Source organism: Synechococcus sp. CS-1332, from assembly GCF_025127995.1.
Lineage (GTDB): Bacteria > Cyanobacteriota > Cyanobacteriia > PCC-6307 > Cyanobiaceae > Cyanobium.
Genome location: NZ_JAHLYP010000042.1, coordinates 1 through 212,423, shown reverse-complemented (window position 1 = coordinate 212,423; position 212,423 = coordinate 1). Strand labels below are relative to the sequence as shown.

General features: G+C 68.4%; 213 protein-coding genes, 2 tRNA genes and 1 pseudogene. 107 read left to right on the top strand and 109 right to left on the bottom strand.

All coding sequences use genetic code 11. The annotated features are described in order from the left end of the window. A partial coding sequence (gene psbA, locus KQ305_RS10720; RefSeq protein WP_259725382.1) for a photosystem II q(b) protein occupies positions 1-984 on the bottom strand: 984 nt, incomplete at its 3' end. A gap of 157 nt (positions 985-1,141) precedes the next feature. Continuing rightward, positions 1,142-2,539, bottom strand: coding sequence for a YcjF family protein (locus KQ305_RS10715; RefSeq protein ID WP_259725381.1), 1,398 nt, complete (start codon positions 2,537-2,539; stop codon positions 1,142-1,144). Positions 2,540-2,676: 137 nt separating this feature from the next. Between KQ305_RS10715 and KQ305_RS10710 the strand changes: the two genes are divergently transcribed. The 4 genes from KQ305_RS10710 to KQ305_RS10695 all read left to right on the top strand — a co-directional run bounded on the left by KQ305_RS10710 (position 2,677) and on the right by KQ305_RS10695 (position 5,847). Continuing rightward, positions 2,677-3,243 (top strand): hypothetical protein, encoded by a 567-nt coding sequence (locus tag KQ305_RS10710; protein WP_259725380.1) that lies wholly within the window; start codon positions 2,677-2,679, stop codon positions 3,241-3,243. A gap of 15 nt (positions 3,244-3,258) precedes the next feature. Beyond that, the gene (locus KQ305_RS10705) at positions 3,259-3,840 is read left to right on the top strand and encodes a hypothetical protein (protein WP_259725379.1); all 582 of its coding nucleotides are present in this window, start codon (positions 3,259-3,261) and stop codon (positions 3,838-3,840) included. After that, positions 3,837-4,874, top strand: a complete 1,038-nt coding sequence (gene trpS / locus KQ305_RS10700; protein ID WP_259725378.1) for a tryptophan--tRNA ligase — start codon at positions 3,837-3,839, stop codon at positions 4,872-4,874. The genes KQ305_RS10705 and trpS overlap by 4 nt, the downstream gene beginning before the upstream one ends. 304 nt (positions 4,875-5,178) lie before the next feature. Continuing rightward, complete coding sequence (locus KQ305_RS10695; protein WP_259725377.1) at positions 5,179-5,847, top strand: glycoside hydrolase family 104 protein; 669 nt, start codon at positions 5,179-5,181, stop codon at positions 5,845-5,847. Positions 5,848-5,853: 6 nt separating this feature from the next. Here KQ305_RS10695 and KQ305_RS10690 read toward each other — a convergent pair whose 3' ends face one another. Next, positions 5,854-6,387, bottom strand: coding sequence for a TM2 domain-containing protein (locus KQ305_RS10690; RefSeq protein ID WP_259725376.1), 534 nt, complete (start codon positions 6,385-6,387; stop codon positions 5,854-5,856). A gap of 118 nt (positions 6,388-6,505) precedes the next feature. Between KQ305_RS10690 and thrS the strand changes: the two genes are divergently transcribed. From thrS to KQ305_RS10655, 7 genes are all read left to right on the top strand, one after another. Beyond that, positions 6,506-8,365 (top strand): threonine--tRNA ligase, encoded by a 1,860-nt coding sequence (gene thrS, locus KQ305_RS10685; protein ID WP_399231326.1) that lies wholly within the window; start codon positions 6,506-6,508, stop codon positions 8,363-8,365. After that, positions 8,362-9,393, top strand: a complete 1,032-nt coding sequence (locus KQ305_RS10680) for a glucokinase (RefSeq protein ID WP_259725375.1) — start codon at positions 8,362-8,364, stop codon at positions 9,391-9,393. Before thrS ends, KQ305_RS10680 begins: the two co-directional genes overlap by 4 nt. A 53-nt stretch (positions 9,394-9,446) precedes the next feature. After that, positions 9,447-10,439, top strand: a complete 993-nt coding sequence (thrB, locus tag KQ305_RS10675) for a homoserine kinase (protein WP_259725374.1) — start codon at positions 9,447-9,449, stop codon at positions 10,437-10,439. Positions 10,440-10,531: 92 nt separating this feature from the next. Beyond that, complete coding sequence (locus KQ305_RS10670) at positions 10,532-12,127, top strand: NAD(P)H-quinone oxidoreductase subunit 4 (RefSeq protein WP_259725373.1); 1,596 nt, start codon at positions 10,532-10,534, stop codon at positions 12,125-12,127. 61 nt (positions 12,128-12,188) lie between these two features. Next, positions 12,189-14,303: a M3 family metallopeptidase gene (locus KQ305_RS10665; RefSeq protein WP_259725372.1), complete on the top strand. Its 2,115-nt coding sequence runs from the start codon at positions 12,189-12,191 to the stop codon at positions 14,301-14,303. Positions 14,304-14,461: 158 nt separating this feature from the next. Next, entirely contained in the window at positions 14,462-15,709 is a 1,248-nt protein-coding gene (locus KQ305_RS10660) for an NAD(P)/FAD-dependent oxidoreductase (protein ID WP_259725371.1), read from the top strand. After that, positions 15,706-17,898 (top strand): FAD-dependent oxidoreductase, encoded by a 2,193-nt coding sequence (locus tag KQ305_RS10655; protein WP_259725370.1) that lies wholly within the window; start codon positions 15,706-15,708, stop codon positions 17,896-17,898. Before KQ305_RS10660 ends, KQ305_RS10655 begins: the two co-directional genes overlap by 4 nt. Here KQ305_RS10655 and KQ305_RS10650 read toward each other — a convergent pair. The 5 genes from KQ305_RS10650 to KQ305_RS10630 all read right to left on the bottom strand — a co-directional run bounded on the left by KQ305_RS10650 (position 17,860) and on the right by KQ305_RS10630 (position 22,024). Next, a complete protein-coding gene (locus KQ305_RS10650) occupies positions 17,860-18,408 on the bottom strand; it encodes a tryptophan-rich sensory protein (protein WP_259725369.1) in 549 nt (182 codons plus the stop codon). The two genes, KQ305_RS10655 and KQ305_RS10650, sit on opposite strands and share 39 nt — an antisense overlap. Beyond that, a complete protein-coding gene (locus KQ305_RS10645; protein ID WP_259725368.1) occupies positions 18,405-18,776 on the bottom strand; it encodes a VOC family protein in 372 nt (123 codons plus the stop codon). Before KQ305_RS10645 ends, KQ305_RS10650 begins: the two co-directional genes overlap by 4 nt. A gap of 46 nt (positions 18,777-18,822) precedes the next feature. Next, entirely contained in the window at positions 18,823-20,199 is a 1,377-nt protein-coding gene (gene glmU / locus KQ305_RS10640; protein ID WP_259725367.1) for a bifunctional UDP-N-acetylglucosamine diphosphorylase/glucosamine-1-phosphate N-acetyltransferase GlmU, read from the bottom strand. A 92-nt stretch (positions 20,200-20,291) separates the two neighbouring features. Continuing rightward, positions 20,292-21,584 (bottom strand): 3-phosphoshikimate 1-carboxyvinyltransferase, encoded by a 1,293-nt coding sequence (gene aroA / locus KQ305_RS10635; protein ID WP_259725400.1) that lies wholly within the window; start codon positions 21,582-21,584, stop codon positions 20,292-20,294. A 110-nt stretch (positions 21,585-21,694) separates the two neighbouring features. Next, a complete protein-coding gene (locus KQ305_RS10630; protein WP_259725366.1) occupies positions 21,695-22,024 on the bottom strand; it encodes a DUF2605 domain-containing protein in 330 nt (109 codons plus the stop codon). A 64-nt stretch (positions 22,025-22,088) separates the two neighbouring features. Here KQ305_RS10630 and KQ305_RS10625 point away from each other — a divergent pair, with 64 nt between their 5' ends. Then, on the top strand, positions 22,089-22,805 hold the full coding sequence (locus KQ305_RS10625) for a DUF547 domain-containing protein (protein WP_259725365.1): 717 nt from the start codon (positions 22,089-22,091) through the stop codon (positions 22,803-22,805). A 3-nt stretch (positions 22,806-22,808) separates the two neighbouring features. On the opposite strand, the gene KQ305_RS10620 is transcribed toward KQ305_RS10625, so the two are convergent. From KQ305_RS10620 to KQ305_RS10605, 4 genes are all read right to left on the bottom strand, one after another. Continuing rightward, positions 22,809-23,564: a TIGR04283 family arsenosugar biosynthesis glycosyltransferase gene (locus KQ305_RS10620; protein WP_259725364.1), complete on the bottom strand. Its 756-nt coding sequence runs from the start codon at positions 23,562-23,564 to the stop codon at positions 22,809-22,811. A 7-nt stretch (positions 23,565-23,571) separates the two neighbouring features. Then, on the bottom strand, positions 23,572-24,039 hold the full coding sequence (locus tag KQ305_RS10615) for a hypothetical protein (protein WP_259725363.1): 468 nt from the start codon (positions 24,037-24,039) through the stop codon (positions 23,572-23,574). Between the two features lie 73 nt (positions 24,040-24,112). Then, positions 24,113-24,559, bottom strand: a complete 447-nt coding sequence (locus KQ305_RS10610) for an Rrf2 family transcriptional regulator (protein ID WP_259725362.1) — start codon at positions 24,557-24,559, stop codon at positions 24,113-24,115. Next, a complete protein-coding gene (locus KQ305_RS10605) occupies positions 24,559-26,133 on the bottom strand; it encodes a UbiD family decarboxylase (protein ID WP_259725361.1) in 1,575 nt (524 codons plus the stop codon). The genes KQ305_RS10610 and KQ305_RS10605 overlap by 1 nt, the downstream gene beginning before the upstream one ends. Positions 26,134-26,205: 72 nt before the next feature. On the opposite strand from KQ305_RS10605, the gene KQ305_RS10600 reads away from it, so the two are divergent. From KQ305_RS10600 to sds, 5 genes are all read left to right on the top strand, one after another. Continuing rightward, positions 26,206-26,961, top strand: coding sequence for a 2-phosphosulfolactate phosphatase family protein (locus KQ305_RS10600; protein WP_259725360.1), 756 nt, complete (start codon positions 26,206-26,208; stop codon positions 26,959-26,961). Between the two features lie 61 nt (positions 26,962-27,022). Next, entirely contained in the window at positions 27,023-27,841 is an 819-nt protein-coding gene (locus KQ305_RS10595; RefSeq protein ID WP_259725359.1) for a carbon-nitrogen hydrolase family protein, read from the top strand. A 6-nt stretch (positions 27,842-27,847) separates the two neighbouring features. Beyond that, entirely contained in the window at positions 27,848-28,948 is a 1,101-nt protein-coding gene (locus KQ305_RS10590; protein ID WP_259725358.1) for an N-acetylmuramoyl-L-alanine amidase, read from the top strand. Then, positions 28,945-29,769, top strand: coding sequence for a glutamate racemase (gene murI, locus KQ305_RS10585; RefSeq protein WP_259725357.1), 825 nt, complete (start codon positions 28,945-28,947; stop codon positions 29,767-29,769). Before KQ305_RS10590 ends, murI begins: the two co-directional genes overlap by 4 nt. Before the next feature lie 37 nt (positions 29,770-29,806). Further along, positions 29,807-30,778, top strand: coding sequence for a solanesyl diphosphate synthase (gene sds, locus KQ305_RS10580; protein ID WP_259725356.1), 972 nt, complete (start codon positions 29,807-29,809; stop codon positions 30,776-30,778). Here the strand turns inward: sds and KQ305_RS10575 are convergent. The 3 genes from KQ305_RS10575 to KQ305_RS10565 all read right to left on the bottom strand — a co-directional run bounded on the left by KQ305_RS10575 (position 30,772) and on the right by KQ305_RS10565 (position 32,325). After that, positions 30,772-31,431 carry an HAD family phosphatase gene (locus tag KQ305_RS10575; RefSeq protein ID WP_259725355.1) on the bottom strand — a complete coding sequence of 220 codons (660 nt, stop codon included), beginning with the start codon at positions 31,429-31,431 and terminating at the stop codon, positions 30,772-30,774. The genes sds and KQ305_RS10575 overlap by 7 nt on opposite strands. A gap of 14 nt (positions 31,432-31,445) precedes the next feature. Next, complete coding sequence (locus KQ305_RS10570) at positions 31,446-31,772, bottom strand: hypothetical protein (protein WP_311134345.1); 327 nt, start codon at positions 31,770-31,772, stop codon at positions 31,446-31,448. Between the two features lie 100 nt (positions 31,773-31,872). Continuing rightward, positions 31,873-32,325, bottom strand: coding sequence for a TspO/MBR family protein (locus KQ305_RS10565; RefSeq protein WP_259725354.1), 453 nt, complete (start codon positions 32,323-32,325; stop codon positions 31,873-31,875). Between the two features lie 80 nt (positions 32,326-32,405). On the opposite strand from KQ305_RS10565, the gene acs reads away from it, so the two are divergent. Then, positions 32,406-34,379, top strand: a complete 1,974-nt coding sequence (acs, locus tag KQ305_RS10560; RefSeq protein ID WP_259725353.1) for an acetate--CoA ligase — start codon at positions 32,406-32,408, stop codon at positions 34,377-34,379. A gap of 24 nt (positions 34,380-34,403) precedes the next feature. Here acs and KQ305_RS10555 read toward each other — a convergent pair whose 3' ends face one another. Together KQ305_RS10555 and KQ305_RS10550 are read right to left on the bottom strand one after the other, a co-directional pair. Next, positions 34,404-35,132, bottom strand: coding sequence for a DUF1350 family protein (locus KQ305_RS10555; RefSeq protein ID WP_259725352.1), 729 nt, complete (start codon positions 35,130-35,132; stop codon positions 34,404-34,406). Between the two features lie 34 nt (positions 35,133-35,166). Further along, positions 35,167-35,631, bottom strand: coding sequence for a peroxiredoxin (locus KQ305_RS10550; protein WP_259725351.1), 465 nt, complete (start codon positions 35,629-35,631; stop codon positions 35,167-35,169). Positions 35,632-35,732: 101 nt separating this feature from the next. On the opposite strand from KQ305_RS10550, the gene KQ305_RS10545 reads away from it, so the two are divergent. Further along, the gene (locus KQ305_RS10545) at positions 35,733-36,617 is read left to right on the top strand and encodes a 3'-5' exonuclease (protein ID WP_259725350.1); all 885 of its coding nucleotides are present in this window, start codon (positions 35,733-35,735) and stop codon (positions 36,615-36,617) included. 111 nt (positions 36,618-36,728) lie between these two features. Continuing rightward, positions 36,729-36,983, top strand: a complete 255-nt coding sequence (locus tag KQ305_RS10540) for a hypothetical protein (RefSeq protein WP_254951202.1) — start codon at positions 36,729-36,731, stop codon at positions 36,981-36,983. Between the two features lie 118 nt (positions 36,984-37,101). On the opposite strand, the gene KQ305_RS10535 is transcribed toward KQ305_RS10540, so the two are convergent. From KQ305_RS10535 to KQ305_RS10505, 7 genes are all read right to left on the bottom strand, one after another. Next, a tRNA-Pro gene (locus KQ305_RS10535) sits at positions 37,102-37,175 on the bottom strand. A gap of 14 nt (positions 37,176-37,189) precedes the next feature. Further along, positions 37,190-37,552: a hypothetical protein gene (locus KQ305_RS10530; protein WP_259725349.1), complete on the bottom strand. Its 363-nt coding sequence runs from the start codon at positions 37,550-37,552 to the stop codon at positions 37,190-37,192. Next, positions 37,549-37,710: a hypothetical protein gene (locus KQ305_RS10525; protein WP_259725348.1), complete on the bottom strand. Its 162-nt coding sequence runs from the start codon at positions 37,708-37,710 to the stop codon at positions 37,549-37,551. Before KQ305_RS10525 ends, KQ305_RS10530 begins: the two co-directional genes overlap by 4 nt. Beyond that, the gene (locus tag KQ305_RS10520; RefSeq protein ID WP_216908427.1) at positions 37,707-38,015 is read right to left on the bottom strand and encodes an MliC family protein; all 309 of its coding nucleotides are present in this window, start codon (positions 38,013-38,015) and stop codon (positions 37,707-37,709) included. The genes KQ305_RS10525 and KQ305_RS10520 overlap by 4 nt, the downstream gene beginning before the upstream one ends. Before the next feature lie 11 nt (positions 38,016-38,026). Continuing rightward, positions 38,027-38,764 (bottom strand): peptide-methionine (S)-S-oxide reductase MsrA, encoded by a 738-nt coding sequence (gene msrA, locus KQ305_RS10515; RefSeq protein WP_399231306.1) that lies wholly within the window; start codon positions 38,762-38,764, stop codon positions 38,027-38,029. A gap of 26 nt (positions 38,765-38,790) precedes the next feature. Next, positions 38,791-39,069, bottom strand: a complete 279-nt coding sequence (locus tag KQ305_RS10510) for a hypothetical protein (RefSeq protein WP_259725397.1) — start codon at positions 39,067-39,069, stop codon at positions 38,791-38,793. Between the two features lie 131 nt (positions 39,070-39,200). After that, positions 39,201-40,949, bottom strand: coding sequence for an ABC transporter ATP-binding protein (locus KQ305_RS10505; RefSeq protein ID WP_259725396.1), 1,749 nt, complete (start codon positions 40,947-40,949; stop codon positions 39,201-39,203). Between the two features lie 55 nt (positions 40,950-41,004). On the opposite strand from KQ305_RS10505, the gene KQ305_RS10500 reads away from it, so the two are divergent. The 13 genes from KQ305_RS10500 to KQ305_RS10440 all read left to right on the top strand — a co-directional run bounded on the left by KQ305_RS10500 (position 41,005) and on the right by KQ305_RS10440 (position 56,077). Beyond that, positions 41,005-41,328, top strand: a complete 324-nt coding sequence (locus tag KQ305_RS10500; RefSeq protein WP_259725347.1) for a DUF3288 family protein — start codon at positions 41,005-41,007, stop codon at positions 41,326-41,328. 223 nt (positions 41,329-41,551) lie between these two features. Then, positions 41,552-42,592 carry an anthranilate phosphoribosyltransferase gene (gene trpD, locus KQ305_RS10495; RefSeq protein WP_259725346.1) on the top strand — a complete coding sequence of 347 codons (1,041 nt, stop codon included), beginning with the start codon at positions 41,552-41,554 and terminating at the stop codon, positions 42,590-42,592. Beyond that, entirely contained in the window at positions 42,589-43,788 is a 1,200-nt protein-coding gene (carA, locus tag KQ305_RS10490) for a glutamine-hydrolyzing carbamoyl-phosphate synthase small subunit (protein ID WP_259725345.1), read from the top strand. The genes trpD and carA overlap by 4 nt, the downstream gene beginning before the upstream one ends. A 68-nt stretch (positions 43,789-43,856) precedes the next feature. Beyond that, positions 43,857-44,240 carry an STAS domain-containing protein gene (locus tag KQ305_RS10485; RefSeq protein ID WP_259725344.1) on the top strand — a complete coding sequence of 128 codons (384 nt, stop codon included), beginning with the start codon at positions 43,857-43,859 and terminating at the stop codon, positions 44,238-44,240. A gap of 16 nt (positions 44,241-44,256) precedes the next feature. Continuing rightward, on the top strand, positions 44,257-44,664 hold the full coding sequence (locus KQ305_RS10480) for a Mini-ribonuclease 3 (RefSeq protein ID WP_259725343.1): 408 nt from the start codon (positions 44,257-44,259) through the stop codon (positions 44,662-44,664). Next, positions 44,661-46,343, top strand: coding sequence for a 23S rRNA (guanosine(2251)-2'-O)-methyltransferase RlmB (rlmB, locus tag KQ305_RS10475; RefSeq protein ID WP_259725342.1), 1,683 nt, complete (start codon positions 44,661-44,663; stop codon positions 46,341-46,343). The genes KQ305_RS10480 and rlmB overlap by 4 nt, the downstream gene beginning before the upstream one ends. A 57-nt stretch (positions 46,344-46,400) precedes the next feature. Continuing rightward, positions 46,401-46,652 (top strand): DUF1816 domain-containing protein, encoded by a 252-nt coding sequence (locus KQ305_RS10470; protein ID WP_259725341.1) that lies wholly within the window; start codon positions 46,401-46,403, stop codon positions 46,650-46,652. Between the two features lie 30 nt (positions 46,653-46,682). After that, positions 46,683-48,155: an Asp-tRNA(Asn)/Glu-tRNA(Gln) amidotransferase subunit GatA gene (gatA, locus tag KQ305_RS10465; RefSeq protein ID WP_259725340.1), complete on the top strand. Its 1,473-nt coding sequence runs from the start codon at positions 46,683-46,685 to the stop codon at positions 48,153-48,155. A gap of 75 nt (positions 48,156-48,230) precedes the next feature. Next, the gene (locus KQ305_RS10460) at positions 48,231-48,629 is read left to right on the top strand and encodes a nuclear transport factor 2 family protein (RefSeq protein ID WP_259725339.1); all 399 of its coding nucleotides are present in this window, start codon (positions 48,231-48,233) and stop codon (positions 48,627-48,629) included. Positions 48,630-48,670: 41 nt separating this feature from the next. Then, a complete protein-coding gene (locus tag KQ305_RS10455; protein ID WP_259725338.1) occupies positions 48,671-49,081 on the top strand; it encodes a hypothetical protein in 411 nt (136 codons plus the stop codon). A 164-nt stretch (positions 49,082-49,245) separates the two neighbouring features. After that, positions 49,246-49,704 carry a hypothetical protein gene (locus KQ305_RS10450; protein WP_259725337.1) on the top strand — a complete coding sequence of 153 codons (459 nt, stop codon included), beginning with the start codon at positions 49,246-49,248 and terminating at the stop codon, positions 49,702-49,704. Between the two features lie 651 nt (positions 49,705-50,355). Continuing rightward, the gene (locus tag KQ305_RS10445) at positions 50,356-52,125 is read left to right on the top strand and encodes an oleate hydratase (RefSeq protein WP_259725336.1); all 1,770 of its coding nucleotides are present in this window, start codon (positions 50,356-50,358) and stop codon (positions 52,123-52,125) included. Positions 52,126-52,558: 433 nt separating this feature from the next. Then, a complete protein-coding gene (locus KQ305_RS10440; protein WP_259725395.1) occupies positions 52,559-56,077 on the top strand; it encodes a DNA polymerase III subunit alpha in 3,519 nt (1,172 codons plus the stop codon). Here KQ305_RS10440 and KQ305_RS10435 read toward each other — a convergent pair. From KQ305_RS10435 to ruvA, 3 genes are all read right to left on the bottom strand, one after another. Then, complete coding sequence (locus tag KQ305_RS10435; RefSeq protein WP_259725335.1) at positions 56,057-56,482, bottom strand: PAM68 family protein; 426 nt, start codon at positions 56,480-56,482, stop codon at positions 56,057-56,059. The two genes, KQ305_RS10440 and KQ305_RS10435, sit on opposite strands and share 21 nt — an antisense overlap. A gap of 10 nt (positions 56,483-56,492) precedes the next feature. Continuing rightward, positions 56,493-56,762: a 30S ribosomal protein S15 gene (gene rpsO, locus KQ305_RS10430; RefSeq protein WP_015108092.1), complete on the bottom strand. Its 270-nt coding sequence runs from the start codon at positions 56,760-56,762 to the stop codon at positions 56,493-56,495. Positions 56,763-56,839: 77 nt separating this feature from the next. Beyond that, positions 56,840-57,493: a Holliday junction branch migration protein RuvA gene (ruvA, locus tag KQ305_RS10425; RefSeq protein ID WP_259725334.1), complete on the bottom strand. Its 654-nt coding sequence runs from the start codon at positions 57,491-57,493 to the stop codon at positions 56,840-56,842. 22 nt (positions 57,494-57,515) lie between these two features. Between ruvA and KQ305_RS10420 the strand changes: the two genes are divergently transcribed. After that, positions 57,516-57,977: a hypothetical protein gene (locus KQ305_RS10420; RefSeq protein WP_259725333.1), complete on the top strand. Its 462-nt coding sequence runs from the start codon at positions 57,516-57,518 to the stop codon at positions 57,975-57,977. On the opposite strand, the gene KQ305_RS10415 is transcribed toward KQ305_RS10420, so the two are convergent. Both KQ305_RS10415 and KQ305_RS10410 read right to left on the bottom strand, forming a co-directional pair. Beyond that, positions 57,943-59,235 carry a cation:proton antiporter gene (locus KQ305_RS10415; protein WP_259725332.1) on the bottom strand — a complete coding sequence of 431 codons (1,293 nt, stop codon included), beginning with the start codon at positions 59,233-59,235 and terminating at the stop codon, positions 57,943-57,945. The genes KQ305_RS10420 and KQ305_RS10415 overlap by 35 nt on opposite strands. A 119-nt stretch (positions 59,236-59,354) precedes the next feature. Beyond that, positions 59,355-60,260, bottom strand: a complete 906-nt coding sequence (locus KQ305_RS10410) for a DMT family transporter (RefSeq protein WP_259725331.1) — start codon at positions 60,258-60,260, stop codon at positions 59,355-59,357. A 149-nt stretch (positions 60,261-60,409) separates the two neighbouring features. Here KQ305_RS10410 and dnaG point away from each other — a divergent pair, with 149 nt between their 5' ends. Both dnaG and KQ305_RS10400 read left to right on the top strand, forming a co-directional pair. Continuing rightward, positions 60,410-62,494, top strand: a complete 2,085-nt coding sequence (dnaG, locus tag KQ305_RS10405) for a DNA primase (protein WP_259725330.1) — start codon at positions 60,410-60,412, stop codon at positions 62,492-62,494. 73 nt (positions 62,495-62,567) lie between these two features. After that, a complete protein-coding gene (locus tag KQ305_RS10400; RefSeq protein WP_259725329.1) occupies positions 62,568-63,566 on the top strand; it encodes a sensor domain-containing diguanylate cyclase in 999 nt (332 codons plus the stop codon). A gap of 9 nt (positions 63,567-63,575) precedes the next feature. Here the strand turns inward: KQ305_RS10400 and KQ305_RS10395 are convergent, their stop codons facing one another. Genes KQ305_RS10395 through KQ305_RS10380 form a run of 4 tightly spaced genes read right to left on the bottom strand, consistent with a single transcriptional unit; the run spans position 63,576 to position 66,167 of the window. Then, positions 63,576-64,856: a Y-family DNA polymerase gene (locus KQ305_RS10395; RefSeq protein ID WP_259725328.1), complete on the bottom strand. Its 1,281-nt coding sequence runs from the start codon at positions 64,854-64,856 to the stop codon at positions 63,576-63,578. Beyond that, positions 64,853-65,179, bottom strand: coding sequence for a S24 family peptidase (locus tag KQ305_RS10390; protein ID WP_311134344.1), 327 nt, complete (start codon positions 65,177-65,179; stop codon positions 64,853-64,855). Before KQ305_RS10390 ends, KQ305_RS10395 begins: the two co-directional genes overlap by 4 nt. A 42-nt stretch (positions 65,180-65,221) precedes the next feature. After that, positions 65,222-65,641: a hypothetical protein gene (locus tag KQ305_RS10385; RefSeq protein WP_259725327.1), complete on the bottom strand. Its 420-nt coding sequence runs from the start codon at positions 65,639-65,641 to the stop codon at positions 65,222-65,224. 10 nt (positions 65,642-65,651) lie between these two features. Beyond that, entirely contained in the window at positions 65,652-66,167 is a 516-nt protein-coding gene (locus tag KQ305_RS10380) for a pentapeptide repeat-containing protein (protein WP_259725326.1), read from the bottom strand. A gap of 139 nt (positions 66,168-66,306) precedes the next feature. Here KQ305_RS10380 and KQ305_RS10375 point away from each other — a divergent pair, with 139 nt between their 5' ends. The 3 genes from KQ305_RS10375 to KQ305_RS10365 all read left to right on the top strand — a co-directional run bounded on the left by KQ305_RS10375 (position 66,307) and on the right by KQ305_RS10365 (position 68,881). Continuing rightward, positions 66,307-67,929, top strand: coding sequence for a bifunctional diguanylate cyclase/phosphodiesterase (locus KQ305_RS10375; protein WP_259725325.1), 1,623 nt, complete (start codon positions 66,307-66,309; stop codon positions 67,927-67,929). 14 nt (positions 67,930-67,943) lie between these two features. Next, positions 67,944-68,438, top strand: coding sequence for a DUF2721 domain-containing protein (locus KQ305_RS10370; RefSeq protein WP_259725324.1), 495 nt, complete (start codon positions 67,944-67,946; stop codon positions 68,436-68,438). Between the two features lie 77 nt (positions 68,439-68,515). Beyond that, positions 68,516-68,881, top strand: coding sequence for a YraN family protein (locus tag KQ305_RS10365; protein ID WP_259725323.1), 366 nt, complete (start codon positions 68,516-68,518; stop codon positions 68,879-68,881). Between the two features lie 25 nt (positions 68,882-68,906). On the opposite strand, the gene KQ305_RS10360 is transcribed toward KQ305_RS10365, so the two are convergent. Next, on the bottom strand, positions 68,907-69,242 hold the full coding sequence (locus KQ305_RS10360) for a hypothetical protein (RefSeq protein ID WP_259725322.1): 336 nt from the start codon (positions 69,240-69,242) through the stop codon (positions 68,907-68,909). 52 nt (positions 69,243-69,294) lie between these two features. Here KQ305_RS10360 and rsmA point away from each other — a divergent pair, with 52 nt between their 5' ends. Next, positions 69,295-70,164, top strand: coding sequence for a 16S rRNA (adenine(1518)-N(6)/adenine(1519)-N(6))-dimethyltransferase RsmA (gene rsmA, locus KQ305_RS10355; protein WP_259725321.1), 870 nt, complete (start codon positions 69,295-69,297; stop codon positions 70,162-70,164). On the opposite strand, the gene KQ305_RS10350 is transcribed toward rsmA, so the two are convergent. Then, positions 70,125-71,315, bottom strand: a complete 1,191-nt coding sequence (locus tag KQ305_RS10350; protein ID WP_259725320.1) for a caspase family protein — start codon at positions 71,313-71,315, stop codon at positions 70,125-70,127. The two genes, rsmA and KQ305_RS10350, sit on opposite strands and share 40 nt — an antisense overlap. Continuing rightward, a complete protein-coding gene (locus tag KQ305_RS10345) occupies positions 71,312-71,743 on the bottom strand; it encodes a hypothetical protein (RefSeq protein WP_259725319.1) in 432 nt (143 codons plus the stop codon). The genes KQ305_RS10350 and KQ305_RS10345 overlap by 4 nt, the downstream gene beginning before the upstream one ends. Positions 71,744-71,942: 199 nt before the next feature. On the opposite strand from KQ305_RS10345, the gene ispE reads away from it, so the two are divergent. The 6 genes from ispE (at position 71,943) to KQ305_RS10315 (ending at position 77,047) form a co-directional block, all read left to right on the top strand. Beyond that, a complete protein-coding gene (gene ispE / locus KQ305_RS10340; RefSeq protein ID WP_259725318.1) occupies positions 71,943-72,893 on the top strand; it encodes a 4-(cytidine 5'-diphospho)-2-C-methyl-D-erythritol kinase in 951 nt (316 codons plus the stop codon). Further along, positions 72,890-73,192: a DUF3082 domain-containing protein gene (locus KQ305_RS10335; protein ID WP_259725317.1), complete on the top strand. Its 303-nt coding sequence runs from the start codon at positions 72,890-72,892 to the stop codon at positions 73,190-73,192. Before ispE ends, KQ305_RS10335 begins: the two co-directional genes overlap by 4 nt. A gap of 156 nt (positions 73,193-73,348) precedes the next feature. Then, positions 73,349-74,332 (top strand): pyruvate dehydrogenase complex E1 component subunit beta, encoded by a 984-nt coding sequence (locus tag KQ305_RS10330; RefSeq protein WP_259725316.1) that lies wholly within the window; start codon positions 73,349-73,351, stop codon positions 74,330-74,332. A gap of 1 nt (position 74,333) precedes the next feature. Then, positions 74,334-75,860 (top strand): protein translocase subunit SecD, encoded by a 1,527-nt coding sequence (secD, locus tag KQ305_RS10325; protein ID WP_259725315.1) that lies wholly within the window; start codon positions 74,334-74,336, stop codon positions 75,858-75,860. A gap of 9 nt (positions 75,861-75,869) precedes the next feature. Further along, positions 75,870-76,823 (top strand): protein translocase subunit SecF, encoded by a 954-nt coding sequence (secF, locus tag KQ305_RS10320; RefSeq protein ID WP_259725314.1) that lies wholly within the window; start codon positions 75,870-75,872, stop codon positions 76,821-76,823. Then, the gene (locus KQ305_RS10315; RefSeq protein WP_259725313.1) at positions 76,820-77,047 is read left to right on the top strand and encodes a hypothetical protein; all 228 of its coding nucleotides are present in this window, start codon (positions 76,820-76,822) and stop codon (positions 77,045-77,047) included. The genes secF and KQ305_RS10315 overlap by 4 nt, the downstream gene beginning before the upstream one ends. Positions 77,048-77,075: 28 nt before the next feature. Here KQ305_RS10315 and KQ305_RS10310 read toward each other — a convergent pair whose 3' ends face one another. Genes KQ305_RS10310 through psb28 form a run of 3 tightly spaced genes read right to left on the bottom strand, consistent with a single transcriptional unit; the run spans position 77,076 to position 79,524 of the window. Beyond that, on the bottom strand, positions 77,076-78,083 hold the full coding sequence (locus KQ305_RS10310) for an AI-2E family transporter (protein WP_259725312.1): 1,008 nt from the start codon (positions 78,081-78,083) through the stop codon (positions 77,076-77,078). Next, entirely contained in the window at positions 78,080-79,153 is a 1,074-nt protein-coding gene (locus tag KQ305_RS10305; protein WP_259725311.1) for an AI-2E family transporter, read from the bottom strand. The genes KQ305_RS10310 and KQ305_RS10305 overlap by 4 nt, the downstream gene beginning before the upstream one ends. Beyond that, on the bottom strand, positions 79,150-79,524 hold the full coding sequence (gene psb28 / locus KQ305_RS10300; RefSeq protein WP_254990655.1) for a photosystem II reaction center protein Psb28: 375 nt from the start codon (positions 79,522-79,524) through the stop codon (positions 79,150-79,152). Before psb28 ends, KQ305_RS10305 begins: the two co-directional genes overlap by 4 nt. A gap of 126 nt (positions 79,525-79,650) precedes the next feature. Between psb28 and KQ305_RS10295 the strand changes: the two genes are divergently transcribed. Together KQ305_RS10295 and KQ305_RS10290 are read left to right on the top strand one after the other, a co-directional pair. Continuing rightward, positions 79,651-80,397 (top strand): GUN4 domain-containing protein, encoded by a 747-nt coding sequence (locus KQ305_RS10295; RefSeq protein WP_259725310.1) that lies wholly within the window; start codon positions 79,651-79,653, stop codon positions 80,395-80,397. Positions 80,398-80,429: 32 nt separating this feature from the next. Next, entirely contained in the window at positions 80,430-80,855 is a 426-nt protein-coding gene (locus tag KQ305_RS10290) for an ATP-binding protein (protein WP_259725309.1), read from the top strand. Here KQ305_RS10290 and KQ305_RS10285 read toward each other — a convergent pair. Next, positions 80,821-81,102, bottom strand: a complete 282-nt coding sequence (locus tag KQ305_RS10285; protein WP_259725308.1) for a DUF6439 family protein — start codon at positions 81,100-81,102, stop codon at positions 80,821-80,823. The genes KQ305_RS10290 and KQ305_RS10285 overlap by 35 nt on opposite strands. A gap of 119 nt (positions 81,103-81,221) precedes the next feature. On the opposite strand from KQ305_RS10285, the gene KQ305_RS10280 reads away from it, so the two are divergent. Beyond that, positions 81,222-81,491, top strand: coding sequence for a hypothetical protein (locus KQ305_RS10280; RefSeq protein WP_259725307.1), 270 nt, complete (start codon positions 81,222-81,224; stop codon positions 81,489-81,491). 1 nt (position 81,492) lies between these two features. Here KQ305_RS10280 and KQ305_RS10275 read toward each other — a convergent pair whose 3' ends face one another. Next, a complete protein-coding gene (locus tag KQ305_RS10275) occupies positions 81,493-82,824 on the bottom strand; it encodes a glutamine synthetase family protein (RefSeq protein WP_259725306.1) in 1,332 nt (443 codons plus the stop codon). A 163-nt stretch (positions 82,825-82,987) separates the two neighbouring features. Here KQ305_RS10275 and KQ305_RS10270 point away from each other — a divergent pair, with 163 nt between their 5' ends. Next, a complete protein-coding gene (locus KQ305_RS10270; protein ID WP_259725305.1) occupies positions 82,988-83,506 on the top strand; it encodes an allophycocyanin subunit beta in 519 nt (172 codons plus the stop codon). 62 nt (positions 83,507-83,568) lie between these two features. Beyond that, positions 83,569-84,750 carry an alanine--glyoxylate aminotransferase family protein gene (locus tag KQ305_RS10265; protein WP_259725304.1) on the top strand — a complete coding sequence of 394 codons (1,182 nt, stop codon included), beginning with the start codon at positions 83,569-83,571 and terminating at the stop codon, positions 84,748-84,750. A 1-nt stretch (position 84,751) separates the two neighbouring features. Here the strand turns inward: KQ305_RS10265 and KQ305_RS10260 are convergent, their stop codons facing one another. Further along, the gene (locus KQ305_RS10260) at positions 84,752-85,246 is read right to left on the bottom strand and encodes a nucleoside deaminase (protein WP_259725303.1); all 495 of its coding nucleotides are present in this window, start codon (positions 85,244-85,246) and stop codon (positions 84,752-84,754) included. Positions 85,247-85,311: 65 nt separating this feature from the next. On the opposite strand from KQ305_RS10260, the gene KQ305_RS10255 reads away from it, so the two are divergent. After that, the gene (locus KQ305_RS10255) at positions 85,312-86,745 is read left to right on the top strand and encodes an aminotransferase class V-fold PLP-dependent enzyme (RefSeq protein WP_259725302.1); all 1,434 of its coding nucleotides are present in this window, start codon (positions 85,312-85,314) and stop codon (positions 86,743-86,745) included. Positions 86,746-86,873: 128 nt separating this feature from the next. On the opposite strand, the gene KQ305_RS10250 is transcribed toward KQ305_RS10255, so the two are convergent. The 4 genes from KQ305_RS10250 to KQ305_RS10235 are packed head-to-tail and all read right to left on the bottom strand — an operon-like array spanning position 86,874 to position 91,684. Beyond that, positions 86,874-88,469 (bottom strand): YcjF family protein, encoded by a 1,596-nt coding sequence (locus tag KQ305_RS10250; RefSeq protein ID WP_259725301.1) that lies wholly within the window; start codon positions 88,467-88,469, stop codon positions 86,874-86,876. Beyond that, positions 88,466-90,658, bottom strand: a complete 2,193-nt coding sequence (locus tag KQ305_RS10245; protein ID WP_259725300.1) for a transglycosylase domain-containing protein — start codon at positions 90,656-90,658, stop codon at positions 88,466-88,468. The genes KQ305_RS10250 and KQ305_RS10245 overlap by 4 nt, the downstream gene beginning before the upstream one ends. Further along, positions 90,639-91,115, bottom strand: coding sequence for a signal peptidase II (lspA, locus tag KQ305_RS10240; protein WP_259725299.1), 477 nt, complete (start codon positions 91,113-91,115; stop codon positions 90,639-90,641). The genes KQ305_RS10245 and lspA overlap by 20 nt, the downstream gene beginning before the upstream one ends. Beyond that, positions 91,115-91,684, bottom strand: a complete 570-nt coding sequence (locus KQ305_RS10235) for a biotin transporter BioY (protein ID WP_259725298.1) — start codon at positions 91,682-91,684, stop codon at positions 91,115-91,117. Before KQ305_RS10235 ends, lspA begins: the two co-directional genes overlap by 1 nt. A gap of 82 nt (positions 91,685-91,766) precedes the next feature. Here KQ305_RS10235 and KQ305_RS10230 point away from each other — a divergent pair, with 82 nt between their 5' ends. Continuing rightward, positions 91,767-92,063: a DUF3148 domain-containing protein gene (locus KQ305_RS10230; protein WP_311134343.1), complete on the top strand. Its 297-nt coding sequence runs from the start codon at positions 91,767-91,769 to the stop codon at positions 92,061-92,063. On the opposite strand, the gene KQ305_RS10225 is transcribed toward KQ305_RS10230, so the two are convergent. Together KQ305_RS10225 and KQ305_RS10220 are read right to left on the bottom strand one after the other, a co-directional pair. Beyond that, positions 92,050-93,348, bottom strand: coding sequence for a pitrilysin family protein (locus KQ305_RS10225; RefSeq protein WP_259725297.1), 1,299 nt, complete (start codon positions 93,346-93,348; stop codon positions 92,050-92,052). The genes KQ305_RS10230 and KQ305_RS10225 overlap by 14 nt on opposite strands. Further along, a complete protein-coding gene (locus KQ305_RS10220; protein ID WP_259725296.1) occupies positions 93,345-94,619 on the bottom strand; it encodes a pitrilysin family protein in 1,275 nt (424 codons plus the stop codon). Before KQ305_RS10220 ends, KQ305_RS10225 begins: the two co-directional genes overlap by 4 nt. Before the next feature lie 42 nt (positions 94,620-94,661). Between KQ305_RS10220 and KQ305_RS10215 the strand changes: the two genes are divergently transcribed. The 11 genes from KQ305_RS10215 (at position 94,662) to KQ305_RS10165 (ending at position 105,382) form a co-directional block, all read left to right on the top strand. Further along, positions 94,662-95,414 (top strand): phycocyanobilin:ferredoxin oxidoreductase, encoded by a 753-nt coding sequence (locus KQ305_RS10215; RefSeq protein WP_259725295.1) that lies wholly within the window; start codon positions 94,662-94,664, stop codon positions 95,412-95,414. A gap of 11 nt (positions 95,415-95,425) precedes the next feature. Next, the gene (locus tag KQ305_RS10210) at positions 95,426-96,292 is read left to right on the top strand and encodes an efflux RND transporter periplasmic adaptor subunit (protein ID WP_259725294.1); all 867 of its coding nucleotides are present in this window, start codon (positions 95,426-95,428) and stop codon (positions 96,290-96,292) included. Further along, positions 96,289-97,455: an ABC transporter permease DevC gene (gene devC, locus KQ305_RS10205; RefSeq protein ID WP_259725293.1), complete on the top strand. Its 1,167-nt coding sequence runs from the start codon at positions 96,289-96,291 to the stop codon at positions 97,453-97,455. Before KQ305_RS10210 ends, devC begins: the two co-directional genes overlap by 4 nt. Before the next feature lie 18 nt (positions 97,456-97,473). Further along, positions 97,474-98,217 carry a DevA family ABC transporter ATP-binding protein gene (locus tag KQ305_RS10200; RefSeq protein WP_259725292.1) on the top strand — a complete coding sequence of 248 codons (744 nt, stop codon included), beginning with the start codon at positions 97,474-97,476 and terminating at the stop codon, positions 98,215-98,217. Between the two features lie 56 nt (positions 98,218-98,273). Further along, positions 98,274-98,429 carry a hypothetical protein gene (locus KQ305_RS10195; protein WP_011293689.1) on the top strand — a complete coding sequence of 52 codons (156 nt, stop codon included), beginning with the start codon at positions 98,274-98,276 and terminating at the stop codon, positions 98,427-98,429. 121 nt (positions 98,430-98,550) lie between these two features. After that, positions 98,551-99,489, top strand: a complete 939-nt coding sequence (locus KQ305_RS10190) for a glycosyltransferase family 2 protein (protein WP_259725393.1) — start codon at positions 98,551-98,553, stop codon at positions 99,487-99,489. A gap of 111 nt (positions 99,490-99,600) precedes the next feature. Beyond that, positions 99,601-100,317, top strand: a complete 717-nt coding sequence (gene rpsB, locus KQ305_RS10185) for a 30S ribosomal protein S2 (RefSeq protein WP_216908544.1) — start codon at positions 99,601-99,603, stop codon at positions 100,315-100,317. Positions 100,318-100,355: 38 nt separating this feature from the next. Next, positions 100,356-101,015, top strand: a complete 660-nt coding sequence (gene tsf / locus KQ305_RS10180) for a translation elongation factor Ts (RefSeq protein WP_259725291.1) — start codon at positions 100,356-100,358, stop codon at positions 101,013-101,015. Between the two features lie 10 nt (positions 101,016-101,025). Then, positions 101,026-102,129: a hypothetical protein gene (locus KQ305_RS10175; RefSeq protein WP_259725290.1), complete on the top strand. Its 1,104-nt coding sequence runs from the start codon at positions 101,026-101,028 to the stop codon at positions 102,127-102,129. A 23-nt stretch (positions 102,130-102,152) separates the two neighbouring features. Then, the gene (recG, locus tag KQ305_RS10170) at positions 102,153-104,639 is read left to right on the top strand and encodes an ATP-dependent DNA helicase RecG (protein WP_399231336.1); all 2,487 of its coding nucleotides are present in this window, start codon (positions 102,153-102,155) and stop codon (positions 104,637-104,639) included. Positions 104,640-104,674: 35 nt separating this feature from the next. Next, positions 104,675-105,382 carry a M15 family metallopeptidase gene (locus KQ305_RS10165; protein ID WP_259725289.1) on the top strand — a complete coding sequence of 236 codons (708 nt, stop codon included), beginning with the start codon at positions 104,675-104,677 and terminating at the stop codon, positions 105,380-105,382. On the opposite strand, the gene KQ305_RS10160 is transcribed toward KQ305_RS10165, so the two are convergent. Together KQ305_RS10160 and sir are read right to left on the bottom strand one after the other, a co-directional pair. Next, positions 105,355-105,756, bottom strand: a complete 402-nt coding sequence (locus tag KQ305_RS10160) for a hypothetical protein (RefSeq protein ID WP_259725288.1) — start codon at positions 105,754-105,756, stop codon at positions 105,355-105,357. The two genes, KQ305_RS10165 and KQ305_RS10160, sit on opposite strands and share 28 nt — an antisense overlap. 52 nt (positions 105,757-105,808) lie before the next feature. Beyond that, positions 105,809-107,578: a sulfite reductase, ferredoxin dependent gene (sir, locus tag KQ305_RS10155; RefSeq protein ID WP_259725287.1), complete on the bottom strand. Its 1,770-nt coding sequence runs from the start codon at positions 107,576-107,578 to the stop codon at positions 105,809-105,811. A 113-nt stretch (positions 107,579-107,691) separates the two neighbouring features. Between sir and glyS the strand changes: the two genes are divergently transcribed. Further along, positions 107,692-109,857 (top strand): glycine--tRNA ligase subunit beta, encoded by a 2,166-nt coding sequence (glyS, locus tag KQ305_RS10150; protein ID WP_259725286.1) that lies wholly within the window; start codon positions 107,692-107,694, stop codon positions 109,855-109,857. A gap of 17 nt (positions 109,858-109,874) precedes the next feature. Here glyS and KQ305_RS10145 read toward each other — a convergent pair whose 3' ends face one another. The 3 genes from KQ305_RS10145 to KQ305_RS10135 are packed head-to-tail and all read right to left on the bottom strand — an operon-like array spanning position 109,875 to position 112,806. Continuing rightward, positions 109,875-110,972 (bottom strand): type III polyketide synthase, encoded by a 1,098-nt coding sequence (locus KQ305_RS10145; RefSeq protein ID WP_259725285.1) that lies wholly within the window; start codon positions 110,970-110,972, stop codon positions 109,875-109,877. Next, positions 110,963-112,117 carry an NAD(P)/FAD-dependent oxidoreductase gene (locus KQ305_RS10140; protein WP_259725284.1) on the bottom strand — a complete coding sequence of 385 codons (1,155 nt, stop codon included), beginning with the start codon at positions 112,115-112,117 and terminating at the stop codon, positions 110,963-110,965. The genes KQ305_RS10145 and KQ305_RS10140 overlap by 10 nt, the downstream gene beginning before the upstream one ends. Further along, positions 112,114-112,806 carry a methyltransferase domain-containing protein gene (locus tag KQ305_RS10135; protein ID WP_259725283.1) on the bottom strand — a complete coding sequence of 231 codons (693 nt, stop codon included), beginning with the start codon at positions 112,804-112,806 and terminating at the stop codon, positions 112,114-112,116. The genes KQ305_RS10140 and KQ305_RS10135 overlap by 4 nt, the downstream gene beginning before the upstream one ends. Before the next feature lie 228 nt (positions 112,807-113,034). Between KQ305_RS10135 and KQ305_RS10130 the strand changes: the two genes are divergently transcribed. Next, entirely contained in the window at positions 113,035-114,354 is a 1,320-nt protein-coding gene (locus KQ305_RS10130; protein ID WP_259725282.1) for a hemolysin family protein, read from the top strand. 8 nt (positions 114,355-114,362) lie between these two features. Here KQ305_RS10130 and chlP read toward each other — a convergent pair whose 3' ends face one another. Continuing rightward, positions 114,363-115,754, bottom strand: a complete 1,392-nt coding sequence (gene chlP, locus KQ305_RS10125) for a geranylgeranyl reductase (RefSeq protein ID WP_259725281.1) — start codon at positions 115,752-115,754, stop codon at positions 114,363-114,365. 126 nt (positions 115,755-115,880) lie between these two features. Here chlP and KQ305_RS10120 point away from each other — a divergent pair, with 126 nt between their 5' ends. The 8 genes from KQ305_RS10120 (at position 115,881) to KQ305_RS10085 (ending at position 124,073) form a co-directional block, all read left to right on the top strand. Further along, the gene (locus KQ305_RS10120) at positions 115,881-116,600 is read left to right on the top strand and encodes a D-alanyl-D-alanine carboxypeptidase family protein (RefSeq protein WP_259725280.1); all 720 of its coding nucleotides are present in this window, start codon (positions 115,881-115,883) and stop codon (positions 116,598-116,600) included. A 308-nt stretch (positions 116,601-116,908) separates the two neighbouring features. After that, a complete protein-coding gene (gene typA / locus KQ305_RS10115) occupies positions 116,909-118,717 on the top strand; it encodes a translational GTPase TypA (RefSeq protein WP_259725279.1) in 1,809 nt (602 codons plus the stop codon). Next, positions 118,714-119,130 (top strand): DUF309 domain-containing protein, encoded by a 417-nt coding sequence (locus KQ305_RS10110; RefSeq protein ID WP_259725278.1) that lies wholly within the window; start codon positions 118,714-118,716, stop codon positions 119,128-119,130. Before typA ends, KQ305_RS10110 begins: the two co-directional genes overlap by 4 nt. A 29-nt stretch (positions 119,131-119,159) precedes the next feature. Beyond that, positions 119,160-119,648, top strand: coding sequence for an LPS export ABC transporter periplasmic protein LptC (gene lptC, locus KQ305_RS10105; RefSeq protein ID WP_259725277.1), 489 nt, complete (start codon positions 119,160-119,162; stop codon positions 119,646-119,648). Next, positions 119,645-120,373, top strand: a complete 729-nt coding sequence (lptB, locus tag KQ305_RS10100) for an LPS export ABC transporter ATP-binding protein (protein WP_259725276.1) — start codon at positions 119,645-119,647, stop codon at positions 120,371-120,373. The genes lptC (KQ305_RS10105) and lptB overlap by 4 nt, the downstream gene beginning before the upstream one ends. Continuing rightward, positions 120,370-121,593, top strand: a complete 1,224-nt coding sequence (locus tag KQ305_RS10095; protein WP_399231260.1) for an LptF/LptG family permease — start codon at positions 120,370-120,372, stop codon at positions 121,591-121,593. The genes lptB and KQ305_RS10095 overlap by 4 nt, the downstream gene beginning before the upstream one ends. Before the next feature lie 55 nt (positions 121,594-121,648). After that, on the top strand, positions 121,649-122,560 hold the full coding sequence (ccsB, locus tag KQ305_RS10090) for a c-type cytochrome biogenesis protein CcsB (RefSeq protein ID WP_259725275.1): 912 nt from the start codon (positions 121,649-121,651) through the stop codon (positions 122,558-122,560). After that, positions 122,553-124,073, top strand: coding sequence for a glycosyltransferase family 39 protein (locus KQ305_RS10085; RefSeq protein WP_259725274.1), 1,521 nt, complete (start codon positions 122,553-122,555; stop codon positions 124,071-124,073). Before ccsB ends, KQ305_RS10085 begins: the two co-directional genes overlap by 8 nt. A 31-nt stretch (positions 124,074-124,104) precedes the next feature. On the opposite strand, the gene rpe is transcribed toward KQ305_RS10085, so the two are convergent. Next, positions 124,105-124,788 (bottom strand): ribulose-phosphate 3-epimerase, encoded by a 684-nt coding sequence (rpe, locus tag KQ305_RS10080; protein ID WP_259725273.1) that lies wholly within the window; start codon positions 124,786-124,788, stop codon positions 124,105-124,107. Between the two features lie 192 nt (positions 124,789-124,980). Between rpe and glpX the strand changes: the two genes are divergently transcribed. The 7 genes from glpX (at position 124,981) to KQ305_RS10045 (ending at position 132,009) form a co-directional block, all read left to right on the top strand. Further along, the gene (gene glpX, locus KQ305_RS10075; RefSeq protein WP_259725272.1) at positions 124,981-125,985 is read left to right on the top strand and encodes a class II fructose-bisphosphatase; all 1,005 of its coding nucleotides are present in this window, start codon (positions 124,981-124,983) and stop codon (positions 125,983-125,985) included. Between the two features lie 35 nt (positions 125,986-126,020). Continuing rightward, a complete protein-coding gene (locus tag KQ305_RS10070; RefSeq protein WP_259725271.1) occupies positions 126,021-127,331 on the top strand; it encodes a glutamyl-tRNA reductase in 1,311 nt (436 codons plus the stop codon). Between the two features lie 145 nt (positions 127,332-127,476). Continuing rightward, positions 127,477-128,772 carry a glucose-1-phosphate adenylyltransferase gene (locus tag KQ305_RS10065; protein ID WP_259725270.1) on the top strand — a complete coding sequence of 432 codons (1,296 nt, stop codon included), beginning with the start codon at positions 127,477-127,479 and terminating at the stop codon, positions 128,770-128,772. 113 nt (positions 128,773-128,885) lie between these two features. After that, entirely contained in the window at positions 128,886-130,304 is a 1,419-nt protein-coding gene (gndA, locus tag KQ305_RS10060; protein WP_259725269.1) for an NADP-dependent phosphogluconate dehydrogenase, read from the top strand. Next, entirely contained in the window at positions 130,292-131,032 is a 741-nt protein-coding gene (pgl, locus tag KQ305_RS10055) for a 6-phosphogluconolactonase (protein WP_259725268.1), read from the top strand. Before gndA ends, pgl begins: the two co-directional genes overlap by 13 nt. A 7-nt stretch (positions 131,033-131,039) precedes the next feature. After that, a complete protein-coding gene (locus tag KQ305_RS10050) occupies positions 131,040-131,594 on the top strand; it encodes a CIA30 family protein (RefSeq protein WP_259725267.1) in 555 nt (184 codons plus the stop codon). Beyond that, on the top strand, positions 131,581-132,009 hold the full coding sequence (locus KQ305_RS10045; RefSeq protein ID WP_259725266.1) for a hypothetical protein: 429 nt from the start codon (positions 131,581-131,583) through the stop codon (positions 132,007-132,009). The genes KQ305_RS10050 and KQ305_RS10045 overlap by 14 nt, the downstream gene beginning before the upstream one ends. On the opposite strand, the gene KQ305_RS10040 is transcribed toward KQ305_RS10045, so the two are convergent. Continuing rightward, positions 132,000-135,221 (bottom strand): chemotaxis protein CheB, encoded by a 3,222-nt coding sequence (locus tag KQ305_RS10040; RefSeq protein WP_259725265.1) that lies wholly within the window; start codon positions 135,219-135,221, stop codon positions 132,000-132,002. The two genes, KQ305_RS10045 and KQ305_RS10040, sit on opposite strands and share 10 nt — an antisense overlap. Positions 135,222-135,830: 609 nt before the next feature. On the opposite strand from KQ305_RS10040, the gene KQ305_RS15365 reads away from it, so the two are divergent. Beyond that, positions 135,831-136,742: an AraC family transcriptional regulator gene (locus KQ305_RS15365; RefSeq protein ID WP_311134342.1), complete on the top strand. Its 912-nt coding sequence runs from the start codon at positions 135,831-135,833 to the stop codon at positions 136,740-136,742. 18 nt (positions 136,743-136,760) lie between these two features. Here KQ305_RS15365 and KQ305_RS10030 read toward each other — a convergent pair whose 3' ends face one another. The 5 genes and pseudogenes from KQ305_RS10030 to upp form a co-directional block, all read right to left on the bottom strand. Next, complete coding sequence (locus tag KQ305_RS10030) at positions 136,761-136,985, bottom strand: ribbon-helix-helix domain-containing protein (protein WP_259725264.1); 225 nt, start codon at positions 136,983-136,985, stop codon at positions 136,761-136,763. A 113-nt stretch (positions 136,986-137,098) separates the two neighbouring features. Next, a pseudogene (locus KQ305_RS15450) lies at positions 137,099-137,164 on the bottom strand (twin-arginine translocation signal domain-containing protein); the annotation flags it as partial. 37 nt (positions 137,165-137,201) lie between these two features. Beyond that, the gene (gene ilvD, locus KQ305_RS10025; protein ID WP_259725263.1) at positions 137,202-138,878 is read right to left on the bottom strand and encodes a dihydroxy-acid dehydratase; all 1,677 of its coding nucleotides are present in this window, start codon (positions 138,876-138,878) and stop codon (positions 137,202-137,204) included. Positions 138,879-138,926: 48 nt separating this feature from the next. Continuing rightward, on the bottom strand, positions 138,927-139,208 hold the full coding sequence (locus tag KQ305_RS10020; protein ID WP_259725262.1) for a hypothetical protein: 282 nt from the start codon (positions 139,206-139,208) through the stop codon (positions 138,927-138,929). A 41-nt stretch (positions 139,209-139,249) separates the two neighbouring features. After that, positions 139,250-139,915, bottom strand: a complete 666-nt coding sequence (upp, locus tag KQ305_RS10015; RefSeq protein ID WP_259725261.1) for a uracil phosphoribosyltransferase — start codon at positions 139,913-139,915, stop codon at positions 139,250-139,252. A 48-nt stretch (positions 139,916-139,963) separates the two neighbouring features. Here upp and KQ305_RS10010 point away from each other — a divergent pair, with 48 nt between their 5' ends. Continuing rightward, positions 139,964-140,500 carry a pentapeptide repeat-containing protein gene (locus tag KQ305_RS10010; protein ID WP_259725260.1) on the top strand — a complete coding sequence of 179 codons (537 nt, stop codon included), beginning with the start codon at positions 139,964-139,966 and terminating at the stop codon, positions 140,498-140,500. A gap of 54 nt (positions 140,501-140,554) precedes the next feature. Continuing rightward, positions 140,555-141,646 carry a cobalamin biosynthesis protein CobW gene (gene cobW / locus KQ305_RS10005; RefSeq protein WP_259725259.1) on the top strand — a complete coding sequence of 364 codons (1,092 nt, stop codon included), beginning with the start codon at positions 140,555-140,557 and terminating at the stop codon, positions 141,644-141,646. Between the two features lie 16 nt (positions 141,647-141,662). On the opposite strand, the gene KQ305_RS10000 is transcribed toward cobW, so the two are convergent. After that, a complete protein-coding gene (locus tag KQ305_RS10000) occupies positions 141,663-142,025 on the bottom strand; it encodes a hypothetical protein (protein WP_259725258.1) in 363 nt (120 codons plus the stop codon). Between the two features lie 93 nt (positions 142,026-142,118). Between KQ305_RS10000 and purS the strand changes: the two genes are divergently transcribed. Together purS and purQ are read left to right on the top strand one after the other, a co-directional pair. Then, the gene (purS, locus tag KQ305_RS09995) at positions 142,119-142,376 is read left to right on the top strand and encodes a phosphoribosylformylglycinamidine synthase subunit PurS (RefSeq protein WP_094584545.1); all 258 of its coding nucleotides are present in this window, start codon (positions 142,119-142,121) and stop codon (positions 142,374-142,376) included. 13 nt (positions 142,377-142,389) lie between these two features. Next, complete coding sequence (purQ, locus tag KQ305_RS09990) at positions 142,390-143,043, top strand: phosphoribosylformylglycinamidine synthase subunit PurQ (RefSeq protein WP_259725257.1); 654 nt, start codon at positions 142,390-142,392, stop codon at positions 143,041-143,043. A gap of 4 nt (positions 143,044-143,047) precedes the next feature. Here purQ and KQ305_RS09985 read toward each other — a convergent pair whose 3' ends face one another. Further along, on the bottom strand, positions 143,048-143,647 hold the full coding sequence (locus tag KQ305_RS09985; protein WP_259725256.1) for a peroxiredoxin: 600 nt from the start codon (positions 143,645-143,647) through the stop codon (positions 143,048-143,050). Between the two features lie 92 nt (positions 143,648-143,739). Here KQ305_RS09985 and KQ305_RS09980 point away from each other — a divergent pair, with 92 nt between their 5' ends. Beyond that, positions 143,740-144,087, top strand: coding sequence for a hypothetical protein (locus KQ305_RS09980; protein WP_259725255.1), 348 nt, complete (start codon positions 143,740-143,742; stop codon positions 144,085-144,087). Positions 144,088-144,157: 70 nt separating this feature from the next. Here the strand turns inward: KQ305_RS09980 and KQ305_RS09975 are convergent. The 6 genes from KQ305_RS09975 to psb32 form a co-directional block, all read right to left on the bottom strand. Continuing rightward, a tRNA-Met gene (locus tag KQ305_RS09975) sits at positions 144,158-144,231 on the bottom strand. A gap of 47 nt (positions 144,232-144,278) precedes the next feature. Beyond that, positions 144,279-145,286, bottom strand: coding sequence for a M23 family metallopeptidase (locus KQ305_RS09970; protein WP_259725254.1), 1,008 nt, complete (start codon positions 145,284-145,286; stop codon positions 144,279-144,281). Between the two features lie 154 nt (positions 145,287-145,440). After that, positions 145,441-145,932, bottom strand: a complete 492-nt coding sequence (locus tag KQ305_RS09965; protein WP_259725253.1) for a tRNA (cytidine(34)-2'-O)-methyltransferase — start codon at positions 145,930-145,932, stop codon at positions 145,441-145,443. A gap of 12 nt (positions 145,933-145,944) precedes the next feature. After that, positions 145,945-146,472, bottom strand: coding sequence for a bifunctional adenosylcobinamide kinase/adenosylcobinamide-phosphate guanylyltransferase (locus KQ305_RS09960; RefSeq protein ID WP_259725252.1), 528 nt, complete (start codon positions 146,470-146,472; stop codon positions 145,945-145,947). Positions 146,473-146,512: 40 nt separating this feature from the next. Continuing rightward, the gene (gene pxcA / locus KQ305_RS09955) at positions 146,513-147,658 is read right to left on the bottom strand and encodes a proton extrusion protein PcxA (protein WP_259725251.1); all 1,146 of its coding nucleotides are present in this window, start codon (positions 147,656-147,658) and stop codon (positions 146,513-146,515) included. A 22-nt stretch (positions 147,659-147,680) separates the two neighbouring features. After that, positions 147,681-148,427, bottom strand: a complete 747-nt coding sequence (gene psb32, locus KQ305_RS09950) for a photosystem II repair protein Psb32 (RefSeq protein WP_259725250.1) — start codon at positions 148,425-148,427, stop codon at positions 147,681-147,683. 33 nt (positions 148,428-148,460) lie between these two features. Between psb32 and KQ305_RS09945 the strand changes: the two genes are divergently transcribed. Beyond that, positions 148,461-149,144, top strand: a complete 684-nt coding sequence (locus KQ305_RS09945) for a cofactor assembly of complex C subunit B (RefSeq protein ID WP_259725249.1) — start codon at positions 148,461-148,463, stop codon at positions 149,142-149,144. On the opposite strand, the gene lptC (KQ305_RS09940) is transcribed toward KQ305_RS09945, so the two are convergent. Further along, positions 149,062-150,195, bottom strand: a complete 1,134-nt coding sequence (gene lptC / locus KQ305_RS09940) for an LPS export ABC transporter periplasmic protein LptC (protein ID WP_259725248.1) — start codon at positions 150,193-150,195, stop codon at positions 149,062-149,064. The two genes, KQ305_RS09945 and lptC (KQ305_RS09940), sit on opposite strands and share 83 nt — an antisense overlap. Then, positions 150,192-151,742: a methionine--tRNA ligase gene (gene metG, locus KQ305_RS09935; protein WP_259725247.1), complete on the bottom strand. Its 1,551-nt coding sequence runs from the start codon at positions 151,740-151,742 to the stop codon at positions 150,192-150,194. Before metG ends, lptC (KQ305_RS09940) begins: the two co-directional genes overlap by 4 nt. Positions 151,743-151,896: 154 nt before the next feature. Between metG and KQ305_RS09930 the strand changes: the two genes are divergently transcribed. The 4 genes from KQ305_RS09930 to KQ305_RS09915 all read left to right on the top strand — a co-directional run bounded on the left by KQ305_RS09930 (position 151,897) and on the right by KQ305_RS09915 (position 155,415). Then, on the top strand, positions 151,897-153,759 hold the full coding sequence (locus KQ305_RS09930) for an FAD-dependent oxidoreductase (protein ID WP_259725246.1): 1,863 nt from the start codon (positions 151,897-151,899) through the stop codon (positions 153,757-153,759). Next, complete coding sequence (locus KQ305_RS09925; RefSeq protein WP_259725245.1) at positions 153,756-154,346, top strand: hypothetical protein; 591 nt, start codon at positions 153,756-153,758, stop codon at positions 154,344-154,346. Before KQ305_RS09930 ends, KQ305_RS09925 begins: the two co-directional genes overlap by 4 nt. A 36-nt stretch (positions 154,347-154,382) precedes the next feature. Next, complete coding sequence (locus KQ305_RS09920) at positions 154,383-154,697, top strand: hypothetical protein (RefSeq protein WP_259725244.1); 315 nt, start codon at positions 154,383-154,385, stop codon at positions 154,695-154,697. A gap of 247 nt (positions 154,698-154,944) precedes the next feature. After that, the gene (locus KQ305_RS09915; protein WP_259725243.1) at positions 154,945-155,415 is read left to right on the top strand and encodes a hypothetical protein; all 471 of its coding nucleotides are present in this window, start codon (positions 154,945-154,947) and stop codon (positions 155,413-155,415) included. 560 nt (positions 155,416-155,975) lie between these two features. Here KQ305_RS09915 and KQ305_RS09910 read toward each other — a convergent pair. Together KQ305_RS09910 and KQ305_RS09905 are read right to left on the bottom strand one after the other, a co-directional pair. Beyond that, a complete protein-coding gene (locus tag KQ305_RS09910; RefSeq protein WP_259725242.1) occupies positions 155,976-156,464 on the bottom strand; it encodes a GNAT family N-acetyltransferase in 489 nt (162 codons plus the stop codon). Continuing rightward, on the bottom strand, positions 156,451-156,732 hold the full coding sequence (locus KQ305_RS09905; RefSeq protein ID WP_259725241.1) for a DUF1778 domain-containing protein: 282 nt from the start codon (positions 156,730-156,732) through the stop codon (positions 156,451-156,453). Before KQ305_RS09905 ends, KQ305_RS09910 begins: the two co-directional genes overlap by 14 nt. Before the next feature lie 87 nt (positions 156,733-156,819). Between KQ305_RS09905 and KQ305_RS09900 the strand changes: the two genes are divergently transcribed. Next, the gene (locus KQ305_RS09900) at positions 156,820-157,587 is read left to right on the top strand and encodes an HpsJ family protein (RefSeq protein ID WP_259725240.1); all 768 of its coding nucleotides are present in this window, start codon (positions 156,820-156,822) and stop codon (positions 157,585-157,587) included. A 5-nt stretch (positions 157,588-157,592) separates the two neighbouring features. On the opposite strand, the gene KQ305_RS09895 is transcribed toward KQ305_RS09900, so the two are convergent. The 3 genes from KQ305_RS09895 to rpmG form a co-directional block, all read right to left on the bottom strand. After that, positions 157,593-159,632, bottom strand: coding sequence for an RNB domain-containing ribonuclease (locus KQ305_RS09895; RefSeq protein WP_259725239.1), 2,040 nt, complete (start codon positions 159,630-159,632; stop codon positions 157,593-157,595). A 1-nt stretch (position 159,633) separates the two neighbouring features. Beyond that, positions 159,634-159,855 carry a 30S ribosomal protein S18 gene (gene rpsR / locus KQ305_RS09890; protein WP_006041316.1) on the bottom strand — a complete coding sequence of 74 codons (222 nt, stop codon included), beginning with the start codon at positions 159,853-159,855 and terminating at the stop codon, positions 159,634-159,636. A gap of 89 nt (positions 159,856-159,944) precedes the next feature. Next, entirely contained in the window at positions 159,945-160,139 is a 195-nt protein-coding gene (gene rpmG / locus KQ305_RS09885; RefSeq protein WP_254955951.1) for a 50S ribosomal protein L33, read from the bottom strand. Positions 160,140-160,251: 112 nt separating this feature from the next. Between rpmG and pheT the strand changes: the two genes are divergently transcribed. Beyond that, positions 160,252-162,711 carry a phenylalanine--tRNA ligase subunit beta gene (pheT, locus tag KQ305_RS09880; protein WP_259725238.1) on the top strand — a complete coding sequence of 820 codons (2,460 nt, stop codon included), beginning with the start codon at positions 160,252-160,254 and terminating at the stop codon, positions 162,709-162,711. On the opposite strand, the gene rlmD is transcribed toward pheT, so the two are convergent. Then, positions 162,708-164,078, bottom strand: a complete 1,371-nt coding sequence (gene rlmD / locus KQ305_RS09875) for a 23S rRNA (uracil(1939)-C(5))-methyltransferase RlmD (protein WP_259725237.1) — start codon at positions 164,076-164,078, stop codon at positions 162,708-162,710. The genes pheT and rlmD overlap by 4 nt on opposite strands. Positions 164,079-164,200: 122 nt before the next feature. Between rlmD and KQ305_RS09870 the strand changes: the two genes are divergently transcribed. Together KQ305_RS09870 and KQ305_RS09865 are read left to right on the top strand one after the other, a co-directional pair. Then, complete coding sequence (locus tag KQ305_RS09870) at positions 164,201-164,695, top strand: allophycocyanin subunit alpha-B (RefSeq protein WP_254950729.1); 495 nt, start codon at positions 164,201-164,203, stop codon at positions 164,693-164,695. Between the two features lie 418 nt (positions 164,696-165,113). Further along, on the top strand, positions 165,114-165,365 hold the full coding sequence (locus KQ305_RS09865) for a hypothetical protein (protein WP_259725236.1): 252 nt from the start codon (positions 165,114-165,116) through the stop codon (positions 165,363-165,365). A 1,069-nt stretch (positions 165,366-166,434) separates the two neighbouring features. Here KQ305_RS09865 and KQ305_RS09860 read toward each other — a convergent pair. The 6 genes from KQ305_RS09860 to KQ305_RS09835 form a co-directional block, all read right to left on the bottom strand. Then, entirely contained in the window at positions 166,435-167,472 is a 1,038-nt protein-coding gene (locus tag KQ305_RS09860) for a J domain-containing protein (RefSeq protein WP_259725235.1), read from the bottom strand. Positions 167,473-167,517: 45 nt separating this feature from the next. Further along, entirely contained in the window at positions 167,518-169,083 is a 1,566-nt protein-coding gene (locus tag KQ305_RS09855; protein ID WP_259725389.1) for a DUF3370 domain-containing protein, read from the bottom strand. Positions 169,084-169,464: 381 nt separating this feature from the next. Then, positions 169,465-170,226, bottom strand: coding sequence for a sigma-70 family RNA polymerase sigma factor (locus tag KQ305_RS09850; RefSeq protein ID WP_259725234.1), 762 nt, complete (start codon positions 170,224-170,226; stop codon positions 169,465-169,467). A 166-nt stretch (positions 170,227-170,392) separates the two neighbouring features. Further along, on the bottom strand, positions 170,393-171,223 hold the full coding sequence (locus KQ305_RS09845) for a DUF4922 domain-containing protein (RefSeq protein WP_259725233.1): 831 nt from the start codon (positions 171,221-171,223) through the stop codon (positions 170,393-170,395). Further along, complete coding sequence (locus tag KQ305_RS09840) at positions 171,213-172,262, bottom strand: SpoIID/LytB domain-containing protein (protein ID WP_259725232.1); 1,050 nt, start codon at positions 172,260-172,262, stop codon at positions 171,213-171,215. Before KQ305_RS09840 ends, KQ305_RS09845 begins: the two co-directional genes overlap by 11 nt. Positions 172,263-172,378: 116 nt before the next feature. Further along, on the bottom strand, positions 172,379-173,299 hold the full coding sequence (locus KQ305_RS09835; protein WP_259725231.1) for an NAD(P)H-dependent glycerol-3-phosphate dehydrogenase: 921 nt from the start codon (positions 173,297-173,299) through the stop codon (positions 172,379-172,381). 27 nt (positions 173,300-173,326) lie between these two features. On the opposite strand from KQ305_RS09835, the gene KQ305_RS09830 reads away from it, so the two are divergent. Next, on the top strand, positions 173,327-174,091 hold the full coding sequence (locus tag KQ305_RS09830; protein ID WP_399231231.1) for an SDR family oxidoreductase: 765 nt from the start codon (positions 173,327-173,329) through the stop codon (positions 174,089-174,091). A 6-nt stretch (positions 174,092-174,097) separates the two neighbouring features. Here the strand turns inward: KQ305_RS09830 and KQ305_RS09825 are convergent, their stop codons facing one another. After that, positions 174,098-174,484, bottom strand: coding sequence for a DUF2237 family protein (locus tag KQ305_RS09825; RefSeq protein ID WP_259725230.1), 387 nt, complete (start codon positions 174,482-174,484; stop codon positions 174,098-174,100). 116 nt (positions 174,485-174,600) lie between these two features. On the opposite strand from KQ305_RS09825, the gene KQ305_RS09820 reads away from it, so the two are divergent. Then, positions 174,601-174,828 (top strand): hypothetical protein, encoded by a 228-nt coding sequence (locus KQ305_RS09820; protein WP_216908660.1) that lies wholly within the window; start codon positions 174,601-174,603, stop codon positions 174,826-174,828. Positions 174,829-174,852: 24 nt separating this feature from the next. Here the strand turns inward: KQ305_RS09820 and KQ305_RS09815 are convergent, their stop codons facing one another. The 3 genes from KQ305_RS09815 to KQ305_RS09805 are packed head-to-tail and all read right to left on the bottom strand — an operon-like array spanning position 174,853 to position 179,771. Next, positions 174,853-175,125 (bottom strand): DUF4090 family protein, encoded by a 273-nt coding sequence (locus tag KQ305_RS09815; protein WP_259725229.1) that lies wholly within the window; start codon positions 175,123-175,125, stop codon positions 174,853-174,855. Between the two features lie 48 nt (positions 175,126-175,173). After that, positions 175,174-178,854, bottom strand: coding sequence for a methionine synthase (gene metH, locus KQ305_RS09810; RefSeq protein WP_259725228.1), 3,681 nt, complete (start codon positions 178,852-178,854; stop codon positions 175,174-175,176). Continuing rightward, the gene (locus KQ305_RS09805; RefSeq protein ID WP_259725227.1) at positions 178,854-179,771 is read right to left on the bottom strand and encodes a branched-chain amino acid transaminase; all 918 of its coding nucleotides are present in this window, start codon (positions 179,769-179,771) and stop codon (positions 178,854-178,856) included. The genes metH and KQ305_RS09805 overlap by 1 nt, the downstream gene beginning before the upstream one ends. A 53-nt stretch (positions 179,772-179,824) precedes the next feature. On the opposite strand from KQ305_RS09805, the gene cobN reads away from it, so the two are divergent. Then, entirely contained in the window at positions 179,825-183,568 is a 3,744-nt protein-coding gene (cobN, locus tag KQ305_RS09800; RefSeq protein WP_259725226.1) for a cobaltochelatase subunit CobN, read from the top strand. A 27-nt stretch (positions 183,569-183,595) separates the two neighbouring features. Here cobN and KQ305_RS09795 read toward each other — a convergent pair whose 3' ends face one another. From KQ305_RS09795 to KQ305_RS09770, 6 genes are read right to left on the bottom strand one after another with little or no spacing between them, the layout of a single operon-like run. Continuing rightward, a complete protein-coding gene (locus tag KQ305_RS09795; RefSeq protein ID WP_259725225.1) occupies positions 183,596-184,132 on the bottom strand; it encodes a hypothetical protein in 537 nt (178 codons plus the stop codon). Positions 184,133-184,161: 29 nt separating this feature from the next. Next, positions 184,162-184,827, bottom strand: coding sequence for a PHP domain-containing protein (locus KQ305_RS09790; RefSeq protein ID WP_259725387.1), 666 nt, complete (start codon positions 184,825-184,827; stop codon positions 184,162-184,164). After that, positions 184,814-185,425, bottom strand: a complete 612-nt coding sequence (gene hemJ / locus KQ305_RS09785; RefSeq protein WP_259725224.1) for a protoporphyrinogen oxidase HemJ — start codon at positions 185,423-185,425, stop codon at positions 184,814-184,816. Before hemJ ends, KQ305_RS09790 begins: the two co-directional genes overlap by 14 nt. A gap of 1 nt (position 185,426) precedes the next feature. Continuing rightward, positions 185,427-185,759 (bottom strand): hypothetical protein, encoded by a 333-nt coding sequence (locus KQ305_RS09780; protein ID WP_259725223.1) that lies wholly within the window; start codon positions 185,757-185,759, stop codon positions 185,427-185,429. Positions 185,760-185,782: 23 nt separating this feature from the next. After that, positions 185,783-187,795 carry an excinuclease ABC subunit UvrC gene (gene uvrC, locus KQ305_RS09775; RefSeq protein WP_259725222.1) on the bottom strand — a complete coding sequence of 671 codons (2,013 nt, stop codon included), beginning with the start codon at positions 187,793-187,795 and terminating at the stop codon, positions 185,783-185,785. A 9-nt stretch (positions 187,796-187,804) separates the two neighbouring features. Beyond that, the gene (locus tag KQ305_RS09770) at positions 187,805-188,296 is read right to left on the bottom strand and encodes a flavin reductase family protein (RefSeq protein ID WP_259725221.1); all 492 of its coding nucleotides are present in this window, start codon (positions 188,294-188,296) and stop codon (positions 187,805-187,807) included. A 68-nt stretch (positions 188,297-188,364) separates the two neighbouring features. Between KQ305_RS09770 and coaD the strand changes: the two genes are divergently transcribed. Next, a complete protein-coding gene (gene coaD, locus KQ305_RS09765; RefSeq protein WP_259725220.1) occupies positions 188,365-188,868 on the top strand; it encodes a pantetheine-phosphate adenylyltransferase in 504 nt (167 codons plus the stop codon). Beyond that, positions 188,861-189,808, top strand: coding sequence for a hypothetical protein (locus tag KQ305_RS09760; protein ID WP_259725219.1), 948 nt, complete (start codon positions 188,861-188,863; stop codon positions 189,806-189,808). Before coaD ends, KQ305_RS09760 begins: the two co-directional genes overlap by 8 nt. A gap of 24 nt (positions 189,809-189,832) precedes the next feature. On the opposite strand, the gene KQ305_RS09755 is transcribed toward KQ305_RS09760, so the two are convergent. The 5 genes from KQ305_RS09755 to dapF all read right to left on the bottom strand — a co-directional run bounded on the left by KQ305_RS09755 (position 189,833) and on the right by dapF (position 194,807). Then, on the bottom strand, positions 189,833-191,161 hold the full coding sequence (locus KQ305_RS09755; protein ID WP_259725218.1) for a D-alanyl-D-alanine carboxypeptidase/D-alanyl-D-alanine-endopeptidase: 1,329 nt from the start codon (positions 191,159-191,161) through the stop codon (positions 189,833-189,835). Position 191,162: 1 nt separating this feature from the next. Next, the gene (locus KQ305_RS09750; protein ID WP_259725217.1) at positions 191,163-191,687 is read right to left on the bottom strand and encodes a DUF4330 domain-containing protein; all 525 of its coding nucleotides are present in this window, start codon (positions 191,685-191,687) and stop codon (positions 191,163-191,165) included. A gap of 63 nt (positions 191,688-191,750) precedes the next feature. Further along, positions 191,751-192,440, bottom strand: a complete 690-nt coding sequence (locus tag KQ305_RS09745) for a DUF1995 family protein (RefSeq protein WP_259725216.1) — start codon at positions 192,438-192,440, stop codon at positions 191,751-191,753. Positions 192,441-192,466: 26 nt separating this feature from the next. Continuing rightward, the gene (locus KQ305_RS09740) at positions 192,467-193,648 is read right to left on the bottom strand and encodes a cysteine desulfurase family protein (RefSeq protein WP_259725215.1); all 1,182 of its coding nucleotides are present in this window, start codon (positions 193,646-193,648) and stop codon (positions 192,467-192,469) included. 13 nt (positions 193,649-193,661) lie between these two features. Continuing rightward, on the bottom strand, positions 193,662-194,807 hold the full coding sequence (gene dapF / locus KQ305_RS09735; RefSeq protein ID WP_259725214.1) for a diaminopimelate epimerase: 1,146 nt from the start codon (positions 194,805-194,807) through the stop codon (positions 193,662-193,664). Positions 194,808-194,850: 43 nt separating this feature from the next. Between dapF and KQ305_RS09730 the strand changes: the two genes are divergently transcribed. Then, complete coding sequence (locus KQ305_RS09730) at positions 194,851-195,090, top strand: Hfq-related RNA-binding protein (protein WP_259725213.1); 240 nt, start codon at positions 194,851-194,853, stop codon at positions 195,088-195,090. A 45-nt stretch (positions 195,091-195,135) separates the two neighbouring features. Next, on the top strand, positions 195,136-197,760 hold the full coding sequence (leuS, locus tag KQ305_RS09725; protein WP_259725212.1) for a leucine--tRNA ligase: 2,625 nt from the start codon (positions 195,136-195,138) through the stop codon (positions 197,758-197,760). Positions 197,761-197,778: 18 nt separating this feature from the next. On the opposite strand, the gene fghA is transcribed toward leuS, so the two are convergent. Genes fghA through KQ305_RS09710 form a run of 3 tightly spaced genes read right to left on the bottom strand, consistent with a single transcriptional unit; the run spans position 197,779 to position 201,374 of the window. Further along, positions 197,779-198,621 carry an S-formylglutathione hydrolase gene (gene fghA / locus KQ305_RS09720; protein WP_259725211.1) on the bottom strand — a complete coding sequence of 281 codons (843 nt, stop codon included), beginning with the start codon at positions 198,619-198,621 and terminating at the stop codon, positions 197,779-197,781. 19 nt (positions 198,622-198,640) lie between these two features. Continuing rightward, complete coding sequence (locus KQ305_RS09715; protein WP_259725210.1) at positions 198,641-199,753, bottom strand: S-(hydroxymethyl)glutathione dehydrogenase/class III alcohol dehydrogenase; 1,113 nt, start codon at positions 199,751-199,753, stop codon at positions 198,641-198,643. Positions 199,754-199,772: 19 nt separating this feature from the next. Then, positions 199,773-201,374, bottom strand: a complete 1,602-nt coding sequence (locus KQ305_RS09710; RefSeq protein WP_259725209.1) for a glucose-6-phosphate isomerase — start codon at positions 201,372-201,374, stop codon at positions 199,773-199,775. A 256-nt stretch (positions 201,375-201,630) separates the two neighbouring features. Here KQ305_RS09710 and KQ305_RS09705 point away from each other — a divergent pair, with 256 nt between their 5' ends. After that, positions 201,631-202,422 (top strand): helicase DnaB, encoded by a 792-nt coding sequence (locus KQ305_RS09705; protein WP_399231214.1) that lies wholly within the window; start codon positions 201,631-201,633, stop codon positions 202,420-202,422. Positions 202,423-202,455: 33 nt separating this feature from the next. On the opposite strand, the gene KQ305_RS09700 is transcribed toward KQ305_RS09705, so the two are convergent. The 3 genes from KQ305_RS09700 to KQ305_RS09690 are packed head-to-tail and all read right to left on the bottom strand — an operon-like array spanning position 202,456 to position 205,416. Next, positions 202,456-203,334, bottom strand: coding sequence for an N-acetylmuramoyl-L-alanine amidase (locus KQ305_RS09700; protein WP_259725208.1), 879 nt, complete (start codon positions 203,332-203,334; stop codon positions 202,456-202,458). Further along, the gene (locus KQ305_RS09695) at positions 203,331-205,079 is read right to left on the bottom strand and encodes a M61 family metallopeptidase (protein WP_259725207.1); all 1,749 of its coding nucleotides are present in this window, start codon (positions 205,077-205,079) and stop codon (positions 203,331-203,333) included. Before KQ305_RS09695 ends, KQ305_RS09700 begins: the two co-directional genes overlap by 4 nt. Beyond that, on the bottom strand, positions 205,072-205,416 hold the full coding sequence (locus tag KQ305_RS09690) for a DUF1257 domain-containing protein (RefSeq protein ID WP_259725206.1): 345 nt from the start codon (positions 205,414-205,416) through the stop codon (positions 205,072-205,074). The genes KQ305_RS09695 and KQ305_RS09690 overlap by 8 nt, the downstream gene beginning before the upstream one ends. Before the next feature lie 7 nt (positions 205,417-205,423). Between KQ305_RS09690 and purN the strand changes: the two genes are divergently transcribed. After that, positions 205,424-206,083, top strand: a complete 660-nt coding sequence (purN, locus tag KQ305_RS09685; RefSeq protein WP_259725385.1) for a phosphoribosylglycinamide formyltransferase — start codon at positions 205,424-205,426, stop codon at positions 206,081-206,083. Here purN and argC read toward each other — a convergent pair. Then, entirely contained in the window at positions 206,074-207,138 is a 1,065-nt protein-coding gene (gene argC, locus KQ305_RS09680) for an N-acetyl-gamma-glutamyl-phosphate reductase (RefSeq protein WP_259725384.1), read from the bottom strand. The two genes, purN and argC, sit on opposite strands and share 10 nt — an antisense overlap. Positions 207,139-207,294: 156 nt before the next feature. Here argC and ribBA point away from each other — a divergent pair, with 156 nt between their 5' ends. Next, entirely contained in the window at positions 207,295-209,004 is a 1,710-nt protein-coding gene (ribBA, locus tag KQ305_RS09675) for a bifunctional 3,4-dihydroxy-2-butanone-4-phosphate synthase/GTP cyclohydrolase II (RefSeq protein ID WP_399231210.1), read from the top strand. Here the strand turns inward: ribBA and KQ305_RS09670 are convergent. Beyond that, a complete protein-coding gene (locus KQ305_RS09670) occupies positions 209,001-209,441 on the bottom strand; it encodes a peptidylprolyl isomerase (protein ID WP_259725205.1) in 441 nt (146 codons plus the stop codon). The genes ribBA and KQ305_RS09670 overlap by 4 nt on opposite strands. 49 nt (positions 209,442-209,490) lie before the next feature. Here KQ305_RS09670 and mtnP point away from each other — a divergent pair, with 49 nt between their 5' ends. Further along, positions 209,491-210,462 (top strand): S-methyl-5'-thioadenosine phosphorylase, encoded by a 972-nt coding sequence (gene mtnP, locus KQ305_RS09665; protein WP_259725204.1) that lies wholly within the window; start codon positions 209,491-209,493, stop codon positions 210,460-210,462. On the opposite strand, the gene murQ is transcribed toward mtnP, so the two are convergent. The 3 genes from murQ to KQ305_RS09650 form a co-directional block, all read right to left on the bottom strand. Then, the gene (murQ, locus tag KQ305_RS09660) at positions 210,428-211,375 is read right to left on the bottom strand and encodes an N-acetylmuramic acid 6-phosphate etherase (RefSeq protein WP_259725203.1); all 948 of its coding nucleotides are present in this window, start codon (positions 211,373-211,375) and stop codon (positions 210,428-210,430) included. The genes mtnP and murQ overlap by 35 nt on opposite strands. Further along, positions 211,372-211,782 (bottom strand): DUF3110 domain-containing protein, encoded by a 411-nt coding sequence (locus KQ305_RS09655; RefSeq protein WP_259725202.1) that lies wholly within the window; start codon positions 211,780-211,782, stop codon positions 211,372-211,374. Before KQ305_RS09655 ends, murQ begins: the two co-directional genes overlap by 4 nt. Positions 211,783-211,868: 86 nt before the next feature. Next, the coding region (locus KQ305_RS09650) for a DnaJ C-terminal domain-containing protein (RefSeq protein WP_311134340.1) at positions 211,869-212,423 on the bottom strand (555 nt) is incomplete at its 5' end.

The following is a 212,423-nucleotide window of genomic DNA, read 5'->3' as shown; positions in this document are numbered from 1 at the left end:
TTCCATGCCCAGACCGGCACGGTTGAGCACGTCGGCCCAGGTGTTGATCACCCGGCCCTGGCCATCCAGGATCGACTGGTTGAAGTTGAAGCCGTTCAGGTTGAAGGCCATCGTGCTCACGCCCAGGGCGGTGAACCAGATGCCGACCACCGGCCAGGCCGCCAGGAAGAAGTGGAGGCTGCGGCTGTTGTTGAACGAGGCGTACTGGAAGATCAGGCGACCGAAGTACCCGTGGGCAGCCACGATGTTGTAGGTCTCCTCTTCCTGGCCGAACTTGTAGCCATAGTTCTGCGACTCGGTTTCGGTGGTCTCACGCACCAGGGAGCTGGTGACCAGGGAACCGTGCATGGCGGAGAACAGGGAGCCGCCGAACACACCCGCCACACCCAGCATGTGGAAGGGGTGCATCAGGATGTTGTGCTCGGCCTGGAACACCAGCATGAAGTTGAAGGTGCCGCTGATCCCCAGGGGCATGCCGTCGGAGAAGGACCCCTGACCGAAGGGATAGATCAGGAACACCGCGAAGGCCGCCGAGAGGGGAGCGGAGTAAGCGACGCAGATCCAGGGGCGCATGCCCAGGCGGTAGGAGAGCTCCCACTGGCGGCCCATGTAGGCCGAGATGCCGATCAGGAAGTGGAAGACCACCAGCTGGTAAGGACCACCGTTGTACAGCCACTCGTCGAGGCTGGCGGCTTCCCAGATGGGGTAGAGGTGCAGGCCGATGGCGTTGCTCGAAGGAACAACGGCACCGGAGATGATGTTGTTTCCCTGGATCAGGGAGCCGGCGACGGGCTCACGGATGCCGTCGATGTCGACGGAGGGCGCCGCGATGAAGGCGACGATGAAGCAGATGGCGGCGGCCAGCAGGCAGGGGATCATCAGCACACCGAACCAACCGACATAGATGCGGTTGTTGGTGGAGGTGACCCAGCTGCAGAAGCTTTCCCAGCTTCCGGAGCGGCCGCTGCGGATGGCAGTGGTCATGGAAGTAAGACGGGTGGAAGAGTTCAGAAATACCTCCACAAGGGAGGTCGATACACATTAAGTAACGCCTTCCTGGATCCAGCGATCCCGCAATGATCCTTCAGGCAATCGAGCTGGCGCGCAATGAAAAGTGATGAAGGGACTTCATGAACATTCTTTATGAGCTGGCGGGCAGCGAGCCGCTCGCCGGCGGTGCCAGCTGCTGGCCGAGCCAGTCGCGTCCCTGCTGCAGGAACCCCGGCCAGTCGAGCTTTTCGGCCTCGGCCGCCCGTGCCACCAGCAGGGGCGCCTCCCGCTTGATGCGCTCCAGGTCCGGCGCCTCCACGCCAGCCGAGAGCGCCAGCACATCGGCCATGGCATGGCTCACCACCCTGGTGAGGTAGGCCGCACTGAGGGCCTGGAGCGCCCCACCCACCAGCCAGGTGGCGCCGTGGAGGCGCACCGCCGCCGACAGGGCCTGGCTGCTCCACTCCACCACCCCCAGCAGCAGCGAGGCCTTGGCCAGCTCGACGGCGGCGGCCTTCAGCTGTTCCGCATTCCAGGGGCAGTCCCAGAGACGGGCCATTTCCTGGAGCATCAGTCCGTTGGCCGCCGCCAGCACCACCAGATCGAGCGAGGGCAAGGGGGCGGCGAACACCCCCGCCGCCACCAGCCACTGGGTGCGCCGCTGCAGCTGCACGAGCTGTTGCCGCCGCAGGCGCTCCAGGTCCGCCTGCCAGTGGCGGTGCAGCTCCTCGCTGCGTCGCAGCGGGGTGGCCCGCCGCAGGGCAGCCGCTTCGCTGTTCAGCCAGCGGCCCAGGGGCTGCAGGCTGTCGGTCAGGGTTTCGGGGTTGCCATCCCAGGGAAGCAGCCGCTCCGGGACGGCGGCCGGCCACTGGGAAGCCAATTCGGCCGCCAGGGCCTGAGGATCGCTGGGAGCGTCCGGTTGCACCAGCAGCCAGACGGGTTGACCCGCGGGCACCGCCTCGAGCCAGCGGAGATCGGCCGCCCGCAGGGGGGTCATCAGCTGGAACAGCACCACGTCCGCGGCGGCCAGCCCGTCGGGCCAGCGGCGCTCCTGGCTCACCGCCGGCAGGGCATGGCCCCAGCGCAGGCTCAGGGCCAGCGGGCCGCGCAGGGCTTGCTGCAGTTGGGGCGCCCAGGCGGCGTCCGGGGCGACGCAGCCCACCAGGGCCAGCTGCAGGCCTGATCTGGCCCCTTCTTCGCGCAGGGCCGCCAGTCCCGCCCGGCGCCGCGCCTGGCCCTCGCCGGGCTCGACCTCCAGCCGCTCAAACTGCCGCAGCAGATCGTCGCAGCGCCGCAGCCAGGCCTCGAAGCTGCTGGGCAACCGGGGCGTCGTCAACCGGGACGGTCGCCGCCCCAGCCACCACCAGCCCGCGGCGATCCCCGCCACTCCCATCAGGCCCCAGCCTTCCCCGGGCAGCGACCGCAGCATCAATTCGCCCCCCAGTACTCCCCCGGCCAGCAGCAGGGCCTGCCTGCCCCAGCCGGCGGACAGCTGGAAGCGCAACAGCGAGGACAGGGCAGCTGGGCGCAGGGGGTCCTGGGGCGTCACGGGTGGCTGCCGGCGGCGATGCCTCTCTAGCTCAGAAGTGACGGGGCTCACACCCCCAACCACCTCCTTTCAGCCACGGCCCCTGCAGACCCCGACGGGACGCAGCATGATTCGGTAAGTCGTCCGGGTCCGCCTCCGTGCCGTCTTCCGATGCCCGTGCCGGCCTGGCTGCGACAGCGGATGGCCTGTTTCTGCTGGAGGACCACCTGGTGGCGCTGCGCCACGCCCTTGAGGAGCTGGGCGGCTGCGACCGCTGGCACGGCGGCCTGCCGGTGTTGCTGCTGGAGCGCTGCTGGCTGCGTCTCAGCCGAGTCTCTGTGGAGCATCTCGCCCAGCGGCTGCCCCCGGACTGCAGCCAGGAGGCCCCCGAGTTGTGCCGTTACCGGGAGCTGGTGGCAGCCGGCCTTTCGGCGTGGGAGGCCGAACGGGTCTGCTGGGAGGACTTCGGAGCGGACGCCTGCCGGGAGGCCCTGCGCAAGTACTGGGCTGCCCAGGAACGGGGTACCCAGGGTTGGACCCTGGAGACCTACCTCGAGCTTCTCCAGCACTACCGTCAACACTTCGCCCTGGACAGCCCACGGCCCGTGCCGCTGCTGGTGTTGGCCCGGCGGGAGGGCCCGGCGCGCCTCGGCAGGCATCGGCTGCTGTGGCTGGGGCCTGAGGCGGCAGGCGGCCGGCCGTCGATGCGCGACACTTGCCCCTGATTGCAGGCTGCGGCCATGGGCGACGACACCACCACTCCTCATCCCGTTGGCTCCGGCCGTGGGGACTCCCCCGAGCGGGGCGGCCGTTCGGGGCCGAACCGGGAACCGGGCGGTTTCCGCATCCGTCTGAGCGATAACGAGCTGCAGGCGGCCCGCGCCCTGCAGGACGCCTTGGGCTTGCGCTCCACCGTGGCGGTGCTGGGCTTTGCCCTGCGCACCCTGGCCGACCAGCTGGAAAAGGGACAACTCGAGGCCCTGGTCGCCGAGCACCGGGCCCAGGCGGGATCCCGCGCTCCAGCCCCCCGCGCAGGTGGCGAGCCCCGCCGCGTCATCGGCGGGGATGGCCAACCCCGCTCCGGGGGCCGTGGCGGCCAGGGAGCCGTCCGCATCGATCCCTTCGCCCGGCCCAGCAAGCCTGCGGTTCCTGTGGAGGTGAGCGAACCCGAAGCACCTGCCGAGGACGTGGCCCCGGATTCCGTCGATCTGATGGCGGATTCCGTCGAGGCGACACCGGATTCCGTGGTCGAGCCTTCCGAACCTGCTGAGGCGCCAACCGCCAGCTCCGAAACCGAGGTCGACGCCACCCCCGACGCGTGAACCAGACCAGCACCGCGCCGGCGCGGCCCCGGGTGCTCTCCGGCGTCCAGCCCACCGGCGCCCTGCACCTGGGCAACTGGCTCGGGGCGATCCGCAATTGGGTGGATCTGCAGGACAGCCACGAGACCTTCTTCTGCGTGGTCGACCTGCACGCGATCACGGTGCCCCACGATCCGAAGCGTCTGGCGGAGGACACCCTCACCACCGCCGCCCTCTATCTGGCCTGCGGCATTGACCCGCAGCAGGCCACGGTGTTTGTGCAGAGCCAGGTGAGCGCCCACAGCGAGCTCTGCTGGCTGCTCAACTGTGTGACACCGCTCAACTGGCTCGAGCGCATGATCCAGTTCAAGGAGAAGGCGCTCAAGCAGGGCGACAACGTTTCTGTGGGGCTGCTCGATTACCCGGTGCTGATGGCCGCCGACATCCTTCTCTATGACGCCGATCGTGTGCCGGTGGGCGAAGACCAGAAGCAGCACCTCGAGTTGGCCCGGGACATCGCCCAGCAGCGCATCAACGCCCGCTACGCCCCCGACCCGGAGCACCCGATTCTCAAGGTACCCGAGCCCCTGATCCTCAAGGAGGGGGCACGGGTGATGAGCCTCACCGACGGCAGCGCCAAGATGAGCAAGAGCGATCCCAATGAAGGTTCCCGCATCACCCTGCTGGACCCTCCTGAGCTGATCACCCGCAAGATCAAGCGGGCCAAGACCGATCCGGTCATGGGCCTGGAGTTCGGCAACCCGGAGCGGCCGGAGGCCGACAACCTGCTGGGGCTCTACGCCCTGATGTCCGGCGTCGGCCGTGAGCGGGCGGCGGCGGAGTGCGCCTCGATGGGCTGGGGTGGCTTCAAGCCCCTGCTGGCGGAGGCCACGGTGGAAGCCCTCCGGCCCGTGCAGCAGCGTTACGCCGAGCTGCGCAGCGATCCAGCCAGCCTCGAGGCCGTCCTTCGGGACGGGAGGGAGCGGGCAGCGGCCGTGGCCGAGGCGACTCTGCAGAGGGTCCGCCGCGCCCTGGGATTTCTGGAGGTGAATTGAAGCTAGGTACCACCTCAGTGGCAAGGCGCAGCCGGAATGTGTAAATCAATCGTTATGTATTGATCACGACAACTGATCGTTCGTTGTGGGTGTAGGGCTTGCTGTGGGATGTCTGACCGCTGCGGGCTGGCGGCTGAGAACGCCTGGACATCCCCCTGTCCTGACTGAAGTTTTCCTGAGAATCGTCCTCTCGGTTCGGCTGCATAAGCACGTCGGCCCCCATTCTGTCCAGTAGGGGCGCAGGGGTCTCGCCTTCGGGGGCTGGCCCTGGGCAAGGTCAGGGTCCCCTGACGTCCACTTGCCCTTGTGTTTCCGTTTCCTGCTGCCGCCGCCGCACCACCAACGCGGTCCGCTTGCCCTTGTGCTGCTGCTGCTCCTGCCGATGGTGCAACGCCCGCTCGCACCGCTGCCCCCAGCGGCCCGTGCGGTGGCCATGCCCACCGCCCAGCCAGCGCTAGCCGTGGCGGTGACCGGAGGGCGAACGGGGAGCGGCCCCTACGGAGTCACTCCCGAGCGACGGGCTCTGCTCAACACGATCCGCTTCGCCGAAGGCACCTGGATCGGCGGCAGCCAGGAGGGGTACCGGGTGCTCTACGGCGGTGATCGCTTTAACGACCTCAGCCGGCACCCGGACATCGTCGTGCGGCGTCGCTACGCCAGCGCCGCCGCCGGGGCCTACCAGTTTCTCCCCGCCACCTGGGGCCAGGCCGCCGAGGAGCTCCAACTCAGGGATTTCCAGCCCGCCAGCCAGGATCAGGCGGCCCTGCATCTGGTGCAGGAGCGTGGGGCACTGCAGAGCTTCGATCGTCAGGGGCTGACGGCCGAGGTGCTGGCGCGCCTGGCCCCGGAGTGGGCCTCCCTGCCGACGCTCGAGGGCGTCAGCCACTACGGCCAGCCGGTGAAGCACCGCAGCGAGCTGCAGCGCTTCTATCAGCGGGAACTGGAACGGCTGCGCCGGCTCGCCAGCGCCTGAGCGGGTTCAGGGCTCCCGGTAGACCACCCGTCCCCGTTCGTCATTGCCCACATCGAGCAGGTCGCTGATCAACAGCTTCTCGATCTCGGCACTGACCACGCTGCTGTTGGCCTGGGGCGGTAGCTGGAGCTCCAGCAGCGCATCGTTGAGGGTGAAGCCGGCCTTGCCGTTCCGTCGGGCCAGCTGCAGCAATTGCCGTTCGATCGGTGGATAGGCCGCCGTGTCGCTCCCTGCCAGGGCTTCCTCCAGCAGCAGGGGCTGGTTGGCCTGCCGCACCATGTCCGGCACCAGCACCAGATCCAGCAGCTGGCCGATGCCGCAGAGCCCGAAGGTGAGCAGCCAGAGCGTGCCGCTCAGGGGCTTGCGGTTGTAGAAGCGCGGCAGGCCGCACAGCCCCACCAGGCAGGTGCACCACAGCAGATAACTGAGGGCGACACTGCGCCGTTCGGCGGCGCTGTTCAGTGCCAACCCCGCGGGGCGGCTGGGGGCTGGCCGCTGGTCCGGGCTCTGGACGGGTCCTGGCGTGGGTCGGGCAGCCATCAGCGTGTTCAGCCCCTTCAACCTAGGCCCGCTGCCGCGCTTAAAAGATCCCCGGTGGCGGCGTGGGGGAGGGTCCCACCGATGGGCCTCGATACCATGCCTTCAACAGGTGCCTTTCATGACGTCCGCGCCCCCTTCGCCGGTGCCACCGGCCTCCAGCCCCGCCGCCTCCAGTGGTGCCGCCACCGACGCCACCCCAGACGGCGCCGCCATCGTGCTGCCGAAAACCAGCGAAAGCCCCCAGTTGCTGCGGATCCGCCACTCGATGAGCCATGTGCTGGCCATGGCGGTGCAGAAGCTCTTCCCGAGGGCCCAGGTCACCATCGGTCCCTGGACCGAGAGCGGCTTCTATTACGACTTCGACAACCCGGATCCCTTCACCGAGGCTGATCTGAAGGCGATCCAGAAGGAGATGGGCAAGATCATCGCCCGCAAGCTGCCCCTGGAGCGGATCGAGGTGAGCAGGGAGGAGGCGGAGCGCCGCATCCGGGGTCAGAACGAGCCCTACAAGCTGGAGATCCTGGCCGGACTGACCGAGCCGATCACCCTCTACACCCTGGGAGACCAGTGGTGGGACCTCTGCGCCGGTCCCCACGTGGCCAACACCGGCGAGCTCCACCCCAAGGCCTTCGCCCTCGAGAGCGTGGCCGGGGCCTACTGGCGTGGCGACGAGAAACGCGCCCAGCTGCAGCGCATCTATGGCACCGCCTGGGAGACCCCGGAGCAGCTGGCGGAGCACAAGCGGCGCAAGGAGGAGGCCCTGCGCCGTGACCACCGGCGCCTCGGCACCGATCTCGAACTGTTCTCGATCGAAGAAGAGGCGGGCGCCGGCCTGGTGTTCTGGCATCCCCGCGGCGCCCGCATGCGGCTGCTGATCGAGGACTTCTGGCGTGCGGCCCACTTCGAGGACGGCTACGAGCTGCTGTACACCCCCCACGTGGCCGACCTCAACCTCTGGAAGACCTCGGGCCACCTCGATTTCTATAGCGAGAGCATGTTCGGGCCGATGGCGGTGGATGAGCGGCAGTACCAGCTCAAGCCGATGAACTGCCCATTCCATGTACTGACCTACGCCAGCCGGTTGCGTTCCTACCGGGAGCTGCCGATCCGCTGGGCCGAGCTCGGCACGGTGTACCGCTACGAACGGCCCGGGGTGATGCACGGACTGATGCGGGTGCGCGGCTTCACCCAGGACGACGCCCACGTCTTCTGCCTGCCGGAGCAGATCTCCGATGAGATCCTGCGGGTGCTGAACCTCACCGAGCGCATCCTCTCCACGTTCGACTTCCGCAGCTACGAGATCCACCTCTCCACCCGACCGGAGAAGTCGATCGGCGAGGACGCGGTCTGGGACCTGGCTACCGCCGGTCTGGTGGAGGCCCTGGAGCGCAAGGGCTGGGCCTACAAGGTGGACGAGGGGGGCGGGGCCTTCTACGGCCCCAAGATCGACCTCAAGATCGAGGACGCCATCGGCCGGATGTGGCAGTGCTCCACCATCCAGCTCGACTTCAACCTGCCGGAGCGCTTCGATCTCCACTACGTGGCGGCCGATGGCAGCCGCTCGCGGCCGATCATGATCCACCGCGCCATCTTCGGCTCCCTGGAGCGCTTCTTCGGCGTGATGGTGGAGAACTACGCCGGCGATTTCCCCTTCTGGCTCGCCCCTGAGCAGGTGCGGCTTCTGCCCGTCACCGATGAGGCCCTCCCCTGGGCCGAAGAGCTCAGGAGCCAGCTGGCGGCCGCCGGCATTCGCGCCGGCATCGACCACAGCGGCGATCGGCTGGGCAAGCTGATCCGCAACGGCGAGCAGATGAAGATCCCCGTGCTGGGGGTGATCGGTGCCCGGGAGGCCGAGACCCGCAGCGTCAGCCTGCGCAGTCGCCGCCAGGGGGATCTGGGCAGCGTCGAGGCTGACGCCCTGGTGTCCGCCGCCTCGGCAGCCAACGCCGGCCGGCTGGCCACCCTGGCCCTGGCATGACCCTCCTGCTGGCGGGCGACATCGGTGGCACCAAGACCCTGCTGAGCCTCTGGCGCTCGGGCGAGGACCGGCTCGAGCTGCTGCTGGAGGAGCGGTTCGTCTCGGCGACCTGGGAGGACCTGGCCCCGATGGTGCGCCACTTCCTGGTCACTGCCGGTGCCGCCGGCGGGAGAACGCCCGCTGCCGCCTGTTTCGCCGTGGCCGGACCGGTGGAGGGGGGACGGGTGAAGCTCACCAATCTCCCCTGGCAGCTCGAGACCGCAAGCCTGGCCGACCGCTGCGGCTTGCCGTTGGTGGAGTTGGTCAACGATTTCGAGGTGCTGATCTACGGCCTGCCCCACCTCGGGGCCGGCCAGTTCGCCCGGATCCGGGACGGTGAGCGCGACCCGCTGGCGCCGATGCTGGTGCTGGGGGCCGGCACCGGCCTGGGGGTGGCCCTGGGCCTGCCCACCGCCGCTGGTCTGCGGGCCCTCCCCAGCGAAGCGGCCCATGGGGAGTACGCCCCCCGTTGCCAGCAGGAGTGGGATCTGAAGCAGTGGCTCAAGGCCGATCTGGCCCTCGATCGGGTCTCGATCGAGCGGGTGGTGAGTGGCACGGGCCTGGGCCATGTGGCCCGCTGGTTGCTCGGCTGCCGCCACCCCGACGGGGACCATCCCCTCAGCGCCAGGGCCCAGCTCTGGAACGACGCCGGCGATGGGCCCGCCCAGGCCGACCTGCCCGCCGAAGTGGCGCGGGCCGCCGCCGCCGGCGACCGGCTGGCGGTCGACGCCCTTGACCTGTGGCTGGGTGCTTACGGCAGCGTTTGCGGCGATCTGGCCCTGGCAGCCCTGAGTCGGGGCGGGCTCTGGCTGGCCGGGGGCACGGCCGCCAAGCTGCTCGACAGCCTGCGCACCCCCTCCTTCCTGGAGCCCTTCCTGAACAAGGGCCGGCTGCGCTCCACCCTGGAGCCCATGCCGATCACCGCCGTGCTGGATCCGGGGGTGGGCAGCTTCAGCGCCGCCTGCCGCGCCCGGATGCTGCTGGGCTGAGGCCAGCACAGCAAAGGGTCGGCTGCAACACTGAGCCCAACGACAGGTCATTTATGGTCCGGCCCCAGATCGGCCAGGGGGTGGTGGTGGAGGTTCCGGCCACCACCGCCAACATCGGCCCGGGATTTGACTGCCTCGGCGCTGCCCTGGCGCTCGGCAACCGCTTCGAGCTGCGCGTGATCGAGGGGGGTGGTGAGCGCTTCGAGCTGATCATTGAAGGCCCGGAGGGGGCCCACCTGCGCGGGGGCCCCGACAACCTCGTCTACCGCTCCGCCCAGCGGGTGTGGCGGGAGGTGGGACTGGAGGCGGTGGCCGTGGAGGCACGGGTGCAACTGGCCGTGCCTCCCGCCCGGGGTCTGGGCAGCAGTGCCACCGCCATCGTGGCGGGTCTGATTGGCGCCAATGCGCTGGTGGGGGAGCCGCTGAGCCGGGAAAAGCTGCTCGAGCTGGCCATCGACATCGAGGGCCATCCGGACAATGTGGTTCCTTCGCTGCTGGGGGGGCTGTGCCTGACGGCACGGGCCGCTTCCCATCGCTGGCGGGTGGTGCGTTGCGAATGGAACCCGGCCGTGAAGGCCGTGGTGGCGATTCCCACGATCCGGCTGAGCACCAGCGAGGCGCGCCGCGCCATGCCGCGCAGCATTCCAATCAGTGATGCGGTGATGAACCTGGGGGCCCTCACCCTGCTGCTGCAGGGGCTGCGCACGGGCAACGGTGATCTGATCGCCGATGGCATGCATGACCGCATTCACGAGCCCTACCGCTGGGGGCTGATCCAGGGGGGACGTGCCGTACGGGAGGCCGCCCTGGAGGCCGGGGCCTGGGGGTGTGTGATCAGCGGCGCCGGACCCAGCCTGCTGGCCCTGGCCCCCGACAGCTGTGCCGAGGCGGTGGGGGAGGCCATGACCCGCTCCTGGCAGGGGGAGGGGGTGAGCAGCCACAGCGCCGTGCTCGGTATTCAGGAGGGCGGCAGCACCTGGGCTCCCCTGGTGGAGGGGAGTCGCCCAGAGGCCATCGTCGGCGACCAGAGCAACTCCGCTGAGTAGATTTACTCAGCTGATAGGCTCTGGCGCTTCGGGCCAACCTCCCTGGAGGCCGCCTCGACCGCCATACTTCCTGACTGGAGCACCCCTCAGTGATGGACGCCAGCCTGCCTCTTTCGCTCGCGTCCTCTTCGCTCCCCGCCGTGCTCCCTGAGGGTTCGGCTTTTCCCTGGCTCAGCCTGATCGTGCTGCTGCCGGCCACCGCGGCGCTGGTGATGCCCCTGCTGCCCGGAGACGGCAGCGACCCCCGCCTGCCACGCACGGTTGCCCTTGGGGTGCTCGGGGTGGATTTCGCCCTGATTCTGTGGGTGTTTGCCCTCCATTTCGATGGCGGTCTGTCGGAACTTCAGCTGGTGGAACGGGTGTCCTGGGTGCCGGCCCTCGGCCTGGAGTGGTCCCTGGCGGCCGATGGTCTCTCGGCCCCGCTGGTGGTGCTCAGTGGGCTTGTCACCCTGTTGTCGGTGGCGGCCAGCTGGAACATCCGACTCAAGACCCGCCTCTATTTCGGCCTGCTCCTCGTCCAGGCCACCGCCCAGAGCCTGGTGTTCCTCTCCCAGGATTTCCTGCTGTTCTTCCTGGCCTGGGAGCTGGAGCTGGTGCCCGTGTACCTGCTGATCGCCATCTGGGGCGGAAAGCAGCGCCAGTACGCCGCCACCAAGTTCATCCTCTACACCGCCACCGCCTCCCTGCTGATCCTGATCAGCGGCCTGGCCCTGGCCCTCTCCGGCGACACCTTCACGCTCAACCTCAGCGAACTGGCGGCCCGTTCCCCCGGCGGCACCTTCGGCCTGCTCTGTTATCTGGGCTTCCTGGTGGGCTTCGGCGTCAAGTTGCCGATGTTCCCCTTGCACACCTGGTTGCCTGACGCCCATGGCGAGGCCAACGCGCCGGTATCGATGCTGCTGGCGGGGGTGCTGCTCAAGATGGGCGGCTACGCCTTGCTGCGTTTCAACGTGCAGATGCTTCCCGACGTGCATCTGCGGCTGGCGCCGGCCCTGATCGTGCTCGGCATCATCAACATCATCTACGGCGCCCTGAATGCCTTCGCCCAGGACAATGTCAAGCGCCGCATCGCCTGCAGCTCGGTGAGCCATATGGGCTTCGTGCTGCTGGGGATCGGCGCCATCGATGCCCTCGGCATGAGCGGCGCGATGCTGCAGATGATCAGCCATGGTCTCATCGCCGCGGCGATGTTCTTCGTCACCGGCGTCTTTTACGAGCGCACCGAGACCCTTTCGATCCCCAACATGGGTGGTCTGGCCAAGGTGCTGCCGATCACTTTCGCCTTCTTCCTGGCCAGCTCCCTGGCCTCCCTGGCCCTGCCGGGGATGAGTGGCTTCATCAGCGAGATCACCGTCTTTCTGGGGGTCACCTCCTACGAGGGCTTCACGGTCGGCTTCCGCGTCATCGCCGTCGTCCTGGCCGCCATCGGCCTGGTGCTCACCCCCGTCTATCTGCTCTCCCTGTGCCGGCGCGTCTTCTTCGGTCCCCGCATCCCGGCCCTGGCGGTGGTCGGCGACATGAAGCCCCGCGAACTTGTCATCGGACTCACCCTGCTGGTCCCCACCCTCGTGATCGGCTTCTGGCCGCGGGTGGCCATCAACCTGTATGAGGCCAGCGCCAACGGCCTGGCGGCTGAACTGGCCAGCCATGGGGCCGTGGCCATGGGACGGTTGGCCGCCCTCGGCTGAGCCACAACCCGGCACCGGGGTGGGCTGAAATGGGGTGTTCCATCGAAGCGGCCACCCGGCGATGACCAGCACTCTCCAGAGTCCCCCTGCCCTGCTGGCCGGAGAGGGTCTGCCCCGCTTCGAAGCCATCACTCCCGACCAGGTGCGGGCCCACATCCCCGAGCTGCTGAGTGGCCTGGAGGCGGAGCTCGACCGGGTGGAGACCGACCTGGCGGCGGCCGCGGCCGCGGCGCGGCCCCTGAGCTGGGCCGAAGTGATGGATCCCCTGCAGCGCCTGGGCGAACGGCTGCGCTGGAGCTGGGGGGTGGTGAGCCACCTCAACGGCGTCTGCAACAGCACCGAACTTCGCGAAGCCCACGCCAGCCAGCAGGCAGCGGTGGTGGCCTTCGGCAACCGTGCCGGCCAGAGCCGGGTCCTGTACGAGGCCCTGCGCAGCCTGCAGAGCCAGGGGGGGCTGGATGCCACCCAGGAGCGGATCCTCACGGCGGAACTGCGGGACATGGAGCTGCGGGGCGTGGGCCTGGAGGGCGCCGCCCAGGAGGCCTTCAACGCCGCCAGCCAGGAGCTGGCGGAGCTGGCCACCGGCTTCGGCAACCGGGTGCTGGATGCCACCAACAGCTGGACCCTCAAGCTCAGCGACCCTGCCGAGGTGGTGGGACTGCCTGAGAGCCTCAGGGAGCAGCTGGCCCAGGCCGCCCGCGACGCCGGCGATGGCCAGGCCACGGCAGCGCAGGGCCCCTGGCTGCTGGGACTCGACATGCCCCGCTTCGGCCCGTTCCTGAAGTACAGCCGCCGCCGTGACCTGCGTGAGATCGCCTACAAGGCCCACGTCAGCCGCGCCTCGGGCGAAACCGATGGCAACTGGCCCGCGATCGAGCGGATTCTCACCCTGCGGCGGCAGCAGGCCCACCAGCTCGGCCATGGCTCCTGGGCCGAGGTGAGCCTGGCTTCGAAGATGGCCGGCTCGGTGGCCGAGGTGGAGGCCCTGCTGGAGGACCTCCGCACCGCCGCCTACCCGGTGGCCCTGCTGGAACTCGAGGCGTTGCGCGCCTGTGCGGCCCGGGAGGGCGCGGCCGAGGCAAAGGATCTCAAGCCCTGGGATGTGAGCTTCTGGGCGGAGATGCGGCGCCAGGAGGCCTTCGATCTCGACAGCGAGGCCCTGCGGCCCTGGTTCCCCCTGCCCAGGGTGCTGGAGGGTCTGTTCGGCCTCTGCGATCGCCTGTTCGGCCTCCACATCCACCCCGCCGACGGTGAGGCGCCTGTCTGGCATCCGGATGTGCGTTTTTTCCGCGTCGATGACGCCGGCAGCGGTGAGCCCCTGGCGGCCTTTTATCTCGACCCCTACAGCCGTCCGGGCAGCAAGCGCGGCGGTGCCTGGATGGATGAGTGCCTGGTGCGTTCGCTGGACGGTGCCGGCGAGCCCGTGCTGCCCGTGGCCTACCTGATCTGCAACCAGAGCCCGCCGGTGGGTGACACCCCCAGCCTGATGACCTTCGAGGAGGTGGAGACCCTGTTCCACGAATTCGGCCATGGGCTCCAGCACATGCTCACCACCGTGGAGCGCCCCCAGGCGGCCGGCATCAACAACGTGGAATGGGATGCGGTGGAGCTGCCCAGCCAGTTCATGGAGAACTGGTGCTACGACCACGCCACCTTGATGGGCATGGCCCGCCACTGGCAGAGCGGCGAACCGCTGCCGGAGCCTGAGTTCGCCAAGCTCCGGGCCGCCCGCACCTTCATGGGCGGTGCCGCCACCCTGCGCCAGGTGCACTTCGCCCTCACCGACCTGCGGCTCCACAGCCAGTGGACGCCGGAGTGCGGCAGGACGCCGGAACAGCTGCGCCGGGAGATCGCCACCACGACCACCGTGCTGGAGCCGATCGAGGAGGACGCCTTCCTCTGCTCCTTCGGCCACATCTTCGCCGGCGGCTACTCCGCCGGCTACTACTCCTACAAGTGGGCCGAGGTGCTCAGCGCCGATGCCTTCAGCGCCTTCGAGGAGGTGGGCCTGGAGAACGAGGCGGCGATCCAGGCCACCGGTCGCCGCTTCCGCGAGACGGTGCTCAGCCTCGGCGGCAGCCGCCACCCCGGCGAGGTGTTCGAGACCTTCCGGGGCCGGGCCCCCAGCCCGGAGGCCCTGATCCGGCACTCGGGGCTGGTGGCCGCTGGCGGCTGATCGGTGGGGCAGAACGTCAGGCCTCCTCGTCTCCCCGACGGGAAGGTGCTTGGTGTCTGCGCTCTTGGCCGGCCTGAGTGGATGGCCGTTGCCTCGATAGCCTTGGTGGGGATTCCTCCACACCTGGAGATCCCCCCTCCCCTTGCTGGAGACACGTGATGGGAGCCCGGCGAATCCTGGTGCTGGGCGGTGGGTTCGCCGGGCTCTGGAGTGCCCTTTCGGCCGCTCGGCAGCTCGACCAGCTGGGTGTCGGACCCGAGGCCATCGAGGTGTTGCTCGTCAACCGCGACGCCTTCCATGGCCTCCGCGTGCGCAATTACGAGGCTGACCTCTCGCGCCTGCGGGTTCCCCTGGAGGCGGTGCTCGGCCCGGCCGGTGTCCGCTGGCTGGTGGGGGACGTCAGTGCCATCGACCTGGACGGCCATTCCGTCCACGTGCAGACGCAGGCTGGTCTCCAGATCCTTGCCTACGACCGACTGGTCTTTGCCCTCGGCAGCCAGTTGTTGCGCCCTCCGGTCCCTGGCCTGGTCGAGCACGGCTTCGATGTGGACACCTACGGCGGCGCCTCCCGGCTTGCGCAGCACCTGGCGGCCTTGGCGGAGCGCCGTGAGGATCCGGGCCGCTTCACGGCCGTGGTGGTGGGGGCAGGACTGACCGGGATCGAGGCCGCCTGTGAACTGCCGGCACGGCTGCGGGCTGTCCAGGAAAGCGCCGGGCTGTCCGGGCCGGTGCGGGTGGTGCTGGTGGACCACAACCCCACGGTGGGCTCCGACATGGGCGACTCGGCCCGGCCCGTGATCGAAGAGGCCCTGGCCGCCCTGGGCGTGGAGCTGCGGCTCGGGGTCCGGGTGGACGGCCTCGATGGGGGGTCGATCCGCTTCGATGCTGGTGAGGAAATTCCCGCACAAACGGTGCTCTGGTGTGCGGGCCTGCGGGCCAGCCCGCTCACCGCCGGCTGCGGGGTGCCCACCGATGCCCTTGGCCGTCTGCCGGTCGATGCCGTTCTACGGGTCGAGGGGCTGGGCGATGTGTTCGCCGCCGGCGACAGTGCCCGTCTGGCCCTGGACGACGGCCACAGCACGGTCATGTCCTGTCAGCACGGCCGGCCCATGGGCCGGTTCGCCGGGCACAACGCGGTCTGCGATCTGCTCGGCCTGCCGCTGTTGCCGCTGCGGATCGACTGGTACACCACCATCCTCGATCTGGGTCCCTGGGGGGCCCTCTACACCGAAGGCTGGGACCGCCAGGTCGTCGCCACTGGGGAGACGGCCAAACGCACCAAACGGCTGATCAACGGCGAGCGCATCGTCCCGCCCCTGACGGGCGACCGGGCCGAGATCCTCGCCGCCGCCGCCCCGGTGATCCAGCGCCCACCGCCGGTCCAGCCCCAGGGGCGCCAGTCATGAGCTCCCCAGCCCAGGAGCCCGCCAGCGGCGCACCTATGGGGCGCCTTCTGGTGATCACCCTGTTGCTGGCTGGGGTGATCCTGTTCTTCAGCCAGGGCTGGTATCGCCAGCTGGATCTCGCTGCGCTGCAGGCTTCCCGTGCCCAGCTCGTGGCCTGGCGCCAGGCGGCCCCGCTGGCCACCGCTGCCGGCTATCTGCTGGTGTATGTGCTCGTCACGGGCCTCTCCCTGCCGGGTGCCACCGCGCTCACCCTGGCGGGCGGCGCCGTCTTCGGCCTGCTGCAGGGGACGCTGCTGGTGTCGCTGGGCTCCACCCTCGGTGCCACGGCGGCCTGCCTGCTGGCGCGCACCCTGTTGCGGGAGCCGGTGCGGCGCCGTTTCGGCTCCCGCCTGGGGCCGATCGAGGCGGGCGTCCGCCGCGACGGGGCCGCCTACCTGCTCAGTCTGCGGCTGGTGCCGGTGGTGCCGTTCTTTCTGGTGAACCTGCTGATGGGCCTCACCCCCATGCCCCTGCGCTCGTTCGCCGTCGTGTCCCAGCTGGGCATGCTGCCGGCCACCCTGGTGTATGTGAACGCCGGCACCCAGCTGGCCCAGCTCACCAGCCTGACGGGCCTGCTCTCGCCAGCCCTGCTCGGTTCCTTCGCGATGCTGGGCCTGCTGCCCTGGATCGTGAAGCTGCTGCTGGGCCGCTGGCGGCTCTGGCGGCTCTACCGCCCCTGGAGCCGCCCCCGCCATTTCGATCGCAACCTGATCGTCATTGGCGCTGGAGCGGCTGGCCTCGTCACCGCCTACATCGCCGCCACCGTGCGGGCCAAGGTGACCCTGATCGAGCGGGCCCGCATGGGCGGCGACTGCCTGAACACCGGCTGCGTGCCCAGCAAGGCCCTGATCAGCTCCGCCCGCCTCGCCGCGCGCCTGCGCCATGCCGACCGCTACGGCCTGCCCCCCCAGGAGCCCCGGGTGGATCTGCGCCGGGTGCTGGAGCGGGTGCGGCAAAAGGTGGCGGCCATCGCCCCGCACGACAGCGTCGAGCGTTACACCGCCCTGGGGGTGGATGTGCGGCTCGGCCAGGCCCGCCTGGTCAGCCCCTGGCAGGTGGCGATCACCGCCGCCGATGGCACCGAGACGGTGCTGTCGGCCCGCGCCATCGTGCTGGCCACCGGCGCCGCGCCGGTGATTCCGGAGCTGCCCGGCATCGCTTCGGTGCGGGTGCTCACCAGTGAGACCCTCTGGGACACCCTGGCCGAGCACCCGTCCCCCCGGCCCAGCCTTCTGGTGCTGGGCGGCGGCCCGATCGGCTGCGAGCTGGCCCAGGCCCTGGCCCAGCTGGGGCTGCCGGTGACCCTGCTGCAGCGCAACGCCCGGCTCCTGCCCCGGGAAGATCCTGAGGTGGGGGCGCTGGTGCGCGAGGCGCTGGAGCGCGACGGCGTGCGGGTGCACACCGGTTGCCGGGTGGAGCGCGTTGAGCCTGGGCCGGCCGGGGGCGTGCGCGTCCTGGCCGCGGTGGACGGCCAGACCGTCTGCCTCGAGGCCGACGAGCTGCTCTGCGCCGTGGGCCGCCAGGCCCGGCTGGAGGGCCACGGCCTTGAGGCCCTGGGCATTCCCACCGGCCGCACCATCACCACCAGCCCCCACCTGCAGACGCTTTACCCCAACATCTATGCCGCCGGGGATGCGGCCGGCCCCTGGCAGTTCACCCACACGGCGGCCCATCAGGCCTGGTATGCGGCGGTGAACGGGCTGTTCGATCCGGTGCGCTTCGCCGTCGATGGCCGCGTCATTCCCCGCACCACCTTCACCGATCCGGAGGTGGCCCGGGTGGGGCTGAGCGAGTCCGAGGCGATCGAGCTGGGGGTGCCCTTCGAGGTCACCCGCTTCGACCTGGCCGAGCTGGATCGGGCCATCGTCGAATCCGCCGAGACTGGCTTCGTGAAGGTGCTCACGGTGCCGGGCAAGGACAGGATCCTGGGGGTCACGATCGTGGCGGAGCAGGCCGGGGAGCTGCTGGCTGAATTTGTGCTGGCGATGAAATGGAACCTGGGCCTGGGCAAGGTGATGGGCGCGATCCACGCCTATCCCACCCTCGCCGAAGCCAACAAGTACGCCGCCGGGGCCTGGAAGAAAGCCCATGCCCCCCAGCGCACCCTGGCCCTACTGGAACGGTTTCACACCTGGCGCCGGGGCGGCTGAAAGGAACGGATCAACGTTGTGCAGGGCGATGCTCACCGCCACCGCACTGGCCAGCACCAGCCACAGCAATCGAAGTCCGATCAGTCCGGCGGCGGGCCGATCCAGCCCTGCCGCCGCCGCCACGCTCACGGCGGCCACCCCCAGCCCCGCCACCGTATCCACCGCTGCCAGCACCGGGCTGTGCAGCCAGAAGAACAGGGTGGTGAACACGGCGAACAGCAGCCAGCCCACCGATTCCGAGACCAGCATCAGCCCCCGGCGCCATGCGGCGCCGTCTGGCCCATCCAGGTTGGCCACCCGCGCCAGGGCCACCAGGGAGGTGATGTTCAGCACCAGCCACAGGGGGGCGAACAGCCAGTCCGGCGGGGCGTAGGGGGGCAGTCGGAAGTTCGTATAGAAGGCCGCGTCGCCCAGCACCCCCGCCGGCCAGAAGCTGACCGCATTGGCGGCCACCAGAATCACGGCGCCGTGCCACCAGCGGAACCGTGGTGCCGGGGCCACGGAGCTCACGCCTGGGAGTGGAGCCCGATGGTGTTGCCTTCGGTGTCGAGCACCAGGCTCATGAACCCGTAGGCGCCGATCGACATCTTGGGTTTGATCACCGTGCCGCCGGCGCCCGCCACCCGGCCTTCCTCCACGGCGCAATCGTCACAGTGGAAGTAGATCAGGGTGCCGCCGCCCCCGGGGGCCATGCCCTCCATCTTCGCCAGGGCGCCTCCGGCCCCCACCTGGTCGTTCTGCATCGGGAAGGCGAAATACTCCATGCCCGCATCCGACATCGGCTCCAGCTTCAGCTCAAACACGGTCTCGTAGAAGGCCCGGGCCCGGGCCATGTCGTTGACGTAGAGCTCGAACCAGATGACGGGGTTGGCGGCCATGGGTCCGTTGAATTCCAGGCCTGAGAATAGGCCAGGAATCCGGGATTCAGCCCGCCACCCCCTGCTGCTGGCGGGGGCTGACGGCGCCCCAGTTCTCTTTCACCAGCTGGCGGGCCCGGCCCAGGGCCAGGGCCCCGGCGGGCACGTCCTTGGTGAGGGTGGAGCCGGCCCCCACCGTCACTCCGGCCCCGAGGCAGATCGGTGCTACCAGCACTGAATTGGCACCGGTCTTGCTGCCAGCGCCGATCACGGTGCGGTGTTTGCGCACCCCATCGAAATTGGCGGTCACCGTGCCGGCGCCGATGTTCACCTCAGCGCCCAGGTCAGCGTCGCCTAGGTAACTGAGGTGGTTGGCCTTGCAGCCCTCCCCCAGCTGGCTGTTCTTGACTTCCACGAAATTGCCGATGCGGCAGCCTTCGGCCAGGTGGGCCCCGGCCCGCAGCTGGGCGAACGGCCCGATGACGCAGCCGCGTTCCACGTGGCTGTCCCGCAGCACCGAATGGATCACTTCCACGTCGTCGGCCACGTGGCTGTTTTCGATCAGACAGCCCGGGCCGATGCGGCAGCCCTCGCCGATGCTGGTGACCCCGCGGAAGTGGCACTGCGGCTCCACCAGCACGTCGCGGCCGAAGCGGGTGTGCTCGCTGAGGGTGCAGCTGGCCGGATCGCTGAAGCTCACCCCTTCCGCCATCCAGTGGCGCCGCAACCGGTCCTGCAGCACCGCCTCGCAGTGGGCCAGCTGCTCCCGGTCGTTGATACCGGCCACCTCGTTGGGGTCGTCCACCGCCAGGTGCATGGCCGGCCGCAACAGGGCCACGGTGTCGGTGAGATACAGCTCGCCCTGGTCGTTGTCGCTGCTCAGGTGGGGCAGCACCGCCGCCAGCCTGGCCCAGTCGAAGCAGTAGATGCCGGCGTTGGTGAGGGTGTTGCCGAGTTGCTCGGGATTGCAGTCGCGATGCTCCACGATGCCGCTCACCTGCCCCGCCCCATCGGCGAAGACGCGGCCATAGCCACTGGGGTCCGCCAGGCGGGCGGTGAGCAGGGTCACCGCCGCGCCGCTGGCGCGATGGCTGGCCAGCAGCTGCTCCAGGGTTTCCGGCCGCAGCAGGGGCACATCGCCGTTGAGCACCAGCAGCTCCCCCTCGAAGCCGGCCAGGGGCTGGAGCAGTTGCTGCACCGCGTGGCCGGTGCCGTTCTGGGGCTGCTGCAGCACGAACTCCAGTCCTTCCACGCCAGCCAGGGTTCGCTCCACCCGTTCCGCCTGGTGGCCCACCACCAGCAGCTGGCGGTCGGGGGTGAGCCGGTGGCAGCTGCCCAGCACCCGTTCCACCAGGGTGGCGCCGGCCAGGGGCTGAAGCACCTTCGGCAGGGCACTTTTCATGCGGGTCCCTTTCCCGGCGGCCAGGACGGCAACGGCGAGCATCGGCGACGGCGGGGCGACTGCGCCGGAATCTACCGGTGTCTTCGGGAGCAGCCCAGTCCGCTGACGCCGTCAGGTTGGCCGCCTCCGCCGGTTCAGTGGCGCAAGCGGGCCAGGTCCTCCCAGAAGCCTGGGTAAGAGACGGCGGCGGCCTCCGGTCGCCGCAGGCAGGTGTCGCCCCGGGCCACCAGGGAGGCCACCGCCAGGCTCATCGCCACCCGGTGGTCGGTTTCGCTGTCTACCTCAGCCCCGTGCAACGGGGTGGGACCTTCGATGCTGAGGCCATCGGCGTGCTCCTGGAGCCTGGCCCCCATCGCCGACAGCTGCCGGGCCATCACCGCCAGGCGGTCGGTCTCCTTCACCCGCAGCTCGGCGGCGCCGCTGATGCGGCTGACCCCCTCGGCGCAGCAGGCCGCCACCGCCAGCACGGGGATCTCATCCACCAGGCGGGGGATCATCGGTTCCTCGATGCGGAACGCCTTCAGGGGGCCGTGCTGCACCCGCAGATCCCCCACCGGTTCGCCGGCCACATCGCGGGCGTTGAGCAGCGTGAAGCGGGCCCCCATGGCGGTCAGCACATCGAGAATGCCGGTTCGACTGGGGTTGAGCCCCACATTTTCAACGGTGAGATCGGCCCCCGGCGTGATTGCCGCCGCCACCAGCCAGAACGCGGCGGAGCTGATGTCGCCGGGCACCACCACTGTCTGTCCCCGCAGGGCGGGTCCGGGGCGCACGGTGATGAACCGCCCCTGGTCGCCATCCACGACCAGGTCGGCGCCGAAGGCCCGCAGCATGCGCTCGCTGTGGTCGCGGGTGGGGGCCGGTTCGATCACGGTGGTGGGCCCGCTCGCCGTCAGGGCGGCCAGCAGCAAGGCACTCTTCACCTGGGCCGAGGCCACCGGCGTGCCGATCACACCGCCGTGGAGGCTCTGGCCCTGGACGGCCAGGGGGGCCAGGTTGCCGTTCTCGCGCCCCTGGATGTGGGCCCCCATCTGGGCCAGGGGGACGCCCACCCGCCCCATCGGCCGGGAACGCAGGGAGGCATCCCCGCTGAGCACGAAGTGGCGCCCCGCCCGGCCGGCCAGCAACCCCAGCATCAACCGCATGGTGGTGCCGGAATTGCCGCAATCGAGCACGTCGGCGGGCTCGCGCAGCCCATCGAGGCCTACCCCCCCCACGATCACCGGCTGGCCGGCGCTGATCGCCGATACGGTCACGCCCATGGCCCGCAGGCAGGCGGCGGTGCTGAGGGGGTCTTCGGCGGGAAGGAGCCCTTCGATGCGGGTGGGCCCTTCGGCGATGGCCCCGAAGAGGAGTGAGCGGTGGGAGATTGATTTATCGCCGGGCACCGTCACATTCCCCCGCAGGCTGCCGCCGGCCGGCAGCATCAAGGGCTCTGGCAAGACGGCCACGCTGGCATCAACGCTCGTGGAAGAGGACAAGAGCTGTTGCGCCAACTGGAGTGATCCTATGGAGCGGCCGGATCAGGGCCCACCGTTCAGGGTCGGATACCGATCGCCCGCAACCTGGCCGACAGGCTCCAGACCTCCACCACCAGCCGGTGCCAGGGGGTGATCGTCTCCATGGCCAGGCCCATGGGTTTGGGGGCAGCGGCCCGCAGGGACCGTGCCGCCGCCAGGGAACGGCACGCCTCATCGAGGCGCTCGCGCAGGTTGGCCTGGTCGCCGGCAGCCATCACCGCCTCTGGGCAGTGCTCGAGCAGCAGCAAGCCGCGATCGAAGGACTCGGCGTAGTCCTGCAGCAGCGGCACCAGGATCTCCTCCAGCAGCGGGCCGGTGGGATCGGGCAGGGAGGGGGCGGGAACCATGGGTCCAGCGTAGGAATCGTTGCCGTGGCTGCCCCGGTACGGATCACCAGTCCCCTTCAGGGGCATGGAACGATGGGTCCTGAAGGGTTGCCGCATGATCGACGTCGCCACCTGGGATGGCCTGCTCCGCCGCCACGTCGATGGCCGCGGGCGGGTTGATTACGGCGCCTGGCAACGCCAGGGCGCCGCTGAACTGGAGAACTGGCTGGCGTCCCAGCGCCCCTTCGATCCGGAATCTGGCTCCAGGGCCGGCGCCATGGCCCTCTGGATCAACCTCTACAACGCCCTGGTGATCCGCGAGGTGCTGGCGCGCTTCCCACTGGCCTCGATTCGCCCCACCATCGCCGGGGTGCCCAACTGGCCGTCCTTCCTGGCCTTCTTCTCCCGGCCGGTGATCAGCCTGCAGGGCCAGTCCCTCAGCCTCAACCGCATCGAGCACGAGATTCTTCGGCCCCGCTACGGCGACCCCCGCCTCCATTTCGCCCTGGTCTGCGCCGCTGTCGGCTGCCCCCTGCTGCGGCCGGAGGCCTACCGGCCCGAGCAGCTCGAGGCCCAGCTGGACGAGGACGCCCTGCGCTTCCTGCAGCATCCACACAAGCTGCGCTTCGATCCGGTCAATGGCCGTCTGTACGTCAGCCGGATCTTCCAGTGGTACAGCCGCGACTTTCTGGCGGTGGCGCCTTCCATCGGCGCCTACGTGGGCAGCTACCGCCCGGAGCTGGCGTTACCGGCTGGCGTCAGGCTCAGCTTTCTCCCCTACGACTGGGCGCTCAACGGCTGAGTGTCAATCGCTGATTTCGCCGTAGAAGCGCTTCAGCTCTGACGCCGGCACGCCCAGGCCCCAGAGCAGGCCAATCATCAGGTAGATCCCGGTGGCCTTCCAGGATCCCCAGCGCGCCACCCGGCGGTCGGAGGATTCCACCACCCGGTTGACCTGACGGATGCGGCCCAGCCGGCCCAGCCGCTCACAGAGATCGGCGTCCTCCATGATCGGCAGGGCGTCGTCGAAGCCTCCGCAGCGCTCGAAGTCGCGCCGGCGGCAGAACATCACCTGGTCGCCGAACAGCACCCGAAAGCCGTGCAGGACGTAGCGATGGGGCCGGAACAGCAGCGCCGCATAGTGGGTCTTGAGGGCGTTGTGCAGGCTCACGCCCCAGCGGGTGCGGCGCTCACCCCGCATCAGTGCAATGAAGCCACCACAGCTGATGGCCGGGTCAGCCAGGGTCACGGCAACCAGCTGCACCAGATCCGAAGGCACCAGAGTGTCGGCATGGAGGAAACAGAGGATCTCGCCGCGGGCCTCGGCCGCACCCCGGTTCATCTGCGCCGCCCGCCCCGCCGGCTCCGAATGGATCACCCGGCAGCCGTACACGTGGGCCCTGGCCAGGGTGGCATCGGTGCTGCCGCCATCCACAACGATCACCTCGTCGGCAGCGGGATCGAGGATCTCCAGCTGGTTCAGGGTGCGTCCCAGGTGACCGGCTTCATTGAGGGTCGGGATAATGATCGAAACCGACGGCGCCGCCACCTTGTTGCGCAATAATTATTCATCCTACGATCAACAGGCTGGTTGTTGGTGGGTCGAGAACGCCACGAGCGTTCCACGCAGCCAAATCACCCCGCTTCGCTTTCTCTTTTTCGATCGATTCGTTCCCCAGTGGGGGAATCTTTGCGTGCTGGATGTGGGCGGCGGCGGCGGCGTCACCTGAGAGTTTCTGGCGCGCCGGGGCGCCCGTCTGAGCGGGATCGACCCTTCCGGCCCCTGCCTTGAGGCGGCCTGACGCCATGCGGCCGTGTCGGGTCTGGAGATCGATGACCGGGTGGGACTGGCGGAGCAACATTCTTTCGCCGCTGGACATGTTGATGTGGTGATCTAGGTCGATATTCTGGAGCCTGTCGATACTCCCGAGGCCCTTGAGGGTTGGTTGGTGGCCAGTGGATTCAGCGCTATCAAGATGCAGGGCGTGGATCTCTTCGGCCGTGGTCCGCTGCGCACTCTGGGCCGGCTGTTGCATGATCTGCGCAAAGGTGGCTTCCAGGTTGATTTCGACGACGACCTGGCGGTGAAGCTCATCGGTGTCGCCCGCCTCAGCCCAGCAGCAGCCCCCCGGATTCGCTGACGGCCGCCCGGGCGCTGCGCAGGTCGAACAGCAGGTCCTCCAGGGTGAGTCGGTCCAGTTCCCGCTCCAGGGCCTGCAGCAGGCGCCGGTTGAGCACCCTGGTCACCCGGTCGCTGGGCTGGGGGTCCTCCTCGGGCTCCGCTCCGGCCACCAGACTGGCGGTCGGGGCTTCCACGGCCGCCAGGATCGCCGCCAGGGGCAGGTCGGCGGGCAGGCGCCGCAGCCGGTAGCCCCCCTGCCGGCCCCGCCTGGACTCCACCAGGGCGGCCCGGCGCAGCTTCAGCATCAGCTGCTCCAGCATCGGGGCGGGCAGGTCCTGGGCCAGGGCCAGGGCGTTCACCGACTGCCAGCGCGGTGGATCAAGGGCCAGCTCCAGCAGGGCCTTGAGGGCGTAGATGCCGCTGCGGCGCAGCATCAGCGGCCAGCGGCGAGGCGCTCCAGCACGTACTCCAACGTGTAGCCGAACAGGGCGGGGTCCGGCTCGCCCTGGCCCAGATCATCGAGGCCCAGTTCGCTCCAGCGACCATCCACCCGGGCCTCCAGGGCCGCATCCCGGCCCAGGGCCTGGCCCCAGTCATGGCGTTTCTCCGGGCCGATCTTGGTGGTGGCGTCGATGGCCAGCCGGCCTCCGAGCCCGAGCCGTTCGCTGGCGAAATCGAGCGAGTCGAAGGGGGTGTCCTCCAGCACGAACAGGTCCCGCTGCGGATCCACCTGGGCGCTGATCGCCCAGATCACCTGGCGCGGATCGCGGATCGCGATCGATTTGTCGACCACCACCACGAACTTGGTGTAGGTGAACTGGGGCAGGGCGCTCCAGAAGGCCATGGCCGCCCGCTTGGCCTGGCCCGGGTAGGCCTTGTCGATGGCGATCACCGCCAACTTGTAGCTGAGGCCCTCCATGGGCAGGAAGAAATCAACGATCTCCGGGATCTGCTGGCGCAGGATCGGCGTGTAGATGCGGTTGAGGGCGATCGCCAGCATGGCCTCCTCCTTGGGGGGGCGGCCGCTGAAGGTGGTCAGGAAGATCGGATCACGGCGCTGGGTGACGCAGTGGAAGCGCACCAGGGGAGAGTCCTCCTCACCGCCGTAGAAGCCCATGTGGTCGCCGCAGGGGCCGTCGGGGAGATAGTCCCCGGGGGTGATCGTGCCCTCCAGCACCACTTCGCTGTGGGAGGGGACCTCCAGGTCGAGGGTTTTGCAGCGGGCCAGTCGCACGCCCTCACCGGCGTAGAGGCCTGCGAACAGCCACTCGCTCAGCTGCACCGGAATCGGGGTGGCCGCCGCCATCACCAGCAGTGGATGCACACCGATCGCCACCGCCACCTCCAGCTTGCGGCCCAGTGCCGCTGCTTTGCGCAGGTGTCGGGCGCCGCCTCGCACGCTCAGCCAGTGCACGGTGGCGCTGTTGATCGACTGGCGCTGCAGCCGGTAGACGCCGACGTTGGGAACCCCGGTTTCGGGGTCCTTGGTGATCACCAGCCCCAGGGTGATCACCCCGCCCGCATCCCCCGGCCAGGGGCGCAGCAGGGGCAGGCGCTCCAGGTTCACCTGCTCGCCCCGCAGCACCTGCTGGTGGCAGGGGGGGGTGAGGTCGCGGTCGGGCCGGGCCCGCACCAGATCCCAGAACACCCCCCCGAACTTCATCACCTCCTTGAGCCCCTTCGGCGGCCGGGGCTGCTGCAGCAGGGCCAGGCGCTCACCGAGGGCCTCGAGCTCCTCGGGCCGTTCCATGCCCATGCTCCACAGCACCCGTTCCACCGTGCCCATCAGATTGACGGCCACCGGCATGGGGGAGCCGATCACGTTCTCGAACAGCAGGGCCGGGCCGCCCATGGCCAACACCCGATCGGCGATGGCCGCCAGTTCCAGATCCGGGTCCACCGGCGCCGAGATACGCCGCAGCTGGCCGCGCTTCTCCAGCAACGCCAGGAAATCGCGCAGATTGCGTTGCCGCCCGAGCGCTTTGCCGCTCACAACCCCATCCGCCACCACTCCCGCCACGTCGTCCTGCGCCGTCGAGCTGCTGCCTACTGTGACGCACCCCCGTAGCGACCGCGTCCCGTGCTGCTCTCCTACTTCCACACCTCCGAAGCGGTTCCCCCCCTGCGTTCTCCCGAGGAGGACGGCCCCGATGCGGCCGTGGTCATCGACGTGCTGCGGGCCACGACCACCATCGCCTGGGCGCTGCAGAACGGGGCGGAGGCGATCCAGGCCTTTGCCGATCTGGGCGCCCTCGAAGCGGCCGCAGCCGACTGGCCGGCCGCCCGCCGGCTACGGGCCGGGGAGCGGGGCGGCAAACGGGTGGAGGGCTACGACCTCGGCAATTCCCCCCTGGCGGTCACCCCGGAGCGGGTGGAGAGCAAGCGCATCTTCCTGAGCACCACCAACGGCACCCGCTCCCTCGACCGGGTCCAGGCGGTGCCCTTGTTGCTCACCGCCTGCCTGCCCAACCGCACCGCCGTGGCCCGGCGGCTGATCGAGCGTCGGGCCCTGCGGGTGTGGATCGTGGGCAGCGGCTGGGAAGGGGATTACTCCCTTGAGGACAGCCTGGCGGCGGGGGCCGTGGCTTCGGCCGCGATCGAGCTGGCGGTGGCGCCCCATATGGGGGTCCGCTGCGCCAACGACGAGATGCTGGCGGCCCTGGCCCTCTGGCAGCAGTGGCGCCATGACACCGAGACCTGCCTGCGCAGCGCCAGCCACGGCCAGCGCCTGATCGGCCTCGGCAACCACGACGCCGACTTCGCCTGCTGCGCCGCTGTGGACAGCCTGGAGATCGTGCCGCTCCAGGCCGAACCCGGGGTGCTGCGCGCCAGTTGAGGCGCGCCTTGCCCCCCTTGGCGGCTCCCTTACGATTCGCCGGTCTTGGAGCGGTCCGGCGGTGAGCAGTTTTCTGGCAGCGGCGCTGCAACTCACCAGCACGCCGGACCCGGACGCCAACTTCTCGGCGGCCGAGGAGCTGATCGAGCTGGCGGCCCGCCGTGGCGCCGACCTGGTCGGTCTGCCCGAAAACTTCGCCTTCATGGGCGATGACGCACGCCGGCTTGAGCTGGCGCCGATCCTGGCCGAGCGCTGCAGCCGCTTCCTGGTCACCATGGCCCGCCGCTATCAGGTGACCCTGCTCGGCGGCGGGTTTCCGGTGCCGGCCGGCGAGGGCCAGACCTTCAACCGCGCCGAACTGGTGGGTCGGGAAGGCCAGCTCCTGGCCCGCTACGACAAGATCCACCTCTTCGACGTGGATCTGCCTGACGGCATCACCTATCGGGAGTCCGCGACGGTGCAACCTGGCCACGACCTGCCCCCCGTGGTCGACGTGCCGGGGCTCTGCCGCATCGGTCTGTCCATCTGTTACGACGTTCGCTTCCCCGAGCTCTACCGCCAGCTGGCCGGTGCTGGCGCCCAGTTGCTGATGATCCCGGCCGCTTTCACGGCCTACACCGGCAAGGATCATTGGCAGGTGCTGCTCCAGGCCCGGGCGATCGAGAACACCGCCTACGTCCTGGCGCCCGCCCAGACCGGACTCCACTACGGACGCCGCCAGACCCATGGCCATGCTCTGGTGATCGACCCCTGGGGCACCGTGATGGCCGACGCGGGGGTGGAGCCGGGACTGGCGATGGCCCCGGTCGACATGGCCCATGAGGCCAGGGTCCGTGCCCAGATGCCGAGCCTGCAGCACCGTCATCCGGCCCTTTTCTGAGTGTTCATGGGAGTGCGCGCGGCGCGATTCGCCTGGTTACTGACGCTGCCCCTGCTGCTCGGGGCCCTGCCTGCCCAGGCGGCGAGCGCCCTTTCGGCCTGGCGCCTCAGCAGGGAGGGGGTGCTGGAGTTGCGCACCTCCCCGGGGGTGCGGCTCCAGGCCTTCTACGAGGAGGGTTCAGGCGTCACCGGTCCCCGGGTCTGGGTGGATCTGCCGGGTGCCCCCCAACGCAGCCGTTCGGTGCCCGTCGGTGGCCTGGTGCGGGAAGTGCGCATCGGCAGGCCCGATTCCGGCACCACCCGGCTGGTGCTCGAATTCAGGCCCGGCACCCGCCTTGATCCGCGCCAGCTGCGCCTGGTGGGCACGGCCCGTGATCGCTGGCGCCTCAGCCTCACCGGCCTGCCCCTCAGCGGCTTCACCCGCAATGTCGGCGAGGGCGACATGGAGGCCGCCCCCGCGACCTGGACCGCCTCCCGCCCGAGTGGCTTCGGCAGCAGGGGAAGGGTCACCTCGGGACGGCCGCTCTCCACCGACGGCTTGCCGGCGGTGCCCCGGGGCCGCTTCCGGGTGGTGATCGACCCTGGTCACGGGGGGCCTGATCCGGGGGCCGTGGGCATCGGTGGACTGCGGGAAACCGATGTGGTGCTGGACGTGAGCCTCCAGGTGGCCCAGTTGCTCCAGGCGCGTGGGGTGCAGGTGCTGATGACCCGCACCTCGGACGTGGACGTCGACCTGCCGCCGCGGGTCTCGCTGGCCAACAGCAGCAACGCCGACGTGTTCGTGAGCATCCACGCCAATGCCCTGAGCATGGCCCGACCGGATGTGAATGGCGTTGAAACGTTCTATTTCCAGTCCGGCAGCTCCCTGCGGCTGGCCCAGGCGATCCAGTCCCGGATCATGGCGGTCTCGCCGGGCACGCCCGACCGTGGGGCCCGACCGGGCCGTTTCTTTGTGATCCGCCGCACCGTGATGCCGGCCGCGCTGGCGGAGATGGGCTTCCTCACCGGCAGCGTCGACGCCCCGCGCCTGGCCGATCCCAATTTCCGTCGCCGGATGGCCGTGGCGGTCAGCGCCGGGATCCTCGACTATCTCCAGGGGGACCCATGAGCCTGCTCGTCGGCCTTTTTGACAGTGGCCTCGGCGGGCTCACCGTGTTGCGGCAGGTCCACGCCCTCTACCCCCACTCCCCCTGCCTCTACCTGGGGGACACGGCCCGGGTGCCCTACGGCCAGCGCTCGAAGGAGGAGATCCGGGCGATCGCCTCGGAGGTGGTGCATTGGCTGCGACTGCAGGGGGTGGGCGTGCTGGTGATGGCTTGCAATACCTCCAATGCCCTGGCCTTCGATGTGGCCGTGGCCGAAGCGGGCGTGCCGGTGGTGGGGCTGATTGACAGCCTGGCCAGCGAGCTCACCAGCGACCACGTCGGGGTGCTGGCCACCCCCGCCACCGCCGCCAGCGGCGCCTACCGGCGCTCGATCCAGGCCTGTCGCCCGTCGGCCAGGGTGCTGGAGATGGGCTGTCCCGCCTTCGTGCCCCTGATTGAAGCCGGCGACCTGCAGGCTCCCGAGCTGCGCGCGGCCGCCGCCGCCTATCTGGCCCCGTTGCTGGAGGCCGAGGTGGACACCATCGTGCTGGGCTGCACCCACTACCCGCTGCTGCGGGCCCTGCTGGCCGAACTGCTCCCCCCCGACGTGCAACTGGTGGACCCCGCCCTGGCGGCCGCCCAGCGCCTCGGGCCCCTGCTGGCCAGCCTCGGCGATTCCCCCGAAGTCGACCAGGCGGTGGAGTCGGTGCGTCCGCCCCTGGAGCGCACGCGTTTCTGTGTCACTGGCCCCGCTGAGGCCTTCGCCGGCGCTGCCGCCGCCTGGCTGGGAAGCCGGCCGGCCGTGCGCAGCGTCAGCCTGCAGTCGCCCACCCGCGCCTATTGAGGCACGGCCCCTAGGATCCTTTCATCGTGGAGGTGACGTGGCGACGGTTGCAGAGTTGCTCCAGCCGGTGGAGTCCGACCTCGATGCGCTGCTGGCCGACCTGCGCAGCCTGATCGGCGCCGGCCATCCGATTCTTCAGGCCGCCGCTGAGCACCTGTTCGCGGCCGGCGGCAAGCGGATTCGCCCGGGGATTGTGCTGTTGCTGTCGAGGGCCATTGCCCCCGATGGGGGCCTCAGCTCCCGCCACCGGCGGCTGGCTGAGATCACCGAGATGATCCACACCGCCTCCCTCGTCCACGACGATGTGGTCGACGAGGCCGCCACGCGTCGTGGCGTGGCCACGGTGCACAGTCGCTTCAACCACCGCGTTGCGGTGCTGGCCGGCGATTTCCTTTTCGCCCAGGCCAGCTGGCACCTTGCCAACCTCGATGATCTCGAGGTGGTGAAGCTGCTTTCCCGCGTGATCATGGATCTGGCGGATGGTGAGGTGCGCCAGGGCCTGTTCCGCTACGACACGGGCCAGAGCTTCGAGACCTACCTCGAAAAGAGCTACTGCAAGACCGCCTCCCTGATCGCCAACAGTGCCCGGGCCGCCGGGGTGCTCACCGGCCTGGGCGAACCGCGCCTCGATGCCCTCTACCGCTTCGGCCGCCAGCTCGGCTTGGCCTTCCAGGTGGTCGACGACATCCTGGATTTCACCGCCAGCGACCAGCAGCTTGGCAAGCCTGCCGCCAGTGACCTGGCCTCGGGCTACCTCACCGCACCGGTGCTCTATGCCCTCGAGGAGCGGCCGGCCCTGGCCGGGCTGATCGAGCGGGAATTCTGTGAGGCCGGCGACCTGGACCAGGCCCTGGCCATGGTGCGCGGCTGCGAGGCGATCGGCCGTGCCCGTGCCCTGGCTGAAGGCTTTGCCCGCGAGGCCCACGAAGCGATCGAGTGGTTGCCCCCCTCGGAGCCCCGCAGCGCCCTGCGCGCCCTGCCGGAGTTCGTCCTCAGTCGCCTCTACTGATCCAGCTTCACCTCCTCCAGGGAGTTGAGGCAGATCACACCGTCGGGATAGGCCTGGCAGCTGACCCCTGGCGGCAGCAACACGTGCACCCGGCAGCCGGCAATCAGGGCTGCGGTCACCCCGGCGCTGGAATCCTCGAACGCCCAGCACGCGGTTGGCGCCACCCCGAGGCGCCGGGCCGCCAGCAGGAAGGGATCCGGCGCGGGTTTGCCACCGCCCAATTGCGGATCGTCGCCGTAGACCCGCTCGCTGATCAGGCCGATCCAGGGGTGGGGCGCCACCTTGATCTCCACGGCCGCGCGCGCGCTGCTCGTGGCCAGGGCCATCGGGATGTCCAGGGCCACGCAGCGTCGCACCAGGGCCTCGGCACCGGGCATGGCCGGGGCGCCCGCGAGCAGGGCCTCGGCGATCGGCTGGCGGACGGCCAGCAGCTCCTGCTCGCTCAGCGACGGCCCTCCCGCGGCGGCGATCCACCGGCGCACCTCGCTGGCGCAGTCGTGTCGCCTTCGGCCCCGCAGGCTGAGGAGCTCAGCCCCATCCAGGCGGCGGCCGAAGTGGCTGGCCGCCGCCTGCCAGGCCCTGGCATGGGCGGGTTCGGTGTCCAGCAGCAGACCGTCGAGATCGAACAGGCAGGCGGCGGGTCGCTGGGGCATCCCCCCAGCCTGCATCAGGAAGGATCGTTCTCGGGGTAACGGTCTTCCAGGGCGGTTTCCAGGGTGGTGAGCAGCAGCACCAGGGCGGCCCGCTCATCGAGTTCGCTGCCGCCAACCTCGTCGATCCAGCGGTGGCAGAGGGCCTCGATCTGCTGGAACAGCCCGGTGCCACCCCGCAGCAGGGTCATCACCTTCTCGACGTTGTCCTCATCGATGTCCGGCGGCAGACCCACCACGTAACGGCGACCGTCGTCCCCCACGTAGGTGAGGTTGCCCTCGGCGTCCCGTGTCGGGCCGGCATGGGGCGTGATGGGCTGCTCCTCCATGGCCTTCCGCTCCATTCCGATGGGTTCGCCCCCTGGCTAACGCCGCCGGGCGATCTTGCCAAGCAGCGATGAGCAGCCCTGATCGGCTCGATCGGTGCTTCAGGCCATGGGGGCCTCAGCGGTTCAGCCTCTGCATCCGCCAGGTCACGAACGTGCCGATCGGGCTCCAGAGCAGGAAGGGCACCAGCAGCAGGCTGGCGGGCGGTGACACGGCCAGCAGCGCCAGTGCCAGGCCCAGGCCCCAGAGCCAGCCGGCCAGGCCCGCCGCCGTTCCCCAGGCGAGCCGCCTGGTGCGGCAGATCAGCAGGGTGTAGCTCTGCACCAGCACCAGCAGCACCAGGTAGCCCGCCATGGCCAGCGGCGCCGTCACCCCACCGGCCCTCCAGCGGATCAGGGACGAGGCGTAGAAGCAGAGGTAGACGACCGACCAGATCACCGGGATCCAGCGCTCAAACGTGAGCCAGCGGGGCCTGCGCAGCCGCAGGAACCAGGCGAACTGCTGCTGGCTCGGGGTCAGGACGGCGATCACCAGGCCCATCACCAGCAGGATTGTCAGCCAGGCGGGCATGGGAAGGGAGCCGTGTCCCTCCAGCGTGGCCTGTCTGCGGTTGAATGCACCATGCCCCAGCCCGCCCGGCAGGCTTTGCCATGACCCAGGACTCCTCGCCCACGATCGAGTCGGTGCTCCAGGAACAGCGGCAGTTCGATCCGCCGCCCCAGCTGGCCGCTGCGGCCCGCATCGGTTCGATGGCCGCCTACGAAGCCCTGGCGGCGCGGGCCCAGGCCGATCCCGATGGCTTCTGGGGGGAGGCGGCCCGGCGCGAGCTGCACTGGTTCGAGCCCTTCGACACGGTGCTCGACTGGAGCAATCCGCCCTTCGCCCGCTGGTTCGAGGGGGGCACCACCAACCTCTCCTACAACTGCCTTGATCGCCACCTGGAGGGCCCCCGTGCCGACAAGACGGCCCTGATCTGGGAGGGGGAACCGGGCGACGTGCGCACCTTCACTTACCGCGAACTGCACGCCGAGGTCTGCCGCGCCGCCAATGCCCTCAAAGGACTCGGTGTCGGCAAGGGCGATCTGGTGGCCCTGTACATGCCGATGGTGCCCGAGGCGGCCATCGCCATGCTGGCCTGCGCCCGCATCGGCGCCCCCCACTCGGTGGTGTTCGGCGGCTTCTCCGCCGAGGCCCTGCGCGACCGGCTGATCGATGGCCAGGTGAAGCTGGTGATCACCGCCGACGGCGGCTTCCGCAAGGACAAGGCCGTGTCCCTCAAGCCGGCGGTGGATCAGGCCCTGGATGAAGGTTGTCCCAGCGTCGAGCACGTGCTGGTGGTGCGCCGCACCGGCGAGGCCACCGCCTTCGAGGCCGGCCGCGACCTGTGGTGGCACGAGCTGGTGGACCGCCAGAGCGCCAATTGCCCAGCCGAGCCGATGGCCAGCGAAGACCGGCTGTTTGTGCTCTACACCTCCGGCTCCACCGGCAAGCCCAAGGGGGTGGTGCACACCACCGCCGGCTACAACCTCTGGGCCCATCTCACCTTCCAGTGGATCTTCGACATCCGCGAGGACGACATCCACTGGTGCACGGCCGATGTGGGCTGGATCACCGGCCACAGCTACATCGTCTACGGGCCCCTCTCCAACGGCGCCACCACCCTCATGTATGAGGGGGCACCGCGGCCCGCCAAGCCCGGGGCCTTCTGGGAGGTGATCGAGAAGCACCGGGTGACGATCTTCTACACCGCCCCCACCGCCATCCGCGCCTTCATGAAGAGCGGCCGCGCGGTGCCCGACCGCTACGACATGGGCAGCCTGCGCATCCTCGGCACCGTCGGCGAGCCGATCAATCCGGAGGCCTGGATGTGGTACCGCGATGTGATCGGCGGCGACCGCTGCCCCGTGGTCGACACCTGGTGGCAGACCGAGACCGGTGGGGTGATGATCAGCCCCCTGCCAGGAGCCACCCCCACCAAGCCCGGTTCGGCCACCCTGCCCCTGCCGGGCATCGTCGCCGACGTGGTGGATCTGGAGGGCAACAGTGTGCCCACCGGCCAGGGGGGCTACCTGGCGGTGCGGCGCCCCTGGCCCGGCATGATGCGCACCGTGCACGGCGATCCCGACCGCTTCCGGCGCAGCTACTGGGAGCACATCCGGCCCGCCGACGGCAGCTACCTCTATTTCGCCGGTGACGGCGCCCGCCGCGACGCGGATGGCTATTTCTGGGTGATGGGCCGGGTCGATGACGTCATCAACGTCTCCGGCCACCGGCTGGGCACGATGGAGATCGAATCGGCTCTGGTGAGCCATCCGTCCGTGGCGGAGGCCGCCGTGGTGGGCCGGCCCGACGACCTCAAGGGGGAAGGGATCGTGGCCTTCGTCACTCTGGATGTGGGGGTGGACGGCGATGCGGCCCTGGAGGCGGAGCTGCGCCGCCACGTGGGCCTGGAGATCGGGCCGATCGCCCGGCCCGACATCATCCGCTTCACTGACTCCCTGCCCAAGACCCGCAGCGGCAAGATCATGCGCCGGATCCTTCGCTCCCTGGCGGCTGGCCAGGAGGTGAGCGGTGACACCTCCACCCTCGAGGACCGTTCGGTGCTCGACCAGCTAAGGGTGTGAGGGCCGCCACTGTCCAGGCGCCGTTTACGCGGCCCCGGACCAGGCGCTGATCTGCTCGGCCAGCCGCTCCATCCCCCGTTGGCGGGCCGGATCATCGGCCCATTCCCCCAGAAACTGCTTGCGCAGGCCCCCGCTGGCGGGTGTGAGGTGATCCCCTGGCAGTTCCACAAGGTTGGAGGCATCGCCGGCCCTGGCCTGCAGCACGTCGATCAGCCGGCCGCTCTGGTCGATCGTGTCGCGGCTGAAGCGCACCAGCAGGTTGCGGGGCTGGCGGTAGCTGCTGCTGATCTGGAGCAGGGTCTCCTCCGGGGAGGGGCTGAATTCGCTGCGGAAGCGGAACTGCTGGCCCAGCTCCGCCAGGAAGGGGATCGATCGCTCGGCCGAGAAGTTGTTGAAACTCAGCGCAACCAGGCCATCGCAGCGGCGGCCGCCGTCGGGGGCGAGCAGATGCAGCTTGCAGCCGAGGCTGTGGCCCAGCCGCAGCAGGGTGGCCTCGGCCGGCCCGGCCTGCTGCTCCCGCCACTGGCGGAACAGGCGCCAGGCGGCATTGGCCTGGGCCTGGTGGTCGAAGCCGGGCACATAACTCCAGGCATGGATCCGCCAGCCCCTGGCGGCCAGGGACTCGAGAAAGCGTCGGTAGCTCAGCTGGGGGGTGGCGGCCAGGTAGCTGCCACCGATGAACTCGATCAGCCCGCGGTCCCTGCCCGACGGCTCCAACGTCCAGAGTTCCCCCTGCTGTCGCCACAGCGTCATCGTCTGGGTCCCCGCTTACGGATCGCGGCGCGGGTCAGGACGCCTCGAGGCCACGCAGGGCCTCCAGGGCCTCGCGCCGGTGGGCCGGGCCGTCGAGCAGGTTGTTGAAGACATGGCGAACGACCCCCTGGCCGTCGATGACGTAGGTGACCCTGCCGGGCAGTAGGCCCAGCACGTTGGGCACGCCGAAGGCCTTGCGCAGCCGGTTACCGGCATCCACCAGCAACGGGAACGGCAGCCGGTGGCGGTTGGCGAAACGCCGGTGGCTGGAGGCATCGTCGCCGCTGACACCCCACACCTCAGCGCCGAGCCCCTGCAGATCGCTGTAGCTGTCCCGGAAGGCGCAGGCCTCCATGGTGCAGCCGGGCGTGTCGTCCTTGGGATAGAAAAACACCACCAATGCTTTGCCGTCCAGCTGGTCGCTGCGCCGTTCCGTGCCGTCCTGGTCGGGGAGGGCGATCAGGGGGGCGGTGTCGCCGGGGGCGAGGGCTGGAGCCACGGAACGCGGGGAAACTTCGGGATCAACCCAGCCTAGGAAGCACGACCCCGGCGGGGCCTTGCCCGGGTTGCGACGATGGGGACGCGTGCGGACGGCACCTGATGCAGGAGCAACCCGGTCTCTGGCAACAGAATGATCTGCTGGGCATGGCCGCGCCGGCCGCGACACAGGTCTCAGCTCCTGCCGAGCCGCCCCCCGCCCCCGCGACCCGCTCGGCCCCCCTGTCCCTGCCCGCCTGTGCCGGCCGCCCAGCACGGTCCCTGCCCCGGGTTCCGGAAATCCTGCTGATCCTCGACACGGAGACCACCGGGCTCTCCACCCTCCAGGGCCAGTGCATCGAGGTGGGGGCGATTCTGTTTCATGTACCCCATCGGGCCGTTCTCACCCAGGTGTCCTTCCTGATGCCTTGCGCCAGCAACGCCGCCGAGGGCATCAACGGCATCCCTGCCGCGGTGACCCGCCTGGAGCAGCCCTGGCAGGACGCCCTGGCCTGCTTCCGGGCCATGGTGGGCGCCTGTGACGCCCTGGTGGCCCACAACGTCGCCTTCGACCGTCAGTGGTTCGGGCTGGGGTCCCTGCCGGTGCTGGATCGCCCCTGGATCTGCTCGATGGAGGACATCCGCTGGCCAGCCGAGCGGCAGCTGCGCAGCACCCCTTCCGTCCGCGATCTGGCGCTGGCCTACGGGGTGCCGGTCTGGGCGGCCCACCGGGCCCTGACCGATTGTGTTTACCTGGCCCAGGTGTTCGAGCGTTGCGCCGACCTGGAGGCGCTGCTGCAGGCTGCCCTGGAGCCCCGCAGCCTGTACCGGGCGGATCTTCCCTATGCCGAGCGTCAGCGCGCCCGGGAGGCCGGCTTCCGATGGAACGAAGCGGTGCCACGGGCCTGGAGCCGCCGGCTCAGTCGGCGGGAAGTGGAGGCGCTGGCCTTCCCCGTCCAGTTGGTGCCAGATCCTTCCCCCGCCGAAGACCTGGCCCGGAGCGCCTGAGACCGGCGCCAAATCTTCCGTTTTTGTTTCGATGGTTGAAGGAGAACCGGGGATCCGCGACGCTTCCTCGTTGCCTCCCCACCCTTGGAGTGTTCTTCCGGCGCCGCCGTCATGGTCACCCGGCTGCCAACCAGCTCCGGTGATGGCGCTGAACCCGCGCAGCACCGAGTGCGCCGCTGGCAGACGGCCCGTACCTGGGCGCGGCTGATCCGGGAAGCGGAGGCCCTCTGGCGGGTCGATGTCCGCGCCCTGCGCCGGCTGGCCTCCCAGGAACTGTTCCAGCTGGTGCAGGAGGTGCCGCCCCGGCTGCGCCGACGCGTCAACCTCTGGCTGGTGCGCTTCAACGTCGCCACCAGACTCCACTGAAGCTTGCCCAGGCTCCCCGAACGCAGGAGGGGCAAAAAAAATCAGCTGATGGGATCAGCTGAGAAGAAACACAACGACCGAGCAACAGAGACTCGAATCGTTTGGCGGGCCGGCTGAATCGGAGCGGCGGGATTCGAACCCACGACCCCCACTACCCCAAAGTGGTGCGCTACCAAGCTGCGCTACGCCCCGGCGAAACGAAGTTATCACAGCGTCCTTGGGGTCCCACGACGCCTGGACAGCCGCCGCATCAGGCGGTTCGTGAGGCGTTGGCGCCCCATGACCATGTAGCCGCAGAGGCGCTCGCGGCGCGCCATCAGCCGCAGCTCCGCCAGTCCCATCGTGGCCAGCTGCAATTCGGGAAGCCGCTGCCAGGCCATTGACGGCAGGGGCAGTTCAGAGCCCTCCCGACCCTCCCTGAAGCCTTTCAGGGCGCCGCCGGCCATCCACTCCGGCACGAGCACGAACAACACCGCCAGCAGGCCGTAGAGCTCCACCAGCCCCCTTGGCAGCGGATGCAGCTGGCGCCTCGGCTGGTCCCGGTCCTGGTCCTCGGTGGGGTCGTTCACGAGAGCAGCGGTGGCACCTGGGCGCTTGGCCCCTGTCGCCATTGCATCGGCGGCTCCCCTGAGGGGTTCAGCCGCACCGTCCAGAAGGCGAGGGCGAAACAGATCCCGACGGCGGCGATCAGGGCCACGATCACCACCCGATCGGAGAGGGGTTTCATACCTGTTCGCTGCGCACGCAGATGCGGCGACTGGGCAGCTGTTCAAGGGTGAGTTCATCGCCCCGCAGAATCACCCGCAAGCTTTCGTTCTGGTAGCGGAGGCCCGGTGCGTCCGATTCCTCCCGGAACAGAGTGGACCGGGTGCGGCCGGCGATCAGGGAGGCCTGGGAGGCGTTGCGCTCCAGCACCACCGAGACGCGGTCACCGCAGAGGAAGCGCTCCCGTATGTCGTAGTTCTCCCACCAGGGGGACTGCATCGCCAGCAGGGGCAGGAGTCCGAGCGCGAGCAGCGGGGGGGCGGCCATGGAGGAGGCGGTCAGACGAGGGCGATCGGCGCATTGTCGCCGCGAAGGACGCAATGGGGGATGGCCCAGTCATAGCTTTCCCACACGCCTGCCGGAAGCAGATAGGTGGCACCGGGATAAGTGCCGAGGATGTGGCCCGTGGGCTGGGCGGAGCAGTAAGGGCGGCTTCCTGGCTTGGCCAGGTACTGCTGGTGGTGGGGCTCAGCGAAGTGGAAGCGTCTGCCGGAGCCGATCTCGGTAGTGATCCTTCCCGCCCCGGCGACATTGAGGACCGCCTGGTAGGCCTGGCGGCTGGCTTCGGCGAGGGCCAACAGATCGGGGTCGTCCACGAAGATGGCCGACCGGTACTGGCTGCCCCGGTCATTGCCCTGGCGGTTGCCCTGGGTGGGGTCATGGCACTCCCAGAAGAGTTTGAGCAGATCGGCGAAGGAGACGCGGGCCGTGTCCCACACCACGCGCACCACTTCGGCATGGCCGCTGCGACCGCTGCAGACCTGTTCGTAGCTGGGGGAGGCGAGCTGGCCACCGGCATAGCCCACAGCGGTGGTGACCACCCCGGGAAGCCGCCAGAACCCCTTCTCCGCCCCCCAGAAGCAGCCGCAGCCGAACTGCGCCTCGGCTTGGCCCACCAGCAGGGGGTCCGCCAGCGGGGTGCCGAGAACGGCGTGGATCCCTGCGGCTCCCTTCCGCGCGGCGTCAGGGGCCGGGGTGTTGCTGCCGCCGGAGGGGCTGTTGAAGAGGCCGAACAAGGCGCTATGCCGTCAGAAACCCAACCCTAGGAAGCGCCCTGTTGGTCCTGTTGCGGCACCAGGGCGATGTGGTTCAGCAGGGTGGTGATGAAGGCGAACAGCAGAAAGGGCAGCGACAGCACCAGGATCAGGCCCACCCCCACCAGGGCGAACAGGGGACGGCTCGCCCCCATCAGGGCCAGACCCGCCGCCAGGCTCACGAAGATGACGGCCATCCAGATCAGCACCTGGGCGTAGATGTCACCGAACGTCAGGGTGCAGCGAACGTTGAGCGGCTGGCTGAAGGGCGACGGGGTGGGGGCCATGGGAACGGCGTGGCAGGCGGTGAGGGAACCACGGCCCATCCAGATAAACCCAGCCAACGCCCCTGGGTGGTGCAACTCAACAACTGTTAGAAACCCGCGTCCTGCAGGCCTGCGGCGCTTGTCCCTTCGGCTCAGGCGGCCTGAAGCTGACGGACGGCTTCCTCCCGGTCCCAGAGCCGGCGGTAGGTGCCCTCCTGCTGCAGCAGGTCGGTGTGGTGGCCCTCCTGGACAAGGTGACCCGCTTCGAGCACCAGGATCCGGTCGCAGGCCGCCGCGGCCGAGAGCTGGTGGCTGATCATCACCACGGTGCGCTGCTGCTCCTCGCGCACCGAGCGCAGGATGCCCGCGGCGGTGGTGTTGTCGACGCTGGCCAGGGCGTCATCGAGCACCAGCAGGGGAGCCTCCACGAGCAGCGCCCTCCCCAGGGCCGTGCGCTGGCGCTGCCCACCGCTCAAGGTGATCCCCCGCTCCCCCACCAGGGTGCGGTAGCCATCGGGGAAGCCCTTGATGTCCCCCTCCAGGCGGGCCTGCCGGGCGGCCTCCTCCACCCGGTCCATGCCGGCCTCAGGGTCGCCATAGCGCAGGTTGTCGGCCAGGCTGGCGGTGAACAGGTAGCCCTCCTGGGGTACCAGGGCCACCTGCCGGCGCAGATCGCTCAGCCGCAGCCGGGTCACGTCGACGCCGTCGAGGAACAGCTGGCCGGAGGGCACCTCCACCATCCGGCCCAGGGCCCGGGCCAGGGTGGTCTTGCCGCAACCCACCGGCCCCACCACGGCCACCAGCTCACCGGGGCGGATCTCGAAGCTGAGCTCCTCGAGGGCCGGCCGCTCCGCCCCCGGATAACGGACCGTGAGTCCCTTGGCCATGACGGCCCCGAGGGCCGGTCGCCCGGGGGGCAGCGGATCGACGGGCGAGACGATGGCGGGTGGATGGCTGAGCAGGGCTTCCACCCTCTCGAGGCTCACCTGTCCGGTCTGGAAGGTGTTGAGGGTGAAGCCCAGCAGGGCGGTCGGGAACACCAGCCGTTCCACGAACAGGATCAGGGCCACCAGATCGCCGATACTCAGCCGACCGCTTTCCAGCTGGCCGCTGCCCAGGGCCAGCAGCAGCAGCAGGCTGAGGGAAGCGATCCCCTCGAGCAGGGGAAACAAGGTGCTGCGGGTGCGGGCCAGGGAGAGCTGGGCGTCCAGATACACCTTGTTGAGGTCGGCAAAGGCCTTCTCCTCGGTGGCCTCCTGGCCGTAGATCTTGATCGCGCCGATGCCGCTGAGGTCCTCCTGCACCAGGTCGCTGAGGTTGGCCAGCACTTCCTGCTGCCGGCGCTGCTGTTTCATCATGCGGCCGCCGAACAGGCGCACCACCATCAGCATGCCGGGGTAGAGGGACACCGCCGCCAGGCTCAACAGGGGGTCGATCGCCAGCATGGCCGGCAGGGTGAGGGCATAGGCCAGCACCGTGTTGGTGAGACTGAGCAGGGCGAAGCCCAGCAGCCGCCGGATGTTCTCCACATCACTGGTGGCCCGGCTGATCACCTCGCCGCTGCCGGTGGTCTGCACCCAGCCGGGGTCCTGGGTGAGCACGTGGTCGAAGATGCGCTCCTTCAGGCTCGCCTCCACCTGCCGGCCCACCCCGAACACCAGCATCCGGGAATAGAGGCGGGTGGCGCCCATCACCGTGGCCATCACGACGATCAGCCCCGCCACGCCCAGCACGTCCGCCATCACGAAGCCGGGCTTGAGCGCGTTGATCGTCTGCCGCACCACGAGTGGGATCGCCACCCCCAGCAGGTTGACCACCACCAGGGCTCCAGCCCCCACCAGGACCGTGCGCCTGTGGGGACGGAGGTAGCGCCCGATCAGATCCAGCCGCAGGGCGCTCATGCAGGAAGGACGGGGCATGGGGGCCCCCTAACCTAGGCATCGCTCCCCAGGGCCCATGGGCCGCAGGGCCATGGACGACCAGAACCATCCCCTCCATGCCATCGACCGGGAGACGGTCGACCGGCTGCTGGCGGTGGAGCGCCCCCAGGAGGAACACCTGGTTGATGCAGCACGGCTGCAGATGCGCTACGCGGGTTTTCCCGGAGCCGCCGACATCCGCGACGACCTCGAGAAAGTTCTGCGGCTCTGGGGACTGGACGCCGAGGCGCTCCATGGCCGCACCCGGACCATCTGGGCCGCAGGGTTTCGGCCGGGCGGCGCTCCGGTGGCTGAAGCGGTGGGTTCCGGGTTCGACACCGCCTCCGACGACGCGGGTTGAGCGCGGCGATACCGGTTTTCGGCCCGTTGGTCAGAATGGCGCTCCTCAGGCGATAGTGGAGGCGTCCCCATCACCCGGCCCGACGTGCTCTGCACCCGGGCTATTTTTTTGGGGAGCTGCTGGCCAGGCCGGGCCTGGCCGGGCCGTGGCCAACGGCCCTGGGGTGTCAGGTGGCCAGTGGCAGGATTCCCTTAGGTTGCCGCAGACGGTTCAGCTTTCGGTGATGCCCGCCTCCCCCGCCTGGCCCCAGCTGCTGGAACAGCTTCTGTGTGGCCGGGACCTTCAGGCCGAACAGGCCGAGGCCCTGATGCGTGGCTGGCTGGCCGGTGCCATCGATCCGGTGCTGACCGGGGCTTTGCTGGCGGCCCTGCGGGCCAAGGGCACCAGCGGCGAGGAGCTGGCGGCCATGGCCGCCGTCCTGCGGGAGGCCTGCCCCCTGCCTGGGGAGCGGCCCCCGCTGGAGCTGATCGACACCTGCGGCACCGGCGGCGCCGGCGCCGACAGCTTCAACATCTCCACGGCCGTGGCCTTCACGGCGGCGGCCTGCGGGGCCCATGTGGCCAAGCACGGCAACCGCAGTGCCAGCGGCCGCGTTGGCTCGGCCGACGTGCTCGAGGCCCTGGGCCTGCGCCTGGGGGCCCCCCTGGCGACGGTGGTGGAGGCCTTGCCGCGCACCGGCGTCACCTTCCTGTTCGCCCCGGGCTGGCACCCCGCCCTCGTCGGCATGGCCCCCCTGCGCCGCAGCCTCGGCGTGCGCACCGTCTTCAATCTGCTCGGACCGCTCGTCAATCCCCTCACGCCCGAGGCCCAGGTGCTGGGTGTGGCCCGGCCCGACCTGCTCGATCCGATGGCCGACGCCCTGCGTCGCCTCGGTCAGCGGCGCGCCATCGTCGTCCATGGCCATGGCGGCCTGGATGAGGCCACCCTCTCGGGTCCCAGCGAGCTGCGTCTCCTGGAGGACGGCGTGGTGCGCAGCGACTGGATCGATCCCGCGGAGCTGGGGCTGGCGCCTGCCGATCTGGAGGCCCTCAGGGGCGGGGATGTGGACGCCAACCGTCTGATCCTGGAGGCGGTCCTGCAGGGACGGGGCACCCAGGCCCAGACCGATGTGGTGGCCCTCAACGCTGCCCTGGTGCTCAAGGCGGCGGGGCTGGAGCCGTCCATCGCCGCGGCCCTGGCCCGGGCCCGCCAGGCCCTGGCTGACGGCAGCGCCTGGGCCAGGCTGGAAGCGCTGCGGGCCGCGCTGTCGGGGTCTGAAGGATGATCAGGGTTCCTGCCGCCGCCACCCTGGATACCCCTCAGGAGGCCCCTGTTGCGCCCAGCACCGCTCCAGACGACGCTCCGGCCGTGCTCGTCCTGGCCGATGGCACCGTGCTGCGGGGCCTGGCCTGCGGGGCCCGTGGCAGCGTCTGCGGCGAGGTGGTCTTCAACACCGGCATGACCGGTTATCAGGAGGTGCTCACCGATCCGAGCTACGCCGGCCAGCTGATCACCTTCACCTATCCGGAGCTCGGCAACACCGGCGTCAACGGCGAAGATCTGGAGGCGGACCACGCCCATGCCCGCGGTTGCATCGTCCGCCAGCTCGCCCCCCGGCCCAGCAACTGGCGCTGCGAGGAGACCCTCGACCACTGGCTGAGCCGCCAGGGGGTGGTGGGCATCCGTGGCGTCGACACCCGGGCCCTGGTGCGCCATCTGCGCCAGGGCGGCGCCATCAACGGCGCCATCGCCAGCGACGGCACCGACCCGGCCACCTTGCTGCAACAGGTGCTGGCCACCCCGGCCATGGATGGCCTCAACCTGGCGGCCCGGGTCAGCACCAGGGAGCCCTACACCTGGAGCAGCCCCTGCGCGGCCCCCTTCGACACCAGGCTCCAGCCCCGTCCTGAGCGCCCCTACCGGGTGGTGGCGATCGATTTCGGCATCAAGCGGGCCATCCTCGAGCGCCTGGTGGCCCACGGCTGCGCGGTCACCGTGCTGCCGGCCGATGCCAGCCTGGCGCAGGTGCTGGCCCTGGAGCCGGAGGGGGTGTTCCTCTCCAATGGCCCCGGCGATCCGGCGGCGGTGCGCGAAGGGATCGCCCTGGCCCGCGACCTGCTGCAGCAACCGCAGCTGCCGGTCTTCGGCATCTGCCTCGGCCACCAGATCCTTGGACTGGCCCTGGGGGGCCGCAGCTTCAAGCTCGGCTACGGCCACCGCGGCCTCAACCACCCCTGCGGCTCCCCCGGATCGGTGGAGATCACCAGCCAGAACCACGGTTTCGCCCTCGATCCGGCCTCCCTTCCGGACGAGCGGGTGCGGATCACCCACCACAACCTCAATGACCGCACGGTGGCCGCCCTGGAATTGCGCCATCAGCCGGTGTTCGGCATCCAATACCACCCGGAGGCCAGTCCCGGCCCCCACGATGCCGACCATCACTTCGCCCGGTTCACGGCATTGATGGCGGAACGCCGTTGAATCGCCACGTTTCGTTGCGGTACCCGCATTCGGGGTAGGGGTCTCTACAGTTCGGCGCGTTCAACACCTTGAGGACTGGGGCCATTACCGACCTGCAGCGACTGACCGTCTCCCTGAGAGGGGGCAGCGAACGGCGGGAAGAGTGCCTGCTGTTCAGTTTCACAGGGCAACTGGACGCCTATTCCGACAAGCAGTTCACCGAGTTCATCGGCGATCGGCACAAGGGGGAAGCCCTCCCGGTCGTCATCGACCTCAGCCGCATCGATTTCATCGACTCCTCCGGACTTGGCGCCCTGGTGCAGCTGGCCAAGCTGTTCAACGAGAGCTCCCGTCAGTTCCTTGTGGTCGGCAACGCCCGCGTCGTCCAGACCGTCAAGCTGGTGCGCCTGGAGGCCTTTCTGCACCTGCAACCCGATCTGGAGTCCGCCCTTGGCAGCCTCGCCCCCGCCTGAGGGGACTGGCCGCTGGGTGGCCTCCGTGCCAGCCCAGGCTCCTGGCACGCCCCTGGCCACGGCCCAGCTGGCCTGGTTGGGGGATGCGGTCTGGGAACTGCACCAGCGCTTGCGGCACTGCCGCCAGCCGGCCCGGGCCGCCGAGCTGCACCTGGCTGTGGTGGCGGAGGTCCAGGCCGAAGCCCAGGCGGAAGCCCTGCAGCGTCTGGATCCCCTGCTCAGCGAGGTGGAGCGCCGCGTCGTGCTGCGCGGCCGCAACCAGGCGGGACGGGGTCCCCGCCGTGGCAACCCTCGGGCCTATGGGCAGGCCACGGGATTTGAGACGATGCTGGGATGGCTTTTTCTGCAGGACCCCAGACGGCTGGCTGAGCTGCTGGACCATCTCGAGAAGACCGAACCCTGTCCCCCCTCCGCCAGCCCATGAGTCCCTCCCCTGACCGCCGCGGCGACCGCCGTCCCGACCGCCGTCCTGACCGTCGCCCTGATTCCGGCGCTGACCGGACCCCCCGCCGCCTTGGCTCCGGCGCCGGTGGCCGCCCCATCAACCGCGGTTCCGGCTCCGCCCGCCCCCGCCGCCCCGGCGAGGCCTACGGCCGTGACAAGCCTCCCTTTGATCGGGAACGCGGCGGAGAACGCGGTGAACGCGGCGGTGAGCGGCCGGGTGGCCCCGACCGCTCGGCCGGCAGCCCCTACGGCCGCCGTCCCTACGAGGGGCGCCCCGGCGCCGATCGACCCGACGACTCCCGCGGCGGCGCCGGACGGCCGACCCGCGAGCGTCGCGGTGGTGACCGCTTCATCCCCGCCCGACCCTCCTTCGGCCGCCCCGTTCCGAGCCGTGGTGGGGCCGGACGGCCGACCACCGGCCGTCCCATCCCCTCGCGCACCGGCCCGGCCCGCCGCGGACCGGCCCTGTTCCGGGACGCGGACCGCGCCCCGCGGACCTTCCAGGGACGCAGCGGAGCTGAGCGGCCGGAGTCCGACGGCTCTGATGTCGACTTCCGTGGCACAGCCGACGCCTTTGCCGCCGCCGCCCCCACTGACCTGATCTGGGGACGCCACACGACTCAGGCCACCCTGGAGAGCGGTCGGCCGATCCACCGGGTGTGGTGCACGCCCGAGATGCGTTTCAACCCGCGTTTCCTGCAGCTGCTGCGGGAGGCGAAGTCCTCCGGCGTGCTGGTGGAGGAGGTGACCTGGGCGCGCCTGGGCCAGCTCACCGGTGGCGCCGTGCACCAGGGCATCGTGCTGCAGCCCGCCGCCGCCGAGACCCTCGACCTGACCAGCCTGATCGAAGGTTGCCGCTCGATCGGTGAGGCCCCCCTGCTGATCGCGGTGGATGGCCTGACGGATCCCCAGAACCTCGGGGCCATCGTGCGCAGCGCCGAGGCCCTGGGCGCCCATGGCATGGTGCTGCCCCAGCGCCGCAACGCCGGCCTCACCGGCTCGGTGGCCAAGGTCGCCGCCGGCGCCCTGGAGCATCTGCCGGTGGCCCGGGTGGTCAACCTCAACCGTTCCCTCGACACCCTCAAACAGGAGGGGTACCGGGTGGTGGGCCTGGCGGAGGAGGGCACGGTCAGCCTGGAGGAGGTCGACCTGGAGGGCCCCCTGGTGGTGGTCACCGGTTCGGAAGGGGATGGCCTGTCGCTGTTGACGCGCCGTTCCTGCGACCAACTGGTGCGCATTCCCCTGCGGGGCGCCACCCCGAGCCTGAACGCCTCGGTGGCCACGGCGCTGCTGCTCTACGAAGTGGCCCGTCGCGGCTGGATGCGGGGCCTGACGGGCACCGCTCCCGCCCCCAGGATTGTGCGCCCCTCGATGCCGGCGCCACCCGATCCCGATGAGGAGTCCTCCGCTGCGATTGAGCCAGTCGCCTGGCAACACCAGGAAACACCTGGCGACGGCGAGCCGGAACCGCCCGTGGAGAGCGAGCCGGAACCGACCTTGGAAAGCGAGCTGGACGGGTCCGACGAGCCGGTTGCCAACGAGTTGCTCGCCGAGGATGACCAGGATTCTTCCCCGGAAGCTCCCCACGGGGACTCCCTGGAGACACTGCCGCATCTGCCCGAGTCGGCAACAGGTTTCGAGGGCGACATCCGCCTTTGAACCCACCGGGGGTGGGCCAGCCGCCCCCCCAGAATGGCCTCCTTGCATCCCCCCTCCATGAATCCACTGCTCTGGCCCTCGCGCGGCATCGCCAATGGGCTGGGCCTGGCCTGGTGGGCGCGGGTGGAAACCCGCTCTCCCGACGCGGTGTACTGGTTCGGCCCCTTTGTGCGCCGACAAACGCTGGAGCGGGCTCTGCCGGCGTTCCTCGACGATCTGCGGGCGGAGTCACCGGCCTCCCTGGAGCATCAGTGCCTGCGCACCGGCCGCAGCGAGCCGTTCACCGAAACCCCCGACCTGGCCGACTGATAGCGTCCAACGCAGCTGGCTAGCGGTTGGATGGGCATCGCCGAATGGCGTGAGCAGCTTCAGCGGGGCGAAGTGTCGGCCCGGGAGCTCACGGATCGCCACCTGGCCCGCATCGCGGCGGTGGATCCCGCGGTGCATGCCTTCCTGGAGGTCACCAGCGAGCGGGCGCGGGCCGATGCCGACCGCATCGATGCGGCCCGGGCGGCCGGTGAGTCCCTGCCCCCACTGGCCGGCATTCCCCTGGCCATCAAGGACAACCTCTGCACCAAGGGGATCCGCACGACCTGCTCCAGCCGCATGCTGGAACATTTCGTCCCCCCCTACGAATCCACGGTGACGGAGCGGCTCTGGCGGGCCGGCGCCGTCCTGCTGGGCAAGACCAACCTCGACGAGTTCGCCATGGGCAGCTCCACCGAGACCTCGGCTTTCGGCGCCAGCCGCAACCCCTGGAATCCTGACCGGGTGCCCGGGGGCAGCTCCGGTGGCAGCGCGGCCGCCGTGTCCGCCGGTGAGTGCATCGCTGCCCTGGGCTCCGACACCGGTGGCTCGATCCGCCAGCCCGCCAGTTTCTGCGGTGTGGTGGGTCTCAAGCCCACCTATGGCCGGGTGAGCCGCTGGGGACTGGTGGCCTTCGCCTCCTCCCTCGACCAGGTGGGCCCGTTCAGCAGCAGCGTGGCCGATGCCGCCGAGCTGCTGCAGGTGATCGCCGGGGAAGATCCCCGCGATGCGACCTGCCTGAAGGCGCCGGTGCCCGATTTCTCCGCCGACCTGGAGACACCCATCAAGGGTCTGCGGGTGGGGCTGATCCGCGAGTGCTTCGACCAGGAGGGTCTCGATCCCGAGGTGAAGGCCTCGGTGCTGGCGGCCGCCGCCCAGCTAGAGGCCCTGGGCTGTGAGCTGGTGGACGTCAGTTGCCCCCGCTTCAACGACGGCATCGCCACGTACTACGTGATTGCCCCCTCGGAGGCCTCCGCCAACCTGGCCCGCTACGACGGCGTCAAGTACGGCTTCCGGGCACCGGCCACCGAAGCCGGCAGCGACGGCCTGGCGGCGATGACCGCCCGCAGCCGGGCCAGCGGCTTCGGCGAGGAGGTGCAGCGCCGCATCCTGATCGGCACCTATGCCCTTTCCGCCGGCTACGTGGACGCTTACTACCGCAAAGCCCAGCAGGTGCGCACCCTGATCCGCCGCGATTTCGACCGCGCCTTCGAGAGCGTCGACGTGCTGCTGACCCCCACCTCGCCCACCACCGCTTTCCCCAGTGGCGCCCACACGGGCGACCCCCTGGCCATGTACCTGGCCGACCTGCTCACCATCCCCGCCAACCTGGCCGGCCTGCCGGCCATCAGCGTGCCCTGCGGCTTCGATACCCAGGGCCTGCCGATCGGCCTGCAGCTGATCACCGGTGTGCTCGAGGAGTCGAAGCTGCTGCAGGTGGCCCACCAGTACGAACGGGCGGCGGCGGTGATGGCGCAACGACCGACGGCGGCGCTGGTGGCCTGAGCAGGACCACAGTCCTCTTGCATTGGCCGGAGGCATCGACCTTAGGGTTTCGGTGATGAACGGCTGCCTCTGACCATGCACGCGGACGAAGCGGCCATTCGGAACGTGCTGGAGCAGTGGGTCCAAGCCACCCGAGACGGCCGGCAGGAGGAGGTTCTCGCCAATCATCAGGACGACCTGGTGCTGTTTGATGTGTTGTCGCCGCTGCAGTACACCTCAGCGGCGCAGTACCGTGCGAGTTGGGACTCCTGGCAGCCGGAGGTCCAGGGCGCCCTGCAATTTGCGCTGCACGATCTCTCTGTCCGGGCGGGAGTTGATGTGGGTTATGCCTTTGGCTTGCTCCAGTGCGGGGGGACGCTCCCGGATGGCCAGACGTTTGGCGATACCGTGCGCATCACGTTCTGCCTGCTCAAGTGTGATGGGCAGTGGAAGGTCGCCCATCAGCACGTCTCCAAACCCGTCGAACGCCGCTGATGGATCGTCCAACCGCCATGGAGCCACCGATGAAGCGATGCATGGCCTTCCTGCTGCTCTTGATCGTCGCGGCCCCGCCCGTTTCGGCTGACCAGGACAATGTCCGCTGCCTGAGATCCGTTGGAGAGAACCCTCTTCTCAGGATTCAGTTTGGCCTTAAATCTGACAGCGATTCCAGTGCCTATGTTCTTTATCAGGGCAGTCGTGGGCCCATCCCCTTGAAATTGTTGAAAGTGACGGAGCTCAGAAGGGTGTATGGGGGACGGCCGTCGGAGTTCGAAACCCAGTGGGTTGAAACGACAGCCACTCCAACGGCAGGACGCTATGTCTATACCAACCAAGGGGCACTGATCGATGACTTTCAATACATCCGCAAGGATGGAAGGATCTTCAGGTTTGTGGATGATTCCGATGTCCTTGATGCAGGCCAGTGCAGCTGGGCAGCGCCATAGGCTGGAGTTGCGAAGGTCTGTGATCATTGACTTCGGCCCCAGGGGATGGGTCGCAGCACATTCGCCACTGTTCTGCAGCCCCGGTCTGGCTACGTCGCCCTGATGGCTGGGTAGAGAAGAGTATGGAAAACCTCTCAAATCGGCAGAACAGGTACTGGGTGGCCTTGGCTTCTGCCGTTGTGTTGGTGGTGGCTGGTTTCGCCATCCTCAACAACCAGCATCAGCAACGGCTTCAGGCCGAAGCCCAGGTCCAGGCCCAGGCCCAAGCCCAGGATCAGGCCAACAGGGATGTGATGGAGCGGATGCAGGGCGAATTGGCGCTCAAGAACGAAATGGAATCCGCTTCCCAGCGTGAGGCCGCCCTCCAGCTGCAGCTCAAGGAGATGGACGCAGGGGCAAACCGGCTCCTGGCGGCCGATGGCCAGCAGCAGGCCAAGCGCCAGCAGGCGGAGCGGGACCTTCAGGATCTCCGAACCCAGCGAGCCAAGCTCGAGAAGCAGGTCGACTGTGAACGGATTCAGTTGACGGTGAACCAGCTGGGCGCCAAGGGCGACACCGATCAGGCGCTCAAGCTGAAGAGCCTGTGGACCGTTCCCTGCCCCAATCTCCAGGCGGCCGGATAGCTGGCTGACCGCCTCCAAGGCCCACCAAATCTCCGGCATCAGGTCGGACCTCACCGGCAGCGGTTGTGTGCAAGTGATTGACGCCGCCGAGGTGCGGACGTGCTTGCGGCATACCTGCCCAGCCCGTTGCCGCCGGTGGAGCTGGAGGTGCGTATGCGGTTCAAGCCCGAGCACAACAAAACCTGGTTCGGTGCCGATACCAAGCTGTGGGCATCGTCCTGGACACCTTTGCCCGGTCGATGACCCTGGTTCCTTGCCCTGCTGCTGATTGGCTCGCCGTTCTTCGCCGTGGCCCACGCCAGCTTCCGCAGCGCCATCACGGCGATGGTCTGAGTCATGGTGGCGAAGATCCCAATCGTTGGTGTGCTGGAGCCTGCATCACAATTCAGCCTTTGAGTTCCAACAACAAGATTCTCTGGTACCTGCAGATCACTGGGCCTATCTTTCTCGAGCATGACGGGCGGTGAAGGTGTTCTCTGACCAGTGATCGGCAGGCAGCAGGCAGAAGCAGATGTGCAGAACACACAGCCCATCAGGAGCTTGAAGCCTACGTTTGGTCAGACCTCTGTTGATGCACCTAGGCACTGTCACCTGGCCAGTTGGTTCGCAGAACCAGCGAATGAATGCTGAAAGAAACAAAAGGAGAACAGGGTGTACTACAGCAGTGGCAATTACGAAGCCTTCGCCCGCCCGCGCAAACCCATGGGCGTCGAGAACAAGTCGGCCTGGTTCGTCGGCTCGGGCCTGGCGGGCCTGGCTGGTGCGGCCTTTCTGATCCGCGACGCCCAGATGCCAGGCCACAGGATCACCATCCTGGAGCAGCAGCACTTGGCAGGTGGCGCGCTGGACGGCATCAGGGAGCCGAAGCAAGGTTTCGTGATCCGCGGTGGGCGCGAGATGGAAGACCACTTTGAGTGCCTGTGGGACCTGTTCCGCTCGATCCCGTCGCTGGAGATCGACGCTGCCAGCGTGCTCGACGAGTTCTATTGGCTCAGCAAGGACGATCCGAACCTCTCCTTGCAGCGCGCCACGATCAATCGCGGTGAGGACGCGCATACTGACGGCCTGTTCACCCTCAGTGAACGGGCGCAGAAGGAGGTCATCAAGCTGTTCCTGGCCACCCGCCAGGAGATGGAGAACATCCGCATCAACGAGGTGTTCGGGGAGGAGTTCCTGAACAGCAACTTCTGGCTCTACTGGCGCACGATGTTCGCCTTCGAGGAGTGGCACTCGGCGCTGGAGATGAAGCTGTACCTGCATCGCTTCATTCACCAGATCGCCGGTATGCCAGATTTCTCCACCCTCAAGTTCACCAAGTACAACCAGTACGAATCTCTGGTGCTCCCCTTGGTCAGCTGGCTGCTCGACCATGGTGTGGTGTTTCAGTACAGCACCAAGGTCACCGATATCGACTTCAAGATCACAGCCGGTCGCAAACAGGCCACCGGCATCCATTGGCTCAGAAACGGCGACAATGGCGGCGTTGATCTCGGCGCCGATGACCTGGTCTTCATCACCATCGGCTCGCTCACCGAGAATTCCGTCAACGGCGACCACCACACGCCGGCAGCTCTCAATGATGGCCCTGCCCCAGCCTGGGATCTGTGGCGGCGCATCGCCGCGAAAGATTCGGCGTTCGGCCGGCCGGACGTGTTTGGCACGCACATCCCCGAGACCAAATGGGAATCAGCGACCGTCACCACGCTCGATGAACGTATTCCGAAGTATATCCAGAAGATCGCCAAGCGCGATCCTTTCAGTGGCAAGGTGGTGACGGGCGGCATCGTCACCGCGAGGGATTCGTCCTGGCTGCTCAGTTGGACGGTGAACCGCCAGCCGCACTTCAAACAGCAGCCCAGGGACCAGATCGTGGTTTGGGTCTACGCGCTGTTCGTCGAGAAACCCGGTGACTATGTGAAAAAGCCAATGCAGGACTGCACCGGGGAGGAGATCACCCAGGAATGGCTCTACCACCTGGGCGTGCCGGTTGAGTCCATCCCCGATCTGGCCGCCACCGGTGCGATCACCGTGCCGGTGATGATGCCGTACGTGACGGCGTTCTTCATGCCGCGCCAGGCCGGTGATCGGCCGGATGTGGTCCCCGAAGGCGCGGTCAACTTCGCCTTCATCGGCCAGTTCGCCGAGTCCAGACAGCGCGACTGCATCTTCACCACGGAGTATTCCGTCCGCACGCCCATGGAGGCTGTGTACACCCTGCTCAACGTCGAGCGCGGTGTGCCGGAGGTCTTCAACTCCACCTACGACATCCGCATGCTTCTGGCCGCATCCGGTCGTCTCCGCGACGGCAAGGAGATCAACATCCCGGGGCCCGCCTTCGTGCGCAACCTGCTGATGAAGGAACTCGACAAAACCCAGATCGGCGTACTGCTGCGGGAATTCCAGATCGTCGCGGACGACTGACCCTGCCTGGATCCGGTCACCGGCACACTCTGGCGCTGATGCCGGAGCAGCCGTTCACCGCCAGCCGGGTACCAACAATGCGGCGGAGCTGTGGGGGTTGAGCTTCAGCAGTCGTTGGCGCACCTCCGCAGCGTTGCTGATGGTGTCGTTGGCCTCCTCGTCCACGACATTGTCGAGAGCCCCGCTGGTAGCGCGCCTGCAGCAGGCCCTGCGACCACCCGGCGTGGAGCGGCTTGGTGCGCCAATCCTGCCGGATCGTTTCACTCAGGGAGCGCACCTGGCCAGTGGTGGCGCAGCGCTGTCGAGCGTTTCATCGCGGCCCCTGGCAGGCACGCTGGCCGGCCTCCAGGCCCGTCCCAGACCCCTTCACACCAGATCTGGTGGTCCCCCGGTAGGCTGAACCCATCCTGTGGTGGCGCTGCCCTCCGACGCCGTGGCCTTCGTTCCGCTCCACAACCACAGTGACTACAGCCTGCTGGACGGGGCTTCCCAGCTGCCGGCCATGGTGGAGCGAGCCGTGGAGCTGGGCATGCCGGCCCTGGCCCTCACCGACCACGGCGTCATGTACGGCGCCATCGAGCTGCTGAAGCTCTGCACCAAGGCGGGCATCAAGCCGATCATCGGCAACGAGATGTACGTCATCAACGGCTCGATCGAGGACCCCCAGCCGAAGAAGGAGCGCCGCTACCACCTGGTGGTGCTGGCCCGCAACGCCGTTGGCTACCGCAACCTGGTCAAGCTCACCAGCATCAGCCACCTGCGCGGCATGCGCGGCCGGGGCATCTTCGCGCGGGCCTGTATCGATAAATCCCTGCTGCAGCAATACAGCGAAGGCCTGATGGTGGCCACCGCCTGCCTGGGTGGCGAGATCCCCCAGGCGATCCTGCGGGGACGCCCGGACGTGGCCCGGGAGGTGGCCGCCTGGTACCGGGAGGTGTTCGCCGATGACTTCTACCTGGAAATCCAGGACCATGGCGGCCTCGAGGACCGCATCGTCAACGTCGAGATGGCGCGGATCAGCGCCGAGCTGGCCATTCCCCTGGTCGCCACCAACGACGCCCACTACCTGACCAGCAATGACGTGGAGGCCCACGACGCCCTGCTGTGCGTGCTCACCGGCAAGCTGATCAGTGATGAGAAGCGCTTGCGCTATACGGGCACCGAATACATCAAGAGCGAGGCGGAGATGGCCCAGCTCTTCGCCGACCATCTGGCACCTGAGGTGATCGCCGCTGCCATCGCCACCACCGCCACGGTGGCTGAGAAGGTGGAGGACTACGACATCCTGGGGCGCCAACAGATGCCCCGCTTCCCGATCCCCGAGGGCCACACCCCGGTGAGCTACCTCAGTGAGGTGAGCCACCAGGGACTGCGCCGTCGCCTGTCCCTGGCAGGCGATGCCCCCATCGATCCCGGCTACGGCGAGCGGCTGGCCTTTGAGCTGCAGGTGATGGAGCAGATGGGCTTCCCCACCTACTTCCTGGTGGTCTGGGATTACATCCGCTACGCCCGGGACCAGGGCATTCCGGTGGGCCCGGGGCGTGGGTCGGCCGCCGGCTCGCTGGTGGCCTATGCCCTGGGGATCACCAACATCGATCCGGTGGAGCACGGCCTGCTCTTCGAGCGCTTCCTTAACCCGGAACGCAAGTCGATGCCTGACATCGACACCGACTTCTGCATCGAGCGCCGCGGCGAGGTGATCGAGTACGTCACCCGCCGCTATGGCGAGGACAAGGTCGCCCAGATCATCACCTTTAACCGCATGACCTCCAAGGCGGTGCTCAAGGACGTCGCCCGGGTGCTCGACATCCCCTACGGCGAGGCCGACCGGCTGGCCAAGCTGATTCCCGTGGCCCGGGGCAAACCGGCGAAGCTGGCCGAGATGATCGGCGCCGAATCGCCGGTGCCGGAATTCCGCGAGAAGTACGAGAACGATCCCAAGGTGCGCCACTGGGTCGACCTGGCCCGCCGCATCGAAGGCACCAACAAAACCTTCGGTGTCCATGCCGCCGGGGTGGTGATCGCCGCCGAACCCCTCGATGAACTGGTGCCCCTCCAGCGCAATAACGACGGCCAGGTGATCACCCAGTACTTCATGGAGGACGTCGAGGCGATGGGCCTTCTGAAGATGGACTTCCTGGGCCTCAAGAACCTCACCATGATCGAGAAGACGATTGAACTGGTGGCCCAGGCCGAAGGGGAACGGCTCGATCCCGACGCCCTGCCGGCCAACGATCCGGGCACCTACGCCCTGCTGGCCCGGGGCGATCTGGAGGGCATCTTCCAGCTGGAATCCAGCGGCATGCGCCAGATCGTCCGTGATCTCAAACCCTCCTCCCTGGAGGACATCTCCTCGATCCTGGCGCTCTACCGGCCGGGCCCCCTGGATGCGGGCCTGATCCCCAAGTTCATCAACCGCAAGCACGGCCGCGAAGCGATTGATGTGGCCCACGCCAAGCTGGAGCCGATCCTCAAGGAGACCTACGGGATCATGGTCTACCAGGAGCAGATCATGCGGATCGCCCAGGATCTGGCGGGCTATTCCCTCGGTGAGGCCGATCTGTTGCGGCGGGCCATGGGCAAGAAGAAGGTGTCGGAGATGCAGAAGCACCGCCACCAGTTCGTGGGCGGGGCCAGCGAACGGGGTGTGGACGCCGCCATTGCTGAGGCGCTGTTCGATCAGATGGTGCTGTTCGCCGAGTACTGCTTCAACAAGAGCCACTCCACCGCCTACGGCGCCGTCACCTACCAGACCGCCTACCTCAAGGCCCACCATCCGGTGGCCTACATGGCGGCCCTGCTCACGGTGAATGCCGGCACCACGGACAAGGTGCAGCGCTACATCGCCAACTGCCAGGCGATGGCCATCGAGGTGATGCCACCAGACGTGAATGCCTCCGGCATCGACTTCACGCCCGTGGGCAAGAAGATCCTCTTCGGACTCTCGGCGATCCGCAACCTTGGCGACGGTGCCATCCGACAGCTGATCGAGGCGCGATCCAGCGGCGGTCCCTTCCTGCATCTCGCCGATCTCTGTGACCGGATCCCTGGGCAGCAGCTCAACCGCCGGGCGATCGAGTCCCTGATCCACTGCGGTGCCCTCGATGGCCTCGAGTCCAAGGCCAACCGGGCCCAGTTGATGGCCGATCTCGACCTCGTGCTCGATTGGGCCAGTTCCCGCGCCCGTGACCGGGCCAGCGGCCAGGGCAACCTGTTCGACCTGTTCGGCAGCGGTTCGGCGGGGGCCACGGAGGGCGCGGCGCCTGCACCACCACGGGCCGCTGCGGTGGCTGATTACCCCCCCACTGAGAAGCTGAAGCTGGAGAAGGAGTTACTGGGCTTCTACATCTCCGACCACCCCCTGCGCCAACTGGCCTCCCAGGTGCGGCTGCTCACCCCGATCGGCCTGGCCAATCTCGAGGAGATGGCCGACAAGGCCAAGGTGAGCGTGGTGGTGATGGTGAGCGAGATCCGCCAGGTGACCACCCGCAAGGGGGACCGCATGGCCGTGCTGCAGCTGGAGGACCTCACCGGTGCCTGCGAAGCGGTGGTGTTTCCCAAGAGCTACGCCCGCCTAGCCGACCACCTGATGGTGGATGCCCGCCTGTTGCTGTGGGCCGCTGTCGACCGCCGCGACGACCGGGTGCAGCTGCTCGTTGACGACTGCCGCAGCATCGAGGACCTGCAGCTGGTGATGGTGGAGCTGGCGCCCGAGCAGGCTGGGGACATCGCCGTGCAGCATCGGCTGCGCGAATGCCTGACCCGCCACCGCCCTGGCCAGGAGGAGGCTGGCGTGCGGGTGCCGGTGGTGGCCCTGGTGAAGCATCAGGACGAAACACGGTTCGTGCGCCTGGGCGGGCAGTTCTGCGTCGCCGATGCGCCGGCGGCCGTCCAGACCCTCGCCTCGGCCGATTTCACGGCCTGGTTGCGTTCACCCTTGGGGGCTGCCTGAGCCGGAGTCGGGGCCCGAGGCGCCCTGGCGCATGGCCCGCACCGAGGCTCGCACCCGGCTGATGTTGACGCCGATCTGCTCCACCCCCAGCAGGCTGCCGGGGGCGTCCTCCCAGCTGGCCGAGAGCACCCCATAGCTGAGGCCCAGCAGACCCAGCAAAAAGAAGGCGCCTGAGCCCACCAGCGTCAGGCCGGGTGGTATGTCGAGCAGCCCACGGGTGACCAGCAGGTAGCTGGCCACGAACACACCCATCCCCAGGACCGTGGGGGTTCCCGTGGCAATGGCGATGCGCCGCACCATGCGGTTGGCCACCGCCTCAGGGATCACCTGCTGCCGTGGAGCCTTGGCTGGGGGGCCGCCGGCAGCGGGCGCCGCGAACGATTTCGGCTTCGGCCGACGGGCCATGGAATGAGCCTCAGCCGCGGATGCCGAGTTTCTTGATCAGTTCGGCGTAGCGGGTCTCGCTCTGGGCACGGAGATAGCCGAGCAGGCGCTTGCGCCGGCCGATCATCTTGAGCAACCCCTGGCGGGAAGAGAAATCGTGGATGTTCTTCTGCAGGTGGCCACTGAGTTGCTGGATCCGCTCGCTCAACATCGCCACCTGCACTTCCACCGAGCCGGTGTCAGTGCCGTGGGCCTGATGGGAATTGATCAGTTCCTGTTTCTGGGTGGTAGTGAGCGGCATGGGCGGATCTGTGCCCGAACGGTGCAAACCAACACCTTAACGTGCGGCCCGTTGGCCTTCCCTTCAGCGCAGCCCCTTCAGGCCACGGCGCGGGACAACCAGCGCAGGCTTTCGCGGATCCAGTCATCGGCGCATGCGGACCCCTCGATCCCGGCGGCGGCGACCGCCCGCAGGGCCCGGTGGATTTCAAGGGGTTCGTAACCGAGCGCCACCAGGGTGATCTGCACCTCCTCGCGGCAGGGGGCCGAGGGGCCCCCTGGGGCCTCCTCGCCGCCGACCTCCTCCTCTTCGAGGGGATCCACCAGGCCGGCGAAGCGCTCCTGCAGGCGTTGCCGCAGCTCCACCGAAAGGCGTTCGGCCGTGCGCTTGCCCACCCCAGGGGCCAGGCAGAGGCTGCGCAGGTCGGCGTGGACGATGGCTCGCACGAGCTCCGGTACATCCAGGGCCCCGAGCAGGCCCAGGGCCATCTGGGGCCCCACACCGCTCACGGCCACCAGCTCGCGGAACAGGTCCCGCTCCTGACGGGCGAGAAAGGCATAGAGGGTCCAGCCGTCGTCACGGATGCTGTGGTGCACGTGCAGGCCTAGATCGCTCCCCACCTCAGGCAGTCGCTGCCACTGCCTCAGGGTGAACTGCACCTCGTAACCCACCCCCTGGCAGATCAGCAGGGCCCCGCAGCGGTTCGCCTGCTGCCATGGTTCGGCCAGTCGCCCCTGCAGCCAGCCGATCATGGTGAAACGTGCGTCAGCCCCCATGCTGCCCCTCCTGCCAAGCCCCCCGGGCCGCTCCCTGTCGCCGCTGACGCTGGTTCTGGCACCGCTGCTGGCCTTGCTGCTCCTGTTGGGGGGCTGCAGCAGGGGCGGCCAACCTCCCAGGGGCGTATTGCTCGACGCCCTGTCCCTGCAGATCCAGCTCACCCAGGGGGCCATTGCCCGGGCCCTCGATCTGGAGGCCGGCGGCCTCCCCGAGGTGAGCCGCGTGAGGGTCGAGCAGCAGGAGGCCGTCGCCATCGGTGAGGGGCGGGGACTGCACCTGAGCGGTCGCTTTGACTGGCGGCTGCCCGGGGATGCCATCCGCGTCGACAGCCCCTTCGAGCTCTACCTGCAGCGTGGTGCCAGGGGGGAGAGCTGGCGCCTGGCCCGCCCCAGCGGCAGCAGCGACGGCAACAGCCAGGACTGGATCACTGAGCCCCTGCCCCTTCCTCGGAAAGCCTGAGCCAGCGGCCGACGTGGGGAAGGGTGAGCCCCTGCACCAGCAGGTTGATCACGACTACACAGAAGACGATCCCTCCGGCGTTCTGGACCAGGGATGGCACCGTGGCCGGGTCGATGCCGCGGACCTTGGGGATGGCGTCGACCATCTCGAAGCTCAGGGCGAGGGGCACCGCCCCCCGCAGCCCGCACCAGGACACCAGCAGCGAATCCCGCAGGCTGAAGGGCGAGAACCGTTGCAGCAGCAGAACACTCGCCGGTCTGGCCACCAGCATCATGGCGATGGCCACGACGAAGCCCTCCGGCAAGGCGGGCAGGAGCTCGAGAGGATGGACACTGAGACCGAAGATCAGAAAGATGGTGATTTCGGTCATGTTGTTGAACGGCAGCAAGGTGTGCTGCAGAGCCTCCGGAGTGATCTGTTCATTGCTGTAACTGTGGTTTCTCAGCATCAGGCCCGCCACGTAGGCGCTGATGAAACCGGAGCCTCCCATCAGCTCCGCCACTCCATAGGAAATCAGGCCGATGGCGATGCCCAGAATCAGCAACTGGCTCGCATCGCGCACCAGACGATTGAGACTGAAGCGGCCCAGATAACTCACGCAGACGCCGATTAAAAGGCCCGACCCGATCTTCTGCAGGAACGTTTGCAGCTGCTCCACCACCACCTGCTGCCCGCTGCTCCCCCCCTCCAGTGTCGTCAGGCCGATCACCAGGCCTAGAAACAGGATGCCTGTGGGATCGTTCACGGAGGATTCGAACTGCACCAGGGCCGAGAGCCGGCGGGGAATCGCGCCCTCCACCAACTGCAGCACGTTCATCGTGGCCCCCGCGTCCGTCGACCCCAGACAGGCGGCGATCAGCATCGCCACCGCGACAGGGACCTGCCCGAAGCCGAGCTCGATGCCGGCGGCATCGGGGGAAGCCACGAACCAGATGATCAGCCCCAGCATCAGGCTGGAGAGAATCACCCCTCCCACCGCCAGGATGATGCCGTATTCAAGGAAGCCGCGAATCGAGCGGATGTCCGTTTCCAGTCCGGCGTTGAACAGCAGGATCGACAGACTCAGAACCTGCAGCCGCAGGATCGTCTCATGGCTGAACAGGGTGACGGAGGGATTGATGAACAGGCCGAACAGCAGGACGCCAAGAATGGCGGGAACCCCAATCTTCAAGGAGAAGCGGCTGATGGCCAGGGTGCCAAGAAAGATGCCCCCGATGGTCACCATCATCAGCGGCAAGGGGACGATGCCGGGAGCCATCGGCGGCCTGATCACTGCCGACTCCGCTCCATGGCTGAGGCCAGCCACCATCGTGGCCAGCCAGGGATGACAAGCACCAGGCAGTGGGATCGACAGCAGGGGAACCCAACCTGGCGGCGTCATCGTAGAAGTCGTTGCTCAGCGGATTCCTCCGCCTTGGCCAGTCCCGGCGGCTGACCCAGACAGATCAGCGTGGCGATCAGGATCAGGGCCGCCCCTAGTGCCGTCGGCAGATCGATGGCTTCACCGAAGATCCACCAGCCCCAGAGGGCGGCGAATCCCACCTGCACGTAGCTGATTGCGGTGGCCCGGGCCGCTGGCAGCTGGGTGAGGGCCTTGGTGAGTCCCACCTGGCCGAGCTGGGTGAACACCCCCACCCCCAACAGCCAAACCAGTTCGCTCGCGGTGGGCAGCACCGGATCAAGCAGCACCAGCGGCAGGCTCATGGGAACGGCCACGAGCGGAAAGTAGAAGATGATCACCGCCGCAGGTTCGCTTTCGGCCAGGCTCCGCACACTCACGTAGGCCACGGCGGTGAGCAGGGCGCCGGCCACCGCCACCAGAACCCAGGGCGTCGGCAGGGCGGAAGTGGCGGTGGGCTGGGCCACCAGCAGCACCCCCAGCCAACCCAGCCCCATGGCCAGCAGCACCCGCCGTCCCAGGCGCTCACCCAGGAGCAGCCAGGCCAGCAGTGCCGTGAACGTGGGGTACAGGTACTGCAGCACCGTGGCGGAGGCCAGGGGCAGGTGCACCACGGCGGCATAGACACAGAACAGGGCGGCACTGCCCACCAGACCCCGCAGCACCAGCAGCCCCCGGCGCCGCCCCCAGGGATCCACACCGAGCCTCCTGGCCATGCCGTAACTGAGCGCCAGGCTCACCAGGGCCCGTGCCAGCACCACCTCGGCAATCGGAAGCCGGTCGCCCACCTGCTTCACCCCCACCACCATCAGGCTGAAGGAGAGGGCGCTGAGCACCATCCAGACCCCGGCCGACAGGGTTCTACCAGGGTCGGACTGGGGCATTCGGTTCACCCGGCGACCTCCATCCGTGGTGTCAGGCCCCAGACTGTCTCCAGTAGGACCACCACCAATGGGGGTTGTCCGTCCCCAGCCCTTCACGCTCCACCATCCGGCCGCTCCCATCCTCCCCCTCCCGCCTTGAGCCTGCACTCTTGAGTCTTCCCCGCCTCCACCCCCGCACGATCGAGGCCGTCAAGGAACGGGCCGACATCGTCGACGTGGTGGGGGAGCACGTGGTGCTCAAGAAGAAGGGACGCGAGTTCGTCGGGATCTGCCCGTTCCACGACGACAAGTCGCCGTCGATGACGGTGTCACCAGCCAAACAGTTCTATTACTGCTTCTCCTGCGGGGCCGGCGGCAACGCCATCAAGTTCCTGATGGAGCTGCAGCGCACCAGCTTCAGCGAGGTGGTGCTGGATCTGGCCCGCCGCTACCAGCTGCCGGTCGAGACCCTCGATGGCCCCCAGCAGGAGCGGTTGCGTCAGCAGCTCTCGCGCCGCGAGCGGCTGCACCGGGTGCTGGCCCTGGCGGCGGGCTGGTTCCAGGGCCAGTTGCGCTCTCCGGAGGGAGCCCCAGCCCTCACCTACCTGCGCCAGACGCGCGGCCTCAGCGAAACCACCCTCGAAGCGTTCCAGCTGGGCTATGCCCCGGCTGGCTGGGATGGTCTGCTGCAGCACCTGCAGCAGGTGGAGGGCCAGGCTGCCGACCTGCTCGAGGCGGCCGGTCTGGTGGTGGCCCGCAAGGGGGGCGGCGGCTTCTACGACCGCTTTCGCGACCGGGTGATGGTGCCGATCCGTGACCGCCAGGGCCGGGTGATCGGCTTCGGTGGCCGGGGCCTGGACGGGGCTGAACCGAAGTACCTCAACTCCCCGGAAACGGAGGTGTTCGAGAAGGGCAAGCATCTGTTTGGGCTGGATCGGGCCGCCGACGCCATCCGCCGCGACGACCGGGCCGTGGTGGTGGAGGGCTATTTCGACGTCATCGCCCTGCATGCCGCCGGCATCACCAATGCGGTGGCGGCCCTCGGCACGGCCCTCAGCTCCAGCCAGATCACCCAGCTGTGCCGCTGCTGCGATGGCCGGCGGCTGATCCTCAACTTCGACAGCGACGGGGCGGGCATCCGTGCCGCCCAGCGGGCCATCGGTGAAGTGGAGCAACTGGCGCTGCAGGGCCAGCTGGAACTGCGGGTGCTGCACCTCCCCGCCGGCAAAGACCCCGACGAGTTTTTGCAGCACCATGGCCCTGGGGAGTACCGCTCCCTGCTCGATCAGGCCCCGCTCTGGCTCGACTGGCAGATCGAGCAGGTGTTCGAAGGCAAGGATCTGGCCCGGGCCGACCAGTTCCAGCAGGCCGTTTCCGGTCTGGTCCAGCTGCTGGGCAAACTGCCCCAGTCGGCCGTGCGCAGCCACTACCTGCAGCAGGTGGCCGAACGCCTCTCGGGCGGCCAGGCCCGGCTGGCCATCCAGCTGGAGGAGGACCTGCGTCAGCAGGTGAAGGGCCAGCGCTGGCATGGCCGCTCGGTGAAATGGGAGCAACCTGGGGAGGTGGGGCACCGGGAGCGGGCCGAGGCGGAGATCCTGCGCCTCTACCTCCATTGCGCCCCGTGGCGCGGCGTGATCCGTGCCGAGCTGCGGCGTCGGGAGCTCGATGACTTTGCCCTCCAGCACCACCGCCAGCTCTGGGCCGCGATCGGGGAATTGGAGGAGGACAACCTCGGTGCCGGTCGGCTCGAGGCCATCAACCGGGGCACCGATCCTGGGCTGGATCTGGCCGATCTCGATCTGCCCCGGCTGCTGGGCGACCGGCTGCTGGTGGAGCAGAGCGCCCTGCTCGGCCGGCTGACCCCCCTGCTGGAGCCCAGTGAGGTGCAGCGGCTCGCCCTGGCCCATCCGCCCCTGCAGCTCCGAGGCGCCACGGCCTCCCTGGAGCGGCAACGGGTGCTGCGGCGCTGCCGTCACCTGCTGGATGCCTGGTCGAGTCAACGGCTCCAGACCCTGGAGCACTGCATTGCCCGGTTGCTGGAGGAGGAGCGCGACGCGCCCCCGACAGGCCCCGCCAGCCCAGCGGCCGGCAGCGGCCTTGACATGGAAACCCGGATCCATGACCTCTTCGACGCGCTCAACGGCGACGCTCTGCGCTTCCAGGAGGCTTACTACAGCGAGCGCCGCTACCTGAATCAGCTGGATGACGGCCGCCGGGCCGGTTACGAGGAGACCCTGGCGGTGCCGGCGGCCTGAGGCCAGGATTCCGCTTCAAAGTCCGCTTGCCACCGCCCGATCTGCCTAGATTTTCAGTGGACGTTGGCTCTTCATGGCTCCCTATCCGGCCTATCCGGTCCCCGCCGACGAGGACCAGCGGCTCCGCGATCTGGAGCGCTACGGCATCCTCGAAGCCGACAGCGACGAGCATTTCGACCGCATCCTGGATCTGACCGCGGCCATCTTCCAGACCCCGATCGTGGCCATCTCCCTGGTGGAAGCCGATCGGCAATGGTTTCTGGCCAAACGGGGACTGGAGGTGCGCGAAACCCCGCGGGAGATGGCCCTCTGCGCCCATGCCATCGTTCACGACGAGGTGATGGTGGTGCCCGATGCCCGCGCTGATGAGCGCTTCCGCAGCAACCCCCTGGTCTTCGCCAATCCCCACATCCGCTTCTATGCCGGGGCGCCGCTGCAGACCCCTGAGGGTCACAACCTCGGTACCCTTTGCGTCATCGATCGGGAGCCCCGGGACATCGGCCCGGAGCAGCGCGAGTTGCTGCAACGCCTGGCCCAGCTGGCCATGCGCGAGCTGGAGCTGCGGCGCCTGGCCCACCTCTGTCCGGTCACCGGCCTGCCCACCCGCCACACCTTCCTGAGCATCGGTGCGCGGGAGTTCGACCGTGCCCGCCGCGATCAGCACCCCCTGTCGCTGCTTCTCTTCGATCTCGACAATCTGCGGCTGATCAACAACCGCTGGGGTCAGCTCGCCGGCGATCAGGTGCTCTCCGATGTGGTCCAGCTGGCGCGCACCTTTCTCCAGGAACAGGACTTCGCCGCCCGCCTCGGGGATGGTGATTTCGCCCTGATGCTGGTGGGAATCGAGCGCGACCAGGCCATGGCCCTGGCCGATGGCCTGCGTACCGCCGTCAGCCACCTGTCCGGCGTCCACACCCATTCCGACGTCCACCTGCACATCACCGGTGGCCTCACCGTTCTGGCCCCCGCCGATCACCGCTTCACCGACCTGATCCAGCGGGCCGAGCGGGCCCATGAACTGGCCAAGGGCAACGGCCGCAACCAGATTGCCAGCCTCTACGACGGGGCCTGAGGGCGGCGCTCAGGCCCGCACCACCGGCACATCGCTCAGCCGGGTGGTGGCGGCCCTCGACAGGCGCGAGCGGCGCATTGTCCAGCGGGGCCGCAGGCCGCAGGCGGCCCACTGCACGGTGCCGCTGCCGTAGCGGCGGTTGAGGCCGTCGACGGTGGCCATCAGGGCCTCGCGCCGCTGCTGTTGTTCCGGCGGCAGCGGGGCCAGCAGATGGTGCTGCAGCAGCCCCACCGGTTGCAGATCCTGCAGCAGCACGCCCGCCTTCTGCAGCGGCTTGTGGGGCCGGAACAGCCGCTCGGCCAGGGGCAGGGCGGCGGCGAGCAGTACGGCGGTGTCGTTGCTGGGTAGCAGCAAGGTGACGGTGGCGGCATTGGCATAGAAGCGGGTGCCGTTGAAGGGGCTGCTGCGCACGAACACCGTGACGCTGCCCGCCCGCTGCCCCTGGCGGCGCAGCTTCTCGCAGGCCCGGCTGAGGTAGGTGGCGATCGCCTGCCGCAGGTCCTCGAGGCTGCTGACCGGTTCGCTGAAGCTGCGGCTGACGCAGGTTTCCTGCTTCGCCGGCGGCACGGCGACCAGGGGCAGACAGCTGTGGCCGCGCAGTTCCTGCTGCAGGCGGACCCCCACAACACCACAACGATGCCGCAGTTCGCCGCTCGGCATGTCGCGCAGGGCCCGGGCATGGCCGATGCCCCGTAGCCGGCACCAGCGGGACAGCTTGCGGCCGATGCCCCAGACATCCTCGATGGCGATGGCCTCCAGCCAGGGGTCAGGATCACCCGCCTGGCCCAGATCGAAGACGCCGCCATGGGAGGGGTCGCGCTTGGCGATGCGGTTGGCGATCTTGGCCAGCACCTTGGTGGGGGCGATGCCCACCGCCACCGGCAGGCCCAGCTGGCGGCGCACCTGCTGGCGCAGGTCTTGGCCCCAGGCGGTGAGGTCGCCGTCGCCGGGCGGGCGGTGCAGGCGGCCGAAGGCTTCGTCGATGGAATAGATCTCCAGGCCCTCCACCCAGGCTTCGAGGCTGGCCATCAGCCGCTGGCTCATGTCGGCGTAGAGGCCGTAGTTGGAACTGCGCACGAGCACGCCGCGGCGTTCCAGGTCGTGGCGCACCTGAAACCAGGGGGCGCCCATGGGAATGCCCATGGCGCGGGCCTCGGCGCTGCGGGAGACGATGCAACCGTCGTTGTTGGAGAGCACCACCAGGGGCTTGCCGATCACGGAGGGGTCGAGGGCCGCTTCGCAGGAGGCGTAGAAGTTGTTGCCGTCGACCAGGACGGTGGCCTGGCTCATCGCCCCCCCGGCAGCGAACGGATCACGTGCACGGCCACGCCCCAGAGGCGGTCATCGTCGCTGCCACCGAGGGCCAGGGGTGGGTAGGCGGGGTTGGCCGGCTCCAGCCACCAGTGCGCCCCCCGGCGAACCAGACGCTTGAGGGTGAATCCCCCCTCCAGCAGGGCCACCACGATGCGGCCGGACCTGGGCGTGGCCTCCCGGTCCACGACGAGCAGGTCGCCGTGGCGGATGCCGGCACCGAGCATTGAGTCGCCGCAGACGCGCAGCAGCAGGGTGCGGCCGGGGTCGAGGTTCAGCTGCTCGTTGAGGTCGACCCCCATCCCGGCCCGGCAAGAACCCTCACTGTAGTACAGATGTACTGATCAGTCGTCGTCCTCCAGCAGCAGTTGCTGAAAGGCGGTGTAGAGGTCCTGCTCTGGATCGCCGGCCAAGGGACGGGGACTCCCCCCGGTCCGGGGGGTCTGGGTCCGCCGGCGGCCGGGGTTGGCGGGGCGCTGGCCGCTGCCGGCCAGGTCGCCGCTGGCGGAAGTGCTGGCGGAAGTGCTGGTGGGGGGAGGCACTTCCAGTTGCCGCAGCCGTTCCAGCAGGTGGGGGGGGACGTTGCCGTCGGCGCTGACGTCCATCAGCCCGCGGAACAGCTTCTCCGGATCCTGCTCGGTTTCGACGGGATGGCGGCGGTCGACCGCCCGCATCGGGGTGGGCGGAGGCGGGGCGGGGAGCTTGCTGGGCAGCTGGCGGCCGAGGGCCTCCAGCCGTTCGCGGCTGCGGGCATCGAAGCTCATCGGGGCGGGGTCAGCTGCAGTTCAGTGTGTCGCGGGTGAGCCGACCGCTGACGGGGTTGGTGCCGCTGGCGGCGGCACAGAGGCTGGTGAGGGCGTCGCCGCGCAGGGGCACGTTGGTGAAGTCGGCGCCATCGATGAGCACCCCACGAAACTTGGTGTTGAAGGCGAAGGCGTCGTCGAGGCGGGCATTGCGCAGGTCGGTGCCCTCGAACACGGCCGAATCCAGGGTGGCGTCACGCAGATCGCTGCCGTTCAGGTTGGCGTCCTGGAGCTTGGCGCCGAACAGGCTGGCCCCGCGCAGGTCGGCCCCGGAGAGATCGGCGTCGCGCAGGTTGGTGAGATTGAAGGTGACGCCGCGCAGATCGGAGCCATGGAAGTCGGCCCCGATCAGCACCTGCTTGGCGTAATCCATCGCTGCCGCCACCGGGAGGGGGCCGGCCAGTAGCAGAACTCCGCCCAGAAGCAGGGACAGCAGCAGGGTCAGGAACCGGGGCAGGGAGAGCGGCGGGGAGAGGGGGCTCGCCATCGGGGATGGAGCGAAGACGGTGAGCCTAGGAAAGGGGGGTCACCTCACCCCACGGCCCGGGGGGCGATGCCGATGGAGACAAGGCGACTAGCGTGGTGCGGGTCCGGATCTCCGGCCCGTTCGATCTCCGAATCCGTGGATGGCCCAGGACCTCCAACCCAAGGACTCTCAACCCAGGGATTTCCAGCGATCAGGGGCCGGAGTGGTCGGGGGCCTGTTGGAGCGGATCGACAGGCCGGCGGCCCTGGCCGATGGCCTGGGGGCGATCGTGGCGGCGAATGGGGCCTTCTGCCGGCGTTCAGGATTGGAGCTGGCGACGTTGCGCCAGCGGCTCCTGCAGGACCTCTGCGCCGCCGACGTGGCGCCGTTGCTGCAGGGTGCGGTGGCCACCCTGAGCAGTGAACTGGTCGGCTCCCCGGTGGCTGAAGGGGAGATCCCCCTGTCCCTCACACGCCTGCCGGCCACCAACGGGACGGAACCGGTCTGGTGCCTGCTGGAACTGCTCGACCAGCGGGTGACCCTGGCTGACCTGGATGACCTGGTGACAGCTCGCTACGCAGGAGGCGCCGTACTGCTGCATCTGCAGGTGCAGCAACTCGATCTGGTGCGTGGCCGGCTGGGCATCGCCGCCTGTGAGGCCTTGATCGAGGAGATCGCCCATCGTCTGGAAGCGGCCCTTCCGGCCCATGGCTTCTTCTCCCGCCAGGGGGGCGACCGCCTGCTGGCCCTGCTGCCGGGCGCGATGGGCATCGACGCGGTGCGGGACATGGCCGGTGCGCTGCTCGCCAGCCTGGAGGCGCCCACCACGGTGCTGGAGCACGTCATCGAGCCCTCGCTGAACGTCGGCATCAGCCGCGCTCCCGAGGACGGCAATGAATTCGCCGCGTTGCTGGAGGCCGCCACCCGGGCGCTGGAGGAAACCCATCGCCAGCCGTTTCCCAGCTGCAGCATCGCCTCGCCGGTGGAGCGCTCCGTCCAGCTGCAGGAACTGCTGGCCCGGCCCTTGGCCCTGGCCATCGAGCAGGAGCAGCTGGAGCTGGCCTATCAGCCGATCATCGAGCTGGAATCCGGCCGTGTGATCGCAGCAGAAGTGCTCTGCCGCTGGGATGATCCGGTGCTCGGACGCCAGTCCCCCGCTGATTTCATCGACGTGGCCGAGGCCACAGCCCAGATTTCGTCCCTGGGGCGCTGGGTGATGGAGCGGGCGTTCGAGGCCCTGCACCGCTGGGATGTGGCCGGACTGCAGCTGGGCAAGATCTGCGTCAATGTCTCACCGCTGCAGGTGCAGGATCCCACCTGGAGCAGCGACCTGTTGATGGCCCTCGAACGCCACCAACTGACGCCCGGTCGCATTGTCCTGGAGGTCACCGAGGGCAGCATCCTGGAGATGTCCACCCACGTCGCCAACCAGCTGCGGGACCTCCGGCGCCAGGGCTTCGAGCTGGCCATGGATGATTTCGGCACCGGCTACTCCGGCTTGCAGCGGCTCACCGAGCTGCCGTTCAGTGAGGTCAAGATCGACAGAAGCCTCATCTCCGCCATCGACTACGACCAGCTGCAGCAGGCCATGCTCAGTGCGGTGATCCGGCTCAGCGACGCCACTGGAATCATGGTGGTGGTGGAAGGGGTGGAACGCTCCAGGCAGCGGCAGATGCTGCTCACCCTCGGTTGCCGCCATGGCCAGGGCTACCAACTGTCGGCACCCCTCTCTGATCTGGAGCTGGAGGCCCTGCTCCAGAGCCAGATCACCCCAGCGGCCTGAGGGGCCCCAGCAGGATGCTCTGGAACGAACCGCTGTTGCTTTCGGTGGATGTGGGGGATGGGCGCTCCGTGGCCGGCCTCTCCAAGGCGATCCAGCTGTCGGTGGCGCCGGTGTTCCTGTTCACCGGCGTCACCGGCCTGCTGAGCCTGTTCAGCTCCCGACTGGCGCGGATCATCGATCGCACCCGTGTCATTCAGGAGGCCCTGGCCAAGAGCCGGGCGAAGGAGGAGGCCGATGGGGAGGACAGCGACCGGCTGGAGCAGGTGCTGGCGGTCCAACGGCGCCGGACCTTCCTGATCAACCGAGCGATTCTGGCGGTCACCGTCACCGCCCTGCTGGTGGCCGCCGTGGTGGCGGTGCTGTTCATCAGTGCCGTGGCGGCCCTGGACGTGACCGCCATCGTCGTGCCCCTGTTCGTGGCGGCCATGGGGGCCATGATCGTGGGCCTGCTCCTGTTCCTGGTGGAGGTGCAGCTGGCCATCCGTCAGAACCCCCGCCGGTACTACTGAGCGCCATCCGCCGCCGGGTCTGCCGCTCGCGGGCTTGACCACGGCAGGGAACTCTGCAGCAGCAGCTGCTTGCCGCCATGCCTCCCAGCCCCGCCCAGCGTCAGGGAGCCTGGGCGGAGCAGCGGGTGCTGCGGCTGTTGGGGCTCCAGGGCTGGCAGCTGTTGGAGCGCAACTGGCGCTGCCCTTGGGGGGAACTGGATCTGGTCCTGCACAAGCCGGGACGGCTGCTGCTGGTGGAGGTGAAGGGGCGCCGGCGTTCGGGTCTCGATGGCTCGGGCACCGCGGCGCTGCGCTGGCCGAAGCGCCAGCGCCTGGAGCGGGCCTGGAACTGCTGGCTGGCGGCCCATCCGTGTTGGGAGCGGACGCCGGTGGAGCAGGTGGCGGCCCTGGTGCCGCTGCCGCCCTCGCGGGCTCCAGTGCGCTGGATCCGGCTGGGCGACTGAGCGCTTCCGGGCAGGGAGCTCCGTCTCAGGGCTGGCTGGTGGCCGGAGCGGCTGGAGCTGGGCTGGCCGGAGCTGTTGTGTAGAAGACGGTGCAGCGGTATCGGGTGTTGTCCATGCCCACCTCCAGGTCTTCGCAGACCGTGCGAGTCACCGTGGCGCCTTTGGGCACCTGGCTCTTGGCTTGCTGGCGGGTGGCCTGACGGTCGAAGATTGATTCGGCGGTGACGCTGCCCGCGTGGGCGGGGCCCGCCAGCAGGGCAAGGCCGCCGGCCAGCAGGGCACCGGTGAGCAGGGGACGGGTCAACAGGGGACCAGTCAGCCGGAAACCATGGGCCATGGCGGAGGGGGAACGCTGCTCCATCTCTAGCCAGGCCCGACGGCCCTGCAATCTGGGGTGACCTGCCGGCGCCTCCATGACCTTCAGCGGCCACCGGGCCCGCAAGCGCTTCGGTCAGCACTGGCTCACCGATCCCCAGATCCTGGATCGCATCGTGGCGGCCGCCGATCTGGACGGCGCCGACCACGTCCTGGAGGTGGGCCCGGGGCGGGGCGCCCTGACCGAACGGCTGCTGGAGTCCCCGGCGGCGTCCCTGCTGGCGGTGGAGCTGGACCGGGACCTGGTGGTGGGCCTGCGGCAGCGGTTCGGCGACGACGGGCGCTTCAGCCTGATCGAGGGTGACGTACTCGAACTGGCCCTGCCCTGCCCCGAACGGCCCATTCCCACCAAGGTGGTCGCCAACATTCCCTACAACATCACCGGCCCGTTGCTGGAGGTGCTGGTGGGTCGCCTCGGCCGGCCGGCCCCCTGCCGCTTCGAGCGGCTGGTGCTGCTGGTGCAGCAGGAGGTGGGCCAGCGCATCCGGGCCCGGCCGGGCAGCAGCGCCTTCTCGGCCCTCAGCGTGCGGATGCAGTTGCTGGCCCGCTGCAGCAGCGTCTGCACGGTGCCGCCCCGCTGCTTCTCCCCGCCACCGAAGGTCACCTCGGAGGTGATCGTGATCGAGCCGGTGGCGGCGGCGGACCTGCCACCGCTGGACCAGGCCCTGGCGGTGGAGAGCCTGCTGCGGCGGTGCTTCGCTGGACGACGCAAGATGCTGCGCACCAGCCTGGCGGGCCTGCTGCCGGCGCCGGAACTGCTGGAGCTGGCTACCGCCGCCGGGGTGGACCTGCAGCAGCGGCCCCAGGAGCTGGGGCCCGAGCGTTGGATGGCACTGGCCCGCGCCCTGATGCATGCGCGCGGCGTCGATCAGGGGGAAGGGGAGCTGAACCAGACGCTGCAGCGATAGCGGGCATTGCCGGCGACGGAGATCGCAGTGCATCGGCTATCCGTCACCGTGGCGCCCGGTGGCACCTGATCCATCGCCAGCTGGAGGGCATCGCCACGATTGCGGATCGATTCGGTGCGGATCAGGATTGGCTTCCCCTGGCGCATGGAAGGCTGGGGCACGCTGAGCGAGGGCTCGGGCAGCGAGGGCATCGGCAGGTTCTCGATCCGACCTCCCCCTCCTGGAGCTGTCGCCTGGGGAAGAGGCGAGCTTGTGCGGAGGGGCGGTGCGCTCTCTCCAGAAGACCTGACGACGCGGAAAACGATGTCGCCTTCGTCCAGTCGAGGATCACGAATCTTTCCGTACTGGGGATTCTGCGTTGTGCTGTATGTGGCCATCTGCTGGGGCAGATACTCGCCAAGTTCAGAACCAGTGACGTATCCATCGCGGTTGATATCCGCCGCGCCATCGAGGCCTCGTATGAGCAGGGGGGTGAAGAGACTTGTGGCAGGGACCACCTCATTGACATCGCCGGCAGTAAGAAACTGTCTGACCGGTAGACGTATCTTTCGTTGTAGGTAGGTGGGTGCAGGAGAGGCTGAACGCACCTTGAAAATGGCTCCCGAGAAACAGCTGTCGAAGATGAAGAGTACGTGCTTGGCTTCCATCTGTTTTGCCCATGACATGATCTGCTCCATGCTGAGGGCAGATTTTGCAAACTCCAGATCACTGCTTGGGTGAGAGGCGGCTGGAGCATCCACTGGAACGAGATAGCCGAGGTCATTGTTGCGGGTCCAGCCATGACCAGCAAAGTAAATCACCAAACGATGGTCTGGATGATAGCCATATCGCTTCACAAAGTCTTCGATGGACTGCTTCAGTTTCTGTGAGCCTGGATTAGCAACAACATCAACCTGAAACCCTTGGCGATGAAGTGCTGCCGCGACATCAGCGGCTTCACGTTGAAGATTGTTGAGTTTCTTCCAAAAGGGATCTTTGTAATCGCCTGCCCAGATGATCAGAGCGTGGCTGCCCCCGTAGCGGAACATGGGCGTGCCCTTGGGGTCGGCAACCTGCAACCCTTCCTGAGCCGATGTGCTTGTGACGCAGCCCCACCCCAACCAAAGGGCCGACGCCAGCTGGACGAGGACCGGCAGGCGGTTGGTGGTCACCGCAGCAGGGGCGTGATCGCCTCAAGCAACTCCCCGGACGCGGGCTTTTCACTGGCACGAAAGATCCGCAGATCCTTCGCCTTCCCCTGATCGACGACGATCGTTCCCCCTGCCAGGCGTTTGTCGTTCTGGATTTCCAACCTGTCATCGGCTCCACGACGAACGACGATGCCGCCGTAGCGCACGTCCTTGTAGGCCATCATCAAGGTCTTCACCAGCAGATCGATGCTCACGAGGCCTACCAGGACGTAGATCAGGGCCGGTGACCGGACGTCGGGTTGGGATTTGCCCTCCTGCGTCACAGAGCCCTCGAAGTCCAGTTCCTTCTGGATGGCGATGGATTGACGCCCTGGAGCCCTCCAGAGGATGTCCACCGTTCGTCCAGACGTCGGGTCGGCCCCCAAGGCTGCCGGGATCTGCAGCAGCACACTCAGAAACAGCCCAACACCGAAGGTGGCTCGAAAGGGGTTTCCATGGCTGGCTTTCATCTCTGCACCCGATCGCTCCCACCATTCTGGTTGATCTGGCAGGACTCACGCCATGGGCGAAGGCCCCGCAAGCCTGCCGGGGGCTCCGCTTGAATCAGGCCTGCGCTACCCGTTGTTGCAGGGACGTCCGCCCAGCCCCATGCCCATACTGACCGTTTCGGCCCCCGCCAAGATCAACCTGCACCTCGAGGTGCTGGGGCTGCGGCCCGATGGCTACCACGAGCTGGCGATGGTCATGCAGAGCATCGACCTGGCCGACACCCTGGTGCTGCGCGTCAGCGCCGACGCCACGATCCGGCTGCGCTGCGACAACGCGGATCTACCCACCGACGGCACCAACCTGATCGTCAAGGCGGCGGAACTGCTGCGCTCCCGGGTCGGCCTGCCGGAACTGGGGGTGGAGATCACACTGCACAAGCGCATCCCCATCGGCGCCGGCCTGGCGGGCGGCTCAAGCGATGGCGCCGCTGCCCTGGTGGGTCTTGATGCCCTCTGGGGTCTGGGCCTGGGCACCGAGAGGCTCCATGGCCTGGCGGCCGAGCTGGGATCCGACATGCCCTTCTGCCTGGAGGGTGGCACCCAGCTCTGCTTCGGGCGCGGGGAGAGGCTGGAGCCCGTGTCGGCGGAGCGGCTGGTGGAGCGGGCGGTGCTGCTGCTCAAGCACCCCCAGGCCAGCGTGTCCACACCCTGGGCCTACGGCCGTTGCCGGGAGCTGCGCAGCGACTTCTACCTGCAGAGCGAAGAGGATTTCGAGCAGCGGCGCCAGGCCCTGCGCCAGGGCCCACTGCTGGCCGCCCTGGCCGGCGAGGGCCCACTGCCACCGATCCGTAATGACCTCCAGTCGGTGGTGACGCCGGAGGTGGAGAGCATCCGCTCTGGCCTCGAGCTGCTGCGCGGCGGCCCGGAGGCCCTGGCCGTGGCGATGAGCGGTTCCGGCCCGAGCCTGTATGCGCTCTACCCGGACCTGCCGGCGGCCGAGACGGCCCGGACCGCCCTGGCCGGACCGCTGGAGGCGCTGGGTTTTGCCTCCTGGTGCTGCCGTTGCGGCGGGTCCGGTGTCAGCCTGGTGACGGATGGATCCCCACCATGACGGACGAACAGCCCACCCCGCCGCCGCGCAAGGGGCCCCTCAGCTTCCTGTCCGGTGCCCTCACCAGTGGCCTGCTGGCCTGGCTGAGCCTGGGGGTGAGCCAGAGAGTGGTGGGCTGGTACGTGACCCATCCGCCGCACTTCGACTCGGCTTTCGCCCAGAGCATCGCCACGGCGATGAAGACCCTGATGGTGGGGATGTGCTTCCTGGCCACCTTCACCTTCGCCTTCATCGGCCTGGGGCTGTTTCTGGTGTTCATCCGCAGCCTGTTGCCGGCTCAAGCGGAGTCCCCTTCCTAGGCTGCTCCGGATGCCGTCTTTCGCTCCGATGACACCCCACGACCTGGGTCTGCTGGTGGTCCTGCTGCTGCCGGGCATGCTCCTGTCAGTCCTGCTGCTCAGCACCTTCGCCGCCGGCGGCTGAGATAGGTTGGCCGCGCAAAGGCCCCCCGCTCCGTGGCTGAAACTCTCCTGTTCAACGCCCTGCGCGAAGCCATCGACGAGGAGATGGCGCGCGATCCCCATGTCTGTGTCATGGGCGAGGACGTGGGCCATTACGGCGGTTCCTACAAGGTCACCAAGGACCTCTGTGAGAAGTACGGCGAACTGCGGGTGCTGGACACCCCCATCGCTGAGAACAGCTTCACCGGCATGGCCGTCGGCGCCGCCATGACCGGCCTGAGGCCGATCGTGGAGGGGATGAACATGGGCTTTCTGCTGCTCGCCTTCAACCAGATCTCCAACAACATGGGGATGCTGCGTTACACCAGCGGCGGCAACTACACGATCCCGGCCGTGGTGCGCGGGCCCGGGGGCGTTGGTCGTCAGCTCGGTGCCGAGCACAGCCAGCGCCTTGAGGCCTACTTCCACGCCGTTCCAGGCATCAAGATCGTCGCGGTGAGCACCCCCACCAACGCCAAGGGCCTGATGAAGGCCGCCATCCGCGACAACAACCCCGTGCTCTTCTTCGAGCATGTCTTGCTTTACAACCTGAGCGAAGACATCCCGGAAGGCGATTACATCTGTGCCCTCGACCAGGCCGAGGTGGTGCGCGAGGGCAAGGACGTCACGATCCTCACCTACTCGCGCATGCGCCACCACTGCCTCAAGGCGGTGGAGCAGCTGGAGCAGGAGGGTGTTGATGTGGAGCTGATCGATCTGGTCAGCCTCAAGCCCTTCGACATGGAGACCATCGCCCGCTCGATCCGCAAGACCCACAAGGTGGTGGTGGTGGAGGAGTGCATGAAAACGGGCGGCATCGGCGCCGAACTGATCGCCCTGATCACGGAGCACTGCTTCGACGATCTCGATGCCCGGCCCCTGCGGCTGTCGTCCCAGGACATCCCCACGCCCTACAACGGCAATCTGGAGAACCTCACCATCATTCAGCCGCACCAGATCGTCGCCGCGGCGCTCGATCTGAAGGCGGGCCGTCGCTGAGATGGGACGCCAACAGGGCTGGTTCGCCCTCATCCTTGCCCTCACCATCGCCTCCGGCGCCCTTCTCGCCAATTACGGTCTGCAGCTGGGTCTCGACCTGCGCGGCGGCAGCCAGCTCACCCTCCAGGTGATGCCCGCCGGCGCCATCACCCGGGTGGACAGCGAGCAGCTGGAGGCCGTCAAGGACGTGCTGGAACGGCGCATCAACGGACTCGGGGTGGCCGAATCCACCCTCCAGGCGGTGGGCAACGACCAGCTGGTGCTGCAGCTCCCGGGCGAGCAGGATCCCAGCCAGGCGGCCCGCGTCCTCGGCAGCACGGCCCTGCTCGAGTTCCGCGCCCAGAAGCCGGGCACCGAGGAGGAGATGCGCGGACTGCTGGCCCTCAAACGCCAGGCCGAGTCGGTGCTGCGCGCCAAGCGCCCCCCCTCTGTGAGCGAGGACCCCACGGCACCGCCACCGCCCGAGCCCCCGGCGTTATCTCCCCAGGACCTCTCCAAGGCGCTCACCTCCCTGGGGATTGAGGTGCCCACTGGCACCAGTGAGGTCGACCAGATCGAGCTGTTGCTCAGGGAAACCAACCGCCGGATCCTGAGCCTCTACGGGCCTCCGCTGATCACCGGCAAGGATCTCACCAGCGCCGGTCGCCAGCAGCAGGCCACCGGCTCCGGCTGGGAAGTGACCCTGGGCTTCAACCGCGAGGGTGGCGAGAAGTTTGCGTCTCTGACCCAATCCATCGCTGGTACCGGAAGGGTGCTCGGCATTGTCCTTGATGGACGCTCGATCAGCGAGGCCAGCGTGGGCGAGCAGTTCAAGGTGGCCGGCATCACCGGGGGATCCGCCTCGATCACCGGCAATTTCACAGCCGAGGAGGCCCGTGACCTGGAGGTGCAATTGCGGGGCGGATCCCTGCCCTTGCCGGTGAAGATCGTCGAGGTGCGCACCGTCGGTCCGTCCCTGGGGGCCGAGAACATCCGCTCCAGCCTGGTGGCGGGCCTGTCGGGCCTGGTGCTGGTGGCGGTGTTCATGGTGGCGGTGTACCGCCTGCCCGGAATTGTGGCGGTGGTGGCCCTGAGCCTGTACGCCCTGTTCAACCTGGCCATCTATGCCCTCATTCCCGTCACCCTGACGCTGCCGGGCATCGCCGGCTTCATCCTCTCGGTGGGGATGGCCGTGGATGCCAACGTGCTGATCTTCGAGCGCATCAAGGAAGAGCTGCGCGGTGGCAACACCTTGATCCGTTCGATCGACACGGGCTTCTCCCTGGCCCTGTCCTCGATCATCGATGGCCACGTCACCGGTCTGATCAGCTGCGCGGCCCTGTTTTTCCTCGGCACTGGCCTGGTCAAGGGCTTCGCCGTCACCCTGGCCATCGGCCTGGTGCTGAGTCTGTTCACGGCCCTGACCTGCACCCGCACCCTGCTGCGCCTGGTGATGAGCTACCCGGCCCTGCGGCGTCCCACCTACTTCCTGCCCTCCCGCCAGCTTCCCCCCGTTAAATCCGCCGCGCCCCAACCGGGTCTGGCCTGAATGACTGCCATGACCCCCGCCCCATCCCCCCGCTTCCGCATCAGCCGCCACCGGCGTCTGGCCTGGGTGGGCTCCTTATTGGCCTGCGGCCTGAGCCTCCTGGGTCTGGCGCTCTGCTGGTTGAACCCGTCGATCGGTGCGCCGCTGCGGCCCGGGCTTGATTTCACTGGTGGCACCCAGGTGCAGGTGGAGCGCGACTGTGCCCCCTGCAAGGCCATCACCGCCGCCGAGATCCGCCAGGGCCTCAGCAGTCTCGACCTGCCGTCCCCTGAAGGGGAGATCGCCCCCAGCCTGGGCAGCGCCTCTGTTCAGGTGCTCGACGGCGGCCGCTCCCTGCTCCTGCGCCTTCCTGCCCTTGAGGCCGACCAGAGCAAGGCCCTCGTCGATGGCCTTGCCGGCAAGTTCGGTCCGCTGCTCAAGAGCGGCACCTCGGTCAACACGATCGGCCCCACCCTCGGCTCCCGACTCCTGAGGGGCAGCCTCATCTCACTTCTGGTCAGCTTTGCCGGAATCGCCGTCTACATCTCGATCAACTACAGCGGCGTCTTCGCCTTCCTGGCCCTGCTGTGCCTGGCCCACGACGTGCTGATCACCTGCGGCCTGTTCGCCTGGCTGGGGCTGCTCCAGGGCATTGAAGTGGATTCCCTCTTCGCCGTTTCCCTGATCACCGTGGCCGGCTACTCCGTCACCGACACCGTGGTGGTCTACGACCGGATCCGCGAGCAGCGACGCACCCTGGGCGATCTTCCCCTGGTGGACCAGGTGGACGTGGCGGTGGATGCCACCCTCACCCGCTCGCTCTACACCTCCTTCACCACCCTGTTGCCCCTGGTGGCCCTGATCTTCTTCGGCGGCAGCACCCTGTTCTGGTTCGCCGTGGCGCTCACGGTGGGCATCGCCGTCGGCAGCTGGTCGAGCATCGGTGTGGCCCCCACCCTTCTGCCCGTGCTCTCGAAGCGATGAGGGGGACCGATGGCGTCGTCGTGGGGCCCAGGCGTGGTTGGCCCATGCTGCCGGTGGTGCTGCTGGTGTTGGCCCTGATCGATCTGCGGGTGGAGTTGATCCTGCTCTGGGATCACTTCACCCTGACCTCCTTCACCGCCGCGGTGCGCTCCCATCTGCTGGCCGTGGCCGTGCTGCTCAGTCAGCCGTCCCTCTGGCATCACTACCGCCGCTCCCGCGGCTGAGGCGATCAGGCCTGTTGGCCGGTTCTGCTCAGGTCAGATCCCAGCGGTCCATCACGTCCCGGACAAGCACCTCTTCGCAGGCCACCTGCAGCACCACCACCAGAGGCAGGGCCAGAAGGAGCCCGGGCAATCCCAGCAGGGCCCCCAGACTCAACTGGGCCATCAGGGCGACGGTGGGCAGCAGGTTGACGGTGCGGCTCAGCAGCAGGGGGGTGAGCAGGAACGCTTCGCCGTTCTGCAGCAGCAGCCTCAGCACCAGCACCTGAACCACTTTCGCCGGTGAGATCAGCAGGGCCACGGCCAGTGGCAGCAGGGTGGCGGCCGTGGGTCCAATGGTGGGCACGAAGGTGAGCAGACCACAGACCAGGCCGCTCAGCAGAGCAAGGGGCACCTGCAGCGCCGCCAGGCCCGCCCAGGTGGTGAGGAAGACCACGGTGCCGGAGATGGTCATGCCAGCCAGCCAGCCACCGAGGGCCTCGCGGCATTCCCCCAGCAGCTGTTCCATGCGCCGCCGGTAGAACAGTGGCGTCGCGGCAATCACCAGGCGTTGATGGCTGACTGGATCGAGCGCCATCAGGATCGCCAGCAGCAGCATCAGCAGCAGCTGAATCGTGCTGTTGGCGGCGCCACCCGCCACGCCGAGCAGCTGGCTTCCCAGGGGTTGGAGCCGGTCCCACAGGGTCCCATCGTCCAGCTGCCGTTCCAGATCGCGCAACAGGGGGGTCTTGGGCACCACGTCACCGAGCCGCTGGATCAACTCAGGGACCAACTGGCTGAACTGGCGGATCTGGTCGATCAGTTCCGGCAGCAGCAGATTGCCGAGGAGCCAGCCGATCACGAGCAGCGCCAGCAGCACCAGCGACAGGGCCGCCCACCGGTTCAGGCGGGTGAGCCGCCGCAGCAGGCTGGTGGGCACATCCAGTGCCACCGCCAGCACCACGGCGCCGAAGAGGATCAGCAGCACCCAGCGCAGCTCCCACAGCAGCAGGAACAGCGCCACCAGGCCGAGGGCCCCGAGCAGGGTGCGTGCCTTCATGTCTGTTGGCGCTCCCGCTTCCAGGGATCGAGGATGTCATGGATCAACACATCCCGCAGCAGCACCTGCAGGCACACCGCCAGGGGCAGGGCCAGCAGCAGGCCGAGCGGGCCGAACAGCAGGGTGAACAGGAGCTGGGCGGTGAGGGTCAGGCCCGGCAGCAGCTGCAGCTGATGGTGCATCACCGAGGGGGTGATGACATAGCTCTCGAGGTTCTGGATGATCACGTAAACCACCAGAACGGCCACGGCCTTCCAGGGGGCATCAAGGAGCGCCACCGACATCGGGAAAATCGTGCTGAGCGTCGGTCCCACGTTGGGGATGATGTTGAGCAGGCCGGCCAGCAGGGCATTGGCCGCCACCAGCTTCACGCCCAGCACGGACAGGCCGATGGCCGCCAGCAGACCCACGCAGACGGAGCTGATCAGCACCCCCACCATCCAGCTGCTCAGGGCGGTGCCGCAGGACACCAGCACCTGGCGCAGGCGCCGCCGGTAAAAGGAGGGCGCCAGCAGCAGCAGGGCCTCCCGGTAGCCGGTGGGCTGGGCGGCGACCATCAGGGAGACGGCCACCACGAACAGGGTCTGGAGCAGGCCGGCACCGAGGTTGCCGGCCACCCCCACCAGGCCGATCGCCCCACCGCCGAGGCGGCCCAGCAGGTCGGGGGGCAGGGTGGCCGGAATCGAGAGGGTGGATTTGAGCCAGTCGAGGCTGCCGTCCCTGCGGCCATACACCATCTGTGACGCCCCCTCAAGGGCGTGGCGCAACAGCTTCAACAACTCCGCCCAGGCCCGCGGCACTTGCTGCACGAGTTCGCGGAACTCGGCGATGAAGGGGGGGATCACGACCGTGGCGACGATCAGCACCAGCAGCGTCACCAGCAACAGGGCCAGCAGCAGGGCGATGGGCCTGGCCACACCGATCCGTTCCCGGATGGCGCCCACCAGGGTGCAGAGCGCCATGGCGAGCACCACGGCGGCGAACAGGAGGATCAGGGCGTCACGCAGGCTCCACAACAGAACGAGCGCCGCCATCAGGGCGATCAGGCCCAACCACTGGCCGAATTTCAAGCCTCCTCCTGGCCCTCCTCGGCCGGCTCGTCACCCTGGCCGGCAAACCCGAGGCCGTGGCCGTCGGCATAGCGCTGGGCGAAGCGCATGAAGCGCTCGAAATCGGCGGTGCTCTTCCAGGTGTAGGTGGCTTCCAGGGCGCTGGCCTTGCCGTTGACGAAGCGGGCCTTCACCTCCCGGGTCACCATCTCGCCCTCTTCATCGAGCATGAACATGCCGGTGATATCGCCCACGGCCTGGGGAGCCAGGGCCTCGGGCTCCTCGAACACGAAGGTGGCCTGGCCGGTGCGGCCATCCCGCGATCGGGTCAGGCGGATGTCGGGCACGACCGTCTCGTCCACACCGCGGAAGAACTGAATGGCGGCGGCCATGGCATTCTCTGAAAATGGGACTTTAGGCAGGGCCAGAACCCCCTCCCTGCTCACCATTCAGCCAGTGCCCATCGGCCCTGACATAGTGGTTTCCACCATGCTGCCTTTTCGGCTGGTCGTCTGCCCATGCTCTCCGGTCCTCCGGTTTCCAGCACCGTCGATGCCGAACAGCTGCTGGGTCGTTTCCTCGCTGGTTCGCTCCGTCAGCGCCGCAGCCTCCTGGGCCAGCTCGAGCAGGCTGGAACAGAGCTGCTGGATCTGATCCCGGACAGGCTCGACCAGCTCGACGCCACTGGCGACGACTGGGCCGCCGGCCATCTGATCCAGCTGCTGATGGCCTGCGGTGATGCGGCTCGGCAGGACGCCCTCCTGGCCCGCCATCCCGATGGCTGGCTCGCCGTCGCCAGCATCGCTGGCCTCGACTACGCGCCGTTGCAGCACCACCTGATGCGGCAGGCCTTCGAGGAGGCCGATCGTCTCACCAGCGAGCACCTGCGCCAGCTGGCCGGTGGGGCGGCCGTTCGCCGCGGCTACGTCTATTACAGCGAGGTGGCGGCCATGTCCGGCACCGACCTCACCAGCCTCGACCGTCTCTGGTGCTGTTACTCCCAGGGGCGCTTCGGCTTCTCGGTCCAGGCCCGGCTGCTGCAGGGGTGTCAGGGGCAATGGGATCGGCTCTGGCCCAGGCTCGGGTGGAAAAGTGAGGGCACCTGGACCCGCTATCCGGGAGCTTTCCAGTGGTCCCTCGAAGCGCCGGAGGGCCACATGCCGCTGGTCAATCAGCTGCGGGGTGTGCGGTTGATGGACGCGCTTCTGCAACATCCCGCCATCCAGGCCCGCCTGGGGGAGGCGCCGGCAGGGAGGGCGCGTTAGGTTCAAATCAGGCGAATGGGAATTCCTGCTTCATGCAGCTCCGCTGGGCCGACTACATCACCCCCTCCACCCTGCAGCTGGCTCCGCTGGTGGAGTTGCTTCTTGAACCCATCGGCTGCGCCCTCCGTCAGGCGGAGCTGCAGCTCGGTCTCCAGGAGGCCCTGGTCAATGCCGTGCGACACGGCAACGGCTGCGATCCGGGCAAGTGCCTGAGGGTGCGCCGGATCGTCACCCCTCGCTGGGTGGTCTGGCAGGTTCAGGACGAAGGCCCCGGGCTCCCGCCCCATGCCCGCCAGAATGTCCTGCCCTGCGAGCAGGATGCCCTTTCCGGTCGGGGCCTGTTCCTCATCCACCACTGCTTTGATGATGTCCGCTGGAGCAGCCGGGGCAACCGGCTGCAGCTGGCGGCACGGCGAGCGACGGTCAGCGGCCGTGGGCAGGACAGCCCGGATCGCTGATCTCGGCCCGCAGCCAGGCCTGGGCGTTCTCCAGCAGGGCGATGGCGCTCCGCCGACCCTCGCCAGTCGCGCTGGCGGCAGGCTCATCGGCGGCGAGGAGTTGCACCAGGGCCGCAGCCACCTGCTCGGCCGCCCGCCGGGAGCGCTGGTGCTTGAGGGCGTGCCAGTCCCGATCGCCAATGCTGAGCTGGCGGTGCAGCCGTTCGGCTAAGGGCAGGGCCTCGGCAGGCCACGATCGATTCGACACAACCGAAACGGTGGACGGGGAAGCTGTTTCGGCTGGATTGCTGCTGGCTTCCACTGGACGATCGGCCTGACGTGGATCCATCCTGTCGTTCCAGGTCTCGCCCTGTCGATCGCGCCACCATGAGCCGACTCCAGCGCCCCCGCCGCTCATCGTCACCGGGATTGCTGCACCAACTGGCGGCGGTGCTCAGCCTGGCCGGACGCCCGGGGGCCGTGGCTTCCACGGGCGTGACCCTGCGGCGGCGGCGGCAACGGTTGGAGCTGGCCCAACGGCTGCTGGATCCCCTCCCCGAAGCTTTGCTGCCGAGCACCCGGCACGGCGATCGCTTCTGGTCGGCGTTGCGTTGGGGCGGACTGGGGCTGCTGCTGGCCTGGCTGCTGCGGCCCTGATTCAGGCCATGGGGTCGCGGCTGAACTCGTGCGGATGGGGCCGATGCTCCAGGTCCTCCACCTCCTGGCGTTTCGAGGCGATCCAGTCCTCGACCAGTTCCCGACTGAAGACGCCACCGGCCAGCAGATAGCCGTGGTCGTCGGCCAGGGCGTCCAGGGATTGGCTCAGGTCGGCGGGCAGGGTGGCGCCACCGGATCCCGCTGAACGGGCGGCGGCGGACTCCTGATCACTCGGCGATCCGGGATCGCTCTGGCGCCGCACGCCATCGAGTCCGGCCATCAGCATGGCTGCAAAGGCCAGGTAGGGATTGGCCAGCCCATCCGCCTGACGCAGCACCAGCCGCCGCTTGGCGGGATCGCTGCCGCTGGCAGGAACGTCGACCACGGTGGACGGGTCATTCCTGGCGTAGGTGAGCCGGATCGGGGCCTCGGGGCCGCTCCTTAGCCGCCGGTAGCTGTTGGTCCCGGGGTTGGTGAATGCAGCCAGGGAGGGGCCGTGGCGCAGCAGCCCCCCCAGGTACCAGCGGGCGGTCTGGGACAGGTCGCCGTAGGTTCCCTCCCCGCAGAACAGGGGTTGCCCGGCCCTCCAGAGGCTCTGGTGCACCGCCAGGCCGGCGCAGGTGCGCTCCAGGGTGGGCCTCGGCAGGAGGGTGGCACGCCAGCCGTGGCGCTGTGCCACATGACGCACCACGTAGCGGCTGACCATCAGGGCATCCGCAGCCCGCAGCGGATCGCCGCTTCCCAGGGTCAGCTGCTGCAGGGGCCCCTGCGGCGCCGGTTGCTGCAGGTGGGCCCGCAGATCCAGGGCCGCCAGGGTGAGCAGAAGCTCGCTGCGGAGCTCTTCCGGTATCGCCGGGCCGAGGCTGACCCTGTAACCACAGCCCTGGCCATCGCCGTAGGCGTCCAGGTCCTTGAACAGAAAGAAGCCTTGTTCGGCTCCGAAGCGGGCACCATCCGCCAGTCCGCTGCTGGTCAGCTCGGCCAGGGCGCGGGCGGCGAGGGAGCGGGGGCAATGGCGGAATCCTGTCGAGGCCTCTGTGGGTGCCTCGAACGCCGCGATCAGGCTGAGGCTCCTCGGGGTGAGGAAGGGGTCGATCCAGGCGGTGCTGGGGTCCGGATGCAAGATCAGGCCGCTGGCGGCTGGCAGCGTCCGCCCCGGCTCCGCGCTGAGGCTGTCCAGGGGAAGGCCTCGACGAAACACCTCCTCGCCGAAGCGGTGCGCCTCAAAGCCGATCGCATGCCAGCGACCCTCCAGGTCACTCACCTTCAGGTCGATGCGCTCGATGCCGTCCTCCCCGAGGCGGCGCAGGATGTCCTGGGCGGAGGTGGCCATGGAGGGGGGCGGGTGGGAAGGCTGCCGCCACGATGCTGCCCCCTCGGCGGGCCGGTGGCCGCGTAACCGTTTCTGTCAGATTCCCCAGAACCAGCCGCAGCACAGGAATCTGGCGGATCGCGAGTGCTACCTTCCGCTGCAGGTGCGTCGATCCGTTTCGTCCATGCGAGATGCCATCACCGGTCTGATTGGTCGCTATGACCAGCTGGGCCGCTACTTCGATCGCTCCGCGATCGATCGGATTGATGCCTACTACGGCCAGGCGGAGTTGCGTCTCGCCGCTGTCGAACTGATCAACCGGGAAGCGGCCGTCATCGTGCGCGAGGCCGCCCAACGCCTCTGGCTTGAAGACCCCGAGCTGCTCCTCCCCGGCGGCAACGCCTACACCACCAGGCGCCTGTCGGCCTGCCTGCGCGACATGGATTACTTCCTGCGCTACGCCAGCTATGCCCTGGTGGCCGACGACTTCACCATCCTCAACGAGCGTGTTCTCAACGGCCTCGACGACACCTACAAGAGCCTGGGCGTTCCCACCGGACCGACCGTCCGCAGCATCGCCCTGCTCGGCGAGGTGATCGCCGAGATGCTGGCCGATGCCGGCCTGGTGAACACCGGTCTGGTGCGGGCCCCCTTCGAGCATCTCTGCCGCGGCCTCTCCTCCAGCAACGTCCGCGCTCGCTGAGGCGGCCATTCCCTAACCTCGTATCACTTCTGCCGCTCCGCCAGGTCTTGCCCCTTCTCCCAGTGCCTCCCTCCATCAGCAGCACCCACAGGCTCGCTCTGGACCCGATTGCCACCCCGGAGCGGCTGCTGCTGGGTCCTGGACCCTCCAACGCCCACCCCACGGTCCTGCAGGCCCTGGCCCGGATGCCGATCGGCCACCTGGATCCCCTGTACATCGACCTGATGGGGGAGGTGCAGGAGCTGCTGCGCTACGCCTGGCAGACCGACAACCGCCTCACCATCCCGATGAGCGGCACCGGCAGCGCCGCTATGGAAGCAACCCTGGCCAACACGATCGAGCCCGGCGACAAGGTGCTGGTGGCGGTGATGGGCTATTTCGGCCAGCGCCTGGTCGACATGGCCGGCCGCTACCGCGCCGAGGTGGTCAGCATCGAACGGCCTTGGGGGGAGGCCTTTGAGCTGGCCGAACTCGAAGCGGCCCTGATCGCCCACAAGCCCGCCATCCTGGCGATGGTGCATGCCGAAACCTCCACCGGCGTGTGTCAGCCGATGGAGGGGATCGGTGATCTCTGCCGGCAGCACGATTGCTTGCTGCTGCTCGACACGGTCACGTCCCTTGGGGCGGTGCCGCTGCACATCGATGCCTGGAAGGTGGATCTGGCCTACAGCTGCAGCCAGAAAGGCCTCAGCTGCCCCCCGGGCCTGGGCCCCTTCACCATGGGTCCGCGGGCCGAGGCCAAGCTGGCCGCCCGCTCCGGAAAGGTGCCCAACTGGTACCTGGATGTCTCTCTGCTCAACAAGTACTGGGGCAGCGATCGGGTCTATCACCACACCGCTCCGGTCAACATGAACTTCGGCATGCGCGAAGCCCTGCGGCTCCTGGCCGAAGAGGGACTCGAGGCCGCCTGGGCGCGCCACCGCAGCAATGCCGAGCGCCTCTGGGCCGGCCTGGAACAGCTGGGCCTGGAACTGCATGTCAGCGAGCCCCTGCGTCTGGCCACCCTCACCACCGTCCGCATCCCCGAGGGGGTCGATGGCAAGGCCTTCAGCCGCCACCTGCTTGATCGTTTTGGTATTGAGGTGGGCGGTGGGCTCGGGGATCTGGCCGGAAAGGTGTGGCGCATCGGCCTGATGGGTTACAACAGCACGCCGGAGAATGTCGACCGACTGCTCGACATTTTTGCCAGCGAACTGCCCGCCTTCCGTCCTTCGCCTGCGCCCGTGGCCGCCGCGATCGCCTGAGTCAGGCCTGCTTTAGGCCGTCAACCTGGCGGGCCAGGCGCCGGAGTCGGAACCAATTCTCCAGTTGCTGCGCGGCCCGCTCGCCGCGCACCCCGCCTTTCACCACCATGTGGTGGTGGGCACTGGGGTGGCTGGCGAGGTCCAGGCTGCCGCCGAGGGCGCCGCGTTTGGGATCAGCGGCGGCGTAGATCACCGTGCCCACCCGCGCCTGGATCAGGGCACCGGCGCACATGGGACAGGGCTCAAGGGTCACCAGCAAGGTGCAGCCGTTGAAGCGCCAGTCGCCCCGTGTCGCTGCGGCCCGGCGCAGGGCCAGCAGTTCGGCGTGCCCCAGGGGGTCTGCCCGGAGATGGCGGCGATTGCTTCCCCAGCCCACGCAGCGTCCAGCCTCATCCAGCAAGGCGGCCGCCACGGGCACCTCCCCCCGGGTCCCGGCCGCCTCGGAGAGCCGCAGGAGCCGGTCCATCCACAGCAGGCTGTTGGCGTCACTCACCATCCCCTGCTTCTAGCCATCCCTCCGCCCGGGCACCCGGCAGAATGCCGAGACCCCCACAGTCGCCGTTGGCCAGCGTCCCCCCCGCCCACCGGCCAGCGCCGCCCCCCCAGGAGTTCGGCTCCTTCCCGGACCCCTTTCAGGTGGACCCGGCCCTGGAGGACCTCCTGCAGCAGGCGTCCGGACTCCTTTGTCGCTGGCTGGGCCAGGCCGGCCATGGCACTCCCCTTCCGGGCTTGAGCGTGCTGCCGGCGGTGGAACCGGAGGCGGCAGGGCTCGGCAGCGAAAGGCTGCTGGCCGATCTGCAACTGGTGATGGAAGGGGCCTACAACCCCAATCACCCCGGCGCCCTGGCCCACCTCGATCCGCCGCCCCTGTCGGCTTCGATCGTGGCCGACCTGATCTGCGCCGGCCTGAACAACAACCTGCTGGCTGAAGAGCTCTCGCCCAGCCTCAGTCGCCTGGAGCGGGCCCTTTGCGCCTGGATGGCCAGTCGGCTTGGCCTGCCCGACGGTGCCGGGGGCGTGGCCGCCAGCGGCGGCAGCCTCAGCAACCTGATGGCTCTGGTCACTGCCCGCCATCGCCGTGGTCTGGCCTGCCGGGGTGAGGCGGTGGTGCTGTGCAGCGAAGAGGCCCACGTCTCGCTGATCAAGGCCACCGCCGTGATGGGTCTGCCGGCCGAGGCCCTGGTGCAACTCCCCGTCACCGCGACCGGCAGCCTGGAGCCGCAGGCCCTCGAGGAGCGGCTGGCGCAGCTCGACCGGGCCGGTACCCCCGTGATTGCCGTGGTGGCCACCTCCGGCACGACCGTGCGCGGTGCCCTCGATCCCCTGGAGCCCATTGCGGCGCTGTGCCGCCACTACGGCCACTGGCTGCACGTGGACGGGGCCATTGGCGCCATCTTCGCCTTCAGCGAGCGGTTCCGTTCCCGGCTCGCCGGCCTGGCTCTGGCCGATTCGATCACGGTCAATCCCCAGAAGCTGCTCGGCATCACCAAGACCTCCTCCCTGCTGCTGCTGGCGGATCCGCGCCACCTGCAGCGGGCCTTCGGCACCGGACTGCCCTATATGGAGCCCAGCTGGGGCGGCGGCCACCAGGGGGAGGCGGGGCTGCAGGGCACCAGGCCAGGAGAGATCCTCAAGCTCTGGCTGGGTCTGCGGCAGCTCGGCCTCGACGGCGTGGCCGCCCTCATCGACGCCGCTGTCCAGCGCCGCACGGACCTGGAGCAGCGGCTGCGGGCCATCGGTGGCCTGACCCTCTGCAGCGGCCCCCTGCACCTGCTGGCCTTCCGGCCCGATGGCTGCGAAGGGGCCGCGGCGGAGCGCTGGAGCGCCGCCACCCGGGCGGCCCTGCTGGCTGAGCAGCTGATGCTGTCGCGGCCGGTCTATCGGGGTCACCACCATCTCAAGGCGGTGCTGGGCAACCCTCACACGCTCCCTGACCACCTGGAACGGCTGAGCCTGGTGGTGCAGCAAAGCCTGGCGGAGGCCGCCCATGGCTGAACCAGTGGTTGAACCGATGCCGGATCCAATCCCACCGCAGCCCCCCGGGAAGGATTCCCGCGGCAAGTGGGTGGCGATCCTCACCGGGGCCCTATCGATTCTGATCGGGGTGGCCTATCTGGTGCTGATCACGGTGCTGGATTCCCGCGGTCCCCTTCAGCCGCCCCCCCCCGAGGCCCTGGGCGAGGCGGCAGCCGCCGTCTCTGGCGTTGCTGCAGAGGCTCCACCACCCGGTTGAGGGCGGTTTCCAGGAAGCTGCGCAGCATGCCCTCCCGCTTGTTCAGGTCGTATTCGCGCTGCAGCACCTCCTGCAACCCCCCATCGCCCCAGTCCTGGTTCTGGCGGAAGTAGGTGATGAAGCTGCGCCCCGCCACCCGGGTCAGCCAGGCCGCGCTGACCGCCTGAATGGCCCGGCTGACCACCAAGGCAGGGAGATTGAGGCTGAGGGCCGAGGTGATCAGACCCACCCCTCCCTTGACCAGCCCCAGCCCCGCCAGGGTCCGGCCCACCGAAAGGGCCAGATCCTGGGCCGTGTCGCGGCTGAGGCTGACGCCGTAGACGCGGCCGATCTCGACCACCATCTGGGCGTTGACCGCCGCGGTGGCGAGCAGGTCGATTCCCGGCAGCGGGGTCACCATCACGACCCCCGCGCCGATCCACATGTACCGGTCGACGATGGTGCCGGCATCGCTGTGCCGTTGCCGGTCCAGCAGGTCCTGGCTGGCCTGGCTGAGACGGCGGCACTGGAGCAGCAGGTTGTCGGCGATCAGCTCCTCCCCATCGGCATGCAGAACGCTGGCGACACGGCGCAGCAGGGCTTCCACCTCCGGCGCCGGTTGCAGGGGCCGGCCTCCGGGCATCGGCACGCTCTGGGGAGCCGCGCTGGCGGGGATCACATCCTCGGGGGCGAGGCGCCCGGCGCAGCGTTGCCGCAGCAGCGCCAGCAGGCGACGCTCCTCCTCTTCGCCGCGCAGGTCGCACTTGTTGAGCACCAGCAGCAGCCGCTTGCCCAGCCCCGCCAGGGCCTCGAACACCTCCAGTTCACTGGCGCGCAGGTCCCCATCCAGCACCAGCAGCAGCAGGTCGGCCCGGGCCGCCAGTCCCCGGGCCAGCCGCTCCCGCTCCCGACCCTCGCGGCCCGCTTCGAGGATGCCTGGGGTGTCTTCCAGGACCACGGCGCGGGGCAGATCCCGCAGCCGCAGCCGGTAGCGGGTGGCGCTGGTGGTCGACCCCATGGGGGCGCCCACGTCCCCCACCACCTCCTGCAGCAGGGCACGGATCAGCGAGGTCTTCCCCGCCGAGCCGGTGCCGAACACGACAATCACCAGGTCGCCCCGTTCCAGTTCCGCCTCCATCCGCTGGCGTTCCTGATGCAGGGCTTCCCGCTCCACCGCGTGGCGCACCTTCTCAAGGGTGCGGTCGACGGCGCCCAGGTTCCGTTGGGCCGCTTCACGGCGGCTGGAGGGCACGGACGCCGTGGGAGTCTTGCCTGCACCCGAAGGGCCAGGCCTGCGCAGTCGCTGCAACCAGGGCCAGCCGACCTGCGCCAGGGCCAGCAGCAACGCCACCAGCACGACCAACATCAGCGGCCCCACCATCCAGTAGGGAAGCCAGGTGCTCAGGGTCCACTGCAGCTGCTGAACCGCCTGCAGCACCATCCCCAGCACCACCAGCGCCAGCAGACCCAGAAGGATCCAGATCCAGAGGCGTTGGGGCAGCTTCATGACCCCGGCGGGGCGGAGCGCACGATCTCGCCGAACAGGGAGGCCGCCAGGGCGCTGCTGGCGGCGGTGGGACTGTTGTCATCGTTGCCCAGCCAGATGCCGATCACCCACTGGCGCCTGGGCGCGTAGCCCACGAAAAGCAGATCCCGGCCCTCGTTCGTGGTGCCGGTCTTGCCCCAGCTGCCGACGCCCACGTAGGCGGCGCTGCCGGTGCCGCCGCTGACCACCGCCTCCAGGAGGATCCGCATCGCCTTGGCGGTGGCGGGACTCATCACCCGGCGGCCGGGGCTGGTGACGGCCCTGGAGCTGCCGGCGGAGGCCCGGCAATCGGCCCCTCCCCGCTGTCCCGCCGCCTGGGAGGCGGCGCAGGCTTCGGCATCGGTGAGCCGCCGGATCGTAGTGGGCGCCCGCCAGAGACCATCGGCGGCGACGGTGGCATAGGCCGCCGTGAGCTCCAGCAGAGTCACCTCGCTCTGGCCGAGGGCCAGACCCGGCACCGGGGCCAGGGGGCTGGTGAAGCCCAGATCCCGGCCCTTGCTGACGATGGCGTCGAGGCCATCCTTGCGGGCCAGGCGCAGGGCGGCGGTGTTGCTGCTGATCGCCAGGGCCTGGCGCAGGCTGAGGCTGCCGCCACAGCCGCTGCTGAAGCTCTGGCCGCCCCACTCCAGCGGCCCGCAGGCGATCCGGTCGCCGGGCCGGGCGCCGCGCTCCAGGGCCACCACATACGGGACGAGCTTGAAGGTGCTGCCGGGCTGGCGCAGGGCCATCGAGGCCCGGTTGAACTGGCTCTGCCGGTAGTCGCGCCCGCCGGCGATGGCGCGGATCCCCCCCGTGCGGCTGTCGATCACCACCACCGCCCCCTGGCTGACACCCAGCGTTCGGCTGGCATCGATGCGCTGCCGCAGCACCACCTCGACCCGCTCCTGCAGCAGGGGGTCGAGGTGGGTGTCGATCAGGAAGTTGCCTTCGGCGGCCACCTCCTTGCCCACCAGGTTCTCCAGGTCGCGGCGCACCTGGTCGGTGTAGAAGGGGGCCCCCCGTTGCTGGGCGGAGCGGCAGGCGTCCGCGGCCAGCCGGATCGGTTGGCGCCGGGCACGCCGCGCCTGATCCGCGCTGATCCGGTTGGAGGCGGCCATCTTGTCGAGCACCTGGTTGCGGGACGCCAGGGCCGCCGTGGGATCGATGCAGGGGTCGTAGCCATTCGGGGAGGGCAGCAGGCCCACCAGCAGGGCAGCCTCCTCCAGCTTCAGTGCCGCCGCCGGCCGGCCGAAGAAGCGCCGGGAGGCATCCTCGAACCCCCAGACGGCGCCGAGATACACCCGGTTGAGGTAGCTCAGCAGCAACTCTTGCTTGCTGAAGCGCGCCTCCAGCTGCAGGGCCACCAGCAGCTCGCGCCACTTGCGCCCCAGGGTCTCCCCCTGGCCCACCTGCTCCGGGTAGAGGCTGCGGGCCATCTGCTGGGTCAGGGTGCTGCCGCCCTCCAGCACCCGGCCGCCGAGCAGGTTGGTGAGCAGGGCACGGGACGTGCCGATCGGATCGACGCCGGGATGCCACCAGAAACGGTTGTCCTCACTGGCCAGCAGCGCATCGATCAGGACGGCGGGATAGGCGTCCAGGTCGGGAAGTTCGCGGCGCTTGCGATCGGCCACGGACGCCACCGGCCGATTACTGCGGTCGTAGAGGAGCAGCGGGCCCCGCACCGTCGCCAGGCTGCCCCGGGTGGGCACCTGCAGCAGGGACACGGCCAGCAGCAGGGTGCCGGCAGCGCCCAGCGCCACCGCGGCACGAGCACTCCAGCGCCCGAGCCAGGCCCGGCGCAGACCCCCCTCAGGCGCGAAGACAAGAGTGGGTAGATCCTCCTGATCGGGAGGGCCGAAGCGCACCTGATCCCCCCGGCGCAGCACCAGCTCGCGAACCCGGCGGCCCTGCCACCAGAGTCCGTTGGTGGAGCCAGCGTCGCTCAACAGCCAGTGGCCGCCATGGTTTTCGAGCAGAGCATGGTGGCGGCTCACGGCCGTGTGGTCGACAACGATGCTGTTGTCGGTGGCGCGGCCGATCCGGTAGAGGCTGCCGTGTAGGGGTTGGCTCAGGTCCGGCAGGCCGGGGCGCAGCACCCTGAGCTGGGGACCTGTGCTGGGGGAGCGGGGCCTCAGCCTCCGCTCCAGTCCCTCAAGGATGGCGGTCGGCATGGGGTCGCAGCAGATCAATGAGGAAGCACGCCACGGCCAGGTTGATGGCCACGTCGGCGAGGTTGAAGATCGGGAAGTGAATCGGGACGAACTCCAGGAAGTCCACCACCGCGCCGTAGCGCCAGCGGTCGATGCCGTTGCCCAGCGCCCCTCCCAGCAGCAGTCCCAGGGCCAGGCCGTTCCAGAGGCCGGCAGGAGGGCGCCACAGGATCCAGACCAGCAGGCCGAGGCTCACCAGGGCGCTCACCAGACCCAGCTGGTTCGAGGCCCCCGTGAACAGGCTGAACGCGGCCCCGGTGTTGCTCACCTTCTGCAGCTGCAGCAGGCCAGGAAGCAGCGGCCGGATGCTGCCGCTGGGCAGGTGGTTGAGGGCCCAGCCCTTGCTCACCTGATCCAGCAGCAGGGTGAGGCCCGCCAGCAGCAGCGTCCCCAGCCGCTGGCGGATCGGTCGTGCCATCACGAGGGCACCAGGAGCAGCCGGCGCACCAACCAGCCCAGAACCCCGGCAGCGCAGCACAGCAGCAACTGGGGCAACAGGGCCAGGCTGTAGCCCACCACCAGGGTCAGGGTGTCACCCCCCCAGCGGCCGGCCAGGCTGCCCAGCAAAAGGTTCGTCAGGCCACAGAGGTGCAGCAGCACCAGTCCGATGGCGGCGGCCCCTGCGAGGGCGAGGGGATCGTCCATGCCCGGCTGGCGTGACAGTTTTCCGGTGATCCAGGCGGCCGGCAGGAAACCCGCCAGGTAGCCGAAGCCCGGATCGAGCAGGTAGCCGATGCCTCCGCCCTCATGGAAGACCGGCAACTGGAACAGACCGACACTGAGATAGGCCACGGCGGCCAGGGTGGCACTGCGGGGCCCGCAGACCAGGGCGGTCAGCAGCAGGGCCGGCACCTGCAGGGTGATGCCGAGCGGGCGTACACCCCAGCCAGCGGCCTCGTGGACCGGAAAGGCCGCCGGTACCAGACCGCCGACAAGGATGAGAAGCAGGCCGGCGATCGCTCCGCTCCAGGTGGCAAGGGCTCGCAATGAACCGTTCGTGACTGGCGCCCATCCTGCTCCAGCTAGGTTCGGCTGAGAAGGGCCAGGACCCTGCTGGAGAGCCATACCGATGCCGGAGTCCATCCCCACCGATCCCGCGCCAGAGGAGGCTTCGCCGTCGGAAGCTGCGGAGATGGTTCCGATGGCGGCGATCCATCTGGGTGATGCCGTGCGCCTGCGCCAGCCCCTCCGCTACCTCAAGACCGCCGACCCGATGCCGATGCTGCGTCCCCCGGATCTGGTGGATCCGGGGGAAGTGGGCCGGGTCGTGGAAATCCGGGCTCTGGAACTGAGGGCCATCCGGTTTCGGCGCGGCACCTTCCTGATCAACCTCTCTGACCTGGAGCCGGCCGCTACGGACGGCTGAGTCCATGGCTCCGCCAGGCCTGCTGCGCCTGTTCCAGGGCCGGGGCCGGCCCCACCAGGCTCAGGCTGGGGGCGACCAGCCAGCGGCGGGCCGCCGCCCGCAGCTCCTCGGCGCCGATCCCGGGAGCCCGCTCCATCACCTGGCGCACATGGTCTGAGGCCAGGCCCTGGCTGAGCACCAGGGCCTGGCGTTCAGCGATCTGCGAGCAGGTCTGGCGCCCCATGGCGTCCTGCCCCTGGAATTTGGCCAGGGCCAGCAGACGTGAGCCCTCGTCCAGGGGCTCCTCCAGGAGCCGCTGCCATTCATCCAGCAGGCAGGTGGTGGCCTCGGCCACCCGCTCCGCCGACGTGGACAGGTGCATGACAAAGGGCGGACCGCCGGACAAAGCCGGCAGGTGCACACCGACGTCGTAGGCCAGACCGCGCTCCTCCCGCATGGTGATGAACAGTCGGCTGGACATGCCGAGGCCCAGGTGCGCCTGCAGCAACCGCAGGGCCAGGGCGTCGGGATGGGCCAGGGGAACGGTCGCGGCCCCCAGCATCAGCACCACCTGTTCGGTGTCCTGCACCTGCTGGCCAAAGTGGCCCGTGGCCCGTGGTGGACCGGCGAAGGCCTGCGGTCTGGGGGCGTGGGTGCTCCAGGGGGACACCGCCAGTTCCAGCTCCAGGGCCGCCTCCAGGGCAGAAGGGGCGTCGCCACAGAGCACCAGCACTGCCCCGTCAGCCCCGAGACCCTCCACCAGAGGCCGCAGGTCCTCCGGTCCAAGACCAGCCAGTTCGGCCTCGATCCCGAGGGGGTCATGGCCGTAGGGGCCGTCGCCGTAGAGCAGGCGGCGCAGCTGGTCGTGGGCCAGCTGGAAGGGGTCCTCCTTCTGGCGCTGCAGCATCTGCAGGTTGAGCTGCCGTTCGATCGCCACCTGCTCGGGCTCCAGCCGCGGCCGCCGCGCCATCGCCAGCAGCAGGGGCACCAGGGTGGGGGCGTCGTCGGCGGCACATTTCAGGGCCAGCACCAGACCGTCCTCCTGGGCCTCCACCCGCAGGGCGGCGCCGGCCCCCTCGACGCAATCGGCCAGGGCCTCGGCATCCAGCTCGCCGCAGCCCCGGGTCATGCTGCCGGCCAGCAGCTGGTGGGCGCCCCGGCCACCGGCGGGGTCCCGGCCGCTGCCGCCTGGAATGGCCAGGCGGGCCGCCAGGATCGCCGGCCCGGGCCGGTGCAGGATCCGCAGGGGCAGGCCCCCGTCCAGGGTGCGGTTGTCCTCGGAGATAGCAGGCGTAGCGAGGCTCATGCCGGCACCGCCTCGAGCAGGCAGGCCCGGGCTGGATCCAGCAGGTCCAGCATCTGCTCCTGGAGTCGGCCTGGCGACCAGCGATCCAGCAGCGCCAGGGGATGGTCCAGGGGTTGACTCCGTCCCCACAGCCGGCTGCTGCCGATCAGGGACGCCACGCCGCCAGGGGATTCCAGGGAAAAGCGATAGCCGTTGGCGACCAGGCGGCGGGCCCGCCACCATTCCTGCTCGCCGAGGCTCTCCTGGCGCAACTCCTGCCACACCTGGGTGATGGCCCCTCGCACAGCCGCCAAATCCTCCTCATCGCAGACCGCCTCGAGCAGGGCGAAGCTGCCGCCCTCCATGGCGTGCAGGTCCAGGTCGATGCTCTCGACGATCTGCAGCTGCTCCCGCAGGCGGTCGACCAGCCGGCTGCGGCGTCCCTCCGCCAACACGGTTGTGGCCAGATCCGCCCCCGCCAGGCCCTCGACATCGCTGGCGGCAGGCAGCCACCAGAGCATCAGCAGCCGGGCGGCCTCCAGCCGCGGCAGGGCCAGTCGGTGCATCCCCGGGGTGACGTGAAGCGTTGCCGGGGCCATGGCCGCGCTGGTGGTCGCCAGTGCCGCGAGGGGGCCCGCAGCGGCCCGCGCCAGCAGATCCCCATCCGCCGCGGCGCCGCTGAGGGCCAGGACGCAACGGCCGGCGGCGTACTGGCGCTGATGGAAGGCGGCCATGGCGGCCGGGTCGTGGGCCACCAGGGCCTCACGCCGCCCGAGGATCGGCAGGCCGTAAGGGTGATCGGGGCAGGCCAGGGAGAGCAGGCGCTGCAGGGCCACCTCCTCGGGCTGGTCCTCGCTCTGGGCGAGCTCCTCCAACACCACCTGCCGCTCCATGGCGAAGCTGTCGGCTTCGAGCCTGGGCTGCAGCACCAGATCCATCAGCAGATCCAGGGCCTCTCCTGCCCCCTCCGGCGGCATCAGGGCGTGGAAGTGGACATCATCAAAGCCAGTGGCGGCATTGCTGCTTCCCCCCAGGGCTTCGATGCGGCGATCGAACTCCCCGGCCGCCAGTCCTTCGCTGCCCTTGAACACCATGTGCTCGAGGAAATGGGCCATGCCGCTCTCCTCGGGAGCCTCAAAGGCGCTGCCGGCCCGGCACCAGAAGTCCAGGCAGACCAGGGGGGCGTCCTTGAGATCCAGCTGGACCAGTTCGACGCCATTGGCGAGGGTGTGGCTGATGGGGGCGGCCAGCCCGGGCAACAAGGACCCGCAACAACCCAGGGACACACTCACGGACGCATGGCAGGATCCGCATTCTGCTGTGACGGCGTGTCCATGGGTGAGGTCGCTGGGACCGGGGACGGGGGCATCCATCCGTTGGTGGATGGTCTGGCCGAGCGGATCCGGCTCTGTCGCAACGCGCTGCCGGATCTGGCCCCCCTGGCGATCGACCCCGATCTGGAGGCGATCAGCGGCAGCCTGGAGGGCGATGCCCTCTACATCCGCAATGAGGTGCACCGCTGCCGGGGGATGCGCAAGCTGCATCTGGAGACGGCCCGGCTCGGGGCCGGACTGCAGATTCTCCACTGCGTCTTCTTCCCAGACCCCCGCCACGATCTGCCGGTGTTCGGCGCCGACATCGTGGCTGGCAAGGCCGGGGTGAGCGCCGCCATCGTCGACCTCTCGCCGGTGGGGGACAGCCTGCCGGCGGCGATCGCCGAGGCCCTGGCCGCCCGCCCCCATGTGGCTTTCGGGCAAGTGCGGGAGTTGCCGCCCTGGGGCTCGATTTTCTCCTCCCACGTCCTGTTCGTGCGGCCGGAGTCGGAAGCGGAAGAACAGGGGTTCGTCGAGGAGGTCGCCGCGTTCCTCGGCGTGCTCGCCGAAGCCGCCAGCGTCAGCCCTTCCCAAGCCCATGACCATCCGGCTACGGTTGCCCGATGGCAAGGGCAGCTGAGGTATTGCAAGCAACAGAAACAAAACGACAAGACCCGGAGGGTTCTGGAGAAGGCGTTCAACCCCCAGTGGGCGGACCGCTACATCGAAGACCTGCTCTTCGACGACCCACCGGCCCCTGGCGCAACGGCCTGATCGCCGCCGGCGTGGCGGGCCTCGTGGTCGGGGGTGTCGTTGTGTATCAGCGCCTGCAGCCACCCAAGGCCCCGGTTGCCGCCGTGGCCCGGCCGCCAGCCCCGGTGGAGGCCGTGGCGGCCCTGGGCCAGCTGGAGCCTGATGGCGATGTGCGCGTTTTGGCGGCTCCGATCACTGGCATCGGCGGCAGCCCCCGGATCACGGAACTGCTGGTCGCCGAGGGCGACCAGGTGCAGGCCGGGCAGCTGCTGGCCCGCTTCGACAACCAGCCGCTGCAACGGGCGGAACTGGCATTGATCCGCACCCGGATCGCCAACCTCGGCCGCCGGCTCACCATCCAGACCCGTGATCTGGATCGCTACCGAAAGCTGGCCAGCGACGGGGCCTATTCGGCGGCCGATCTGGATGTGATTGAGCAGCGCACCCTGGAGCTCCAGGGCCAGCTGCAGGAGGCCAGGGCCTCCCTCGTCAAGGCCAACACCGACCTGGTCAACACCGAACTGAGGGCTCCGATCGACGGCACGGTGCTGCGCATTCAGTCCCGCGTTGGCGAACGCCCTGGCGACAAGGGCATCCTCGAACTGGGGGCCAGTGATCGCATGGAAGCCTCCGTCGAGGTCTACGAGAGCGATATTGACCGCGTGCGCCTTGGCCAGGCCGTCACCCTCACCAGTGAGAACGGCGGTTTTGATGGAACACTCAAGGGCAACGTGCGCCGCATCAGCCCCCAGGTCCGCCAGCGGGAAGTGCTCTCCACTGACCCCACTGGTGATGCCGACGCCCGCGTGGTCGAGGTGCGGGTGCGACTCGATCCCAGCGATGGGGCCCGGGTCGCCTCCCTCACCGGCCTCAAAGTGATCGCCCGCCTGCAGCCATGACGTTCTGGCAGGGACGCCGGATCCCCCTGGCCTGGCTGCTGCTGACCCGCCAGCCCATGCGCCTGGCCGTGGCCCTGGCCGGGATCACCTTCGCCGGGATCCTGATGTTCATGCAGCTGGGCTTCCGTGACGCCCTGTTCGACTCCAGCATCACGGTGCACAAGCTGTTCGACACCGATCTGGTGCTGCTCAGCCCCCGCACCAAGAGCTCGATCAGCATGACCGGCTTCCCCCAGCGACGGCTGGTGCAGGCCCTGGCCGATCCGGACGTGAGCGGCACCACGCCGGTGCACTGGAACCTGCTGCTCTGGCGCAACCCGAAGACCAAGGGCACCCGCTCGATCCTGGCCCTCGGCTTCGAGCCCCGCGATCCCCTGTTCATTGATCCGGCCGTCACCGCCCTGACGCCGCGCCTCACCCAGAAGGGTCGGGTGCTCTTCGACGACCAGTCCCGTGATGAATTCGGACCGGTGGCCCAATGGTTCCGCGAGGGACGCACCGTGGAGAGCGAAGTGGCCGGCAAACGGTTGCGGGTGGCCGGCCTGTTCACCGCCGGCGCCTCCTTCGGTGCCGACGGCAACATCCTCACCAGCCGCGAAACCTTCCTCAGCCTGCTGCCCAACACCCCCCCCGGCAGCATCGAACTGGGGCTGATCCGCCTGCGTCCCGGCGCCGACCCCGCCCGGGTGATTCAACGTCTGCGCGGCTTGCTGCCGGAGGACGTCAATGTCCTCACCAAGCAGGGCTTCCTCGATCTGGAGATGGACTACTGGCGCAGCAGCACTGCCATCGGCTTCATCTTCACCCTGGGGGCCGCCATGGGCTTCATCGTCGGGTGCGTGATCGTTTATCAGATCCTTTTTTCCGATGTCAGCGACCACCTGCCGGAATACGCCACCCTCATGGCCATGGGCTACAGCCTGCTGACCCTCCTCGGTGTGGTGGCCAGGGAGGGCCTGCTGCTGGCGATCTTCGGCTATCTGCCCGCCTACGCCGCCGGCCAGGTGCTGTACGCCGTCATCCAGTCCGCCACCAAGCTGCCCGTGGCCATGGCCAGTGATCGGGCCATCACCGTCTTCCTGATGATCCTGGTGATGTGCATGGGCTCGGCGGCCATGGCGATGCGCAAGCTGGGCGACGCCGACCCGGCGGACATCTTCTGATCCGATGATTCTGAGCCGATGACCACCCTCCTCCCCGGTTCCGCCCCGCCCACCACCTCCAAGGGCGAGGGCCTCGCCACGGTGTCGGTCCGGGGCCTCAGCCATTGGTATGGCACCGGCTCGATGGAGCGCCAGGTACTGCAGGGCATCGACCTGGAGATCCATCCCGGCGAGGTGGTGCTGCTCACCGGCCCCTCCGGCTGCGGCAAGACCACCTTGCTCACCCTGGTGGGGGCCCTGCGCCAGGTGATGGATGGATCGGTGCGTGTGCTGGGCTGCGAGCTGAAGGGGTCCAGCCGCCAAGAGCGCCAGTTGCTGCGCCGCAGCGTCGGCATGATCTTCCAGGGCCACAACCTGCTGCGCTGCCTCACAGCGGAGCAGAACGTGCAGATGGGGGCCGACCTGCTGCCGGATCTGGGCTACCGCGCCCGCCGCGACCTCTCCCGCGAATGGCTGCGGGCCGTGGGACTCTCCGATCACCTCAGCAAGCTCCCCCACGACCTCTCCGGCGGCCAGAAGCAAAGGGTGGCGATCGCCCGGGCCCTGGCCGCCCATCCCCGGCTGCTGCTGGCCGATGAACCCACCGCCGCCCTCGACAGCCGGACCGGCAGGGAGGTCGTCGATCTGCTCAAACGGCTGGCCCGGGACGAGGGCTGTGCCGTGCTGATGGTGACCCATGACCCGCGCATCCTTGATGTGGCCGACAAGCTGGTGCGGATGGAGGATGGCCGCCTCTGGGCGAGTGACGCTGTCGCCGAGTGATCCAGGTCCGTTGAGTAGGGTGGGACCTCACAGTCTTTTCGAAGCGCCGAAGCCCTATGTCGAAACGCAGGAACCTCAAGAAGGAAAAGCAGGAACGAAACCGGGCCTACGCCCGCAAGTTCAAGAAGCGCAAGCTGCGTAACGACGGCCGTGGTGAAGGCGCTGGCAACGGCGTAACCGGAACGGCCAACAACGGCGGTGCCGCTGACTGACCGCGCCTGTCCGGTCATGGCGGCACCGGGGGGATTCGATCCGGATCCCCCCTTTTTCATGGCCAACATCGCCACCCCCGCTCCGGCTGCTGTCCGCGCTCCCGCAACGCCCCGAACCCTGATGTTCATCAGCGTCGTCATCCCCACCTACAACCGGCTGCCGATCCTGCGCCAGTGCCTGCAGGCCCTCGAGCGCCAGGAGATGGGCGGTCCCCTGGAGGCCTATGAGGTGGTGCTGGTAGACGACGGCTCCACCGATGACACGGTGCGCTGGCTGGATGCCCATGCCACCGCCTTCCCCCACCTGCGGTTGATCCGCCAGGACCACGGCGGCCCCGCCGAAGGGCGCAACCGGGGGGTGGATGAGGCCCGCGGCGATGTGATCGTCTTCATCGACAGTGACCTGGTGGTCACGGAGCCGTTCCTGCTGAACCACGCCACGGCCCTGCAGCGCTCCTGGACGGAGAGCGGCGACCGGCTCTGCTTCACCTATGGCGCGGTGATCAACACCCACAATTTCGAGGCGCCCACGGCAGAGCCCCACAAGCTGCGCGATCTTTCCTGGGCCTACTTCGCCACCGGCAACGTGGCGATCGACCGCCGGGTGCTGGAGCAATCGGGCCTGTTCGACACCGGCTTCCGGCTCTACGGCTGGGAGGACCTGGAACTGGGGGAACGGCTGCGCCGCATGGGTGTGCGGCTGGTGCGCTGCCCCGAAGCCGTCGGGTACCACTGGCATCCGCCCCTCAGCCTCGAGCAGATCCCGGACCTGGTGCGGGTGGAGCGGGAACGGGCCCGCATGGGCCTGGTGTTTTACCGCAAGCACCCCACCTGGCGGGTGCGGTTCATCATCCAGTACACCTGGCTGCACCTGGCCTTGTGGGAGCTGCTCACCCTGGGCGGCCTGATCAATGAACGCAGCCTGCGGCCCTTGCTGCGCTGGCTGATCCGCCATGGCAAGGCGGGTCTGGCGATGGAGCTGCTGCGGTTGCCGCTCAACCGTTTCGGGGTGCGTGCCCTCCACGGCGAAGCCCGCCAGCAGGGCCATTTGGTAGGTTGAACCGGTAACCCCAACACCGCACACCTGCATGTTTCGGGTGATCCGCTGCCTTTCTTCAGGCGCGGCATCCCTGGCAGGTGGAGGCCAACCCGAAACCCCCCTACAACCCAAATGGCTGTCGTCACTCTCTCCGAGATGATGGAGGCTGGTGCCCACTTCGGACACCAGACCCGTCGCTGGAATCCCAAGATGTCGCGCTACATCTATTGCGCGCGCAACGGAGTCCACATCATCGATCTTGTGCAGACCGCCGTCTGCATGAACAACGCCTACAAATGGACCCGCAGTGCCGCCCGCAGTGGCAAGCGTTTCCTGTTCGTCGGCACCAAGAAGCAGGCCTCCGAAGTGATCGCCCAAGAAGCCGCCCGCTGTGGCGCCTCCTATGTCAACCAGCGCTGGCTGGGCGGCATGCTCACCAACTGGAGCACGATGCGCGCCCGCATCGACCGGCTCAAGGACCTGGAGCGCATGGAGTCGTCCGGCGCCATCGCCATGCGCCCCAAGAAGGAAGCGGCCGTTCTGCGCCGTGAACTTGACCGTCTTCAGAAGTATCTCGGCGGTCTGAAGAACATGCGCCGTCTGCCCGATGTGGTGGTGCTGGTGGATCAGCGCCGGGAAACCAACGCCGTGCTCGAGTGCCGCAAGCTCGACATCCCGCTCGTCTCCATGCTCGACACCAACTGCGATCCGGATCTCTGCGACGTCCCCATTCCCTGCAATGACGACGCCGTGCGCTCCGTGCAACTGGTGCTGGGCCGCCTTGCGGATGCCATCAATGAAGGCCGCCATGGAGCCCAGGATCAGCGCAGCGGCGACGACGACGCCTGAGCCCTTTCCTCCCTCCCGACCTCCCTCCCTCCCGACCCATGGCTGAGATCACAGCGAAGCTCGTCAAGGAACTGCGCGACAAGACCGGCGCGGGCATGATGGACTGCAAGAAGGCCCTCACCGAGTCCGGTGGGGATGCCACCAAGGCCGCTGAATGGCTGCGCCAGAAGGGCATTGCCACCGCCGAGAAGAAGGCCGGCCGTACGGCGGCCGAAGGGTCCGTCGGCAGCTACATCCACACCGGTGCCCGCGTCGGCGTGCTGGTGGAGGTGAACTGCGAGACCGATTTCGTCGCCCGGGGTGAACTCTTCCAGGAGTTGGTGCGCAACGTGGCGATGCAGATCGCTGCTTGCCCCAACGTGGAATACGTCACCACCGATGACATTCCTCCCGAAGTGGCCGAGCGCGAGACGTCCATCGAGATGGGTCGCGACGATCTCGCCGGCAAGAAGGAGGAGATGAAGGTCAAGATCGTCGCTGGCCGTATCGGCAAGCGGCTCAAGGAACTGGCCCTGATGGACCAGCCCTTCATCCGCGACAACACCCAGACGGTGGGTGAGATGGTCAAGTCGGCCGCCGGTAAGACCGGCGAGAACATTCGGGTGCGGCGCTTCACCCGCTACACCCTCGGCGAGGGGATCGAAGTGGAGGAGTCCGACTTCGCTGCGGAAGTGGCGGCGATGGCCAAGGCGGCCTGAGCCGGAGTCGTTGAGCGAACCGTCCGACGCGATCGATCTGCCGGCTCAGCTGCAGAGCCTGTCCCGGCAGCTGACCGCGTCGAATCCGGAGCTCTATCGCCACGTGGCCCTCTATCTGCAGGTGCTGCGCCAGGTGCTGCCCCAGCGGGTGCAGCAGGCCTGCTTCCATCTGGCCACCCAGGTTCACCCCCAGCGCTACGTCGAGCTGCCTGAGGAGCGTCGCCGCCTGTTGCTCGGCCAGATCAACGAGCTGGTGAGCCGTTGCTCCAGCCTGCTGACGGTGGAGCAGCTGGTGATCCTCGCCTCCCAGATTTCCCGTGAGCGGCAGCGGCGTGAGCGCCATGAGCGCCAGCAGCTCCTGGAGGAACTCTCCTGGGATGGGGAGTCCCAGGGTCGTTCCCCCGAACCTGAGCCCCTCCCGCCGGGGTCGGTTCAGATCGCCATGGCCCCGCCCCTGAGTGGGGCCTCGTTCCTGATGGCAGCGCTGGCCCGTGGGGCTGGGTCCCTCGCCGATGTCGTGGAGGCCGACGCGGATGCGGACACCGATGCGGACGCCAAGAACCAGGCTGTGGACCAGGACCAGGACCAGGACCAGGACCAGGACCAGGACCAGGACGAGGAGCTGGCGTCCACAGAGGACTCCTCCCTCTGGCAGGCGGGTCGGCTACCGGAGGATCCCGAGCAGGTGCTTCGCTGGATGGACGGCATGGAGCTGGCCTTGGGCCGGCGGCTCCGCAATCTGTCCCACGCCATCAATGTCGAGTTGCTCCGGGGCGGTGTCAGCCGCAGCCTGCTGCCGGTGAGCCTGCTCGACGCGGTCCTGGATGGCCAGCTGGAGACCATGGGCGCCCCCGCCAACCTGATGCGATTGCCCCTTCCCTTCGGTCCCAGCCGCTCCCCCCAGGCCCAAGCAATGGCGGTCTTGTTGCGGGCCGTGGAGCTGGAGCTGGAGGAACCCCGCCTGCGCACCTGCCGGCGGCGGCTGCAGCAGCATCGCCAGGAGGTTCGCAGAATGGCCCAGCAGTTCCGTCGCCTGCAACGGCGGTTACGGATCCATCAGGCTGAACAGCTGTGGCTGCAGGACATCCGCCCCCCATCGATCCCGAGCGACTGACCGGGACCTCCGCCGGCGAAGCGGTGGAGGCGTCCGTCCTGGAGGCCGTGGACGCCTGGTGCACGCCCCTGCAGCTGGCCTGTCGCCTGGAGGCCGAAGCCGGCTTTGGCGATCTCCAGGGACGGCGGGACCGCTTCAGCGGCTTTGTCGCCTCCTGCCTCGCCGTACCGGTGGTGGGGCTCGAGGCCGTTGAGCGCCAGACGCTGGCCGCCCTGGCCCTTGATTTCGGCGGTTATGGCGGCCTGGCCCTGGGGGGCCGTCAGTCGCTGGTGCGCCGGCTGCGGCAGACCCTGCACGAGCTGCGTGGCCGCCGCCGGGAGGTCTTGCCGGTGGCTCCCCCTCGCCTGCGGCTGGTGCCACCAAGCGCGGCGGAGCGGGCTGGCTCCGGCGCAGCTGTCCGCGTCACTCCCCAGACCCCCCTGGGGGATGTGGCTGGCATCGGGCCGAAGACCGCCACCAGGCTCGCCGCCCTGGGCCTGCTGGTGGTGCGCGATCTGGTCCACCATTACCCCCGCGATTACCTCGATTACGCCCATCTGGTGCGGATCGCCGCCCTGGAGCCGGGGCGGACCGCCACCATCGTGGCCACGGTGCGCCGCTGCCACGCCTTCGGCAGCCCCCGCAACCCCAATCTGGCGATCCTGGAGCTGCACCTCCAGGACGTCACGGGGCGCCTCAAGGTGACGCGCTTCTTCGCCGGCCGTCGCTTCAGCAGCCCCGGCTGGTTGAAGTCCCAGCAGCGGCTCTACCCGTTGGGGGCCACGGTGGCCGTGAGCGGCCTGGTGAAGGAGAGCCCCTACGGCCCCGGGTTCGCCGATCCCCTGCTGGAGGTGCTGGAGGCCCCCGGGGCACCGGTGCGCTCGGAGCAGATCGGCCGCTTCGTGCCCGTTTATGCCCTCACTGAGGGCCTCAGTGGCGAGACCCTCGCCCGGGCGATCGCCGCGGTGCTCCCCTCGGCGATCCGTTGGCCCGATCCCCTGCCGGAACCCCTGCGCCTGGAGCTGGGGCTGGTGGGCCGTGGCGAGGCCCTGCAAGGCCTGCACCGCCCTGCGAACAGGGAGGAGCTGCAGCGCTGCCGTCGGCGCCTGGTCTTCGACGAGTTCCTGCTGCTGCAGCTGGCCCTGGGCCAGCGGCGCGAGCGCCTGCGCCGTTCTCCGGCCCCGCCGCTGCTGCTGCCCATGGGCGGCGAAGACCTGGTGAGCCGGTTCCTGGCCCTGCTTCCCTTTCCGCTCACCGGCGCCCAGAACCGGGTGCTGGCCGAAATTCGCGCCGACATGGAGCGGCCCCAGCCCATGGCCCGGCTGGTCCAGGGGGACGTGGGCAGTGGCAAGACGGTGGTGGCCCTGGCGGCCCTGCTGGGTGCCATCCAGGCGGGCCATCAGGGGGCCCTGATGGCCCCCACCGAGGTGCTGGCGGCCCAGCATTTCCACAAGCTGGCTGGCTGGCTGCCCCAGCTCAACGTCAGCATCGAGTTGCTCACCGGTTCCACCCCCGCCCGCCGCCGCCGTCAGCTGCTGCAGGACCTGGCCAACGGGCAGGTGAACCTGCTGGTGGGCACCCACGCCCTGCTCGAGGACCCGGTGCAGTTCGACCGCCTGGGTCTGGTGGTGGTGGATGAGCAGCACCGCTTCGGTGTGCGCCAGCGCAATCGGCTCCTGGCCAAGGGGCTCCAGCCCCACCTGCTGACCATGACCGCCACCCCGATCCCCCGCACCCTGGCCCTCTCGATCTATGGCGATCTGGACATCAGCCAGATCGACGAACTGCCGCCGGGCCGCACCCCGATCCGCACCCGGCTGCTGCGGGGATCGGAGCGCCCAAGCGCCTGGGAGCTCGTGCGCCAGGAGGTGGCGAAGGGCCAGCGGGCCTACGTCGTGCTGCCCCTGGTGGAGGAATCGGAGAAGTTGGATCTGCGCTCGGCGGTGGAGGTGCACCGCCACCTCGATGAGGAGGTGTTCCCCGCCCTGGCGGTGGGGCTGCTGCACGGGCGCATGACCGGCGAGGAGAAGCAACGCGCCATCAGCGCCTTCCAGGAGGGGCGCTCCCAGGTGCTGGTCTCCACCACGGTGGTGGAGGTGGGGGTGGACGTGCCGGAGGCGAGTGTGATGGTGATCGAACACGCCGAGCGCTTCGGCCTGGCCCAGCTGCACCAGCTGCGCGGCCGGGTCGGCCGGGGCGCCGCCGCCTCCCATTGCCTGCTGCTGCACGAGGGCGACAACGCCATGGCCCGCCAGCGGCTGGAGCTGCTGGCCCGCAGCGGCGACGGCTTCGAGATCGCCGAAATGGACCTGAGGCTGCGGGGCCCCGGACAGGTGCTCGGCACCCGCCAGTCGGGGCTGCCGGACCTGGCCCTGGCCAGCCTCAGCGATGATGGTGCCGTGCTGGAGGAGGCCCGGCTGGCGGCGCAGAGGATCCTGGCGGCGGATTCTGGCCTGGACCACCACCCCCACCTGCGCGAGGCCCTCGAGGCCCAGCGCCGCCGTTCGGTGGAGGCGGCCCAGTTGAATTGATTCAGCCCACCGGGCCGACCCGCGGCCGCCGCCCCATGCCCCCCCTGCGCCCCTGGAGTCCGGTCCCCATCGCAGAGGCCGGCGAGCCCCTGGAAGATCTGCCGGCGACGCTCTGGCGACTGGAGCCCCATCCGTATCAGGCCCTGGGGGCGCCCTACGGCGCCGGTGCCAGTCCGTTTCGGCTGAGGCGGGGGGTGATCGCCCGGCTGAAGAAGGCCCAGGGCCTGCTTCAGCAACAGCAGCCCCACTGGCGGCTGGCGATCTTCGATGCCTGGCGCCCCCTTGCCGTGCAGGCCTTCATGGTTCGCCACGCCTTCCGCGAGGTCTGCCGGGAGCGGTGCCTCGACCCCGAAGCCATCGGGCCTGCCCAGGCGGCCGTGGCGGCGGAGGTGGATCGCTTCTGGGCCCCGCCGAGCCCTGATCCGGCCACGCCGCCCCCCCACAGCACCGGGGCGGCGGTGGATCTCACCCTGGCCGAGGCCGACGGCCGGCCCCTGGCGATGGGCGGGGAGATCGACGCGATCGGGGCCATCTCCCATCCCGACCACTACGCAGGGTCCTCGCCCGGCAGCGAGGCCGCCGACTGGCACGCCCGCCGGCGCCTGCTGGCGGCGGTGATGGGGACGGCGGGGTTTGCCCAGCACCCGAATGAGTGGTGGCACTTCAGCCATGGTGACCAGCTCTGGGCCTGGCGTTGCCAGGAGCCCCTGGCTCTTTATGGCGCCGTCGCCGGGGAGGGTTGAGGCGCGGCCACGGGGATCACCGTGCCAGGCAGGGTCAGGCCCAGTTCCCGGAACAGCACGCTGGCCTGGGGACGGGTCAGCAGCCCTTTCTGGACACAGCGCTTGAGGCTGGCCAGGGTCATGTCGTCCTGCACCCGGCGCAACTTGGCCAGCACCTCGGGGCTCTGGTCGGCGTAGGGCCGCAGGTGGTTCTTGTAGGAGGCGCTGATCGACTCCGGTTTGCAGGCCTGGGGGTCTGAATCGAAGTACTGGACAGGCGCCTCGGGGGGCCGGGGGCGTTCCGCCGCCTCGCTGGTGCGGCCGGCGCCCGGCAGGAAACCCAGCAGCACCCCGCACAGCAGTGCCTGAAGGGCGACGTCCGTACGGTTCGGCATGCGCAGGATCTGAAACGTGTCCAACGTTAGGCGGCCTCCAGGGACGGCCTGATCAGGCGGGAGAGAGCAGCTGGCCTACCCGCTCGTCACCGAGCCGGTCAATGAAGTCGCCGAAGCGGCTGCGGGCGCTGCCCTCGTCGCGCCAGGCCGTCAGCAGGGGCTCCAGGGTGGCCTCCAGCTTCTCCAGGGGCATCTTCTCCAGGTACGGCCGGGCCAGCCGCGTCAGGCCATGGCTGCCGCCGAGCCACAGCTGATAGGTGTCCACGGCGCTCCCCACCAGCCCGATCTCGGCCATGTAGGGGCGGGCGCAGCCGTTGGGGCAGCCGGTCATGCGCACCAGGAGTGGTTTGCTGATCTCCAGCCGCTCCAGCAGGGCATCGAGGCGACCCAGCACGTCCGGCAGGACCCGTTCGGCTTCGGTGACCGCCAGACCGCAGAGGGGCAGGGCCGGGCAGGCCAGGGCGTGCCGGGCCAGGGCGGGCGGGGCCTCAGGGCTGCTGAGACCCAGTGCCGCCAGCGCCTCCCGCACCGATGCCCGCTGGGCGCTGCCGATGTTGCACAGCAGCAGGTCCTGGTTGGGGGTGAGCCGCACATCCAGCTGGTAGGTCTCGATCAGACGGCGCAGGCCGGTCTTGAGGTCTCCCTGGAGGCGTCCACAGAGCACGGGCAGACCCACGAACCACAGGCCCGGCGACTGGCGGTGCCAGCCCAGGTAGTCGGTGAGGACGGCGGTCGGTTCGCGGCGCAGCCCCTTGATCGGATGGGGGAAGTAACGGCCCAGTTCGGTGCGGAACCAGTCCACGCCGCGATCGTGGATCAGGTACTTCATCCGGGCATGGCGACGCTGTTCCCGGTCGCCGTGGTCGCGCTGCAGGGCCACGATTGCCTGCACCAGTTCCAGCACATGGGCGGCGGCCACATAACCGAGGGGATCGGCCGTGCGGGCGAAGGTCTCCTCCTTGTTGTGGGTCCGCCCCATGCCACCGCCCACGTAGACGTTGCAACCCAGGGGGCGGCCGGAGGGATCGCTGAACAGCACCAGGCCGATGTCCTGGGTCAGCAGGTCGACGGAGTTGTCACCGGGAACGGTGACGGCCACTTTGAACTTGCGCGGCAGGTAGGTGGAGCCGTAGAGGGGTTCGGCCGAATCCCCACTGAATACGGCACCGCTCTCCTGCAGTTGGCGCGCCTTCTTGACGGGTCCTTTGGGCTTGATGCGGTAACTCAGGTCACCGTCCACCCAGAGGTCCAGGTAGGAGCCCTCGGCCGCCTGGGGTGCCAGCAGGTCGGCGATGCGATCCGCCAGCAGACGGGCCTCCGGGTAGCCGTCGCGCTCGAAGGGAGCGGCCGGGGCCATCACGTTGCGGTTGATGTCGCCACAGGCCGACAGCGTCGAGCCGAGGGCCCGTACGATGCCGCCGATCACTTCCTTGAGGTCCGTCTTCAGCACGCCATGCATCTGGAAGGCCTGGCGCGTGGTGATCCGCAGGGTGCCATTGCCCAGCCGATCGGCGAGGGTATCGAGGGCTAAATAAAGGGATGTGGGAATGCGGCCGCCGGGATTGCGCAGGCGCAGCATCATCTGCCAGTCCTTTTCGGCCCCCTTGCGACGGTTGTCCCGGTCGTCCTGCTGGTAACTGCCGTGGAACTTGAGGATCTGGACGGCGGGATCGGTGAAGCTGGGCAGCGCGTTGCCCAGTTCGGTGGCCAGCGGATCATGCAGGTGGCCGCTGCCGGCTTTCAGCGCCTCCTGTTTGGTGGGAGGTTTGGTGGGGGAGGCCGATGGGAGCGACGTGCTGTCGGCGACCGTCGTCGAGGACATCGGCATGCAGAAGGGTTGTTGGAATGAAACTAGCGAACGGGACGTGTTCGTCCGCCGGCGCCGATCGCCATGTCCCCCCTTTGCATACAGTCGCGTCCTGCCCGCCCCACCGCATGGCCACCTTTCTTCTGGAGATCGGAACCGAGGAATTGCCGGCCGATTTCGTGCGCCTGGCCCAGCCCCAGCTGGAGGCGATCGTGGCCAGGGATCTGCAGGAGGCCCGCCTGTCCTGGGACAGCCTCCGGGCCAGCGGCACCCCCCGCCGGCTGGCGGTGACCATCGCTGGATTGCCCGAGCGCCAGCAGGATCTGATCGAAGACCGCAAGGGCCCACCGGCCCAGCAGGCGTTCCGCGATGGCCAGCCCACCCCGGCCGCCCTGGGCTTCGCCCGGCGCTGCGGCTGCGCCCCTGAGCAACTGGAGATCCGCGAGACCGACAAGGGTCCCTTCGTGTTCGCCCGCACCACCGAGCTTGGCCGCTCCTCCGAGGCGGTGCTGGCCGGCTGCATCCCCGGCTGGATACGGTCCCTGCAGGGGCGGCGCTTCATGCGCTGGGGGGACGGCGACGGCCGCTTCAGCCGGCCCCTGCGTTGGCTGGTGGCGCTGCTGGATGGGGCAGTGGTTCCGGTGCAGCTCACCGACGTGGATCCACCCCTGGCCAGTGACCGCCTCAGTCGCGGCCACCGTCTGCATCAAGGCGTGGTGGTGATCCCGTCGGCCGGGGCCTACGCCGCGGCCCTGGAGGCTGCCGATGTGCAGGTTGATCGGGAGGCCAGGGGCCGGACGATCCGCCGTGAGCTGGAGGAGGCAGCGAAACGCGCCGGGGCCGAGCTGGATCTGCCCGAGGCCCTGTTCGACGAGCTGGTCGACCTGGTGGAATCCCCCCGGTTGATCGAAGGCCGCATCGATGCCGATTTTCTGGCCTTACCCCCGGAGGTGCTCAGCACGGTGATGCGCTCCCACCAGCGCTACGTGCCCCTGCGCCTCTCGGGGGCCTCGGGCGATCCCTTGGCCCTGGTGGCGGAGGGGGTGCTGATGCCGCGCTTCCTGTGCATCTGCAATGGCCTTGCCGCCGCCTCCGGCACGATCCAGCGCGGCAACGAGCGGGTGCTGCGGGCGCGGCTGGCGGACGCAGCCTTCTTCCTGGCGGCGGATCGCCGTCAGAGCAGCGCCGGGCGGGTGGAGGCCCTCGACCGGGTCACCTTCGCCGAAGGACTGGGCAGCCTGGCCGATCGCAGCCGGCGTCTCGCCTGGTTGGCCGATCTGCTCTGTCGCAGCCTGGAGATCGCTGAGGAGGTCGCCACCGCTGTCCGCCGGGCCGCTCCCCTGTGCAAGCACGACCTGGTCAGCCAGATGGTGGGGGAATTCCCTGAGCTGCAGGGCGTCATGGGGGCCAAGTACCTGCTGGCGGAAGGGGAAACCCGCGCCGTGGCCCTGGCGGTGCTGGAGCACTATCAGCCCCGCGGCGCCGGCGATGCCCTGCCGGGTTCGGAGGCGGGGGCCCTGCTGGCCCTGGCCGAGCGCCTGGAGCTGCTGCTCAGCATCTTCGCCAGGGGCGAACGGCCCAGCGGCTCCTCCGATCCCTATGCCCTGCGCCGTGCCGGCAACGGGGTGCTGCAGATCCTCTGGGATCGGGACTGGTCGCTCGATCTGGTGGCTCTGGTGGCCGAAGCGACGGCCCATTGGCAGGGGCTGCTGCCCGCCCTGGAGATCCAGCCACCGGCCCTGGCGGCCGACCTGCTCGACTTCCTGCGTCAGCGCCTCGCCAGCCTGCTGGAGGAGGAGGGCTTTGGCACCGATCTGGTCCAGGCGGTGGCCGGCGAGGGCGTTGCGCTTGAGCGGCTGTTGCGGGATCCGGCCGATGCCCGGGCCCGGGTGGAGCTGCTGCGGCGCCTGCGGGCAAAGGAGCGCCTGCCCCTGGTGCAGGCGGTGGTGCAACGGGCCTCCCGTCTTGCCGAGCACGCCGATCTGGCCGCCGACGTGCTCAGCCCGGTCGGGGTGGTGGACCCGTCGCTGTTCGGGTCTCCCAGTGAGGCCGCTGTCCTGGCGGTGCTGGAGCGCTTGGCGTTGCATGCCGCTGCCGGCGGAACCGCTCGCTACGAGCCCCTCGCCCGCCTGCTGGGGGAGAGCGGCGCCACCCTGGCGGCCTTCTTCGATGGCGACGAGAGCGTGATGGTGATGTGCGACGAGCCCGAGGTGCGCCGCAACCGGCTGCGGCTGCTGGCTGTGCTGCGCAACCAGGCCGCTGTGCTCGCGGATTTCGGACGCCTGGGCGGCTGAGGCGCCTGGGGCCTGGATCACTCCAGCAGGGCCACCTCGATGCACAGCCCTGGTCCGAAGGCCATGGCCAGGCAGGGCCCGGGGGCTCCGCTGCGCCGCAACCGCTCGAGGATGAACAGCAGGGTCGGGGACGACATGTTGCCGTAGTCGCGCAGCACCGACCGCGAAGGTTCGATCAGCTCTGGATCGAGCCCAAGGCCCTTCGTGACGGCCGAGAGGATGCGAGGTCCGCCGGGATGCACGGCCCAGGAGGCGATGGCGGCGGGCGTGAGCCCATGGCCGGCCAACCACCCCTCCAGCCAGGGCCGCAGATGCGCGCCGATCAGATCAGGAACCTGCGGAGACAGGCCCATGGCGAAACCGTGGTCCCCGATCTCCCAGGACATGGCTTCGGCGCTGTCTGGCACCAGCAGGGAGCCGCTGGCGATCCACCGCCCCAGCGGCGCCTTTGCCGGCGCACCCTCTGCCGGCGGCTCACCGGTGACCACCAGGGCGGCGGCCCCATCGGCGAAGAGGGTGTTGGCCACGATCCTCTCCGCATCCCAGCCGTACTGGAGATGCAGGCTGCAGAGCTCGACGGCACAAAGCAGGACGCAGGCTTCCGGCTCGGCAGCGGTGAATGCCGCCGCGACCCTCAACCCGTTGAGGGCGCCGTGGCAACCCATGAAGCCCACGTGGGTGCGGGCCAGGCCGGCGTCCAGCGGCAGGGCGGCCATCAGGGCAAGATCGACGCCGGGGGCCTTGAAGCCGCTGCAGGACACCGTGACCAGATGGGTGATTCGCTCCGCAGGGACCTGGGCCTGCTCGAGGGCCGCCTGGACGGCCCGCAGGGCCAGGGGCGGCGCCTCTCGGGCGTAGCGCCGCATCCGCTCGCCGGTGCCGGGGCTGGTGGCTCCGAAGAAGGTTTGCCTGGGGTCGCTGCCGGGCGGATCAAGCAGAACGCTGTGGCGGCTGGCGACACCCGAGCGGCGATGCAGGGTCTCGAGCAGCCGTCTCTGGCCTGGGGAGGGGACCTGGCTGGGCAGGGCCACCTGGGCCGCAATGGCGGCGGCATCGCCCTGGGCAATGCGCCCGGGAGGCAGGGCCGTTCCCAGGCCCTGGATGGTCAGGGACATGGCTCGGGGATCAGCGGTTTCAGGCTGGCGCCATCGCAGGGGTGCAGAAGGGGGGCGGCCAGGACCGGCCAGCGTTCCACCACCCCCAGGAGAGCGCGGCTGAGGCCAGGGCGGCGCAGGGCGAAGGCCAAACCACGGCAGAGGCGCTGGCGTGATCCAATCAGCTGGGCGTGACGGCGGACCCATTGCTCTTCCAGCTCCCTGCTCCATTGCTGCTGTCCCTGCAGGACCAGTGGCACCGCCGCCAGAGCCCCCAGCAGGGCCCAGCCCATGCCCTCGCCCGTGAAGGGTTCGACGTACCCGGCGGCATCCCCCAGCAGCAGCAGCCGCTCGGCCACCGGCGGGCTGCTGCTGAAGGTCAGGGCTGGGGTGGCCAACCAGGCGGCTCCAGACGCCTGGGGGAGAGGATCGAAACCAGACTCCGCCAGCACCTCTGCGGCGGCGACGGCCGGACCTCCCGCCGTGATCAGATGGGTTCGGTCGAAGGCCGCTGCCAGGTTGAGTTCGTCGGCTTCGGTACGGACCAGACCCACGTAGCCATGACGGCCGATGGCCATGTGGATGGTGCCCCGGCCATAACGGCTCGCGCCGGCGTCCACCTGGCAGCCGGCACCCACTCGGGAGCGCGCCTGGACCTTGGCCTGGATCGGGATGGCAGGGTTCAGACCTGGACTACCCAAGCCGGTCGCCACCAGCACCACCCGGGCGCTGGTGGTTTCAGACGCGGTGCCGCTGCGCAGCCGCACCTGCCGGCCGCCCGGGCAAGGGTCAGCCACCGTGGCTTCGGTCTCCATCCGAAACACCGTTCCTTCGGCCACCGCGGCCTCGCAGAGCGCCAGGTCGAGGCAGCCGCGGGATAAGGACCGGCCCAGGGGAAGTTCCAGCTCCGTTTGATGGCCCTGCAATCCCAGACGCAGCCGGACAAGGGGTACGCCGCCCAGCCGGTCCACCAGCCCCCCCAGGCCTGCCTCCTCCAGCGCCCTGAGGGCTACCCCGTTGAGACAACTGCCGCAGACCTTCCAGCGGGGAAAGGCCCGCTTGTCCACCAGCAGCACCCGCAGCCGCTGCCTGGCCAGCTGGTGGGCTGCCAGGGCGCCGGCGGGTCCTGCCCCGAGCACAATCACGTCCCACTCCGGAGCCCTCATGGAGCCTCTGGTGAGAGGTCAGGACGGCGCCAGCTGAGCAGGAAGCGCTCGGGCCAGCTGCGTCGGATGCTGGCCCCCCCAAGGCCGGCCCGGCAAGCCAGATCCAGCGCCTCCTTCATCCGGAAGGCCCCTTGCACCGAAACGGGTCCATCGAAATGGACGATCGGCGAGCGACTCAGCAGCCGGCAACCCACCCAGGCCAGTCCATAGCCCAGGGGACTGCGGATCAGGTCGTTCACCAGCACCAGATGCCGGCAGCTCTGGCCCATGCGGCGGAGCAGGTCGACGGCGGCGTCTTCATCGAGATGATGCAGAAACAGACTGCAGAGAATGACGTCGTAATCAGGCGGCAGGGGATCGTCCAGGGCGTCGGCCTGGAAGAACGTTCCGCTCAGGGGGGTGCCGGCGGCATGGCGGCTGGCGATGGCCACCGCCTGCTGGCTGCGATCGCAGCCGTCGATGTGCACCGCCAGACCTTCCTTTCGGCAACGCTCCGCCAAGGCGATGGTGTTGTCACCGCCGCCGCAGGCGACGTCCAGAATCCTCAGGGGGCGGGAGTGGTCGAGTGCGACGGCCAGGGCCTTGATCGGGCTGAACAGGGACCCCGCTGCACCGCTGAAGGCATTGATCCGTCGCAGCCCTCTGAGGGCTTGATCGTGGGCAGCGGCGTCGATGCCGATCTGATCCATCCACTCAGGCTGTCGGTTCCGCTCGCCCAGGGGCTGCCAATGCATCGGGTGGAAGGTCGCAAGGGTTTGGGGCTGGGCAGACGGATTGGACGCCTGACGTGAATCCGCTGGATGGGGAGCCTAGGAAGCTTCCAGAGAAAGGGCTCTCGCCAGGGAGCTTCAGCCGTTGTCACCTAACTTGTCCTTTCGATCCGTTTGCCGGCCGAGGGGCCATCACTGGAATTGCCGATGCTGTTCGATGGTGTTCTGATTGTCCTTTTGATCCTGATCAACGGGATCTTTTCCGGTTCGGAGTTGGCGATGATGTCGGCTCGGCGACTGCGCCTTGAGCACCAGGCGGAAGCTGGCGACCCGAAGGCGGAAGTGGCTCTGAAACTAATCCGATCGCCCAACGATTTCCTCTCGACGGTGCAGATCGGCATCACATTGATCGGCATCCTCAGTGGCGCCCTTGGCGGCTCACGGCTGGCCGAGTCGCTGCGGCCGCTGTTGGAGGCGGTGCCCCCGTTGCGGCCCTGGGCCGAACCTCTGGCCCTGGGAATCGTGGTGACGTTGATCACCTTTCTTTCCCTGGTGCTGGGGGAGCTGGTCCCCAAGCGCATCGCCCTGAGTGATCCGGAGCGCTTCGCGTGCCTGGTGGCACCGCCCATGCGGACCCTGTCACGCTGGATGGCTCCCCTGGCCCATCTGCTCGGCTCTTCCACCGATCGGCTGCTCAGCTTGATGGGCATCGGCGAGAACGGCGAGCCGGAGATCACCGAAGACGAGATCCGGACCCTGCTGCGCAGGGGAACGGAATCAGGCCTGTTCGACGTGGCGGAGCACGCCATGGTGGAGCGGGTGTTTCGCCTGGCCGATCGGCCGGTGAAGGCGATCATGACGCCCCGAACTGAAATCTGCTGGCTGGATCTCTCCGAGTCCTCCCAGTCCCACCTCGATCTTGTGATTCGGGCCAACCATTCCCTTTACCCCGTTGCGCGCGACAGCCTGGACGCCTGTGTGGGCGTGGTCCGCGGTCGCACCTTTCTGGCGGCCCAGCTCACCGATGGGCCACGGGAGATCGAGTCCTTCCTTCACACGCCTCTTTACGTGGGCGAAAGCACCAGAGCACTGAAGCTGATCGAGCAATTCCGGACCAGTGGGGTCCACATCGCTTTGGTCACCGATGAATTCGGCGGCATCGAGGGACTGGTGACCCTCAACGACATGATGGAAGCGATCGTGGGTGATCTGTCCTCCGCCAGGGACAAGGAAGATCCCATGATCATCGTTCGCCAGGATGGTTCCTGGCTCCTCGATGGTGCCCTCGACATCGCCGACTTCAAGGACCTGGTCATGAAAGCCTCCCTGCCAGAAGAGATCAGCGGCGGCTATCAGACCCTCGGAGGATTCGTGATGCACTTCCTCGAACACATCCCCCAGGCTGGAGAAGGATTCGATTGGGAAGACCTGCGCATTGAGGTCGTGGACATGGATGGCAACAGGGTCGATAAACTCCTGGTGAATCGCATCGAGGCGCCCTCAGACAAGAGTGAAACTCTGGCCTGAGGGCGCCATCACTTGGCCACCAGCTCGGGTTCCTTGGCGGAATCGGTTCCGGATTGGGGATCCACTGACGGGGTCGTGGCGTGAACCCCCGAGGGCTTCATCGACGAGCGCGGTTCTGCGGCCAGGAAAATCGCTTCCGCCTCCTCGGCCGAGCGCACGGCACTGGGCACCGGCTTGTAGCCGGCTGGTGCCAAGGCCTGCCCCCTGAGCACCGCAGCCAGGGTGAGCACGGTCAGCTTGATCTGCTGCCAGGGGTTCATCGCCACCACCCGCTTGTACAGGTAGCTGTCGAAGGTGAGGCGCTGCACGTCCTTGTCATCGCACATCTCCACGAACGCCTCACGGGCAGGATCGTTGCTGTAGAAGATGTTCTGAAGGAGCTCCAGCACCTTGTAGGTGGCGCCGTACTTGCGATCCCACTTGCGGATGTAGACCTTGAGGTCTTTTTCGGTGGGAATGCGGCTGCCGGAGGCGCTGGCGGCCACGATCTCCTCGGCACACATGCGGCCACTCTTGGCGGCGAAGTAGATGCCTTCACCGGAGCTCTTGGTGACATAACCGGCCGCGTCCCCCACCAGGGCCATGCGGCCCACCACACGCCGGGGGCGGGGGTGCTCGGGGATCGGGTGGGCTTCCACCTTGATCACCTCGCCGCGCAGCAGACGCCGGCTGGCCCGGGCGCGGATGCCTTTCTGGAGTCCCTTGATCAGCGACTGGTTGGCCTGCATCGTGCCCGTGCCCACCGCCACGTGGTCGTACTTGGGGAAGACCCAGGCGTAGAAATCAGGCGACACATCGGTGCCGACGTACATCTCCGCGAGATCCTCGTAGTAGGCCATCTCCTCGGCGGGCAGACGGATGCGCTCCTGGAAGGCGATCGCCACGTTGTAGTCGCCTGCATCCATGGCCTTGGCCACCCGGCTGTTGGCGCCGTCGGCCCCGACGATCAGATCCACCTCGAGGGTCTTCAGCTCGCCGGTGGGGCCGCCGGAGGAGTAGTCGGCGTAGTGGAGGGTGTAGGGGCCCTGACGCTGGCTGCCGGTGTCGATGCTCTGCACCAGGCCATTGACCAGCTGGGCACCCAGTTCAGCGGCCCTGTTGCGCAGGTAGCCATCGAGGACTTCCCGGCGGCACATGCCGATGTACTCGTTGCTGTTCTCCAGGTGGATGTCCACCTCCCTGTTGGAGGGGGAGATCATCCGCATATTCCGCACCTTGCGGTCGATGATCGAGTCCGGAAGGTCGAACTCCTCAACCATGCAGAGGGGAATCGCGCCTCCACAGGGTTTGGCGTTATCGAGCTTGCGCTCGAACAGCCAGGTCTGGATGCCTGCCTTGGCGAGAACTTCCGCAGCACAGGAACCGCTGGGGCCGCCGCCCACGACTGCCACTCGCAACATCTTGAAACCTGCTCTGCCATTGGGATGTGGCGTGGAAGCTAACACCGCCGGGCGGGCATCCGTCCGGTAGAAAAACCACTGAAATGAGCCCCCACCTAAGATCGGTGCCGGCTTGCAGCTGCGGGAGTGTCCGCCCCAGGGTTCGACGACATCCCGCTGGCCAGGCGCACCACGCCCCGTCCTCGCCGGCAGGCTTCCCTCCCCAGGCGTCTGGTCCTGGTGCTAATCACGAGTGCCCTGCTGGCCGGTGGAGCCGTGCTGCTGCTGCTCGGGCCACTCCGCAGCCTGATCACCCCCGCGCCCGTGCCGGGGCTTGCGGCCCGTCTGGGGCCGGATGGGCGCTTGCTGGGCCATTTCCCCTATCCCGAGGCCAAACCCGAGGATTTGGTGGCGATGGCACCAGGTCTGCTGTTGCGGCCGGAGGCGGCCCGAGCCCTGGATGCCATGCGGGATGCCGCCGATGCCGATGGCATTTCCCTCACTGTCCTGAGTGCCTACCGCAGCGTTGATCTTCAGAAGCAGCTGTTCTTTGATGTCAAAGCTGAGCGCAACCAGACCTCCGCCGACCGGGCTCGGGTGAGTGCTCCACCTGGCTTTTCCGAGCACAGCACCGGCTTTGCGGTGGACCTGGGCGACGGCCGTCTGCCGGCCACCAACCTCAGGGAGAGCTTTGAGGGCACCGAGGCTTACCGCTGGCTTGATCGCCATGCCGCCCGCTTCCATTTCGTGCGTTCCTTTCCGCAAGGCAACCGCCAAGGCGTCATTTATGAGCCGTGGCACTGGCGCTTCGAGGGATCCACTGAGGCCCTGGAGATGTTCGAGCCGGCCCAGCGGCTGGCCCGCTGACCCAGGGGGTTCGGAGACCCGCCGCAGGGATGGCTGGAGGGGGTGGGAGTAGGATCAAGATTCGCTTCAACGTTCGCCACATGTCCAACCGGGCCGGCGCGTCAGGGTTTCACCGAAAATCCAGACGAAGCGTCAGAGCGCAGGTTGGCCCCATCACAGCGGCCCTTTTTTAGCGGCCTACTTTCTTGGCCCGTTGGCAGCGACATGCCTTCTTCGTTTCGCCATCAACCTCTCGTTTCCCAGGAAACGATCTGCGTCGATTCGATTCCGTCGAACCCTTTCCCCCACCATCGCAGGACGACATCCCCATGAGCGGCGACATCAAAGGCGCCCCGATACGCAATATCGCGATCATCGCCCACGTCGACCACGGCAAGACCACCTTGGTGGATGCCCTGCTCGAGCAGTCCGGCATCTTCCGCGAAGGCGAAGCGGTGCCCACCTGTGTGATGGATTCCAACGATCTGGAGCGGGAGCGGGGAATCACGATTCTGTCCAAGAACACGGCCGTGGATTACAACGGCATTCGCATCAACATTGTCGACACCCCCGGTCACTCCGATTTCGGTGGTGAGGTGGAGCGGGTGCTCGGCATGGTCGATGGCTGTCTGCTGATTGTGGACGCCAACGAAGGCCCCATGCCCCAGACCCGCTTCGTGCTCAAGAAGGCACTCGAAAAGGGACTGCGGCCGATCGTCTTCGTCAACAAGATCGACCGGGCCCGTGTTGATCCCGAGCAGGCCGTCGACAAAGTTCTGGACCTGTTCCTGGAGCTCGGAGCCGACGACGACCAGTGCGATTTCACCTATCTCTTCGGCAGCGGCATGGCCGGGTACGCCAAGCCCGACATGGCCACCGAGAGCGACAACATGAAGCCGCTGTTTGATGCCATTCTCCGGCATGTTCCGCCGCCGGTGGGGGATCCCACCAAGCCCCTGCAGCTGCAGGTGACCACGCTCGATTACTCCGACTTCCTGGGTCGGATCATGATCGGCCGGGTCCACAACGGCACCATCGTCGGCGGCCAGAGCGTTGCCCTCATCCGCGACGACGGCAGTATCAAACGGGGCCGCATCAGCAAGCTGCTGGGCTTCCAGGGGCTGCAGCGGGTGGAGATTCCCGAAGCCAGGGCGGGTGATCTGGTGGCCGTGGCCGGTTTCGATGAGGTCAACATTGGCGAAACCATCGCCTGCCCCGATCATCCCGAGGCCCTGCCGCTGATCAAGGTGGATGAACCCACCCTGCAGATGACCTTCGTGGTCAACGACTCGCCGTTCGCGGGCAAGGAGGGCAAGTTCGTCACCAGCCGTCAGCTACGGGATCGCCTGCAGCGTGAACTGCTCACCAACGTGGCCCTGCGGGTGGAGGACACCGACTCCCCCGACCGCTTCTCCGTCTGCGGACGGGGTGAGCTGCACCTGGGCATCCTGATCGAGACGATGCGCCGCGAGGGCTTTGAGTTCCAGGTGTCCCAGCCCCAGGTGATCTTCCGCACCATCGACGGAACGCCCCATGAGCCGTTCGAAACCCTGGTGATGGACGTGCCCGAGGAAGCGGTGGGCAGCTGCATCGAGAAGCTGGGTATTCGTAAGGGCGAAATGCAGAACATGGAGGCCACCAGTGATGGGCGCACCCAGCTGGAATTCGTGGTGCCGTCCCGGGGCCTGATCGGCTTCCGGGGTGAGTTCATCCGGGCCAGCCGTGGCGAAGGAATCATGAGCCATTCCTTCCTCGACTATCGCCGCATGCAGGGGGACTTCGATGCCCGCCGCAATGGCGTGCTGATCGCCTTCGAGGAGGGCACCGCCACCTTCTATGCCCTCAAGGGGGCTGAGGATCGGGGCCAGTTCTTCATCACCCCCGGCACCAAGGTGTACAAGGGGATGATCGTCGGTGAGCACAATCGTCCGCCCGATCTCGAACTGAACGTCTGCAAGGCCAAGCAGGTCACCAACATCCGCTCGGCCGGCGCCGAGGTGCTCGACACCCTGCAGTCCCCCATCCAGATGACCCTGGAGCGGGCCCTGGAGTACATCGGTCCTGACGAGATGCTCGAGGTCACGCCCGAGTCGATCCGTCTGCGCAAGATGCCGGTGAAGAAAGCCGCCAAGCGTTGAGCGGCGGCTCTGTGCCGGTCGACGAGGAAACCCTGCTGCAGGCCGATCACCGCCTGCAACAGGCGGTGGCCCACTTCAACGCCGCCGACTGGTACGCCTGCCACGACGGTTTCGAAGAGCTCTGGCATGAGACCCAGGGACCCATGCGCCCGGTTCTGCAGGGCCTGCTTCAGATCGCCGTGGCAGAGCTTCACCTGGAGAGGGACAACCGACGGGGCGCCACGGTGTTGATGGGCGAAGGCCTGGGGCGGCTGCGCCACTGCGACGATGACGCCCTCGGTCTGGCCCTGGTTCCCCTGCGCCAGCTGGCGGCACAGCGCCTGAACGCCCTGCAGCAGCAGGGCGATCTGGGTTCCCTGCCCCTGCCGCGCCTGGAACTGGCGCGAGGGACGGGCACGTCGCCGGTACATTGAGCACACTCAAGGCCTCAACGATTTCCACCTTGACCCTGCCCCAACGCCCACTCCTGTTCGTGCTCGCCGCAGGGCTGGCCGCCGCTGCTGTGCAGGTGATTCCGCCGCGCCCTGTCGCGGCCCAGGCACCAGCAGAAACGGCCCAGGCCGCCAGGGCGAAAGCACCCGCCACGGGCATGGTCACGATCGAGTCCGACAAGCAGCAGGCCGATAATCAGAACGGCATCGTCACCGCCACCGGCAACGTGCGCATTGTCTATGCCGACCGCGGCATGACAGCAACCTCGCGCCAGGCCCAGTACTTCAGCAATGAAGGGCGCCTGGTGCTCACCGGCGATGTCGATGTGATTGACAACGACGGCCAACGGCTGCGGGCCGAGAAGTTGGTGTACCAGTTGGACAGTGAACGCATGGTGGCGGAACCGCCGGCCGGCAAGCAGGTCTTCAGCAAGTTCCGTCTGCAGCAGCAAGGCAATGGCAAGCCGGCCCCTGGCAAGCCTGCCATCGCCAAGCCGTGAGCCTGGTACTGGAGAGGGTGGCCATCACCCTCGCAGGTCGTCCCCTGGTGAGCGACGTGAGCCTGGACCTCCAGCCCGGTGAGGTGGTGGGGCTCCTGGGTCCGAATGGGGCTGGCAAGACCACGACCTTCAACCTGATCACCGGGCTGCTCAGGCCCGACTGCGGTGAGGTTCTCCTGGATGGGGATTCCGTCGCCCATCTGCCGATGCCGCGCCGGGCCAGGCTGGGCATCGGTTACCTCCCCCAGGAGGCGAGCGTCTTCCGTCAGCTCAGCGTCCGCGACAACCTGATGCTGGCCTTGCAGGAGAGCGGCTCGGAGCCGGCCGGGCGTCGCCAGCGGCTCGATGAGCTGATCAACGACTTCCATCTGGGCAGCTTTCAGTATCGCCTTGGCTATCAGCTCTCCGGCGGGGAGCGGCGCCGTTGCGAAGTGGCCAGGGCCCTGGCGGTGGGGAACCAGGGTCCCCGCTACCTGCTGCTCGACGAACCCTTCGCCGGGGTGGACCCCATGGCCGTGGCCGACCTCCAGGCCCTGATTGACAGCCTGCGCAATCGTCAGATGGGGGTCCTGATCACCGATCACAACGTGCGGGAGACCCTGGCGATCACCGACCGGGCTTACATCCTTGCCGATGGCAAGATCCTGGCGTCCGGTCCCTCCCTGTCAGTGGCCAACGATCCCCTGGTCAGGCGTCATTACCTTGGCGAGGGCTTTCAGTTGTGAAGGGAGCTCTGCTGGAGAAGCGTCCCACCTGGCTGCAACTGCCCAGCCGCGAGCGACTGCGGGACTGGCGGCGAACCCCGCCACGCTGGCGGGATCTGCCCCTGCTGGATCGCTGGTTGCTGCAGGAGCTGCTGGGCCCCCTGCTGTTTGGCATCGCCGCCTTCACCGCCGTCTCCCTTTCGGTGGGAGCTGTGTTCGAACTGGTGCGACGGGTCGCCGAGTCCGGCCTGCCGGTGCTGGCGGCCGTGAAGGTGCTGCTGCTGCGACTGCCCTCCTTCCTGGTGCTCTCCTTCCCGATGGCCACGCTGATGGCCACCCTGCTGGCGTACAGCCGACTGTCGGGGAGCAGCGAGCTGACAGCCCTGCGCAGCGTGGGGGTGAGCACCCGGCGCATGGTGTTGCCAGCCATGGCCCTGGCCCTGGTGATGAGCCTGCTCACCTTCGTTTTCAATGACGCGATCGTGCCTCGGGCCAACCTGGAGGCGACCAACAGCCTGGAGCGGGCCTTGGGCAAGGCCATCGCCACCGAGCAAAGCGACAACGCCCTCTATTCCCGCTTCACCGATGTCAAGTTGCCGAATGGCGACACGTCGAAGTGGCTCACCCATATCTTCCACGCCCGCCAGTTCCGCAAGGGCGTCATGCTCGATGTCACCCTGCTCGACTTTTCACGCCACGGCTATCGGCAGATGCTCACGGCGCTGACCGGAGAGTGGAATGAGGAGCAGGGCATGTGGGAGTTCAACAAGGGCCGCATCACCAACATCGACATCGCTAGCGGCACCACCACCTCCGCCAGTTTCGACCGCTACCTCTATCCCTTCACCCGCGATCCGATCGAGGTGGCCCAGCTGCCCACCGATGCCAGCACCATGACCGTTGGGCAGGCCCTTACAGCGGAGCGGCTGCTGCTGGAGGCCAACAACACCAAGGAGGCGCGACGGTTACGGGTGCGCATCCAGGAGAAGTTCGCATTCCCTGCCATCTGTCTGGTCTTCGGATTGATCGGCAGCAGCCTGGGGGTGCGGCCCAACTCTCGAACGAGCCGCAGCCAGGGTTTCGGCATCAGCGTGCTGCTGATCTTCGGCTACTACCTGATGTCCTTCATCTTCAGCTCCCTGGGGATCACGGGAACCCTGATGCCCTTCATGGCGGCGTGGTTGCCGGTGTTCATCGGCCTGGCCGGCGGGCTCTGGTTGCTGCGTCAGGCCAGCCGCTGAGGCCCCACCCGCCTGATGACACGGCAGAGTGGGTCGGTTTCGATCCACTCCCCTGGTGAACGATCCGGTCATCGGTCTTGGACTTGCGGCCTTCGCCCTGCTGCTGCTGGTGTTGCCCATCGCCTTCTGGTCCGTCAGCGGCGGCCACAGCAACCCGGTGGTGAGGATCCTGGTGGCCTCCGCCAATCTCTGCCTCACGGCCCAGCTGGTGCTGCGCTGGTGGGAGTCGGGCCACTTCCCGATCAGCAACCTTTACGAATCGCTCTGTTTCCTGGCGTGGGCCTGCACCCTCACCCAGCTGCTGGTCGAACGCAGCTGGCCCAACCCCCTGGTGGCGGCGGCGGCTACGCCCATGGGTCTGGGCTGTGTCGCGTTCGCCAGCTTTGCCCTGCCCGATCGCCTGCAGGAAGCCTCGCCCCTGGTGCCGGCGTTGCGCTCCAGCTGGCTGGTGATGCACGTCAGCGTGATCATGGTCAGCTACGCGGCCCTGCTGGTGGGATCCTTGCTGTCCGTCGCCGTGCTGTTCGTTGACCGAAACCAGGATCTGGAGCTGCGGGGCAGCTCGATCGGCAGCGGCGGCTTCCGCCAGGCTCAGCTGGCGAGCGACGGACCCGGCGCGATGGCCTTGAGCAGCAGCAGCTTCCGCATCAGCGAACAGCTCGACAGCCTCAGCTACCGCACGATCACGGTCGGCTTCCTGCTGCTGTCGGTCGGTCTGGTGAGCGGGGCCGTCTGGGCGAATGAGGCGTGGGGCAGCTGGTGGAGCTGGGATCCAAAGGAGACCTGGGCCCTGATCTGCTGGCTGGTCTATGCGGCCTACCTGCACACCCGCCTCATCCGCGGCTGGCAGGGCCGGCGGCCGGCGATCGTGGCCTCCGCGGGCCTGGTGGTGATCGCCGTCTGCTACATCGGCGTCAACCTGCTCGGCATCGGCCTGCACAGCTACGGCTGGTTCCTCGGTGACTAGCTTGCCCCTTGTGCTCGGCGCAGGATTGGTCCTGCGGCTGGCACTCGCCGCGATTCTGCCCCCGGGCTACGACGAGGCTTATTACAACTTCTACGGGCGTCAGCTCGATCTCAGCTACTTCGATCACCCCGCCGCGGTGGGGCTCTGGGCCTGGGCAGGCCAGCGGTTGGGGGAGTCGATCTTCGCCCTGAGGCTGCCCTCAGTTCTGAGCTACACCGTGGCGCTCGTCTTGTTGGCCGGGGCGACACAGCGTTGGTTCGGTCGGCGCGCCGCACTGGTGAGCGCCATCCTGGGCAGCCTCTGTCCAGTTCTTCTGCTTTGCGGCGGCGTGTTGCTGCTTCCGGACAGTCCCCTGCTGCTGGCCCTGGCCGCACTCCTCTGGTGGTTATCCCGACACCCGAAGGTGATTCCCACCACAGCCGCTGAGGCCGTCGGGCTTGGCTTCATCCTTGGCCTGGTGACCCTGGGGAAGTACCACTCCTTCCTGGTGCTGCTCTCCCTGCTGGGCTGGTGCCTTGCCTCACCCCAGCGGCAGGCCCTCTACCGCAGTCCCTGGCCAGCCTTCGGAGGGCTGGTCTGGCTGACCGTGTCGGCGCCTCTGTGGCTTTGGAACATGAGCCATGGCTGGGTCTCCTTCCTCTTCCAGGGCGGCCGCATCGATGCAGGGGTGACGTATTCGCTGGCCTCACCCCCCCTGCTGCTCCTGTCCCAGTTGGTGCTGCTTTTTCCCACGCTCGGCGTCGTGCTGCTGCTGGCCCTGCTGCCCCGATCTGGTCAGGATGAAGCCGTCGCTCCCAGGCAACTGCTGCGCTGGTTGGTGCTGCCGCAACTGGTGGTGTTCGTGGCTTTGAGCGGGCGGATGCATGTGCTGGCGAGTTGGCTGGTGCCGGCCTGGTGGCTGCTGCTGCCGCTTGCCGGCGATTGGCTCGCTGGTCTGAAACGGCCCAGCCGCTGGCCTTGGCTGGTGGCCGGGGGTTGGGGCACGGCCGTGGTCCTGCCACCGCTGCTGCTCATCCTTGCGTTGCAGGTGCGCTGGGGGATCGTCGACCGCTGGTTGCCTGCCGGGCTGGACACCTCGACGCAGCTGATGCCACCGGACAGCCTGCGCAGGGATCTGCGGCGCAACCCTGGCGTCTGGAAGGCTCTGCAGCAGGCCCAGCTGATTGCCGGCACCCGCTACGACCTGCCTGGATTTTTATCGCTGGCGCTGGGTCCTGGACACAACGCGAGGTTCACCACCTTCAACCCTGACGCCCGGGGGTTTGCCTGGTGGCAGCCCGCTGGTGGCTTCAAGGGAACAACCGGTGTGATCTTCGGCCTGGAAGAACCAGGCAAGCCGCTTGTCCCGGCCTCCTGGGTGCCCTGGATGGGGACCTTGGAGTCCCTGGGCAGCGTCGAGATCCTTCGCGCCGGACGACCGGCACTGCGACTGGCCTTCTCCCGCTTCGGCCCCCTTCCCCACCCGTTGCCCCGCGTCTACGGGCCGAGCGCGTTGACGACCTCGTCCCCCTGAGGGTGGCGGCCTGGATGACGGTGTGATGTGTTCAGACCAGGGCCGGTTCGGGGCGGCGGCTGTTGCGGATCCCGGTGATGGCCTCGGCGTAGTCGGCGTGGCCGAAGACCCCCGAGCCGCTGACGATGGCGTTGGCGCCGGCCTCGATCACCTGCCAGGCGTTGCTGCCCTTGACGCCGCCATCGACTTCGATCCAGGGATCAAGGCCGCGCTCATCACACAGACGGCGCAGCTGGCGGATCTTCTCCACCTGGGAAGGGATGAAGCTCTGGCCGCCGAAGCCGGGGTTGACACTCATGATCAGCACCAGATCACAGAGCTCCAGGCAGTACTCGAGCGTGTCGAGGGGGGTGCTGGGGTTGAGCACGGCGCCGGCCATCTTGCCCAGGTCCTTGATCTGGCTCAGGTTGCGGTGCAGGTGGGGGCAGGCTTCCACCTGGACGCTGATGATGTCGGCGCCCGCCTTGGCGAAATCAGCCACATACCGTTCGGGCTCGACGATCATCAGGTGCACGTCCAGGGGCTTGGACGTCACCGGTCGCAGGGCCTCGACGATCAAGGGGCCGATGGTGATGTTGGGCACGAAGCGGCCATCCATCACGTCCACGTGGATCCAGTCGGCACCGGCGGCGTCGACGGCGCGGACATCGTCACCGAGGCGGGAGAAGTCGGCGGAAAGGATCGACGGGGAGATCACCAGGGGCTTGGTGCTCATGGACGGCCACCGCAACGGAAGAATGGAGGAATTGTAAGGAGCCGCCCTGCTTCGGCCCCCGGGCGCGCTGATACGATGGCCCCGCTTCGACTCCGAGAGGCCTTGCAGCGGCTGGATCTTTCCCCGCTTTGGCTGCGGTCCGCCTCCGGCGTGCCGGCCCCTCGTTGAGGCCCCTCCCCCCGCCGGACCGTTGTGGATCGCACTCTCATCCAGGAACTGCTCGAAGTCGTCGAGCAGGCCGCCATCGCCTCTGCCCACCTGACAGGGCTCGGCAAGAAGGACGAAGCCGATGCCGCCGCCGTGGAGGCGATGCGCACCCGCATGGGCAGCATCGCCATGCAGGGCCGCATCGTCATCGGTGAGGGCGAGCGGGATGAAGCACCGATGCTTTACATCGGCGAGGAAGTGGGCAGCGGCACCGGTCCCGGCGTCGATTTCGCCGTGGATCCCTGCGAAGGCACCAACCTCTGCGCCAACGCCCAGGACGGCTCGATGGCCGTGCTGGCCGCCAGCGACCGCGGTGGCCTCTTCTATGCCCCCGACTTCTACATGAAGAAGCTGGCGGCGCCGCCGGCCGCCAAGGGCAAGGTGGACATCCGCAAAAGCGCCACCGAGAACATCGCCATCCTCAGTGAGTGCCTGGGCATGCCCGCCAGCGACCTGGTGATCGTGGTGATGGACCGCGCCCGCCACAAGGGCCTGATCGCCGAGATCCGCGCCACCGGCGCCCGGGTCAAGCCGATCAGTGACGGTGACGTGCAGGCCGCGATCGCCTGCGGCTTCGCCGGCACCGGCACCCATTGCCTGATGGGCATCGGCGCGGCCCCTGAAGGTGTGATCTCCGCCGCCGCCCTGCGCTGCCTCGGCGGCCACTTCCAGGGCCAGCTGGTATACGACCCCGCCGTCGCCCAGACCAGCGAGTGGGCCGACTACACCAAGGAGGGCAACATCGCCCGCCTCAACGAGATGGGCATCACCGACGTCGACAAGGTCTACGAAGCAGAGGAGCTGGCCTCCGGCGAGAACGTCGTCTTCGCCGGCAGCGGCATCACCCCCGGCCTGCTGTTCAAGGGCGTTGTGTTTGAGGCCGACTGCACCCGCACCAGCAGCCTGATCATCAGCTCGCACGACCGCAGCGCCCGCTTCACCGATACGGTGCACATCAAGGAGGGCGCCAAGAGCATCGCCCTGCGCTGAATCCACCAGAGCCCGGACCCCCGGAGCCCGCCTCCATGCACATCGCCGTCGTCGGTCTCAGCCATCGCACGGCTCCGGTGGAAATCCGCGAGCGCCTGAGCATCCCCGAGCAGACCATGGAGGACTCCCTCCAGAGGCTGCGGGCGGATGAGCAGGTGATCGAGGCCTCGATCCTGAGCACCTGCAACCGGCTGGAGATCTACACCCTCCTGCGCCATCCCGAACGGGGCATCAGCGCCGTCGGCGACTTCCTCAGCCAGCAGTCCGGACTGGCGGTGGAGGAGCTGCGCCCCCATCTGTTCACCTTCCACCACGAGGAGGCCGTGGGCCACCTGCTGCGGGTGGCCGCCGGCCTCGACAGCCTGGTGCTGGGGGAGGGGCAGATCCTCTCCCAGGTGAAGAAGATGGTGCGCCTGGGCCAGGAGCACCGCTCCGTGGGGCCGATCCTCAATCGCCTGCTCAACCAGGCGGTGAGCACCGGCAAGCGGGTGCGCACCGAAACCAACCTGGGCACCGGGGCGGTGTCGATCAGCTCCGCGGCCGTCGAGCTGGCCCAGCTCAAGGTGGGCCAGGCCCGCGGCCGGGACGAACTGGTCCCCCTGGATCAGGAACAGGTGGCGGTGGTGGGGGCCGGCCGCATGGCCCGCCTGCTGCTGCAGCACCTCCAGGCCAAGGGCTGCCGGGGCGTGGTGGTGCTCAACCGGACCGTCTCCCGGGCGGAAGCCCTGGCGGCCGATTTCCCCACCCTGCCGGTGCAGTGCCGTCCCCTGGACGACCTCGACCACTGCCTGAGCACCTGCTCGCTGGTGTTCACCAGCACCGGCGCCGAGGAGCCGATCATCACGGCTCGCCGTCTGGAGGGGCTGAACCGCCGCTCCAGCCTGATGCTCATCGATATCGGTGTGCCCCGCAACATCAGCGCGGATGCGGCCGAGCTGCCGGGTGTCGACAGTTTCGATGTCGACGATCTTCAGGAGGTGGTCGCCCGCAACCAGGAGGCCCGCCGGGAGATGGCCGCCGAGGCCGAGGGGCTGCTGGCCGAGGAATCGCGCCTGTTCCTGGAATGGTGGGACGGCCTCGAGGCGGTCCCCCTGGTCAACCGCTTGCGCCTCCAGCTGGAGGACATCCGCGAACAGGAGCTCCAGAAGGCCCTGAGTCGCATGGGCCCCGACCTCTCCGCCCGCGAAAGGAAGGTGGTGGAAGCCCTCAGCAAGGGGATCATCAACAAGATCCTGCACACCCCGGTCACCAAGCTGCGGGCCCCCCAGCCCCGTCAGCAGCGACTGGCGTCCATGGGGGTGCTTCGGGACCTCTTCGAGCTTCACGACGACCCACCGGAGGCCTGAGCCTTCCCCCCCGGGCGCCAGGGATCAACCGTCCCCAGCCCAGCCAACCACTGCAACGGAACATGAACCGAGTTGCCGCCGCGCCGCGCTCCCCGTCACCACGCTCCAGTACGGTCTGGCCAGCCAAGGACCGAGGACTGGGCTCATGAAACGCGTTCTGGCCATCATCCTGGGAGGCGGGGCGGGAACGCGTCTCTACCCCCTCACCAAGATGCGGGCGAAGCCCGCCGTGCCCCTCGCGGGCAAGTACCGCCTGATCGATATTCCCATCAGCAACTGCATCAACTCGGAGATCAACAAGATCTACGTGTTGACCCAGTTCAACAGCGCGTCGCTCAACCGTCACCTGACGATGAGCTACAACCTTTCGGCCGGTTTCGGCCAGGGCTTCGTGGAGGTGCTCGCCGCCCAGCAGACCCCTGATAGCCCCAGTTGGTTCGAAGGCACGGCCGATGCGGTGCGCAAGTACCAATGGCTGTTTCAGGAGTGGGACGTCGACCACTACCTGATCCTCTCCGGTGACCAGCTCTACCGGATGGATTACAGCAAGTTCGTGCAGCACCACATCGATTGCGGCGCTGATCTGACCGTGGGCGCCCTGCCGGTGGATGGGGCCCAGGCGGAGGGCTTCGGCCTGATGCGCACCTCCTCCGATGGCCGCATCCTGGAGTTCAGCGAGAAGCCAACGGGGGCAGCCCTCGAGGCGATGCGGGTGAACACCGAAAGCCTGGGCCTGTCCGCCGAGGAGGCCGTCAAGCGGCCCTTCCTGGCGTCGATGGGGATCTACGTCTTCAACCGCAACACCCTGTTCAACCTGCTGGGGAGCCATCCGGAGTCGACGGATTTCGGCAAGGAGATCATCCCCACCTCCCTGGGGGAAGGGGACCATCTGCAGACCTTCCTGTTCGATGACTACTGGGAGGACATCGGCACGATCGGGGCGTTCTACGAGGCCAACCTGGCCCTCACGGATCAACCCAACCCGGCCTTCTCCTTCTACGACGAGAAGTTCCCCATCTACACCCGGCCCCGTTACCTTCCGCCCAGCAAGCTGCAGGACGCCCAGGTCACCCAGTCGATCATCGGCGAAGGCTCCCTGCTCAAGGCCTGCAGCGTCCACCACTGCGTCCTGGGGGTCCGCTCCCGGGTTGAAGACGAGGTGGTGCTCCAGGACACCCTGGTGATGGGTGCCGACTTCTTCGAGTCGTCCGAGGAGCGGCTGGTGCTGCGCGAGCGGGGTGGCACCCCGATCGGCGTGGGACGCGGCACCACGGTCAAGGGGGCCATCCTCGACAAGAACGTGCGCATCGGCCGCGACGTCACCATCGTCAACAAGGACCGGGTGGAGGAGGCCGACCGGCCGGAGCTCAACTTCTACATCCGCAACGGCATTGTGGTGGTGGTGAAGAACGGCACCATCGCTGACGGCACGGTCATCTGACGCCTGCTTCGGGGGGAGGGCTGGGCCAGCAGTTGCTGACATCCCTCCCCAGGAGACCGACGAGCCGCCGACCGCTGGCCACACTGCCAACGAATCAAGGGAACCTCGGTCCTATGGGCAAGGCGCATTTCGGACTCATCGGCCTTGGCGTGATGGGTGAGAATCTGGTCCTCAACGCCGAGAGAAACGGGTTCTCGAGCGTCGTCTACAACCGGACCTACGCCAAGACCGAGGACTTCCTGGCCGGTCGCGGTGCCGGGATGGACATCGTGGGCGCCGCCACCCTGGAGGAGTTCGTGGCGGCCCTGGAGCGGCCCCGCCGCATCCTGATGATGGTCAAGGCCGGCGCTCCGGTGGACGCCACCATCGCCAGCATCTCGCCGCTGCTCGAGGAAGGTGATCTGCTGATCGACGGCGGCAACTCCCTCTACACCGACACCGAGCGGCGGGCGGCTGAGCTGGAGAGCAAGAGCTTCGGCTACATCGGCATGGGCGTCTCAGGAGGGGCCAAGGGGGCCCTGGAGGGGCCGAGCATGATGCCCGGCGGCACCAAGGCGGCCTACGACGCCATCGAAAGCCTGGTGACCAAGATGGCCGCCCAGGTGGAGGACGGCCCCTGTGTCGCCTACATCGGCCCCGGCGGCGCCGGCCACTTCGTCAAGACCGTCCACAACGGCATCGAGTACGGCATCGAGCAGATCCTGGCCGAGGCCTACGACCTGATGAAGCGCATCGGCGGCCTCGATGGCGATGCCATGGCCGACGTGCTGGGGGGCTGGAACCAGACCGAAGAGCTCGCCTCCTTCCTGGTGGAGATCACCGAGGTGTGCCTGCGCACCAAGGATCCCGAAAGCGGTGGCGATCTGGTGGAGCTGATCGTCGATGCCGCCGGCCAGAAGGGCACTGGCCTCTGGACCGTGGTCAGCGCCCTGGAGATGGGGGTGCCTGTGCCCACGATCTACGCCGCCCTCAACGCCCGGGTGCTGAGCTCCCTGCGCAGCGAGCGCCTGGCGGCCGAATCGGTGCTGCACGGCCCTGCCCCCCACAGCTTCCCCCTGGGGGAGCCGGCCACCGGCATGGCGCCGCTGCGGGATGCCTGCATCCTGGCCTGCGTCGCCAGCTACGGCCAGGGCATGGCCCTGCTGCAGGAGGCCTCGAAACTCCACGACTACAACCTCGATTTTTCGGCCATCGGCCAGATCTGGAAGGGCGGCTGCATCATCCGGGCCCGGCTGCTGCAACGCATCCAGGACGCCTATGGCGCCAATCCCTCCCTCCCCAACCTGATGCTGGATCCCTGGTTCGCCGCCCAGGTCAACCAGCGCCTGGGCGGCCTGCGCCAGGTGGTGGCGGGGGCGGCCCTGGCCGGCATCCCCGTGCCCTGCCTGAGCAGCACCCTGGATTACATCGACAGTTACCGCAGCGGTCGCCTGCCCCAGAACCTGGTGCAGGCGATGCGGGACTGCTTCGGCTCCCATACTTATGAACGCACGGACCGCCCCGGCGCGTTCCATACCGAATGGCTCGATTGACCGAACCCAGCACCCGCTATCACCTGATCGTTGCCGCCAACCCCGAGGAGCTGGCCCGCCAAGCGGCCGAACAGATTGCCGCCGGCATTGACCTGGCCCTTGCCGAGCGGGACCGGGCCCAGATCGCACTGGCCGGTGGCGAAACCCCCCGGGCGGCCTACAGCCGCCTGGGGGGCGAGCACCTGCCCTGGGAGCGGGTCGATGTGCTCCTGGGGGATGAGCGCTGGGTGCCGGCCGACGACCCTTCCAGCAATGCCCGCCTTCTGCGCGAAACCCTGCTGGCCCAGCCGCCCGCCAGCCGGGCCCGGTTCCACCCGGTGCCCACCGACTGCCCCAGCCCCGAGGCCAGCGCCGTGGCCTACGCGGCGGAGCTGGCAGTGCTCTGTCCTGGCCTGCTGCCGCGCTTCGATGTGATGTTGCTGGGTCTGGGCGACGACGGCCACACCGCCTCCCTGTTTCCCGGCACGGCGGCCCCCAGGGTGGTCGACCGCCCCGTCACCATCGGTGAAGGCAAGGGCCTGCCCCGCATCACCCTCACCGCGCCGGTGCTCTCGGCCGCCCGCCGGGTGATCTTTCTGGTCAGTGGCGCCGGCAAACGCCAGGCCCTCGCCCGGCTGCTCGATCCCAGCGAGCCAGCCGAGCGCACCCCCGCCCGGCTGGTGCGGCCGGCTTCCGAGGTGGTGATCCTCGCCGATGCCGCCGCCGCCGCCGATCTTCCCCCCCGCTGAGACAACCATGCAGGTCGTCAGTGGCGATGGTTTCAGCGGCTGGCATGCCCTCAACGACACCGTGATGGGCGGCCGCAGCAGCGGCAGCTGCACGGTCAGCAGCCGCGGGTTGCGTTTGGAGGCAGAGGTGGTGGAGCAGGGCGGTGGCTTCGTGAGCTGCCGCTCGCCGGTGTTTTCGCCGCCCCTGGATCTTTCCGCTGCGGCCGCCTTTGAGCTGGAGCTCCGCGGGGATGGCCGCCACTACAAGCTGGCCGTCGCCTGCGCCGATGGGGTGGCAGGCCTCACCGAACTGATTCCCGGCGGGGTGCGCTGGGTGGCCAATTTCGCCACCAGCGCCGATGGCCCCTGCCGGCTGCGGATTCCCTTTGATCAGCTGCGTCCCTCCATCCGGGCCAAGCCGATCGAGGCCCTGCCCCTGGGCCTGCCGCTGCGCTTCGACTCTGCTCGCATCACCCGGCTGCAGATCCTGCACTCGAAGTTCGGCGACGATGGCACCGACAATCCAGGCTTCCGGGCTGGCCCCCTCCTGCTGGAGCTGATGGCGATCGATGCCGTCGCCTGAGTCCGCCATCGGCAGCGCCAACACCGACCTGAGCCGGTTGGTGGCGGCAGCGGCCGACCTCTGCCGCAAGCCCTTACGCCATGCCGTGGTAGTGCCAAGCCTCGGTCGCACGGCAGCGGAGGCGGACGCCGAGACGCAGAGCCTCGACCTCTGCCTGCGCCTGGAGGCCCGCACACCCGAGGGGGAGCGGGTCCCGGCGGAGGATCTGGAGCTGGAGATCTACCGCAGCGGCGACGCGCTCAACCTCACCCTCGCCTGGTGCCAGGGGGACGACCAACCGCTGCTGTGGCAGGGGAGCCATCCGGTCTGGATGGATGGGGCCACGGGCCTGCGCAGCAGCTGTCCACCCCAGGGCGAGCCGCTGGAGGCCCTGGCCCGCCGCCTCAGGGCCCTGTTGCGACCCGATCAGGGCTGAGGCTGAGGCGTCGGCAGCACCACCAGCAAGGTCCCGATCCCCATCGACGCCGGCAGACTCCAGAGCTCGGCTGGCGCCTGCATCGTGCGGCCATCCCGGTGCCGCAGGGTGAGGCTCTCGCTCCGCAACAGCGCCTCCCCGGACGGAGCCTCGCTGCCCTGGACCGGCCACACCTCCTCCGGCAGGGTGCAGAAGAGCGACGCCGGTGAACCCACCAGGCTGTCTCGATCGAAGCCGATGCGTTCGCAAAGGGTGCCATTGACCATCACCACCCGTTGGTTGGCGTCGAACACCGCCAGGGCGAAGCTGGGGCTGTGGATCAGGGTCTCGAGCAGAACGCTGAGGTCCTGGTCATGTTTCTCGACCTGCCGCTGGTCCGTGATGTCGGCCAGGGTGCCGACCACGTAACGCTCCATGGCTTCGGTGAGCACCCTGGCGTTTTCCTTCACCCAACGGCGCTGGCCATCCCGGCGGATGATCCTGTACTCCACCGACCAGCCCCCCTCCTTAAGGGTGCGGCTGGCCCACACCCGCTCGCGATCAGCCGGGTCAATGGCGTCATCGAGCAGTTCCGAATGGGCGAACAACTCGGCCGGGGTCCAGCCCGTCAGGGGCAGGATGCGCTTGCTGGTGTAGAGGAGGCGATGCAGCGACTCGTCCCGCTTCCAGACCGCCTCGTCGAGGGCATCGGTGAGGCTGGAGAAGGAATCCAATGAGGCCTCGGCGGCCGTGCGCAGGGCCAGCAGTTCCGACACGTCCGTGAGCGTGACAATGGCCCCGCGGCGCTGGCCATCCTGTTCCTGGTAGGGCAACACCTGGGCCAGGTAGGCGATCTCCTCGTTCACCGCCTCGATGCTGCGCCGGGACGCACCGGCAAGCACCTCCCCCAGGGCCGAGCGCAGACCGGGCAGGGACACCGTGGTCGGGATGCCGAGCAGGGGCTGGCCGATGTCCCCATCCACCAGGGCAAAGACGCGCACCGCCAGCGGGGTGTAGCGGGTGACCCGCAGCTCCCGGTCGACGATCACCATTCCCTGGTTCAGGGAGCTCTGGATGTTCTCCAGGTCGGAGCTGAGCTGCTGCAGCTCCTCGCTCCTGGCCCGCAACTGCTGGTTGAGGGTGGCCAGTTCCTCGTTGGTGGCCTGCAGTTCCTCATTGGAGGATTCCAGCTCTTCATTGGACGACTGCAGTTCCTCCGAGGAGGCCTGCAGCTCCTCGGCGGAGGCTTCCAGTTCTTCGTTGGCCCCCTCCAGGTCGGCCATCGAGCGCCGCAGGGTGTCATGGCTGGTGAGGAGTTCCTTTTCCAGCCGGGCGATCTGCTGATCGAAGTCCGGGCCCCGGGTGACCGGCTCGCCACTGCTGGCGGGCTCCTGAGCATCGGCCTGCACAGGAAAAAAGCTCAGCAGCGTCAGCTGCCGCTCGTTCACTGTCAGGGGCCGTGCTTCCAGCTGCAGGCTCAGAGCGAAGTCGGGAAGGTGCAGCACCCGGCTTCTGACCAATTGGCCATCGGCCCGGACGATCAGCAGCATGGCGCGGGCCTCGGCCTGCAGATCAGGCAGCAGGAAGGTGGTGGCGGCACTGGAGATCCGGCCCTCCGGCAGCCGGCAGTAGGGGCTGACATCGCCGATCACTTCCACCAGTTCGTGGGCTTCATCGAGGACCACGCAGGGGGGACAGGTGCTGCGCACCAGGGCTTCGAGGGTGGCGACGTGCTCCTCGACCACGGTTTCCCGCAGGATCGAGATGCGGCCCACCGGACTGAACAGCGGGGCGGACCGTTGGGCGGGCTGGCTGAACGTGGAATGGCGGCTGGGCTGGTCCTCCGCGGTGCGATAGAAGATGCGGTGCTCGGCATCGGCCACGTCGAACCCCTGGGTCCTGATCCCGAGCGACTCGGTCCGCCCCAGGAAGAGCAGGCTGGAGGGCAGCAGGCCGAAGCGAAACAGGCCCAGAACCCGTTCCTGCAGGGGTGGGGTGAAGTAGATGAGGGTGTTGCGGCTGCAGATCAGATCCAGGCGCGGAAAGGGGGGATCCATCCCCACGTTGTGACGGGCGAACACGACGCAGTTGCGCAGGGCTTCGCAGATCTGCATCTCGCCGTTGTGAGGGACAACGAACCGCTCCCGCAGGTGTGCAGGAATCGCCATGACGCTGGCCGGTGGGTAGGTGGCCCGTCGCGCCACGGCCAGGGCATCCTCATCGAGATCGGTGCCGAAGATCTTGATGCAATGGGCCAGATCCTGGGGATGGTCGAGGACCTCGCTGATCAGCATGCCGATGGAATAGACCTCTTCTCCGGTGGCACAGCCGGGCACCCATACCCTGAGGCGATCCCTGCCCGTGCGCTGGGCCACATAGCCCCGCAGCAGTTCCCCGAGGGCCGCGAACGAGTCGGGGTCCCGGAAGAAGGACGTCACCGAGACCAGCAGATTCTGGACCAGGGCCGAGGACTCAAGCTTGTCGGTCGTCAGGAGCTGCAGGTACTCCTCCATGGTGTCCAATTGGCGCAGGCCCATCCGCCGCGACAGCTGACGCTGCAGGGTGGAATCCTTGTATTGGCTGAAGTCGATGCCGCTGTTGTGCTTCAGCAGCTCCAGGGCGCTGCTGACGTTCACGGCCTCTGGCCGAGGCCGGCCTCGCTCCACCCAGTCGTCACCGGAATGCATCAGGTCGCAGAGGTGTTCACCGATGGCGACCGGTTCGAGGATGAGGTCGGCGCCACCCATGGCGATGGCGGCCCTGGGCATGCCATCGAAGCGGGCGCTCTCGGGGGTCTGGGCGATGGTGAGGCCGCCGGCGGCACGGACGGCCCTCAGACCGCGGGCCCCATCGGATCCGGTGCCCGAGAGGACCACGGCCCCACCCCGCTCAGCCCAGTGCTCGGCGATCGACTCGAACAGCCGATCGATGCTGGGGCTGGGGCCGAAGCGCGGTTCGGGCTCCGCCAGGGTCACCCGGTCCCCCAGCACGCGGATGTCGTGATTGGGTGAACAGACGGTGATCGTGCCGGGGAGCAACACGGCCCCTTCCACTGCCTGGAGCACCTGCAACGCCGTGACCCGCGTGAGCAGATCGACCATCAGGCTGCCGTGGTCGGGGGACAGGTGCTGGGCCACGACATAGGCCACGTTGCCGCCGCTGACGAGGCTGCCCAGAAGCAGCTGCAGCGCCTCGAGCCCGCCTGCCGATGCGCCGATGCCGACAAGATGCATCGATGACTCTGTAACAATTGATTCTTCCTTTCCGCCCGTCTCCGAGGATGGAACTTCATCGGCAGGCAGTGGCGGGGATGGCGCAGGCAATGACGCTCCATCACTGGATTCTTCCATCCGCAGGCAGGCGACGAAGGTGGATATTGCACTTTAACCGCTGAACACTTGGACTCCCTGAGACGCGGTTGTTCCAGCTTGGTTCTGAAGCTGGCGCCCATCGCATTGAATCGGCACTTCTTGCATCTGCTCAGGGGCCTTCAGGAGGGTTTGAATGGCTCTGTAGAGAAGTGTTGGCGATTCCTCTCATCAGGTGATGAAGCAGAAATCTCCCTGTCATAATCAACAAACCAAACAAAGCAAACCAAACACGAAGCAGCGTGATTGCCCTTTCTGGGCGGATTCTGGCCCATATTGTTGAACCAATGAGACTTGTGATAGAATTATCGCAACGCTGGGAAAGGAGCGGATCACCCGATGAGTAGCGGGGCACATTTACCAGATCTGCGGCATCAGCAGGCTGCTCTCTTCTCAAATCCCCTGCTTCACCAGGTTGAGCTCAGCGAGGACCCACGAGCCTGCGCGTCGTTGTTGCAGGAGGCGTTGCCCCTGATGGACTTGCAGCCTCTCGAACCTGCCGCAAGCTGGTGGTTCTACGGCAACAATCTTCATCTCGGCACCCTAGTGGCCGCCGCCTGGACGGCTAAGCCGATGCGCGTCGCCTTCAGCGATCGCCGCGAACGGATCGCCTTGCTCGGCTGCGGTGGGGAGCAGCGCCTGCGCCAGGCCTCCCGCACCTGGCGCTGCAGCAATGGCTGCTGTCTGTTGATGGCGAAGGACGCCTGCACGATGGAGACGTCCTTTTCTTCCGCCGTGGCCTTCGCGCTGTCTGATGAGCATCTCCTCCAGGCAGCGCTCAGCATGGGGGGGTATCACCAGCAACCGGAGGGCTGGCAGGACATCCTGGACCAGGCCCACGGCTGGAGCCCGCCGGCGGATCCGGCCAAACCGTCGCTTCTGGCGGCCCTGCGGCAAACGATGGACATGGCCGGGCAACTCTCGGGATACGGGCGGGGATTGCTCGATTCACTGCGGCTTGACGACCAGATCCACCGGCTGATGGCGGCGATGTTGCTGCCGGATCTGCGCGAAGATAAGTCCCTCGATCGGCTGCGACTCCGCCAACGGCAGGGCCGTGATGCCTTCGATGAACTGATCGACTACATCAAGCAGAATCTCGGCGGTCCGTTGACGCTGACCGTCCTGGAGTCCAGGAGCCATTATTCACGGCGGGCCCTGCAGTATGCCTTCGCCGAGCGGATGGGCTGCGGCGCCACTCAGTGGATCAAGAATCAGCGTCTTGACCTGGCAAGACGGCGCCTGGAGTACCCCACGGCCAAGGACAGCGTGGGCAGTATCGCCAAGGAATGCGGCTACCGCTCCCTCGGCTTGTTCAGTGTGGATTTCCAGCAGCGCTTTCATGTCAAGCCGTCCCAGTTGCTGCGGGAATCCCGGCCCGAATAGCCGCCGGGACCACCGCCCTCAGGCACGTCGCTGGAGGCCGTCCATGGCCTCTGAACGGCTCTGTTGATACTCGTGGGGAGGGAACGCCTGCAGCGATGTCTCAAGCAGGTAGGCGGCGAGATTGGAGAGGGAGCGTCCCTGGTGGTTGCTGCGCTCAATAAGGGACTGATAGGCGTTGTAGGGAATGGTGATCGTGACCCGCACAGGCCGCAGGAAGGGGCCCGGCGTTGATTGGCTTCGCATGGGTTCAAGGCGGCTACAGACCTGATCTAGGCCGGTTCCCCTGGGTTGGGAAGCAGAAGTTTCTGCCACAACGGCTACCTGCTGATGGCGAGACGCGAGGACTGCACAGCGATTCAGCCTGCTGTAGTCAGCAGCGCGACGCCGCCGCCGGCAGCGCAGGTCTGCATCAGGTTGCGCCTCTTGCGCTTTTCTTAAGCCTGGCTTGATGGCGGCTGATCAGTCCGGGGGCTGGTCGGTCACCGCCCCCAGGCTGCTGCTGCTCACCTGGCGGGCGTACTTGCCGAGCACACCGGTCCGGTAGCGCGGCGCGGGCTTGCTCCAGGCGTTGCGGCGCCGCGCCAGTTCGTCGTCCACCACGTTCAGCTGGATCAGGCGCTGCCTGGCGTCCACCGTGATGCTGTCCCCCTCCTGCACCAGAGCAATGGTGCCGCCCACGGCGGCTTCCGGGGCCACATGGCCCACCACCATGCCGTAGGTGCCGCCGGAGAAGCGTCCATCGGTGATCAGGGCCACCGAATCCCCCAGCCCCTCGCCGATGATCGCGGCCGTAGGGGCCAGCATCTCGCGCATGCCGGGGCCGCCAACGGGCCCCTCGTAGCGGATCACCACCACATCGCCGGCGCTGATGCGCTTCTCGAGGATGGCGGCCAGGGCGGCCTCCTCGCTCTCGAACACCCGTGCCGGGCCCGTGATCACCGGATTCTTGACACCGCTGATCTTGGCCACGCTGCCCTCTTCCGCCAGGTTGCCCCGCAGGATCGCCAGGTGGCCCTGGGCGTAGAGGGGGTTGGAGAGGGGCCGGATCACCTCCTGGTCGGCCGGGGGCTCGGAGGGCACGTCGGCGAGCACCTCGTGCAGGCTGCGGCCTTCGATCGTGCGGCAGTCCCCGTGCAGCAGGCCACCGTCCAGCAGCAGCTTCATCACCTGGGGAATGCCGCCGGCCCTGTGCAGATCCACGGTCACGAAGCGTCCGCTGGGCTTGAGATCGCAGATCACCGGCACCCGCTGGCGGATCGTCTCGAAATCGTCGATGGTGAGCGGTACCCCGGCGGTGCGGGCGATCGCCAGCAGGTGCAGCACCGAATTGGTGGAACCACCCACCGCCATGATCACGGCGATGGCGTTCTCGAACGCCTCCCGGGTGAGCAGGTCCCGCGGCCGGATGTCGGCCGCGATCGCCTGCACCAGCACCTCGGCGGAGCGGGCGGCGCTGTCCGCCTTCTCCGGATCCTCCGCCGCCATCGTTGAGCTGTAGGGCAGGCTTAGGCCGAAGGCCTCGAAGGCCGAACTCATCGTGTTGGCTGTGAACATGCCGCCGCAGCTGCCGGCGCCGGGACAGGCGTTCTTCTCGATCGCCAGCAGTTCGGCTTCATCGATGCGGCCGCCGGACAACTGACCCACGGCCTCGAAGGCGCTGACTACGGTGAGATCGCAGGGCCCCAGTTTCCCCGGCTTGATGGTGCCGCCGTAGACGAAGATCGCCGGGATGTTCATGCGGGCCATGGCGAGCATGGCGCCGGGCATGTTCTTGTCACAGCCGCCGATGGCCAGCAGGCCATCCATGCTCTGGGCGTTGCAGGCCGTTTCGATCGAGTCGGCGATCACTTCGCGGGACACCAGCGAATACTTCATCCCCTCGGTCCCCATCGAGATGCCATCGCTGACGGTGATGGTGCCGAACATCTGGGGCATGGCACCGGCGACACGGGCGGTCTGCTCGGCCCGCCGGGCCAGGTCGTTGAGGCCGATGTTGCAGGGCGTGATCGTGCTGTAGCCGTTGGCGATGCCGATGATCGGCTTACCGAAGTCATCGTCCCCGAACCCCACGGCCCGCAGCATGGCCCGGTTGGGGGAGCGTTGAAGGCCCTTGGTGATGGCGTCGGAGCGCAGCATGGCCGGGGTGGATCGAATCTGCAGCAACCTACCGAGGGGCCTTCGCCCTCAGGGCTGGGGCTGCAGCTGCTCCAGCTGGCGGCGCACCTCGTCGATCGCCTGGTTCAGCTTCTGGACGCGGTCGTGCAGCTGGTCACGGCCCACCGGCTCGCCGCTGGCTTCCGCCAGCCGGGAGATCCGCAGCATCCGTAGCTGGCGCTGAACCAGGTGCCGCCGTTCAACGCGGCGCAGCAGCCAGGCCGCCAGGCCCGCGGCTCCCAGCACAGCGCCTGCGGCCCCCGCCAGCAACACCAGCCCGCCGGCGGACGATTGCTCCCTGGTATCAGCCATGAACCTGCACGCGTCGGTGAGCCCGGAAGGAAGAACCCAGTTTAGGCAGTGGCGGAGGCGATTCCATACAGCCGTTCACTCACCTCCCCGAAGCCGGGAACGATGCGGTTCTGGTCGTCCACTTCGGGGTCGATGCCGGCGCAGTAAATGGTGAGCTGCCCGTGGCGCTCCCCGACGACCTGGAGCCCGGGATTCGCCGCCAGGGGGGTGATCACCCGCAGCCGCTGACCCTCCACCCCGAGCCCCTGGAGCCGGTCCAGCAGCGCCAGCAGGATCGAGCCGCTGGCGAGGCAGGGCAGGAACACCAGCACGCCACTGCGGGGATCGATGGTGGCAGGCAGATCATCCAGGAACCAGTGGGGCTTGTGCTCCGGCCCGCAGGGCTCGATGCCCACGTGCGCCAGCTGGGCTGAGGGGAGCACCGATTGCCCCCCCTGCCAGAGGCCCAGCCCCCCCCGCAGCACCGGAATCACCAACAGGGGAATCTCCGGATCCACCACCTGGCCATCGCTGCGGCCCAGCGGCGTCTCGACCGTCACGCGGCGATGGGGCAGCCAGTCGCGCAGGGATTCATAGGTGAGCCAGCGGCCCAGTTCCGCCATCGCGGTGACGAACAGGGGCGACGGGGTGGCGCCATCCCGCAGCAGGGTGAGCCAGTGGCCGATGAGGGGATGGGGGGGCACCACCACCCGCAGGGACATGCTCATGACGGGCTGCGTCTGCCATAGCTTGAACCGGCAGCGTACCGGTGTGGCATGGCCCCCAGCTTCCAGTCCCTTGCCGCCATCGGCCGCCGGATCGCCCCCCTGCTGGGGACCCTGCTTGCTCTGGTGCTGTGCTGGGCCCTCCTGCCCGCAGCTCCGGTGCTGGCGATCACCGCCCCTGAACTGCGGGCCCAGCGCTCCTTCCAGGATCTCGATCCCGATCTGCGGGGACGCAATCTGCAGCAACAGGAATTCCTCAAGGCCTCCATGGAGGGTTTCGACCTGCGTGATGCCGATCTGCGCGGGGCCGTGTTCAATTCCACCAACCTGCGCCAGGCGGATCTGCGCGGCGCCGATCTCGAGGACGTCGTGGCCTTCGCCACCCGTTTCGATGGTGCCGACCTGCGCGGGGCCCAGTTCCGCAACGCCATGCTGATGCAGAGCCGTTTCCGGGATGCCCAGATCGACGGGGCCGACTTCAGTGATGCGGTTCTCGACCTCGCCGAGCAGAAGGTCCTCTGCGCGCGCGCGACCGGCCGCCATCCCGTCACCGGTGTGGCCACCAGCGAGAGCCTCGGCTGCCGCTGATTTCCTGGAGCGGCGCCTCCCCTAGGTTTTGGTGCTGCCTTCGCGTCTGCTCTGATGACGGCCACCCGCTCCAGACGTCTGCCGGTCACGGTGGTGACAGGGTTTTTGGGGGCCGGCAAGACCACCCTGCTGCGGCACCTGCTGCTGGAAAGCGGCCTGCGCCTGGCTGTTCTGGTCAATGAGTTCGGCGAAGTGGGCATCGACGGCGACCTGATCGCCTCCTGCGGCTTCTGCCCGGACGAGGAGCTCGGCGACCGCCTGGTGGAACTCGCCAACGGCTGCCTCTGCTGCACGGTGCAGGACGAGTTCCTGCCCACCATGACCCGGCTGCTTGAGCGCGCCGACCGCCTCGACGGCATCGTGGTGGAAACCAGCGGACTGGCCCTGCCCGAACCCCTGGTGGCCGCCTTTGGCTGGCCGGAGATCCGCAGCCGCACGCGCGTGCACGGGGTGGTCACGGTGGTGGATGGGGAGGCCCTGGCCGCCGGCCATGTGGTGGGGGATGCGGCCGCCGTGGAGGCTCAGCGCCAGGCCGATCCCAGCCTCGACCACATCAGCGCCATCGAGGATCTGTTCGCCGACCAGCTCGGTGCGGCCGATCTGGTGCTGGTCAGCCGGGCCGACCGGTTGGAGCCGGAGGCCTTCGAGCGGGTGAAGGCCAGCCTGGCGGCAGGCCTGCGCCCCGGCACCGTGGTGCTGCCGATGGCCCGGGGCCGCCTCGATCCCTCCCTGGTGCTGGATGGTCCCGGCAGGGAAGAGGTCGAGGACCACCACGACGACCACGACGACCACGACCACGACCACGACCATCACGACCATGCCCACGTGGCGATGGAATCGCTGCTGGTGCGCCGTTCCGGCCACTGGGAGCGGGCCGCTCTGGAGGCGGAGCTGCAACGGTTGCTGATCGAGCATCCGGTGGTGCGGCTCAAGGGCCGGCTGCGCCAGGCCGGCAAGCGGCTGCCACTGCAGATCCAGGGGGTGGGCCGTCGGCTCGAGTGCTGGTACGAGGAGCGCGCCCCTACCCCAGCCGCCGAAGAGCCCGCTGGAGCCCCCGGCGAGCAGGACGCCGATGGCCTGGAGCTGGTGGTGCTGGCCACCGCCGGAGCCGCCGGCCCCCTGCGTCAGGCCCTCGATCGCCTCTGAGCACCGTCAGCCCCGATCAGTCGAGGGGGATGTCCCCCCTGGCGCAGACCCCATCCCAGCAGAGGTCCGTGTTCTCCACCCAGCGGCTGTTGACCGGCTGCCAGCTGCCGGAGGGTTTGAGCATGGTCACCTTGCCCCGGCCATCGTGGCGGAACTCGATGCGCTGTCCCCCCACCAGCAGGAACCAGTGCAGGCCCAGCTCCTCCACCTTCATGTGGCAGTCCCGCCAGGGGCCATCCGCCAGGCGGCACTGAAGTGAGACCTGGCCCGGGAGGGACTGGGCCTGGAGGGCGGCACAGGCCACGGTGAGACCCAGGAGCCAGGCCAGCAAGCGATGGCCCAGAGGGTCCAGCAGAAACCTCCTCAGGGAAGGCACCACGGCCAGAGGTTCGGGAGACCATCCCCAGGCTGGTCAGCCGCCGGGAGGGTGGTGGGGCGTGCTGCCAAGATTTAACAAACGTCCGTGCCCCCGGTGCCGCTCTTCAACGCCCGCGTTCAGGTCTCCCTGCGACCCTCCGTGCTGGATCCTGCCGGGGAGGCCACCCGGGCCGCCGCCGCCCGGCTCGGAGTGGAGGGGGTGAAGCGGCTGCGGATCGGCAAAGCGATCGAACTGGACCTGGAGGCCCCGGACCGGGCCACCGCCCAGGCCCGACTCGAACTCCTCAGCGACCGACTGCTGGCCAATCCGGTGATCGAGGACTGGTCACTGGATCTGGCCGAAGCAGGTTGAGGGGAGCGGATCGATGACCGTCGGCATTGTTGTGTTTCCCGGCTCCAACTGTGACCGGGACGTGGCCTGGGCCCTGGAGGGCTGTCTCGACATCCCGGTGCGCTTCCTCTGGCATGAGGAGCGGGACCTGTCCGGTCTCGAGGCCGTCGTGCTGCCGGGGGGGTTCAGCTACGGCGACTACCTGCGCTGCGGCGCCATCGCCCGCTTCGCCCCGGTGCTGGAGGAGGTGCGCACGTTCGCCGAGCGAGGCGGCCCCGTGCTCGGCATCTGCAACGGCTTCCAGGTGCTCACGGAGATGGGCCTGCTGCCCGGGGCCCTCACCCGCAACCGGGACCTGCACTTCCTCTGCCAGAGCAGCGAATTGGAGGTGCAGCCCGGCAGCTGCCGCTGGCTGAGTGCCTACGGCGCAGGCGAGCGGATCAGCCTGCCGATCGCCCATGGCGAAGGGCGCTATCAAGTGGAGCCGGAGGAACTGAAGCGCCTCGAGGATCAGGGCTGCGTCGTGCTGCGCTATCTGGCTAACCCGAATGGCTCGCGGGGAGATGTGGCCGGCCTGACGAACCCAACGGGCCGTGTGCTCGGCCTGATGCCCCACCCGGAGCGGGCCTGTGATTCGGTCACCGGCGGCCTTGATGGTCGCCGCCTGCTGGCGTCACTGCTCGGTTGAGGCTTCACTCCAGCGCAGCAAAGAAGTCCCGGCTGCCCTGGGGATCGGAGGCCAGGGTTCGGCCTCCAGGGGTCCAGTCGGCGGGACAGACCTGGCCCGGGTGGTTCCGCACCAGCTGGAAGGCCTGCAGCAGCCTCAGGGTTTCATCCACACTGCGGCCTACGGCCGGGTCGTTGATGGTGGAGTGACGGATCACCCCATCGGGATCGATCAGGAACAGGCCCCGCAGGGCTGTGCCGGTCCCTTCGTCCAGCACGTGATAGGCCCTGGCGATCTCCTTGTTGAGGTCGGAGATCAGGGGATAGGCCACATCGCCCAGGCCACCGCTCTTGCGTTCGGTCTGGATCCAGGCCAGATGGCTGTAGGGGCTGTCGACGGAGACAGCCAGGACGTCGGTGGCCAGACGCGCGAATTCATCGTGGCGGTCGCTGAAGGCCGTGATCTCGGTGGGACAGACGAAGGTGAAATTGAGGGGGTAGAAGAACAGCACCACATGCCGGCCGCGGTAGTCACGCAGGGACAGCTCCTTGAAGTCCTGATCCACCACGGCAGTGGCGTGAAAGTCCGGGGCCTGAAGGCCGACAAGCCTGCCGCTGCTGGTCATGGTGGCGCCGTCCTTGGGAGGGGATCAAACACCATGCTGACCCTACGGAGCCTGGCCCCTACGATGGTGGTCAAGCAAGACACAACATCGCCATGGGTTGGGATCCAACCGTTCTGCGCAAATACAACACCACCGGCCATTTTCGCCTGATCAATCAGCTGCGGTCCGAACTCAAGGGCAACCCCCTCATCCGTCCCAAGGATGGCGAAACTGTGGGTGCCGCTAACCGCAGCAAGAGTCTCACCCGCGCCCTTCAGAACCGTTCCCAGTCCGGGGGCTACGGGCGCAGCCGGCGGCCGATCCAGACCCCCCAGGCCGCCGTTGCTGCGCCCCTGCCTGTGATGGCACCGGTGCAGGTTTCGATCGAAAGTGCAGAAAGTCAGGAGGCGGCCAATGCCCGGAGCTTCCGCGAACGGCTCAATGCCATCGAAATGCGCTGAAGCTTAAAAGCCTGCAAACTACTTTTGCAGGCTTCAAACTCTTTCATCACGTGAAATGATGAATCCACAATGGCTCGGGGGAGACTTGAACTCCCGACCTTGGGGTTATGAATCCCACGCTCTAACCAGCTGAGCTACCGAGCCAATCGAAGTGATCCTAGACGATCACCTCCACGGCCTCCCGTGCCGGATCAGGCCCGGGGAGGGAGCATCTGCAGGGGGTTGACGGCGCCACGGCCCGCCGGGTGAATCTCGAAGTGCAGGTGGGGACCGGTGCTGCGGCCGGTGCTGCCCATCTGGCTGATCACCTGACCCTGGCTCACCATCTCGCCTTTTGTCACCAGCAGACGGCTGTTGTGGGCGTAGATGCTGCGGCTTCCGTCCAGGTGGGCGATCTCCACGAGATAGCCATAGCCACCGTCATGCCAACCGGCGAAAGCGACCTGCCCCTCCTTGGCGGCCATGATCGGAGTGCCGACGTTGTTGGCCACGTCGATGCCTTTGTGCATCCGGCCCCATCGCCAGCCGTAACCGGACGTGAAGACGCCTTTGGTCGGCCAGGCCCACGTGGTGGAAGGCGCGGTGTTGCCGCCGTTGAACGTGGGTTGGGGGTCGCCGAATTCAGGGATGTCGGGCCAGCTCATGCCGCCGCTCACCGACGGCTTCAGGCCCAGCAGCATGCGGGTTCGGCCGGGGGCCGATTGGGCCAGCCTCACCTGGCTACCCACCACGAGCCGGGCCGTTTCCAGACCTGGATTGAGACGGATCAGCTCGGCCACACTGAGGCCGTAACGCTGGGCCAGTTTCAGCACCGTGTCACCGAACCGGATCACCCCGTCGTTATCCAGTGGCGGAGGCGTGGAAACGGGAGGGGACTGGCGCTGGGCAGAGGAGTCGAGGGAGGCGATGCGTCCGAGACGTTCCTTGCCCCGGGAGGGAACCACCAGCCAGTCTCCGCTGCCGAAGCGGTGGTCTTCATCCACGTCGTTCAGACGGGCCAGACGACTTTCGTCGAGATCGAGGGCTGTCGAGAGCTCCTCAATGGAGACCGCACGGCGAACCTTGACCCAGACACGGTCAGGGGCCGCAGGTAGGGAAGCGAGAAGGGTTTCCATCGACACCGTGTTGGCGGCGTCATCAGCGAGAACGGCCACGAGCGGCACGACGGCCGGTGTGGAAAGGAGAAAGGGAAGAATCAAGCGGAAAGGCTTCATGCATTTCACATCCATCGGACAAAACCCAGCAGAGAAGCCAACATCTGCGGGTCGGCCAGACAGTAGCGCTATGAACCTCGAGCAGCAAGGTTCATCAGGCACAACTCGGTCTGGACACCAGGAGCCATCCGGTCCGATCTCAGCGTTCGCCGCCCCCAGCTGGGCCCAGCTGGCGCAGGGCCTCGAACAGCACGATGCCAACGGACACCGAGAGATTCAGGCTGCGGACACCCCCCTCGCCCTGACGGGCCCGTCGGGCCATGGGGATGGTGAGCCGCGCCTCGGCCGCTGCCTGGAGGGCGTTCGGTAATCCGTCCGTCTCGCGTCCGAACAGCAGCCAGTCGTCGCTGCGGAACTGGAACTCCGTGTAGGCCGCGTCCACCTGGCTGCTGAGGGCCACCAGGCGGCCTCCCCGGCGCTGCCGTTCCGCCTCGAAGGCCTCCAGGTCGGCGTGGCACTGCAGCGACACCCAGGGCCAGTAATCCAGGCCGGCCCGGCGCAGGTGGCGGTCGCTGATCGTGAAGCCGAGGGGTTCGATCAGATGCAGCTCCGAGCCTGTGGCGGCGCAGGTGCGAGCCACATTGCCCGTGTTCGGGGGGATCTGGGGCTGGTACAGAACGACGCGGGGCATGCGGCGCGGCCCTCAGTGGTCGGGAGGGACCGGCTGGCTGAGGGCCAGCAGGTCGATGGCGCGACCCTGAACGACAAGCCAGGCCGCCTCGCTGAGGCCCTGGAGCTGCTGCTGCATTGTCCCCAGCCGGTCGCGGAAGCGGGACCCTGCCGCCGTGGCCGGCACCACGCCCCAGCCCGTTTCCTCGCAGACCAGCACCAGGGGTGCCGGGCAACGGTTGATGGCCGTGATCAGGGCGTCGCAGCGGAGCCTCCAGTCCTCCGGCCCCAGAGCCAGATGGGCGGCCACCCAGGTGCCGAGGGAATCCACCAGGCCCAGCTGGCCCTGCTCCAGGTCGGCGAGACCGCCGGCGAGCTCACCGCCCACCTCAAGGCAGCCCCAGTGGGGGGGACGTCGCTGGCGATGGCGCTGCAGCCGTTCCTGCCAGGACAGGTCATCGGGGAGGGATGGCCCGGTGGCCAGGTAGATCACGGCAAGCCCGCTCTGGGCGGCCAGATGTTCGGCCCAGCGGCTCTTGCCCCCCCTTGAGGGCCCGCTCACCAGGGTGAGGTGTGGACAGTGCTGGCCCCCGGACGGGAACTCAGCCGCCACCGTTCATGTTGCGCAGGGTGGCCACCGAGGACGGCGACACACGGTTGAGGTAGCGGAAGATCCAGTACTTGAAGATTGTGGCCAGCACCACCGGGAAGGTGGCGATGAAGAGCATCACGAAATTCTCCCGGGCCGGCAATCCAAGATGGTGGGCGACACCGTCAAGCAGCACTGTCCAGCCTTCTGGACTGTGGAATCCCACGAAGATGTCGGTGAACAGGATGATGGCGAAGGCCTTGGCACTGTCACTCAACCCATACACCAGTTCATCGATGAAGCCACGCAGCACCTGGATATCGCGCCGCCCGAAGACGGCGATCACCACGAAGCCGATGAAGCCACAGACATCCGCCAGGACGTTCTTGATGGCATGGGTGCTTTCCTGATCGGCCTCGTCCTTGAGGACATGGGCCCGTTTGGCCAGTTCCGCCTGGAGCTCCTCGCGACTCGGCAGTTGCTTGCCCTCCAGCAAGGCATCAAACTCCATTTCCGCCTGGTAGACGCGCAGCTGCTCGACGGCCCTCTCCTGCAGGTGGGGCCTTGGATAGGCGAGGAAGGTGTTGTCGGGAGCGAAGCGATCCACCAGGGGCCCCACCACGTAGGTGCGGCTCACCTGCTGCACCAGCACCGGCACCAGGATCAGCAGCAGCAGGATGCGCAGGGACACCAGGGTGGAGTCACGGCGGCGGCGGAAGCCCGCCACCACACTCGCCTCCGCTTCCGGATCCAGCTGGCGACGCACCGAGTCGACCACGCTCACCAGGCTGCGGGGAAGCATCTCCGGCGAGCGGCTGAGGGCCGGCAGCTCCTCCCTGGCCACGGCGTAACGGCTGGTGACCGTGTCGATCAGCTGGAACTGGCGCAGCTCCTGCCCGGAGAGTTCCTGGCGGTAGGGGGCCAGCACCGTCCGAGCCTGACGGCAGACCTGCAGGGCGGCGCGAAAACGGCGCAGCACCTGCGCCTGCATCGCCCGCGGAATGCTCAGCTCCAGTTCCGGCCGTACCGGACGGTCGTTGTAGTGCTCCATCTCGATGCTCTGGATGAGCAGCGCGGCTTCGTAACCACGCTCGAGATCGGCGCTCAGGTCGAGCGACTGGGCCCGCCCGAAGGTGCCCATCCAGTCAGTCAGTCCCATGGGGAGGAATGGCGCAGGGGGATCAACGGGAGAAGACCCACCAGGTGAGCATCGGCACCACGGTGCCCACCACCAGCAGGACGATCACCCAGGTGAAGGCGTTGCTGCTGGACGTTTCCTCACGGGTGGGGATGTTGCTGACGATGGCGGCGTTCTCCTCGATGACGGGTTCCCCCGGATCTTCACCGCCCTGGAGCACGGTGGCAAGACGTTGCAGGGCCTCAACCGCCGCCTGGCGGTAGCGGTCACCGCTGCGCAGGGGCTGGGCCATCGTGGTGGCGGCTGTGCTCTCCAGCAGCTCGCTGGGCAGCTGGCGGTCGAGGGGGGCCTGGACGGCAATCGCCGTGGCGCGGGTCTGGGTGTCGATCAGCAGCAGCAACAGCGGATCGGGGCTGCTGCCGGCCGGTGGGTCGGCCGTCCAGCGCTCCAGCAGCTGGTTGGCCAGGCTGCTGAGTCCCAGTCCGTAATCGAGCCGGGTGAGGGTGATCAGCCGGGCGTCGACCTGTTCAGCGGAGAAGTCCTCCAGTTGGCGCTCAATCTCGGCCTTGCCGGCCCGGCTGAGCACCTTGGCGCCATCGAGCACATGCTCGGCCGGTGGGCGGGGGGGCAGATCGGTGGCGGACACGGCCAGGGCGGCAGCGACAGGAGCCACCAGCACCAGGCCAAGGGCCAGCACCAGGGAGAGCAGGGATCGGCGCAGCCGGGTCACTGAAGCCAAGGCCATCGTGCAAGACGCCACCAGTCTGCCGTTGCCGCTGCCTTCCGGCATCCTGAAGGCAGCTTCGGAGCCTGGAACTCCACAATGGCGATGCCCCCTGCCGCCCGCGTCGTTCTGGTCTGTGGTCTGACGGGACTGGTTCTGGCGGTGCTCAACCAGATGACGGCCCCCAGCCTCGACCCCTCCTTGGAGCGGGCTTCGGTGCTGGCCAGCATCCTGTCGGTGCTGCTGCTGCTGGTGGCCCTGCTCTGGCAGCGGGTGGAGCCCCTGGCTCCACAGCGGGTGCCCCTGGAGGGCCGGGAGGGACTGCAGCTGGCTCCGGATCTGGACGCTCCCCTGGCCGAAGAGCTGGGCTGGGGCAGCACGATGCTCCTGACCGCCACGCCGGCGGCGGTGGTGCTGCTCCACTGGCGCGGCCGCATCCTGCTGGAACGGGGCCTGCTTGGTCGCGGTGGCTTCCAGCCGGGGGCGATCTGCAGGCGTTGCATGGCCACGGGCAAGGCGATCTCCCTGGTGGATCTCAAGCTCTACCCAGGTCGGGAGGAGTTCGCCACCCTGCCCACCGGCCTGCCGGCGGTGCTGGTCCAGCCCCTGGCTCAGGAGGGGGTGCTGGTGCTGGGCGGCTGGTCTCCGCGCTGTTTCAGCCGCAGCGATCTGGTCTGGGTGGAGGGCTGGAGCCGACGCCTCACAGGCGAATTGGCTCGGGTTTCGGGCGCACAGGAGCCGGCCGTGGAGGTGTCTTCGACGGCGGCACCTGGAACTGACTGAACACCCGCCCGCCCGGAGCGGTGACGACGACGGAACCCTTCTCGCCCAGCTGGCCCCGCAGCAGGCTGCCCCGGGTGAGCTGGCGACTGGCGGGCCGTTGCAGCAACACGGAGCCATCGGCTGCGATCGCCTGGGTCTGCCAGTTCCAGGCGCAGCTCTGGGCCTCGAGGCTGGCGCCGTCCTGCTGGATGAAGCAGCCCATCGGAATCCGTACCAGCTGCTGGGCCGCATCCACCTGCAGGGCCTTGCCCCGGGCGCTGACACCACCAGCCACCGCCGGATCGCTGAACAGCACCGGTGGCCCCAGGTTGAAGACCTGCTTCTGGGTGTTGCCGTTCAAGGATGTGGCCGTGAGGGTCTGGAGCGGGGCGCCGGCGGACGACCCCGGTGGCCGCCGTTCCCCCAGCACCGGCCCGCCGGCAGTAAGAGCGCCGCTGCCGGGTTGCCACAGCACCGACGCCACCGTCACCACGATCTGGGGGGGGCCAACGGGATTGGCCAGGAAGGGATCGAAGGCCTGGGCCCAGCGCTTGAGCTGTGGTTGTCCCTGCAGCTCCAGGGTGTCCTTATCGATGCGGAAGGTGGCCCGCTCGGCGGAGAGCCTGGTGTGGGGATCGAAGCCCTCCGGGTGTCGGTCGATCTCCATCAGGTTGCGGCTGGGGAGCCAGCGCACCCGGGAGCCCTGGATCATCACCGGTGCGGTGCCCAGGCGCTGCAGGCGGATCCTCCCCTCCAGCAGGATCACGGCACCGTCGTTGATCACCGTTCCGGTGGAAGCCTCCACCCGGTAGGCGGGCTTGCCATTGCTGTAGATGACGCCGCGGGGCTGCAGGGCCCGGGCCACGCGTCGGCGCAGGTCGTAGCGGGCCTCTGGACTGGTCAGCTCCCAGTTCGGCCGCCCGAACACGTCCTGCTGGCGGAGATCCAGAGAGCGGAACACAAAGGGGGTGGGGGCCGTCTCACGGGCAACGTCGCCGCCACCACAACCCGTGAGCAGCAGCAGCAGGGGCGCCGCCAGGTGCCAGGGCCGGGCCATCAGGGGAGAGGTCAAAGGGGGGGATCCAGTTCCAGACGTTGCAGCACCGGCGTCGGCTCGGGCAGGGGATGGCCGCAGGCCAGCTTCCCCCAGTGTCGGGCCGCCGTCCAGCCGGTATCGCCCACCAGCTCCGGCTGGGCCAGCTGGCCGAGCATGCGCCCCGAGAGATCGGGCAGCAGGGGAGCCAGCAGCAGGGCCACCCAGCGGCTGGTTTCCAGCACCGCATAGAGATCGGCGGCCACCCCGGGACGGCCGTCCTCGCTCTTGATCGCCTTCCACGGGGCCCTGTCGTTGAGAAAGCCGTTGGCGGCCTCGGCCAGCTCCAGGATCGCCACCGCGGCTGAGCGGAAATCGAGGGCCTCAAGGGCGGCGTCGACGGCCTCGGCACAGGCCAGGGCACGCAGGGCCAGGGGATGGTCGGCAGCGGCGGCATCACCGGCTGGCGGCACGGCCCCGTCGAACCAGCGACGTGCCATCGAGGAGGTGCGGTTGAGCAGGTTGCCGATCGTGTTGGCCAGGTCGTTGTTGACCAGATCGGTGAAGCGTTGCTGCTGGAAATCTCCGTCATCGCCGAAGGGGATATCCCGCAGCAGGTACCAGCGCACCGCATCGGCGCCACAGCGCTCGAGCAGCACGTCGGGATCAAGCACGTTGCCCAGCGACTTGCCCATCTTCTGGCCCTCCCGGGTGAGGAAGCCATGGCCGAAGACCTTCTCCGGCAACGGCAGACCGGCCGACAACAGCATCGCCGGCCAGTAGACGGCGTGGAAGCGCAGGATGTCCTTACCGATCACGTGCAGCTGGGCGGGCCAGCCGCGCTCGGCCAGCAGGTCCAGGTCGGCGGGATCGTCCGGGCCCAGCAAGGCCGAGAGGTAGCCCAGCAGGGCGTCAAACCACACATAAAAGGTATGGCCGTCGTAACCGGGAACCGGAATGCCCCAGGGCAGATCGAGACGGGAGATGGAGAAGTCGCGCAGGCCTCCAGCGACGAAGTTCTCCACCTCCCGGCGGCGGGAACGCGGCGCGATGAAGTCATCGCTGGCCACCAGCCGCTCGATCTGCTCCTGGTAGCGGGAGAGGCGGAAGAACAGGTTGAGCTCGTCGCGCCACTCCAGGGGACGCAGATGAATGGAGCAGTGGGGCTCCTTGGCCGCTGGCGCTTCCTCCTTGAACTCCTCACAGGCGACGCAGTACCAGCCCTGTTGGCGCCCTTCGATCACATCGCCGCTGGCCTCGACCCGGGCGAAGAACTGCTCGACGATCGCCCGGTGGCGCGGGTCGGTGGTGCGGATGAAGCGGTCATTGCTGATGCCCCAGCGCCGCCAGAGGTCGCTGTACTCGCCGCTGATGGCGTCGCAGTGGGCCTGGGGGGTGAGGCCCGAGGCTTCCGCCGAACGCTGGATCTTGAGGCCGTGCTCGTCGCAGCCGGTGATGAACGTGACCCGCTCCCCCTGCAGCCGCCGGAAGCGGGCGATGCTGTCGCAGGCGAGGGTGGTGTAGGTGCTGCCCAGGTGGGCGCGGTCGTTGACGTAATAAAGGGGGGTGGTGAGGGTATAGGTCATCGGCAGGCGAAGTCGGCCGGATCCGCCGGCGGCAGGAAGGTTCCCCGTGACGCCGCTGGGACCTGGCCCGGGGCTCGGATCTTAGCTGTGGCCCTAGTGAGTCCCCACTGTGGCCCCGGGATGGGATGCTGGCCCCCTGATCCCGGCCTGACCCATGCGCACGGGCTTCGATCGCAAGGCAGAGGTGCTCGTCTGGGGCGGCGGCAGCGGTGGCGTTGCCGCCGCCCTGCAGGCCGCCCGCTCCGGTGCCGACACCCTGCTGCTCACCCCCGGGCCCTGGCTTGGGGGGATGGTGAGCGCCGCCGGCGTCTGCGCCCCCGATGGCAATGAGCTGAGCCCCTGGCAGAGCGGCCTGTGGGGAGCCCTGCTGAGGGCGCTGCAGAGGATCGAGCCGGAGGGTCTGGATCAGAACTGGGTGAGCTGCTTCGGCTACCGGCCCGCCAGCGCCGAACGGATCCTGCGCCGCTGGGTGGCCGCCGAGGAACGGCTGGAGTGGTGGTCCGGCGTGCGACTGGAGGGGGTGGAGCGCGACGGCGACCGCATCGGCGCCGTGACGGTGGAGCACAGGGGCGTCCTGCGGCGCCTGTTGCCGAAGGTGGTGATCGATGGCAGCGACCGGGGCGAGCTCTATCCCCTGGCCGGGGCCCCCTTCCGCTTCGGCTGGGAGGCCAAGGAGTTGTGGCAGGAGCCCAGCGCCCCCACGGCCGAGCGCCTCGGGAGTGATCCCTTCTTCCAGCGGCAGCCGGTCCAGTCGCCCACCTGGGTGTGCCTGGGCCAGCTGGATGAACGGGGGGGACCGGCGGCCCTCGAGGCCGAGGCCTGGCTCCGAAGCCCCCCGCGCCTGCCGGAGCCGTTCGCGGCGGCCACCGAGGCCTTCGGCCTGGAGCGCACCCTCACCTACGGCCGCCTGCCCGGGGGCCTGGTGATGCTGAACTGGCCCCTGCACGGCAACGACTGGCACCACGGGCTGGAGCGGGGCTTCGCCGAGCAGGTCGTCGGTGGGGCCGCGGATGCCGAAGCGGCCGAAGGGGAGCTGCTGGCGGCGATGCGCGACCACAGCGAGGCTTTCGTCGCCGCTCTGCGCCAGGCCAGCGGCGGCTGGCTGGGGCCGGCGGCGGTGTTTCCCACGCCGGAGGAGGCCAGCACCGGCCGGCTCAGCGGCTCTGGCTCCCTGGCGCTGATGCCCTACTGGCGCGAGGGCCGCCGGCTGGTGGCCCGGGAGCTGGTGCTGGAGCAACACCTGCTGCCCCAGGCCAGCGGCTCCTGCATCGCCCCACCCAGCAGCGCCGCCGACGGCAGCCTCAGCAGCATCGCGGTGGGCAACTACGCCAATGACCACCACTACCCCGGCGGCGACTGGCCCCTGGCCACCAAGAGCTGCCGCTGGGGTGGTCGGTGGAGCGGCACCCCGTTCACCATCCCCTACGGCGCCCTGGTGAGTGAGGGAGTGACCAACCTGCTGGCCGCCGACAAGGGCTTCGGCGTCAGCCATATGGCGAATGGGGCCACCCGACTGCAGCCCCTGGTGCTCAACATCGGCCAGGCCGCCGGACTGGCGGCCGCCCTGTGCGTGCAAGGCGGTCTGGAGCCGGCCGCCCTGCCGGTGCGACGGCTGCAGGAGGCCCTGATCGGTGATCCGCTGGCCCCGGCCGGTGTGGTGCCGTTGTGGGACACCCCCTGGCACCACCCCCTGTGGCGAGAACGCCAGCTTCAGGCGCTGGAAGCGCCGGAGCGACTGGATCGGCACGGGCAGCTGGAGGCGGGCGAGCAGCTCGCGGCGCCGGCGAGCTGGGCCCCTCCCCCCGAGCCCGGCGAGCGCCTCTGGCGGGGCGAACTGGTGCCCGATGGCCAGGGCGGCTACGTGCTCCATGGCGAGGCGGGGGCCTGGCCGCTGATCACCCTGGAGCCGGCCATGCACCAGTGGCTGCTGGGCCTCGATCGCCCCACCCCGGCGGCCCTGATCGGCTGCGCCAACCCCTGGGGCCCCTGGCTGCGGGTATCGCGCGCCGTGCCGTGAAGGCACTGTTCAGCGTGGCAGCCATCGCGCTCACCTTCGCGGCCTTCTTCCCCTACATCCGCTCGATTCGGGCCGGCCGCACCCGCCCCCATGTCTTCTCCTGGCTGATCTGGGGGGTCACCACCCTGCTGGTGTTCCTGGCGACGTGGGCCGGCGGCGGCGGGGTCGGGGCCTGGCCCACCGGCGTGTCGGCGCTGATCACCTTCTTCATTTCCTGGCTGGCCCACACCCATGGCGCCGATAGGGAGATCACAGCGAGCGACTGGCTGTTTCTGGCCGGGGCCAGCTCGGCCCTGCCCTTCTGGTTCCTCACGGCCGATCCCTTGTGGGCGGTGGTGATCCTCACCCTGGTGGATCTGCTGGGCTTCGGCCCCACCCTGCGACGGGCCTATGCCCACCCGGAGCAGGAACGGGTTGGCTTCTACAGCCTGTTCGTGCTGCGCAATCTGTTGGTGCTTTTGTCTTTGGAGAGGCTGACGCTCACCACGGCGTTGTTCCCGGCGGCGGTGGGCCTGGCCTGCGTGGGGCTGGTGGCGCTGCTGCTCTGGCGGCGGCGCCGCTTGCTGCGAACGGGCCAGCCGGCCTGAGGTCGGCCAGGATGGGATGGATCAGCGTCGTTGCCCATGGTGTCCGCCAACCCAGCATCCGCCCTTCGGCCCCTGCCCGTGCTGCTCTCCCTGGCGGGTTCGGCGCTGCTGCTGGCCGGCCTGCCCGCCCGGGCCCAGGGGCTCAGCAACATGCGCGACCAGCTGATCATCCACTACTGCACCCTGGCGGTGAATGCCGACTTCGCCAAGGCGGGCAAGCCGGCGCCAGCCGGCCTGGCCAAGGACACCTGCACCTGCGTGGCGGAGCAGGTGAACGCCCGGGCCTCCATTGCCCAGGCCGAAACGATCTGCAAGCAGCAGGCGATGGGCAAGTACAACCTCAGTCCCTGAGGCGGTGATCAGCTTTTCCGATACCCGCGAGAATTTCAAGGCCGTGCGGGATCTCGTCGTGACAACCTGATCAACGAGGAACACCGATTGGCGCATCTCGTGGGGCGCGGAACAGCCAGAGAATGTGCTTATCGCTACCGAAGCAGCGGTAGATCAGCTTTAATATTGGTGAGAACTGACAATATTTTCTGTGAAATCATCCGCCCTCGGAGCGGCCATCGTCGCCCTCGGACTATCGGCAGGCTCCGTGCTGGCTCCACAGGCCGCCTCCGCTCTCTCCTTCAATTTCTCGTTTGGCGGGGTGACGGGCCTCATCACGGGCCTGGCTGAAGGATCAAACTTTTGCGACGGAACGGTATGCATTGTAAGTGTTCAGAATGTTGGCGGTGCGATCGGCACGCCAACCGGTCCTTACAGTGGTAATGGATTGTTCCAAGTACAGACTTCAGGCGGCGCCGCTAACATCGTGCTTGCGAACTGGAATGGAAGAAGTGGAAACGGCTCTTTGGAATTCTTTGATGGGAGTCGTGGTCGCCTTTCGACCAACTCTGAGCCCTTTCTTCAAGACGACGGAGTTGCCACATTCACCCCTGCTCCTTCGGCCGTCCCCGGCCCCCTGCCCGTCCTAGGTGCTGCCGCCGCCTTCGGTTACAGCCGCAAGCTGAGGAAACGGGTCAAAAATAGCAGCAAAACCGGCTCCACTGGCCCGTTCGTCTGATCAGAGCCTTCAGCGCTACCCGGCACTTTTCCTGCCATCCAGGCCCACTTCGCCATCGGCGATCGGGGCCTTTTTCTTTGTGTCTCAAAGCACTTATAAGACAACCGGCCGATCTCATTGGTGGTTTCAACTACTTGGCCGCCAGTGATATAGGGCTCTCCCACTTCACTTCGCCTCAGAACCTATTCCAGGGGCTTTCCCGGGCTCCATCGGCCCGCCGGAAGCGCTCTGCCAGCAGATGCCATTCGATCGGCAGCAGACGTTGGCCCGCTGCCACCCCACTTCCTGCCTTCACCTTGTCCTCCACTGCCCCGATCCCCCTCCAGCCGCTCGTCGTGCCCGTCATGGCTCCAGGGTTCATGGAATCCCTTGCGCTTCCCGGCGGGGTTCGCTTTGGCGTGGATGGTCCGCAGCGGCCCGTGAAGCCGTTCAGCACCATCGCCGAGGCCCAGCCGATCCACGGCATGATCGGCGGCAGGTCCCTCCTCTGCTGGGGGTGCAGCAGCCATCGGGGAGCTGCTTGGTGGTGCGGCCCAAGGTTTTCAACATCCACAATCAACTCAGGCCTCCACCTTTTCGCCCAGTTGCAGCAGCAATGTGAGGGCGCTGATTGGTGAGGGGCGGAACCCCATGGAGCGGTAGAACGCCGCCGCCTGTTCATCAATCGCGTGCACCAGCAGGGCCCTGGCGCCGATCAGTTGGCGGGCCTGCAGGCTTCGGCTGATGGTTTCGGCAACCAAAGCATGGCCGAGACCTCGACCCTGATGGCGCCGGTCGACGGCCAGCCGCCCAAGAACCACCACGGGCAAAGGGTCCGGCATGTTGCGCCGCAACCCGGCAGGCACCTCAGCGAGCACGACCGCGCCAGCAGAGAGGCAGACGTAGGCGATCACCACGTTGCTGTCCTCAGGGCACACCACCAGCGTGCGTGAGACCCCCTGCCGTTCGTTGTGCCGAGCTCGCTGCCTCAGCCACCGGTTCAGGCTTTCTTCCCCGCAATCGAATCCATCCAGCTGGTGCTGGTCCCCCAGTGGCTCAGGGGGCCGCATGCCAGGGCCGGGGTGCCGCGAGGAGGCGTTCGAGGCTGGCCTGATCCCGCTCGGCCAGGGCAGGGTCCTGCAGGTCGTTGAGCAGGGCCTCGCTCTGCTGTGGTGTGAGCGAAAAGAGGGTGCGATCGAGCAGCACCTCGCGGGCGCGCTCCTGGCAGCAGCGCAGCATGAATTCGGTGCGGCTGGTGCCTTCGGCGGCAGCGGCTTGATCGATCAATTGCCTCTGTTCAGCCGTCGCTCGCAGCTGCAGCACCTGGTCCCTTCCCATCCGCCTGCCTGCATGTAGGGACATTGTATGACGCATGGGCATGCACTACAGACTGACGCCACCCCACGTCGTGCTTCCTGCGAATCCGTGACCAGCAGCCCCACCCCAGCCATCGCCCCCAATCCGGCCCTCGCCCGGCTGCTGCCCCCCCTATCCATCGTTTTGCTGGTGGTGTTCCTGGCCGCGGTGCTCACCACCGCCCTGCCGCCAAGGCTCCTGGATCCCCAGTGGCAGCTGCAGACCATCGCCGTTCTGGTCAACAGCGCCTCCCTGGCCCTGATCGGTGCCCTGCTGCTACCCCTGGCGCTGTGGGTCGATCCCGACAACCAGCGCCTGCGGGCGCGCCGCAACGCCTGCCGCCGCTGGGCCCTGGCCGCCGCGATCGGGTTCCTGCTGCTGATCCCCCTGCAGGGCTGGGCCGGCTGGAGGGTCTACAGCAGCGTCACCGGGAGCCAGCAGGAGCAGATCAGCCAGTCCTCCCAGAAGCTCGAGGATCTGCGCCAGGCCATCCGTTCCGCCACCAGCCACCAGGAGCTGCAGGCCAGCGTGCAGAAGCTCTTCGGCCCCAACGCCGGCCTCTCGCCAGCCGAACTGGGCACCCCCATGCCCGAACTGCGCAACATGCTGCTGGCCCGGGCTGAGCAGGCCTCCCGGCAGCTGATGCAGAAGGTCGAGGCGCAGGCCGCCATCAAACCCGATCAGCTGGTGAAGGAAACCCTCCGCATCACCATCTCCGCGGTGGCCTATGCCATCGGCTTCGCGTTCCTGGCCGGTGTGCTGCCGCGGGGGTCCGGCTCCGCAGCCCCGCCGCGTCGCGGAATGGATCGCGACTACCTCCGGCAACTGGCGGAGTAAACCAGCTAACCCGCGGCCGTGAAGCGCAGCAGGTCCCGCAGGGAATCCACCTGCTGCAGACGCACCAGCAGGGCGTCGCCGGGAGCGGGATCGCCATGGCAGTCGGCGGCCAGGTCCATGGCCAGATCGGGGAGGTGCACCAGGCCGAGCCGGTCCTGGGGCCGCAGCCAGCGCAGAAACAAAGCCGGCCACTGGTGCTGTTCCTGGACTTCGAACCACACCTGCTGCCAATGGCGCTGGTCCTCCCGGGCGATCTGCAGACCCTGGCGGATCGCCCCCTCCAGCTCGCTCAGCAGCTGACCCAGCTCCGCCTCCTCCAGCACCGGCTGCCCCAGCTGGTGGGCCAGCAGCTGGCGCTGCACCAGCAAGTCGTTGTAGCGGCGGATCGGGGAGGTGGCCTGCACGTAGCAGGGCAGGCCCAGGGAGAAGTGGGGGGCCGGACTGGTGCCGAGCACGCCCCGGCTGAGGCAACGCTTGATGGCCGCATGGCGCACCGGGCCGGCCGGCAGGCTCGCCAGTTCCGCCTCGGGCGGCAGCTCCGCCGTCAGCTGGCTGCGGTAGGGCAAGGCCAGACCCTGCTCCTGCCCGTGGCGGGCGATCACGGCCCCGGCCAGGATCATGGCCTCGGCCACCAGGGTGCGGGACGGCGAGGATTCGGTGATCTCCAGCTGGGCCCCCTGGTCGTCGCAGCGGATTCGCCCCTCGGGCTGATCCAGGTTGAGCGCCCCCCGGGCCAGCCGCCAGCGCCGCCGCCGCTCCATCAGGGCGTGGATCTCTTCGAGGTAGCGCTCCTGGGGCGGGGCCAGCTCGATCAGCTCATCGGCATCGGCATAACTGAGCCGATAGGCGGGTTGCACCCAGCTGGGCTCGAGCCCATAGCCGGCCACGGCGCCGTCATCGGCCAGCTCCACCCACAGGCTCAGGGCCGCGCTGCGCTGGCCCATGCGCAGGCTCATCGGGCCGGTGCTGAGCACCTCGGGGAACATTGGCAGCGGCCCCCGGGCCAGGTAGAGGCTGCTGGCCCGGCGCCGGGCTTCGGTGTCGAGGGGGCTGTCCGCCGGCACCAGCCGGCCCGGATCGGCGATGTGGATCCACAACCGAGGTTTGCCATCGGCCCCATGCTCCAGGGAGAGGCCGTCATCGATGTCGCGGGTGTCCTCGTCGTCGATCGTGACGGTGTGCAGGCCGGTGAGGTCGCGGCGGCGTTCGTCACTGGGCATGACGGTGCCGGCCAGGGCCACCAGCCGCTGGGCCTCGGCTTCGAGTTCCTCGCTGAAGCCGGCGGCCCAGGTGGTGTTCTCCAGCGAGGGGAGGTGGTGGCGCTCCCACTGGCCCAGATCCACCAGCAGGTGCCGGATCGGGGAGGCTTCCATCGGGCAGTGGGCCGCCTGGAGGGCGCGGTGCAGGTCGTCCGGAATGGGTCGGCTGGTGTCCCCGCCGGCCCACTCGCGCAGCAGGGCCAGCTGCTGGCGCTGCTCGGGGTCGAGCTGTTGCGGGTCGATCGGCTGGCGTTGGCGCAGGGCGTCCTGCCAGCGGCGACGGCGTTGCTCCCCCAGTTGCTGGCGGCGGGCGTCCCGCCGCAGCCGCCGCACATCCACCAAGGGGCGGGCTTCCACCTGCTGCTGGCGCCAACGGAACAGGGTCTGGGGGCTTTGCAGCCAGAGCCAGCAGGCGGCCCTCTGAATGGGGTCGCCGCCATCGCCGATCAGGTCAACGAAGTCCTCCAGCGCGAGAGGCACCGGGTCCGCCAGCAGCAGCAGCCAGGCGGCAGCCAGTTCCCTGGGCCTGGGGGCGGCCTGCTGCAACGTCTCCTGGCTCAGGCCCCAGGGGGGCTGGGACAGCCGGGAGGGGGGCGGTTGATCGCCCGGCAGGGCGGCCAGGAGATCGAGCTGCCGGACACCCCGCTGGACGGCCTTGGCCTCGAAGCCCACTTTGAGATCGAGGCGCGTGCCTTTCTCGGCCACCACAACGGCCAGCAAGCTGCGGCTCTCGTCGTGGAGCCCGACAAGATCACCCGCCGTGTACCGACGCGAGGCGGGGGGCAACTCAGCCTTCGGGATTCACGAAGGGCAGCAGGGCCACGATGCGCGCCCGCTTGACGGCGTTGGTCAGATCGCGCTGCTGCTTGGCCGTCAGGCCAGTGAGCCGCCTGGGCAGGATCTTGCCGCGTTCGGTGATGAACTTCTTGAGCAGATCGACGTCCTTGTAGTCGATCGGATCACCGGGCTTGATCGGCGACAGGCGCTTTTTGAAGAAAGAACTGGACATGGAAACGGAGTGAGGGAACGAAGGGGATGAACTGCCGCTGCAGGGTCCGGAGGATTGTCAGGAGAGGGGTTTCCGCAAGGGAAACGGCCTCACTTGATCTCCTTGTGGACGGTGGGAGCGTTGCAGTGGGGGCAGAACTTCTTGAGTTCAATCCGTTCGGTGGTGTTGCGGCGGTTCTTCTGGGTCGTGTAACGGGACACGCCAGGGGACCGCTTGGCGGGGTTGGACCGGCATTCGGTGCACTCGAGGGTGATCACCAGCCGGACGCCCTTGTTCTTGGCCATGGAAGGACGTTGCGCCGCGTATGCGTTGCAGGGAGACGATTCAGCACCATACCTCCTGGTGGGACTGGCCTTGATCGCTTCCTAAGGTGGATGGCTGCTGTGCAACGGTCCGATGCTGGTTTCGCTCCAATGGCTCCGGGAGCTGGTCAGCGTTGAACCGTCGTGCCTTGAGCCTGGGCACCTGGCGGAGCGGCTCTCAATCGCCGGCTTCGAGGTGGAGGCCATCGAGGATCTCGCGGCCAGGGCGGCCGGTGTGGTGGTGGGCCACGTGCTGCAGCGCGATCCCCACCCCAACGCCGACAAACTCAGCGTCTGCAAGGTGGATGTGGGGGATGGCGAGCCCCTTCAGATTGTCTGCGGCGCCCCGAATGTGCGCCAGGGTCTGCACGTGCCCGTGGCCCTGGTGGGCAGCACCCTGCCGGCGGTGGGGCTGACGATCAAACCGGCCGAACTGCGCGGAGTGGCCAGCAGCGGCATGATCTGCTCCCTGCGGGAGCTGGGCCTCGACGACGGCAGTGACGGCATCGCCGAACTCGACACCCTCCTGGCTGCCGTGCCCCCCCTGGGGACGGCCGTGGGCCCCCTGCTGGGTCTGGATGATCGGGTGCTGGAGCTGGCGATCACCGCCAACCGCCCCGATGGGCTGTCGATGCGGGGGATTGCCCGGGAGGTGGCGGCCCTCAGCGGCGGCAGCACCACCTTCCCAGCGGCGGCGCCCGTGGTGGTGGCCGCGCCCCTGGCCCTAGCGGCAGCCGACCGCGAGGCCATCGAGGCGGGCGGGCTGTTCAGCCTCACGGCCCTCAGCGGCCTGCGGGTGGGCCCCTCCCCGGACTGGCTGCGCCAGCGTCTGGAGCGGGCCGGTGTGCGCCCCATCAACAACGTCGTGGACATCACCAACCTGGTGATGCTGGAAACCGGCCAGCCTCTGCACGCCTTCGACCGGGACCGCCTGGGGGCGCTCACGGGGGGCACTCCCGAGCCGGACAGGATCGGCCTGCGTCAGGCCCATGCCGGTGAAGCCTTCGTGGCCCTCGACGGCCAGGAGCGCAGCCTGGGCGAGGAGGCCCTGGTGGTCACCTACGCCGACCATCCGATCGCCCTGGCCGGGGTGATGGGGGGCCTGGGCGAGGCCGTCACCGAAGCCACCGGCGCCATCTGGCTGGAGGCGGCGGTGTTCGCCCCCCAGGCGGTGCGGCGCTCGGCCCGCAGCGTCGGTCTGCGCACCGAAGCCTGCAGCCGTTTCGAGAAGGGGGTGCCCCGGGAGATCACCATGGCCGCCGCTGACCGGGCCGTGGCCCTGCTGCAGGAGTTGGCCGGAGCCCAGCTGGAAGACCGCTGGCTGCACCAGCGGCCCGCGTCCCCCCAGCCGCCCCTGCCCCTGCGTCGCGACGCCCTCCACAACCTGCTCGGTCCTGTGCTGCTGGAGGATGGCGAGGAGCGGGATCTCGACGACGAACGCATCAGCGCCACCCTGGAGGCCCTCGGCTGCGTCCTCGAGGAGGACGAGGAGGGCTGGCAGGTGCAGGTGCCTTCGGAGCGGGCCATGGACCTCAAGCGCGAGGTGGACCTGATCGAGGAGGTGGCCCGGCTGGTGGGCTACGACCACTTCGCCTGCCATCTGCCCGATCCCCTGATCCCCGGCGGCCTCGAGCCGGTCCAGCAGCTGGAGCGGCGCCTGCGGCGTGCGCTCTGCGCAGCGGGCCTGCAGGAGATCGTTTCTCTTTCTCTGGTTTCGGCAGCCACCGATCGGGTTCCCCTGGCCAATCCGCTCCTGGCCGACTACGGCCACCTGCGCGACAACCTGCACCAGGAACTGCTCCAGGCCGCCCGGCGCAATCTGCAGGCCTCCCTGCCAGGGTTCTGGGGCTTCGAGATCGGCAGGGTGTTCCCGGGGGGCGCGGCCAGCGGTGAGGAACGCCACGCCGAGCGCACCCTGCTGGTGGGCGTGATCGCGGGGGAACGGCGCGGTGAACGCTGGCGCAGCTCCGGCAAGCCCACACCTCCCGACTACTTCCAGGCCCGGGGCGTGCTTCAGGCCGGCCTCGAGCCCCTGCGGCTGCCTCTGGAGGATCGTCCCCTGAGCGACGCGCCTCTGCTGCACCCGGGGCGGGCTGCCCAGCTGCTGGTGGAAGGCAAGCCCGCCGGCTGGTTTGGCCAGCTCCACCCCGCCGAAGCCGAAGCCCTCGACCTGCCGCCCTCCACCTACGTGTTCCAGCTGGAGCTGGAGCCGCTGCTCAGCGCCGGCACCCGCCGCAACCGGTGGCAGCCGGCCTTCCGCCCCTTCGCCACCGTGCCAGCCTCCGAGCGCGATCTGTCCCTGGTGGTGCCCACCGACACCACTGCGGCGGCCCTGCTGGCGGCGATCCGGAAGGCGGGCAAGCCGTTGCTGGAGCAGGCCGAACTCGTTGACCGCTACGAGGGCGCCCAACTGGAGGCCGGCCGTTGCAGCCAGGCCTTCCGGTTGCGCTACCGCGACAGCGCCCGCACCCTCACCGACGAGGAGGTGGAGGCGGCCCATGGCCGGGTGCGCGAAGCCCTCGAGCGCCAGTTCGGGGCTGAACAGCGCCGCTAGCGGCGTTCCAGGGCCGCCAGGGCCTCCACATGGCTGGTGTTGGGGAAGAAGTCGATGGGCTGCACCCAGTTCAGCCGGTAGATACCTGAGGCACACAGCTGGGCCAGGTCGCGGGCCAGGGCCGCCGGATCACAGCTCACGTAGGCGATGCGGCTGGGTGGGGCCGCCAGGATCGCCGCCGTGGCGGCTGGGCTGAGCCCCTTGCGCGGAGGATCCAGCACCAGGGCCTGCATGCCCTGCAGCCGCTCCTCCAGAACCAGAGGCACGTCCGCCTGCTCAAACTGCGCCCGACCCTCCAGGTCATTGGCGGCGGCGTTGAGCCTGGCCATGGCCACGGCGCGGGGGTGCAGCTCCAAGCCGGTGACATGCCAGCCGGCGGCGGCCAGGGGCAGGCTGTAAGTGCCGATGCCGCAATAGGCATCGAGCAGGGAGGAATCGCCCGGGCCGGGTCCGAGGGCCTCCATCAGATGGGGCACCAGCCGCTCGGCCTGGCGCGTGTTGACCTGGAAGAAGGTGTCGGCGGCGATGCGGAAGCGCAGACCGGAGAAGGTTTCATTCAGCCAGTCCCTGCCACGGATCACCCGCGTCTCGTCCCCCATCAGCCGATTGGTCGGCCGGGGTTGGAGGTTGAGACAGACGCCCACCAGCTCAGGCCAGCGCTGCCGCCAGGCCTCGGCCAGGGCCTCGAGGCCGGGCAGGTCGTCATGGCTGCTGATCAGGGTGAGGAGACGCTCGCCGGTGGCGGCCCCCACCCGCAGGCCCAGATGGCGCAGGCCGGGGCCGTCCGCGGCCTCGGGGTCACCGCCATGGCGATCGATCGGCCAGTCGCTGGCCTCCAGATCGGCCTTGAGCGGGGCGATCATGGCGTCGATGCGGGGGTCGAGCACCGGGCAGCGGGCCATGTTGACGATCCGGTGCGAGCCCCGCCGGTAGTAACCGGCTCGCAGGGTGCCGTCGCCGCTGCGCTCCAGGGGAATCAAGGCGCGGTTGCGGTAGCCCAGGGTGGGTTCGGCCGCCAGCAGGGGGCGCACCGGCGCGTTCAGGCCGCCGATGCGCTGCAGGGTCTGCTCCAGGCTGCGCTGCTTCCAAGCGGCTTCGGCGGCGTCGTTGAGGGGCTGCAGGCTGCAGCCGCCACAGTTGTCGGCAAGGATGCAGGGGGGACGCCGGCGCTCGGGGGAGGGCGTGATCACGCGCTGCAGCTGGCCCACCAGATGGCGGCGGGCCACCACCTGGAGTCGCACCTCCACCGTGTCGCCGGGCAGGGCGCCGCTGACGAACACCACCTGGCCGTCGTGACGTCCCACCCCCTGGCCGTCATGGCCCAGATCACTGATCTCCATCTGTAGCTTTTCGCCCACCGAGGCCATGTGCGATCCGCACCACTGCTGCGACCCTATCGGGGGTCGTGCAAAGGGGCGTTACACCTTGCGCCCGAAGCCCGAGCTGGGGCTCCGGTCTCGATAGGATTCGCCGGACTGTGGTCGCTGCTATGAGCGTCGTTCGCGATCTGATCCTCCAGGCCGATGATCAGCTCCGCTATCCAACGGGCGGCGAGCTGCGCGCGATGGTGGAGTTCCTCAGTGGGGGAGCCCGCCGGCTGAGCGTCGTCCGTGTGCTGACCGACAACGAGAAGAAGATCGTCGCCGAGGCCTCGAAGCAACTGTTCCTGCGCAAGCCGGACTACGTGGCCCCCGGTGGCAACGCCTTCGGGCAGAAGCAGCGGGCCCAGTGCCTGCGGGACTACAGCTGGTACCTGCGGCTGGTCACCTACGGAATTCTGGCCGGCAGCACCGAACTGATCCAGCAGATCGGTGTGGTGGGAGCCAGGGAGATGTACAACAGCCTGGGCGTGCCCCTGCCGGGCATGGTGGAAGCGATGCGCACCCTCAAGGAGGCGGCCTTGGTGCTGCTGGGCGGCGAGGAGGCCACCCTGGCCGGCCCTTACTTTGACTATCTGATCCAGGGACTGCAGACCTCCACCTGATCTCCCGGCTGTCTCAGTTGAGCCTCACTAAGTGTCTGAGGCCAGGTCTCGGCTGAGACACTTGCTCCATCCTTTTGTCACCCTCTCTTTGCAGAGAGGGATTTTTTTGGCGAACCAACGAGAGCATCGCCACCGGTGACCAACGGCCCAGGTTCCATCGCGCTGAACAGTCCGGAAGTCTCAGCTGTGTCGCTCAATGGGTCCAGGGAGTGGTCTTAGGAGGGACGACCGAGCCTCAATGGCGGCCTTCGCTTGGCGGGCCTGCACTGATCCTGCACTGATCCTGCAGTGATTGGGTGAAAGTTGAGCCGATGCCCAGCAATGCAGCGTGAGCGGGTACCTGTCCAGCTGCGGATCTCTTACGACAGCAGGTGGCCGCTGGCCTGGCTGATCTCGCCCGATCGAAGAGGCCTTCCCCATGAAGGCGGCGACGACTGGCTACAGCTCGGAGGAGATTCTTCTGGCCGCAATGCTGGCTGCTCGCAGGCTTGGTCTCACCCCAACGGAGATGAATTGCGCAGCCTGTTTCAGTCCATCCTGTCTCACAGACGACGCCGATGAGCTGAACGACCGGAACGGCCAGGAGCTGGCACCCGTGCCGATCAAGGATGTGATGGTCTTCGTCAGGAAGGCACTAGAAACAATGGATATCATCTATCCCTTCCATTGAACAGACGCCCCTGGCAGAGCGCATTCTTGGGACTGTCTACGATGCCATGATGAGCCTTGTCTATAGGGGCTTGATCCCATTCAAAGATTCAAGACTTGATCCGTTTCGACCTCCAGAGTTGTTTTTCCTGACGTTATCGGTCTTGCGCACATGGGCGCTTCTGCTGCCCCCATCCTCGCGCACGCCACTGAACTTAAGAATGAAGTTCGTATCATTGACGTCGCTTTGAAGTCCTTGTTCTACTTAGCCCTGACTGAATCGGGATCTGGCGCGTCGGCCTAGGGCCAGAGCTATTGGCCATGGCCCGCAGTCATTTTAACGTTTCATTCCTGACCTGCTTTTCTTTGTCGGGTCTCCCTTGGCCCTGTTGATCTCTGTTTCCCGTGAATGGACTGATGAAATCTTTCCGTCAATCTGAGGATTGACAGCTCAAACCAAACCTCCGCAAACGCGTTGAGGCATTCCCAGGGTGGAGGGTGAACCACCCCCAGACCACATCTCCATCAACCGCAGCACCGAACAACCGAAGGCGGTCCGGCTCATACATCGCTCATGAGACTACTTCCTGGTCTTGCCTCTCGACACAGGCCGTACGAATGAGACTGTCCGTGTCCCTCAATCGGCTTCCGGCTGGGACTGGGCGATGACCACCGGAGCCCGCCGGACATCCCAAGCGCCCTGCGTATCTGTGTCAAAGACAGATACGCGGCTTTCCAGAACTCACAGAGCTACTGGGTTCTCAGCTGATGTCCAACCGATGGACAGGGCCTGGGAGCGATGGACAGTGGTCATCCCATCAAGCCCAATCGCTTGTCAGGGGAAGGAGGTAGACGACATCACCTTTGACAACTCAAATCGAGGAAAAATCGCTGTATCAGAGATGCCAGTGCCGTCTCGGTATGGGACCCGTCCGTAGACCCAGACCGGCCAAGTGAGATTGAGCAGGCGCGGTAGGCGCGGTTGGTGATCTTGCAACTCCCGTATTTGTCCTGCTGTAGGACTACTGGCTAGAACAGTGCAAGACAGTTGATAAGACGATGTCGGCGCATCGCCGGGGCGGTTTGGGACCTCAGCGGTCCGCAGACGCTCCCTGGCGGTACAGCTCCTTCAGCAACTGGTAGGCCTCATTAAGCCGCCGCATCGCCTCGAGGGAACCCCCAGCGTCTGGATGGTGGCTCTGGGCCATGTCCCGGTAGGCCTCCCGGATCTGGGCCAGAGTGAGGCGCTGGCCGGGGTCGGTGGGCAGCTGCAGCAAACGCAGCGCGCCGTGCAGGGTCATGGTGTGCTCCAGGGTCTGGAAGGAGGTGCCGCGGCGCCGGCGGCGGAAGCGGTGAACGAAGCGACGGATCAACGTCGGGATTCGCAGGGTGAGGGTCTGACCACTGAAGGGGTCCTCCAGCACACCGGCGGTGACCATGACCCGCTCGAAGGTGGGTGGCCCGTCACTCCAGCTGGGGGCGAAGGGCTGCATCACCTGGCAGGCGGCCGACCAGGTGAAGGTGCGGCCATCACTCTGATCCGACTGGGGCCAGATGTCCTGGGCCAGCCAGACCATCGCTGCCTCCAACACCGCTTCGTTGGCCGGTGACCCATAGAGGGCGCGCCAATGGTTGCCGGCCTCTTCCAGGGCTTGCTGCACCAACTCGCCGCCAAGGGGGGGCAGGGGAGTCAGGGGTAACGACGCGGAGCGCGCCGGGGACGGCGGCCGAAGACTGCGCTTGATGACGTCCGAGCGGCGACGCACGAAGCCGGGCAGGTCGATGCCCCCGCCACCTGCTGCCGGTCGTGGGTGAGGATCCGTTGGAGCCTCCCATTCAAATTCGGCCTGCAGGGTGTCCATGGCCCCGCGCCCCACCAGCACCAGGGCCCCCTGCTCATCGAAGTCCTGGTTGTCCTCGCGAAGATGCAGGACCTGGCCGGACTCCGGCGAGAGTTCATCACCCTCCTCCCCCTCGTCGGTCCCGAACAGATCGTCGAGCAGCCGCCCCAGCACATCGCCCCGGCTACGCAGGCCCCACTCCCGCCGCAACCCATCCAGGTGAGCCACCAGCTCCCTGCTCAGGTCAAGGCTGATCCTCTGTCTGGCCTCGTTCGATTGGTCAGCCACGGCAGCCATCCATCGGCGCTGGGTTCGCTGGCATCGGGCTTCTGATCAGGGTCCCCGTTGGTCCCGCAGAAACTGTTGCTGGGCCTCCACCGCATCGCGATAGCGGTCCACCAGCGTCCCGCCCGTACCAGCGGATCCTGAGCGGCTGCGCATCGGGGAGATCAGGGGGGAGGGTGCCAGGCCGCCGCGGTTGTAAGTGGCGGGTGGCGGTGGCGGTGGGTTAAGCCAACCTGGAGCGGATGCCGGCCGCAGGATCTGGGGCGGTGGCAGCAGGGGGCCGGTGCCGCCCATCGGTGTCGGTGTGTTCGGCCAGGCTTGGGGGGCGATGGTCAGGGCGGGAGGGGCAACGGGCGGCGGACCCGGTCTGGCGGTGGCACCGGCCCGGGCCAGATCCAGCTGCCGCTCGCGCTCCTGGACGAGGGCCAGCTGGCTGGCACTGACCACGCTCAGGAGGTGGCCCGGGGTGGCGTCAGCGGGGTAGACCAGGCTCACCCGTAAGGGGTTCACGACCCCCGGGACCAGATCGATCGAGCCCAGGGACAGGCTCTGGCCCGAGCGAAGGCCCACATGCACCTCCCGCAGGCCGGCGGGAGTCTGGATCTGGATGGAGCCCCGGAAGGCCGTAAAGGGCTGCCCCCCGATCAGGGTGGGATGGCTCATCACCAATTCATACGGGCCGTTCCCCTTGAGGTTCATGTCGACATCGAACCGCACTCCGTAGGTGCCGACGTTGTCGAGGGAGGAATCGACCATGCGGCTGGCCAGGCCATTGACCTGCACGTCACGGGTGCCGAAGTTGTGACGGTCGGTGCTGGTGAACGGCACATGCAAGGGCCCCGTCAAGTCCAGGTCGTGGCTGATGGTGGCCTGGTACGCATCACCGAGGGCCACACCGCCGACCCGAGAGAAGATGCGGCGGTTGTTGATGTCGTTGATGCGGCTCAGGTAGACCCGGCCAGGGGCCAGCCGGCCCTCGTCCAGTACCGCCAGCACATCGCGATCGGAGTTGGGGGTCTTCGCCGCCACGACTGCGATCTGGAACGGCCCATCACTGCGGCCCCTCAGCAGGGCGTTGGCGATGCCAAGGGCCGGCAGGTCGGTCTGAAACAGGACGATGCGGCTGCGGGCCGGAATGGTGATCTCGTCGGTCAGTCGGCTGTCCAGCCTGCCGCGCAGCATCTGGACCGCAGTGGCGTCCCCGGGACCGGTGTTCCAGGGCCTCGGCCCAAGGGGCTTCACCCCCATCAGGTTGTTGGCGAGGTAGGGAGCTTCGAAGCTGTTGCGCACCGCCCCCTTGGAGAAGCGGATGTGCACCGGCCGTACGCCCGGATTGATCAGGATGGCCGCCAGGGTGAGCTCGGCCCGCCGGTCGGAGCGGGAGATGGAGCGACGGTTGGGCGGAAAGTATTTGTGGTGGAGGTGCATGCCGAATTCACCGTTGAAGGTGTACTCGGCGTTGCGGAGGGCCTGGCCCGTCTCGCTGGCGTAGGCGTACCCAGGCGTTGTGCTGATCAGGATGCCCGGCCCCTCCACTTCCTCGGGCTGGTTGGAGTGCAGCACCGGCACGTTGTTGAAGGTGCCATTAAGGGGCCGAGCCTTCTGGCCTGCCATCAGGGCCACGTAAGCGTGGGCCGGCTGTACGAGGGCCACACCCAGACCGAGCGTCAGCCAGACACTGATGGGACCAATGGGAAGGACCGATCTCAAATCGCGACAGGCTTGATGGTTTGGGTGGCCAGGGGAGGTTAAGGCGGGAAGCGACCGGCCCAGTCAATGGGGGAGGTGCGTGGACCTGGAGAGCCCCGGATGGAACGGCGGGCTCGCTAGAAAGGAACCACCTTGAAGATTTTGTCATGATTCCTCCCTTCGGGACCTGCTCCGGGTCGGAGTCCGGAATCGGTGCCATGCGGCGGTATCAGGAACGCAAGCTGCGCATGATGAGCTTCTGGCGGGATGGCATTGAGCGCCAGCTGGCTGCGTTGAACGCTGCCATCAGCACCCTGGAACAGCAGATGCACCGCGACCAGCCCGACCACCAGGGCTGAAGTCCCCGGCCTCGAGCTGCTGCCGCAGCTGCTCCAGACCTTTGTGCAGCAGGCGTTTGACCGTCATGGGACTGATGTCCATCTGGCGCCCCAATCGCCTGTAGCTCCAGCCAGCCAGCACCACCTGGCGCACCACGAGCCGCTGGCGGGGCTCCAGCAGCTCCAGCATCGTGGCCACAGAGGGTCCCGTTGAGTCCAGTCCGCAGGGCTCAACGGAGCCATGGGCTGCCACCGACTCGGCCAGCGATGGATCGTCCAGGTTGGCGGGTCTCGCCAGCAGGCGCTGCACCTCCAGTCGTCGCCATTCCGCCTCGGTGATGCCCAGGGTCCGGCTCAGGGCCATGACCCCCTGGCTGGGATCCGCCTGGAGGAGGGGATGGTGCTGGAGGCGGTTGAACCGCTCCTGCAATTCCGCCTGTCGCCTGGGCAGACGCACAATCGGGGCGGCATCCCGGAGGTAGTGGAGGATCGCCCCCCGGATGTGGGGCCTGGCGAAGGACTCAAACGGGGTGCGGAGGTCCTCGTTGAAGAGCTCGGCGGCCCGGATCAGCCCCAGCAGGCCCACCTGGAGCAGATCCTCGAAGGACTCACGGCTGCAACGGCAATAGTGCAAAGCGAGCGGGCGGACCACGGCCCGGTACTGCTCAACGCGGCGGTTGCGGCTAGCGGCAGGGCAGGGGTTGGATGGGCGGCTGGGGGACGGGGTCATGGTCTGGAAGGCTTGAGCCTGGGCTGGATCTGTGCTGGGAGTCCCGCATTGCCGTTGCCAGAACGCGGTGACCTCCTTTCCAGAGAGGGGCAGGCCTACCGAAAGCCGCAACCGTGAAACCACGGAAGTTTTCCAAACTGGGTCCGGGGAGCCGCGATCCGCAGGCTCAGGCCCGGGGGGCCGCCACGTGCGCCAGCAAGGACCACGGACTGTGGGTCTCGAGCCAGCCCCTGTCTGAGTCTTGGGTGCAGAGCAGAAACCCCGCGAAGCCCAGGGCGTTGACGCTGAACCCGGCGCCGTGCTCCCGCACCCGGCGCACCGTCAGGAACCACTGGTCGTCGAAGAGAAGGTTGTAGGGATGCTGGGGCTCGCTGTCACTGCTGGGATCCCCCAGGCCAAGCGCACCGGCATGGGCGAGGTAGAGGTCGGCCAGGTCGGATCCGCCATGGGGATCGGAGCGCCGGCTGAGGCAGTAGGCCCAGTCCCAGGGCGCCTCAGCCCCCTCCAGTTGGGCCAGAAACCTCGGGGCCAGGGGACAGCTGGGCTCGCCCTGCCGGCGTGGCAGCAACTGCAGGTGCCGATGGGGCTGGCTGGCACCGGAGCGGGCGCCGCTGTTGAAGAACCAGAGACCGCCGGTGTCCTGGCTCACCCCGGCCACGGCCTGCCAGTCGCCGGCCTCGATCCAGCCACCCTGGGGGCGCCAGTCGCGGGTGATGACCAGCAGGTGAGCCTCCTGGACCGGGTATTTGTTGAGCAGGAGCACGTGGGCGGGCTCGAGGAGCTCCACCTGAAGCGGCCGGTCCCAGGGCAGGAAGGGGTTGGGCCGTGGTCCCCCCTGGCGCAGATGACGGGGGGTGGAGGAGAGGAGCTGGCGAACGACGAAAGGATCCAGGCCAGGGATCGCCAGGATGCGCGTGTCCAGGGGGATCAGGGCTCCCCGCTGGCGGGCCTGCTCCGACACCTCCCTGGCCCGCTGCCAGTGGCGCTCAGTTCGCACCGGCCTGCAGACGGGCCAAGGAGGCGCCCTGGTAGTAGCGCCCAAGAATTTCGTTGTAGCGCAAGCCCTGTTCGGCCAGGTCCTGGGCGCCGTGCTGGCTCATGCTGGCCCCCAGGTGGCCATGGGCTTCCTGGGTGATGCGTGTGGTGGCCGCGTAAAGGCTCTCGACGATTCCGCCCTGGTAGCTCAGGATCACCCCTGAGGTGCTGGCGGTGGCCTGACGGGTGCGGGGGTTGACGCTGTTCAGGCCCCGGTAGGCCTGCCAGCGGGTGGTGTCACCAAGATGCCAGTGGGCGCTGGCCGGGCGGGCCATGTGGGCCATCGCGTAGGAGCGGGCGGCCACCGCTTGGGCTTTTAGGGCCTCCATCTGCCAGCTGCTGGGCATCTCGGCTCCCACCACAGAGCTGATGTAACGCTCCAGGGAGAGATGGTTGACCAGCTGCAGGCCCCGGGAGCCACCCAGCACTCTGAGCCGGCCCTCGTAGGGCCGGCCATCCACCAGCAGGCTGTGGCCAGAACCGGTCTCCATCCAGATCTCGGCCCGTCCAGCCATCGCAGCACCCAGGTCGGGGGAGGTGCCGGGGCCGCCCTCCTGGACAGCACGGCCGTCGCGATCGACAAGTCGCCAGTGGCCGCTGGCCCCGAGCTGGGGGGAGGCGGAGGCGCCCAGCAGGGCGACGCGGATCTCGAGCGGCACCTCCGGGCCTGCCTCCGGTTCCAGCAGGGATGGGTCCGGATGGCTGAGGCTGGTGCGTTGGGCCTGCAGGGAAGCCGCCGCCAGCAGGTCCTTGTCCGGCGTTTCCGTCGCAGGGGCGCCTGTCCGGGACACCTCCCGGGGCTGGGCAATGAGGGCCTCGAGCAGGTCCGCTTCCGAGCCAGAACGGCTGCCAGGGAGAAGGTCCTGGGCGGCGAACCCGGCGCCCACGGCCACCACGGCGAGGGGCGCGCTGAGCAGGATGGGGTGGCGCCGGCAACCCTGAAGCAGCCTCCTGCCACCGGCACGGAGAACGGCAATGGCGGCCGCAAAGTGCCGTCGCACGGCGAGGTTCCACAAAGGGATAGCCGGATCATGACGGACAATGCCACCCCTCAGCCTCCTGACGCAGGACGGTCGGCGCATTGCACCCATGGCAACGCCGTGGTCGGAGTTCGGGATCAGGGGGACGCTTCGGCCCTCAGGTCCCGCTGCATCAGCTCCTGCACCGCCTGGCGGGCCTCCACCCGGCCCGACAACAGCCGCACCACCTGGCTGCAGATCGGCAACTGCCAGCCCTCGCGCTCGGCGAGGGCCAGGGTGGCCCGGGCGGTGCGGGTTCCCTCCACGGTGGCCCCGATCCGGGTCAGGGCGGTGCCCTCGTCACACCCCTCCGCCAGCAGGGTGCCGAAGCGGTAGTTGCGACTCAGGCTGCTGTTGGCCGTGGCCAGCAGGTCCCCCAGGCCCGCCAGCCCGTAGAGAGTGCTGGACTGGCCCCCGAGGGCCTGCAGGACCACGGCGATCTCCGCCAGGCCACGGCAGAGCAGGGAGGCCTTGGCATTGGCCCCCAGGCCCAGTCCATCGCTGATGCCCGCCGCCAGGGCGATGACGTTCTTGAGGGCCCCGGCGGCCTCGGTGCCGATGGGATCGGCGTTGGTGTACAGGCGGAAATGGGGGGCCCGCAGCTGTTCCTGCAGGTGACGGGCCAGGCCATGATCCCGGCTGCTCAAAACGCTGGCCGCCGGCAACCCCCGCTCCAGTTCATCGGCCAGGTTCGGCCCGCTCAACACCGCCAGCGGCACATCGGGGAGATGGCGCTGCCACAGCTGACTGGCGGTGCAGAGGGTGTCCAGATCGATGCCCTTGCTGCAACTCAGCAGGGGGAGATCCGCCGGCCAGTGCCCTTGCAACTGCCTGGCCAGGGGGGCCACGCCCACCATCGATACGGCTGCCACCACCAGGTCGCAGTCGAGGACATGCCCTGCCGGATCTCCTCCATCCCGCCGGGACCAACTACTGAGTCGGTGGCCCTGGCGCTCCCAGAGCCGCAACAACGTGCCGCCCCAGGCACCCCGACCCAGCACCGTGATGCGCAGACTCATGGACCGACGCGAGGGTCGCTTCCGTTGATGGCCTTGCCATCATGCGACATCCCCTTTCCCGCCATGGCGACCGCCCCCAACACCTACTGGCAGGCCTGGCAGGGGCAGGCCCTGGTCGTGGGTCCCGGAGGCCTGGGCCTGGCCCTGGCGGCGGAACTGGCCCGGCGGGCGCCATCGCTGCGGGTCCGCACCGCCGGGCGCCGAGGCGCGGATCTCCCCCTCGACCTGACCGATGACAGCAGCCTGGAGAGGCTTTCGGCCATGGCCACTCGCGACCTGGCTCCCCTGCGGGTTGTGATCAACACGGCCGGCCTGTTGCACGACGGCGCGCTGCAGCCGGAGAAGCGCCTTTCCCAGGTGCGTCGCCAGGCCCTGGAGCGCAGCTTCGCCGTCAACGCCTTCGGGCCCCTGCTGCTGGCCCAGGCGATCGAGCCGGCCTTGGCGAAGGATGGCCCCGTGCACTTCGCCAGCCTCTCGGCCCGGGTAGGAAGCATCGGCGACAACCGACTCGGGGGCTGGTACAGCTACCGGGCCGCCAAGGCGGCCCAGAACCAGCTGTTGCGCACCCTGGCGATCGAGTGGCAGCGCCGCCTTCCCCAGGCCTGTGTGACCCTGCTGCACCCCGGCACCGCCGCCACCCCGCTCTCGGCCCCCTTCAGTGGCTTCCAGGCCCCCTCGGCCCTGTTCACGCCGGAACAATCGGCCGCCCACCTGCTTGATGTGCTGGAGCGGCAGTCGGCCGCCAGCAGTGGCGCGTTCCTGGCCTGGGATGGTCAGCCCGTGCCCTGGTGAAGCTGGCTAGGTGGCGTGGCTACGCAGTACCTCCAGCGGGATCACCTGCAGGGTGGCCATGGCGGAGCTCTCCAGACGCACCGGCGGGGCCATGCCGTCCTCGTAGGCCTCGAGCCAGCGAGCGGCACACACACACCAGTGATCTCCGGCCTGGAGGCCCGGAAAGGAATGGGCCGGCACCGGCGTGGAGAGGTCGTTGCCCTGGGCTCGGCTGTAATTCAGGAAAGCGTCATTCACCACGCAGCAGACCGTGTGGCGGCCAAAATCGGCGGGATCGTCCTGGCAGTAGCCATCCCGGAACCATCCGGTGAGGGGGGCACATCCACACTCCTGCAACGGTTCACCCAGCACATTGCGCTGGTCGTCTGGGGGCTGCAGGGAGGAAGCGGCCAAGGCCCGGGAGGTCGTGGAACGGGCTGAGTCTGCCGGAGGACTGGCACAAAAAGCGGCCAGGAGGTTGACGAATTCCGGGGGGGAGGCGTTAAAGGTCATTCAGCACGACCCCCTTCATGAGCTGGGATTTCACCGAGGATGCGGCCTTCCTGGCCCTCTGCGACGCCTACAAGGAAAGCGGTGAGCCCTCCGCTATGGAGTTTCTGGCCCATGGCGAAGGTGCCTTCCACTTCCAGGAACTCACCCAGAACGCGGCCGGTGAGGGCATCGATCTGAGCGATTCCGATGCCCTCGACACCTTCCAGCAGGAGGTGATCGACAGTCTCGAAGAGCTATGCAGCTGATGGCGGCCGAGGCGCCCGGAGGCCTCAGCCGTAGAAGAAGGCGATTTCCTTGTCCTTGAGCCCCTCCCAACCGGCCTCCCGCAGGCGTTGGTCGAGGGTGAGACGGTCGAGATGTTTGGCACCGGTGCGCACGATGCGGTTACGCATCGACTTTTTGACGCCACTGCGGGCCCGGCGGCCCTCCAGTTCCATCACTTCGCCGTAGAGGGCGAGCATGGCGGCCGGAATCGGTGTGCCGTCAAGGTCCACTCCGGCCGCAATGGCGTCATCGACACCGCCGGGTCCTGCGATGGCCATGGCAAGGGAGGCAAAGGGTGGGCAAAGCCTGCCATGGCCCGGGGGGCCTCAGGCGCTGAAGTAGCGAGCCTGGCTGTGCAGGGCCACCAGGGCCGTGGTGCTCTGCTCCGGCTCCAGCTGGTCGCTGACGTCCATGGTCAGGCCGATGCGGTCAGTGCCCAGCCAGGCGAGCTGCTGGCGGGAGTCGGCCACGTTCGGGCAGGCGGGGTAACCGAAGGAGTAGCGACTGCCCCGATAGCGCTGGGCCAGCACGTCCCGCAGGGCCGTGGGCTCAGCTGCGGCAAATCCCGTCTCCCTCCGGATGCGGACGTGGGTCCACTCCGCCAGCGCTTCGGCCATCTGAACCGCCAGCCCGTGGAAGTAGAGGTAATCGGTGTAGCGATCGGCCTGGAACAGCTGCTGGGCGAAGCTGGTGGCGCCTTCCCCCATGGTGACGGCCTGCATCGGCAGCACATCCGAGGGCCGCAAGGAGCCGTCAGCAGCCGTGACGCCGTCGCGGTAGAAATCGGCAATGCAGTAGCGGTTGCCGCCCCGCTGGCGCGGCAGGGCAAACCGACCCAGCTCCGGGCCAGCGCCCGCTGACGACGCCCCTGCAGCCATGCCCTCGGGATCGAACACCACCAACGCGTTGCCGTCGCGGCCGCAGGGGAAGTAGCCGTAGGCCACCCGTGGGGTGAGCAGGCCTTCGCTGCGGCAGCGGCCGAGCCACTCCTGCAGCACCGGCTCCGCCTTCTCAGCCAGCATCGCCTCGTACTCCTGCCGGCTCTGCTGCTGGGTCTTGCGCAATTGCCACTGGCCGGCGAACAGGGCGTTGCGATCGAGGTAGGCGAAGACGTCATCGAGGTCGATGGCCGCCTCGGTGAGCACGTGGGTGCCCCAGAAGGGGGGGGCGATCGCCGCTTCGGCCGGAACCGCCGCGGAGCGCTCTTCACTGCCGGACGTCTGGGGTTCGGCCGTCACGGGATCCGCTGGCGCCGTTGCGGCCTCCTGCGGGGCCTCCTCTGGGGCGGTGGTTGGGGCGGCGGGTTCGTTCAGACCCAGGCCTTCAGGGGCTCCGTCGAGGAAGCCCGATCGATCGTCCCAGCGGCCGCCCGTCTTGGCCTCCATCAGGGCGTCCATGAAGCGCAGGTCGGCGAAGGCGTCACGGCCATAGATCACCTGGCCCCGGTAGGCCTGGCGGCAGTCGCCATTGACGAACCGGGGCGTCAGGGCCGCACCCCCAAGGATCACGGGAACAGAAATTCCGACCTCATTGAAGGCTTCCAGGTTGTCCTTCATGAAGGCCGTGGATTTCACCAGCAGACCGCTCATGGCGATGCAGTCGGCCCCGTGCTGCCGCTGGGCCTCGACGATGGCATCGACGCTCTGCTTGATGCCCAGATTGATCACCTCATAGCCATTATTGGTGAGAATGATGTCCACCAGGTTCTTGCCGATGTCATGGACGTCGCCCTTGACGGTGGCGATCAGAAACTTGCCTTTGCTGCTGGATTCGCCCTCCTTGCGCTCCATGTGCGGTTCGAGAAAGGCGACGGCCGACTTCATGGTTTCGGCGCTCTGCAGCACGAAGGGCAACTGCATCTGCCCGGAGCCGAACAGCTCTCCCACCACCTTCATGCCATCCAGCAGGTAGGTGTTGATGATCTTCAGGGGGGGATGCAGCTCCAGGGCCGACTGGAGGGCGGCATCCAGGCCAATGCGTTCGCCATCGATGATGTGCTGCTTGAGCCGCTCTTCAAGCGGCAGATCTGCCAGCGAAGGTCCAGAGGCCCGGGCCTCTTTGGCGCTGACTCCCTCGAACTCGGTGGTCAGCAGGGTGAGGGGATCGTGGACACAGATCCCGTCCTCGAAACGGCGCCGATCGTGGATCAGATCACGGCAGATCTGTTGGTGTTCCTCGCTGATTTTTGCCAGCGGTAGGATCTTCGCCGGGCTGACGATCGCGGCATCCATCCCTGCCTCGCAGCAGTCGTGCAGGAACACCGAATTGAGCACGATGCGGGCGGCCGGAGACAGCCCGAAGCTGACGTTGCTGACCCCCAGCACCACGTGCACCCCGGGAAGTTCGCTGCGGATCCGGCGAATCGCCTCAATCGTGGCGGCCGCATTGGCCCGGTCCTCTTCGATGCCCGTGGAGATGGGCAGGGCGAGGGGGTCATAAAAAATCTCATGGGCCGGAAGGCCGAATTCGAGCGCATCCCGGTAGGCCCTCTGGGCGATGGCGAACTTGCGCTCGGCGCTGCGGGCCATGCCCTCCTCGTCGATCGTGCCGACCACCACCCCGGCGCCATAGTCACGGGCCAGCTCGAGCACCTTGAAGAAGCGCTCATCACCGTCTTCGTAGTTGGTGGAGTTGAGAATGCACTTGCCACCGGCCACCTTGAGGCCGGCCTCCATCTTCTGCCACTCGGTGGAATCGAGCATCAGCGGCAGGTTGACATTGGTGACCAGTCGGCTAACCAGGTCGTGCATGTCCTTGACCCCATCCCGGCCCACGTAATCGACGTTGACGTCGAGCACATGGGCGTTCTCCTTCACCTGGCCCCGGGCCACGGCCACCAGGCCATCCCAGTCCTCGGCATTGAGCAGTTCCCGCACCTTCTTTGAGCCGCTGGCATTGAGCCGCTCGCCGATGATCAGGAAGGAATTGTCCTGGAAATAGGGGGTGACGCCATAGATCGAGGCCACCGCCGGCTCGTAGTGCAGCGGAGGCCTCTCCAGGCGTTGCTGGGGTAGCCGCACCTGCCGCTGGGCGGGTTGCAGACCGGCCGCGAGCTCCGCCAGCGCACCGATGTGGGCCGGGGTGGTGCCGCAGCAGCCACCGATCACCTGGACGCCGAGATCCTCCACGAAGTGCATCATCTGCATCCTCATCTCGGTGGGGGTGAGGCGGTAGTGGGCCACCCCGCCGATATTCTCCGGCAGCCCGGCATTGGGGATACAGCTCACCACAAAGGGACTGTGCTGGCTCAGGTAGCGGATGTGCTCCTTCATCTGCTCGGGTCCCGTGGCGCAGTTGAGGCCGAGCACGTCGATCGGGAAGGGCTCAAGGATCGCGACCACGGCGGCGATGTCTGAGCCGACCAGCATGGTGCCGGTGGTCTCCATGGTGACGGAGACCATCAGGGGCCGGCGTTCGCCGGCGGCACAGAAGGCCTCCTCAATCCCCTGCAGCGCGGCCTTGATCTGCAGCACGTCCTGGCAGGTCTCGACGATGAACAGATCAACGTCGCCGGCGATCAGGCCCTCGGCCTGCTCCCGGAACGAAGCCTTCATCGTGTCGAAGTCGATGTGGCCCAGGGTGGGCAACTTGGTGGTGGGGCCCATCGATCCCGCCACGAAACGGGGCTTGGCCGGGGTGCTGAAGGCGGCGGCCATCTCGCGGGCCAGTTCGGCCGCCCGGCGGTTGATGGCGAAGGCCTGCTCCTCCAGTCCGTACTCGGCCAGGACGATCGAAGCGGCTCCGAAGGTGTCCGTTTCGATCACATCGCAACCCGCCTCCAGGAACAGGCGATGGACCGCCTGGACCGCATCAGGCCTCGTGAAGACGAGGTTCTCGTTGCAGCCTTCGAGGGCCGCGCCACCGAAATCCTCCGCTGACAGGTCCATCTCCTGCAGGGAGGTGCCTGTGGCGCCGTCGAAGACAAGCACGGGACGGCTGGGACCATGCAGCCAGTCGAGGAAGCTGATGCGATCGGTGGGGCAATGGATGGCGGCGGAAACGACCATCAGGCGTCGAGGCGGATGCGGGTGACCCAGTGGTCATAGGAAGAATCGCGGCCCTCCGTGATCGCCGTGAGGCGGTCGCGAAGACGCTCCATCACGGGCCGATGGCTGGAGAGGTCGGTGGATTCGATCCGACGCACCGGAGTGACCCTGGCAGCGGTGCCGCTGAGGAACACCTCATCGGCGATCATCAGTTCGGTCTTGTCGACGGCCCGCTCCAGGACGGGGATGTCCATGGCTCGGGCCAGCTCCATGATGCTGGCGCGCGTGATGCCCTCGAGGATGTCCTGATCGACGCCGGGGGTGATCAGAACGCCGTCCCGGACGATGAACAGATTCATGCCACTGGCCTCGCTCACCTTGCCGCGGCTGTTGAGCAGCAGGGCCTCATCGAAGCCACTTTTGACCGCTTCGGTCTTGGCCAGCGAACTGGTGATGTAGGCCCCGCTGATCTTGCCCCTCAGGGGCAGGGAGCGGTCCTCCTGGCGGCACCAGCTGCTGATCCGGCAGCTGACCCCCTCAGGGGAGAGATAGTCCCCCATCTCGATGCCGTAGATGAGGAAGTCGGTCTGGATGTTGTGGAGCCGCGGAGCGATGCCGAGGTCGCTCGTGTACACGAACGGCCGCAGGTAGATCGGACAGGTGGGTCGGTTGGCCTGCAGAAACGCCTGGATGGCGCTGTGGATCGTCTCCTCCGCCAGCTCGGTCAGCAACAGCCGGGCGCTCTGGCTGAGGCGGCGGGCATGGCGATCGGCGCGGAACAGCAGGATCTCGTTGTTGTCGGCGGGATTGGGCAGGGCCCGCATGCCGCCGAAGGCGCCCGTGCCGTAATGCAGCGCATGGGTGGCCACTGAGAGGGTGGCCTCAGCGAAGGGGACGCATTGTCCGCCGAACCAGGCATAGGGCAGGAACTGGTGCATGGAAGGCGGTGGCGACGATGCGATCTTCTCATCGCGTTCGGCAGGATGGGGTGATGCATCGACTCGCGTCCATACCCGGGGACAGGACGGAGGACGACGGGGCCCTCTTCGTGGAACAGCCACCGGCGCCGGTGGTGCTGCTCAGCAGCGCCGACACGGATCTACTGGCGGTGTCCCAGCTGCTTGAGGCAGAGCCTGGGCTGCTGCCGGGGGAGCTGAGGGCCCTCAACCTTGCAGCGCTGCAGCATCCGGCGGTGATCGACCACTACGTGGCCACCACCCTGGCGACCACCCGACTGGTGGTGGTGCGGCTGCTGGGGGGACGCGGCCACTGGAGCTACGGGCTGGAGTGCTTGCGGCACTGGGCGAGCAGCGACGAGGCCCGCCAGCTGCTGGTGCTGGCCGGCACCGCCGAGGAGGAGCAGGCCCTGGCCTGCCTCGGCAGCCTTGAGGGCCCCCTGGCCACGGCCTGTGCCGCCTGCCTGCGGGAGGGGGGGGCGGCCAATCTGCGCCTGTTGCTTGAGACCCTGACGGCCCTGCTGGCGGGTAAACGTCCCGAACCACCCCGCCCCACGCCAGCCGCCGATCCCCTGCCCCACGACTGGCGCGACGAGCCCGGCTCTCGGGTGGGGGTGATCCTCTACCGGGCTCTCTGGCAAGCGGGCGATCTGGCGGTGATGGAGGCGCTGTTGGAAGCCCTGCGCCGGCGGGGGCTCTCACCAAGGGCCCTCTGGGTCAGCAGCCTGCGGGACGGGGCCGTGCAGCGGGGCGTGGCGGATCTGCTGGGGCGGGAGCATGTGCAGGCGGTGCTCTGCGGAACAGGGTTCGCTTCGGTGTCGTTTGAGGAGGCAGGCCTGGGAGCTCCCCTGTGGGAGCGGCTGGGAGTGCCGGTGTTGCAGGTGCTGTGCAGCGGCCGCAGCCGCGGGGCCTGGGACCAGAGCAGCATCGGTCTGGCCCCGCTCGACCTCAGCCTGCAGGTGGCCCTGCCGGAACTGGATGGGCGCCTCACCACCCGGGTTGGGGCCTTCAAGGAACGGACGTCCACCAGCGACACCCTGGCCACGGCCCTGCACCACTACGAACCGGACAGGGAGCGGCTCGACTGGATCGCCCAGCTCACCGCCGCCTGGGTCAGCCTGCGGCTCACACCCGCTCCCGAGCGCCGCGTCGCCCTGGTGCTGGCCAACTACCCCAACCGCAACAGTCGCCTGGCCAATGGCGTGGGCCTGGACACCCCCGCCAGCGCTGCCCTGATGCTCGGCTGGCTGGCGGAGGCCGGCTACCACCTGGGGGCGGCCGGCGATCTGCCAGCCGATGGCGATGCCCTGATCCACCGCCTCCTGCAGGGCCGCAGTAATGACCCGGAGAGCGGCCATCGCCCTCCCCTGGCCCACCTGCCCCTGGCCTGTTACCAGGCCTGGTACGCCACCCTTCCGGAGGAGGGACGCCAGCGGCTGGAGGCGGTCTGGGGGCCACCCGAAACCGACGCGGGCCTGGAGCCGGCGCTGCTGGCGGATGGGGGAACCGGCCCAGCCTTTCCGGTGCGCGGGTTGTGTTTCGGCCGGGTGCTGCTGCTGATCCAGCCCGAACGCGGCTACGACAGGGATCCGAGCCTCAGCTACCACAGCCCCGATCTGCCCCCCACCCACGCCTACCTGGCCCAATACCTCTGGCTGCGCCAGAGCTTCGGCGCCCAGGTGGTGGTGCACGTGGGCAAGCACGGCAACCTCGAATGGCTGCCGGGCAAGGGGCTGGGCCTGTCGCAAGACTGCTTCCCCGAATGGGCCCTGGGGCCCCTGCCGCATCTCTATCCCTTCATCGTCAACGACCCGGGCGAGGGCAGCCAGGCCAAACGTCGGGCCCAGGCGGTGATCCTCGACCACCTGACCCCGCCCCTGGGCCGGGCCGGTCTGCACGGCGACCTGCAGGGCCTGGAGGCCCTGCTCGATGAGTACTGGGAGGCGCGGCAGCTGGGCAGCGCCCGGGCGCCCCTGCTGCGGGAGCGTCTGGGCACCCTGTTGGAGCAGCTGCAGCTGCCCGCCCTGGCCCAGAAGGATCTGGAAGCGCGGCTGGAGGCGGCCGACGGCTACCTGTGTGAACTCAAGGAGGCCCAGATCCGCCTCGGCCTGCACACCTTCGGCACCCTGCCGGCGCCGGCGAAGCTGGCCGAACTGCTGCTCTGCCTGGCCCGGGCCCCCCAGGCGGGAGTGCCGGGGCTCACCCAGGCCCTGGCCCTCGACCTGGGGCTGGATCTCGACCCCTGGTCCGACCCGGAGGAGACGTCCCTCTCCTCCGACGACCGCTTGCGGCTGGCTGGCCTGGCCCAGCCGGGCAGCACGCTGCGCCATGCGGGCGACGGGGTCGCCGTGCTGGAGGGGCTCGCCCTGGACCTGGTCAGCGCCCAGCTGGCCGGCAGCGCTCCTGGGAACCCGCTACCGCTGGGGGCCGCCACCGAACGGGCCCTGCAGCACCTGCGCCAGGCCCTGTTGCCGCCGTTGCTGGCCTGCGGGGAGGCGGAGCGCCAGGCCCTGCTCACGGGGCTGGCCGGCGGCCGCATTGCCGCCGGGCCCTCGGGAGCCCCCACCCGCGGGCGGCCGGATCTGCTGCCCACCGGCCGCAACTTCTACAGCGTCGATCTGCGCGGCCTGCCGACGGAGGCCGCCTGGGACCTGGGGCGGCGCAGCGCCGAGTTGCTGCTGCAGCTCCACCTGCAGGAGGAGGGCGACGACCTGCGCAGCCTGGCCCTCTCGGTGTGGGGCACCGCCACCATGCGCAACGGCGGCGAGGATATCGGCCAGGCCCTGGCCCTGATGGGCGTGCGGCCCGTCTGGGATGGCCCGACGCGACGGCTGGTGGATGTGGAAGTGATTCCCCTGCGCCTGCTCGGGCGCCCCCGCGTGGACGTGACCCTGCGCATCTCCGGCCTGTTCCGGGACGCCTTCCCCCAGCTGGTGGGTTGGTTCAACCGTGCCACACGCCTGGTGGCGGGCCTGCCAGAAGATCCCGAGGACAATCCGCTGGCGGCCTCCGCCCGGCTGGAGGGCCATGGCGGTCGCATCTACGGGTCGGCGCCCGGGGCCTACGGGGCCGGGCTGCAGGGCCTGATCGACAGCGGCCACTGGGAGAATCGCGGCGACCTGGGCGAAGCCTTTCTCAACTGGAGCGCCTGGCGCTACGACGGTGATCCCGGTGATGGGGCCACCGGCGGGGCCATCGCCGCCACGGCCGACCGGAGCGGGCTCGAGCGGCGTCTGGCCCAAGTGCAGGTGGTGCTGCACAACCAGGACAACAGGGAGCACGACCTGCTGGATTCCGACGACTACTACCAGTTCCAGGGGGGCCTCAGCGCCGCTGCCGAGCGGCTCCAGGGCCAGGCCCCCGCCCTCTGGTTCGGAGACCATTCCCGCAGCGAGCGCCCACGGATGCACCGCCTGGAGCGGGAGTTCGACAAGGTGCTGCGCTCCCGGCTGCTCAATCCCCGTTGGATCGAAGCCATGCAAGGCCACGGCTACAAGGGTGGCTTCGAGATGGCCGCCAGCCTCGACTACCTGTTCGCCTATGACGCCAGCACGGGGCGGGTCCCCGACTGGGGCTACGGCGCCATCACTGCGGCCTGGCTCGAAGACGGGGCCGTACGCGAGTTTCTGGGTCGCTCCAACCCCTGGGCCCTGCGGGACATGGCCGAGCGACTCCTCGAGGCCCACAACCGGGGCCTCTGGGAGGGGGCCGATCCGCAGCGGTTGGAGAGTCTGAGGGCCCTGGTGCTGGAGAGCGAAGGCCTGGTGGAGCAACGCTGAACCAGGCCCTCGCGTGCCTGCAGAGGATCAGAGGTCGAGGTCCCGGACCATGGAGCGGAAGGGGTCGGTGTTGCCAGGCTTGGCGGGCTTCTGGGTGATCGTCGGCTGGCTCTGGGCCTGTGCCTCCTTCTGTTGCTTCGCCGCTGCGGCACCACCGGGGATGTTGGTGGGGGTCACGGCGGCCCCCTTCATGCGCTGGCCCAGCTCGGCGGCGCTCATCTGCTGGGCGAAGGTCTTCTTGACGGTCTTGGGGATGCCACCGGTGAGGTTGACGGACCCCTTTTCGGTGGGCTGGATGCCCGCCAGGCCAGGGGTCATCTTCTCCACCCGGGCCTCCATCGACGCCACTTCGGCCACCATCTCCTTGTCGCCGGGGCTGTCGGCGTTGCCGGGGAAGGTGTGGCGGATCGTGTTCGACCGCTTCATGAACTTGACATCGCCAAGGCTGGTGGAAGCCTCGGGATCGAGGAAAAAGGTCTCGGCCTTGGGTTTGGCCTTGGCCGCAGCTTCAGGCTTGGTCACCGAGGCGGCACGGGAACCGAACAGACGATCGAACAGGCCCATCGACGCAAGGAGAAACGTGTCAGCAAACCCTAGCGGCCGTGGAGCACCAGCCCATGGGTATCCGTACCACAACTCATCAGAAGGCCCCGCCGCTCCAGATCCGTCGCGATCGCCTCGCACACCAGTTCGGTGGGTTGCCAGCGGGGCCGCATGGCGTAGTCGTACCAGACTTCGGCCCCGTCGAAGCCCAGATCCGCCGCCGCCGCGATCAGGCGCTGGTGGGGCAGGCGGTAGCGGGCCGGGTGGGCCAGCAGCGCCAGGCCTCCGGCGGCCTGGATCGCCGCCACCACGGCCTCGGCCAACAGGGCCGGCCCCACCACGGAGCTGCCCTGCAGGTAGGGATGGAGGGAGGGGTGCTCTTCAGCGAAACCCAGCCCCAGGACGTGGACCAGGCATCCCTCCAGCAGGCAACTGATCTCCACCCCGCGCCAGAGGGTGGGGACCGCCTCGCCCTGCCGTCTGCGGGCCTCGAAGGCGGAAGCGATGGCCCCATGGGCCGCCAGGGCATGGTGATCGGTGACGGCCAGATGTTCCAGGCCGATGGCCACGGCCTCTGCCGCCAGCTCTTCCGGGTGAAGACTGCCGTCGCTGCAGATGGTGTGGCAGTGGAAGTTGAGACGCTCAGGGCAGCTGTCAACCTTCACCTGCCGCAGCACCGGGGTGAGTGGATGGGAGAGAGCTTCAGGCCGCAGCACCACCGCTCTCCTGCTGGGCCAACCGTTCGCTGCGCAAGCGCCGCCAGCGGGCATAGAACTGGATCGAGGCCGCCATGGCCACCACCAGCGCCACCAGGAACCAGGTGGCCGCCCCGGTGGGGAACTGGTTCTTGAACACCACCAGCATCACCACCAGCACCAGCAGCAAGGTGGGCAGTTCGTTGAGGGCCCGCAGCTGGCGGCCACTCCAGTGGCATTCACCACGCTGCAGCTGGCCCATCAGCCGGTAGCAGAACCAGTGGTAAGCGAGCAGGCCCACCACGACGGCCAGCTTGGCGTGCATCCAGGTCTGCTTCAGCCAGATCGGCTCCACCAGCAGCAGACCCACGGCCATGGCCACGGCCACCACCATGCCCGGGGTGGTGATGATGTTGGCCAGACGCCGCTCCATCAGGCTGTACTGGGCCTCGAAGGCCTGCCGCACAGGGGGATCCAGTTCGGCAGCCTCCCGGTGATAGATGAACAGCCGCACCAGATAGAACAGCCCGGCGAACCACACCACCACCCCGACGATGTGGAGCGTCTTGAACCAGAGGTAGGCCTCGGGGGGCCAGCTCAGGGTCAGGGGCAGCGTCATGTCAGGACCTGGGGGCACCAGGAGGCGCGTCGGATCGCCAAGTTAGTCGGCAGTAGCGGCGGGCCACGGCGGCGGCATAGGCGCGATCCACTGGCCCCAGCTGCGGACTGATGGATCCGTCGCGGCAATCCACCACGACCCGTTCACGGTGACTCTCCTGGTCGCTGACCCGGAGCCTGAGCTGCCAGTGGTGCTTGGCACTGCGGCTGATCTCGTCGCCGCAGACCGGGCCGACGCAGAGGCCCGGAGCGGCCAGTGCCGCCCCCCCGGCAGAGGGCAGCAGCAGCCACAGCGCCAGCACCCCGGCCCACAGACGCCCCGACAAGAGCCTCATGAACGACTGCCTCGCCCCTGGCCTCATCCGGCCAGCTCCAGGGGCGCGTCCTCAGCATCGCCGGCGATGTCAGACCCATCCATGGGGGGATGGAAGTGCTCCCACACCTGCCGCGCCATCGCCGGCCCGATCCCGGGGACGGCGGCGATCTGCTCAGGGCTGGCCAGCTGGATGGCGTCGATGGAGCGGAAGTGGGCCAGCAGATCCTTGACCCGCTTGGGGCCGAGCCCGGCGATGTCGCTGAGGCGAGAGCGCTTCATGCGCTCGCCCCGCTGCTGGCGGTGGTAACTCACAGCGAAGCGGTGGGCCTCGTCCCGCAGCCGCCGCAGCAGCACCACCCCCAGCTGATCGGCCTCGGTGTCCAGCGGCTGGCTGGCGCCAGGCAGAAACACCTCCTCCCGTTGCTTGGCCAGGGAGCAGACGGTCAGGTCCTCGTGCAGATCCAGCTCCCGCAGGGCCTCCATCACCGCCGACAGCTGGCCCTTGCCGCCATCGATCATCACCACATCCGGCCAGTCGCTGAGGCCATCGGTCTGCAGGGCCGAAGCGCCAGCGCGGCGCAGGGCGGCCAGGTCGGCCCCCTCGGCCTTGGCCTGGGACCAGCGTCGGAAGCGCCGCCGCATGATCTCCGCCATGGCCATGAAGTCGTCGGAGTGGCCGGCGCGGATGCTGCTGCTGCGGATCCGGTATTTGCGGTAGTGCTGCTTGGCCGGCAGGCCGTCGATGAACACCACCTGGGAGGCCACGGCATCGCTGCCCTGGATGTGGCTGATGTCGTAGCCCTCGATCCGTCGGGGTGGCACCGGCAGCTCCAGCAGCTGGGCCAGGTCTTCGGTGGCCAGTTGCTGCTGCTCGGCCCCCCGCTGGGCCCGGGCCAGTTCAAAGCCGGCGTTGCGCTCCACCAGCTCGATCAGATCGGCCTTCTGGCGCCGTTGGGGGACGGCCAGACGCACCTTGCGCCCCCGCCGCTCCGCCAGCCACTCACCGATCAGCTCCTGGGCTGGCAGCGCGTGCTGCAAGACCAGCTCCGGCGGAATCTCCACCGGCTCCACCTGGCTGTAGTGCTCCTCGACCACCCGCTGCAGCACCTCGGCGGCGGTGGCGATGGCCGCATCGGCGGTGTAGCCCAACCGGCCCACCAACTTGCCGGCGCGCATCTGGAAGATCTGCACCGCGGCCACGCGATCGTCCGCCGCCAGGGCGATCACATCCCGGCTGACGGAGCTGTCGCCCAGGCTCATCTTCTGGTCGGCGGTGAGCAGGTCGAGGCCCTGCAGCTGATCCCGGACCCGGGCGGCGGCTTCGAAGTCGAGCCGTTCGGCGTAGCGGTCCATCTGTTGCCGCAGCAGATCCAGGAGTTCGTCATTGCGGCCCTGGAAGACCATCGCCACTTTGCGCAGGATGCGGTGGTAATCGTCGGAGCCGATCTTTTCCTGGCAGACCCCCGGACAGCGGCCGATATCGAAATTGAGACAGGTGCGATCGCGGTACAGGGGCTGGGGACGCTGGCGCAGCGGGAACACCCGCTTGACCACGGCCAGGGTGCGGCGCAGCAGCCCCACGTCCACATAGGGCCCGTAGAAGCGATCCAGGGGGCTGCGCAGGCGGCGGCGGCGCGTGATGAAGATGCGCGGGTAGGCCTCGCTCCAGGTGATGCAGAGGTAGGGGTACTTCTTGTCGTCCTTCAGCAGGACGTTGAAATGGGGCTGGTGGTTCTTGATCAGGTTCGATTCCAGCGCCAGCGCCTCGGCCTCGCTGTCGGTGACGATGAACTCGATCTCACAGACCTGCCGCACCATCAGGGCGATGCGGGGACTGATGTCGTGGGAGTTGCGGAAATAGCTGCGCACCCGCGCCCGCAGGCTCTTCGACTTGCCGATATAGAGGATGCGATCGCTCGCATCCCGCATCAGGTAACAGCCCGGCTCAGCCGGCAGATCCCTCAGCCGGGCCGACAGCCGCTCACGCTGGAGCAGCAGCGGCCCGATGACGTCGCCGCCCGGAGTGCCGCCCGGAGTGCCGCCCGGCTCAGCCATGGCAGGACCTCAACCGCCGTACTGCCAGCCCGTGGCGGACAGTTCCAGGGCGGGGGCGTCGCGGTGCAGGGTCGCCGTCTTCACCTCTCCCACGAAAACGGTGTGGTCGCCATGGGCCACCTGGCCCACCAGGGTGCACTCCACCGCCCCAAGGGCGTCATCGAGCACCGGCAGACCCAGGGGACCGAGGGTGAACGGAGCCGCGTCAAACCGCCCTCCAACACCCTTCTGGGGCTTGAAGAACACGGCGGCCAGATCCTTCTGATCAGCGGCCAGAACATTGAGGCAGAAACGCCCGCTGCGCTGGATCATGCCGTTGCTGGTGGAGTCGGAGCGCACGGCCATCACCACCAGGGGAGGGTCGAAGGAGCCCTGGGTGACCCAGCTGGCGGTGAAGCCGTTCACCTCCTCCCCTTCAGCAACGCCGCAGATGAAGACACCATGGGGAATTTTGCGCAGCAGCGTCTTCTTGGCAGCCGCGTCCAGAACAACGTCGGTCATGGGGGGGGGCGGCGGGTAGGAGACAACTCTAGGAACCCGGCCGCGCCCCTCTCCATAGGCTGGGGGGCATGCGAGCCCTCTACCCCGGCAGTTTCGATCCACTCACCCTCGGCCACCTCGACCTGATCGAGCGGGCGGCGCGTCTCTTCGACGGTGTCGTGGTCGCGGTGCTGATGAATCCCTCCAAACAGCCGAGCTTTCCCCTCGATCAGCGGTTGCAGCAGATTCGCCTCGCCACCGAGGGAATGGCCGGCGTGGAGGTGGGCCACTTCGATGGACTCACGGTGACCTACGCCCACACCTGTGGCGCCCAGGTGATCCTGCGGGGGCTGCGGGCCATGAGCGACTTCGAATTTGAGTTGCAGATTGCTCACACCAACCGCACCCTGGCCCCCAGGGTCGAGACCCTGTTCATGGCGACCGCAGCGCACCACAGCTTTCTGAGCAGCTCGGTGGTGAAGGAGGTGGCCCGCTTCGGTGGTGATGTCGGCCACATGGTCCCGCCGGGAGTGGCGATCGACCTGGAGAGGCTCTTTAATCGACAGGCAGCGCCGGAAACTCCATATGGCTGAAGTCCGTTTCACCGTTCTCGACCAGCTGGACCAGCTGGAGGACATCGTCCTCGAAGGCAGCCGGATTCCCTTCAGCGGTGGACGGCTGGTCAACGAGCAGGACGCCATCGAGATGATGGATGCCCTCCGGGAGGCCCTGCCGGGCCAGATCTCCCAGGCCGATGACCTCATCCGCCAGCGGGAGGGCTTCATCGAGAAGGCCAGGCTGCAGGCCGAGGAGATCGTCACCCAGGCTCGGCGGGAGCGGGAGCAGCTCATCAATGCCGCTGCCATCCGCCAGGAGGCCGAGCGGCAGGTGACGGAACAGCGGGAACTGGCCCGCCAGCAGTGTGAGCAGATGGTGCTGCAGGCCCGCCAGCAAGTGGCTCAGACCGAGCAGGAGCATCAGTCGCGGATGGCCCAGTTCGAGCAGCAGTTCGCTGGTCGCCGCCAGCAACTGGAGCAGGAGGCCCAGCAACGCCGCCAGCAGCTGGAGCAGGAAGCGGCGGAACGTAACCGGCAACTGCTGGAGCAGCACGAACGCGGCCGGGCCCAGGCCCTGCAGGATCTCGAAGGCATCCGCCAGGAAGGGCTGCGCGTCCAGCGTGAAAGTCAGGCTGAAGCGGAGCGCCTCCATGCGGACGCGCTCCAGTTCCGCCAGCAGACCCAGCAGCAATGTGATTCTCTGATTGCCCGCAGCCGCCAGGAGTCGTCCGCCATCCAGGAGGGCGCCAACCGCTACGCCGAGCAGGTGCTTGGGGAACTGGAGGTGCGCCTCAAGGAACTCAGCCAGGTGGTCCTGGGTGGTCGGCGCGAACTGGTGCGGCTGCAGGGTCAGGAGACGGCCGCCGCCAGCCGTCCCCCCGAAGCTCCCATCCCCCTGGAGAACGCTGCGGTCGACCGGGCCCGCCGGGCCGCCGGCCGTCTCAAGCGGGCCGCCAGCCGTGGCCTTGCCAGCTGAGTTCAGGCCTCAGGACCAGGGGGCTCAGAACGCCGGTTGGCAGGCCCCCACCGTCTGGACCTGACGCAGGACGCGGCCGATGGTGGTGTTCGGAGCGCCCGCCCCAGCAGAGACGGCACTCACGTAACGGGGGCCATCGGACGTCTGAAGGACGCCGCTGATCGCACGCACCCCGGTAAGGGTGCCGGTCTTGGCGAAGAGCTGACCATCCAGGCTGGTGCCCTTGTAGAGGTTGCGCAGCGTGCCCCGCCGACCGGCAATGGCCATGGAACTGAGGTAGTCCCTGGAATAGGGATGGTGATCCATGCGAAGCAGCAAGGCCACAAGGAAGCGGCTGGTGAGCCGGTTGGCGCGATCGAGGCCACTGCCATCGGCGATCCGGACACCTTCCATGGGCAGGCCCTGGTCATTCAGCCAGAGAACCGTGCGCCGGCTGGCCTCGGCCAGGTCCCAGGTGCCGGCGGCCTGACGCAGCAGCACCTCGGCGGTGAAATTGTGGCTTTCGGTATTGGCCAGGCTGAGAAGGCCGTGCATCGAGGTGGAGGGCTCCTCGTGCATCAGCACGGCATCGCTGGGGAGGGGCTGGCGGGCCGAGACCAGGGCCAGCTGCACCTGCGGGCCGCCGTTCTGGGCCATCGAGCGGCGCAGCAGGGTCTGCAACCGGGAAGCGGGATTGCTCACCGCATCGTCGATGGCGTTGCTGGTGATGGCCAGCCGGGTGATCGGCGCGCCATAGGCGTAGGCCCGATCTCCCGTATGCCAGCCACTGGGCCACCAGTTCTGGGGGGCTTCCTCAGCCAGCTCCAGCCGCACGGGAGTGCCGGCCGCCATGGCCAGCTGGGCAAAGCGTTGCAGCTGGGGCAGGGCCAGGTCGGGATCGCCCTGGCCGACCATGCGCAGGGTGCCGTCCTGCAGGCGCCACAGCTGGGTGGTGAGCCGGTAGTCGGGGCCCAGTCGGTCGAGGGCGAAGGCCGTACTGATCAGTTTCTGGTTGGAGGCCGGCACCCTCGGCTGGCGCCCGTTGACATCAGCCAGCAGCCGTCCAGTGCCGTCGGCGACGCTGACACTCCAGCGGGACTGTTCATCGCCCAGGGCCTGGGCGACCTGCCGCTGCAGCAAGGGACAGCTGACCTCCCTGGCCAGCCGCGGCATGCCCACCGGTGGCGGCGCCACCGGCAGCGAAGCCACCGGCAGGGGGCGCAGGGAGCGGGGTGAGGGAAGCGCCGGGGCGCTCTGGGCCCAGGCCGCCGTGCCCAGGGGGCCGGTACTCCCGGCCACCAGCAGCATGGCCACCACTCGCAGAGGGAGAGGGCGGCGATGGAAGCCAGTGGAGAGGCGGACGGCCGGGGTCATCTCAGGAAGCTCCGAGTTTCAGGTCCGTGACGGTGCCGTTGAACCGGTAGTTGGTTCCCTCCAGCTCCACCGGGGCGCCGATCTTGATCGTCTGGTTACCGAAGACAACCCCTCCTGAGGTGCGACGTCCCTGGCCCTCCAGGACGAAACGCCCATCAAAGGTGCTGAAGGTCTTCTGGTTGGGATCGGGGGCACTCACCACCTTTCCGTCGGGGGTGAGGGTGGAGATGATGCGATCGAAGGGGATGATCTCCTTCACCACCACGCTGCCGTGGGGCTGGTTGCGGATCACGATCGCCACCTTGCCTTCCTGCCGGGCCTGTTGCAGCAGCTCCAGGGGGGCTGCGGCGGGGGCTCCCCGCACATCCACCATCACGGTGACGGGTTCAAGCGCCCCGGTGGCCTGGGCCACCGCACCACTCAGGCGGGGGCTCCAGATCACGCCCCCGATCGCCAGCAGCGCCGCGACGGCCGCGCCGAGGTCGACGAGGCTCCAGGAACGGGACCGGGGCGAATCGCTGGGCATGGGCACCTGAAAGCCAGCGAAGTGTACGCAGCCTTTCCGGGATGCACCAGCCGGGCCGGCGGGTCAGTTCTGCAGGTCTTCGATCATCTGGCCAAGGGCCCGCAGATTGCCCCCCAGACCCGCCTCCTCTCGGCCACTGAGGGCCAGATCCTGTTGCTCGGCATCGGGCTTCTGCTCAAAGCGACCGGCGAGCCGGTAGCCGTCGGGGTCCAGGCGGTAGAGCTCCCACTCGCCCGGGTAGGCGCAGCGCAGGGCACGGTCGGCCTGGGGCAACAGGGCATAGGCCGTCCGCCAGCCGGCCAGGAAACCCTTGCGGCGCTGGCGGGCCACGCTGCCGATGCCGATGGCGGCATCCTCCAGAGAGGAATTGAGCAGCACGACGCTGTCGCCGTGGCCGCCGCAGACCTCCTCCACCATCTCGTACTCCGCCAGGCTGGCCCCCACCAGCACCAGGCCCCCCCGGGAGGGTTCCTCCTGTTGCAGCTTGCGCTGGTCGGAGAAGCTGCCGATGCGATCGGCAAGGGCGGGAGCGTCCCGGCGGGCCAGGGCCGTGGCACCGGCATCTGGAAACAGCAGCCGCAGCTCGGGCCGCTCACTGATCAGCCCGTCCATGAGGCGCAACACCAAAGGCAGCAGTCGCAACCCTTGGAAACGGAACTCCACGGTCCAGCGACCGCCCGATCCGTTCGCGAGGGCCGCCTGCAGGGCCTCGCGGGCTTCGGCTTCGGCGGTGCGCAGATCGGCAGGCAGCATCGGCTTGCGGCAGGGCTGAGCGGACCCTACCCAGGCGCTTCGGCGACACTGCGGCTGGCCTCGGCCAAGGCCACCGGCAGGCCGGCCAGCTCGGTCGGGCTGATCCAGGGGCCCAGGCTGATGCGCAGGCCGCTGGCGGCCGCCTCGGGGCCGTAGCCCATGGCGAGCAGCACGGCACTGGCACCCGTGGCCCCGCCACTGCTGCAGGCCGATCCACTACTCACGGCATAACCCCGTCGGGCCAGCTCCCGCACCAACCGGCGCCCGGGCAGCGAGCGACCCTGCGGGCCAGCCACCAGGAGGCTGATGTGGTGGGGAAGGCGCCCACAGGGATCTTCCGGGACCGGCCCGCTGAGGCGCACCCCCCCCAGCTGGATCAGCTCATCCAGCAGACGGTCCCGCAGGCTCCGCATGGGGTCCTCGCCGCCATGGGCCGCAAGACGTTGCCAGGCCAGCTCGAGGGCCGCCGCAAATCCCGCCACCAGGGCCACCGATTCGGTGCCGCCGCGACGTCCCCCCTCCTGCACGCCACCGATCAGGGGCTCCAGGCGGAGTCCGCGCCGCACCAGCAGGGCGCCGACCCCGCGGGGCCCCTGCAGCTTGTGGGCCGCGCAGCTGAGCAGATCGATGGGCAACCGGCTGAAGTCAATCGGCTGATGGCCCACCACCTGCACCGCGTCGACATGAAACAGCACGCCGGCCTGGCGGCAGAGCTCGCCGATGCGGACGATCGGCTGGAGTGTGCCCACCTCGCTCTGGCCCCAGAGCATCGACACCAGTCGGGTCGGCGGCCGCAGGAGCTCCTGGAGAACCTCCAGATTCACCACGCCGCGGCGATCCACCGGCAGCAGCAGGCGCTGCCAGCCCCGCCGCACCATGGCGTCGGCGGCCGCATAGCTGGCGGGATGCTCCACCGACGAGAGCAGCACCCGCCCGGGCTCGAGGGAGCCTGCGCAGCCGATCAGGGCGGTGTGGATCGCTTCGCTCCCACCCGACACGAGCACCAGCTCCTCACGGCCGCAGCCCAGCCGTGCGGCAATGGCCAGGCGATCGCGCTCCAGGCGCTCCGCCGCCGCCAGGCCGAAGCCATGCAGGCTGGAGGGGTTGGCCCAGGCCTCCCGGTGGGCCCGGTCCATGGCCTCGAGCACCTCCGGCGCCGGAGGGCTGGTGGCGCAGGCGTCGAGGTAGACCCCCGTCGCAGGCCCCACCGCACCGGGTGAATCAGGAGACGGCGGGTTCATCTCGGCAGAGGCGGCCCCGGGTGCGGGATTCCAGGGACTCGCCGGCCAGGGCCACCAGGTCATCGAGGGAGCAACCCTCCAGCAGCGCCGTGACCCGGGCGCGGGCCTCGGCACTGGCACTGGCACAGGCTTCAGGGCGCAGACAGCCGTTGACGCACACCGTCGCGCAATCAATGCTGTCCAGGGAAGGCTCGGTCTCGACAAGGGCCGATGGGGTAGTGGGCGGCGGTGGCGTCTCCGCGGCGGGAGGCCGCTCGTCTCCCGTCCCGAACAGGGAGGGGGCCACCACCCCGTCAAACACCGCCTCGGCGGGACCGGTCATGAAGACGTGGCCGCTGGCCTCGTCCCAGTCGATTTCCAGCGGGCCACCAGGGAGATCGAGCCGGGCCTGGCGGTCGGCCAGACCCAGCAGGTGGCAAGCCACCAGGGTGGCGCAGGCGCCGGTGCCACAGGCCAGCGTGGGCCCAGCTCCCCGCTCCCACACCCGCATCACCAGATGGTCGGGGGTCAGCACCTGAACGAAGTGGACATTCGTACGGGCCGGAAAGGCCTCATGCACCTCCAAGGCCGCACCCAGGGACTCCAGATCGATGGCCGCCACGTCATCCACCGGCACCACGGCGTGGGGATTGCCCATGCCGGCGGCCGCCACGGCCATGGGCTCGCCCAGCACCTCCAGCATCCCCACCGGCAACCCCTCCACCCCCACCGCCAGGCCGGTGGGAATCGTCTCCGGGGTCAGGAATGGGGCGCCCATGTCGACGCGGATGCGACCGTCTTCGGCCAAGGCCGGCACGATGCGACCGGCCAGGGTCTCGACCTCCCAGCGACGGGGGGCAACGTCGCCGTCGCTGTCGGCCAGGAAACGGGCCAGGCAGCGGATGCCGTTGCCGCACATCTCCGGTTCCGTTCCATCGGCATTGAAGATGCGCATCCGCAACTCCCCGCCTTCCCTGGGCGGCAGGGCCAGGATCACGCCGTCGGCGCCGACCCCGAAGCGACGGTCGCAGAGCCGCCGTACCCATTCGGGGGTCAATCCGAACACGTCCTCAGAATCCCCTAAGCTGCGGCCGTCAAGCAGCAAGAAGTCATTCCCCAGACCCTGATATTTGCTGAATTGGAGCACCTGTTGCACCGTTCCGAGTGTCCTGAAGGTTGGGGTCGATCCTATGCAGAGTTTCTTTGAACGACGGGGGCCCAGGCTCGACACGACCCTGCCCAGCGTGCGCCATGTTCAGGAGCTGATCCGCATCCGCACCCCGGTGAATGTCGTGCTGGTGTCCGGCCAGGAGTTTGACGGCGTCATCCGCTGGCAGGACAGCCATTTTCTGGCGATGAGCACCGAACCCGGCACCCCTTTGCTGCTGATCAGCCTGACGGCGATCGCCTCGCTGCGCGCCCTCAGCTGAGCCACCCATGGGTTGTGACACGATCACATCCACCCCATAGGTCCCGTGACAGAACCCTCCCGCTACCGTCCCGAGACGATCGAGCAGCGCTGGCAGCTGCAGTGGGAGCAACTGGGACTCCACGCCACACCTGACCTCACCGGCGACAGCGGTGACGCCTACTACGCCCTGTCGATGTTCCCCTATCCCTCGGGGAGCCTGCACATGGGCCATGTGCGCAACTATGTGATCACCGATGTGATCGCCCGGGCGGCCCGGCTCCGGGGCCGGCAGGTGCTGCACCCCATGGGCTGGGACGCCTTCGGACTGCCGGCGGAGAACGCCGCGATCGAGCGGGGCGTCGACCCTGGGGACTGGACCGACCGGAACATCGCCCAGATGCGCGAGCAGCTCAAGCGCCTGGGTCTGTCGATCGACTGGGACCGGGAAGTGGCCACCTGCCACGCCGATTACTACCGCTGGACCCAGTGGCTGTTCCTCCAGTTCCTGGATGCCGGCCTGGCCTATCGCAAGGAGGCGACGGTCAACTGGGACCCGGTCGACCAGACGGTGCTCGCCAATGAACAGGTGGATGCCGAGGGTCGCTCCTGGCGCTCCGGCGCCCAGGTGGAGAAGCGTCGGTTGCGCCAGTGGTTCCTGAGGATCACCGCCTACGCCGATGCCCTGCTCGACGATCTCCCCTCCCTGGAGGGTTGGCCGGAGCGGGTGCGCACGATGCAGGCCAATTGGATCGGCCGCTCCCTCGGGGCCGAGCTGACCTTCACGGCCGAATCCGGTGCCGCCATCACTGTCTTCACCACCCGGCCCGACACGATTTACGGGGCCACCTATGTGGTGCTGGCACCGGAGCATCCCCTGGTGGCCGCGTTGACCACCGACGACTGCCGCCTTTCCGTCGCTGCTTTCTGCGATCTGGTCAGTCGCCAGAGCGAGCAGGAGCGGACAGCCGAGGACCGGCCCAAGCGGGGGGTGCCGATCGGCGCCTGGGTGCGCAATCCCGCCAGTGGCGAAAGGATTCCCGTCTGGATCGCCGACTACGTCCTGGCCGACTACGGCACCGGTGCCGTGATGGGGGTTCCGGCCCACGACCAGCGCGACTTCACCTTTGCCCGCCAATACGAGCTGCCGGTGCGGCGGGTGGTGATCCCCGAGGGTTCCGACCCGCACGCCTACGAGGGCCAGGCCTGGACAGAAGCCGGCGTGCTGATCGCTTCCGGTCCCTTCGACGGCCTGACCACCGCCGAGGCGAAAGCGAGCATCGTCACCAGTGCCGAAGCCCAGGGCTGGGGCCAGGGACGGGTGCAGTACCGACTGCGCGACTGGCTGATCTCGCGCCAGCGCTACTGGGGCTGCCCCATCCCCGTGATCCACTGCGACAGCTGCGGCGTGGTGCCGGTGCCGGAGGACCAGTTGCCGGTGGAACTGCCCCGGGATATCCCCCTGAGCGGCAAGGGGGGCACCCCCCTGGCCAAGTTGGAGTCGTGGGTGAACGTGCCCTGCCCCCGCTGCGGCGCGCCCGCCCAGCGGGAGACCGACACCATGGACACCTTCATGTGTTCGTCCTGGTACTACCTGCGCTACAGCGACCCCCACAACGACCAGCGACCCTTCGGGCGCGAGGCCGTCGACCGCTGGTTGCCCGTGGACCAGTACGTGGGCGGGATTGAGCACGCCATCCTGCACCTGCTCTATTCCCGCTTCTTCACCAAGGTGCTCCGGGACCGGGGGCTGCTGGGCTTCTCCGAACCCTTCGCCCGCCTGCTCACCCAGGGCATGGTGCAGGGCATCACCTACCGCAACGGCCACACCGGGCAGTACGTGGCGCCGGCCCAGGTCTCAGACCCCAGCGACCCCCGCGATCCGATCAGCGGCGAGGTGCTGGAGGTGTTCTACGAAAAGATGTCCAAGTCGAAGCACAACGGCGTCGATCCGGCGGTGGTCATCGACCGCTACGGCGCCGACACGGCCCGGATGTTCATCCTGTTCAAGGCGCCGCCAGAGAAGGATCTGGAGTGGGACGACGCCGACGTGGAAGGTCAGTACCGCTTCCTGCAGCGCCTCTGGCGCCTGGTGGAGGGGGCCCAAGGCCGGGGCCTGCGCCTTGCTGGGCCTGGGCTGCCGTCGACGCAGGAGCTCGATCCCGCCAGCTTCAGCGACGGGGAGCGGCAGCTGCGTCGGGCCGTGCACACGGCCATCGCCGCCATCAGCGAAGACCTGGAGGGGGAGCTCCAGCTCAACACCGCCGTCTCGGAGCTGATGAAGCTCAGCAATGCCCTGGCGAGCCACCTGGAGGGGGCCAGTCCAGCGGTGAGCTCCGAAGCCCTCGCCACCCTGCTGATCCTGCTGGCCCCCTTCGCGCCCCACCTGGCGGAGGAGCTCTGGCAGAAACTCAACGGCCACGGGGATGGGGCGAGCATGGCGGCGGCGGCGAGTGTCCATCGCCAGCGCTGGCCCGCCGTGGATCCGACCGCCCTGGTGCGCGACACCATCCCCCTGGTCATCCAGGTGAAGGGCAAGATGCGCGGCAGCCTGGAAGTGCCCGCCGATGCCGATGCAGCCACCCTGGAACGCCTGGCCCTGGAGAGCGAGGTGGCCCAGCGCTGGCTGGAGGGTCAACCCCCCCGGCGGGTGATCGTGGTGCCCGGCAAGCTGGTCAACCTGGTGCCCTGAGGGCCGCGGGCAGCCTGGTCAGTCCCCCAGGGCGGCCGCGTGGTGGCGCAGGTGATCGTCGATGAAACTGGCGATGAAGAAGTAGCTGTGGTCGTAGCCCTCCTGGTAGCGGAGCTGCAGGGGGTGACCGGCCGCTTTGGCCGCCGCCGCCAGCTCGGCTGGCCGCAGCTGACTGACGAGGAACGGATCGGCGAGGCCCTGATCCACGAGCAGGGGCAGCCTCTCCGCCGCTGAGGCGAGCAGAAGCGTGGCATCCCAGGCGGCCCACGCCCGTTGATCCGCTCCCAGGTAGGCCCCGAAGGCCTTCTGGCCCCACAGACAGGCCGACGGGTGGCAGATGGGGGCGAAGGCCGACACCGATCGGAAGCGGCCCGGGTGCCGCAGGGCCGCGACCAGGGCGCCGTGGCCCCCCATCGAGTGGCCGCTGATGCTGCGCGCCTGGCTCAGGGGCAACTGGGCCTCCAGCAGGCCGGGCAGTTCCTCCACCACGTAGCTGTGCATTCGGTAGTGCCGGTCCCAGGGGGAGGCGGTGGCATCCACGTAGAAGCCCGCCCCATGGCCCAGATCCCAGCCGCCCTTCGGATCCGTGGGCACCTCGGGGCCCCTGGGGCTCGTGTCCGGTGCCACCAGGGCCAGGCCAAGGGCGGCGGCGAGGCGATGGGCCCCACCCTTCTGCATGACGTTTTCATCAGTGCAGGTGAGGCCCGACAGCCAGTACAGGGCCGGCACCCGGTCCCCGGCGAGGGCCTGGGGAGGCAGGAACACCGCCAGGGTCGCCGCACCGTTCAGCTGGGTCGATGGGTGCCGGTAGCGACGGTGCAGACCGCCGAAACTGCGGTTTTCGCTGAGCAGCTCAAGCATGGGGGGCTGGCCTCGGCGGTCAGAAGTGGATCACGGAACGGATGCTCTGGCCGGCGTGCATCAGGTCGAAGGCCCGGTTGATGTCCTCCAGTCCCATCGTGTGGGTGATGAAGCGCTCGAGGGGGATCTCCCCCTGCTGGAATCGCTCGACATAGCCGGGCAGCTCGCTGCGGCCCCGCACCCCACCGAAGGCGGAGCCCCTCCACACCCGCCCCGTCACCAGCTGGAACGGCCGGGTGGCGATCTCCTGGCCCGCTCCGGCCACACCGATGATCGTGGATTCGCCCCAGCCCTTGTGGCAGGACTCCAGGGCGGCGCGCATCACCTGAACGTTGCCGATGCACTCGAACGAGTAATCAACTCCACCATCGGTGCGATCGATCACCACCTCCTGGATGGGGGCGTCGAAGGCCTTCGGATCAAGGCACTCAGTGGCGCCGAGCTGGCCGGCGATGGCGAACTTGTCGGGGTTGGTGTCGATGCCGATGATCCGCTCCGCACCGGCCATCACCGCCCCGATGATCACCGCCAGGCCGATGCCGCCGAGGCCGAAGACGGCCACGCTGCTGCCCGGTTCCACCTTGGCGGTGTTGAGCACGGCGCCGATTCCTGTGGTGACGCCGCATCCCAACAGGCACACCTTCTCCAGGGGCGCCTCAGGGGCGATCCTGGCGACGGCGATCTCGGGCACCACCGTGTACTCGGAAAAGGTCGAGGTGCCCATGTAGTGGAAGATCCGCTCGCCGTTCCGGGAGAAACGGCTGCTGCCGTCGGGCATCAGGCCCTTGCCCTGGGTGCCGCGGATCGCCTGACAGAGGTTGGTCTTGCCGGACAGGCAGAAGCGGCAGGCGCGGCATTCGGGCGTGTAGAGGGGAATCACGTGATCCCCGACAGCCAGGGAGGTCACCCCCGGGCCGATCTCCTCCACCACCGCACCGCCCTCATGGCCGAGCACCGCCGGGAAGATCCCCTCGGGGTCGGAACCGGAGAGGGTGAAGGCATCGGTGTGGCACACGCCCGTGGCCACCACCCGCAGCAACACCTCGCCGGCGCGGGGCCCTTCCACGTCGATCTCGGTGACCTCCAGCGGCTCGCCTGCGGCCCAGGCGACCGCGGCACGGGATCGGACCATGGGAAAGATCCGAAACCTATCAGGTGTGGTGGAAGGTGAGGCTGTCGGGCCGGCCCCAGTCGCCAACGGCGCCATAACCACGATCGTTGGCGCAGAGATGGCGTAGCAGCCAGAACACCGGCTCCACCGCCTCCAGCTCCAGTTCCGTCTGGATCGCGGCCAGGCTGCGGGGCTGGCCATCGGCCAGCAGCCCTTCCACCTGGCTCTGCACGGACAGGATCCCGGCGGCCGCCAGCTTGCCGGCTTCCACCCCGGGCTGGTGGTAGGCGTTGACGTTGACGAGCTCTCCGTAGAGCCCCACCGCCCGCTCGAACAGGCCGATCAGGGCCCCGAGGCCCCGGGCGTCAAACCGCCGCAGGGTGATGGTGATGCTCTGGCGATCCTGCTCGGCGAGGGCCGTTCGGGTGCCCTGCAGGAACCCTTCGAGAAAATCGGCCGGGCACTCGCCATCGATCGTGGGGATTTCCGCCGGATCCTCCAGCACCTCGATGAAGGTCACGAAGAAATTGTCGAGTCCATCGCGCAGTTGCTGGACATAGGCGTGCTGGTCGGTGGAGCCCTTGTTGCCATACACCGCAAGGCCCTGGTGCACCACCTCACCGTCCCGGTCGAGCCGCTTGCCCAGGGACTCCATCACCAGCTGCTGCAGGTAGCGGCTGAACACCTCCAGCCGGTCTCGGTAGGGGAGGACCACCATGTCGCGGCGGCCCCGGCCGCCACCGGCCACATGCCAGGAGGCGGCCAGCAAGGCCGCCGGGTTGGCGCGCAGATCGGGCACGCGCGTGAGGCGATCCATCGCGGCGGCCCCGTCCAGGAAGCCGCGCAGGTCGGCACCGATCAAGGCGGCGGGCAGCAGGCCGACGGCGCTGGTGATGCTGGTGCGGCCGCCCACCCAATCGAACATGTCGAAGCGCCGCAGCCAGCCGGCCGCCTTGGCCTCCTGGTCCAGGCGGCTGCCCCCCATGGTCACGGCCACGGCCTGGGCGCTCCAATCACCACCGGCCGCCACCACCCGGGCCCGGGCCTGCACCATGCCGAGGTGGGGTTCGGGGGTCCCGCCCGATTTGCTCACCACAACCACCAGCGTGGTGGTGAGGCGCTCGCCTAGGGCGGCCAGGGTGCGGGCCATGCCGTCGGGGTCGACGTTGTCGAAAAAATGGAACGGCAGACCCGTTCCATGGCGCTGCAGGGCCCTGAGCATCAGCAGGGGACCAAGACCAGAGCCGCCGATGCCGATCCAGAGAACGTCGGTGAAGGGCCCGCCGCCGGGCGCCGTGACCGAACCCGCCAGCACGTCCCGCCCGAAGGCTTCGAGGCGATCAATTTCGGCGGCGATAGCAACCGCCACCGTCGGATCGGGAGCCAGCTCCGGGTCCCGCAACCAGTAATGGCCCACCTGGCGCCCTTCGTCGGCGTTGGCGATGGCACCGGCCTCCAGGGCCTCCATGGCGGCGAAGGCACGGGCGAAGGGGGCCTGGAAGGCCTCCAGATCCACTTCCTCAACGGCCATCCTGCTGACGTCCAGCCAGAGACCGAGGTCGGAATCGTGCCAGAGAAGCTGGCGGAAACGCTCCCAGAGGGCAGCGGAATCGAGGCCGTTCAACGGCGGCAGCGGGGACATGGCTCCTGGGACGCCGTGACGGGCCCCCGAACCGTATCCATCCGCCTCCATGTTCGGCAAGCGGATCGGCGGATGCGGGTCTTCCGCCACAGGGGCCGGCGGCCAGAGCGCCCCCAAAAAAAGAGAAATTCCGGACATTGTCGTTACGATTGGTTTTCAAAGCAAAGAACTTTGCTTGCTGGCCCACCTGACAGGAACTAGTTCCCTCAGCTCCACCTTCCAGCGGAGCCGGCTTCGTCTCGCGTTGCGCGGGTCCTTGCTTCTGGGAGCCATCGGCCTGAGTGTCTTGCCCTTCAGCGGCGAACCCCGGGTCCAGGGCCGCTCCCTTCTCCAGCTCACGGAAGGCGGACGCGGCATTGAAGCCTTCCCCCTGATCAGTCCCTCCACCAGCGAAGGCCTCCGGCCCGATCCGATCGATTTCAGCCCCGAGGAACTGCGGGAGCTGAACCGCCGCTTCGGGGTTCACGGCCCCCAACCCCGTCTCGCCCAGCTGTTCACCGAGGGCATCGACCAGCTCCAGCCCTTGCGCACCCGCACCCTCGGACGGCTCGAAGAGCTCAGGCCGGTGATCCTGAGCGAAAGCCGCCGTCACCACATCAATCCGATGCTGGTCACAGCCGTGCTGTTCGATGAACTGCAGCACGCCAAGCCCGGCGAGGACCATCCCCTGGCCGCCCGCAGCGGCCTGTTCAGCACTCACGGTCCTGCCCAGCTCAGCCTTGGCGAGCTCGTCAAACAGGGGCTTCTGCCCGCCAATGCCACTCCTGAGCAGATCGAGGAGGCCCGCACGGAGCTGCTCGATCCCGATCGCAACGTGCGGCTGCTGGTGGGCAAGTTCGTGCGCCTGAAGCAGGCCCTGGGCCTCTCCGATCAAGCCCTGCTGATGGCCAGCACCTCCCCGTCCGACGCCAAGGCCATGGCCACCCTGGCCTATCTCCACAACGGCAAGCTTGATTACCCCGCGCGGGTTCTCCGCTACATGCAGGATCCAGAACTGCATGCCCTCCTCTACGGCAGCCGTAAGGCGATCACCAGCCCGTTGATCTGAGCCCGAGCGTCTGAGCGTCTGAGGCAGAGTCCATCAGCACAGAACGCCGATGGAAGCCAGCCTCAGCTGCAGCTCACGCCAGTCGAAACTGCGTGGATCCATGCGCTCTCCACCCAGATCCACATGGCGGTGCGTGGTGATGTTGTTGGCGGGAATGGCGAAACGACGCATCCAGCGGCCGAGCACGATCGCCAGCGCGTCGTACTGGGCGGCGGTGTAACCGCTGTGAGCGCTGTCCTGGTCTTCCCCATCAAGGGGGGTTTCCAGGCTGAGGTGCAGGGAGAAGTTGTTGATCGACCCTCCCACCTCGGGATTGGTCACCACCCAGCGGCCGTTGAAGGCGGAATTGCCTGACCCGAAGGCCCGCTTGGAAGGATCGAGCACCTCCACCACCCGGCCGTCCAGGCCGATCAGGGTGTGGTAGCTCACCTGGTCCTCGTCACGCGGATGGGGCGTCATGAACGTGTTGATCGCCGAGTTGATGCCATAAACGGTCTCGTGCAATACGACGACCTGGGGCGTGGGATCCAGCGGCTGGCCGAAGACATCCTGACGAAAGCGCTCGCCGTAGTTGCTCGGATCGATGCGCAGCCGGATGGTCTCGTAGCGGAGGCGTTCCGCCAGAGCGAGCAGGCGGCTGCGCAGGAGGGGATCAGCCTGGCAGGCACCTCCCAGGGGTGCACGCCAGGCCGCATGGGGCGGCGGCAGGGCCTGCGCCGCCGGAGGCTGCTGCAGCAGTCCGCCGGCGGCCGGGGATTGGCGCACCTCCTCCAGCAGGTCGAGCAGGGAGGCGCGACCACCGGCATTGCCCGGGGCGCCGAACAGGTCGCGGCCCAACCAGGTGAGTCCGCCGATGCTCAGCACACCCGCACCGGCCAGAGCCAGTACCAGGGGTCGCAAGGAGGCACTCATGGCTGGAGCGACAGCCAGCGCCGCCGGTTCAGCCCCGTCAGGTCACTCACCAGGACGGGATCGATCACCAGTTGCCAGCTGGCCACCGCAGGGGGCTCGGCCATGAGAACGGTGCTGCGCACCCGGCCATCACGGCAGTAGAGCAACTCCCGCTCGGCCGGTGCCGTGGCGGGGCCGATGGCCAGGGCGAGGTCCTCCGGCCGCCGCAGTCGCACACCATCGAGGGCCAGCAGCTCGTCGCCTGGCTGCAGGCGAGCCCGTTCGGCCGGGGCGTCCCTGTGCACCCGCTTCAGCTGCATCAGCCTGTCCGCGGCGTCCTCAAGTTGCCAGCCGAGGAAAGGGTCCGCCGCGAACGTCGGCACCAGGGCAAGGCCCACATCAGCCAGGTAGCTGGCGAGGTCGGGGTCGTCGGTGCTCTCCAGCCAGTGGGGCAGGAGCTGGGCCAGATCGGGAGCCTGCTCGGCGAAGGCAGCGATCAGGTCGTCGTTCCGGTACCCACGACCCCAGGCCCCATGGCTGCGCCAGAGGGCTCGAAGCACGACGGCCAGGCACGACCCCTGCCGCCGCAAATGCAGGTCGAGCACCAGGGCGACCACGGCCCCCTTGAGGTAGTAACTGATCTGACTGTCGGCGGAGGAGGCGTCCTGCCGGTAGAGCTTCACCCAGGCCTCTTCGGCGCTCTGCCGCAAGCCCTGGATCTGGCGACCGGGGGTGAGCAGGTAACGGCTGAGATCGGCCCCCAGGTCCTCCAGAAGTTCGCCTTCCGTACCGATGCCGGCCGCCAGTGGCAGCAGCAGGTCGAGGTAGGAGGTGACGCCTTCGGCAAACCAGAGACCGGGAACGATGGTGGCCCTGTCGTAGTCAATGGGGGTGAGTTCGGCAGGCCTCAGGCGGCGCACATTCCATTGGTGGAGGTACTCATGGGCCACCAGTTGCAGCAGCTTGCGCCGGCCGCCTGGCGCCGCCAGGGCCCGGCGGCCGAACTGCAGCACGCTGCCGTGGTCGTGTTCCAGGCCGCCATAGGCCTCGGCCAGCAGATGCAGGACGAACAGGTAGTTGTCGCTGGCGGGGGTGGGCTCCCCCATCAGGCGGCAGCAGGCCAGAGCGACCCGCTCCACGTCGGCGAGCCAGAGCGGATCGTCGGCGGGCAGGTCGGTACCCCAGGTGACCCAGCGGTGCGGGGCCCCTGCGACGCTGAACCGGTGGCACGGGTGGGGGCCGACCTCGACAGGACTGTCGATCAGCCGGTCGAAGTCGGCGGCGATCCAGGCGTTCTCACCATTGCTGGGCAGGGGCACGAAGGCCTGCCATCCCTCGGGCAACGCCAGCTCGAGCCGATGGGGGTGCCAGCGTTCGCCGCTGACCTGCAGGACCACCCCGGCCAGAGCCAGAAAGCCGTGGTCGGCACTGAGGTGGCAGGTGCGCACACTCAGCTCCGTGGCCTGGAGGCGGTAGCGAATCACCAGTGGCGCCAGGCTGGTGAGCTCCAGACCCCAGCAGGCCTCCGCCGCTCGCGTGCTGGCCACGGGGATTCCCCCCTGGTGCACCTCCAGGGCCTCCAGATGGCGGACGTAGTCGCGAATCAGGTAGGAGCCCGGTGTCCAGGCGGGCAGGCGCAGCTCCGGCTGCAGACACTGGGGTTGCACGTGCAACGTCACCCTGACCAGGTGGCGGTGGGGGTCACGCAGATCAAGCTGAACAATCGGCCCGGCGGCCAGATCTTGCAGGGGTGGGTCGTCAGACACGGAGCTCGATCGACGCCGTGGGGAAAGCCAGGCTGGCGTCCTGGAGGGCGGCCCTGGCGGCATAGGCCCGGGTGATCCGGCCCAGCAACCGCTGCAGAGGGGTGTTGCGGCTGATGCGCTGGAGATCGCCCACCAGAGCCAGGGATCCATCCGCCTGACGGACCCATCCCAGGCCCTGACCATCCTTCAACTGCAAGCGCAACGTCACCGGCTGGCGATCACCACCGAATCCGACGAGTTCTCCGCCATGCCGCCAGGGGAGGTTGAGGGTGGAGAGGGTGGCCCCCAGGACATCCGTATCCCGCAGCACGGTGGGCAGGATGGTGAGGTGGGACATGGACGCAATGCCCGATTTCGCTGACCATAGCGATCCCAGCGGGTCTCTCCAGTGGCCATTGCCACAGCCGCTGCCGGCCGGTGGGGCCCCACTGCGACTGGCGGTGATGGCCTCCGGCGAGGGCAGCAACTTCGAGGCCCTTGTCATGGCCTGCGCGGAGGGACGCCTGCAAGGGCAGGTGGTCGTTCTGGCCGTGAATCGCGACGGCTGCGGGGCCCAACGCCGGGCCGAACGGCTCGCCATCCCCTGCCAGGTGTTCGACCACCGCCGCCAGCCGTCACGGCAGGCCCTGGATCAAGCTCTGATCGCCCTGTTCCGGGCCCACCGGGTTGATCTGGTGGTGATGGCCGGCTGGATGCGCATCGTCACCCCCGTGTTGATCGAGGCGTTCCCGGAGCGCCTGCTCAACATCCACCCCTCGCTGCTGCCCAGCTTCCGCGGCGCCGATGGGGTGGCGCAGGCCCTGGCTGCCGGGGTCACCCTGGCGGGCTGCACGGCCCACCTGGTGACAGAGGAGGTGGATGCGGGAACGATCCTGGTGCAGGCGGCCGTGCCGGTACTGCCGGAGGACGACCGACAGCGGCTCCATGCCCGCATCCAGCGGCAGGAGCATCGGATCCTGCCAATGGCCGTCACCCTGGCCGCCCAGCGGCTGGCTCAGGGGTAGAAGGGCAGCAGCGGCAGGCCGGTTCCCGCCTCCAGGCCGCTGAGCAGGTTGAGGCACTGCACCCCCTGGCCGGCCTGCCCCTTCACGAGGTTGTCGATGGCGCTCATGATGATGAGTTGGCCGGTCCGCGGGTCGACCTGCACCGAGAGCAGGCAACGGTTGGTGTTGCGCACCCACTTGGTGGAGGGATAGATCCCCACCGGCAGCACCTGCACCGTGGGGCTGTGGCGGTAGGAGGCCTTCAGCAAGGTGGTGCAGTCCTCGGCCGTGAGTCCAGGGTCCCGCAGCCGCCCGTAGACCGTGGCCAGCAGGCCGCGCACCATCGGCATCAGGTGGGGCGTGAACTGCAGCTGGATCGGTTGGCCCGCCGCCTGGGCCGCCAGCTGCTCAATCTCACTGGTATGGCGATGGCCGACCACCCCATAGGGAGCGACCGCCTCGGCGGCCTCGGCCAGCAGCAGGTTCTCCTTGGCGGCCCGGCCGCCGCCGGATGTGCCGGTCTTGGCATCGATGACGATGCCACTCGTCTCGATCAGTCCCTGCTCCAGGAACGGCAACAGGGCCAGCAGGCTTGCCGTGGGGAAACAACCGGGGGCCGCCACCAGGCGAGCCTCGCGGATGCGTGCCTCCGCCACTTCCACCAGTCCGTACACCGCCTCCTGGCAGAGGTCGCCGTCCTGGCGGGCCACCTGGCGGGCTTCGGCGGCGTAGACCTCCTGCCACTGGGCCAGGGAGCGGTAGCGGTAGTCGGCCGAGAGATCCACCACCTTGACGCCGCGCTGCAGCAATTCGGGCACCAGACCGGCCGCCAGACCGTTCGGCAGGCTCAGCACGGCCAGATCGGCGGCGGCGGCGATGGCTTCCGGGTCCGGCGAACGCACCACCAGGTCGTCCTCCAGGGGCAGGAAGGGGACCAGTTCGCTCCAGCGCTTGCCCGTGCTGCGCTCCCCGCCCAGAAAGCTCACCGTGAGATGGGGGTGGCCCTGCAGTAGCCGCAGGGTCTGCAGTCCCCCGTAGCCGCTGGCACCGATCACCGCAACGCGCTTGCCAGCCATGCGGAACGCCAAGGAACGCTGGATAGTACCGGCACCCTATAAATAAGGTTCGATTCTTTCAGGGATCGGCCACGTCCATCACCACGTCCATCGCCACGCCCATCGCCGATGTCCATCGCCGATGTGGGCGCAGGTCTTCCTCTTTCTTTCTGTCCCTTGACCCTTCTGTCCGGCCCACGCCAATCCACCGGCATCCACTTCGATGCCATCGCGGATGCATTGGCGGCGATCCGCAACGGCGAATCGATCGTGGTGGTCGATGACGAGAACCGCGAGAACGAAGGCGATCTGATCTGTGCAGCCCAGTTCGCGACGCCCCAGCAGATCAACTTCATGGCCACCGATGCCAGGGGCCTGATCTGCCTGGCCATGGAAGGGGAACGGCTCGATGCCCTGGATCTGCCCCTGATGGTGGACCGCAACACCGACAGCAACCAGACCGCCTTCACGGTGAGCGTGGATGCAGGGCCGGAGCGGGGGGTGAGCACGGGCATCTCGGCCGACGACCGGGCCCGGACGATCCAGGTGGCGATCCATCCGGACTCGCGCCCGGCCGACCTGCGCCGCCCCGGCCACATCTTCCCCCTGCGGGCCCGCCAGGGCGGCGTGCTGCAACGGGCGGGCCACACGGAGGCGGCCGTCGACCTGGCCCGTCTGGCCGGGCTCTATCCCGCCGGCGTGATCTGCGAGATCCAGAACGCCGATGGCTCCATGGCCCGCCTGGCCCAGCTCGCCGACTACGCCCGGCAGCACGGGCTGCGGCTGATCAGCATCGCCGACCTGATCCGCTATCGCCTCGACACCGAGCGCTTCGTGGCCCGCCAGGCGGAGGCCACCCTGCCCAGCAGCTTCGGCCAGTTCCGGGCCATCGGTTACCGCAACGAGCTCGATGGCAGCGAGCATGTGGCGATCGTCAAGGGCTACCCGGAACGCGGCACCGGCCCGGTGTTGGTGCGGGTGCACTCCGAGTGCCTCACCGGCGATGCTTTCGGTTCGCTGCGTTGCGACTGCCGCCCCCAGCTGGAGGCGGCCCTGCGCATGATCGAGTCCGCCGGCGAAGGGGTGGTGGTCTACCTGCGCCAGGAAGGCCGCGGCATCGGCCTGATCAACAAGCTCAAGGCCTACAGCCTGCAGGATGGCGGCCTGGACACGGTGGAAGCCAACGAGCGGCTGGGTTTCGCCGCCGATCTCCGCAACTACGGCGTCGGGGCCCAGATCCTCAGCGACCTCGGGGTGCGTCGGCTGCGGCTGATCACCAACAACCCCCGCAAGATTGCCGGGCTCGGCGGCTACGGCCTGCAGGTGATCGACCGGGTCCCCCTGGTGATGGACCCCGGCATCCACAACGCCGCCTACCTGCGGGTGAAGCGCACCAAGCTGGGGCACCTGATGGATGTGGAGTCCCATGGACTCACGGCGGTGCTGGGCTGGCACGGCCCCGAAGATCCCCTTCTGGGGGCCAGCCGTCTCGAGAGCCTGCGGGACTGGGCCCGACGCGTCGGCCTGCTGCTCGAGCGCGAGGAGGATCCCCGCCTGCTGGCGCTCCTCCACCGTCCTGGGCTGGCCCTGCTGCTGGCCGCCCAGCAGGGCCGTCAGCTGACCGCCGCCGACCTGGCCGGTCCCCTGATGGAGATGGCCCGCTGGCAGGGCACCTCCGGGGTGAATCTGCTGCTGGCGCCCGACGCCCGCCGCAAGGGCCATCCGAGCATCGACCTGGAACCGGAGCGTCGCCAACTGACCGATCTGGTGCCGCCCGGCGCCACGGTCTCGGCGGCCGGGGTGGAAACAGGGCTTGGGGAGCCGGGCAGCTCGCTCACCTGCCCACTTCTCAACCTCACCCCCGGCGCCTTCATCGTCTGGTCCTAGGCCTCGATCGTCACCGTGCGGATGCGGCTGCCGTTCTTGAGAGCCAGCACCACATCGATGTTTTCGGTGTGGCCGAACACCGTGTGCTGACCATCCAGGTGGGGCTGGGGGCCGTGGCACAGGAAGAACTGACTGCCCCCGGTGTTGCGGCCCGCATGGGCCATTGAGAGGCTGCCGGCCTTGTGCTTCTGGGCGTTGATCTCGCAGGGAATCGTGTAGCCGGGGCCGCCGGTGCCGGCCGTGCCGCGGGCACCTTCACGGCTGTTGGGACAGCCACCCTGGGCCATGAAGCCATTGATCACCCGGTGAAAGGCGAGGCCGTCGTAGAAGCCGTCCTTGGAGAGCTTGACGAAATTCGCGACGGTGCCGGGGGCCTCGGTGTCGAACAGATCAATGGTGATCAGGCCGGCGTCGGTGTCCATCAGGGCCTTGGTCACGGTCGAGGAGGCAAACTTCGACTGTATCCGTCCAGGGGACCCTCCTTCCATGGCCACCACCGAGCCCAGTTCCCCCTCCTCCCAGGCCCGTGGTCTGGCGAGCCCCGACCTTGCCCAGGCCCGCCTCGGGGTGCTCGGTGGCAGCGGCCTCTATGCCATGGAGGGTCTGGAGGACGTCCGCGAACTGAGCGTCGAAACCCCCTACGGCCCTCCTTCCGACAGCCTGCGACTCGGTCGCATCGGCGATCTCGAGGTGGTCTTCCTGGCCCGGCACGGCCGACACCACACCTTCACCCCCAGTGAGGTTCCCTACCGGGCCAACCTCTGGGCCCTGCGCTCCCTCGGCGTGCGCTGGATCCTGTCAGTGTCGGCCGTTGGCTCGCTCCAGGAGAACGTGCGTCCCCTCGACATGCTGGTGCCCGATCAGTTCATCGATCGCACCATGCAGCGGCCGCTCACCTTCTTCGGTGAGGGGCTGGTGGCCCACGTGGGCAATGCCGACCCCTACTGCGCTGTGCTCTCCAGGGTTCTCGAGGATGTGGGCGACAGCCTGATGCCGGAGGGTCGCCAGCTGCACCGCGGCGGCACCTACCTCTGCATGGAGGGGCCGGCCTTCTCCACCCGGGCCGAGTCCGAGCTGTACCGCTCCTGGGGCTGCACGGTGATCGGCATGACCAACCACACCGAAGCACGGCTGGCGCGGGAAGCGGAGATGGCCTACGCCACCCTGGCGATGGTCACCGACTATGACTGCTGGCACGCGATGCATGACGCCGTCACCGTCGAGCTGGTGATCGATAATCTGCGTGCCAATGCGGCCCTGGCCCAACAGATCGTGCGCCTGGCCGCCGAGCGGGTGCAGGCCCTGCGGCCCCCAAGCCCGGCCCACCAGGCCCTGAAGGATGCGCTGATGACCCCGGCCGGCCAGGTGCCGCCAGCCACTCGCCGCCGCACCGAGCTGTTCACCGCCCCCTACTGGGGACCGTTCAGAGAGGCGGAGGCGACGTCGGCTGCAGACTGACGCCGAGGCCGTCAAGGCACCGGCGCAGTCCGGGGCCGTGGCGGTCCAAGGCCGCCCGCGCCGCCTCGGCCTCCAGGCCGGAGGCGGCCATCAGCAGCGCCAGACGCACCGATCCCCCGGCCCGCTGCAACAGGCCCAGGCCCTGCTGGCGGGGAACTCCGGCCAGGTCCCGCAGGATGCGCAGAGCTCGGTCCTCCAGCTTGCTGTTGGTGACCGCCACGTCCACCATGCGGTTGCCGAAGACCTTCCCCAGGCGGACCATGACGCCGGTGGAGAGGATGTTGAGGGCCATCTTGGTGGCCGTGCCCGCCTTCAGCCGGGTGGAGCCAGTCAGCAGCTCGGGGCCGGTCAGCAGGCGGATGTCGATATCACAGGGCATCGGCACCTGGTCGGCGGGTACACATGCCACGGCCACGGTCAAGGCCCCGATGGCGCGGCCGTGGGCCAGCCCGCCGAGCACGTAGGGGGTGGTGCCGCCGGCAGCAATGCCCACCAAGGCATCCGCTGGGCCGAAGCCCCGCTGGGTGAGGTCGTCCCGACCCGAGTCCGGCAGGTCCTCCAGGCCCTCGGAGCTGCGCAGCAGGGCCGCCGCCCCGCCTGCCAGCACCCCCTGCACCAGCTCAGGGGGGCTGCAGAACGTGGGCGGACACTCCGCCGCATCCAGCACCCCGAGCCGGCCGGAGGTGCCGGCCCCCAGATAGAACAGACGCCCGCCGCTCGACAGTCGAGCCGCAATGGCGTCGATGGCCGCCGCCAGGGCCGGTGCTGCGGCCGCCACCGCCTGCTGGGGCAGCAGGTCGTTGGCGCAGAACAACGCCACCAGGGACGCCGTCGGCAGCCGGTCGAGGTCTTCGCTGGCCGGGTTGGGCCGCTCGGTGAGCAGATGGCCCCTGTCGCTACCGGGAGTGCTCAAAGCAGTCCTTCGAGGCGGCGACGAAAGGCCTCCAGCTCCGGATCGCTGCCGGCGGCCTCGGGAGCCTCGGCTCCGGCTTTCCCTGCCAACTCCTGCTCTTCTTTCCAGGAGGTCACGTCCATGTTGCGTTCGGGCGGCGCGATCAGCAGCCGCTCCTCCTCGCTGTTGGGCAGAAAACCGGCCGGAACGAAGCGGGCTTCATAGCCAGCCTCGGCGCAGAACTTCTCCAGCTCCTCCCGATCCAGGGCCTCAACGCAGGGCACTGGAAAATCCTGGGCTTCTAACAGGCCTGCATAGCGCTCGGCATCGTCAGGGTCCTCGAACAACAGCACCACCGTGCGCCCCCCGAGCTCAAGGGAATGGATGCCCTCCTGGTCGCTGCCCGGATCGAACAGCAGGACATGCACCGGCTTGTGTGGGGATCCACTGGCAGTCACAGCGTCACGGATGGGGCGCAGGCCAGTGTGTCATCCGCCGGTGGCCGCGGTGGCGATCAGTCGTCGCTGGTGACGCTGTTCTGCTCCTGGTCCAGCTCCCGCAAGCGGCGGAACAGGGCCTCCTCCGCTTCAGACGGCTGGTCAGGAACGACGATCCGCACCTCCACCAGTTGGTCGCCCCGTTGCTCCCCCTGGCTCTGGCCCCGGCGCCGCAGGCGCAGCAGACGGCCGCTGGAGGAACCGGGAGGCACCCGCAGCCGCACGGGGCCCTCCAGGGTGGGCACCACCGCCTGGCAACCGAGGGCGGCATCGGCGGGGTGGAGATCGAGTTGGTAGAGCACCCGCAGGCCATCGATGCGCAGCCCCTCCTGCGTTCGTACCCGCAACTGCAGGAAGTGATCGGCGCCGCCGGCCGCCACGCCGGCCAGCCGCAGCCGCCAGCCATCCCCCGCCAGGGGGGGGGACCAGACCTCCACGACGGTGCCATCACGCAACTCCAGCTCCAGTCGCTGGCCACTGAGCGCCTGCTCCGGGGTGAGGCTCACCAAGGTTTCCTCGTCCGTGGCGGCCATCACCGGTGGCGGGGGGGGGGGGGGGGGGGGGGGGGGGGG

Bases quoted from the DNA above. Each gene is read 5' to 3' on its own strand.
- KQ305_RS10705 (WP_259725379.1), top strand. From the start codon at position 3,259: ATGGGCGACGACACCACCACTCCTCATCCCGTTGGCTCCGGCCGTGGG.
- KQ305_RS10690 (WP_259725376.1), bottom strand. From the start codon at position 6,387: ATGGCTGCCCGACCCACGCCAGGACCCGTCCAGAGCCCGGACCAGCGG.
- thrS (WP_399231326.1), top strand. From the start codon at position 6,506: ATGACGTCCGCGCCCCCTTCGCCGGTGCCACCGGCCTCCAGCCCCGCC.
- KQ305_RS10680 (WP_259725375.1), top strand. From the start codon at position 8,362: ATGACCCTCCTGCTGGCGGGCGACATCGGTGGCACCAAGACCCTGCTG.
- thrB (WP_259725374.1), top strand. From the start codon at position 9,447: ATGGTCCGGCCCCAGATCGGCCAGGGGGTGGTGGTGGAGGTTCCGGCC.
- KQ305_RS10670 (WP_259725373.1), top strand. From the start codon at position 10,532: ATGGACGCCAGCCTGCCTCTTTCGCTCGCGTCCTCTTCGCTCCCCGCC.
- KQ305_RS10665 (WP_259725372.1), top strand. From the start codon at position 12,189: ATGACCAGCACTCTCCAGAGTCCCCCTGCCCTGCTGGCCGGAGAGGGT.
- KQ305_RS10660 (WP_259725371.1), top strand. From the start codon at position 14,462: ATGGGAGCCCGGCGAATCCTGGTGCTGGGCGGTGGGTTCGCCGGGCTC.
- KQ305_RS10655 (WP_259725370.1), top strand. From the start codon at position 15,706: ATGAGCTCCCCAGCCCAGGAGCCCGCCAGCGGCGCACCTATGGGGCGC.
- KQ305_RS10645 (WP_259725368.1), bottom strand. From the start codon at position 18,776: ATGGCCGCCAACCCCGTCATCTGGTTCGAGCTCTACGTCAACGACATG.
- glmU (WP_259725367.1), bottom strand. From the start codon at position 20,199: ATGCTCGCCGTTGCCGTCCTGGCCGCCGGGAAAGGGACCCGCATGAAA.
- aroA (WP_259725400.1), bottom strand. From the start codon at position 21,584: ATGCTGCCGGCCGGCGGCAGCCTGCGGGGGAATGTGACGGTGCCCGGC.
- KQ305_RS10630 (WP_259725366.1), bottom strand. From the start codon at position 22,024: ATGGTTCCCGCCCCCTCCCTGCCCGATCCCACCGGCCCGCTGCTGGAG.
- KQ305_RS10625 (WP_259725365.1), top strand. From the start codon at position 22,089: ATGGAACGATGGGTCCTGAAGGGTTGCCGCATGATCGACGTCGCCACC.
- KQ305_RS10615 (WP_259725363.1), bottom strand. From the start codon at position 24,039: ATGCAACAGCCGGCCCAGAGTGCGCAGCGGACCACGGCCGAAGAGATC.
- KQ305_RS10610 (WP_259725362.1), bottom strand. From the start codon at position 24,559: ATGCTGCGCCGCAGCGGCATCTACGCCCTCAAGGCCCTGCTGGAGCTG.
- KQ305_RS10590 (WP_259725358.1), top strand. From the start codon at position 27,848: ATGGGAGTGCGCGCGGCGCGATTCGCCTGGTTACTGACGCTGCCCCTG.
- murI (WP_259725357.1), top strand. From the start codon at position 28,945: ATGAGCCTGCTCGTCGGCCTTTTTGACAGTGGCCTCGGCGGGCTCACC.
- KQ305_RS10575 (WP_259725355.1), bottom strand. From the start codon at position 31,431: ATGCCCCAGCGACCCGCCGCCTGCCTGTTCGATCTCGACGGTCTGCTG.
- KQ305_RS10570 (WP_311134345.1), bottom strand. From the start codon at position 31,772: ATGGAGCGGAAGGCCATGGAGGAGCAGCCCATCACGCCCCATGCCGGC.
- KQ305_RS10565 (WP_259725354.1), bottom strand. From the start codon at position 32,325: ATGCCCGCCTGGCTGACAATCCTGCTGGTGATGGGCCTGGTGATCGCC.
- acs (WP_259725353.1), top strand. From the start codon at position 32,406: ATGACCCAGGACTCCTCGCCCACGATCGAGTCGGTGCTCCAGGAACAG.
- KQ305_RS10555 (WP_259725352.1), bottom strand. From the start codon at position 35,132: ATGACGCTGTGGCGACAGCAGGGGGAACTCTGGACGTTGGAGCCGTCG.
- KQ305_RS10545 (WP_259725350.1), top strand. From the start codon at position 35,733: ATGCAGGAGCAACCCGGTCTCTGGCAACAGAATGATCTGCTGGGCATG.
- KQ305_RS10540 (WP_254951202.1), top strand. From the start codon at position 36,729: ATGGTCACCCGGCTGCCAACCAGCTCCGGTGATGGCGCTGAACCCGCG.
- KQ305_RS10525 (WP_259725348.1), bottom strand. From the start codon at position 37,710: ATGAAACCCCTCTCCGATCGGGTGGTGATCGTGGCCCTGATCGCCGCC.
- KQ305_RS10520 (WP_216908427.1), bottom strand. From the start codon at position 38,015: ATGGCCGCCCCCCCGCTGCTCGCGCTCGGACTCCTGCCCCTGCTGGCG.
- KQ305_RS10510 (WP_259725397.1), bottom strand. From the start codon at position 39,069: ATGGCCCCCACCCCGTCGCCCTTCAGCCAGCCGCTCAACGTTCGCTGC.
- KQ305_RS10505 (WP_259725396.1), bottom strand. From the start codon at position 40,949: ATGAGCGCCCTGCGGCTGGATCTGATCGGGCGCTACCTCCGTCCCCAC.
- KQ305_RS10500 (WP_259725347.1), top strand. From the start codon at position 41,005: ATGGGCCGCAGGGCCATGGACGACCAGAACCATCCCCTCCATGCCATC.
- trpD (WP_259725346.1), top strand. From the start codon at position 41,552: ATGCCCGCCTCCCCCGCCTGGCCCCAGCTGCTGGAACAGCTTCTGTGT.
- carA (WP_259725345.1), top strand. From the start codon at position 42,589: ATGATCAGGGTTCCTGCCGCCGCCACCCTGGATACCCCTCAGGAGGCC.
- rlmB (WP_259725342.1), top strand. From the start codon at position 44,661: ATGAGTCCCTCCCCTGACCGCCGCGGCGACCGCCGTCCCGACCGCCGT.
- KQ305_RS10470 (WP_259725341.1), top strand. From the start codon at position 46,401: ATGAATCCACTGCTCTGGCCCTCGCGCGGCATCGCCAATGGGCTGGGC.
- gatA (WP_259725340.1), top strand. From the start codon at position 46,683: ATGGGCATCGCCGAATGGCGTGAGCAGCTTCAGCGGGGCGAAGTGTCG.
- KQ305_RS10460 (WP_259725339.1), top strand. From the start codon at position 48,231: ATGCACGCGGACGAAGCGGCCATTCGGAACGTGCTGGAGCAGTGGGTC.
- KQ305_RS10455 (WP_259725338.1), top strand. From the start codon at position 48,671: ATGGCCTTCCTGCTGCTCTTGATCGTCGCGGCCCCGCCCGTTTCGGCT.
- KQ305_RS10435 (WP_259725335.1), bottom strand. From the start codon at position 56,482: ATGGCCCGTCGGCCGAAGCCGAAATCGTTCGCGGCGCCCGCTGCCGGC.
- rpsO (WP_015108092.1), bottom strand. From the start codon at position 56,762: ATGCCGCTCACTACCACCCAGAAACAGGAACTGATCAATTCCCATCAG.
- ruvA (WP_259725334.1), bottom strand. From the start codon at position 57,493: ATGATCGGCTGGCTGCAGGGGCGACTGGCCGAACCATGGCAGCAGGCG.
- KQ305_RS10420 (WP_259725333.1), top strand. From the start codon at position 57,516: ATGCTGCCCCTCCTGCCAAGCCCCCCGGGCCGCTCCCTGTCGCCGCTG.
- KQ305_RS10415 (WP_259725332.1), bottom strand. From the start codon at position 59,235: ATGGCTCCCGGCATCGTCCCCTTGCCGCTGATGATGGTGACCATCGGG.
- KQ305_RS10410 (WP_259725331.1), bottom strand. From the start codon at position 60,260: ATGCCCCAGTCCGACCCTGGTAGAACCCTGTCGGCCGGGGTCTGGATG.
- KQ305_RS10400 (WP_259725329.1), top strand. From the start codon at position 62,568: ATGGCTCCCTATCCGGCCTATCCGGTCCCCGCCGACGAGGACCAGCGG.
- KQ305_RS10395 (WP_259725328.1), bottom strand. From the start codon at position 64,856: ATGAGCCAGGCCACCGTCCTGGTCGACGGCAACAACTTCTACGCCTCC.
- KQ305_RS10390 (WP_311134344.1), bottom strand. From the start codon at position 65,179: ATGGGGGTCGACCTCAACGAGCAGCTGAACCTCGACCCCGGCCGCACC.
- KQ305_RS10385 (WP_259725327.1), bottom strand. From the start codon at position 65,641: ATGAGCTTCGATGCCCGCAGCCGCGAACGGCTGGAGGCCCTCGGCCGC.
- KQ305_RS10380 (WP_259725326.1), bottom strand. From the start codon at position 66,167: ATGGCGAGCCCCCTCTCCCCGCCGCTCTCCCTGCCCCGGTTCCTGACC.
- KQ305_RS10375 (WP_259725325.1), top strand. From the start codon at position 66,307: ATGGCCCAGGACCTCCAACCCAAGGACTCTCAACCCAGGGATTTCCAG.
- KQ305_RS10370 (WP_259725324.1), top strand. From the start codon at position 67,944: ATGCTCTGGAACGAACCGCTGTTGCTTTCGGTGGATGTGGGGGATGGG.
- KQ305_RS10365 (WP_259725323.1), top strand. From the start codon at position 68,516: ATGCCTCCCAGCCCCGCCCAGCGTCAGGGAGCCTGGGCGGAGCAGCGG.
- KQ305_RS10360 (WP_259725322.1), bottom strand. From the start codon at position 69,242: ATGGAGCAGCGTTCCCCCTCCGCCATGGCCCATGGTTTCCGGCTGACT.
- rsmA (WP_259725321.1), top strand. From the start codon at position 69,295: ATGACCTTCAGCGGCCACCGGGCCCGCAAGCGCTTCGGTCAGCACTGG.
- ispE (WP_259725318.1), top strand. From the start codon at position 71,943: ATGCCCATACTGACCGTTTCGGCCCCCGCCAAGATCAACCTGCACCTC.
- KQ305_RS10335 (WP_259725317.1), top strand. From the start codon at position 72,890: ATGACGGACGAACAGCCCACCCCGCCGCCGCGCAAGGGGCCCCTCAGC.
- secD (WP_259725315.1), top strand. From the start codon at position 74,334: ATGGGACGCCAACAGGGCTGGTTCGCCCTCATCCTTGCCCTCACCATC.
- secF (WP_259725314.1), top strand. From the start codon at position 75,870: ATGACCCCCGCCCCATCCCCCCGCTTCCGCATCAGCCGCCACCGGCGT.
- KQ305_RS10315 (WP_259725313.1), top strand. From the start codon at position 76,820: ATGAGGGGGACCGATGGCGTCGTCGTGGGGCCCAGGCGTGGTTGGCCC.
- KQ305_RS10310 (WP_259725312.1), bottom strand. From the start codon at position 78,083: ATGAAGGCACGCACCCTGCTCGGGGCCCTCGGCCTGGTGGCGCTGTTC.
- psb28 (WP_254990655.1), bottom strand. From the start codon at position 79,524: ATGGCCGCCGCCATTCAGTTCTTCCGCGGTGTGGACGAGACGGTCGTG.
- KQ305_RS10295 (WP_259725310.1), top strand. From the start codon at position 79,651: ATGCTCTCCGGTCCTCCGGTTTCCAGCACCGTCGATGCCGAACAGCTG.
- KQ305_RS10290 (WP_259725309.1), top strand. From the start codon at position 80,430: ATGCAGCTCCGCTGGGCCGACTACATCACCCCCTCCACCCTGCAGCTG.
- KQ305_RS10280 (WP_259725307.1), top strand. From the start codon at position 81,222: ATGAGCCGACTCCAGCGCCCCCGCCGCTCATCGTCACCGGGATTGCTG.
- KQ305_RS10275 (WP_259725306.1), bottom strand. From the start codon at position 82,824: ATGGCCACCTCCGCCCAGGACATCCTGCGCCGCCTCGGGGAGGACGGC.
- KQ305_RS10270 (WP_259725305.1), top strand. From the start codon at position 82,988: ATGCGAGATGCCATCACCGGTCTGATTGGTCGCTATGACCAGCTGGGC.
- KQ305_RS10260 (WP_259725303.1), bottom strand. From the start codon at position 85,246: ATGGTGAGTGACGCCAACAGCCTGCTGTGGATGGACCGGCTCCTGCGG.
- KQ305_RS10250 (WP_259725301.1), bottom strand. From the start codon at position 88,469: ATGAAGCTGCCCCAACGCCTCTGGATCTGGATCCTTCTGGGTCTGCTG.
- KQ305_RS10245 (WP_259725300.1), bottom strand. From the start codon at position 90,658: ATGCCGACCGCCATCCTTGAGGGACTGGAGCGGAGGCTGAGGCCCCGC.
- lspA (WP_259725299.1), bottom strand. From the start codon at position 91,115: ATGGCACGACCGATCCGCCAGCGGCTGGGGACGCTGCTGCTGGCGGGC.
- KQ305_RS10230 (WP_311134343.1), top strand. From the start codon at position 91,767: ATGCCGGAGTCCATCCCCACCGATCCCGCGCCAGAGGAGGCTTCGCCG.
- KQ305_RS10225 (WP_259725297.1), bottom strand. From the start codon at position 93,348: ATGAGCCTCGCTACGCCTGCTATCTCCGAGGACAACCGCACCCTGGAC.
- KQ305_RS10215 (WP_259725295.1), top strand. From the start codon at position 94,662: ATGGGTGAGGTCGCTGGGACCGGGGACGGGGGCATCCATCCGTTGGTG.
- devC (WP_259725293.1), top strand. From the start codon at position 96,289: ATGACGTTCTGGCAGGGACGCCGGATCCCCCTGGCCTGGCTGCTGCTG.
- KQ305_RS10200 (WP_259725292.1), top strand. From the start codon at position 97,474: ATGACCACCCTCCTCCCCGGTTCCGCCCCGCCCACCACCTCCAAGGGC.
- KQ305_RS10195 (WP_011293689.1), top strand. From the start codon at position 98,274: ATGTCGAAACGCAGGAACCTCAAGAAGGAAAAGCAGGAACGAAACCGG.
- KQ305_RS10190 (WP_259725393.1), top strand. From the start codon at position 98,551: ATGTTCATCAGCGTCGTCATCCCCACCTACAACCGGCTGCCGATCCTG.
- rpsB (WP_216908544.1), top strand. From the start codon at position 99,601: ATGGCTGTCGTCACTCTCTCCGAGATGATGGAGGCTGGTGCCCACTTC.
- tsf (WP_259725291.1), top strand. From the start codon at position 100,356: ATGGCTGAGATCACAGCGAAGCTCGTCAAGGAACTGCGCGACAAGACC.
- KQ305_RS10165 (WP_259725289.1), top strand. From the start codon at position 104,675: ATGCCCCCCCTGCGCCCCTGGAGTCCGGTCCCCATCGCAGAGGCCGGC.
- KQ305_RS10160 (WP_259725288.1), bottom strand. From the start codon at position 105,756: ATGCCGAACCGTACGGACGTCGCCCTTCAGGCACTGCTGTGCGGGGTG.
- sir (WP_259725287.1), bottom strand. From the start codon at position 107,578: ATGTCCTCGACGACGGTCGCCGACAGCACGTCGCTCCCATCGGCCTCC.
- glyS (WP_259725286.1), top strand. From the start codon at position 107,692: ATGGCCACCTTTCTTCTGGAGATCGGAACCGAGGAATTGCCGGCCGAT.
- KQ305_RS10145 (WP_259725285.1), bottom strand. From the start codon at position 110,972: ATGTCCCTGACCATCCAGGGCCTGGGAACGGCCCTGCCTCCCGGGCGC.
- KQ305_RS10140 (WP_259725284.1), bottom strand. From the start codon at position 112,117: ATGAGGGCTCCGGAGTGGGACGTGATTGTGCTCGGGGCAGGACCCGCC.
- KQ305_RS10135 (WP_259725283.1), bottom strand. From the start codon at position 112,806: ATGGATCAGATCGGCATCGACGCCGCTGCCCACGATCAAGCCCTCAGA.
- KQ305_RS10130 (WP_259725282.1), top strand. From the start codon at position 113,035: ATGCTGTTCGATGGTGTTCTGATTGTCCTTTTGATCCTGATCAACGGG.
- chlP (WP_259725281.1), bottom strand. From the start codon at position 115,754: ATGTTGCGAGTGGCAGTCGTGGGCGGCGGCCCCAGCGGTTCCTGTGCT.
- typA (WP_259725279.1), top strand. From the start codon at position 116,909: ATGAGCGGCGACATCAAAGGCGCCCCGATACGCAATATCGCGATCATC.
- rpe (WP_259725273.1), bottom strand. From the start codon at position 124,788: ATGAGCACCAAGCCCCTGGTGATCTCCCCGTCGATCCTTTCCGCCGAC.
- KQ305_RS10070 (WP_259725271.1), top strand. From the start codon at position 126,021: ATGCACATCGCCGTCGTCGGTCTCAGCCATCGCACGGCTCCGGTGGAA.
- KQ305_RS10065 (WP_259725270.1), top strand. From the start codon at position 127,477: ATGAAACGCGTTCTGGCCATCATCCTGGGAGGCGGGGCGGGAACGCGT.
- gndA (WP_259725269.1), top strand. From the start codon at position 128,886: ATGGGCAAGGCGCATTTCGGACTCATCGGCCTTGGCGTGATGGGTGAG.
- pgl (WP_259725268.1), top strand. From the start codon at position 130,292: ATGGCTCGATTGACCGAACCCAGCACCCGCTATCACCTGATCGTTGCC.
- KQ305_RS10050 (WP_259725267.1), top strand. From the start codon at position 131,040: ATGCAGGTCGTCAGTGGCGATGGTTTCAGCGGCTGGCATGCCCTCAAC.
- KQ305_RS10045 (WP_259725266.1), top strand. From the start codon at position 131,581: ATGCCGTCGCCTGAGTCCGCCATCGGCAGCGCCAACACCGACCTGAGC.
- KQ305_RS10040 (WP_259725265.1), bottom strand. From the start codon at position 135,221: ATGCATCTTGTCGGCATCGGCGCATCGGCAGGCGGGCTCGAGGCGCTG.
- KQ305_RS15365 (WP_311134342.1), top strand. From the start codon at position 135,831: ATGGACTTGCAGCCTCTCGAACCTGCCGCAAGCTGGTGGTTCTACGGC.
- KQ305_RS10030 (WP_259725264.1), bottom strand. From the start codon at position 136,985: ATGCGAAGCCAATCAACGCCGGGCCCCTTCCTGCGGCCTGTGCGGGTC.
- ilvD (WP_259725263.1), bottom strand. From the start codon at position 138,878: ATGCTGCGCTCCGACGCCATCACCAAGGGCCTTCAACGCTCCCCCAAC.
- KQ305_RS10020 (WP_259725262.1), bottom strand. From the start codon at position 139,208: ATGGCTGATACCAGGGAGCAATCGTCCGCCGGCGGGCTGGTGTTGCTG.
- upp (WP_259725261.1), bottom strand. From the start codon at position 139,915: ATGAGCATGTCCCTGCGGGTGGTGGTGCCCCCCCATCCCCTCATCGGC.
- KQ305_RS10010 (WP_259725260.1), top strand. From the start codon at position 139,964: ATGGCCCCCAGCTTCCAGTCCCTTGCCGCCATCGGCCGCCGGATCGCC.
- cobW (WP_259725259.1), top strand. From the start codon at position 140,555: ATGACGGCCACCCGCTCCAGACGTCTGCCGGTCACGGTGGTGACAGGG.
- purQ (WP_259725257.1), top strand. From the start codon at position 142,390: ATGACCGTCGGCATTGTTGTGTTTCCCGGCTCCAACTGTGACCGGGAC.
- KQ305_RS09985 (WP_259725256.1), bottom strand. From the start codon at position 143,647: ATGACCAGCAGCGGCAGGCTTGTCGGCCTTCAGGCCCCGGACTTTCAC.
- KQ305_RS09980 (WP_259725255.1), top strand. From the start codon at position 143,740: ATGGGTTGGGATCCAACCGTTCTGCGCAAATACAACACCACCGGCCAT.
- KQ305_RS09965 (WP_259725253.1), bottom strand. From the start codon at position 145,932: ATGCCCCGCGTCGTTCTGTACCAGCCCCAGATCCCCCCGAACACGGGC.
- pxcA (WP_259725251.1), bottom strand. From the start codon at position 147,658: ATGGGACTGACTGACTGGATGGGCACCTTCGGGCGGGCCCAGTCGCTC.
- psb32 (WP_259725250.1), bottom strand. From the start codon at position 148,427: ATGCCGGAAGGCAGCGGCAACGGCAGACTGGTGGCGTCTTGCACGATG.
- KQ305_RS09945 (WP_259725249.1), top strand. From the start codon at position 148,461: ATGGCGATGCCCCCTGCCGCCCGCGTCGTTCTGGTCTGTGGTCTGACG.
- metG (WP_259725247.1), bottom strand. From the start codon at position 151,742: ATGACCTATACCCTCACCACCCCCCTTTATTACGTCAACGACCGCGCC.
- KQ305_RS09930 (WP_259725246.1), top strand. From the start codon at position 151,897: ATGCGCACGGGCTTCGATCGCAAGGCAGAGGTGCTCGTCTGGGGCGGC.
- KQ305_RS09920 (WP_259725244.1), top strand. From the start codon at position 154,383: ATGGTGTCCGCCAACCCAGCATCCGCCCTTCGGCCCCTGCCCGTGCTG.
- KQ305_RS09910 (WP_259725242.1), bottom strand. From the start codon at position 156,464: ATGCGGCCCCCTGAGCCACTGGGGGACCAGCACCAGCTGGATGGATTC.
- KQ305_RS09905 (WP_259725241.1), bottom strand. From the start codon at position 156,732: ATGGGAAGGGACCAGGTGCTGCAGCTGCGAGCGACGGCTGAACAGAGG.
- rpsR (WP_006041316.1), bottom strand. From the start codon at position 159,855: ATGTCCAGTTCTTTCTTCAAAAAGCGCCTGTCGCCGATCAAGCCCGGT.
- rpmG (WP_254955951.1), bottom strand. From the start codon at position 160,139: ATGGCCAAGAACAAGGGCGTCCGGCTGGTGATCACCCTCGAGTGCACC.
- pheT (WP_259725238.1), top strand. From the start codon at position 160,252: ATGCTGGTTTCGCTCCAATGGCTCCGGGAGCTGGTCAGCGTTGAACCG.
- rlmD (WP_259725237.1), bottom strand. From the start codon at position 164,078: ATGGCCTCGGTGGGCGAAAAGCTACAGATGGAGATCAGTGATCTGGGC.
- KQ305_RS09870 (WP_254950729.1), top strand. From the start codon at position 164,201: ATGAGCGTCGTTCGCGATCTGATCCTCCAGGCCGATGATCAGCTCCGC.
- KQ305_RS09865 (WP_259725236.1), top strand. From the start codon at position 165,114: ATGAAGGCGGCGACGACTGGCTACAGCTCGGAGGAGATTCTTCTGGCC.
- KQ305_RS09855 (WP_259725389.1), bottom strand. From the start codon at position 169,083: ATGGCAGGCCAGAAGGCTCGGCCCCTTAATGGCACCTTCAACAACGTG.
- KQ305_RS09850 (WP_259725234.1), bottom strand. From the start codon at position 170,226: ATGACCCCGTCCCCCAGCCGCCCATCCAACCCCTGCCCTGCCGCTAGC.
- KQ305_RS09835 (WP_259725231.1), bottom strand. From the start codon at position 173,299: ATGAGTCTGCGCATCACGGTGCTGGGTCGGGGTGCCTGGGGCGGCACG.
- KQ305_RS09830 (WP_399231231.1), top strand. From the start codon at position 173,327: ATGGCCTTGCCATCATGCGACATCCCCTTTCCCGCCATGGCGACCGCC.
- KQ305_RS09820 (WP_216908660.1), top strand. From the start codon at position 174,601: ATGAGCTGGGATTTCACCGAGGATGCGGCCTTCCTGGCCCTCTGCGAC.
- KQ305_RS09815 (WP_259725229.1), bottom strand. From the start codon at position 175,125: ATGGCCATCGCAGGACCCGGCGGTGTCGATGACGCCATTGCGGCCGGA.
- metH (WP_259725228.1), bottom strand. From the start codon at position 178,854: ATGGTCGTTTCCGCCGCCATCCATTGCCCCACCGATCGCATCAGCTTC.
- KQ305_RS09805 (WP_259725227.1), bottom strand. From the start codon at position 179,771: ATGCACCAGTTCCTGCCCTATGCCTGGTTCGGCGGACAATGCGTCCCC.
- cobN (WP_259725226.1), top strand. From the start codon at position 179,825: ATGCATCGACTCGCGTCCATACCCGGGGACAGGACGGAGGACGACGGG.
- KQ305_RS09795 (WP_259725225.1), bottom strand. From the start codon at position 184,132: ATGGGCCTGTTCGATCGTCTGTTCGGTTCCCGTGCCGCCTCGGTGACC.
- hemJ (WP_259725224.1), bottom strand. From the start codon at position 185,425: ATGACGCTGCCCCTGACCCTGAGCTGGCCCCCCGAGGCCTACCTCTGG.
- KQ305_RS09780 (WP_259725223.1), bottom strand. From the start codon at position 185,759: ATGAGGCTCTTGTCGGGGCGTCTGTGGGCCGGGGTGCTGGCGCTGTGG.
- uvrC (WP_259725222.1), bottom strand. From the start codon at position 187,795: ATGGCTGAGCCGGGCGGCACTCCGGGCGGCACTCCGGGCGGCGACGTC.
- KQ305_RS09770 (WP_259725221.1), bottom strand. From the start codon at position 188,296: ATGACCGACGTTGTTCTGGACGCGGCTGCCAAGAAGACGCTGCTGCGC.
- coaD (WP_259725220.1), top strand. From the start codon at position 188,365: ATGCGAGCCCTCTACCCCGGCAGTTTCGATCCACTCACCCTCGGCCAC.
- KQ305_RS09760 (WP_259725219.1), top strand. From the start codon at position 188,861: ATGGCTGAAGTCCGTTTCACCGTTCTCGACCAGCTGGACCAGCTGGAG.
- KQ305_RS09755 (WP_259725218.1), bottom strand. From the start codon at position 191,161: ATGACCCCGGCCGTCCGCCTCTCCACTGGCTTCCATCGCCGCCCTCTC.
- KQ305_RS09750 (WP_259725217.1), bottom strand. From the start codon at position 191,687: ATGCCCAGCGATTCGCCCCGGTCCCGTTCCTGGAGCCTCGTCGACCTC.
- KQ305_RS09745 (WP_259725216.1), bottom strand. From the start codon at position 192,440: ATGCTGCCTGCCGATCTGCGCACCGCCGAAGCCGAAGCCCGCGAGGCC.
- KQ305_RS09730 (WP_259725213.1), top strand. From the start codon at position 194,851: ATGCAGAGTTTCTTTGAACGACGGGGGCCCAGGCTCGACACGACCCTG.
- fghA (WP_259725211.1), bottom strand. From the start codon at position 198,621: ATGCTTGAGCTGCTCAGCGAAAACCGCAGTTTCGGCGGTCTGCACCGT.
- KQ305_RS09715 (WP_259725210.1), bottom strand. From the start codon at position 199,753: ATGGTCCGATCCCGTGCCGCGGTCGCCTGGGCCGCAGGCGAGCCGCTG.
- KQ305_RS09710 (WP_259725209.1), bottom strand. From the start codon at position 201,374: ATGTCCCCGCTGCCGCCGTTGAACGGCCTCGATTCCGCTGCCCTCTGG.
- KQ305_RS09700 (WP_259725208.1), bottom strand. From the start codon at position 203,334: ATGAGTGCCTCCTTGCGACCCCTGGTACTGGCTCTGGCCGGTGCGGGT.
- KQ305_RS09690 (WP_259725206.1), bottom strand. From the start codon at position 205,416: ATGTCCCACCTCACCATCCTGCCCACCGTGCTGCGGGATACGGATGTC.
- purN (WP_259725385.1), top strand. From the start codon at position 205,424: ATGCCCGATTTCGCTGACCATAGCGATCCCAGCGGGTCTCTCCAGTGG.
- argC (WP_259725384.1), bottom strand. From the start codon at position 207,138: ATGGCTGGCAAGCGCGTTGCGGTGATCGGTGCCAGCGGCTACGGGGGA.
- mtnP (WP_259725204.1), top strand. From the start codon at position 209,491: ATGGCCACCACCGAGCCCAGTTCCCCCTCCTCCCAGGCCCGTGGTCTG.